The following is a 201,183-nucleotide window of genomic DNA, read 5'->3' as shown; positions in this document are numbered from 1 at the left end:
TGTATTAGCCAAGCAGTAGTGGTTGAAGCAAGAAGCTCCGACTTCTATAAGTCGGAGTAGTTCACATGTTTAATCTTCTTCGATAACATGTATTTCAAGGAACAGAAAATCTGTTTCGTCCATAAAATTATCTCCGTAAAATCTGGTTTTCGAATGAGTTTTGAATTCTCTTATATTGCTGTCAAACCATATGGGCTCAGACAGATCGAATTTGTGACATGCGGCCGTTACGGCTTCGAAAATCTTTGTGGTTCTGCTTTTTTCTCCGCTGTCGGAATTATCTTCTATCACAATGTCATTTACCATGTGATTGTTATCGTCGAATGCTTTAAACCATATTCTCATATTATTCTCCCCAATTTATATCCGTCAGATAAAACAGAAACGGAATAATTACGCGGCTGTATATTGTGTATTATCAAAACATTTAAGGCATATACAATAATACGAATGTGTATATATTTTAATAAATAAATTGTGATAATAAACCTTTTTATTTTTACTGTTATCAAAGTTTAGTCATTTGTGTCCTTTACTTTAATTATAAAATTGTATAAAATAAGAAACATAATTCTAAATTTTATGATTAATTATAGAGAGGTTGGGGTTTTATGGCAAGACAAATGAAAACTATGGATGGTAATACGGCAGCGGCTCACGTATCTTATGCGTTTACCGAAGTTGCCACTATCTATCCTATTACTCCTTCTTCCCCTATGGCTGACCTTACGGATGTTTGGGCAACTCAGGGAAGAAAGAATATTTTCGGCAATCCCGTTAAATTAGTGGAACTTGAGCACGAGGGAGGCGCGGCAGGCGCATTCCACGGCTCACTTCTCGGCGGTGCTCTTACAACAACATATACGGCTTCACAGGGACTTCTCCTTATGATTCCTAATATGTTCAAAGTTGCCGGCGAGCTCCTTCCGGGCGTTATTGACGTTTCGGCAAGAGCGCTTGCTACGCACGCCCTTTCGATTTTCGGAGATCACCAGGATGTTTATGCATGTCGTCAGACAGGTTTCGCAATGCTCTGCAGCAGCAGTGTACAGGAAGCCATGGACTTGGGAGCGGTTGCTCACCTTTCCGCAATTGACGGAAGAGTTCCTTTCCTTCATTTCTTCGACGGTTTCAGAACATCTCACGAACTTCAGAAAATTGAAGTATGGGATTATGACGACCTTAAGGAAATGGTTAACATGGATGCGGTTGAGGCGTTCAGAAAGAGAGCTCTTCTTCCTGAGAGTCCTACTCTTCACGGCTCTGCTCAGAATCCTGACACATACTTCCAGGCAAGAGAGGCATGTAATCCATATTACGATGCTGTTCCGGATGTTGTTGAAAAGTACATGAACAAGGTTAATGCCAAGATTGGTACGGATTATAAGCCTTTCAACTACATCGGTGCCCCTGATGCGGAGAGAATTATCATCGCCATGGGTTCTGTATGTGAAACAATAGATGAGACAGTTGAATATCTTGTTTCAAAGGGCGAGAAGGTCGGAGCCGTTAAGGTTCGTTTATACAGACCTTTCTCAGCAAAGCATTTAATTTCAGTTATACCTAAGACTGTTAAGACAATCAATGTTATTGACAGAACAAAGGAGGCCGGTTCTGTAGGCGAACCTCTTTATCTTGATGTTGTAGCGGCATTAAGCAAGAGCGAATTGGCGGGAGTTAAGATTCTTAACGGAAGATACGGCCTTGCAGGTAAGAACACAACACCTATGGATATCATTGCAATTTTCAATAACGAAGATAAATACGATTATACCGTAGGTATCGTTGATGACCTTACAATGAAGTCTCTTGAAAGAGGCGAGCATGTAGATACCGCTCCCGCAGGAACGACATCATGTAAGTTCTGGGGCCTCGGCGCCGACGGTACCGTAGGTGCCAACAAGAACTCCATAAAGATTATCGGTGATCATACACCTATGTACGCTCAGGCGTATTTTGATTATGATTCCAAGAAGTCCGGCGGTGTTACAATTTCTCACCTTAGATTCGGTAATACTCCGATTAAGTCAACATACCTTGTGGAAAAGGCAGACTTCGTTGCATGTCACTCACCTTCTTATGTAAGAAAGTATGACATGGTTCAGGATCTTAAGGACGGAGGTACATTCCTTCTTAACTCTGAGTGGACACCTGAGAATATCGCCGACCACCTTCCGGGTCAGGTTAAGAGATATATGGCTGAACACAATATCAACTTCTACATGATCGACGGTATCAAAATCGGAAGGGAAATCGGTCTCGGTAAGAGAATCAATACGGTTCTTCAGTCGGCATTCTTCAAACTTGCCAATATTATTCCTAGTGACGAAGCAATTAAGTACATGAAGGAAAAGGCTCTTGCCTCATATGCCAAGAAGGGTGATGACGTAGTTCAGATGAACTATAAGGCTATTGATGCAGGTGCTGAAGCAATCGTTAAGGTTGAGATTCCTGAAGATTGGAAGAACTGTCCTGATGAAGATTTCTCAAAGACCGCAACAGTCGGCGATCAAAAGGTTCTTGATTATGTTAACAACATCCAGAAGAAGGTAAATGCATGTAAGGGAGATACACTTACCGTTTCAGACTTTAAGCAATATGCCGACGGTGAAATGCCACAGGGTACGGCCGCTTATGAGAAGCGTGGTATCGCGGTAGACGTTCCTGTATGGAAGCCTGAGAAATGTATCCAGTGTAACCAGTGTGCATTTGTATGTCCTCATGCCGTTATCCGTCCTGTTGTAATGACAGAGGAAGAAGCTAAGAACGCACCTGAGGGAATGCAGTATTCACCAATGACGGGTATGCCTGGATATTACTACTCAATAGTTGTATCGGTAGACGACTGTACGGGATGTGATTTGTGTTCAACACAGTGTCCGGGAAACAAAAAGTCAGATGTTCTTACAATGAAGTCATACGAGGAGAACCAGGACAAGCAGGCATTCTTCGACTATGCCGTTACTTTACCTGAAAAGGAAGAGGTATACGAGAAGTTTGCCAAGACAACGGTTAAGGGTTCACAGTTTGCACATCCATATCTTGAATTCTCGGGTGCGTGCGCAGGTTGTGGTGAAACACCTTATGCCAAGCTTATCACTCAGCTCTACGGTGATAAGATGATTATCGCAAATGCCACCGGATGTACATCAATCTGGGCAAGTTCAACACCTTCAACGCCTTATAACACAGACGTAAACGGAAGAGGTCCGGCTTGGGCTAACTCTCTGTTTGAGGACAATGCGGAGTTCGGATACGGAATGAAGCTTGCTCAGGATGCTATTAAGAGCGGTATAGTAAGAAAGCTTGAGGAACTCAACGATACAACATCCGATGAAGAGCTTAAGAAAGCAATCACGGAATACCTTGGTACATTAAATGACACTAACTTAAGTGCAAAGGCAACAGAGGAACTTATTCCGCTTCTTGAGAAGTGCGACGATCCTCTCGCTAAGGAAGTTCTCAAGGATAAGAACTTCATGTCCAAGAAGTCACACTGGATCTTCGGTGGTGACGGATGGGCATACGATATCGGATACGGCGGTGTGGATCATGTCCTTGCCGCTAACCAGGATGTAAATATGTTTGTATTTGATACGGAAGTTTATTCAAATACAGGCGGTCAGTCATCAAAGGCTTCTCCTGAAGGTTCTATCGCTCAGTTTACTGCAGCGGGTAAGGATGTTAAGAAGAAAGATCTGGCATCAATCTGTATGTCTTACGGATATATTTATGTAGCTCAGGTTGCCATGGGTGCCGATATGAATCAGTGCTTAAAGGCCATCAGAGAAGCTGAAAGCTACAACGGTCCGTCTATTATAATCGGTTATGCTCCATGTATCGCTCACGGTATCCGTAAGGGTATGGGATGGATCATGGAAGAAGAAAAGGCAGCGGTACAGTCAGGTTACTGGAACCTCTTCAGATACGATCCAAGAAGAGCTAAGAACGGTGAGAATCCGCTTGTTGTTGACAGCAAGGCTCCTAGCAAGGATTACAAGGAATTCCTTATGGGAGAGACAAGATATATCAACCTTGAGAAGAAGGATCCTGAAAGAGCTGCCAAGTTATTTACTAACGCAGCTGAAGATGCTAAAGCCAAGTATGAATACCTTAAGAAATTAAGCGAGCTTTAATTATGGATTGTCTTTGCATTTCAAGGTATTTTGATAACAGATACTTATCTGTACAATAATTATGTTTCAAATTATGATTTATCATAAACCCGAAATGTAACGATAAAAACAGCAGACCTCTGTTCTCCGAATAAAGGAGAGCGGAGGTCTGTTTTATGTTTTCTGCTGCCGTTTAGGTAACGTGTATTAAGAAATTGATAAACAGAACCGGTAAAGTCGCATATAAAAGTTAATTATGATATAATGTGAAAATATGAATTAAGGGATTATGCATATTTATATACAAATAGCATAAATTATGGTATTGGATGTATCGTTGTTCAGACGATATATTCAATCGGAAACTTGGTGTGTATATGGGAAGAGCTATTGGGATTGATTTAGGCACAACAAACAGTTGTGTGGCAATATTGGATGGAGATACGCCTAAAGTTATCGCCAATAAAGAAGGTTACAGAACAACCCCGTCGGTTGTTTCATTTATGCCGGACGGAACATATCAGATAGGTAATCCTGCGAAAAGACAGGCCGCCGTCAATCCGAAAAGAACATGTTTTTCAATAAAAAGGCAGATGGGAAGTAATTTCAGACTGAAAATAGACGGTCATGAATATTCTCCGCAGGAAGTTTCCGCTCTGATTTTAAAAAAACTGAAGGTGGATGCGGAAGAATATCTGGGCGAGGAAGTAACGGACGCCGTTATTACCGTTCCTGCATATTTTGACGACGCTCAGAGACAGGCTACGAAAGATGCGGGAAGAATAGCCGGGCTGAATGTGCTGAGAATAATCAATGAGCCTACGTCGGCGGCCCTTGCATATGGTCTGGATAATGCAAAAGAGCAAAAAATACTTGTTTTCGATCTCGGAGGAGGAACATTTGACATATCTCTAATTGAAATCGCGGACGGTGTAATAGACGTCTTATCCACATCCGGTGACAATTTCCTCGGAGGCGATGATTTTGATGAGAGAATTGTTCAGAGAATCTGCAAAGAGATAAAGAGTTTATACGGTATAAATGTTTCAAAAGATCCTGCGGTAATGTGCAGAATACACGAAGAAGCTGAGCGCGCAAAGAAAGAGCTGTCAAGTTCTCAATGCACAAAAATTACATTGCCCTACCTGGCAAAAGCAAAAGATGAAGTGATTAACTTCGAAATGACTTTGACAAGGGAAGAATTTAACAGAATAATCAGCGACCTGATAGACAGGATAGAGATTCCGGTTAACAATGCATTATCGGATTCGGGCGTTAAAAAAGATGAGATTTCAAAAGTCCTTTTGGTAGGCGGGTCAACACGAATACCGGCTGTACAGGAGAAATTGAGGGATATATTGGGAATAGAGCCTTCAAGGAATGTTAATCCCGATGAATGCGTTGCATACGGAGCTGCCATTCAGGCAAGTAAGCTGACAGGTCAAATTGCAACCGGCTCTAACGCCGACGGACTTGTTCTTATGGATGTCACCCCTTTATCTCTTTCAATAGAAACCGTAGGTAAGATTTCTAATGTACTGATACCGAGAAATACAACCATTCCCATAAGACACTCCCAAATTTTTACAACAGCGTCTAATTTTCAGACTTCAGTTGACATAAAGGTGTTTCAGGGAGAAAGAAGATTTACGAAGGATAACAGACTTTTGGGGAATTTCAGATTATCGGGAATATAAAGCGGGCGCTGGCCGGTGTACCGCAGATAGAGGTTACATTCGATATTGACGTAAACGGAATTGTAAATGTATCGGCAAGAGATCTCGGAACCGGAAAAGAACAGTCCATAACAATTACATCGTCGTCAAATCTTTCGGAAGATGAGATACAGAAGGCGATTTGGAACGCCAAGATGTATGAAAACGGCGATGATGATAAAGTTAATCTGTATAAGGAGAAAAACCGGGCATCTTCACTGATTAATAAAGCAAAGACAATGGTGGCGGAACACAGAAAAGAAATAAGCAAAGACACAAAAAGGCTTATCAAACAGGAAATAAAAGCCGTCAGCTCGTTGAATTCAAAATTTAAATTCGGCAAAAACATGGATTCGGGAAATATATCAGCCGAAACGGAAGAATTGAAGCGTGCAAATGACAGGCTGGAAGCATATATAACAGAATAAAAAGTCATTGTACGGATATGACGACAGTTTCAATGCGTCAATGTCTGAACAATGACTTTTTTTGCGGAATCATATTATATAATTATCGGTATAATAATTATTTTCTTTTTCCAGGACATCCTGAAGCGTAATGGTATTCAGATATTGTCTTATCTTATCGTCCAAACCGTCAAGAATAAACTTAAATGTGGGATTGTCTTCACTTTCGCCGTTTGCGTCTTTGGAAAAGATATTTTCCGTTACGAACCATATATCGGATATGGTAATATCTTTTGGATCCTTTGCCAGTTTATAACCGCCGTGAGCTCCTCTTACGGTGGTTAAGAAGCCGGATTTATTGAGAACTGGAATTATTTGCTCGAGATATTTTTTGGAAATATTCTTTCTCTCCGCAATATCGCTTAATGATATGGGGCCGTTATTGTCGTGTCTTGCCAAATCCAATAAAAATTCAAGAGAATATCGTCCCTTCGTGGATATTTTCATTTAATCCTCCTTATACTTATAAAACAGATGAAGGTAACCTTAATACGATATAAAATCAATTCATACATATACTATATGAATATTATACTATAATTTTATTTTATGCAATAACCGTATAAAACGGATATTGCAATGATTCAATATTATTGATTATATGTTTTTTATAACATCATACAGCTTTTCCGCCGTTATTTTGTGTGATTCTGCCGCCAGGTGTTCGCCGTCTTCGGGAGATACGCTTGCAAATGAACCTATATTTAAATACTTGTAATTGTGTTCTTTTGAGTACTTTTCCAACTTCTTGTGCAGTTTTTTCGATACTTCCAAAGAATGTAAATTGTAGTCGTCGCTTTTTGTCAGTGCATTCGATGATATAGGTGCGGGAGCCATAACAATTATCTCGGTATCCGGCTTAACGGAGAGAACGGTTTTTATTATGCTTTCCACCCCGGAGCAGATGGATGATTCACTGTTATTGAATACTTTTTTTACATCATTTGTCCCGAGGGCAACTACAAATATGTCGGGATTTGCGGCCAGCACGCTTTTCTTTATGTCTTTTATACCGCATTTTCCGGTTCTGAGAGGATCTTCAAACATTGTCGTTCTTCCGACAACTCCGTCTTCAACGACATTGTATTCAGACCCCAACAGAGTTGACAGAATACCGGTATATCTTTCCGACTCGGAAAATCTGCCGAGTCCGCCGGGGATATATCCGAATGTGTTGGAGTCTCCGAAGCAAAGAACTGTTTTCATGTTTTTCCTTTCCGTAATTTATACAAATAAATAATACAGTTTAAGTGTTTATCCGCTGTATTAATTAATATCCAAAAATATATTTGAGTAGATATTTTTATAACATAACTTTATAATCATTTAGTATATTATGTGAGATGATAACACATACTAAACTTATAGTAAATATAGTGATTAAATAAAATCAGTTATAATTATTACCTATATCCAGAGGAATTAAAGGAGATAAAATGTCGGGATCAATATTCGGTAAAAATTTTACGGCTTCAACGTGGGGCGAATCACACGGAAAAGCTGTAGGCGTATGCGTTGACGGGTGTCCAGCAGGGCTGAAATTGGATGAAGACACTATTCAGAAACAGCTTGACAGAAGAAAGCCGGGTACAAGTGAATTTGTAACCAAGCGCAATGAAAATGACAGGGTACAGATTCTTTCGGGAGTGTTCGAGGGCGTTACCACAGGTTCTCCCATACTTATGATGATTAATAACGAGGATCAGCATTCAAAAGATTACAGTAACATAAAAGACGTATACAGACCGGGGCATGCGGATTTTTCGTTTGATTCAAAGTACGGCGTAGGAATCAGGGATTACAGAGGCGGAGGAAGATCTTCGGGAAGAGAAACCATAGGCAGGGTTGCGGCGGGAGCCGTGGCGGGTCTCATACTCGACCGGCTTGGGATAAGCGTAACGGCGTATACAAAGCAAATAGGTAATATAGAAATAGATTATGATAATTTTGATTTGGAATTTGCGGGCAATTCGGCACTCTGTATGCCTGACAGAGCGGCAAGTGAAAAGGCCGGTGAATATATAAGAAAGTTAATGTCCGAAAAAGATTCATCCGGCGGAATAATAGAATGTACCGTGGACGGCATAAAGGCGGGGTTCGGAGAACCCGTATTCGATAAACTGGATGCAAATCTGGCAAAGGCGATATTCTCCATAGGAGCCGTTAAAGGCTTTGAAATCGGTGACGGATTTAAGGTTGCAAAGGCAAGAGGCTCCGAAAATAATGATGAATTTATTTCGGATAACGGCAGAATAACAAAGAGAACCAATCATTCGGGAGGCATACTCGGCGGAATATCAGACGGCAGCCAAATAATATTCAGAGCGGCATTTAAACCTACGCCGTCTGTTGCGAGAGCTCAGCAGACCGTGGACAATTCCGGTAATGAAACGGAAATAGAAATTCACGGAAGACACGATCCGTTGATTGTTCCAAGAGCGGTAGTTGTTGTAGAGTCCATGGCAAAACTTGCAATCGTGGATGAAATTATGGACGGTATGAGAAGCAGAATCAGCTTTATAAAGGAGTTTTATGAAAGATTATAATTATGAAATAATAAATACCGACAATATGGCGAAACATGCGAAATTTACCACTGTTCACGGTGAAGTTCATACACCGCTTTTCATGAATGTGGCTACGGTTGCGGCAATCAAAGGAGCCGTATCCACGGTTGATTTGAAGGAAATAGATACTCAGGTTGCTCTTGCAAATACATATCATTTACATGTTAGGACAGGAGATAAGCTCATAAAAGAGCTCGGAGGACTGCACAGGTTCATGAATTGGGACAGACCCATACTGACTGATTCAGGCGGATTTCAGGTATATTCACTTTCCAAGCTGAGAAACATATCTGAAGAAGGTGTGAAATTTGCTTCTCACATAGACGGAAGAAAAATATTTATAGGACCGGAAGAAAGTATGCAGATTCAGTCAAATCTTGCATCCACGATTGCAATGGCATTTGATGAATGTGCACCGGCAAAAGCTGAAAGGGACTATATGCAGCGTTCGGTTGACAGAACAACAAGATGGCTTGTGCGAAGCAGAGATGAAATAAACAGATTAAATTCACTTGATGATACCATTAATAAGCATCAGCTCTTATTCGGGATTAATCAGGGCGGAATATACACGGATATACGAATAGAACATGCAAAAGTTATATCTGATCTGGATCTTCCCGGATACGCCTTGGGAGGACTTGCCGTCGGGGAAAGCCATGAGGAAATGTACAATGTTTTGGATGAGACCGTTCCGTATCTTCCGAAGAATAAACCCACATATCTTATGGGAGTAGGCACTCCTGAGAATCTGCTTGAGGCGGTAGACAGAGGTGTTGATTTCTTTGACTGCGTATATCCTTCCAGAAACGGGCGACACGGTCATGTATATACAAAGTTCGGTAAAATAAACATGCTCAATAAAAAGCATGAAAAAGATATGTCGCCTATTGAAGAGGGGTGCGGGTGTGAAGCATGCAGAAATTATTCAAAGGCGTATATAAGACATTTGCTGAAGGCCGGAGAAATGCTGGGACTGAGACTGTGCGTAATGCATAATCTGTATTTTTATAATCATCTTATGGAAGATATAAGAGATGCAATAGACGGGCACAGATATTCCGCATTTAAAAAAGAACGAATAGAAATGCTGAAAAGCGGAGAAAACAGGTAATTTACTATTTTATAGACATATATGTGCATTTAGTATATACTTTTATAAATTGTAAATTTGCTCGTTATGGAGGTTAGTTATGGACGGCAACATGATAATTATATTCGTAATATATATCGGCGCATTGGTATTATTCGGATATTTTGCGGCTATCAGACCGGGAAGAAAGCGCAGAAAAGAGAGAGAAGCGCTCATGTCTAATATGAAACCGGGAGACTTTGTGCTTACAAGCAGCGGTTTCTACGGAAAAATTGTTGATATTATCGATGATACTGTAGTTGTTGAATTCGGTAATAACAGAAACTGTCGTATCTCTATGAAAAAGGACGCAATCGATCAGATTGAGCCTGCCGAAACTCAGCAGACAACATTTGTCGGAGATAAGCCTAACAAGGACGACAAATAATTAAATATTCAAACCACTCAGATCATGGCTGTTGGTTAATTGTGTATATTATCGGAAGTCGAAATGACAACCGAAATATTAAGGTCAGCACAGTTTAACCGATTGCCGTGATCTTTTTGTATACTGATTTTTGTATGTTGAAAAGGACAATTAAATATATTATGATTAAAGGTATTATTTTAACATATATAAGTAATTTCCTTATTTTATGTACATAACTTAAGTAAATGTTAAAAAAAGACTTATATATCAAATATAAAATACAGAACAGACTATATTTTTCACCGAAATATACAAAATCGTTCTGAATATTGAAATCGGGAGGCAGAAATGAACGGTAATATAACACTGATAGCAGGAGATGGAATCGGTCCGGAAATAGTTGCGGAGGCTGTTAAAGTACTTAATAAAACGGCTGAAAAGTACGGGCATACATTTTCATATAAGGAGATCCTAATGGGAGGATGTTCCATCGATGTTCACGGAGTGCCTCTTACGGATGAAGCTCTCGAAATTGCCGGAAACTCCGACGCGGTACTTCTCGGTGCCGTAGGCGGAGATGTGGGCAATTCAAGATGGTATGATATTGCTCCTAATTTAAGACCTGAAGCGGCGCTTCTTAAGATAAGAAAAGAACTCGGATTATTTGCAAATGTGCGCCCGGCATATTTATACAGAGAGCTTGCCGGTGCATGTCCTCTTAAGGAATCCATAAGCAGTAAGGGTATTGATATGGTTATTATGAGAGAGTTAACCGGCGGTCTTTACTTCGGAGACAGAAAGACGGAGGTCGTAAACGGTCTCAGAACAGCTACGGATTCTCTTGTATACAATGAGGAAGAAATAAGAAGAATAGCCGTTAAAGCATTTGATATTGCAAGAAAAAGAAGAAATACGGTTACAAGCGTGGATAAAGCCAACGTTCTTGACTCTTCAAGATTATGGAGAGCGGTGGTTGAAGAAGTTGCAAAGGATTATCCGGATGTTGAATTGAAACATATGCTTGTTGATAATGCGGCAATGCAGCTTGTAAGAGATCCGTCTCAATTTGACGTTATGCTTACGGAGAATATGTTCGGAGATATTTTATCGGATGAGGCGAGTATGGTGGCAGGATCCATCGGAATGTTGTCAAGCGCTTCTCTCAGAGCCGATAAATTCGGACTGTATGAACCAAGCCACGGATCCGCTCCGGATATTGCGGGTCTTAATAAAGCCAATCCTCTTGCAACGATTCTTTCGGCGGCTCTTATGCTCAGATATACATTTGACCTTGAGGAAGAAGCAAAGGCCATTGAAGCCGCTGTTGAAAGTGTTTTGAAAGAAGGATTCAGAACAGGAGACATATATAAAGAAGGAATGACACTTTGCTCAACAACGGAAATGGGAGACAGAGTGGCAGAGAGAATTTGACATAAGAAATATTATAAGGGGGTGCGCTATGAAAGATCACAGCAAAAACATAACACAGGGTATAGACAGAGCGCCTCAGCGCTCACTTCTTAACGCATTGGGACTTACGGCTGAGGAAATGAACAGACCTGTTGTCGGTATCGTAAACGGATATAACGAGGTTGTTCCGGGACATACGAATCTTGATAAAATAACTCAAGCCGTTAAGATGGGCGTTGCAATGGCAGGCGGAACACCTCTTGAATTTCCTGCCATAGCCGTATGCGACGGAATTGCCATGGGTCATATCGGAATGAAGTATTCACTTGTAACAAGGGATTTGATTGCGGATTCAATTGAAGCAATGGCAATCGCGCATCAGTTTGATGCTCTTGTAATGATTCCTAACTGTGATAAGACTGTTCCGGGTATGCTTATGGCTGCGGCAAGAGTTAATATACCGACGGTAGTTGTAAGCGGCGGTCCTATGTTAGCCGGAAGAGTAAAGGGAAGAAAGAGAAGTCTTTCATCAATGTTTGAGGCGGTAGGTTCATATGAAGCCGGCAAGATGACAGAAAGCGATGTTAAGGAATATGAGAACAATGCATGTCCTACATGCGGATCATGTTCAGGAATGTATACAGCCAATTCAATGAACTGTCTTACGGAAGTTCTCGGTATGGGTCTTCGCGGAAACGGTACAATTCCGGCTGTTTACTCCGAAAGACTTAAACTTGCGAAGCATGCAGGTATGGCCGTGATGAACTTACTTGAAAAAAACATCAGACCGAGAGACATTATGACAAAGGACGCCATACTCAACGCTCTTGCCATGGACATGGCACTCGGATGTTCAACAAACAGTATGCTTCATATTCCTGCAATCGCTCATGAAATAGGTTTTGATTTTGATATTAAATTTGCCAATGAAATCAGCGATAAAGTTCCTAATCTTTGCCATCTTGCACCTGCGGGACCTACATATATAGAAGATCTCAATGAAGCGGGCGGAATATATGCGGTGATGAAGGAACTTGCGGATCACGGTCTTATTAATACAGAGTGTATGACGGTTACGGGAAAGACTGTGGGAGAGAATATTGCAAATGCCGTTAATTTAGACGAGAGCGTAATCAGACCTTTCTCCAATCCATATTCAGAGACCGGTGGACTTGCGGTTTTAAGCGGCAATCTTGCTCCGGACGGCAGTGTTGTTAAGAAGTCTGCGGTGGTGGATGAAATGCTTGTTCACGAGGGACCCGCAAGAGTATTTGACTGCGAAGAGGATGCGATTGAAGCCATAAGCGGCGGAAAAATTGTTGAGGGAGATGTTGTTGTAATTCGTTATGAAGGTCCTAAGGGAGGTCCCGGCATGAGAGAAATGTTAAGACCTACATCAGCCATAGCGGGTATGGGACTCGGAAGTTCCGTAGCACTTATTACGGACGGAAGATTTTCAGGTGCATCAAGAGGCGCTTCAATCGGACATGTTTCACCGGAAGCGGCCGTGGGAGGACCTATCGCTCTTGTGGAAGAGGGGGATATAATTCAAATCGATATTCCGGGACATTCCATAAAGCTTTGCGTAAGCGATGAAGAGTTGGCGGAAAGAAGAGCAAAGTGGCAGCCTAGAGAACCTAAAGTTACAACGGGATATCTTGCAAGATATGCCGCAATGGTTACATCCGGCAACAGAGGAGCGGTACTTGAAGTTCCTAAAATCACATCATGTTACAACAGTTACAATAAATAATAACAGTACGATACGCGTTACTGATGCATATAAAAGCAGATTATTAACATCTGCATATGAATAAAAGAGGAGGTAAAATTATGCAACTGACTGGTGCGGACATAATTATAGAATGCTTGAAAGAACAGGGCGTGGATACAGTCTTCGGTTATCCCGGCGGAACGGCTCTTAATTTGTATGACGCATTATATAAGCACAGTGATGAGATAACACATTATCTGACATCTCACGAGCAGGGTGCGTCACACGCCGCAGACGGATATGCAAGAGCAACGGGTAAAGTAGGCGTTTGCTTTGCAACATCGGGTCCGGGAGCAACAAATCTTGTTACGGGAATAGCTACCGCATATATGGACTCGGTTCCAATAGTGGCAATTACATGTAATGTTGCCGTTAACGCATTGGGCAAGGACACATTCCAGGAAATAGACATAGCCGGTGTTACAATGCCGATAACAAAGCACAACTTCATCGTAAAGGATATAAAAAATCTTGCGGATACCGTAAGAAGAGCCTTTAATATCGCCGCAAGCGGAAGACCGGGACCTGTATTGGTGGATGTTACAAAGGATGTAACGGCTGCGCTTTATGAGTATGAGAAAAAGGAACCTTTACCTATTGAAAGAGGCGGAGACATTAATGAAGCGGATGTTGTATCAGCCGTAGAACTCATTAAGGAAGCCAAAAAGCCTTTCATCGTTGTGGGCGGCGGAATTACCGTTTCAAATGCATCTGACGAGCTTAAGGAATTTGTTGAAAAGGTGGATTCTCCGATATGTGAAACTCTTATGGGAAAGGGATCGTTTGATTCCAACAATTCACTTTATACGGGAATGATAGGAATGCATGGTTCAAAGGCATCCAATCTCGGAGTTTCAAGATGCGATCTCCTTGTTGTTATAGGAGCGCGATTCTCAGACAGAGTTACGGGCAATGCGGGAACATTTGCCAAAAATGCAAAAATTATTCACATTGACATTGATCCTGCCGAAATTAATAAAAATGTTGATACAGCTGCAAGCATTATCGGAGATGCCAAAGAAGTATTGAAGAAAATCAACAAAATACTCCCTAAACAGGATCACGGAGCATGGATTGAAGAAATAAACGGGATAAAGAACAAATTCCCTCTTCCTCTTATTACCGAAAGATTGAACGGACCGCTTATAATCAGAAAACTCTATGAAATAACAAAGGGAGATGCAATCGTAACAACAGATGTAGGTCAGCATCAGATGTGGGCGGCACAGTACTATAATTTCACAAAACCAAGAAAGTTCCTTACTTCAGGCGGACTCGGAACCATGGGATACGGACTGGGTGCAGCAATAGGAGCAAAGGTGGGAAAACCGGACGACATAGTTGTAAATGTTGCCGGTGACGGATGTTTCCGAATGAACATGAACGAGCTTGCCACGGCATCGAGATATAATATTCCCGTAATAGATATCGTAATTAATAACCATGTTTTGGGAATGGTAAGGCAATGGCAGACTCTTTTCTATGACAAGAGATATTCCAATACAACACTTGAGGATAAGACAGACTTTGTAAAGGTTTCCGAAGGACTCGGAGCGAAAGCATACAGAGTTACAACCATAGAGGAATTTGAAAAGGCGCTTAAAGAAGCAATAGAGCTTAACGAACCGGCAATGATAGAGTGTATAATTCACAACGACGATAAGGTTTATCCTATGGTTTCGCCGGGCGGTAACATTGCGGATGCATTTGACGAAAACGATATTAAAAACAGGAAGTAATTCCATAATTATTAATGCATATAAAACAAAAATGAAGTAATATAAAAGTATAATTATATTAGTATACATTATCACTATATAGGAGGAGAAAATATGTCACGAGTTTTTAATTTCAGTGCCGGACCGGGGATGCTTCCTGTTGAAGTATTGGAAGAAGCCGCAGCGGAAATGCTTGATTACAGGGGTACAGGCGAATCCGTAATGGAGATGAGCCATCGTTCAAAGGAATACGGTGAAATTATTCAGACCGCGGAAGCCGACTTCAGGGAATTATTGGGACTTCCCGACAACTATAAGGTTTTATTCCTTCAGGGCGGAGCATCAACACAGTTTGCAATGATTCCGATGAACTTTATGAAGAATAAAAAAGCGGCTTATATTATCACGGGTCAGTGGGCAAAGAAGGCATATAAAGAAGCACAGATTTACGGTGACGCAATTGCGGTTGCTTCTTCGGAAGATAAGACATTTTCATATATTCCGGATTGCTCTGATCTTGATATACCGGAAGATGCCGATTATGTATATATTTGCGAGAACAATACAATTTACGGTACAAAATTTAAAGAACTTCCAAATACAAAGGGACATAATTTAATTGCCGATGTATCATCATGTTTCTTATCAGAACCTATGGACGTGGAGAAATATGCCATGTTCTACGGCGGAGCTCAGAAAAATGTAGGACCTGCAGGCGTTGTTATTGCCGCAATTCGTGAAGACCTTATTACGGAAGATACACTTCCGGGAACACCTACAATGCTTAAATATAAGACTCATGCGGATAGTAACTCAATGTACAATACTCCGCCATGTTACAATATCTACATTTGCGGAAAGGTATTCCAGTGGATTAAGAGAAACGGCGGTCTTCAGGGAATGAAAGAGAGAAACGAGATTAAGGCTAAGGTTCTCTATGACTTCCTGGATAACAGTAAGTTATTCAAGGGAACTGTAGAAAAGAATTCAAGATCTCTTATGAATGTACCTTTTGTTACCGGCAGTGATGAACTTAATGCAAAGTTTATTGCGGAAAGTAAGGCAGCAGGTCTCATTAACCTTAAGGGACACCGTACCGTAGGAGGAATGAGAGCTTCCATTTATAATGCAATGCCTCTTGAGGGAGTTAAAGCTTTAGTTGAATTCATGGATAAGTTTGAAAAGGAGAATGCATAATGAGCATAAATATTCATTGCCTCAATAATATTTCAAGTGTCGGATTGGACCTGCTTCCTGACAGCTACAATAAAGATGCGGCTTTGGAAGAAGCTAACGCTATTCTTGTAAGAAGCGCAAAGATGCATGATATGGAATTAGGCGAAGGCGTAATTGCGGTTGCAAGAGCCGGCGCGGGCGTAAATAACATCCCGCTTGATAAATATGCGGAAAAGGGCATTGTGGTATTTAACACACCGGGTGCCAACGCCAACGCCGTAAAGGAAGAAGTTATTGCAGCCATGCTTATGGCTTCCAGAGATTACATCGGCGGCAACGAGTGGGTAAAGGCAAATGCGGAAGACCCTGACATTGCAAAGACTGCAGAAAAGGCTAAAAAGCAGTTTGCGGGTACTGAGATTTACGGTAAGAAACTCGGAGTAATCGGACTCGGTGCAATAGGAAGACTTGTTGCCAATGCAGCTGTTGAATTGGGAATGGAAGTTTACGGATACGATCCATACTTATCCGTAAGCGCCGCATGGGCCATTTCAAGAAAGGTAAACCATATTTCCGATGTTAACGACATATTCAGGGAATGTGATTTTATTACCATTCATGTACCTGCTCTTGATTCAACAAAGGGAATGGTAGGAAAGGAAGCTTTTGAGCTTATGAAGAACGGCACGGTTATTATTAACTGTGCAAGAGATATTCTTGTTGATGAAGCTGAGCTTCTTAAGGCAATCGAAGCGGGCAAAGTTAAGAAATATGTTACGGACTTTGCCAATCCTACGGTAGTTAATAATGACAATATCATTGTTCTCCCTCACTTGGGAGCTTCAACCGAAGAAGCTGAAGACAACTGTGCGATTATGGCTGTTAATGAAATTCGTGATTTTGTTGAGAACGGAAATATCGTTAATTCCGTAAATTACCCTGCATGTGACATGGGCGTATGCGCTGCAGAGGGAAGAATCACGATTTGTCATAAAAACATACCTACGGTTCTCAGCAAGATTACATCTGTTATCGGAGAAGCCGGCGTTAACATTTCCGATTTAACAAATAAATCAAGAAATGATTATGCATATACAATTCTTGACCTTGACTCTGCGGGGGATAAAGCTCTTATCGAAAAGCTTGAAGAGGTTGAAGGAGTTATCAGAGCAAGAATTATAAAGTAATTTACGTTTAAGTGCGGAAATACAGCTGAAGAACAAACAGATCCTAAATTAAAAAATCATCTTAATCTCGTATATGAGACTAAGATGATTTTTTTTAGATGACTTATTAAATTATGATTATTTGATACCCTGAACTTCCTTTATTGCGGCAAGGAGATCGGAATATTCTTCATATGCTTTAATATGCGGATGTTCTTTGATTATTGCATCGGTACTTTTAAATAAAAATCCCGCTTTGCTCTGACCGATCATACCGATATCATTATATGAATCTCCTGCGGCAACCGTTTCGTAGCCTAATGACTGAAGAGCCTTAACCGTAGTTAATTTGGCATCTCCCGGAAGTCGCATAACAAATCCCGTAATTGTTCCGTCCTTGTCAACTTCAAGAGAATTGCAGAAAAGCATAGGATAGTCCAATTTTTTCATAAGCGGAGTCGCAAATTCCTGGAATGTATCGGAAATGACAACAACCTGAGAGAAAGAGCGAAGTTCGTCCAAGAACTCTTTTGCTCCTTCTTTTGGGCTCATTTGTGCAATTGTCTCCTGAATATCCTTAAGCTTTAAATTATGTTTTTTAAGAATACCGATTCTGTAATCCATAAGCTTATGGTAGTCCGGTTCATCTCTGGTAGTTACAAGTAATTCATCAATTCCGCGCGCTTTTGCAAATTCGATCCAAATTTCCGGAACGAGAGGACCTTCCATGTCCAAGCATGTAATAAACATAATAAATAATCCTTTCTCTAAAAGTGGGTAAAAGCTATAGTTAATCAAAAATTTAAGTAAAAATATAACATGGAGTATACAGTAAAAATATGCGTTTGTAAAATCGTACGTAAGGTCTGAGTTTTTTCGTATGCTTATTCGGTTAATACATGTTATTCGGCATCGAGAGTGTTGTCACGGCTGTATTTTATTCTTTTCATTAATTATTTATTTGAGTATTGTTAAGCCGTTAAACTATAATATAAGTTATAAATATATATTTAACCGTTAGGAGGATAAAAGTATGGGATTTTTAGAGAATATAGGTAAGAAGATCGGTGACGTAAGCGGCAAGGCGGTTGAAAGAACAAAGCAATACACCGATATCTCATCAACAAATTATAAAATAAAGGAAAGTGAGAAGGAATTAAAGGATCTCTATGCTAAAATCGGCGAGGCATATGTTAACAAATTCGGAGATGAAGCCGATGAAGAATTAAAGGAAAATGTTGACGCCGTTAAGGAACTTAAGCAGAAAATAGATGAATTAAACGATCATTTAAGCGATGTTAAAGCGGCAAAAGACGGCAATAAGAGATGTGAACACTGCGGAGAAATTATTCCGATAGATGCAAAGTTTTGTACGAAATGCGGTAAAGAAACGGGACAGGCAGATGAGGACGGAAACCTTATAGAGGAATCGACGGATGTAAAAGAGTGCCCCGAATGCCATGCGGTTATTAAAGACAATGCAGATGTATGTCCTGCATGCGGTGCAAAAGTAAATGAGTGAAATATATATACATATACCGTTTTGCAACAGTAAATGTATCTATTGCGATTTTCTCTCAGGCAAAGCCGATGAAAGTGTTCATTCAAAGCTGACTGACGCAATGTGCAGAGAGTTATATTATCGTAAAAATATGATTAATGATAATATAACGAGTATATTTATAGGAGGAGGAACACCCTCCTCCGTTTCCTCGGCATTGATAAGCAGGTTACTTGACACTGTTTATCAATATTATTCAGTGGAAAAAGAGGCAGAGATTACATTAGAATCAAATCCCGGAACATTGACTTTAGAAAAGCTGTCAGCATATAAAAATATCGGAATTAACAGATTAAGTATGGGATTACAGTCATCTGACGACGATGAATTAAAGATGCTCGGAAGAATACATACATTCGGAGAATTTCTGAAAAATTATGATTTGGCAAGGGAAACGGGGTTTGACAATATCAACATAGATATTATGCAGTCTCTGCCGTTTCAGACTGCGGATAAATATAAAAAAACATTGGAACGGGTAATAAGCTTAAGACCTGAACATATTTCTTCATACAGCCTTATTGTGGAGGAGGGAACACCTCTTTTTAACAGAACTGATTTATTGAAACACTTGCCTGATGAAGACACGGAAAGAGAGATTTATTATCTTACAAATGAGTTGCTGTCCGAAAACGGTTATATTCACTATGAAATATCAAATTATGCGCTTGAATCAAGAGAGTGTAAGCATAATCTGGGATACTGGAACAGAGACAACTATATCGGAATAGGGGTAGGCGCATCGTCACTTGTTCGTGATTTCAGATTCGCTAATATAAGAGATATAAACAGATATACGGAACTTACGGAATATTATTCGGGGGTTTTCTCGGAACAGTCATGGATAGATAAAGACAGTATTGAAGAATTAAGTGAGAAGGATAAAATGTCTGAATTTATGTATCTCGGTCTGAGGAAAACAGAAGGAATATGTTCGGATACATTTAATAATGAATTTAATATATGCATTGAAGAGATATTCGGAGACGTATTGAATAAATATATAAATCTGGAACTTATGAAAAGAACGGATAAGGGATATGCATTGACTGACAGAGGAGTCGATATAAGTAATTATGTATTAGCGGATTTTATATTGGAATAAAACCCTATTAAATGCTTTAAACATTTTAAAAACATATCCAAAAGGCTGTATTTTGACAAATGTAAAAAGAATTTAGCAGGGTTCATTAAAAAAAGTCAGAAAGCCTGTTTCATTTGTTTTTGTCATTCAAATGCATAAGCTGAATATAATTTTTTGGAGTAGTACCCAGAAATTCTCTGAACTCTCTCAGAAAATGAGCAGGGTCGTTATAGCCATATTTTTTTGATAACTCTATATTGGTTTTGTGAGGAGAGCCGTGCATATCGCTTAAAACAGCTTGTATTCGCAGATATTTCATATAATCTTTAGGTGAGTATCCAAAACTGTCTTTGAATAACCTGCTTATATATCTTGGCGTAAAGTCCAGATCCAAAGCTATTTTAGAAACTGTTTCATCGTAATCAGCTGCTTTAATGGCTTTTTTTATTGCGTTTCCGGATGAGCCGGTCTCAAGCAAACGCTTCGAGTTCTTTAAGTATGACAGAAATATTTTACATTTCCTCGAAAATGATTCGGCTTTCCTGAAGTTGCTGATAAGGTTGTATTCATAGGAATTGCCTGTAGGAAAATAATGGAAAATATTGTCTACAAGTTTTGCGTGGGGTATATTCGGAGCGTCGGTTTCAATAAATACGGAATCGTCATCAAAGCGAATTCCGAATATATGATCATAATGGGGCAAATCCATGGAAAAAAGTTCCGTGGACGGACCTACACCTATGAATTCCGAAGCACCCGTAAAAAATGTGCTGTCATTGTAGCATATAAGCCAGTCTACATACGGAGAAGCTATAAATGTAAGATTAATGGCTTTATTGGTAGTGGCAGACAGCTCATAGCATCTTATATGGTACGGATTTTTAATTTCCTCATTGTTAACCAATATTATATTGTCATGCGTATTGATATATGGCTGTAGAAGTTGCAGATTGTTCATGTTCAATACCTTTAATATGTTATATCAATACCTTTAAATATGTTGCATATTTAAGTGTATTATAGCATAGTATGTTATCTGTTTTACAAAGGTTTTTATATAAAAATATTGACAATAAATGTTTGCGGTTCTATAATACAAACATATTTTCGATTACATTATTCTATTATACGTTTCTGTATATTTTCATTTTTAATTTTTATATTTAACAATTGAATACATAAAAGGAGGTATCAGTTGGCTGAGAAAATCAATATTTTGATAAGCGATACCGATTATCTGATGAATTTTTCCAATGCATTAAGTGCCTGTTTGGGTAATGATTATGAGATTTCATCATTTTCCGATTCGGATATTTATTTATCCGATAACAGTGAACCGTCACTGCTGATTGCGTCGGATGACGAAGCTTTCCGGGAGATAATCAATTCTCATAAGGGACATATACTTTTATTGGGAAAAGACGAACATGAATCACATGTAAACGGTGATGTTTTATCGGTATATAATCCCGTATCAACCATAATCGGAAAAATATATGAAATTTTTGAAGAGGGTACGGAAAATGATGACGGCACTTCTGACGAAAGTGACGACAGTACTCCGGAGATTATTTGCATCATGGGTTTTTGCGGTGTTCATGAGAGAAATGAATATTCAATGAACACTGCGCGGGCAGAAAGTGCAAAGGGACGGGTTCTATATATCAATATGGATGAATTCAGTCCGTTGAGAAATGATCTGTCGGTTCCTCTGGATACAGATATTTCCGATGCGCTGTATATATATCGGGAAAACGGATTTGTATATACGGATAAATTGCAATCGGTTATCAATTCTTACGGAGAATTTGATGTAATAATGCCTACAGCATGTCCCGATGATTTATGTGAAACCGACGCGGAAACTTTAAGCAGGCTGGTTAGAGACATAGGCGGGAACATGGGATATCGCGAAGTGATAATAGATGTCGGATGCACGGTATATAAATATTGGGAAATGATAGGTATATCAGACAGGACATATATAATTTTTGACGAAAAAGAGAGAAACAGGCAGGCACTTTTATTTGAATATTTAGAGAAGACAGACAGATCTTCATATATAAGAAAGACGGTTTGTTTACCGACGGAATGTGAGGATGAGTAAAGAAGAGATAATAAGTTATATAAGAAACAGAATCTACAAATATATAGATGTAGACGACGAATGTACGGATGAGTATATAAGGGAGAGAATAAGCCGTGAAATTCACCTGTTTTCCAAAGATAACATTATTTCGGTTAATGACAGGGAATATATAAGTAAAAGAGTTTTTGATTCTATAAGAGGGTTGGATGTTTTGGAATCTTTTCTTCGTGATGACGATATTACGGAAATAATGGTAAACGGCACCGAAAATATATTTATAGAAAAATCAGGCAGCATATACCAATCCGATGTTCATTTTGAAGACGAAAAGAGATTGAATGACACGGCTCTCAGAATAGCTTCAAAATCAAACAAAATCGTAAATGCCAAAAATCCGATATTGGATACCGTATTGGATGACGGATCCAGAGCATGTGTTGTGCTGTATCCCGTTTCAAAAAACGGAACTTCAATTACGATAAGAAGGTTCTACGATAATCCGCTGACCATGGAGGATTTAATAAAGATCGGGACTATATCCGAAGAAGCGGCAAATTATTTAATAACTGCAGTTAAAAGTAAAAAAAATATTTTCATAAGCGGCGGAACAGGCTCCGGAAAGACAACTCTGTTGGGGATATTGGGGAATTATATAGCGGAGGATGAAAGAGTTGTGACCATAGAGGACTCCGCGGAATTAAATCTCTTCAGAATCAAAAACTGGGTAAGGCTTGAAACAAAGGGAATCAATGCATCCGGAGACGGAGAAATAACCATAAGAAGGCTTATTAAAACAGCTCTCAGAATGAGACCGGACAGGCTGATTGTCGGCGAAGTGAGAGGCGATGAGGCTATAGACATGTTGCAGGCTTTAAATACGGGCCATGCCGGATCTCTGTCAACCGGTCATGCAAACAGTGCGAAAGATATGATATCAAGGCTGGAGACAATGGTTTTATATGGTATGGATATACCTGTTCAGGCTATAAGGGGACAGATTGCTTCCGCTCTGGATATTATTGTTCATCTCAGCCGAATAAAGGATAAAAGCAGGAAGGTTATGGAGATAAGCCGGATATCCGGTATATGCAACGGTCAGATAGTTTTAAGTCCGGTTTATAAATTCGAGGAAATCGAAACGGAAGGAGGGAAGACGTCGGGTGAACTTAAGTATGTTCAGGAATGACATTTTCACAAAAAAATGCATAAAACCGTATGAACATATAATAATCTGTTCTGTCGGATGTATATTGTCGGTTGTGCTGGGTATTACATTTTACGATGTATGGTGGAGCGGTGTTGTATTTATACCGTTTACGGTTTACCTGGTCAATGTATTAAAAAAGGAGATTACCGAAAAAAGAAAACAGAAGGAGAGAAAAATATTTCTGGACGGTTTGGAATTAATGTTATTGTCCCTTGAAACAGGATTATCGGACGAGAATTCATATATAAATGCCGGAGAAAAGCTTATTGAGGTTAATCCGAAATCCGTAACCGCGCAAATATGGTACTCATCCGGGGCAAGATTATTGAGAAATGAAACATTAGATGATATTTTATATGATTTTGCGGACAATACGGGAATGGAAGAAATAAGTGAATTCAGAGATATTTATATGATTGCAAAAGTAAGCGGAGGGAATTTAATTGAAATTATCGAAACAATTATTGACAGATCCAATGACAGATCCGAGGTGGAAAGAGAGATAAGGATAATTATAAGCGGTAAGAGATTTGAAGAGCGAATAATGTGTCTTATGCCGTTTATGATGATTATCTATTTAAGAAGCAGCGGTAATTTTATTAATTCTCTCTACGGCAACATACAGGGTGTGATTATCATGAGTATATGTGCATTTGTGTATGTTATCGCATTTGTGAGGGCAGAGAAAATTGTGGATATACGGTTATAGAAGCTAATGAGCATATCTGGAAAAACAAAGAAGTTATTGTTATTTACAGCCATAATAACGGCATTATTTGTGTTTTTGACTATTTACTCGGGAGGGGGCAAGGAGAAAATAACTTTTTTGCTCAGACCGCAGGATTCTTCCGAAAAATATGAATTGGAAGCATATGTAGGCGGAGAAATCATAGACATTGAAGGAGACATAGGAAAAAGAAAATATACGGGCGAAGAAGCGAAGTCAGAGTTAAAAAAACTGTCTGACAATATGAATGAATTAATACTCGGAAATAATAAAAGTTTAAATGAAGTAAGAGAAAAATTAAATTTAATAACGGAAGATAAAACTACGGGTGCAAGACTGGAATGGTCAACCGATAATTATGATATTTGTACATACGACGGCTATATTAATAATGAAGAATTTGATAACGGTGAAAGCGTAAATGTAACGCTGTATTGTATTATGACTCTCGGAGATGAAGAGCTTGCCGGAACATATAATATAAAGGTTGTTTCCCCTCTTATGAACGAAGAATTAAGCAATAAGAAGAGAATACAGGATGAGATACAAAAAAATGACATGGCTGCGGCAAACGAAGATAAAGTAGATCTTCCGGGTGTCGTAGACGGTAAACATGTTGAGTATATAAATAAACAAAACGGAAAATCCCCTGTTTTAATAGTTATATTGGGGTTTGCCGCATCCGCCTTTCTTATTGCAAAGGAATATCAGGATAAAAGAAATTATGAGAAAAACAGAAAGTATGAACTTACGGCGGATTATCCGAGCATTACAACAAAACTGTATCTGCTTATATACGCCGGAGGGACAATAATATCATCGTTTGAACATATAGTAAGGGAGTATGATAACAACATTAAAAGGGGACATATGAAGCCGAGGGCCGCATATGAACAAATGAAAAAGTGCCTCAATAATATTAATAATGGTATGGGAGAAGCAAAAAGTTATATTAAGTGGGGTAATGATTGCGGGATTAATGAGTATAAAAGATTAGGGTCATATTTGTCCGAATATTTAAAAAAAGGAACGGGAGATCTGAAAAAGAAATTGCGTCAGCTGTCATCTGAGAGTATGGAAACGGCTGCCGCAAATGCAAAAGAAAGGGGTGAAAAGGCAGGATCAAAGCTTGTGGTTCCCATGATTGCCATGCTGTTTACGGTTATGGTAATCGTTATAGTTCCCGCATTTGATTCTTTTTCCGTGTAGCTGATAAACATATTTTATTTAAGGAGGCATTATGATTGGAAAAATAAAAGAAACCTTAACGAATAAAATTTTTTACATAAAAGAGCGAATAAGATCACATTTCATTAATGTTTGGAAAAGAGAAGACGGAATGGGAGTTGTGGAAGTGATTTTGATTACCGTTGTCCTCATTGCTCTTGTAATTATTTTCAAAAAACAAATTTCAAGTGTGGTAAATACAATTTTATCAAAGATGTCAAATCAGGCTAATCAAGTTTAAATATGAAAATTACCGTTATAAAACTAAAAGCACATATTACGATTTTTGCAACTCTTGTTTTTATTGTTGTTTCGGGTTTGCTTTTTAATCTTATCCATTCGGTTATTTATACATCATTACAGTTCTCTTTCAATGCGGCATGCAGAATGGCGTTAGAGGGAACATTTGCGGGATTTAACAATGAAGTATTTGAAAAGTACGGAATATATCTTTTAAAGGATGCAGGAAGCGAAGATATAATAAAAAGGCTTATCAAGGATAACATTTCGGAGAGTTCCCTGGAGTTTACGGAATTGAATACTACAAAGGATGTATACATAACGGATAATAACGGTGAGCATTTCTACAATCAGACTTTGGATTACATGTCGCACGAGGGGATAAGCGAGGAAGCGGCTAAATACGCAAATATGTTTAAAAAGGAAGACTACGGGCAAAAAGCAGATTTTAACGACGATATGGAAAAGCTGAACGACTTAATAGACGCTGATATGTCGGAAAGCGAAATGAGAGACAGGATAAAAGAGATAAAAACCGGAGGAGGCATCAGTTCAGGTGACTTGAGTGCGGATATTGACAGAAAGATTGACGACATTGACGGAAGCAAAGCAAGTGAAAGCAGTGTGGAACTGCCGGACGTACCGGGTGATTTATACGATAAAATGAATTCGCCGGATAATAATTCCGTCGATGAAATTTTAAAAACAGAGCGCATATCGGAAAAAAATATTAATAATATTTCATTTACATCTTATGCATCCGGATCACATGATTTCAAGAAAAGCAATAATGTCGGTAAAACATTTATCAATAATGAGATATTCAGAGAATATCTGACATTAAAATTCGGTTCTTTTACCGGCCGAAAAGAAGAAAGCGAACTGTTGGATTACCAATTGGAATATATCATTATCGGCAAAAAGTCAGATAAAGAAAATATAGAAGGAGTTACCGGTCGGCTTAAGCTTATAAGAGAGGGGATAAATGTCGGATATATTTTTTCGAATTCCAAAATGAGAGCGGAAGCAAAAGCCCTGGCGTCAGAACTTTTCGGATGGACGGGGAATCCGGTTTTGGTACAGATTGCCGAATACGGGATAATCCTGTTGTGGGGCTATGCGGAAAGTGTTGCCGATGTTAAAGCGCTGTTAAACGGAGATAAGGTTCCTCTTGTAAAAAATGAGTCCACATGGCATGTTTCCATAATTGACCTTATTTCGCTTAACTATGAGCCGGATAAGGAAAAAACGAATTCCGGCATTAAGTATAATGAGTATCTCAGGGTGCTGTTGAGTATGGATAATGTGGATACACAGGTATTGCGGGCCATTGACTTGATCGAGTTACACATGATCGGAAAAGGAGACGAAAGTTTTAAAATGAGTGAATATATATTTGAAAAAAACATAACGGCAAAATGCAATCTTCCGTACGGGAGGAAAGAATATATCGTTGATGCGGAATATGCATATTCTAACAGAATGTGAAACAGGGGGAGTGGTTGAATAACATAAAACGGGCAGAGATAAGTTTAGTAAAAGCCAGCGGCGGGGTAACTCTTGAAGCGGCACTCATTATTCCCATATACATATTTGCGGTTTCTGTAATTATTAATATCATGATACTGTTGGGTGTGGAAATACGAGTCAGAGAAGCTGCGTTTGAGAGTATAAGGGAAGCAAGCGGTAAGGTGTATATGTATGTTGATGAAGATAACGGAACCGCGCTCCCTTTGGGAAAGTCAGTATTGTTCAGCATCGACGGAAACATAAAACGGAAGCTCGGTGATTCGCTTACATTGTCAAGGGCCGTAAAGGGAGGGATAAACGGAATAAATGTTACCTCTTCGGAAGTTTTGAACAATAATTCAAAAATAAAATTAAAAATAGAATATTCACTTAATACTCCGTTTCCTTATTTTAGTGCGGGAGATATTAAAGTATCGCAAAATATGGAGACATACGCATGGCTGGGCGAAGATTATATGGGACACAGAGAAAACACAAAATATGTCTATGTAGCAAAACACGGCACGGTTTACCATCTGACTCCTCATTGCTCTTATCTTAATACGGACATATATGTCAGCAATACGGGGGATATCATATACAAAAGAAATGCTTCGGGAGCAAAATATTATGCCTGTAAGAGGTGTTCTGACAGAGGTACGGTTGGAACCGTGTTCTATACACAATACGGTAACAGGTATCATTCGGACAGGGAGTGTACGGAGATACATCATGATTACAAAAAGGTGCCGTTATCAGAGGTTGAAGGAACAATGGGAAAGTGCTCAAAAGAATAAATGCCGTAAGAGCTGATTCATGATATGTTGTATCGTCATTAAGGAAGGTGATTATATACTGTTAAATATTTCAATACTGATTTCTTTTTTAATTCTCAGTTTTTACGACATTTTAATAAAAGAAATTCCGGTTATACCGGTAATTATGCTGGCAGTTTTAGTCTGTTTCGACCGTATTGTATTCGGGGGACTGAGGATAGATTCCATAATTTTAGATACTTTTCCCGTATTTGTCATGCTGATTTTCAGTTTGTTTTTACCGAAGCAGAGCATAGGCGCAGGAGATATTTATCTGTTTGCGGTTATCGGCGTCGCATACGGTTTCTGTGATTTAATAACAGTCATATTTTTTTCATCTGTTATTTTTATTGTTGTAATCTTTTTATTAAAACCTTTTATACCATTTAACAAAAAAACAACAGTCGGATTTGTTCCGTTTATAAGTATAAGCACCGCTTCACTGATTTGCTTTTAAACAAGGGGAGGTGACTGCAGTCATAAGAATAAATAAGTGGTTTAATTGCCGAATTGAAGCCGGTACAACCGTTGAAAATGCAATATTGATACCGCTGTTTACGGTAATCAGCATATCCCTTATTGCACTGAGCTTTTTTATACATGACACAATAATTATAAAAAGTGCAGCGTGGGAAAGTGCGATTGATGTTTCTTCAGTTACAAAAAAGGATATTTCCGGAGATGACATAATATACAGGCAAAATGTTTTGAATGACAAACTGAAGGGAGAAACTCTGTTTATAAGAAATCCGTCGGTAAATATATTTGCCGACGGTGGCAGAGTCGACGTGTCGACAAATTCAATATTTAAGATGAATTTTTCATTTTGGAACGATAAAACAATAAATACCGTAACTTCCGCAAAAAGGGTATTTCCCGCCATGGAGTTGAGAAAAATAAAAGCGATAAAGAATACATTTAAAACAATATTTAATTGAAAGAGACATATATGGATTATAAAAAGACAGTTGAAAACAATTCAAAATATTTAGTTTGTAAATGCGACGATTCTAAAAAATCATATACATATAAAATGCTGCAAAATAACGATATTGAAAGCCTGATTAAGCCTGGGGAAAGGAACATTAACGGTGAATTATATCTATACTATAAAACGGACAGTTACAGAACAATGGAAGAAATGTTTAATGACAGAGAATGTTTTATAAGAGATAAAGACATAAATGAGCTATGTAAATCATTTGTGAGGCTGGAACATGATTTATCGGATTATTTACTCAACATAAATAATGTGGTAATAAAGCCGGACACACTGATGTATGACAGTGAGAAGGGTATGTATATGTTTATTTATATACCGGAGTACTCCGACAATGAAAACGAGTTTCATAATTCGCTGCTTATTTTATGGGAATATATATTGTCGAAATATGACCATGATTCAGATATGAAAAGGACAATGAGAGTATATGAAACATATCAAAAAATAAGATCATGTAATTACACCATAGGAACGCTTTTATATAACATAACGGGTGTTGAAATAATAAATGAAAAAAACGGGGGAAACACAGGTTCACATGCAGACCGTGCAGGAGCGGCGGAGACGGCGGCGAAAAATACCGTTCATGTGAATAAAGGAACGGTTTCGGAAAAACATACAACTCAGGGAGCATCATATTATTCGGACGAAGATGATAAAATCAATATATGGGAGGATTCGGGATGTGCCGATGAATATCGGAGCGTACATCATGATTTTTCGAAAAACAGCACGGACTCTTCCAAAGGGATTCCGGAGTTAAAAGAAAAATCGGGCAGACGGATTGAGTCTTTCGAAAAAACGCCAAAGTACGGAATTACAAATAATTACGGGAGAAAAACGGAAAAGTATTTATTTATAATATTCATGGCAGCTGCCGCAATATGCACCGTTTTGATATTATTGCCGATAAATATGAAGCGTCCGAATACTTTTATTTTGTTTATCATAATTGCAGTCTCTTTATTCATATGTTTTAAATTCAGACATTCCGTAAACAATTCAAAATCTAAAAAAATACAAATCATTTATAACGACAGGGAATATAATCCGGAACAATTTCCGCTGACAGTAGGCAGCAGAGATGAAATGGATATTTCGATTCGGGAAAAGGGTGTCAGCAGACACCATTTAACCATATACGAAAGCGAATCGGAGTACTATATTGAAGATAACGGTTCTACTAACGGCACATTTATAAATAACAAAAAGATAAATCCGTTTCAAAAGAGAATGATTTTAGACGGTGATATTATATCGTTGGCTGATGTCAAATTAATAATTTGCATTAGTTAGTTTATAAAATTAATATATTATAAATTTGCTCACATATTATTTAATATGCTAAAATAGGGTACAAAAATTAGGGAGGTTTATTAATGAAAAAGAATGATTGCATTTTTTGTAAATTAGCCGGTGGGGACATCAAGACCAACGCTCTCTATGAAGACGATACAGTAAAAGTTATTTTTGATTTATCGCCTGCAAGTCGCGGGCATGTGCTTATTATTCCTAAAGAACACTTTTCCGATATTTATGAACTGGATGACGATACGGCCGCGCATATATTCAAAGTAGCCGTTAAAGTCGCCAATGCAATGAAAAAGACACTTGGATTTGACGGCTTAAATGTCGTTCAAAATAACGGAGAGGCTGCCGGTCAGACGGTATTTCATTTTCATATGCACCTTATTCCGAGATATGAAGGAGATAAGGTGAATGTAGGATGGGAACCCGGCAGTATAGATGAAAAGGGAATAGATGAATTAAAGAATCTTATTGAAAAAGAATTATAAATAATCATATGACAGCGTTTGAATCGACAAAATCATATTCATATGATTTTAATTGATTATATTTGTTTAGGAGAAATAAATGGTTGAGTTAAGTAACACAGGGGCATATTTAGTAAACGGCAATGAACTGATATTCGACACACCGGACAATGCTGCTCGCATAGCCGGTGAGTGTGCCGTTGGTAAAGAAGAAGCAAAGAAAAATACTATTGCTTACGGAATATTGGAATCACACAACACATCCGGAAACATGGATGAACTTAAAATCAAGTTTGATAAGCTTACGTCTCACGATATTACATTTGTGGGAATTATTCAGACGGCAAGAGCTTCAGGACTTGAAAAGTTTCCGATTCCTTATGTTCTTACAAATTGCCACAATTCACTTTGTGCAGTCGGCGGAACAATTAACGAAGACGATCATCTTTTCGGACTTTCGGCGGCAAAGAAATACGGCGGAGTTTACGTTCCTCCTCATCAGGCAGTTATACATCAGTATGCCAGAGAAATGCTCGCGGAGTGCGGTAAGATGATACTCGGATCCGATTCACATACAAGATACGGGGCACTCGGAACAATGGCTATGGGCGAGGGCGGCCCTGAACTTGTAAAACAGCTTTTAAGCAGGACATATGACATTAAAATGCCGGGAGTAATCGCGATTTATTTAACCGGAGCTCCTCAGCCGGGGGTTGGACCTCAGGATATTGCCCTTGCCATTATAGGTGAGGTATTTGCCAACGGTTATGTTAAGAATAAGGTAATGGAGTTTGTCGGACCGGGTGTAGAGAATTTATCCATGGATTATCGTATCGGTGTTGATGTAATGACAACCGAAACAGCGTGTCTTTCATCGATTTGGAAAACGGACGAAAAGACTAAGGAATTTCTTGAACTTCACGGAAGATCGGATGCATATAAAGAGCTTAATCCGGGTGCCGTTGCATATTACGACGGAGTTGTATCCGTTGACTTATCAAAGGTTAAGCCAATGATAGCGCTTCCGTTCCATCCAAGTAACACATATACAATAGAAGAGTTGAACGCCAATCTTGAAGATATTCTTCGTGATTGTGAGATTAAGTCGGAAGCTATTCTCGGCGGAAGCAGAATTAATCTCGTTAATAAGATTAAAGACGGCAAACTTTTGGTGGATCAGGGAATCATTGCGGGATGTGCAGGCGGCGGATATGAAAATATTTGCGATGCGGCAGATATCTTAAAAGGAGCGTCAATCGGAGATGATGAGTTTTCATTGAGTGTGTATCCTTCAAGTACGCCTATCTATATGGAATTATTGAGAAACGGAAGAATGGCTGATCTCATGGAGACGGGTGCTGTTGTAAAAACAGCATTCTGCGGCCCTTGTTTCGGTGCGGGAGATACTCCTGCCAATGATACGTTTTCCATCAGACATACCACAAGAAACTTTCCGAGCCGTGAGGGCTCTAAGCCTCAGAACGGTCAAATTGCGTCAGTTGCTCTTATGGATGCAAGATCCATTGCCGCAACGGCTGCAAACAAAGGTATACTTACACCTGCCACAGAGTTGGTTGACGTGCAATATACAAAGCCTGCATATCATTTTGACAGCAAGATTTATGAGAACAGAATATTTGACAGTCACAATGTTGCGGATCCAAGCGTTGAGTTAAGATTCGGACCGAATATAAAGGATTGGCCTGAGATGGTTGAACTTCCTGAGAATTTACTTATCAAGGTGGTTTCAGAGATACACGATCCTGTAACAACAACCGATGAACTTATTCCTTCGGGTGAGACGTCATCATATCGTTCTAATCCTTTAGCTCTTGCGGAATTTGCTCTTTCGAGAAAGGATCCGGAGTATGTCGGAAAGGCTAAGGCCGTGCAGATTGCGGAGAAAGCAAGAGAAAACGGTGAATGTGTAGGTACTGCGTTCCCTGAAATCAAACCTATTATGCACGCATGCAAGGAAAAGTTCGGCAATAATAAGCATAATACGGGTATAGGAAGCACCATATTTGCCGTTAAGCCCGGGGACGGATCGGCCAGAGAACAGGCGGCTTCGTGCCAAAAGGTATTAGGCGGATGGGCCAATATCGCAAATGATTATGCAACCAAGAGATACCGTTCTAATCTTATTAACTGGGGAATGGTTCCTTTCATAATAAAAGAAGGAGATCTTCCGTTTGAAAACGGCGATTATATCTTTATTCCGGGAATAAGAGATATGATTGCAAACGGCGGTGAAAAGATTAAGGCGTATGTTGTAAATAAAGACATGAAAGAATTTGAGCTTGAAACAGGCAGATTAACGGAAGATGAAAGACAGATCATTCTTGACGGATGCCTGATCAACTATTATAAAAATCACTAATTCCCATATTTAAACGGACAAGGGGTTATCGCATAAGCATAACCCCTTATTGTTGCAAATATGAGAAATTAAAAACATATAATGAGGGGAAATAACAAAGGGAGGTTATCATGTCCAATAACATATTAAACGGTGATTTAAACACTTTGGAAAATATTATTGTTGATGTTAATACCTACTCCCTTAGCGCCAGAAGACACGAAGAAATTCTTGATGAAATTGACACCATGGTCAAGAAGAGCGAAGCGCTTAAAAAAGAACTTGCAGATGAAGTGAACAGTAAAGTTCAAAGCGGTGAAAAGGCAATATGCGAAGGCTATGACAGAACCATTAAAGATGAAAGAGCCAAGCTTAAAAGTGTAAAAGCTGAGAGAGAAAAAGCTAAAGAAGCAGGAATGCGAGACAGAATATATGACGAAACAATTGATATAAAAAAATCAAACGACGAACTTATCAGAAAAAGAAAAGAAATGTTTAAAGCTGATAAAGTTCCTCCGTTCTGCTCAAATAAATTGTTTTACGCATTTATTTATCCGCAGAGCTTTACGGATTACATTTTATTTTTTGCAATAATGATCGGAATATTTGCCGTATTGCCTTACATTCTTGTATTGTTTACATCCATACAGACATGGGGAATAGTCACTTACGAAAGCATAACAGCCATATTGGGCGTAACCGTTTTCAGAATTATCAGAAATGCGACATTGCTCAAGCACTATGATGTAATAAAAAAAGGACGTAAAATTACCGACGAGATAAATTATAACAAGGGTATCATTAATAAAATAAAAAAAGGCATTAAGTCAGATACAAGCGAAACCATGTATAATCTCGGAGAATTTGACGATGAGATAGATGCAGTTTCCGCTTCCATAAGAAATACCGAAGCAGAAAGAGCGGCGGCGCTGGAAGACTTTGAAAAGAATGTAAAGCCGGACATTATAAAGAACATAGAAGAAGTCAGAAAACCCGCAATAGAAACTCTTCTTGAAGACATAAAGAAGAAAAGGGCTGAAGCCGATAATATTGCATCAGAACTGAAAACCAGGAGAGCATTCATTTCTTCCAATTACGAGGCATATTTAGGTCAGGACTTTGTTACAATACCGCAATTAAAAAGGTTAGAGCAGATTATGAGAAACGGTGATGCCAAAACCATAGGCGGCGCAATAGATGTATATAACAATATTTAAGGGGACTCTATATGACTACTAAAAATGTGTCTGACGCGGACCGAAATCAGATTGACGATCTTGAGATGGTCAGGAAAAAAAGAAATAAACGCAGGAAAAACAGAAAGCTGAGAATAATTTTTATAATTATTGTTGCGGCAGCCGTAGCGCTTATAACTTTTTTTACAATATTTAACATGACATACGGATCATATAAAACAGAACAATCATGGAGCAGAGAAAGTGATACCAATACTAAGTTTGTCCCATATAACAACGGTTATATAAGATACGGTTCATCAGGCGCTGCGTTTGTAAGCGGTGCCGGAGTTCAGCAATGGAATGTATCTTATTCAATGCAAAATCCGGCAATCAGTCAAAAGGACAACAATCTTGTTATCGGAGATGTCGGTGGCAACACCGTTGTAATGCTGAATGAAAACGGAGAAGTCGGGCGCATAAACACAGAATATAATATTTTAAAAGTTGAAGCCGCAGGCAGCGGTATAGCCGGAGTTGTAATGCAATCCGATGCCGACAACTATATAAATATGTACGGAGGAGATTCTTCGCTCATATATTCCATAAGAACAAATATAACAGGGGACGGATACCCTGTTGATATTGCAATTTCAAACGACTCTGCAAAACTTATTGTTGCATATGCAAAGACCAATGATTCCACGGTTGTTTCAAACCTGGTATTTTATAACTTCAGCGGAGATGCCGGCAATAAGGATACCAGGGTAGTCGGCGGATATAATGACTTTGACGGAAAGCTTGTAGGTCATGTTGCATTTTTGTCAAATGATACGGCCATAGCTGTATCGGAGAATTCGCTCAGATATTATACTGTCGGAACCACGCCTTCGGCAGGAGAGAAAATAGCTTTAGATTCCAAGATAAAAGATGTGTTTTACAGTTCCGGAAATGTAGGTATAGTATCTGAGACCGGAAATGAAGAAAATCCGTATAACATAAAGATATTTAATTCTAACGGCGGAAAATTATCAGATGTAAATTACGAAACCAATTACGACACATATAATTTTGACGGGAATACCGTTCTTATGTACGGAGGTTCGAATTTTGCGATTATGAACCTCAGCGGAAAGTTTATAACAAAACAAACCATTGACGGAACGGTTACAGCCTTTATTTCTACCGGTAGAAGAGGGAAATATTATCTTGTGGATGACAGATTTATTTCTCAAATCAAATTGACTTAAAGTGCATTATCAAACAGACACAGTGCCGGATTATATCATTCCCGTCACTGTGTTTGTTTTATTAATTAACGGTGCATATTTATTCATACTGAATTAAAATGTATTTAATTTTAAATGACATTAAGTCAATTACCGGTTAAGGAGGGATTATGAACCCAATACTCATCGTTGTAATAATTATATTGGGGCTTCTGGGGTTAAAAGGAGCTCTTAAGGGATTGTTTAAAATATTATTTTCGATAATAACACTTATTGCCTGCATTGTTATCGCAGGATTAATAACAGTTCCCGTAGCAAATGCCGTGAAAGATAATACGGGAATGTATAACGGTGTGGACGGACTTGTATATAATGTTGTTAAAGACAATAAAGCAGTTAACAATAAAGCGGACTCATCATTTGCGGCATTGAATATCGATCCCGAAATGACGGTAAGCGAAGAATTCGTCCCCGTATTAAAGTCTGAATCGCCTTTGATTGCAAGCGGATTGAATGCCAATATTGACGGTTACCTGTTGCCTTCACTGGTTAAGAATAATCTGAAGGTTACGTCAAAAGATGTAAGTGACAACATTAAGGCGGGTGAAACCGTTAAAAGCATCGTGTTACATACATTTTCACATAAGATTTCATGGATTGTATTCGTTGTTATTATATTTATTATATTGTTTATAATATTGGAAATAATATTCTGGATTATTTACAGGATATTAAATGTCTTTTCAAGATTACCCGGTATATCACTGCTTAACAGAATAGGCGGATTTGCCATAGGTGTATTTGAAGGATTGATTATAGTATGGCTTGGATTTACGATTTTGACATTATTTGCGGGAACACCTTTCGGAATAAGTTGTTTCGGATATATAAACAGTAATGGATTTTTGACATTTATATACAATAACAACCTCATAATGAAGCTTTTGGGATTCGCATAACAGATGAGTGTATTGAATTCTGTTAATGTTTCGCAACAGATGCGTTGACCCGGAAAGGATATTGCAATGGGAGACAGTGAAGAAAAAAGAATTAAATTGTCGGTTGTAGCTGAAAAAATGAAGCTGACGAATCTGACGCCTGATATAGACTTATCAAAAAAATACCTTACGGTTCCTGAGGTTAACAGACCGGCTCTGCAGCTTACGGGCTTCTTTGACGGTTTCGATAATGAAAGAATGCAGGTAATAGGAAGAGTGGAAAGAGCGTATTACAACTGCCTTTCCAAAGAAGACAGAATAAGCAGATTTGAAAGTATCATAGAACATAAGGTGCCGGGTATAGTATTTTGCAGAAATATACTTCCCGACGAAGAAATAATTGAGTTTGCATCGGAAATGGGAGTTCCGTTAATGCAGTTTGCCGGATCCACATCGGCGTTTATTGCCGAAATCATAAGATGGTTAAAAGTAAGACTGGCGCCTTCAATTACAATTCACGGAGTTTTGGTTGATGTAAACGGAGAAGGCGTTCTTATAACCGGAGAAAGCGGAATAGGAAAAAGTGAAGCTGCTCTGGAACTTATTGTAAGAGGGCACAGACTTGTAACGGACGACGCGGTAATTATAAAAAAAGTGAGCGACGAAACACTTGTCGGTAAATCCCCGGAAATAACCAAACATCTTATTGAGCTCAGAGGAATAGGAATTATAGACGTAAAAGAAATTTTCGGTGTGGAAAGTGTAAAGGATACACAGCAAATAGATATGGAAGTTCATCTTGAAGAGTGGGATGAGAAGAAAACATATGAAAGAATGGGACTCAACAGAGAATATAATGAATATCTCGGGAATAAAGTTGTAACTTACAATCTTCCCGTAAGACCCGGAAGAAATATCGCCGTTATTGTTGAAACTGCCGCGGTGAATCACAGACAGGAACAGATGGGATATAACACAGCTCAGAGATTGTACGAAAAAATTACAAAGCAGCAAATGGAAAAAGATATGGAAGACGACGATGTTGTCGATAATTTTGATAACTGGGAGAAAATGGACTAAGAGGTTAATATGACTGATGAATTAAAACTTATTACGGCGGAAAAGCTCACTGCTATTGTCGGTAAAGACAGAGTTTTGACTGATGAGCCGATGAGTGAACATACAACATTTAAAATAGGCGGCAACGCGAAAATTCTTGTGCAAATATCATCGGAAGACGAGATTGTGGAAATAATCCGACTTTTAAGAGACAACAACGTTGATTATTATATTATAGGCAACGGAAGTAATCTTCTCGTGTCGGATAACGGATATGACGGGGTTATAATCGAACTTCTTGACGGTTACTCCGATATTGAACTTCTTGATGCGGATGAGCTTGAAACGAAGTGTTCGGATAAAGACGAATACGTATACGTAAAGGCTCTTGCAGGTACAAGAATGTTGAAGATTGGTAAATTTATGGCGGAGAAGTCTCTTGAAGGATTTGAATGTCTCGGAGGCATCCCCGGAACCGTAGGCGGCGCAGTGGTAATGAATGCGGGAGCATACGGAGGGAATATATCGGACGTATTATTATATGCAAGGGTAATAACAAAAGAAGGCAATATTTTACGGTTAAATGCTGAAGAACTGGAACTCGGATACAGGACAAGCAATATAGAAAAAAACGGATATATTATCTCAAGCGTTGTATTAAAAATGAAAAAGGGCAACAGTGAAGAGATAAAGGAGCGAATTTCTGATTACACACAGAGAAGAACGGGGAAACAGCCGTTGGAATATCCAAGCGCCGGAAGTACGTTTAAAAGACCGGAGGGGCATTTTGCCGGTCAGTTAATAGACGAAGCGGGACTTAGAGGATATAAGTCCGGAGGAGCGCAAATATCGGTTAAGCATGCCGGCTTTGTCATAAATACGGGAGATGCGACGGCGGAGGATGTTATTAATGTCATTACTCATGCACAGGAAGAAGTATTTAAACGAAATAATATCAGGTTGGAAACAGAAGTGAAAAGGTTGGGATTTTAATGTCGTTTTCCAAAAAAGTAAAAAAAGAATTAGAGGCTGTTACGGATGAAACGTCACAGGATTGCAAACGGGCTCAACTAGCCGCAATGACGGCCTGTACGGGAGAAACGGACGGAGATATTTTAAAAATAAGTTCCGACAATGATATGGTAATTGATATTATGGCTAAACTCATCAGGGAACTGTATAACATTGAAACCGTCAATACATCTCCCATATTAATATCGGGAAATGAACATGCCGTAATCAGGGAGGGACTGAAGACAGATTCGGATATTCGTGATATACCCGTGATGCTGTTTAAATCGACATGCTGCAAGAAAGCTTTTTTGCGCGGAGCATTTTTGTGCAACGGTTCCGTAAATACCCCGGAAGGCGCTTATCACTTTGAAATTTCTTCCCCGTCAAAAAAGTTTGCCGGGATAATAAAAGATATATTATTTTCGTTTGAAATAGACTCAAAGCTTATCGAGAGAAAAAGCCACTATGTGGTATATCTGAAGGACAGCTCCGAAATAGCGGATGTGCTTAATATTCTTGGAGCCCCGTTATCTCAAATGGAATTTTACAATGCAATGATATTGAAAAGCGTAAGAAATGACATAAACAGAAAGGTTAATTGTGAGACGGCAAACCTCAATAAAACCGTTGCCGCGGCGATGAAGCAGATTTCAGATATTGAAATCATAAGAGATACTGCCGGGCTGGATACACTTCCGGCTTCGCTTCTTGAGACGGCTCTGTTAAGACTTGAGAACCCGGATGCAAGCTTAAATGATTTGGGGCTGCTGCATAATCCTCCAATCGGAAGATCCGGAGTTAATCATCGATTAAAATCAATATCAAAACTTGCCGATGAATACAGAAATAACAAGTAGGCATAACTTAATATTATTAGGTGACCGCTTAAGATAATAAATTATATGCTTAATTTTATTAAGCGGAAAACGATATATATGTTTGTGCACGGCATATTATACTTAATAAACTAAAATTCCAGTAGAACAAATGTGATATTTTTGATAAAATAAAATCATATTATTTGAAATAAGCATTTATTTTATTATTCTATAAAATTTGTTCCAAGGAGGTAATTACAATTGAATAACGAAGAGATGATGCAAATTACACCGGATAATAAGGAGTTATTTCAAAAATTGCTTCAGGAATGTCTTGATACAAATAAAATAAATCCTAATCTGTATATTGAGTACGACGTAAAAAGAGGATTGAGAGACAGCAACGGAGAAGGCGTGCTTACCGGTCTCACTGAGATATCGGATGTAAGCGGCACAGAGAATGTTAACGGAAAAAAGATCCCGGTAGACGGACATTTGTATTATCAGGGTTATGAGATAGGGGATATAGTAAAAAAGTTTGAAGGTCACAGATTCAGATTTGAGGAGATAACATATCTTCTTTTGTTCGGAGACCTGCCTACCAAAAATCAGCTTGCAAGTTTTATTAAGGTTCTACACGATTTAAGTGAACTTTCAGGTTCTTTTGTCCGTGACGTTATCATGAAGGCGACAAGCACCAATCTGATGAATTCTCTCATGAAGAGTGTCCTTACTCTTTATTCCTACGATGAAGATCCGGATAATACATCAGCCGAGAACGTCCTCAGACAATCACTTCAGTTAATCGGAAAACTTCCTCTTATTTCATGTTATGCATATCAGTCATATATGCACTTTAAAAAAGACGGAACTCTTATGATAAAAAATCCGAGAAAAGATTATTCTATAGCGGAGAACATTCTTTATATGCTCCGTGAAGACGGTGAATTTTCACCTCTTGAAGCAGAGGTTCTTGATATTTGCCTTGTTACTCATGCGGAGCACGGCGGCGGAAACAACTCAACATTTACAAACCGCGTCGTTACATCTTCGGGAACAGATACATATTCGGCAATAGCGGCCGCAATAGCTTCCTTAAAAGGTTTCAGACACGGAGGTGCCAACCTTCAGGTTCATCACATGTTTGACAACATTAAGAAAAATGTTTCCGATTGGGAAGATACGGAAGAAGTGAAGGCATATTTGGGTAAGATACTTGATAAGCAGGCGTTTGACGGGGCGGGTCTCATTTATGGTATGGGACATGCGGTATATACACTTTCAGATCCGAGAAAGGTTATATTAAAAGAATTTGCCAAGAAACTTTCGGTGGAAAAAGGAAGAGAGAAAGAGTTTGCCTTATATGAACTTATAGAGAATGAGTCTCCCGACCTTATTAAGGCAAGACATCACATGTTTAAGCCTGTATGTGCAAATGTAGACTTTTACAGTGGATTTGTATATTCAATGCTTGGAATTCCGGAAGAGATGTTTACTCCTATATTTGCCATTGCGCGTATATCCGGATGGAGCGCTCATCGTCTCGAACAGATTGTAAACACAGGTAAGATTATCAGACCTGCTTACAAATATGTCGGTGAACACAGGGAATATGTGGATATTGAAAAAAGAGTGTCTATATACGAATAAGGAGGTCTTATGTCAGTTTACAAAGTAGTAAAACTGCATAAGCCGTTTGACAGAGTTATAGAAGTGCCCGGCTCGAAAAGTATTACGAACCGGGCGCTTCTTTTGGCTTGTATGACAGGCGGCAAATGTAAGCTAAAGGGAGCTTTATACAGTGACGATACTATACATTTTATCAGTTCTTTAAGATCCATGGGATTTAATGTTGAAATATCTGATAACGGAGACATTGAAGTTACGGGACAGGGCGGTAATATACCGATAAGTATAGGAAGTATAGATGTCGGAAGTGCAGGGACGGCTGCCAGATTTCTGACTGCATTTTTGGGATTATCGGATTGTATTTATACCGTTAACTGTTCGGAACAAATGGCGAAACGTCCGATGAAGCCGTTATTTGATATTTTGTGCAAATTAAAGGCGAAGATTACATATTTGAGGAGCAGAGAGCATTTGCCGGTTAAAATAATGGGAGCAACTCTGGCCGAATCCGTTTACGGAGACGTAACCGTTGAAAGCGAATATGATAAGGATTTAAGTGAATTGCTGTCCCTGTCTTCGGAAGAAAAGGAAGAAGAGGTTGTTATAGACGTTCCGTCTGATATGAGCACACAGTTTTTAAGTGCATTGCTTATGATAGCTCCCGTATATGCCAATAAAGTGATGAAAAAAGTTGTTTTAAATGTTACGGGTAAAAGAGGGCTTGGTTCATATGTACTTATGACAAGAAGGATGATGGAAGAATTCGGAGTCTCCGTAGAATGTGAGCATGATAATGATACGGGATTTGTAAAATATATCATAGATATCGGAAAGTTCTACAGCAGAGATGAATATGAGATAGAACCGGATATATCATCGGCAAGTTATTTTTACGCCGCTGCGGCAGTAACCGGAAGCAGAGTTAAAGTAAAAGGCGTTCACAAAAATTCACTTCAGGGTGACATAAAATTTATTGAAGTTCTGGAAAATATGGGATGCAAAACAGAAGAACAACATGACGGAATTGTTCTTGAAGGACCGAATCACAAATTGAAGGGGATAAGAGTCAATATGCGGGACTTCTCAGATCAATCAATGACACTTGCGGCGATTGCTCCGTTTGCCGATTCAGACGTGGAAATAACAGGCATAGAACATATAAGAGGTCAGGAATCGGACAGAATAAACGGAATGGTCACCGAATTGAGAAGAATGGGAATCAGTGCCGATGAACTTGATGGAGGAATAACGGTTAAGCCGGGAAATCCTAAAGCTTGTAAAATAGAGACTTATGAAGATCACAGAATGGCAATGGCTTTTTCTTTGCCCGGATTACTTACGGACGGAATTGAAATAGATAATCCGGAATGTACAGGTAAAACATTCGGGAATTATTGGGACAAGTTAAATGAACTTTATTAAGAATCAGGGATGTTGCAGTCCGACATCATTCTTTCTGATTTAAAAATATCAGTCATAAATATAATAAAGAATTTATAATTCCTATATGTACAATTTAGCAAAGACTAACTATAATGAAAAATCAAACATGACTTAATTACTATTAATGCAGCTCTTTGGCTGATATTATTAAGGAGAACAGAGATATGACGAAAATTGATATTATATCGGGATTTTTGGGCGCAGGCAAAACGACGCTCATAAAAAAACTTTTGACGGATAAAGCATTCGGAGACGAGAAAGTGGTTCTTGTCGAAAATGAATTCGGAGAAATAGGAATAGACGGAAAACTTTTTGACGAGGCAGGTATTGAAGTTCATGAAATGAACTCAGGATGTATCTGCTGTTCACTTGTGGGTGATTTTAAGACTGCTCTTAAGCAGGTTGTGGAAGAATATCATCCTGACAGGGTTATTATAGAACCTTCAGGTGTAGGAAAGCTTTCGGATGTTATAAGTGCGGTTAAAGAAGCTGATATTGACGACGTTGTAATTAACAGTACAACAACTATAGTTGATGCGGGCAAAGCTAAGATGTATTCAAAGAATTTCGGTGAATTTTTTGATGATCAGGTAAAAACCGCCGGAACGGTTATTTTGAGCCGTACACAAAATACGGACGAATCAAAGATTATGGATGCTGCGGAAATTGTTACGGGGCTTAACGAAAGATGTAACATTATCACAACGCCATGGGATCAGTTGACGGGAGTTCAAATTCTTAATTCAATAGAAAACAGATCAGACCTTATTGATGTTTTGATTGATGAATTAAAGCATCCGGGTCGTCATTATCACGATCACGGTGACGGACAATACCATTTTCATGCCGAAGATGAGGAACATGAACACGGAGAATCATGCGGATGCGGACACGATCATGAGCATGGACACGATCATGAGCATGGACACGATCATGAGCATGGACACGATCATGAGCATGACCACGATCACAACCATGAACATGACCATGAGCACGACCATGAGCACGGACATGACCACGAGCACGGAGAATCATGCGGATGCGGCCACGATCATGATCATGATCATCACCATCACGCTGACGATGTATTTACAAACTGGGGAATTACAACACCTAAAACATACAGCGTGGAAGAATTAACTTCTATTCTTGAAAACTTTGACGATTCGGGAGTGGGTACCGTGCTCAGAGCAAAGGGAATTCTCTCTGACAGTGAGGGCAATTGGCATAACTTCGACCTTGTACCGGGTGAGTTCGAAATAAATGATACAACACCTGATACAATAGGAAGAATCTGCGTTATAGGAACCGAATTAAACGAAGATAAATTAAAAGAATTATTTAAATTATAATTTTTGAAAATTATTGATACCGATTTATTATGCAAAGGGGTTGTTTATTTTAAGACGGCCCCTTTGTATTAATATAATAAATTATAAAATTATTAATGGATCTATTATATGATATGAGTGTCATAAGTACATTCTGCCGCTCATTTATTTATGGCGGCGGATTTGACACTGTAATCATTATATTGAACAGCATATTATATTGTCAGCAGGTGAAAAAATGAGTAATGAAGAATATTTGATTCCGATATTTTTTATAAACGGGCAGCTTGAAAGCGGAAAAACAACATTTATTCAGGAAATAATTTCCGGAGGGCAGTTTGATGCCGCGAAAAAGAAACTTCTTATAACGTTTGAAGAAGGAGAAGTTGAATACAGTAAAGAATTGCTGGATGAGCATGATATAGATTTTGTAAGTCTGAGCACTTCTGAAATGACATCCGAAAAAATGTCCGAACTGGACAGGCAATACGATCCTTGGCTCGTAATAGTCGAGTTTAACGGAATGGCTGATCCAAAGAAGTTCAGAGACCTTGATATGCCTCACGGTTGGCAGGTTTATCAGTCAATCACAATCATGAATGCCGAAACATTCCAAAATCAGTGGAAGAACATGAAGTCTATTATGGCAGAGTCTGTTAAGAGCGCCGAATCGGTGGTATTTAACAGATGCAATGAAGAAATGGATCTCGGATCCTTCAAAAGAAGCATGAAAGCACTTAATCCGGCCGTTGATATTATTTTTGAGGATAAGTCCGGAAATATTATTTCGGGAACAAATGATACAGTCCCTTACGATATGGAAGCGGATGTTATTGAGATTAATGACAATGATTTCGGAGTATGGTTTATTGATTGCAGGGACAGACCAAGGGCGTATGAGGGTAAAGTTGTACGATTCAAAGCTCAGGCGTTGAGGGATCCGGAGCTGAAGGAAAATGAATTTGTAGCAAGCAGACAGGTAATGACATGCTGTGAGGATGATATTGCCCTGGTCGGATATATCGTTAAAAAGACGGATGTAATTACAGATAAGTCTTATCCCGCAGACAGGGAATGGGTTATTATAACCGCTGAGATTACCTACGAAAACAGAGACGAATACAACGGCATGGGCCCCGTGCTTATAGCAAAAACGATTGAAACATCGGAAAAACCAAAAATAGAAGTTGTGGGAATCTGACGTATGTTTATTAATTACGGTGCAAAATATTAAATTGACAAGATATATTTTTTCTTATATTATATTACGGTATGCCGCATAAGAGCGGACAGAAGCAGTATCATAGGGATACTCTCCGGTCTTAGCGAATAACTCATTGGGAGGTTATATATGTACGCAATTATTGCAACAGGTGGAAAGCAGTACACTGTTAAGGAAGGTGACGAAATCGTTATCGAAAAGCTCGGAGTAGAGGCCGGTCAGGCAGTTACATTTGACGAAGTACTTTTCGTTGGCGGTGAGAATGCCAAGATTGGTAACCCTACTGTAGCCGGAGCATCCGTAAGTGCAACAGTTGTTAAGGAAGGCAGAGGTAAGAAGATTATCGTTTGCAAGTACAAGGCAAAAAAGGGTTATACAAGAAAGAATGGCCACAGACAGCCATTTACAAGAGTTAAGATTGAGAAGATTAACGCATAATCACTCAGAATAGGAGGCATTGATATGTTATTTTTAAACCTTCAATTATTTGCTCATAAAAAGGGTGTTGGTTCTACAAAGAACGGTCGTGATTCAGAATCAAAAAGACTCGGTGCCAAGAGAGCAGACGGACAGTTTGTACTTGCAGGCAACATTCTTTACAAGCAGCGCGGAACAAAGATTTTACCGGGCGTTAACGTAGGCCGCGGTAAGGATGATACACTTTTTGCACTCGTTGACGGAAAGGTTAAGTTCGAGCGTAAGGGCAGAGATAAGAAGCAGGTTTCGGTTTATCCTGTAGCTGAAGCTTAATTATTTTAATATAATTCGTAAAGTGCGGAGAGCTCATGCTCTTCGCACTTTTATTTTTGATAAACATAAAAGTTAAAAAGTATACAAAAAAAGCATTGTAATTCGTTGAGTTACATTATAATATATCATAATAAACAAAAGATTACCGGTATTTTATCCCCGCAAGGGTGTTATACATGATATTGCCGATATGTTATAACGAATTTATCAGGATGATAAGGCGGTGATATATTATGAAAAAAGAAAAATTTGATGTTACGGGGATGACATGTTCAGCCTGTTCGTCAAGAGTTGACAAGGCCGTCCGCAAACTTGAAGGGGTAAGCGAAGTCAGTGTCAATTTACTTACCAACAGCATGGAGGTTTCCTATGATGAAAATGTTACGTCGGCAGAGGATATTGTTAACGGAGTGGTTCGCGAAGGATACGGAGCCGTTCCTCAAAATTCCGGCGTAAAGTCCGCGGATAAAAAGGAATCCCTTAAAGAAAAGAATAAAAAAACAAAAGACAGTATAAAATTAAGACTTATTATATCTGTTATTTTTGCATCTCCTCTTGTTTATATCGCAATGGGAACACATGGTATGTTTCCTATGCCGGGATTTTTGTATGATGTGTTTGTGGATCATAAAATGGCGCTGGTTAATGCATTTACGCAGATGTTATTAACTTTGCCGATAATATACGTAAACAGATCGTTTTTTTCAAAGGGCTTTAAGACATTATTCCACGGCGCACCCAACATGGATACCCTTGTTGCGCTGGGAACCGGAGCGGCATTAGTGTACAGTGTATATACAATATATCGAATGGCCGCGGCGGCTCCGACGGGAGATCATGAAGTACTTCATCATTTGATGATGGGGATAGATTTCGAATCGGCAGCAATGATTCTTACTCTTGTTACTCTCGGTAAATTTTTTGAAGCCGTTTCAAAGGGAAAGACAAGCGAAGCAGTTGAAAAAATGATGGATCTTGCTCCTAAAAAAGCCAATGTTATAAGAAACGGAAAGGAATCTGAAATAGGAGTAGAAGAACTTGCAGTCGGAGACATTGTCATTGTAAGACCGGGAGAAGCCGTTCCGGTTGACGGAGAGATAATTTCCGGAGGTTCATATATAAATGAAGCAAATATAACGGGAGAGAGTATACCTGTTGAAAAGAGTGTGGGAGACAGCGTAGTTTCAGCTACCATAAATATGTCCGGAGTAATTCAGGTAAAGGCTCTAAAGGTAGGTGAAGATTCAACCATTAATCAGATAATTAAGGTTGTGGAGGAAGCGAGCTCATCAAAAGCACCTATTGCAAAACTGGCCGATAAAGTTGCGGGCGTATTTGTTCCGATTGTAATGGCTGTTGCGGCAGGAGTATTTATTACATGGATGATTGCAAGCGGAGACTTCCAAATGGCGCTTTCAACCGCAATTACGGTTCTTGTAATATCATGTCCTTGCGCAATGGGACTTGCAACCCCGGTAGCCATCATGGTAGGTACGGGAAAGGGAGCGGAAAACGGTATACTTATAAAATCCGGAGAAGCATTTGAAGCCGCAAAGGGAATCGATACCATTCTTCTGGATAAGACAGGAACAATAACCGAAGGCGTGCCTAAGGTGACGGATATCTATCCGTTTGGCAACATAACCGGCGGCGATCTGCTTAAGACGGCGGCTACTCTTGAACATTCAAGTGAACACCCTCTTGCAAGGGCTATTGTAAAAAAGGCTGAAGACGAAAAGATCGAACTCGGAATTACCGACGATTTCAACGCAGTATTCGGACAGGGCGTTGAAGGCGTTATAGGCGGTAATAAAGTATATTCCGGCAACATTTCATATATGAAGACACTGGGATTGGTGAATGAAAATGAAGAGGCACATGTAAGATCCAAATTGGATGAGTTTGCAAATGAAGGAAAAACCCCTCTTTTATTTGCCCGCGACGGACGGATTATAGGTATAATAGCTCTCAGAGACGAACCGAGAGCAACAAGTATTGCGGCAATTGCCGAATTCAAAAAATTAGGTGTAAAACCTGTAATGCTTACGGGCGATAATGAAAAAACAGCCAAAGCAATCGCCGAAAGTATAGGGATTGATACGGTAATTGCAGAAGTGCTTCCTCAGGATAAGGAAAGAGAAGTCAGAAAACTTCAGCAATCGGGAAGAAAGGTTGCCATGGTCGGAGACGGAGTAAATGACGCTCCGGCTCTTGTAAGTGCCGATTTAGGTATAGCTATAGGTGCGGGAACCGATATTGCCATTGAAAGCGCCGATGCGGTAATCATACGAAACGATCTTTTGGATGCGGTAACGGCGGTTAAGCTCAGTCGTGCCACCATAAGAAATATCAAAGAGAATCTGTTCTGGGCTTTCTTCTATAATGCGATATGTATTCCTATTGCAGCCGGTGTATTTTATCCTGCATTCGGTATTACACTTCAGCCGATGTACGGTGCTTTGGCAATGGGATTCAGCAGCGTATTTGTAGTTACCAACGCGCTCAGATTAAAGTTGTTTAAACCCGTAAGATTAAATAAAGACACGAATTCGGATATGCCTGACAGTCAAAATTATGAAAACGAATACGACAATCCGAAAAAACGGGAATCGGGTAATGCCGACAAAGCAAATAATGTTGAAAAAATCGAAAAAGACAGCACGGAAAGGGAGAGTGAAATTATGAAAACAGTTGTTATTGAAGGAATGATGTGTGAACATTGCAAGAAAGCCGTTACAAAAGCACTTGAAGGAATTGACGGAGCAACCGGAGCTGAGGTTGACTTAGAAGCAAAGACAGGAGTCGTAACGGGAAACGTAACCGATGAAGCAATAAAAGCCGCAGTTGAGGATGCGGGTTACGAAGTTGTTGAAATCAGATAAAACAACAGTATAATTAACAGATTAAAGTCAGGTTTATATGTGGAAACAGTGTTATGTAAAATCGAATTCACATATAAACCCGACTTTATTTTATATTGCCAACCCTTTGCTAACTATACTATGATAACAGGAATGAAAAAAAACAGTATCATGTAAATAAGAGGCCTGAAGCATGGATAATATAATTATAAAGACATTTGTAAAAAATTATAAAAATGTAAATGATCCTTCGGTTCGTGCATCATACGGAATGGTAGCCGGGATATTCGGAATAATATGTAATATTATTTTGGCGGTTTTTAAGGTTATCGTCGGCATAATCACGGGTTCGTTTTCCATTATTTCAGACGGAGTTAATAACATTTCCGATATATGTTCAAGCCTTGTAACCCTTTTCGGATTCAAATTATCCAAGAAGAGGGCTGATGCGGATCATCCGTTCGGACACGGAAGAATAGAGTATATAGCAGGAATAACCGTTTCCATCGTAATAATAATGGTCGGTGTGGAACTCATAAGAACTTCCGTTGAGAAGATAATTGCGCCTGATGAGCTGGACTTCACTCCGGTTACATTTTTTATTCTGGCAGGTTCCATAGTTCTTAAGCTGATTATGGGGTCTTTTTATTCATCAACGGCGAAGAAAATTAATTCAAGTGCACTGAGAGCTTCCGCCGCAGACAGTTTTTCGGATTGTATAGCTACCGGAGTTGTACTCGGTTCAACGGTTTTATATATGCTGACGGGAATAAACATCGACGGATATGCAAGTGCCGCAGTAGCGGTATTTATTCTAATAACGGGTATCAATGCGGTAAGAGAGACAGTTCATCCTCTTCTCGGGGAAAAGGTGCCTGAAGAATTGTCGTCCATGATAAAGAAAGAAGTATTAAAAGATAAAAGAATATTAAGAGTTCATGACCTTATAATACATAACTACGGAGAGGGAAGAGTTTATGTAACTCTCCATGCTGAGATAAGCTCAGAATATTCACTTATGGAAGCTCATGAAATAATAGACGAGGCTGAACGCAGGGTGCAGGGATGTCTTAAATGCGACATAACTATACATACAGACCCGATAGATATGTCGGATGAAAGATATAAAGAACTGTATAAACTTACGGCTCACATTCTGGGACATATTAATGTTTATAATTTGGCTGATATATCCAATTCAACACATAAGGATAAAGAAAAGCCGATGTACTATTCCATGCATGATTTTCACATTCATCATTTCGGAGATAAAGAAGAAATTTCATTTGACCTGGCGGTTCCGGACAACTTTACGGGTTCTGCCGATAAATTGAGAGATTATATTAAATCGGAAATACACAGAACCGAGCCCGATGTGGGTGTGGACATACATATTGACAGGTTATATGAGCGAATATGAGCTCTTTAAATATACGGGCATGGGAAATACAATTAAATAAAACACGGTATGATTTGAATTCGAATATAAAGAAAAGCTGTCGGATTATATAAAATATAATGACAGACATTTTTATCGGATTTAGATCATACCGTGTTTTTATATTTAAATAACACAAAGGAAGTGACGTGCCGAAAAGTTTCGCATATTATGACCAACCGCCGTCGACGGTGATTATCTGCCCTGTAAGATAAGGAGGAGAATCTATAATATGAAGTACTACTTCGGCAACTTCTTTCGGTGTACACATTCTGCCTGCGGGAATTTCATCGCATATGGCTTCTATATCTTCTTTTGTAAAACATTTATTCATGTCCGTGTCAACTATTCCGCATGCAACGGCATTTACGGAAATATTGCTTGGAGCGAGCTCCTTTGCAAGCGCCTTTGTAAGTGCGTTTACACCGCCTTTTGTGGCGGAGTATGCAACTTCCGTGCTTGCACCGATATTTCCCCATATGGAAGATATGTTTATAATTCGTCCGTTGTGATTATGTAACATTGAGGGAATAACGGAATGTGAACAATTATATACGGAAGTAAGATTTGAAGTAACTATTTCATTCCAATCTTCAGGCGTAGTATCCTGGAGAAGACCTATTTTAGAAATTCCCGCATTATTTACAATCGCAAAGGGAGTACCCAACTCTCTTATTGCCTTGCTGATAAATTCGTGAGCATCCGAAAAATTCCCCATATTTCCCTGATAAATAAAGCATTTAACGCCCTTTTCAGAGGCGTATTCTCTCATTTCTTCTAACAAATGATAATTATGTACGCATGAAACGGCTGTATTTATGTTTCTGTCGATACATTCATATGCTATTGCGGCACCGATTCCGCGTGAAGCTCCGGTTATAATGACAAAATTGTCATTGGGTATATATGTCATATATTTTCTCCTAAAAAAACAATATTCACACTTTTTATACACAATGCCCATATATAGTGTTGTGTAGTGTATATAATACTACATATAACGATTTTGGGCAAAATAAAACGAAAATGAGAAAATTCAACAGTAGACACTGTATAATGTACTAAATTTTATACATAGATATTATTGTGCAGATTGCACAAAACAACTATTCAACTCATATATAATTAATAAAAAATGTGTATATTATGTGGAATTATTCACAATTATTCACATTCAAAATGTGCATAATTTAGGTTATTCACAAAGTTATTCACACTATTCACATTTTTTGTGTGTGAAAAATGTGTGTAATTGATGATTAAAATATATGTAAAAATTTGGAACATAATACAATAAACAAAAATTCATGCTCACATTACATATTGACAAAAATATAATTTATAAATCAGTATATTTGCATTGAGAAAATTACATTGAATTTGGTATAATACCTAATAAGAAAATCGTTGTTATAAGTCATGTATCTTTGTTCAGGATATTTTATGTTTTTGAGCGGACCATACTTATATAAACGAGTATCTGCCACAAATATAAATTAAGGGGATGGTATTATGCGTTTCATCATTACAGGAAGAAATATGGTCGTAACAGACGGGCTTAGGGAAGCTGTTGAGGAGAAGCTCGGAAAGCTTGACAAATTCTTTGCTTCCGAAACAGAGGTTCATGTAACACTCAGTGTTCAGAAAGAACAGCAGAAGATTGAGGTTACAATACCGGTAAAGGGACATATCATAAGAAGCGAGCAGGAAAGTAATGATATGTATGTTTCAATCGATCTTGTTGAGGAAGTTATCGAGCGCCAGTTAAAGAAGTATAAGAACAGACTTATTGACAAAAAACGTAACGCAGCTGATTTTGCGCCTGCATACATCGATCAGGATGCAGAAACATTTGATGATGAAGAAGTAAAGATCATCAGGGCAAAGAAGTTCGGAATCAAGCCTATGGATCCTGAAGAAGCCTGTGTACAGATGGAGCTTCTCGGACACGAATTTTATGTATTCCTTAACTCAGATACTAACGAAGTAAACGTTGTATATAAGAGAAGAGACGGTGCTTACGGACTTATTGAGCCGGAGCTCGACTGATTGCGATATAATATAAATATATTTTAAACGGGGACGACGGGAGAATGTTTTATCACATCTCAGGTTGTCCCTTTCTTGATTTACGATAAATGCAATGTTATAATTTTTATTTATAATAAAATGCAATAAGTGTAACTTATACTAAAAAAGTTATTTTAATTATACGTAATACTCAAGGGAGACTGATTTTAAATGGCAAATATTCGTGAACACGGCGTATCATCATACAGCACAAAAGAATTAAAAAAGATAATGCCGACAGTTAGAAAAATCGAGAGTTACAGAGATGAGTACAGTAAGCTTTCGAATGACGCTTTAAGAGCGAAGACGGATGAATTTAAAAAGAGATTAAAAGAGGGAGAAACATTAGACGATATTCTTCCGGAGGCATATGCGGTTGTAAGAGAAGCATCTAAGCGTGTTCTCGGAATGGAACATTACGAGGTGCAGCTTATCGGAGGAATTGTGCTTCACCAGGGTCGTATTGCCGAAATGAAAACGGGAGAAGGCAAGACATTGGTTGCCACTCTCCCTTCATATCTCAATGCACTTAAAGGGGAAGGAGTTCATATAGTAACGGTTAATGATTACCTTGCCAACAGAGATGCGACGGAAATGGGGCAAATACACAACTTTTTAGGACTGTCCGTAGGTGTTATCCTTCACGATATGAAGGATAAGCAAAGAAGGGATCAGTACAACTGTGATATTACATATGTAACAAACAACGAGTTAGGCTTTGACTACCTCCGTGACAACATGGCCATGTATAAGGAGCAGCAGGTACTCAGAGGCTTAAAGTATGCCATTATTGACGAGGTGGATTCAATTCTCATAGATGAAGCGAGAACACCTCTTATTATTTCGGGACAGAGCGGTAAATCAACAAAGCTGTATGAACTCTGTGATGTTCTTGTCAGAAGACTTGAAAGAGGAGAATTCAAGGGTGAAATGACAAAAATCAAAGCCATAATGCAGGAAGTGGAAGAGGAAGACGGAGATTACGTAGTTGATGAAAAGAATAAAATCGTTAATCTTACAGAAGAAGGTGTCCGCAAGGTGGAACAATTCTTCCATATAGATAATTACGCCGATGTGGAAAATCTCGAACTTCAGCACAATGTAACACTTGCGCTCAGAGCTCACAGTCTTATGACAAGAGATAAGGATTATGTGGTTAAGGACGGAGAAGTTCTTATCGTTGATGAATTTACAGGTCGTATTATGCCGGGAAGACGTTACTCGGACGGACTGCACCAGGCTATAGAAGCGAAGGAACATGTTGAAATCAAAAGAGAGAGCAAGACGCTTGCAACAATAACATTCCAGAACTTCTTTAATAAGTATGACAAGAAATCGGGAATGACCGGTACGGCAATGACTGAGGATAAGGAATTTAAAGAAACGTATCAGATGGACATTGTTGAGATACCTACCAATAAACCTATTCTCAGAGTTGATTTAAATGATGCCGTATACAAAACAAAGAGGGGCAAATTCAACGCAGTGATTAATTCCATTGTTGAATCCCACAGTAAGGGACAGCCGGTACTTGTAGGTACAATTTCCATCGAAACTTCCGAATACCTCCATAAACTTCTGGAAGCGAGAGGTATTAAGCATAATGTCCTCAATGCGAAGTATCACGAATTGGAAGCACAGATAGTGGCCGAAGCGGGTAAGCACGGAGCAGTTACCATCGCTACAAATATGGCGGGACGAGGTACCGATATTAAGCTTGATGATGAAGCCAGAGCTGCGGGAGGCCTTAAAATTATCGGAACCGAGCGTCATGAATCAAGGCGAATAGACAATCAGCTCAGAGGACGTTCCGGCAGACAGGGAGATCCGGGAGAATCAAGATTTTATATTTCTCTTGAGGATGATCTTATGAGACTGTTCGGTCAGGACAGATTAATGAAGATTTTTAATGCATTGGGCGTTGATGAAAATATGGAATTGGATCACAAAATGCTTACCAATGCCATAGAAAGAGCTCAGAAAAAGATTGAGACCAATAACTACGGTATAAGAAGCAACCTCCTTAAGTATGATTCCGTTATGAATGAACAGAGAGAAATCATATATAATGACAGGAACAGAGTATTGGACGGAGAGGATATGCACGATTCTGTTGTTGAAATGTATAAGACAACTATTGATTATTACATCGACAACATCATAAAAGACAAACAGGCAGCGGCTGATTGGGACTATACATTATTAAATGAGCATTTACTTCCTATTATTCCGTTGGATAGAATTGCATATTCAGCAGATATCGATACAAAGGATAAACTTAAAAAGAAATTGTTCGATGAGGCAATTAAGACATATGAGTCCAAGGCTGCGGAATTTGAAAATGAGGAACAGTTTAAGGATATCGAAAGAGTTATTATTCTCAGAGCGATAGATGATAAATGGAATCAGCATATTGATGACATGGATCAGTTAAAGCAGGGAATCGGACTCCAGGCATTTGCACAAAGAGATCCGGTAGTAGAATACAAAAACATAGGCTATGACATATTTGACGATATGCTTAAGGAAATCCAGATTGAAGTAGTCCATATTATTTCTTCAGTGAGACCTAAAAAGGAAGTTGAATTGAACGAAGCAAACAAAATGGCTGCTGCAAGAAAAGAAAACACGGTATCGGGTCATACTCCGGTAAGAGTTAACAAAGAAAAAGAATTGGTATAAGAGAAAAATACACAGAAAGGTAATTAAAGTGGTAGAGTTAGACCGTATAAAGCAGGAGCTTGCGGCAAGCGAAAAGCCCATGGCTCAGATTGAGAAATCTCTTGATTTGGAAAGTATTAAACAGAGAATAGAAGAAACCGAAAAGCTGATGGAAGAACCTTCTTTTTGGGATGATGTTGATAAATCCAAAAAGACAATGTCAAAATTAAAGGCTATGAAGGATGAACTTGAAGGCTTTAAGGCTTTGGAATCCGGAAAAGAGGAAATATCACTTCTTATTGAAATGGCAGAGGATGAAGGAGACACAAGCCTTATTCCGGAGATTGAGTCGGAATTTGAAGCATTTACAGAGAAATTGGAGACATTAAGACTTGCGACACTTCTGTCGGATGAATATGACAGTAATGACGCTATCGTCACTCTTCATGCCGGAGCCGGAGGTACGGAGGCCTGCGACTGGTGTTCCATGTTATACAGAATGTATATGAGATGGGCTGAAAAGAGAGGCTTGGAATTTGAGACAATAGATTACCTTGACGGAGACGAAGCCGGAATTAAGGCCGTTACATTTGAAGTGCACGGAGAAAATGCATACGGATTATTAAAATCGGAACACGGTGTACACAGACTTGTCAGAATTTCCCCTTTCAATGCTGCCGGAAAGAGACAGACGTCTTTTGTTTCCTGTGACGTAATGCCGGACATTGATGAGGATATTGACATAGATATCGACAAGGATGATTTAAGGATAGATTTATACAGAGCATCGGGTGCGGGCGGACAGCACATAAACAAAACATCATCTGCCGTCAGAATAACGCATTTGCCTACGGGAATTGTTGTCCAATGTCAAAATGAGCGTTCTCAGCATCAAAATAAAGATAAGGCAATGGCAATGCTTCGTTCAAAACTTTATCTTATGCAGAAAGAGGAAAATGCCGAGAAAGCAGCGGATATAAAGGGTGATGTTAAGGACATTAATTTCGGAAATCAGATTCGAAGTTATGTTCTTCAGCCGTATACAATGGTTAAAGATCACAGAACCAATAAAGAAATCGGTAACGCCCAAAGCGTTCTTGACGGAAAAATAGATCCTTTTATAAGTTCTTATTTAATTTGGAAAACTACCGGCAAGAAAGCTGATGAAGAATAATTAAAAGTGAGAGAATATGCTTCAACTTAATCACATTTCAGTTAAGGGAATAAACGGATATATATTGAAAGACTGTACATATAGATTCAATGAAGGTGAAATATATGTGCTGTATATGAAGAATAAGAAAGATATTAAAATATTTTTTGATTGCTTAAGTAATTACAGAAAACCCGAGGAGGGTGAAGTTACGACGTGGACAGATGCAACGATTTACAATATCTCGTCCCGTAACGACCTGCCTTCGGACTTTACCGTCGGCGAATTTCTTTATTCCCTTTCAAGGATAAACGGAGCAGAGTATAATCTCGAAGCGGCGTTGGAAAACGTTCCTCATATAAGGGAAAAGTCCGATATTCGCATTAAGGATCTGTCGGAAGAAGAGCTTAAGTTATTGCATACGGTCACATTTATGACCGTCAAATCTTATATAAATTTATGGGGAGTGCCGTTTGCTCCGGACGAATATATGGAGAAGCTCACGGATGTTGTGGGTGAATTTAATGTATATATATTTGCTTCCGACGATATAAATGAATGTAACCGTATTGCGGAATTGTTTTCGGTCGGGTTGATTACATGCGTCGACGGAGGCATTTCGGAATATAAGAAGAATAATAATCAGTGAGGTAGCGAATATGAAAGATCACTTATATGCGAGAGTATTTGCTGCTTTTAAATACAGAGTCATAAAATATAAAAATAAATGGTCATCAGGGGTTAATCCTAAGAAAAACGACGGATTCAGGATGTTTTTGGCAGGACTGTGTAAGATTGCTTTGGATCTTGGGAAAAGATGGCTGTTTATTGTTTCGGCCGTTGTTATTCCCACTCTGCTGTTTGTCGAATTCAGACCGGGATTGGAGGATTATAGGAACACGGTATGTGTTATTACGTGGTTCTTTATGATTACATTGGGCGAAAGCTATGTCTATACAAAAATATACAATATTACGAATAACGATGAGACATTAATAAAAGTTTTTAGAGTTGATTATAAGGATACTTTTCTCGGGAAGTTTTCATATGATGTTATTTCAAAATGTATATTTGATGCATCTGCTTTATTAATATTCAGAATCGGCATATATAATGTCATAGCTTTGCTTGTTTTGACATTATCGTTTAAGGCGATAGGTGAGCACAGAAGAATTAAAAGATTTAATAAGGCCCACAGGACCATTAATAAAAGCAAGTATAACAGAGGAAATGCTTTCTTCACATTTGTAATGATGATTGCGGCATATGTTACACCTCTTATTCTCGGTGAAAACATTCAAAAAATTACGGTAGTCGTACATCCTATTGTAGTTGCGGTCGTAGGAGCGAAGAGTATACTTGATTACAGATTTCTATTCAAATATAAGTACTACGGTAACATAGAGCGGGAATTATTGTACGGGAGTAATTATGGGCGATGAAGAGATTAACGGAAAGGTAATCGGAGATGACATCGTATCTCCGGAGAAAAAAAAGAAAAAAAGGCAGAAAGCAGGTTGGATAATTCTTATTGTCATTGTTGCTTTGGTGGTTTTATTTATTGTATTTACAATATTTTCAAAGCGTTCCCAGGCAGAATATTCCAATTCATCAAGATATAATTATGAAGCAAAATTATATGATGACGGAAGTAATTTGAGCAATGTACAGTTGGCGAATATTTGGATTAACGGATATTTAGGTCAATATAAGGAGATGTTTACACCGCAGAGCGAAAGACTTAAAAATATAAAAGTAGAATCCGTTACCGACGCTGATAACAAAAACGGTGCAGTCAATATGACATTTTCGGCACAGCTTGTAGACAGTTCCACCCAATATTTTAATGATTGGGGAGGCTACATAAGCGGAGGAACCATAAAATGTTCTTGGACCGGATCGTTTGCCGTAAAAGATTCGGGTAAGGGATATGTTGTTTATCCGGTAAATATTGCGGATAATTCGGATAACGGGGCTCAAAATGCATTATTGGACGATAATGACAATGAGCAGTCAATAATAAAATACCAAATAAGCGATAATAATCTTTCTGTATCTTTTGACGGAGGAGAGTCATATTCTCAGGTTCCAATTGATATCAGAAACTTACCGTTAACAGGTGATAATTATGATACTCTTCTAAGGGGAAGTTATGTATTAAATGACAATATAGCGGCTTTCTTGTACGGAGGAGAAACCGTTAACGGAGAGAGAGTGCCTTTTTCGGTTATTTATTCTGCCGATTACGGATCTACATGGGAGACCGGAGAGATAGATTCAATATATGATATAGATTCTTATCATATTGACATGTTCGATGAGAGCGACGGAGTTATTGTTGTAGGATACGGAATCAATAATAATTCGGAATATACAAAAATATATAAAACCACGGACGGCTGCAAAACATGGACAAACGTAGGAAGCGGACCGGGGACCGAAATGCTCGTCGGAGCGAAATTTATTGATGTAAATACGGGTTTTATTGCATATAAAACAGATAACGGAAATAATCTCTATATGACAAGAGACGGCGGAAGGACATTTAATATTGTAACTTTTCCCGCGGGAACACTTGATGAGAGTGCAAACGGTAAAAGCTGGTTTGACATATTTAAAATCGCTTCCGTTCCAAAGGTAGATGAAAACGGAAATATGATTGTATATCTTTCTCAGCCTTCGGGTTCAAATTACCATAATGGCACTTCTGCGGTATATAAATCCAAGGACAACGGACTTACCTGGACATTTGTTGAGGAAATCAAGTTATAACATTTTGATTAAAATAAAAAAGCTTAGGCTGCAATATCCTTTGGATAATTGAAGCCTAAGCTTTTTTTATCTGAATGCCAAACCTATGGAAATATTATTGAATATTCCGAGTGCGGCAACCGCAAGTAATATAATCGTAAGTACGGTTCCGACTGAACGGTTCTTAACGCCTAACGACAGTTTATTAATCGTTATTCCGAATATTATGGTCATAAGAGGTGCATATATTAAACTGAACGGAGCCTTTACCCATGTGGATATAACCACAAGAATAACCGATGTAACGGCAACGGCAACGGAAAAATTATACCTGCCGGTGTCAAAATCATCTACTCTTGTTCTCGGGAATAATATTATAAATACGCCAACAAGAGGAATAACGGTCATAATTGTAAGCTTTGTCAAAAATCCGAAGATTTCCAAGCCGCTTATTCCGAATGCAATCCATGAAAATATACCGAGTAAAGCGGCACAGATCGCAACAGCCGTCAAAAACTTTTTGTAGTATCGGGCTTTATAGGGCATATATGAATATTTCTGTAATACTATAATGTATATAAGATACATTATAAAAACAGGAAAAATCAATCCCAGAAATACGGTAAATCCGCCGTATCCCGCAAACACATCAGGTATAATAAATCTTGCGAACAGATCCAACGGAAGTACTTCGCTTTGTCCGTAAGGCAGAGATGAAATATATGTCTGATATGATAAAAACGCATTTCCGCCGGAGGCGGCAGAAATAATAAGCGCAATGCAAATACCTGTTCCGAGGTTGGATAACAGCTTCAGAATCGCAAATCCGCTGTCTATACAAAGGTATATAAGCATAAATACGGTATAAGCAACAAAATAAATGACGGTAAACGGAGAAGAACAGTTTATTAGAGCTGTTGCTCCGAGTACCAGTCCGGGTACGAAATATGCAATGTACTTTCTTCTATACGTAAGAAGTATTGCCAGCATAAGTCCCGGAACGAGCATTGAACTGTATAATGCATATTCGCTGTGGTAAATATAAAACGGCGAGATACTGAGATATGTGATCAATGCAATGAACAGGGGAATCTGCCGGAAATTATATTTAAAAAATATAATAGACATACATACCAAACCGATTACCGGTATGATTATATTAATTCCGGCATTAGGACCCTGCACAATAAATGAGAACAACAGTGACATTGCTACAGTGACAATTATGTCAATTGCAAATAATCTGTTCTTAGAAGTCATAATGTACCACCTGATTTTTATAATTTATTTTTAACTTTAATACTATACCATAATATAACATTGATTAAAAATACAACTAAAACTTTAATTGCGTCAATTTACTTTTTGACTTTAGTGTGTTAAACTAATGCTGCCACATGACAAAGTATAATTGCTATGGATAGGAGAGAACCATGAATTATAAGGATCTGGACAGTCAAATGGGTTTGATTTGCGATGCAATCATCTCCATTAACGACAAAGAGACATGCGAGGAGTTCCTGAAAGATATATGTACAATTAATGAATTATATTCAATTATTCAAAGGCTGCAGGTTGCACTGATGCTTTATAAAAATAAAACATATCAGGATATTGCAAAAGTAACACATGCTTCCACCGCAACAATAAGCAGGGTCAACAGATGCCTTAATTACGGAGATAACGGTTACAGAAAGGTTCTTGACAATTTGCCGGAGGAAATCAGGGAAAAATATTAATTTCCGGTTAAATAATAAATAAATGAGACGAAGTAATTTCCGTACAGATATTACTTCGTCTTTTTATATGATTTTCACGCCCGGAACATGACTGAAAATATTTACTTATCCTTTTCTTTATTTTTTTTATCTTTATTAAGCTGGGCGTAATTGCCTATTAAATTCTCAATAAGAACCTTCTTGTAATAGATATCGTTTGAAATAACCGTTATAAGTAAAAACAATTCAAGGTAATCTTCGATTTCATCAGAGAAGTCGATTTCTCCTTCCTGTTTTGCATCTTCTATCATTTTTCTGACTGTAGTTAAATCATCTTTAATGTCGGCCATTATGCCTTCCTGTTGATCACTGCACATTTTATGGATTTTGGAGTAGCAGCGATATGTATATTCCATGGCGACGGAATCGTTTTCGGAATATTTTTCGGTAATGGGCTCAAGAAGATCGTGTATCTCGTCTATCGTTAAAAAGTTCTTATAGTAATATATAAGAGTCAGAAAATATAAATGCTGTTTGGAATATTTTTTCTTAACGGGCGGAGGAAGCAGCTTTTTCTTCGTATAGTTGTTAATCATTGTTTTTGTAAGAAGTTTATCGTCGTCATGAACGTTGTTGTTCATAAGATGATCTCGAAGAAATGCCGTTACCTGATCCATATAAAGATAAATGTCCGGAGGATCATCCGGAGCTATGGTTTTTATATTTTTGAGAGCTTCTATCTCGTTAGATATAATATCTTTAATATTATCGTAATGTTTATATTCGGACATAATTCGTCTCCGTACGTAAGTGAATGTTTCTGTTTTGTACATTATATATATCCATAAATCAATTCAAGGTTTCAAATATTATATTATGTAGTTATTAAAAACCACATGTAATTTTCATAATATTACCGGGTGTGTTTATTTTATGTTGATATTAATGTATACTATAATATAGAACAAATGTGTTATACAAATGAATTATTTTAGATATAAATTTTATAATTTCGGAATACGGATAAGGATATATAATGATTAATTTAAATGATCTTAATAATAATCAAAGAGAAGCGGTAATCACCACGGAGGGACCTCTGTTAATTATTGCAGGTGCCGGATCCGGTAAGACAAGGGTTCTGACATACAGAATCGCCTATCTTATTGAACACGGAACAGACCCGTATAACATACTTGCAATAACATTTACGAATAAAGCGGCGAAAGAAATGCGTGACAGAGTAAATGATGTTGTCGACGGGGGCAACAGGGTGTGGGTCAGTACGTTTCATTCAATGTGTGTCAGGATTCTCAGAAGATTTGCGGACAGGATCGGATTTACCGGTGATTTTGCAATATATGATACGGATGACGCGAAAAGTGTTATGCGTGAGGCAATTAAGGCAAGAAATCTTGATACAAAATCATATAAAGAACGGGTGGTATTAAATGTAATATCAGGGGCCAAGGACAGGATGATCGATCCGAGACAGATGTTAACCGGCGCAAGGGGAATGAGAGAAGAAAATTATGCCAATCTCTATGCTGATTATCAGGCTGCGCTTAAGAAAAACAATGCGATGGATTTTGACGATCTGATATTTCATACGGTTAATTTGCTCAAATCCAATCCGGATGTATTGGAAACGTTTGCAAACAGATTTAAATATATGATGGTAGATGAGTACCAGGATACCAATACATCTCAATTTGAGTTGGTAAGTCTGCTTGCGTCAAAATGGAACAATCTCTGTGTTGTAGGTGACGACGACCAGTCAATATATAAGTTCAGAGGAGCAAATATTGAAAATATACTGAGTTTTGAGGATGAATTTAAAAATACAAAGGTTATTAAGCTGGAAGAGAATTACAGATCGACGAAAACAATCCTTGATGCGGCCAATGCCGTAGTGAAGAATAATTGTAACAGAAAGGATAAAACTCTTTATACGGGAAATGAACAGGGTGAAAAAGTTAAATTTCTTATGTATAATTCCGCATATGACGAAGCGCAGGGAATTGCCGGAAAGATAGAATATCTTGTTCACGACGGATGGGAATACAGCGATATTGCAATTCTGTACAGAACGAATGCTCAATCCAGAACAATAGAAGAAAAATTGGTATACAATAACATACCCTACAGAATGTACGGCGGAGTTAACTTCTATGCAAGGCGGGAAATTAAGGATGTGTTGTCATATCTGAAAGCGGTTGCGAATGAATCAGACGCTCAGGCAATCAAAAGAATAATAAATGTACCGAAGCGCGGAATAGGACAGACCACCGTAGAGAGAATTCAAAATTATTCCGATATATACGGCATAACATTTTGGGAAGCATTAACCGACTGTGAAAATAATCACGAGATTACTCCCGCAACCGCTAAAAAAATTCATAAATTTACGGATATGATCGCAGAGTTCAAAGAAACAGCCGGTGACGGTACCATTGAAGAACTTGCCAATGAGATATTGGAAAAAACGGGATATATAGACTACCTGGGAGAAAATGATTCGCCTGAAGAACTGGCGGACCGAAGAGCCAATATTGATGAACTTATAAATAAGATAATCGCATATGAGTCGGATGATAAAGAGGAATCATATGACCCTGCAACGGGAGAGGCATTAAGTGATTTACCGATAAGTCTTGACGGATTTTTGGAAGAAGTTTCTCTGATTGCGGATGTCGGTGAAAATGACACGGATCCGAACAGGGTTGTTATGATGACTTTGCATTCCGCCAAGGGTTTGGAATTTCCGATTGTATTTATGGCGGGAATGGAAGAAGGATTATTCCCAAGTTATATATCCGCGGATGATGATGAAGAATTGGAAGAGGAGCGCCGTCTGTGCTATGTAGGCATGACACGAGCCGAGAAAATGCTCTACCTTACATTTGCGGCTGAAAGAATGGTTCACGGCGAGAGAAGATCTGCCGTACCTTCAAGATTTGTAAGAGAAATACCTCAGCATTTACTTGAGACCGATAATCTATCGGGACTCAATTCAAAAAGGGAAACAGTCTTTACAAAAGAATATGAGCCGAGGGCAACGTCAACTTCTCTTGATAAAAAACCTTTAAGGCTTAAATCGGGAAGTGTTGCTATACCGCAAAATACCGTCGGTAAGTACAGCAGCAGAGTAAATATTCCGAGAAAGACCGAAAGAGACAGACGACCTACATTCGGCAGAGCGTTTCCGGCAGACGGTAACATAAAAAGGAATATTCCCGGCAAGCCTTTGAACGGATCAGATTCTTTAAGCGGGGCGGTGAAAACAGGAAATGTATTAAAAACAAACGACACTGAATCCTCTCAAAGTAATAATAAGGCTGCAACAACGGAAAAATTTTCAGTCGGGGAAGCACCTTATGTTATCGGACAACGAGTGTCAAATGACAGATTCGGTCATGGTGTCGTAACAGATATTAAACCTATGTCTAACGATTGGCTCGTTACCGTGGAATTTGATGAAGGCGGTCAGAAAAAAATGCTTACAAGCTTCATTAAGTTGAATGTTTTGGAATGACTTAACATTATGTCATTAAATGGCAAGAAAATATAGAAAGTAACATGGAGATGTGATATACTTCTAATATATCATAGTTAAGGAGGATAAGGTTGTGAAAAAGGGAAGTAAGTTCGGTAAGTTTTTGGCATTTGTCGGCGCTCTTACAATTATCGGAGGAATCTGCTTCTTAATCTATAAGCTTACAAAGCCGGATTATCTTGATGAGTACGATGACGACGATTACGATGATGACGATTTTGACGAAGAGACAGATTTTGCTGACGAAGAGGAAGCATAAGCCGTTAAAAATTAGATTTACAACTTAATATCGTCTTGAGGAGATGCATCCGGCATCTCCTTTTTGTTTATAAAAATATGAGAATTTATCTTTATATATTATAATGGTATAAACGCCAAAGACGGCTTTTAAATCCCGTTTATGAATACGCGTGTTTTTACTTCGCAGCTTCGACTGTGCTGTTGCATTTGAACTTTTTGTGATGCATATTTTCACAATGCTTATATGAAACATCATACTTTAATACATTTTCAGAGGTGATTCTATTCTAAATTATTTTTTTTACTCTGCAGTTATTTTCATACTTTTTTTGATTTCGATAGAGGATTCACTCAGATATATAATTCAAAATAAAAGGTTATTACATATATTATTTTTATTTATTATTTATCCGATACTATACTCCGCAGAAAATATGATATTCCTAAAAAGTGAATGTATGGGATATTTACATGGCGAGACTGTCGGTATTTTTATTTCTTATATATTTAATTATTTGTATTCTCATACATTTTCGGCAGTATTATCTGTTTTGTTTGTTTTAATATTGTTTTTTACGGCAAGGGTACTAACCGGTAAAACCATAGGTATGGGAGACATAAAGCTATATACGGTTATTGCCGTAAATGCGGAGACAAATATTATTTATGTAATTATGTTATCCATGATTATGTGGCTGCCGGTTCATATTATAAAAAAGAGCGATACAAAGACGGCTCTCGGTCCGTTTATATCGCTCTCATATGCGGTTATACTCAATATAAGTATATTGCCTTAAATTATTATTTTTTTTGATTATTTTTATTAACGGCATTAGGAGAAAGACCGTTTAATATATTTTCTCTGTATTGAGGGAGTCTTTCCTTTGTAATAACAAGATTTTCCGTAAGAGGATTTATTACAAGACCTACTGAGTCATCAAGTGAAAGAGTTTTTTCACCGTCTACTAGAATTACGCCCCATTCATCGACCGGATACATTTTCTGGAATTCATCAAGGTCGGTAAAAATGGCAATCAATGTATCACCGTTACCGTTGTTAACATGAGGTATTGAAATATTTCCGTCCGGAACAGCTCGTATTTTTTCTCCGTTAACTTCTTCAACCACCTGTTTAATAGGTACAAGGAGCTTGGAATTTTTAAATGCGCTCCACATGGCCTTATCCTTGACTTCGCAATTTTCATTTCTGTTAGGATAATCAACGGGCCATCTTAATTCAGATAAGCAGATATTCATGGCATATCTGAACTCAGGATTAAAGAAATCAGGGTGTTCATCTGATTTTTGAAGTATGGATTCGGCCAACTGTTTTTCGCTGATAAAATCATTTACGTCAAGCTGAATATGCTGCTGACCGTTATCTATGGTTACGCTTTTAACGCCGAGCAGAGCAAGATAGACAAACAGAGGAAGTTGATCCGTCTTGTTGTTCATTTGGCGAACCGATAATTTTCTGAATTGCTTGCCATAGTAATCAACGGCATCATCGGCATATGATTTAATAGAATAAACATCAACCGTGCCGTTATTAAGAAACGGAGTATTTGTGTTAAGATCGATGGTAATAAACAACTCATCGGCATTATTGATTTTTGAAATAATGGTTTTCTTTAAAAGATCTTCTTTGTTCTCATCCTTGATTTTTTCATTTCTTATGCATTTGATCAAAAACGATAATTCCTGAATTGACAACGCATCGGCTTTTTCCTGCGTTATATCTGAATCAAGCATTGCTCTGAGTTCACCCAGTCTTGAATCGGATAATTTGTCCTTGTTGATCTTGTTATGTCCGTTGTCCAATGAACAGATAATATTTCCTTTTTTAAACAGTGAAACATTGGGATTATCCACGATAATACCATATGCGTTCTCGTTGCCGCCGTTTTCCGCATATGTAATTTCTTTTAAATCGTCACGACCGATTTTTTCGAGTGAAAGAATGCGGCATGTGAGCTGTAATTGCTCTCCGGAATACATACAGATACCTTCGCCCTGCTTAAATGTTCCTTTTAAAAGGAATCCCGAAACATATGTGACATCTTTACCGTCCCGTTTAAGAGTATATGCGTCATCTATCTGAAATGCAGAGTTATTTTTTGCTATTTGATCCTGAATATTTTGTTCATTAGTACTCATAAAAATCTCCTTAGTCTAATTACAGTTTTTTACCTGCACAACTATAAATAGTTTAACATATTATAGTTTGAAAAAAACATATGAAAGCAGTAAAATTAAAAAAAGATTTAATAAATATATTTTGGGAGGCGGTTTTATGTCAGGACTTAAAGAAAAAGCGGAAATAGGCTTAGGGATAGCAAAAGAGGCTGCAAAGGACGGTTTAGAGGCAGCGGCAGACGCTACGGCAAAGGGATTTGAGGCTGCAAAAGAAGCAACTTCAAGCGGTCTTAAAAAAGCCAAAAACGCAGCCGAGAAGGGAGTAGAAGAGGTAAAGGAGAAGACCGAAAAGATACTTGAAAAGACAAGTGAAAAAATTAAAGAAATGAAAAAATAATATGCCCGGTGTAAAGATTTAATATGAGCTTTGCCGGATAAATGATTTTTTGAAATTAATTTGTCCGGTTTACATATGTATAATAAAACATACAACCGTATTAATGCATATTTAACATAATATAAAAAATAACAACTTTTTAATTTTATAAATTATTTATGAGTATTAACTTATTAAATAAATAGTATTTTTTAAATAAATAATATAAACTTAAAAAGTTGTTTTTAATTGCGTCTTAATAATCTTAAAAAAGAGGTATTTCATGGACATTTTTGGATGGATATCGATGCTGGGAGGGCTTGCCATGTTCCTTTACGGCATGCATCTCATGGGAGAAGGTCTCCAATCGGGCGGAGGTAAGGTTGTCGGTGCTATGGAAAAGATGACGTCAAATCCTTTCATGGCAGTTCTTCTCGGCCTTGGTATTACGGCGGTAATTCAGTCTTCATCCGCTACAACCGTTATGGTAGTAGGTTTTGTTAACTCAGCTACGCTTAATCTCGAGCAGGCGGCAGGCGTTATTATGGGTGCCAACGTAGGTACTACCGTTACGTCATGGATTTTGAGTTTGACGGGCTTAAGCGGGGATAATCCTTTTATTACGGCATTTAAGCCTTCCACCTTCGCCCCTATTATGGCTATGGTGGGAGTAATACTGCTTATATTCTTAAAAAAAGAAAAATTGCATACGGTAGGTAAAGTCCTTTTCGGTTTAGGTTTGCTTCTGATAGGTATGGATTTCATGTCCGCCGCCGTTAAGCCGTTGGCGAATGATCCAAACTTTACAAACCTGTTATTGATGTTCTCCAATCCTATACTCGGAGTTATTGCCGGTACCGTTATTACGGCGGCAATTCAAAGTTCCTCTGCTTCGGTAGGTATTTTGCAGGCATTGATTCTTACGGGTACAATACCGTATTCATCGGTTCTTCCTATTATTATGGGTCAGAACATAGGTACCTGCGTTACGGCTCTTATATCAAGTATAGGAACATCCAAAAATGCCAAGCGAGCCGCATTTATACATCTGTACTTTAATGTTATAGGTACGGTTATATTTATGGCGGGATTCTATACAATTAATGCCTTTCATCCGTTTGCATTCCTCGGAGATGCGGCGACCCCTATGGGTATTGCCATATTCCATACATTCTTTAACTTGCTTACAACGGCTATTCTTCTTCCGAACAGAAAGCTTCTTGTTAAACTTGCATGTAAAACCGTGCGCGGAAAAGCAACCGTTGAAGAAGAGGCGGATGAGGAATTGGCTCACAATCTTTCAAAAATCAACGATATTTTCCTCAATCAGCCTTCGGCGGCTGTAGATCAGGCTTATGAAGTTACCGTAAAAATGAGTGAAACGGCTAAAGAGAGTATGAATATAGCACTTTCTCTTTTGCATGATTATAATGAGGAAAAAGCAAACCGTGTTACGATTATGGAATCACAGGTTGATAAATATGAAGATAAACTCGGAACTTTCTTACTTAAGATAAGTACAAGGGAATTGAGTAATAAGCAGGCAGACAAGGTAGGCGTAATGCTTCGTATGATCGCCGACCTTGAGCGTATTGCCGATCATGCGGAAAACACGATGTTTTCGGCCAAAGAAATTCATGAAAAGAAGGAATTTTTCACTCCTGAGATAACATCTGATATGCATGTCCTTGAAGATGCAATCAAGGATATACTTGAAACAACTCATAACGGGCTTGTTACGGGTGACGTTATGGTTGCCAAGAGGGTTGAACCTCTTGAAGAAGTTATCAAGAGCCTCAGTATTAAGCTTCGTGACAGACGTGTTAAGTACCTTACTACAGGTAAATGCACCATGGTTACAAGTTTTATTCTCTCGGATCTGAGCATTTATCTTGAAAGAGTTGCAGCTCACTGTTCCAATATTGCCATCGCAACCATAGAAGTTGCCAAGGGTGACCTTTCACTCGACATGCATGAATATATAGAGACGGTGAAGAAATCCAATTCGGAAGAGTTCCAAAGAGACGTTGCATTTTATTCCGATAAATACAAGCTTCCGAAATTCGAAAAAGAGCAGGTCGAAAGACGTCCTGCAATAGAAGAAAAGGCATAACGCCTTACATAATGTATATTACACGGATTTAGAAAATCACCCTGTAATTCCATATGATATTTTTTCGGGATAACCGGTAAATGAATGTTATCATTAAGGATTTTACAGGGTGATTTTATTTATAATATGATTTAAATATAATAAGTCGGAGAATAATATATGAAAGATATTTTGGTTATACTTACGGGAGGAACTGTCGGAAGTTGTGTAAAAGACGGCAGTATAGACATCGGCAGCGATTCAAAATATACCGTGATTGAAATGTACCGGGAATTTTATGATAAAGAATTAAAGACCGCAAATAATTCATCACATAAGAACAATAATTCTGAAACGGATATTACGGACAGATTTGACATTAAAGAAAAGTTTTCGATATTAAGTGAAAATTCCACAATATCTTATTTAAATGATTTATTGGATGTGGTTGCGGATATCAACCAATCCGAATATAACGGAATAATACTTACGCACGGTTCTGATACAATGCCTTACACGTCTTCTTTACTCGGCAGTGTATTAAAAGGGCGATTGAATATTCCGCTTGTGATTGTGGGTGCAATGTTACCTCCCGACATGCCGGGATCCGATGCCGTATATAACTTTGCTTCTGCCGTGGGTATTATTGATACTTTTATATGCAATAAAAATTCGGATGACGAATATACGAGGGAATTACTTAAGGATGTATTTGTTGTCGACGGCGGAGATATCTACGGATCGGTTATACACAGAGGAGAGGAGCTGACAGAGGCGGACTCCGCAAACGATGCATACGGGTCTTACGGGGATGAAGAATTCGGATTCTTTTATCTTGATAAATCCAATGTTATGTTTCTCGACGGGGATAATTCCATGCAATGGATGGATAATGCATATTTCGGGTACGAGAATTATTATCTGGAATTGAACAGTGATCATGTCAACACATGCAATCCAAATGTTTCCGATGAAATTCTTGAAAAAGTATTTAAAAGAGAAAGAAAACTCAACGGTAATGTATTATACATTAAACAGGTACCGGGATTTAATTACGACTGTATAAATATATCCGGTATAAGAGCAGTATTGATATACGGTTATCACGCAGGGACATTTTGTTCGGAAGGGAACGGGACAGATATTTCAAAATTTATTAAGAGATGCAATGAGGAAAACGTAACCGTATATCTTGCATCCTCAAAAGCGGAAATAAACGATGAGTACGGAAGTTTCGTTAAATTAAAGAATACTGAATTTGTCCGACTTTTCGATCTTTCTTCCGAGGCTGCATACATAAATGTATTGCTGCGCGAATCAGAATAAACAATGAATTTAAATAATAATTAATAACAAACATGTGAAATGCCTTTGGTATTGTCTGTATCACGAAATGAATCAGATTAAGCCGATATTAGGCGTTGCACATGTTTTTATTTTAGGCAATATTTAATTATATTTTACTTTACTTTAAAGTTGCCGGGTGATAATATAACATAGTTAATTAACAGTGTTAAGTAACTATGTTATATATTTTCGGAAAGGAGGACATTATGAACGATTTTGACAGACACATAGGGCTGTTAAAAGCATTTACGAGACTGCAGCCGAATCATAAAAAAATTTATGCCGTATTCTCTGATATTACATCAACGGATGTATATATTCTCATGACCATATATCACTGTATCAGCGGATGGGAATATCAGCATTTTTCGGATGCCGAACCCGTAAGTGTAAGTGAGCTGAGAAAAAGAGTTCATGGCGGAATACTTCCTACAGCCATTTCCAGATCGCTGAAGAACCTTGAATCCGTGGGATATATTAAAAGAACGGCAGATACAAACGATGCAAGAAAAAAGTATGTTGAGCTTACGGAGCAGGGGTATGAAAGTGTAAAAAAATTTGAATTATTAATGAAGAGTTATTGGAATAGAGTATACAGTGAATACGGAACGGAACGGGCAAAGCATTTAACGGATGAAATAAACGCTTTGGCCGATGTGCTGGAGAAACAGGAGATAGATTCGGTAATAAAAATTACAAATGACGATAAAAAGCAATAATTTAAGAGGTTAAATATGAAAAGATGGATGAATGCCTTAGGAAGGTACAAGGGCTCCGTTATTCTTATTATTATTTTCCTTATTGTTGAAGCACTGTGCGATATTACACTGCCGGGTTATACATCTAAAATGATAGATACGGGTATACAAAACAGCGGAATAGAACATGTCGCTCCGGAAAAAATAACAAAAGAAGAATACGAATATGCTCAGTTGTTTATGGATGATGAAGAAAAGCAACTGTGGGATAATTCATATACGGAAAACGGAGATATTTATGAACTTAAGAGTTTAAGTAAAAAGGAACTTGATAATTTGGACGATAAATTGTCAGGTGCCCTGATTATGAATAATCAGCTTTCAAGTGTAGACGAAAGCACATTTGAGAAAATGATGAATCAGGGTGACAGTCAGACAAAGATAACTCCGGAAATGCTGGGAATAAAAGAATTCCCGGCAGACTTGAGACCGATCATCATTAATATGGTACAAGCGGGAAGAATGAATTCCGACAATCTCATATCCATGAAGAACGAGCTTAATTCCAAATTGGACGAAATCGGAGCTACGATTAAAAATTCAATGGGAATAGCATATGCAAAGAAAATGGATAAAATGGCAGGTGTCGACGTTGACGCCGTTCAGCAGAGATTTTTATGGACCAACGGCGGAATAATGATTGTTATCGCTGCAATAATGGCTGTTGCAATGATTATTAATGCTTTGTTGGCTGCCAAAGTAGGTGCGGCTATCGGAAGAGACTTAAGAGAGCAGACGTATGAAAATGTCATGAAGTTCTCAAATTCTGAGATTGAGAAATTCTCAACGGCATCACTTATAACAAGAACTACCAACGATATTCAGCAGATTCAGCAGTCCACGACACTTGTACTGAGAATTGCCCTCTATTCTCCGATACTTGCGGCGGCCGGCATTGTGCAGGTTATATTGACCGGATCAGGAATGGGATGGATTATCGGCCTTGCCGTAGCTTTGATATTCGGAGTATTGGCAATCCTTATGGGATTGGCGGTACCTAAGTTTAAAAGTGTTCAAAAACTCATTGATAACGTAAACAGGATATCAAGAGAAATCCTTACGGGTATGCCGGTAATAAGAGCGTTTAACAGAGAGAAAAAGGAAGAAGTAAGATTTGAAAAGTCCAATAAAGATCTGTTTAAAACACAGTTATTTATAGGAAAAATAATGTCATTTCTTATGCCTGTTCTCATGTTTATTATGTTTGGAATGTCTGTATTAATAATATGGGTAGGCGGACATAAAATCGACGAGGGAACATTGCAAATAGGTCAAATGACATCGTTTATTACATATTCCATGCTTATAGTAATGTCATTCCTGATGCTGACAATGCTTGCGCTTATAGTTCCCAGAGCAATGGTTGCGGCTGACAGAATAGATGAAGTTATTACTACGGAATCATCGATAAAAAATGCTGACAATGCGGTTGAGCTTAACAATCCAAAGGGTGTTGTCGAATTTAAAAATGTCAATTTCGCATACGACGGAGCAGAAGGGGATATGGTGCTTAAAGATATCAGCTTTAAGGCAGAACCCGGAAAAACAACGGCGATTATAGGAAGTACGGGATGCGGAAAAACAACTCTTATACAATTAATACCGAGATTATATGATGTTACGGACGGAGAGATAACCATAGACGGTATTAATGTAAAGGATATTGACATTAAGTCATTAAGAAAAGCAATCGGATATGTTCCTCAAAAGAGAATTCTTTTCTCAGGAACCATTGCAACTAATATTGCATACGGAAATGACGACGCAACCATGGAAGATATAGAGAAGGCCGCAAAGATTGCACAGGCCGAGGAGTTTATTGAGAGCAAAGAAGATAAATATGATTCGCCTATTTCCCAGGGCGGTACCAATGTATCGGGAGGTCAGAATCAGAGACTTCAAATCGCAAGAGCTCTTGCAAAACATCCTAAAATACTTTTATTTGATGACAGCTTCTCGGCTCTTGATATGAAGACCGACAAGCTGCTCAGAGAAACCCTTTCCAAAGAAGTCAAAGATGCCACACTTATCATTGTTGCACAAAGAGTAGGCACCATTATTAACGCCGATCAGATTATTGTACTTGACGAAGGCAGTATCGTGGGAATGGGAACACATGAAGAATTATTAAAGAACTGCGAAACATACAGAGAAATTGCCGAGTCACAGTTATCTAAAGAGGAACTGTACGGGAAGGAGGTGGCTGAATAATGGCTGAAAACAGACAGAAGAAAAACGGCGGCGGACCATTCGGTCACAACGGACCCGGTGAAAAGGCAGGTAATTTCTGGAAGTCAATAGGTCGCCTGTTTAAGTATATGGGCGTATACCGAATAATGATTATTGTTTCATTTGCATTATCGGCTGCCAGTACGGTGTTTTTCGTTGTAGGTCCAAAGATACTCGGAAATGCAACGTCGGAACTTGCCTCAGGCCTCTCCGGCAAAATATCGGGCAACGGCGGAATGAATTTCGAAGTAATAGGAAGAATACTTATTACCGTATTAATAATATATTCAATAGGTGCATTGTTTTCTTTCTTTGCCAATATTCTTATGGCATATATTGCGCAAAATGTTACATTTAAAATGCGTAAAGACATATCGGTTAAGTTAAATAACCTTCCGATGAGTTATTTTGAGAGTCACAAGCACGGCGACATATTATCTGCCATAACCAATGATGTTGATACTCTCGGACAGGCGTTAAACCAGAGTATATCAAGTGTCATCACATCAATTGCCACAATTATAGGCGTCGTGGTTATGATGCTTACGATTAATCCGCTTCTTACGTTAATCGCAGTTGTCATGATACCTTTATCATTCGGACTGATTGCAGTTACAGTAAAAAAATCTCAGAAGCACTTTATTGCACAGCAACAGCACCTTGCATCTTTAAACGGACAGGTTGAAGAGAATTACGGCGGACATCTTGTAATTACGGCGTTTAATAAAGAAGAGGATGTAATTAATGACTTCAAAGATGAAAACAAGATAATGTATACATCGGCTTGGAAGTCACAGTTTATTTCCGGACTCATGCAGCCGATAGTATTTGGTATAGGTAATATAGCATATGTTGCGGTGGCGATATTCGGAAGTATGCTTGCAATAAACGGAACAATTAAAATCGGTGATATTCAGGCATTTATCCAATATGTAAGAAATCTTGCTCAGCCTATCCAGCAGCTGTCGCAGGTTATGACTCAGGTTCAAACCATGGCGGCGGCTTCGGAAAGAGTATTTAAGTTTATTGACGAACCTTCGGAGAAGCCTGTGGAAAATCCGATTTCACTTCCTGAAAATATTGAAGGCAAGGTTGAGTTCGAACATGTTCATTTCGGATATGTTGAGAATCAGACGATTATTAATGACTTTACGTTTACGGCAGAACCTCACAACAAGGTTGCCATTGTAGGTCCTACGGGTGCCGGTAAGACTACATTGGTAAAGTTACTTATGAGATTTTATGATCTTAACAGCGGCTCAATTAAGATAGACGGAGTGGATATCGGCAAAGTCGACAGATCCGAGGTAAGAAGTGAGTTCGGTATGGTTCTTCAGGACACGTGGCTGTTTGGCGGAACCATAATGGAAAACCTCAGATACGGCAAGGAGAATGCTACGGATGAAGAGGTTATTCAGGCTGCCAAATCAGCCCATGCTGATCACTTTATAAGGAATCTGCCTGACGGATATAATACTGTTTTAAATGAAGACGCAAGTAACCTTTCTCTCGGAGAGAGACAGCTGCTTACAATAGCAAGAGCGTTCCTTGCAGACAGGAAAATGCTTATACTTGACGAAGCAACTTCAAGCGTTGATACAAGAACGGAAGCGATTATACAAAGTGCCATGGACAATCTTATGAAAGGCAGAACCAGCTTTGTAATAGCTCACAGATTATCTACAATTAAAAATGCGGATCAGATATTGGTTCTTAATAAGGGGGATATCGTAGAGCAGGGCAATCATAATGAATTGCTTGCAAAGGGAGGTTTTTATGCCGATCTTTATAATTCGCAATTTTCCGAGGATGAATAAACGGATAATACATGGAAAAGTACAAAAAGAGTGGGGTACATATTATGTACCCCACTCTTTTTATTTTTGCCGAATATATCAGTAAAATATTATCACATTAAATCAGTGTCGTCATATTCGTCGTCATATCTATCAGGACGGGTTTTCTTTCTCGTCTTTAATATGAATATTGTTACACCGCCGGCTATTGCACAGACGCCGATTATAAGAAGCATTAACCCCTTGTCGCCTATTCCGCCCGTAAAAGGAAGCTGTACGGAAGGTAATTTTAACTTATTTTCGATTACAAGATTTTTTACCGGTTCATATGCATTATTTGCCGGGAGAGCTATGTAAGATTCAGGTTTGCCCTCGGGAGTGTTAAATGTAATCATTGTCTCGATTTTATCGGTAAGATTCTGATAATAGTCCGGATAATGAGTATTCAGATTATCTTCTTTGATGTAATATGTGTATTCTTCGCCTGTATCGGAATATACAGGGAGATTATACCATGTTGCGTGCCACGGAGCTGTTTCCGAATATGTAAGAGTGGCCTGAGGTGCATCCGAACCATCTTTCATTTTTGGAGTATATACCTGTGTTTGTGTATTTTCGTCGGTATTTCCGTCCAATGTTATTTTATACGGAAGCGCCGTTGCCATTTTCTCTGAAGCTGTCTTTCTATAGAGAGTAAATGTGGCTGTTGCGAGATTAGGCATCTTCTCCCACTTTTTATCGAAGTCTATATCCACAAGGTGGAATACGGTTCGTTTATTTTCTATAGTCATATTATAGAATCCGGAAGAATATCCGTCCGTGGTTCTCTGCACCGAAATAACACGCTGATTATCGGGAGAATCATAATTTGCTTCCGGTTTTATAATTTTATTTCCGAACTTGTCCGGAGCGGTTCTTTCTATCAGAATATAAGGATATTCCGTCTCGGAAGTTGAAAGAGTAAGATTGTTATACGTCGCTATACCGTCTTTGTCGGAAGTCGATGAGCCGATATAATATCCCGTACGGGACTGACCTGTTTTAGGATCCGTATAAGTAACGGTTTTACCGGAGTCCGTAGCCTCTTCATAACTTCCGTAAATGTCATATACCGCGCCTTTGAGAACAGTTTCCGGATTATCCGTATCGACCGTCTTCGTTCTCAAATTAAATGTGTTGGTATATGTGTTCACTATTGAAATCTTATCGTGATTATCTTCCTTAAGCACGGCATTAAAGGAAACGGTATTGTTGCTCTGATCAAAATTCGAATTTAAGGAATTTCCGTCTTCTTTAACAAGTACAACCGTATTTGAATACTTATCACTTATGTAATTGCTCTGTATTCCCTTCCAATCTTTCAATTTATCTGCTGAATTAAGCCCGATAACCCATGTAAAGGTTCTGCCGTCGGCAGATCTTGTGGCATCGGCAAGATACAGCGTATTCGAATCCTTGTATTGGCTGTCATCCTCGTCTTTTTGCTTTGACTGAAAAGTTATTTTATAACCGCTTTCCCTGTCATTTTTGCTCTTGTTTACCATTTCATCAAGGTCTGATGTTGTTATACCCGAAAATGAGGCTGTCAGGGTCACGGAGTTCTGATCCGGATGATTTAAAATATCATAGACATGGTTTATCTTTTTTGTATTTCCGTTGACTGTTGTATCTTCATATACGATTTTAGAATCTCCCACCGTATTGCCGTATTCGTCATATTGCTGAATTGCAACATTGGCATTTGAATCGACGGTAACTTTCCAATACGAACTGTTATTTTCAAAACCGTTGGGAACGGTACTCTCAACAAGATAATAGTCTTTGTTTTTTTGCAGATTATTAAAAAATACAAATCCGTTATTGTCGGATGAAACCGTTGATACAAGAGTACCGCCTGCCGACGGTAAATTATCACCGTAGAGTTTAAACTCGGCACCTGAAAGTGAGGAAACAGGATTATTATCGCTGTCAGATTCATATTTCTTTATCAGAAGCGAACCTGTGTTAACCGGAGTGTAAAAGTTGTCATAAACCAGGCTGTAAGATTTACCGCCTAACAGGTGCTGTCTCAGGTTGTTGGTAGAGTTAACCGTGGAGTCGACACTTGTGGTTTCATGTCCGAACTTTGACTCCGATAAATTGTTGCCGGTGTCATCCGTATAATAATGAGTTATAAGGGTTGTAACATCATATCCGGAAAGAGCCGTTCCGGATTCTTTCTCTATGAATGTGTATTGCTCATTGTTGATAACGGGAATAACCCATCTGTAACTCAACGAACCGTCTGTTTTTCCGAGATAGTCATAATCCTCGGTGGATGAATTTTTGATTGACAGATAATCAGAAAGATTGCTGTTGATTTTAACATCCGTAGTGAGAGGATTCGTACCCCGCGTCATTATATTATTTACCTGCGACTCGTCTATTCCGAAGAAGTTTTCACTGAGGGATAATTCCTTTGTCTTGGCTACGAGTACGCCGTCAATGTGGTAATCGTCACCTTCGTCCTTTACGATATACCATCTTATTGAAAAGTTATCGGATGTTTTAGGACTGCTGACAGGAGGTCTGTTTGAGGTGGAACCCGGAGCCATATTTATGCTTTCTTCACGGTTGTAAAGATATGTAAGTAAAGAAGTATCAAGCTCCGTGGCGTTGATTCCGTCTGCAGGGGTGTATCGGTTTTCCTGAGCGGTTTTGGAAGCTTGGGAGGTGACATAATCAATAACGATTTGCGTACTCAAATTGTTTGGGTCAAATGAATGTGCAAAAGAACTCCTTATGGCCTCATTTGCCCATGAATACATTATGGTATCGCTGCCTATATAATCGCTTTGGGCATAATAAATATGACCTACTGCAATCTGACCGGTCCACAATGGATTTGCTCTTTTTTGAGTATCGCCCACCGTATCGAGTATGGTTGCGTTACGTCCGATGAAGAACCTGACAACGTCGGAAATCTGAGTCCACTTTCCTTTTAAGATAGTACCTGTGGGAACAGTGACACGATTGCCGTTTACATCTGTTATAACGGCATTAGTGCCGCTTTTTGTTATTTCGGCTCCCTCAGGGAATACATATCTTTTTCCGTTGATTGTGGCTTCCCAGCCGTCAAAGCGAATGTCTTTTCCCGGGGACTTGCCTGCAGAAGCCAAAGTTGCGGTTTGAGCATCTCCGGATCTTCTTACCCATGTATAATATCCGTTGTCGCTTTTTGTTCCGTTTACGGAAGAAAGAGTCTCTCCGTCGGCAATTGAAGTTATGGATGAGCTCAGCGTCGGTTCGGATGATGAATCCTGAATATATGTATTACCGTTTTTTCTGTACCATGAACCGCCGGTAGGGAAGTGATATTGGGTTCTGAAAGCTGAAAGACCGAAATCATATGTAATAAAATTAGCGTCCGCATATTTTGCAAGAGTAAGGTATTCATTGGCGCCGGTGTTGTCATTGTACGAACCGAATATGCCTTGATCGCCTCCTCCGTATAAGTTAATATTATAAGTCTGCCTGTTGTTGTTGGAAGATGTTGACAGCATCACCTGTCCCGGGTATGTTCCGGTGTTGTTATTTCTTACATATATGGTTGTTGAATTGTTAAGAGACGACGATGTTGTAAGTGCTCGGGATGACAGACTCATATATTCGCCGGAATCAATGGCCTTAATATTGTATCCGTTTGTTACTCCGTCTACTTTTGAAAAATACCATAGTGTAATACTTGAAGTGGTATTGACAATTCCGTTACTCATGGACAGATTGGTGGAATAATAAAGTCTGTTGCTTCCGCTTTTGCTTGATGTAAGAGCATAGAGCGTACCGTTATTTCCCTGTCGGTTCGTATTGACGATGACATACGGACCGCTTTCAATGGAGTTATAGTCCGTGACGTTAACCACGGCATACATTGAAAAGCCTTCGGTATTGAAATCAAGAGAAGTAACTTTATCGCCTTTGTCATCGGTTTTGGATATAACATTATTGTTATTATTGTTATTATTGTTTACTTTGTCATTATCCGTTACAAGATTTTTCACATCAACGGCATCGGAAGTTCCGTTGGTGAAATGCAGCACTCCGACTCTGCTTGATGTGTTGTCGGGGGTTACGTTAATCGGAACTTTATCATTGTAATCAAAGGAAACCTTGGCCTTGTCGGATACATCAATGTAACTTCCGTCCGAAGTATAGAAACTTATATCATAATAAGCGGCGCTTTCCAATGTTCCGGATACGGCTTCCTTTGCGCTTTTTTCAAGCTCTGAGTACTGTTCGCCGTTGTTGTCATTTGTAATTCTTTTAACACTGAGAACCGCATCGGAAGGCACGGCTGTTTCTTTCGGAAGAGTTACCGTAACATTTAAGTCTTCATCGGAATATTTGTATTCTTTTCCGCCCGTAAATTCATCATCGGCGGAAGTGTTTACATTCTCTTTTAAGTCGTAATTATCTCCTGATGATGTGTTTTCGCCTTTAACATTTGTGAAGCGAAATGAAATAACGGTCACACATAATATCGCAATACATATTACGGCGACCAGAATCTTCGGAATATGCTTTTTAATATTGTAGCTCATATAATGTCCCCTATATTATGCAGAGCATTTAATTTAACTCTATGTTAAAGCTGTCGTAATTCAAATATATTATATTTAAAGCGTAATAATTACCGATTGTATGTTTGCGGGCACTGATAAAACATCATCACGGGATGACGTGTATGACATCGGAAATAAATATATGCCTTATACAACGGTAATCTACTATGCTTATTTCATGTAAATTCTAAATTAATTCTAAAATTACGCCATTGAAGTGTCAATGAATGAATGTATGAATCCATACATTATATAGAATGTGTAAATAATATTTTATTTATCAGAAAAACAAGTAAAACTAATAATGTAAATAATGGCATATAATATAAGGAAATAATATTTTTAAAAAGTCCTTTGATATCTGATTAGGTCTGCTAAATACAATACTAAACATAATGCATATTGAAGTGACATATGTTTAGACGAATGCATAAAATTAATAATATTAGGATTGAAGGTCGTAATTTACTGAAATTTATATTATATTAATTATTATTCAATATATACTTTAAATAATTAAGTTTGAAAATGTTATGTATTTTTTAAAGAAAATTGTACACAAAATAAACGCATTTTTACGGCTTTTTTTACAGTCTGATTTGGTACTTTAACAATATTTCTTATGTTAGCCGAAACTAACTTTTTTGAACATACTTTTTTTGTATGATAAAATTCAATGAAATATCCAAATTTACTTAAATGTCTACATTATAGTATACATTTAATTGTTGTTGTTATTAAATTTTGTTGTTTCTATTAATATGTCACAAAGAGAGAAAGTATGAGTAGACTAACTTTAACCACGAAAGATCAGGCTCAGGAAACGATAGAGGTTCTCTATAAAGATCTTGAGAGAAGAATTGAAGCAAGTCAGCCGGGATTGTGCCCTGTTGATTTGGCAGAAGCATTTGTTCATATGTGTCATTCACAGTCATGCGGAAAATGTACACCATGCAGAGTCGGACTCGGACAGCTTGAATCATTAATCAACGATGTTCTTGACGGTAAGGCTTCCATGAATACATTAGACACAATAGAGCATACCGCGGAATCTATTTTTTATACGGCAGACTGCGCCATAGGTTCAGAAGCTGCAAGAATGGTTCTTAAAGGCATAAAAGGATTCAGAGATGAGTATGAATCACATGTTAATGAGGGCAGATGCGGCGGTTCTCATCACAGAGCCATACCTTGCATATCAATGTGTCCGGCACATGTTGATGTTCCGGGATATATTTCTCTTATCCATGAGGGAAGATATGAGGATGCGGTAAATCTTATAAGAAAAGACAATCCGTTTCCGGCGGCTTGCGGTCTTATATGCGAACATCCTTGTGAGTCGGACTGCCGTCGTACAATGGTAGACGATCCGATTAATATCAGAGGTCTTAAGAGATATGCCGTTGAACATGAAGGAGACATAAAGACTCCTGCCATCATGGACAGCACAGGCAAAAAAGTGGCCATAGTGGGAGGAGGTCCGGGAGGACTCTCTGCGGCATATTATCTTGCCATCATGGGACATGACGTAACAGTTTATGAGCAGAGAAAACAGCTTGGCGGAATGCTTCGTTACGGAATTCCTACATACAGACTTCCGTCGGAAGTTCTCGATAAGGAAATAAACGGCATACTGTCAACAGGTATAAAGACTAAGATGAATGTAAGTATCGGTAATGATATTTCTCTTGCCAATCTGCTTTCTGAAAATGACGCCGTATTTGTTTCCATCGGTGCGCATACCGATAAAAAAATAGGAATTGACGGCGAAGATGCCGATGGTGTAACAAGTGCGGTTGAGATGCTCAGATCCATAGGCGATAAAGAGCAGGTTGATTATACCGGACAGGATATTGTAGTTGTCGGAGGCGGAAACGTTTCCATGGACGTTGCCCGTTCTGCCGTAAGACTCGGAGCAAAGAGCGTAAAGGTTGTATACAGAAGAAGAATAAGCGATATGACTGCTCTCGAAGAGGAAATATACGGTGCAATAGCGGACGGTTGTGAGATTATAGAACTTAACGCTCCTGTAAGAATAGAAAAGGACGCTGACGGCAAGGTGAGTTCATTGGTTGTACAGCCTCAGATTATAGGTGCCATAAAGAACGGAAGAGCAAGCGTTAAGGCTGCTGACACTCCTGAAGTTGAGATTAAGTGTGATAAGGTAATCGTTGCAATCGGTCAGGGAATCGATTCATCCAAACTTGAAGAGTCGGGCGTACATATTACAAGGGGTCATATCGATGCACTTGATACGTCCGGAGTAGAAGGCGTTGACGGATTATTTGCCGGAGGAGATTGTGTTACCGGTCCTGCCACGGTTATTAAAGCCATTGCCGCAGGAAAGGTTGCCGCAGCAAATATTGATGAATATCTCGGATATAATCATATTATTGATGCGGGAATCGAATTACCTAGAATAAGATTCAGCGATCATGAGCCTTGCGCAAGAGTTAACATGAGAGAGATTTCTCCGTCTGAAAGAGTAAAATCATTCGAACTTATGGAAATCGGCATGACTGACGAAGAGGCTTGTCAGGAATCCGCAAGATGCCTGCATTGTGACCATTTCGGTTACGGAAGCTTTAGGGGAGGTAGAAGAGAAAAATGGTAAATATTACAATTAACGGTAAAGCTGTTCAGGTACCGGAGAAAACAACTATCCTTAAAGCGGCGCAGTCTGCGGGAATAAACCTTCCTACACTTTGCCATTGGGAAGGCATCAATGAAATAGGTGCATGTCGTGTATGTGTTGTTGAAGTTGAGGGTTACGATAAATTGTTTACCGCCTGCAACAACACGGTAGACGAAGGAATGGTCATATATACCAACAGCAAAAAGGCAAGAATTGCCAGAAGAAACAATGTGGAACTTATTCTTTCACAGCATAATACGGATTGCCCTACATGCGTAAGAAGCGGAAACTGTTCATTACAGAAGGTATCAAATGAACTTAACATAAGAGAAATCAGTTTTGAAAAAGATGTTCCTATTGCAAAACTCGATAAGACATTTCCGTTTACAAGAGATGATTCAAAATGTATCAAATGCATGCGTTGTGTACAGGTATGTGACAATATGCAGAATACTCATGTTTGGGACGTTATTAACACGGGATCGAGAACAACGGTTGGATTTTCTTCAGGCGACTGCTTAGACCATACGGATTGCGCAATCTGCGGTCAGTGTGTTAAGCATTGTCCTGTAGGAGCCCTCAGAGAAAGAGATGATACGGACAGATTATTCGAATGTATCGAAGACCCTGAGAAGATTGTTGTAATGCAGATTGCTCCTTCAATAAGAACGGCATGGGGTGAGCCTTTCGGATTAGATGACGAGACGGCGTCAATGAAGAGACTTTGTGCGGCATTTAAAGAGATGGGCGTGGATTATGTATTTGATACGGACTTCGCCGCCGATCTTACTATTATGGAGGAAGCAAATGAATTCGTTCATAAGCTTACACATCCTGAAGAAGCTGCTAAATTTCCTATGTTTACATCATGTTGTCCGGCATGGATCCGCCACTGCAAGGCATTTCATCCTGATTTTGTGGATCAGCTTTCCACATCAAAATCACCGCAGCAGATGTTCGGACCTATTGCAAAGACATATTATGCAAACATTCTCGGAGTTGATCCTAAGAATATAGTGTGCGTTTCGGTAATGCCTTGCATCGCCAAGAAGAAAGAGGCGGAGATTCCTGTTCTTAATGACGCATGCGGAGAGCCTGATGTTGATTTTTCAATTACAACTAGAGAGGTCTCCCGTATGATTAAGGCTGCCAATATCAACCCTGCGGGTCTTGAAGAGATAGAACTTGACATGCCTCTCGGCATTGCGACGGGAGCCGGTCACATATTCGGAGCAACCGGAGGAGTTATGGAAGCGGCTCTCAGAACCGCATACAATGTTGTGACAGGCGAGAATGCGGATCCCGATGCGTTTAAGGAAGTAAGAGGACAGGAAGAGTGGAGAGAACTTTCTCTTGATATTAACGGAACCACATTAAAGATTGCCGTTGCACACACTCTCGGTGCCGCAGACAGACTTCTCGATGCATTGAGAAAGGGTGAGGCTGATTATCATTTTGTAGAGGTCATGGCATGTCCGGGCGGATGTGTTAACGGCGGCGGTCAGCCTATAGTTAACGGATACAGCAAACAAAAGGAAAGAGCCGATATCTTATATAAGATTGACAGAAATGATAAATTGAGATTTTCACATGAAAATCCTTCAATTATAGCCGTATACAGAGACTTTTTGGGAGAACCTCTTTCAGAGCTTGCCGAAAAGCTTCTTCATACCGATCATCATGCATGGAAAATGTATAATGAAAAGTAATACGGTATAAGATATATAATTATTTAACGGAATATTTTGAAATTTTAAAAGACCATGGCATATGCATTTGAGATGTGATGCCATGGTCTTTTTGATTTCTGATACTTAAATATTCCTTATATAACAACTTACCGAAAAGCAATTAATAAATTAGATATAAAACCGTCATATTGTATTAAAATTCGTACAATCGATTTGACTTTAATGTTGCTATGAATTATTATTAAAACATTATAATTTAATATAATTTGTATAAAATTATATTAAATTGCAGCCGGCATAAACAGTCGCTGTCATTTGTCGGATCTATATATTTTGCCGCATCATAAACATAATACCGGTGTTTTGAAACGGATTGATTTAACGGAGGTCATTATGAAAGTACTATCGGTTTTGGCCGCACTTGCGGCAACTGTCGGAATACTGTTTCTCGTATCCGCCCCGACAGGGGTAGAACATCAAAATGAACACCAAGACGAGCAAACGGAACATGTTGAAGATACGACAGAGGGACACCATTCCGGTGATAACGGCTATATTGTTAATGTATTTGAGCCTGATTACAGATACTAATGATTATATGATGAAATAAATTAATCTTAATAAACTGTACAGGCTCTTTTATTATTATTGAAAGGAGATAAATATGTTTTATGCAATTTTCTTCTTTGCTTGGATCGTATTTAACGGAAGATGGACATTGGAAGTTATGCTGTTCGGATTCGGAATAGCGGCCGCAGTTTACATTTTTGCCTGGAAAGCACTCGGATACGGTCCTAAGCAGGAAGCGTTTATATTTAAAAATATCGGACGACTTTTTAAATATGCATTTGTTCTATGGTGGGAAATCGTTAAAGCAACATTCGGAACATTAAAATTTATAATGACTCCGGGAGATACCATTGAACCGCGTCTTGTATATTTTAAAAATCCTGATATCAAATCCGATGTCGGAAAAGCGACTCTTGCCAACTCAATAACCATGACTCCCGGTACGATTACATGTGATATAGACGATGATGTATTTATAGTGCATGCTCTTGACGTAAGTATGTCGGAGGGAATGGATGAGTCGGTATTTGTAGAGCAGATAAAGAAAATGGAGGAGAAATTATAATGATTGAAAAAACGTTATATTCAGACATTTTCCTGCTTATTTGTATGTTTGCGATGGCGGCGATGCTGCTGATGCTGTTAATACGGGCGATAAGAGGCCCCAGATACACGGATCGTATTTTGGCAGGCAATATGATAAGCACCAATACGATGGCATTTATATGCCTTCTTGCCATATTTTTACATGAAGATTTTATATTTGACGTTGCCGTAATATATGCGGTTCTCGGATTTATTGCCGTTGTTGTTCTTTCAAAGATCATAGTTGCGAAAGAAAAAAAGCATAGGCTGCGCGGTGATGAAAAATCAAGGGTAGTAAATGTTAACAGAGAGGAGGACGATGACTGATGCTGATAAGATTTATTATAGCAGCCTGCCTTGTGGGGTTCGGAGTCTTCCTGTTTGCAATGTCCACATTCGGAGTATTCAAGTTTAAATATGTGCTTAACAGAATGCATGCCGCCGCAATAGGAGATTCACTGGCATTATTTTCAGTGCTTGCGGGCGTGGGCGTTATGACAGGACTTACTTATTCAACGCTGAAACTTGTAATTATTTTAGTATTCTTTTGGCTGACTGCTCCTGTTTCATCTCACATGATTGCAAAGATGGAGATAGCTACAATAACCGCAGAAGACTCTGAGGAATTTAAGAAGAGATTTGATGAGGGGGTAGATAAGGATGTTTGATGCAACCACATTACTTGTATGGACCCTGTTAGGTTTTCTTATTCTGTGCGCCGTGGCATCAACCGTGGTTAAGAGTCTTTTGACTACTACTTTGATATTTATGTCGTACAGCCTTGTTATGTCCATTATATGGTTATTTTTGGAATCCCCCGATCTTGCCGGAACCGAGGCAGCGGTTGGTGCGGGAGTAACGACCATACTGTTCTTTGTTACATATAATAAGATTAAGGCTTTGGATAAGAAGAAAAAGGAAGAAGCCGACAAAGAATCCGAGGCGGATAAAAATGAAGATGATAACACTTAAGGAGGAGAACGATGGAAGAAAAAGAAAAAAAACAGCTCTCCTCCGTACCTGAGAAACATAATGCATTTGTTGATTGGGTAAACGGTGAAGAGCGTCCGAAAACAGAAAAAAAGGTTATCAGAGAAAATATCAGAAGACCGAAAAAAGAAAAAAAAGAAGACGAGATAAAAAATTACAGGAAATTTAAAAAAGTCTATATCGGACTTGCAATTGCCATGTGCTGCGCGTTTATAGTTCTTCTTTTAGTTGTTGTCAATTTTGACCCATCCTTCGGAATTATTGATGCGCCTACCAATAACGAGGTTTCAGCAAAATATATAGAAGACGGATTGGCAGATACAGGTGCTACCAATGTTATTGCCAGTATGATTCTTGACTATAGAGCATTTGATACGCTGGGCGAGTCAACGGTTCTTTTCTCTGCCGTGGCCGCAGTAATAATTCTTCTGAGAAGGGATGAAGAAAAAAGAAACGCCAAAGAGCAGGCGGAATTTGACAAAGAAACTGCCGTTATAAAAGAGGAAACTCTTACCGAAGAAAAATATCCTAACATAATTCTTCAGGTTATTTCAAAATTTGTCATTCCGATAATATTTATATTCGGAATATATGTTGTCCTTAACGGACATCTCTCTCCGGGAGGAGGATTCTCCGGAGGCGCAATAATAGGTGCCGGTTTGATACTGTATGCGGTATCATTCGGAGACAGAAAAGCAAAGAAATTTTTTAACTTTAAAATATTTACTGCCATAACAAGCGGTGCGTTGTTAACATATGCGGGACTTAAATGTTATTCATTCTATACGGGTGCCAATCATTTACATTCAATTATTTCTACCGGAACACCGGGTGCGATACTGAGCGGCGGACTTATATTACCGCTTAACATATGTGTAGGATTTATAGTTGCATGTACAATGTTCGGCTTCTACAAATTATTCTCGAAAGGAGAGATTTAAGCTTATGGATTATATCTTGAATCATTATTATGAAATTGCTTCAATGATTCTGTTCGGTATAGGCTTAATGGGACTGTTGCTTCACAACAACCTTGTTAAAAAAGCAATAGGACTGAATATAATGGATACGGCTGTATATCTCTATCTTGCTTCGAGAGGTTTTGTGTTTGGGAGAGTGGCTCCGATTCTCGGGGACAATCTCTCACCGGATGCAGCACAGTATATCAACCCTATACCGGCGGGTCTTGTACTTACCGGAATCGTAGTTTCTGTCAGTACAACAGCATTCTTTCTTGCTCTGATACAGAGACTGTATAAGAAATATCACACTCTTAATCTTGATGAAATCATGATTAAGAGTAAACAGGAAAAGGAGGGTGAATAATGCCGTTTATATATAATGTTCCCTTCATAAGTATCCTGTTGATGCTGATTGTTGCAATGATGACGCCGTTTATCAGAAAATGGGGCAAAGCGGCATGCACGGTCAATTTGGCTTCGGTAATATTTACGGGAGCTTTGAACGCAGCATTGCTTGTTAATCTTGTTCAAAATGATGCAAGTTTCACATACATGATGGGACATTTCCCTGCGCCTTTCGGAAACGAACTGAAGGCAGGTCCGTATGAAGCCCTTATCGCGACTGTATTTTGTTTTGTAATGGCGTTATCAATCATCGGCGGATTAAGAAATGTATTTGAAGACGTCAAATCAAAAAAACAGTATTTGTATTTTATAATGCTTGACCTTCTTCTTTGTTCATTGCTTGCCCTTACGTATACAAATGATATGTTTACCGGATACGTATTTATAGAGATAAATACAATTGCTTCATGTGCGATTGTTATGGCAAAGGATTCGGGAAAGACCATTGTGGCAACAACACGTTACATGATAATGAGTGCCATAGGATCGGGATTATTCCTTCTGGGTATCTCAATGCTTTACGGAATTACCGGTCACCTTCTTATGGAACATTTGGGAGAATCCGTAAGAATGTTGTGGGCAAGCGGACAATATACAATTCCGCTTGTAACAGTTATCGGAATAGTAAGCGTTGCAATAGCAATCAAATCGGCGCTGTACCCATTTCATTCATGGCTTCCGAGCGCACACGCATCGGCAACGTCTACATCAAGTTCCATACTTTCCGGACTTGTACTTAAAGGCTACATAGTACTTTTAATTAAATCCGTATACAGAGTGTTCACTCCCGAGATTATGCAGGAATCACATATAGCGGATGTTCTTCTGGTTCTCGGCGTACTCGGTATGATGATGGGATCCGTAAACGCTTTGAGAGAGAGACATTTAAAGAGGATGGCCGCATACTCTTCTGTTGCTCAAATCGGATATATCTTCATGGGTATCGGAATAAATTCCGAAATCGGAATTATAGCGGCAACTTTGCATATCATATCTCACGCCATAACAAAACCTATGTTGTTCCTTTCGGCAACAGGTCTTGCAAATGTATCGGGGCATTCATATGACTTTAAGAAATTGAGGGGAGCGGCTCATAAAAATAAACTTGCGGGTATTGCGTTTACAATCGGAGGTCTGTCCATGATCGGTATTCCGTTATTTGCAGGTTTTGTTTCTAAGTTGTTCTTCTCGGTGGGAGCCATAGAATCGGATTGGTTCAGATTGCCGATAGTATTGGTTGCGCTTGCTGTATCCACAGCTCTTAACGCAGTATATTATCTCGGGGCAATTATTAATATCTGGAGATTGCCTGAAGAACATCATGAGGGACATCATGCATATTCAGAAGAAGTACCTGTCATCAGTACCCCTGTAAAACATGTTGACTTAACAGGTTATAAGCTCAATGCAACATATGATCACAAAGACGTTGAGAAAGTGCGTGATGAGGCAGAACAGGCGCTTGCGGAAGAGCATGCGCATCATGATGAGAAACATAGGAACTCTGCAGGTTTCGTAATTGCAATGGTATTATTTATTGCGAGCAATTTCGGATTTGGAATATTCTATGAACCGATAGTCAGAATAATTCAGATGGGCATAAAGCTCTTATGATAATGAAAGGATATTTATATGGCAGGAGTAACATTGCTAATACCCATACTACTGCCTGTTATTGCCGGGTTATTTGTCTTTCCCATGAAGGACGCTAAAGCAAGAAAAATTTTAATTTCCGTTATTCTTGTGTTAAATGCGGCCATAGTATGCGGAATGGCCTTTACGGACGGATTGAGACTCAATCTGTGGACCATTGCGGATAATATGGTAGTCGGATTTCAACTTGATTCGGTATCTAAATTCTTTGCTTGTATAATGGCAATAATATGGATGTTAGTAGCATTTTTTGCCTATGAATATATTCAGCACGAAGGTGATGAATCAAGATTTTTAGGCTTTTACACAATGACCGGCGGCATTCTCGTAGGACTGTGCTATTCGGGTAATCTGATTACTCTCTACATGTTCTTTGAGATTATGTCTATAATGACTGTTCCGCTTGTAATTCATTCCAGGACAAAAGAAGCTATTGCTGCCGGAATGAAATATCTTGGATATTCCATTTTCGGAGCGGGCTTCGGTTTATTCGGACTTTTCTTTATTAACAGATTTGCCGGAGGAAATCTCATATTCCGTCCGGGAGGTGTCCTCGATCCTTCATTGGTGGAAGGACATGAGACGTTAGTGCTTGTTGTTACATTAATAATGGTTATCGGATTCGGTGCAAAGGCGGGTATGATACCGCTTCAGGCATGGCTTCCGACCGCCCATCCGGTAGCACCTGCACCGGCTTCGGCAGTGCTTTCGGGTATCATTACAAAGGCGGGAGTGCTGGCGATTATAAGAGTTTTATTTTATCAGGTCGGCCCTGAAATGCTTCGGGGAACCTGGGTGCAGTATATGCTCATAATTCTTGCTTTGACAACGGTATTTGTGGGCTCTATGCTGGCATTTAAGGAGAAACTTCTTAAAAAGAGACTTGCGTATTCTTCGGTCAGTCAGGTTTCATATGTATTGTTCGGATTATTTCTGCTTACACCCGCATCGGTGGAAGGAGCACTTCTTCAGGTGGTATTCCATGCGATTGCCAAGAATATATTATTCTTATGTGCCGGAGCAATTATCTATAAAACACATAAGACATATGTATATGAGCTGCGAGGTATAGGCAAACAAATGCCGATTGTAATGTGGTGTTTTACAATCGCATCGCTTTCGCTTGTCGGTATACCTCCGTTTGCGGGATTCTTCAGCAAATGGTATCTGGCAACGGCATCTCTTGCTCCGGAGTTCGGAGCTTTGGGAATAGTGGGCGCCGCAGTATTATTGCTTTCGGCTCTGCTTACAGCAGGATATCTGTTCCCTATTGTTCAGACGGCATTCTTCCCGGGCAAAGACTATAATTATGAAGGACTCGTTAAGACGGAACCAAACGCTTATATGACGGTACCGCTTATAATATTATCGGTACTTGCGCTGGGGCTCGGAGTTATGCCTGTGGGACTGACCGATGCAATAAGCGGAATTATTTCAGTTATATTACCGGTTTAACCGTAATGATTAATATTTAGAAGGGAGTAAATATGGCGGCATTGCTTTTAATACCGATTATTTTTCCTATTGTTATGGGATTTATACTCATGTGCAACGGGATAAAAGATAATCGAAAAAGACATATATATGTAGCAATGGTTTGCATTGCTAATATGATTCTTGCAATCGTATTTATGTTTACTGTACCTGAACAATCCTTTACGGTGATACGTTTTTCGGAAATCGTTAGTATAACCTTTAGAGTGGATGGTTTATCTACAGTATTCGGAATGATCGTTTCCACACTTTGGGTGGTAACGGCGTTTTATGCATTTGAATATATGTCACATGAACATAATGAAAATAAATTCTTTTCATTTTTCATTATTTCATTCGGTGTGATTATGGGAATTGTATTCTCAGCCAACTTAATCACAATGTATCTGTTTTACGAATTGCTCACGGCCGCAACATTGCCTCTTGTTATGCATGAGATGGACAAAAAGGCGGCGTCTGCCGGCAAAAAATACGTTATTTATTCGATAACGGGAGCGAGTTTCGGTTTTATCGCAATTATGCTTCTGATGAACTTCGGAGTTTCGCTTGATTTTGTATATGGCGGAATTTTGACGGATATTGCTAAGATTGCAGGTCATGAACAGTTATTGCTTGTCGGATTTATATGTGCATTTTTCGGCTTTGGCGTAAAAGCGGCAATTTTTCCGTTTTTCAACTGGTTGCCGAGCGCCGGCGTTGCTCCGACACCGGTTACGGCACTTCTTCATGCCGTAGCGGTTGTTAATGCCGGTGTATTTGCGATTATGAGAGTTACATATTACAGCTTCGGCACGGAGTTGTTATACGGAACATGGGCTCAGTTTGTCTGCATGCTTGCAGCCATAATAACAATAATATTCGGTTCTTCCATGGCTCTAAGGGAAAATCATATTAAGAGGCGACTTGCCTATTCAACGGTAAGTAATCTTTCATATATGTTGTTTTCTCTTATGATTATGACTCCTGAGGGACTGGTAGGCGGTCTGACTCACATGATGTTCCATTCGGTACTTAAGATTACATTGTTCTTTGTTGCGGGTGCAATTATTGTAACAACGGGAAGAGAATATGTAGATCAGTTAGCGGGCTTCGGAAAAACAATGCCTGTAACAATGGCTGCATTTACAATATGTTCTCTCGGGCTTATCGGCGTACCTCCTCTTATGGCTATAACAAGTAAATGGATGATCGGAACGGCAGCTGCGAACACGGATTTGGTTCTTTCTTATGTCGGTATCGGTGCACTTATAATTTCAGCCGTACTTACATCTTTATACCTGTTCCAAATTATTATCAAGGCATATTTCCCTGATAAGGGATTAAACCTTGAGAGAATGAACAGGGGAGTTAAGGATCCGGGAAAATGTATGACAATTCCTATGATGGGACTCAGTGTCGCATCAATCGTAATCGGAGTATATCCGACGCCGTTTATAAATATGTTTCAGCATATAGCAGGTATTTTATAAACAAATACACATAAGGAGGTGAGATAAGCTTGTCAGGTAATTTACTTATATTGTTTTTGGTATTCTTTCCGTTTGCGGCGGGACTTGTTAATTATATACTCGGAAGACACAGCAAGGCCGGCAGAGACAGAGTGGCCGTATTAATTACCGCGATTGAGCTTGCTGCGGCCATAGTCCTCGTGGCTATGTCGTTTGAAACCCCTACTGATTTATATTGGGAAGGATTTGCGGGATTCGGATTGCACTTCAGAGCGGACGGGTTCAGACTGGTAATGATTATGATAGCCGGTATAGCATGGTTCTTTACCACGGTTCAAAGCATTGAATACTTTAACAGATTAAGCAGCCGAAACAGAAACAGATACTATATGTTTATGCTCTGGACTCTCGGAGCGACGATGGGAATATTCCTTTCGGCTGATTTATATACAACATTTATATTCTTCGAGGTTATGACATTTACATCATATGTTCTTGTTATTCACGGAGAATCCGAAAAAGCGATAGATGCGTCAAAGAGCTATTTGGGATTCGGTGTGTTCGGCGGTCTTGTAACACTTATGGGACTGTTTATGCTTAAAGCAAATATCGGCACTTTAGAAATGGATCAAATTCTGGATGCAATAAAAATGTCGGGAGCAAATTACGGAATTATACTTGCATCGGGTTTACTTATATTAGTCGGATTCGGAGTCAAAGCGGGAATGTATCCCCTTCATACATGGCTTCCAAAGGCCTATGTGGCGGCTCCGGAGCCTGCCACGGCGTTGCTTTCCGCAGTGCTTAGTAAAGCCGGTATATTCGGTATATTCGTAGTAACCGGTCAGGTGCTTCTCCATGACTATACATGGGGATTGGTTATTCTTATAGCGGGAACCCTTACCATGCTCACGGGAGCAATGCTTGCGGTATTCTCCGTTAACTTTAAAAGGACGATTGCATGTTCTTCCATGTCCCAGATAGGTTTCATTCTTGTGGGAACAGGAATGCAGGCAATATTGGGAGAACATAATGCCATAGCGGTACAGGGATCTGTATTACATCTTGTTAACCATTCGTTTATTAAGCTTGCGCTGTTTATGGTCGCAGGAGTGATATTTATGAATCTTAAGGATTTCGACCTTAATAAGATACGCGGATGGGGCAGAAATAAGTGGCTTATTAAGTTAGTGAGCGGATCGGCAATTCTGGGCGTAGCAGGTGTACCGTTTTTTAACGGTTATATCAGTAAAACTCTTATACACGAGAGTCTTGTTGAATATATTGCAATGTTTCCGGAAACCACCGGTATGGCGGTAATATTTAAAATAATAGAGGCGTTGTTTATATTTACAGGCGGACTGACATTCTGTTACATGCTTAAAATATTTACGGCAGTATTTATTGAGAAGAATAACGACCCTGAACTTCAGGCCGAATATGACGGGAAATCAAAGTATACGAGTGTTCCCGTAAAGATTCTGCTTGTGATACTCGGAGTATTATTCCCTGTAATCGGAATATTACCGCACTTCACACAGGATGTTATCGGGGAAATGTCACAGCATTTCTTAAACGGTCACGGTTTGGAAAAGGAAGTTGCATATTTTTCATGGACTAACATCAGCGGAGCTCTTGCTTCTCTTGCTATCGGAGCATTGTTCTACTTCCTCATAGTAAGACCTTGTCTGATGAAAAAGAATGCGGACGGTAAAAAGGAATATATCGATGCCTGGAACTATGGATTGGATATGGAAAAATATTTTTATCGCCCTGCTCTTCTCACGGTTTTACCGTTTATCGGTGCATTTGCCGCAAGACTTGTGTTCATAGTCGGAGACGGCATAGCATGGCTTTATAAGTCGCTGTTCTTTATTAACAGACCGGAGAGATTTAATCCTAAGGAAGAAGATGAATTTGCGCTATATGAAAAGCCTCAAAAAGCGGAAAAAGTTCCGAGAGGAATTTCATACAGTTTGTTATTGTTTGTAATAGGTATGGTTGCGGTATTATATTTCATAATCCTTGTAGCTTTCAATTAATAATTTAATGTATTTGCACGACAGTGCTTATGCTTTCGGATAATTAAGCGGATGTTTGCTGTATAACAGTGACATCCGCTTTTTGTTAGAAATGTATATGAGAACATAAGGTTATTTCACTTACCATTACTTACTGATTGATAAGTTGATAAAAGGGAATATTTATAGTATTAATTAAACAGATATGTGATTTAGTATTAAATGTATGCGGTATGGAAACTTGCGCAGGTATTTTATAATCTGACTAATATTCAGGAGAGGATGTATATATCCGGGATATATACACAGGTAAATAATTATGAGTTTAAATGAAACACCGGTTTCCGAACGTGTTCAAATAGGGTTTCTCGGAAATGTAAATGCAGGTAAATCTTCACTCATTAATGCCGTAACGGGACAGGATATTTCAGTGGTATCGGAATTTAAGGGTACAACAACTGATACGGTAAAAAAAACCATGGAATTACACAAGGCGGGGCCGGTGGTTTTAATTGATACTCCCGGCTTTTCGGATGACGGAGAAATCGGTTCTCTCAGAATGAAGGCTGCACGAAAAGCCCTCGATACCGTAAATATAGCGGTAATAGTCACAACGCCTCATGAAACGGAGAGTAACATCGAGCCGCTGTTAAAACTGTGCAATGAGAGGAACATTCCATACATTACCGTGTGTAATAAGATTGATGAAGCAGAGATTGAGACAACCGACATACGTGCCGATATATCGGTTTCTGCCACTGAGAACATACGTATTGAAGAGCTAAAACTGCTTTTGGAAGAAAAAATAATTTTGTTTAACGAGAGAAAAGAAGAGAGATTTATTATTTCGGATAGGCTCAAAAAAAATTCATTGGTAACCCTTGTCATTCCAATTGATGAATCTGCTCCGAAGGGGAGATTAATACTTCCTCAGCAACAGGTTATAAGAGATATACTGGCTGCTGATTCACAGGCCGTCTGTGTAAAGGATACCGAACTGGAAGAATTTATGAAAAACGGAATCGGCAGATATTCGGATTTGGTCATTACCGACAGCCAGGTATTCGGATTTGTGGATAAAATTGTTCCGAAAGACATTCCTCTTACTTCATTTTCCATTCTTATGGCCAGATATAAAGGATTTCTGGAAATGGCATTGGAGGGCGTTTATCACATCGATAACTTAAAGGACGGAGACAGAGTATTGATTTCGGAGGGGTGTTCTCATCACAGACAGTGTGAAGACATAGGATCCGTTAAAATACCGAAATTATTAAAAAAATATACAGAAAAAGAGCTCTCGATCGAGCTGTCGAACGGTACATATTTTCCGGAAGATCTTGCGGGTTTTGACCTGGTTATTCACTGCGGCGGATGTATGTTAAGCGAAAAACAGATTTTGAGCCGCATGAAGCACATACATAACAGCGGAGTAAAAGTAACCAATTACGGAACGGCAATCAGTTACATGAACGGTATACTGGAAAGAGCCGTTAAGATATTGGAGGATTGAGTAACGAAACAACTTAATACGTTGAGAATCGGACAAAGCAGATATTTATTCAACAAATTAGGGACTAAAACATTTTATTGTGATATATTGGTCATAGCATATATTCATATCGGAAGAAGATAGAACCGGACAAATAATGTGCCTGTTTTTTAACTATCTTCACTCTGTCAATGAGGAGGCTTATTATGAAAAAAATATTATTAACAATTGCAGGTGTTGCGGCATCGGGTGTAATTTTTGCGGGATGCGGAAACGGCGGAAGTCAGCCTGAGACAACAGCGGCTTCCACTGAGGCTGTTACAACGCAATCCGTGCCTGAAACAACAACAGCCGTTGAAAGCACGGCAGCTGTTACGGAACCGGCGTCTAAAGAAATTTATACGGATGAAAGTACGGCATATAACATACAGGTTAATAAGTATTATACCGGATATTTAAGACACGGTAATCTGGAGTATAAAAACTCTTCGGGAGAATCATATGAATATGATTTAGAAGATAATGTATCCACCCATACCATAGAGGCAAAGATAGATTCGGAGATGACGGAATTTGATCAGGTGTTGGATCAGGGAAGAACAGAAGATAACGGCAAGACAGTGTATTATGTATACGGAAAAGATGATTCAAAATATGAAATGGTTGCATATAAATATGTCGGTCCGTCCGGAGACACAAGTTCGTATGCAGAACTCAAAGTTGAAAGAAACAGCGAATTCGCTCCTAAAGATGCATTGGCTTTACTTGGTGATGAATACATCACGGTAACGGCTAAATAATTATTTAAATAAAGAAAAGTGCGAAACGGCGGATATGAATACGTATAAATGTTTCATATCGGTTGCTTCGCGCTTTTTGATTTTATAATATTATGATTACGGTGCCGAAAGTCAGACACCGCACACGCCTGCATGCCGGCAGCGGGATGACTTATCAATGTACTTTTGACACTTATATCATATTATTAAAAAACGGTATAAAATAACTGACCGTTATGTCGTTTATTATGCGGTTGAATATGGGAATAATGTTGTATTGAGGTTATTATGAGTACTAATACGGAATTGATTAAAAAACTGAGAAAAGATACTATATTGGGTTACGGTGAGTTAAAACAACTTCTTACAACTCTCACAAAAGAAGACGAGGAGTTCTTATATTCACAGGCAAGAGAGGTAAAAAAAGAAATATACGGCGATGAAGTATATATCCGAGGACTTATAGAATTTACCAATTATTGTAAAAAAGACTGTGTGTATTGCGGAATAAGAGCGAGCAACAGGAACGCCGACAGATACAGACTTTCATTTGATGAGATTCTCGAATGCTCGGATATTGGTTATGGTTTGGGATTCAGGACCTTTGTGCTTCAAGGCGGAGAAGATCCCTTTTTTACCGACGATTATATGTGCGATATTATTCGTTCAATTAAGCAGCTACACCCTGATTGTGCAATTACACTTTCAATAGGTGAAAAGAGTCATGATTCATATGTTAAGTTCTATGAAGCGGGAGCGGACAGGTATTTGCTCAGACATGAAACAATAAACGAAGAACATTACAGTATGATACACAGCCCTTCACAGAGTATTTCCGCAAGAGTGGAGTGTCTTAAGGATTTGAAAGCAATAGGATATCAGGTGGGCTGCGGAATTATGATAGGTTCGCCATATCAGACTGTTGATAACATTATTGAAGATTTGCTTTTTATGAAAGAATTTCAACCTCATATGATAGGCATGGGACCTTTTATCGCCAATCATGACACACCATTTGCGGACATGCCAAACGGAAAGATAGAAGATACGCTGCACGTTCTTGCAATTACAAGGCTTATGCAGCCTAATGTGCTTCTTCCGGCAACAACGGCACTCGGTTCTTTACACCGAACAGGCAGAGAACAGGGTATACTTGCCGGAGGCAATGTAGTAATGCCTAATCTCTCTCCTACAAGCGTAAGAGCGAAATACGCATTATATGACGGTAAAATATGTACCGGTGACGAAGCTGCGGAATGCATTATGTGTCTTACACGACGGGTTGAAACAACGGGAAATCATATTGCAAATGTCAGAGGAGATTCAAAAGTCAAATTCAAAAATAAAACCCCGATTTTTTGATGGAGGTCAGAACGTCATAATTATGAAAAATATAAAGAAAGCATCAATATTTGCGGCTGCAGCGGGTATAAGCGTCATTTTAGCCGGTTGCGGCACTAGCGAAACAAATACTTCCTCCGGGGGAGGAGAAGCCGAAGTCACTTTGGCAACGGATTACGTTTCGGACAGGTATCCGGGAATAACAATAAGTGACGCAAAATATGATGCTGCAAACGGTATAATAATCGCTACGGTCAAAAATGACAGCGATAACAGAATCGATCAGGCGGTAATAGACGGTACGATAGATATTGCAAAGCAGGACAGTGCAGGAAATGAAATAGATGATCCTGTTGATATACGAAGGTATTTTTCCAGTGAAAATATAATATATGCCACAAAAAGACTGGCTGTTGATATTCCGGCTCACGGTTCAAAGGAAGTGAGGCTGCTTGTATTGGATGAAGGCTCACAATACAGAAGAAACATGACATCTCCGAAATTATTTCTGAGTGAATGTGTCATAAGAAATGTCGGGGAAGATGCGGAAGTCGGAAAGGAATACTATGCGGATGCAAGTGAATATTCAATTGACGGCTTTGATTTTAATTTATCGGGAGAAAATGTTCTGGACATAACCGTAACAAATAAATCGGCTTATAAATGGAAAAGCGGAATTATAGCATATTCATATGTAAATGACGCAGGCGTAAAGAAATATTCTTACGCAGATATCACAGAAGTTAATCCGGGAGAAAAGGTAAAATGTGAACATATTTTATCTGAAAACGGTAAAGATTTTGCGGTTGATCATATTAGTTTCGAACCGGAGAATAATTGAGGACAACTCACGTAGAAATTTTAAACAATATAAATATTTAATATAAAACAAAAGCTCGGACTCAGGTTGATATAACCTAACTGTCCGAGCTTCTGTTTATTGTATGTGTATGTAATTTGTGTGTTTAGTATGTGTATGTGATATGTGATTTATATTTAAATTTTTAATTAATCCTTCTTAGGGTAGAATCCGCTTGGAGAACCGCTTAAGTTGATAAGGATGTTTTTCATCTGTGTATAGTGCTCTAAGATAACCTTATGAGTCTCACGTCCGATACCGGATTTCTTGTAACCGCCGAACGGAGCGCCTTCAGGAATTGCATTGTATGTGTTAACCCACATACGACCTGTTTCGATGGCACGTGACACACGGATTGCTCTGTTAAGATCATTTGTAAATACCGCGCCGCCGAGACCGTATTCGCTGTCGTTAGCCATAGCGATTACTTCTTCTTCAGACTTAAACTTAATGATACATGCAACAGGTCCGAAGATTTCCTCTCTTGCGACTCTCATATCATTAGTTACATCTCCGAGAAGTGTAGGACGAATGAAGCATCCGTTCTCAAGTCCGTTTTCAGTAAACTGTTCGCCGCCGCAAAGAACTTTAGCTCCTTCTTCCTTACCGATCTGTACGTAGCTGAGGATTTTGTTCATCTGACGCTTGTCAATCTGTGCACCCATCTGTGTATTAGGATCAAGTGGATTACCTACTGTTATGCTGTTAAATCTCTTAACAAGTTCAGGTACGAACTTATCATAAATATCTTCATGAACAAAGATTCTTGAGCCTGCACAGCAAACCTGGCCCTGGTTGAAGAGGATACCGAGCTGAGCGCCGTCAAGAGCCTGCTCGAAGTCACAGTCAGGGAAAATGATGTTTGCTGACTTACCGCCTAATTCAAGAGTAGCAGGGATAAGCTTTTCGGCAGCTGCCTTGGCAACGTTGTAACCTACCTCTGTTGAACCTGTGAATGCGAGCTTGTCAAATCCTTCATGGTCAAGGATATACTGACCTGACTTAGAACCTGAACCTGTTATTACATTAAATACGCCTGCAGGTAAAACATCCTGAACGAGCTTAGCAAATTCGAGTACGCTGAGAGGTGTTGTGCTTGATGTCTTAAGAACCGTAACGCAACCGCTTGCAAGTACAGGAGCGAGTTTCCATGCACCCATGAGGAATGGGAAGTTCCATGGAACAATCTGTCCTACAACGCCGATAGGCTCACGAAGAATAAGGCTTAATGTATTGTTGTCCAATAACTTGGCACTGTCTTCTTCTGCGATGATAGCTGCCGCAAAATAACGGAAGTGCTCAGCTGCCAAAGGAACATCAACTGCCATTGTTTCTCTGATTGGTTTACCGTTATCCATTGATTCAACTGTTGCGAGGAATTCGGCATTTTCGTCGATGATATCCGCGATTTTATTAAGTATCTTAGCTCTTTCCTTAACTGTTGTGTTCTTCCATGTCTTAAATGCTTCTCTTGCTGCTTTAACAGCTGCATCTACGTCTTCTTTTGTAGCTTCTGCAACTTCAGCGAGAAGAGAACCGTCAACAGGGCTGTATGTCTTTACTGTTGCGCCGTCTGATGCGTCTTTCCATTCGCCGTTAATAAATAACTTGTATTTTTCCTGTAATTTAACTTCCATAAGAGACCTCCTTCATAATCATAACCTACGATTTGGATATGGTTTAGATATTTAATTAAAAAATAATATGGGTTAATTTCCTTAACTCAATTAGCTTACGCTCATAATATACTTTCAACCTGTTGCTTGCAAATACCAAAAAATATATATTTTATAGAACCAGCATATATCATGTGAGTTTATGAGAACAAAAGGGAGGGAAGAAAGGCTGAAAAAAATAAAATATATGCATAAAAGGAGCATTAAAAATATTGACAAAAACAAATTTTCGTTTTATTCTTTGAGCAGGATTTCTGTTATTGAAATCCGATTTGATATCTTTATATTTTTCTTTATTCTATCTTATATTTTCTTATGAACGCTCTGTTCAAACATATTCGAACTTTCATGTAATTCATTCAAACATACCGGAAATTTTCATGTAATTCATTCAAACATACCGGAAATTTTCATGTAATTCAACCGTTCAAACATATCAGAAATTTTCACGCAATTCATTCAAACATACCGGAAATTTTCACGTAATTCATTCGTTCAAACATATCAGAAATTTTCACGTAATTCATTCAAACATTTTCAGAATATTCTTATGAACAAATCGTTCAAACATGTTTAAAACAGGTAATAATATGCACATAGGTGACATAGTAAACAACAGATATAAAATATCGGGAATTATCGGGCATGGAGCATTAAGTACCGTATATAAAGCATTTGACATGAAACTTTGCATAGATGTTGCAATAAAAGAGTCCGACAATGCTTATTCCGCGGAGGTTATGAGGGAAGTAACCGTATTAAATGAATGCAGACATCAACATATTCCGAGAATAACAGACATCTTATATTCCGATACGTCAATCTTAATTATTGAAGACTACATTGAAGGCAAAAATATCGGCGAGATATCGGCAAACGATGCACTGTCTGGTAAACAGATTTTTAAAATAATTATGCAAATTTTGTCGGTATTGGAATATTTGCATAACCATGATCCGCCGATTATTTATGCTGATTTAAAGCCCGGTAATATTATTATTTCAAAAGATTTTAAAGTTTATCTTGTCGATTTCGGAGCGGCGGTTTATCGCGGCAACAAAGAAATTTGGGGAACATACGGATATGCGTCTCCTGAACAGGTTTTGACCTGCTCGGCAGATGTCAGAACGGATATATACTCTTTTGGAAAAACCTGCATTGAACTATACGGTTTATCAAATAAAAAGATAAACAGGAATATTTACAACATTTTGTTAAAATGCATTTCTGCAGACAGGGACAAGAGATATAAAAGTATATCCGACGTAAGACATTCTCTTGAAGAACTGAAAAAAAGAAACAGAAGAAAGCATTATTTTAACATCATTACAATCATATTGAGCTTACTTATTATTGTTTTTCTTCAGCAGCTGATAAGAGAATCATCCCTTGAAAATTATGTTGAGACCGAAAAAATGTATGACATTACGGGCGATAATCCCGGTAAACGAGCCGAAGCATATATTTTATCACTGAAAGACAACCCATCGGATATTCAGAGTTTCAGATCTCTTATTTATGAGTATAAGTCTGATTTTGTTTTTTCCGAAGAAGAGGAACGTGAATTAAAATCCGCTGTATATCCTAATATCGGAAAATTAAAAAAATCAAGTATTTATGGGGAAATTTCATATGAAATCGGTATTTTATATTGGTATTATTACGGCGAAGTATTTGATTTGCACAACATAGATAATATAAGAAAGGCAATGTATTGGATATCGCAGTCTTCCGATGAAAGAGCCGATATATATAAGAAAGTCGGAGGGGTGATACTTAATTCACAGAATATGATAAAAGAAGGAAGTTCGGGGGATATTTTAAAGAATATTGAATATTTTGACAGTTTGTTGGACTTTGGGGAGGAAAACGGCAACCCTGTTATTATTTACAGATGCAGCATATTGATTTTAAGCGCCGTAAGCAGGTTAGGGCCTGAAATCGGAAAATCCGAAGAAACAGTCGGAAAAGTGTCGGATATGATTAAAAGAATAAAGATATTAAATGCACATTCAGAAAATGAACATGTAAACTTAGATAAATTAAATGAGGTGATTAAAACAACTGAAACGGTGGTGAATAAGTATAAAAATATGTAGATATAAAAAAATAATTAAAATTATTTGCGGTATTTTTATATGTATTGTCGTAATAACGGCAGTCTTGGGAATAAGCGCACTGACAGGCATAAGCATTAATGCCGAAAACAATGATTCGGAAGGGAGAGGCAGCGGGGAAATACTAAAAAACGATAATGATGATGAGAATAACAACGGCAGCAGCGGCGACGATATGGAAAGGGGGAATGAAAACGGGGAGAACGGAACAAGTGAAAACTACGAAACAAAGGAAAAAGAAAAACAGAGAGTATTTGAACTGATAAATTGCTCCTCGGGACATGACAATCTGCTTAACAAAGGTGATGAAGAAATAACTATATTCAGGGATAAGGGGATAACCGTAGATATAGAATTCCGTGCCGACAAGTCAACAGATATATTGTATTACAGATTGTATGATGAAATAAGGGGCATATCAACGGAAGAAAGCATACCGGCGGAATTATGGGAGCCTGTACAAAGCGATGAGGACAAGAAAGAGGATGAAAAAGAAAAGGAGATACAAGAAGATAAAGATAATATAAAAGAATTAACAAATGAATATGAAAAAGAAAGATATGCAAAGGAGGCGGGTGAAACAGGGAAGATACCAAATTCAGGGAACGGATCAAGTGATAATTCGGAAGGAGATTTTACGGAAGATTCGAGGGAAATTTACAAATATAAAGCAAGTATCAAGATAAAAGACGGATATTCGGGCAATATCATATTTTTTACCGTTTGGGATGATATTTATAAGTCAAAAGAATTTATAACGGGTAGTTTTATTGTTGAATCTTCCGAAGCGGCGGAAAACAATTATATAGAAATAGATGTCAAAAGCAATAAGCTTTCAAAGAATAATATCCCTTTATTTAACGGTGATATAATTTGCGGAATTACAGCCGGAGCACGGATTTCCGGAATAGAAGAATGCGGAATAACGGTAAGAGACATCTTAACCGGAAAGATTTCGTATGAGGAAAATCTTAAAAGGGAAACGACGGAGTTAAATAATTTTCCGAAAAACTTTGAAGAAGAAGTAAAAGCGGGACTCGGAAGCGGTGACTACCTGGCGGAAGTTTATATCAGAGACAGGGCGGGGTATATAAATCGGGAAAATGTCCTGTTATCCGTAGATCGCGATGAACCTGTTATAGAATATAAGTATTTGGAAAAAGGTATATCAACCAATAAAAATATTTTTCCTCAAATAACCGTACATGACGGGAATATATCGCCTGAGAACATACATATATCATTAAAAGGGGAAAAGCACGGCGATACGGATATTTCGGAAAATATTTCGATTAATGAGAAGCAGGAAGAATACAACATTTTTAAAGTCATGCCGCAGCTTAGCGAAATGATAAGAAAAAGCAGCATAAACTGTATAATTAACATGTCGGAATTACGGGATGATAACTATGTATTGAGTGTGGAAGCCGTTGATAATGCAGGGAACGGACGAAAAATTATTTTACCGTTTACGGTTAATAAGCATGGATCTGTTTTTATTCCGGATGAAAATATTATTAATTTATCGGATACTTTCACCAATAAACCTCCTGATATCAATATAACGGAATTAAACATAGATTCCATGGGAGATGAATACAGGCAGGTTTTATTGTACCATAACGGAATAGTAAAGGAGCTTAAAAGAGGTGTTGAATATAATGTAACGGAAGAATCGCAAAATATTCTGAAGAAATATTCATACAGAATATTCAATAATAATTTTAAAGGTAACGGTACATATTCAATTATGATTAATACGATTGATAAAGCCGGCAACAATAACAGTTCCGATTCAAATGATATTTGTAAAATATTCAGATTTTGCGTTGATAGGAACAAACCTGAAATTACTAAATTGTCGGATAATAAACATGAGAGTAATAATGATGTTGAATATTTATTTGTTATAAATGATAATATTGCGGTTAAAAATTTTGAATACAGAGTTGACGACGGGGAGCCGGTATATGTTAATAATATTTCGGAAATAAAAGACTTTGGAGAAATTACGGGGTCAGGTTCCGGGACGGATGATAATATACTTAATATTGCCTTTAAGCCTGACGGCCGTGAACATTCCGTATATATAAAATCATATGATATGGCCGGAAATATGAAGGATGTTATCTATAGAGGACTGTCAGTGAGAAAACCGACTGTAGGAGAAACCTACAAAAGAGAATATTTGACTCCTGCGTTAGACAACATAAAGGATATAAGTGAAAATAAACGGTTAGTCAACATTACCGTTGTTATATCTATATTAGTTTTGTCATCGCTGTTAACTGTTACAATATGTATTTTAGCGCTTAAAAGGAAGAAGCATGTACGGTTTAAGAATAAGAAATAAAAACGGAATGACATTTATAAGCATAAAAAAAGCATTTTTCAGAAAATTGGATATGAACATAATGAATATATTAAATAAAAGACTTATTTCCAATATATGTCCCGTTGATATGGAAAGACACAGACTTATATATTCTGCTCCGGAGTCGGAAACATTGCATAACTTATTAAAAAAAGATAACGGAGAAATATCGGAGTTGCTGATTTCATCTGTTATTCAGATTACAAGGATGCTTAGAAAATACGAGTTGCCCGTTTGTAACATTGTATTTAATCCGAAAGCCGTTTTTTATTCAGCGGGAGAAAATAAAATTTATTATATTTATCAACCATATGCAAAAAATAAGTTGTTTGATAATTCATCCGGTTTGTCTTCTTTTCTGTTTAATATCATCAACAGATTTTTAGTTAAGAAAAATATCAAATCGTCTGCCGGATTATCTTATAAGTCGATGAATAATAAGCGAAGTGGTTCTCTTGGGAAAAAAGATGCTTTTATGGAGAAAGAACCCGATAAAGATATAAAAAGTAAATATGAAGACAAAACAACATTTTTGGGAAAGAGAGATGATGACCTGACAGTATTCATGAGAAAGAATAAAAAACAGTTTTTTACAAAATAAAATCTAATGTAACGGAATGATATTTACGAATTAAATATTTTAATTTAAATAACATATCTGAATGTTGTTATGAAAAACGGCTGATCAAGTCAAAATCTGAATTTATTAACCGAAATTAAATTAACGGTACTCAAAATCGAATCTAAAATTTTTATTTCAAAATCAAATCTTATTTTTAATCAACAAATTTTTTAATCGACAAAATTTTTATATACATCAAATATTTTTTAATTTTCAAAATTTCCAAAACAATATATTCAAAGTTTTAATAATCTGTTTTAAGAGAGGAGACACATGGTAAGAAAATGCGGACGATTGACTTCTAAAAGTATTGTAATAATATTTTTACTTATATTGTCGCTTATTTGCTGCATGTTCGGGCTTATTTCATCTGCGGTTCAGGTACAGGCTGACGGCTGTTTAAAAGACAGTATAGGGAGAGATGTAAATATTCAAAAGATAAACGGGGAAAACTGGAGCGCTTCAACATGGAGAAGAGATTCCGAGGGGAATTATACCGAATATCTGGGACAGGGTGACGGAAATCACTATTTCAGAGCGGAGAACGGAAGTGAACCGCTGTACTGTATTCAAATGAGGAACCCATTTGTTTCAGGAACCAATACGGTAAAGAACATGTCGGAAATAATGGATAGTAATACCATTAAATCTGTTTCGGCCGGTTTATACTATTTTGAAAAAATTGCGGGAAATCTTACGCCTAAACAGATGGAACAGGGTAAACAGTGCATAATATGGACAATTACGGAATACTTTTTAAAGGGCGGAGAAAAGGCCGTTAAAGTAAGCGAACATGATTCTCAAACAGTAAATGCGGTGCTGGATAAAGTGTACCGTGCATACAACTCGGGGGAACTTAAACCGATAATAAAGGACATAGATGCAAGCGGAGCCGTCGGTATACCGAGATTTTCATCTAACCAATCGGTCGGTGCATTTTACTATAGTTATAATCCTGTCGGGAATATAGAGATTATCAAGTACGATTCGATTCTCGGAAAAACCGGATGGATGAGTCGGGACGGTCTTTGTGCGGAATTCAAAATAATAAACAGAAGCGGGAAAGATGTTTCATACCGGGGTAAAGCAATAAAGAACGGAGAAGTTTTGACCAATGTGAAAACAACATTGAAAAACGATAGATATACAGCCTTAATATCTGACATTCCGTACGGCTCATATGAAATATCGGAAATAAAACCCGGAGTGGGATATGTAAAAAATAATACAGGTATATTTGTAAATATAAAAACAAAGGGAGAAACAGTAACTGCCGAAATCGCAAATAAACCCGTAAGAGGTGATATAAAGTTCCAAAAAACAGGGGATGACGGTCAAAAACTAAATGTTCCGTTTATAATTACAAATAATGAAACCGGTGAATCTCATGTTATAGTAACAGAAAACGGTGTTTTTGACTCAATGAAGAATAAAGGAGAATCTGTTAACGGCAACGATTTTTTATTGAATAAAGACCATATTTCGGAAAATGACTATGATTATAATTATTCAACCTGGTTTTCAGCCGGTGTTAACGGTGAATATGCATATGATTCTTCTGCAGGTTCATTTCCGTACGGAACATATAAATTGGAAGAATTAAGGTGTGAGAACAATGTCGGATATGCTCTTGAGAACACTGAATTTAAAATCAGTGAAGACGGGACTGTTTTGGACCTTGGAACGGTAACGGACAAAAGTATTGATATCAGAACAATTGCATATGATGCAAATACGGGGAATAACACAGGTGTTGTCGGTAAGACTTCACTTATTGATGAAATCTCGTATACAAATCTTACCGTGGGAACGGAATATACTGTTGTTGGAGAAATACTTGATAAGAGCACCGGAGAAAAATTAAAAATTGAGGGGGCATCGGCCGAGAAGACGTTTACGGCAGACAGCGGTGACGGGAGCATAAAAATGTTATATAACATTGATTCAAAAGAGCTTGCGGGTAAAGAAATTGTCATTTTTGAAAATCTGTATTCTAACGGAAAGTTAATTGCCGCCCATAGGGATTTAAACGATGAAAATCAGACCGTATATTTCCCTGATATTTCCACAAAAGCCGGCAGTGAAAACGGTGATAAAACGGTAATACAAAGTGAAAACGTTACAATAGTTGATAAGGTATTTTATTCTAATTTAAAAACGGGAAAGGAATATTCGCTGAGAGGAAGCATAATAAATAAAAATACGGGAGAAATGCTTGACGTTGGGGCAAACGAGAAGTTTATTGCAGATGAAAAAGGAGTGGTTTCCGTTGAATTCAATGCAAATACACAAGGTTTAGCCGACAGCGAAATAGTAATATTCCAGGAACTTTCAGATGAAAAAGGCGTTATATTGGCAGAGCATGTCGATATTAACAATGCAGATCAGACTTTGAGAGTTGTTGATAATAAAAGTGACATAGCTGAAAAAGTCGTAAACACAGGTGAATACTCCGGTTATACACTCAGACTTTGGCATATTACTGCCATAATCGGTATTGCAGGTGTTTCGATAGCCGTTATAATAAAAAAACTGTCGGCACGTTAAACGGCACAAATACAAATGTTAAAATGCACAAAAATTATTAATATTAAGCTGCGTAAATAAAAATCGCACAGACAATAATCGGCGCAAATAAAAAAAGAACCTTCATATTATGAAAGTATTATATAACTGATTGGCAAAGCAAAAATCAATCGAATATAATCTTTCAAATAGTGAAGGTTTTTATTTATTGCCAAACTTACATGAATTCACCGCGACAGCTTGCGCCGCAAGGCAGAAATTGGTTTGTCTTTGTTACGGGCAGACCTATTTCGTCAGCGCTGATTTTCCAATTACCGGTTTCATAAATATACGGATATTCACTGCAGGTCTTTATCGGATTACCTGTTTTATGAGAAAGAGCGGTGCTGAGCATATATGACATTACCGAAGATTGAAGACCGGTTGTATATGAATTAATAAGGAAAAAAAGAGGATTGTCTGATAATACCTTGGAACATAATTCTATAAGTTCAAATATTTTTTCTTCTATTTTCCATATTTCACCTTTTGGACCACGGCCGTATGAAGGGGGATCCATAATAACGGCATCGTAAACATTACCTCTTCTGATTTCACGTTCGACAAATTTTACACAATCGTCAACTATCCAACGTATGGGAGCATCTGCCAGCATACTGGATGCGGCATTTTCCTTCGCCCATGTAACCATTCCCTTTGATGCGTCCACATGAGTTACGGAAGCGCCTGCGGCTGCGCAGCTTATAGTTGCGCCGCCGGTATATGCAAAAAGATTAAGAACTTTTATTTTCCTTCCGGAATTCTTTATAAGGTTTGACATCCAATCCCAGTTAGCAGCCTGCTCCGGGAATACTCCGGTATGTTTAAAACTGAAAGGTTTTAAATTAAAAACAAGAGGATTTGAAATGATCGGCAGGCTGTATTTGATTTGCCATACATCCGGAAGATCAAAGAACTCCCAGTTACCGCCGCCTCTTTCGCTTCTGTGGTAGTGGGCATTTATATTTTTCCATACTTTGTCTCTTTTTGTATTCCATATTACCTGAGGATCCGGACGGACAAGTTTATAACTGCCCCAAAATTCAAGCTTTTCTCCATTTGAAGTATCAATTACTTCATAATCTTTCCAACGATTTGCAATAAACATAACAATCTCCGTAAAATGAATAATAAGTTAACAAACATTTAACTTTGTAAAAAATAATTTCTTCTATAATATAGCGGTTAAATATATAATACGACGATAACCTTGTTATATAAACACCGATCCATATAAACACCTATCTATTTAAATACCGAGTGTAATTATATAATTATAAACATCATTTATACAAGAATAACAGATCGGTAAAAATCTGTGTATGTTAAAAAAAACATTGCAGACTTTTTTTAACTATTGTATACTAAACGAGTTGTGACATTGATAGCGATGAACTACAAGGTTGCCGTCAGTAATGCAGGTACGCATGCTTATCGGGTTTTTGTAGGGAGCGAATGTCGATGAATCTGACGACAAGTCACTGTACCAGGTATCTATCAATTAGGATGAACCCGTGTTTAAGGCTTTTGTTGAAAGTCTACTATGAAACACGTGGCAATGTGTACAGTCACCGCTTGTCGTACTTAGTTTCTAATGTAAAAGTGCGAATAGGAGGCGACTTTTTTTATGGCAAATCAGAAAATCAGAATTATCTTAAAGGCTTATGATCATCAGCTTCTTGATGCAGCGGCTAAGAAGATAGTTGAGACAGCAAAGAAGACAGGAGCAGAGGTAAGCGGACCGGTTCCACTTCCAACTAAGAAGGAAGTTGTAACTATCCTTAGAGCTGTACATAAGTACAAAGACTCTAGAGAGCAGTTCGAGCAGAGAACACACAAGAGACTTATCGATGTTATCAGACCTTCACAGAAGACAATTGATTCTCTTACAAGATTAGAGATGTCAGTTGGTGTTGATATCAACTTAAAGATAATGAATTGATTTGACGGTCAGATACCTGACTGACGTCGGAACATTGTTCCGGCATACGGGAGTTTTCTCTCGGGGCTTATTAAGGTCTAATGAACTCTATTAAGAAAAAAACCAACAGAGTAGTTTGTCTGTGTTTTTTTCCGCTGTTAGAGCTTTAGATATAAAACATTTTTGGAGGAATATCATGAAGAAAGCGATTTTAGCTACTAAAGTCGGAATGACACAGATTTTCGATGCAGATGGCACATTAATCCCGGTAACTGTTCTTCAGGCAGGACCTTGTGTTGTAACACAAGTAAAAACGGTTGAGAACGACGGTTACAGTGCAATCCAGGTTGGTTACGAAGATATCAGAGAGAAACTCGTTACAAAACCTGTAAAGGGACATTTTGACAAAGCAGAGATACCTTATAAGAGATATATTAGAGAGTTCAAGCTTGAGAACGCTGAAGAGTACTCAGTAAGAGATGAAATCACTGTTGAGATCTTCGAGGCTGGTGACAAGATTGACGTAACAGCTACTTCTAAGGGTAAAGGTTACCAGGGCGCTATTAAGAGACATGGTCAGTCAAGAGGACCTATGGGCCACGGTTCTAAGTTCCACAGACATGCCGGTGCTAATGCCATGGCGGCTTATCCGGGCAGAGTTCCAAAGGGAAAGAAGATGCCTGGACATATGGGCGCTGAGAAGAAGACAATCCAGAATCTTGAAATTGTAAGAGTTGATGCTGAAAACGGACTTATCCTTGTAAAGGGTGCTGTTCCGGGACCAAAGAAGGCATTAGTTACAATTAAAGAGTCAGTTAAGGGTTAATTACCAATAGAAAGGAGGCTATTACACGATGGCAAATATATCTGTATTTAATATAGAAGGAAATGAAGTTGGTTCAATCGAACTCAGCGACATCGTTTTCGGTGCTGATATCAAAGAGAACCTTGTACACATGTATGTTGTTAATTACTTAGCAGCGCAGCGTCAGGGTACTCAGAGTGCACTTACTCGTTCAGAAGTTTCCGGCGGCGGTAAAAAGCCATGGAAGCAGAAAGGAACAGGTAATGCTAGACAGGGATCTATCAGAGCACCACAGTGGAAGGGCGGCGGAATCGTATTCGCTCCAAAGCCAAGAGATTATAGCAAGAAGATGAATAAGAAGGAGAAGAGAGCAGCTCTTTTCTCAGTTCTTACAGATAAAGTACAGAACAACAATCTTATCGCTCTTGATTCATTTGAATTACCAGAAATCAAGACAAAGAGCGTTGTTAAGACAATGGCTAACTTAAAGGCTGATTCAGCATTAGTTATCCTTGAGAAGAGCAATGAGAATGTAATTCTTTCAAGTAGAAATCTTAAGAATGTAAAGGTTATCACAACAGATTCTATTAATGCATATGAGGTTCTTAAGTACGATAAGGTTATCGCTACAACAGAAGCTTTAAAGAAGATTCAGGAGGTGTATGCATAATGGCTAATGTTCAGTATTATGATGTAATTATTAAGCCTGTAATCACAGAGCAGTCAATGAATGCAATGGCTCAGAAGACATACACATTCTATGTTCATACAGATGCTAATAAGTCAATGATCAAAGAAGCTGTTGAGAAAATGTTCGACGGCGTTAAGGTTGCAAGCGTAAACACTCTTAACCTTGATGGTAAGAAGAAGAGAAGAGGCTACAAGTTCGGTGTTACACCTAACAGAAAGAAAGCAATCGTTAAGCTTACAGCAGACAGCAAGGATATCGAGTTATTCGAAAACCTTTAATTAAAACCGGTAAATAATAAGATCGTTTGATTATTTACCAAATAAAATACAAGACGCACAGATAACAATATTGTACGTTTAATTTGAAAGGAGTTCCTCATGGGAATTAAGAAGTATACACCATATACACCTTCAAGAAGACACATGACAGGCTCAGATTTCTCAGAAATCACAAAGAAGAAGCCGGAAAAGTCACTTTTAACTTCTCAGAAGAAGCATGCTGGTCGTAACAACCAGGGTAAAATCACTGTTAGACATCGTGGTGGTGGAAACAGACAGAAATACAGACTTATCGATTTCAAGAGAAATAAAGACGGTATGGCTGCAAAGGTTATCGGTATTGAATACGATCCAAACAGAACAGCTAACATCGCTTTAATCTGCTACGAAGACGGTACAAAGTCATACATCATCGCTCCCAAGGGACTTACAGATGGTATGGTAGTTATGAACGGACCTGAAGCTGAAATCAGCGTAGGTAACTGCTTACCACTTGAGAACATTCCGGTAGGTACAGAGATCCACAACATCGAGCTTTACCCGGGTAGAGGTGCTCAGTTAGTTAGATCTGCAGGTCTTAGCGCTCAGCTTATGGCTAAGGAAGGTAAGTATGCAACACTCAGACTTCCTTCAGGCGAAATGAGAATGGTTCTTGCTGTATGTCGCGCAACAATCGGTGAGGTTGGTAACGGAGATCATAGTCTTATCAATATCGGTAAGGCCGGTAGAAAGAGACATATGGGTATCAGACCTACAGTTCGTGGTTCTGTTATGAACCCTAACGACCATCCACATGGTGGTGGTGAAGGTAAGGCACCTATCGGACATGCTGGTCCAATGACTCCATGGGGCAAGCCTGCATTAGGACTTAAGACACGTAAGAAGAATAATAAGTCTAATAAGCTTATTATAAGAAGAAGAGACGGAAAAGCGTTTAAGTAATAAGAAAGGAAGGTAGTTTCATGGCTCGTTCATTAAAAAAAGGACCATTCGCTGACGAAAGCTTATTAAAGAAGGTTGAAGCAATGGAAGCTTCAGGTGATAAGCAGGTAATTAAAACATGGTCACGTCGTTCTACTATTTTCCCTATAATGGTTGGACATACAATTGCTGTATATGACGGAAGAAAGCATGTGCCTGTATATGTTACGGAAGATATGGTTGGACATAAGCTCGGAGAATTTGTAAGCACAAGAACTTACAGAGGACACGGCAAAAACGAAAAGAAATCTAGATAAGCGGAAGGAGGCATTTATCCATTATGGCTAAAGGACATAGATCACAAATCAAAAGAGAAAGAAATGCTGTTATGGATACGAGACCAAGCGCTAAGTTATCTTACGCTAGAGTTTCGGTTCAGAAGGCTTGCTTCGTACTCGATGCAATCAGAGGCAAGGGTGTGGAAGAAGCACTTGCAATCGTTTCATATAACCCAAGATATGCATCATCATTAATAGCAAAGCTTATTCGTTCCGCTATGGCTAATGCAGAGAATAACAACGGAATGGATATTCGTAATCTTTATGTTGAGGAATGTTACGCAAACAAAGGCCCTACAATGAAGAGAATTCAGCCAAGAGCTCAGGGTAGAGCTTACAGAATCGAAAAGCGTACAAGTCACATAACAGTTGTACTCAACGAAAGATAATCGAAAGGAGATATAAATGGGACAGAAAGTTAATCCTCATGGCTTAAGAGTCGGCATTATCAAGGATTGGGATTCAAAGTGGTATGTTGACAACAAGAATTTTGGCGACATTCTCGTTGAAGATTACAATATTAGAAAATTCCTTAAGAAGAAGACTTTTGCTGCAGGAGTATCTAAGATAGAAATAGAAAGAGTTTCAACAAAGCTCAAGATCACAATTCATGCTTCAAAGCCGGGCGTTGTAATCGGAAAGGGCGGAGCTGAAATTGATGCTCTTAAGAAACAGGTTGAAAAACTCTCATCTGCTGAGAAGATTTCCATAGATGTAAAAGAAGTAAAAAAAGCAGAAAAAGATGCACAGTTAGTTGCTGAGAACATTGCAAAACAGCTTGAAGAGCGTGTTTCATTCAGAAGAGCAATGAAATCTTGTATGAACAGAGCAATGAAGAACGGTGCTAAAGGTATCAAGACAAGCTGTTCCGGTCGTCTCGGCGGTGCAGATATGGCTCGTACGGAATTCTACTCAGAAGGTACAATTCCACTTCAGACACTTCGTGCCGATATTGATTACGGTTTTGCTGAAGCAGACACAACTTACGGTAAAGTAGGCGTTAAGGTATGGATCTATAACGGAGAAGTTTTACCGGCAAGAAAGGCTAATACTAAGAAAGAAGGGAGCGAACAATAATGTTATTACCTAAGAGAGTAAAGCATAGAAAGCAGTTCCGCGGCTCTATGGCAGGCAAGGCTTCAAGAGGCAATAAGCTTACACATGGTGATTTCGGTATCGTTGCCATGGAACCATGTTGGATTCGTGCTAATCAGATTGAGGCTGCCCGTGTAGCTATGACTCGTTACACAAAGCGTGGCGGTGAAGTATACATTAAGATTTTCCCTGACAAACCAGTAACAGGTAAGCCTATTGGTGTTCGTATGGGTAAAGGTAAAGGTAATGTTGAATATTGGGTTGCAGTTGTAAAAACTGGTCGCGTTATGTTTGAGATTAAGGGCGTAGATGAGGCCAGAGCCAGAGAAGCTCTTCGTCTTGCTATGCATAAGCTTCCTTGCAAGTGCAAGATAGTATCTCGTGCAGATTTCGAAGGCGGTGATAACAGTGAAAACTAATGAATATTTAGAAGATTTAAGAAAAAAGACAAGCGAAGAATTGTCTGAGGAATTAGTAGCTGCAAAGAAAGAACTTTTCAATCTCAGATTCCAGAATGCAACAAATCAGTTAGAGAACACAGGAAGAATTTCAATAGTAAAGAAGAATATTGCAAGAATTCAGACTGTTATCGTTGAAAAAAAGGCTAACGCATAAGGAGGAGATACATCGTGGAAAGAAATTTAAGAAAAACACGTACCGGAAGAGTTATCAGCGATAAAATGGATAAGACTATCGTTGTAGCAGTTGAAGATAACGTACAGCATCCTCTTTACAAGAAAACAGTTAAGAGAACATACAAGCTTAAGGCTCATGATGAGGAAAATGTATGCTCAATAGGCGATGTTGTTAAAGTAATGGAAACAAGACCTCTTTCAAAAGATAAGAGATGGCGTTTGGTTAGCATTATCAAAAAGGCGCAGTAATTATATTTATATACTGAAAGGAGTATTATAATGGTACAACAGGAAACCAGACTTAAGGTTGCCGACAATACAGGTGCCAAGGAAATCCTTTGCATTCGCGTTATGGGCGGACCAAGCAAGAGATATGCAAGAATTGGTGATGTTATTATTGCTACAGTTAAAGAAGCAACACCAGGCGGCGTTGTAAGCAAGGGTGACGTAGTTAAGGCTGTAGTTGTTCGTACAGTTAAAGAAACTCGTCGTAAGGACGGTTCTTATATCAGATTTGATGAGAACGCTGCAGTGCTTATTCAGGATGACAAGACTCCGGTAGGAACACGTATTTTTGGACCGGTTGCTAGAGAATTAAGAAATCGTCAGTTTATGAAGATCGTTTCTTTAGCACCTGAAGTTTTATAAAGGAGGCACTTTATACATGTCAGCGTTAAAGATAAAGAAAGGTGATACCGTTAAGGTAATCGCCGGTAAAGATAAAGGTAAGCAGGGTAAAGTTCTCGAAGTTAAGGCTAAGACAAGTTCTGTAGTAGTTGAAGGCATTAATCTTATTAAAAAGCATGCAAAGCCAAGCTCAGCTAATACAACAGGCGGAATCATAACTGTCGAAGCTCCTCTTAACATCTCTAATGTAGTACTTGTAGTTGATGGAGAACCTACTAAGGTTGGATTCAGAATTGAAGATGGTAAAAAAGTACGTTTTTCAAAGAAGACCGGTAATACAATAGACTAATTTAAGAAAGGAGAGTTTCTCGTGAGCAGATTAAGAGAATTATATGACAACGAAATTTCAAAGCAGATGACTGAGAAATTCGGATATGCCAATCCAATGATGGTTCCAAAGCTTGATAAAATCGTTATTAACATTGGTGTTGGTGAAGCAAGAGAGAATGCTAAGGTTCTTGATAAAGTAACAGAAGAGCTTGCAGTTATTGCAGGACAGAAACCTGTTCTTACAAGAGCTAAGAAATCAATTGCTAACTTCAAATTAAGAGAAGGAATGCCTATCGGATGTAAGGTTACACTCCGCGGCGAGAGAATGTATGAATTCCTCGACAGATTAGTTAACCTTGCGTTACCACGAGTTCGTGACTTCAGAGGTGTAAGTCCTGATTCATTTGACGGAAGAGGAAACTATGCCCTTGGTATTAAAGAGCAGCTCATTTTCCCTGAAATTGAATTTGATAAAGTAGATAAAGTCAGAGGTATGGACATTATCTTTACTACAACAGCTAAGACAGATGAAGAGGCACGTGAATTATTGAGATTATTCAATATGCCATTTAAGAAGTAATTCGGGAGGGTGATATGGCTAGAACTTCTATGAAAGTTAAGCAGTCTAGAAAGCAGAAGTTTTCTACAAGAGAATATACTCGCTGCAAGATTTGTGGTAGACCACATGGTTACTTAAGAAAATATGGAATCTGTAGAATTTGCTTCCGTGAGTTAGCATACAAAGGCCAGATTCCTGGTGTTAAAAAAGCGTCATGGTAATTCAGGAATAAGGAGGGTGAAATATAATGACAGATTCAATTGCAGATATGCTTACAAGAATCCGCAATGCTAATATAGCAAAGCATGACACCGTTGATATTCCTGCTTCAAGAATGAAGAATTCTATTGCGCAGATTCTTTTAGATGAAGGTTTTATCCGTTCATTTGAAATCGTTGAAAACGGTGAGTTTAAAGATATTCGTATAACATTAAAATATAACAAGAACAAGAGCGAGAGAGTTATCTCAGGTCTCAAGAGAGTGTCTAAGCCTGGTCTTCGCGTATATGCAGGTAAAGATAATCTTCCTAAGGTATTAGGTGGTCTTGGTGTTGCAATAATCTCTACTAATCAGGGTGTAATCACTGACAAGGAAGCACGTAAGCTTAACGTAGGTGGAGAAGTAATTGCGTTCGTATGGTAATTAAATCGATTAGGAGGTTAAGGCATGTCGCGTATAGGAATAAAGCCTGTTATTGTACCTGCAGGAGTTGAAGCTTCTGTAGATGCTAATAATGTAGTGACTGTAAAAGGTCCAAAAGGTACGATAGTAAAACAGATGCCGGAAGGCATGGAAATTAAAGTTGAGTCAGGTGTTATTACCGTTTCTAGACCTAACGATTTAAAGAAAATGAAATCGTTCCACGGACTTACTAGAACACTTATCAACAACATGGTTATCGGCGTTTCCGAGGGTTATCAGAAGAAACTTGAAATCAACGGTGTTGGTTACCGTGCACAGAAAAAAGGTTCTACACTTGTTCTTTCACTCGGTTATTCAAACCCGGTTGAGATGGAAGATCCTGAAGGCATCGAAGTAGAGGTTGAGGGTCAGAACATCCTTATCGTTAAGGGTATTGATAAGCAGAAAGTCGGCCAGTATGCAGCTGAGATTCGTTCTAAGAGAGCTCCTGAACCATATAAGGGCAAGGGTATCAAGTATGATGACGAAGTAATCAGACGCAAGGTCGGTAAGACAGGTAAGAAATAAGAAAGGAGTGGACGGTAATGGTTAGTAAGAAATCAAAAAGCGAAATTCGTAAGAAAAAACATTTAAGACAACGTAATCGTTATTCCGGTACAGCTGAGAGACCTCGTCTTGCTGTATTCAGAAGTAACAACCATATGTACGCTCAGATTATCGATGACACAGTCGGTAAGACACTTGTATCTGCAAGTACAATGGACAAGGAAGTTAAGGCTGCCATTTCAAAAACAAACGATATAGAGGCTGCTAAGACAGTAGGTACATTTATTGGACAAAGAGCTCTTGCAAACGGAATCGACACAGTTGTATTCGACAGAGGTGGTTTCCTTTACACAGGTAAGGTTGCAGCTCTCGCAGACGCAGCTCGTGAAGCTGGACTAAAATTCTAAGTGGAAGGAGAATACAATGAAAGAAAAATTTGATGCAAGTCAAGTAGAATTTAATGATCGTGTTGTTGCTATTAAGAGAGTAACAAAGGTTGTTAAGGGTGGACGTAATATGCGTTTCTCTGCTCTTGTTGTTGTTGGTGACGGAAACGGCCACGTAGGCGCAGGTGTAGGCAAGTCAGCTGAAATCCCTGAAGCAATCCGTAAAGGTAAGGAAGCTGCAATTAAGAATTTAGTTACTGTTCCTTTAGATGAAAATGGTTCAATTCCACATGATTTTATCGGTAAATTCTGTGGCGCCAACGTTCTTCTTAAGAGAGCACCTGAAGGTACCGGTATCATCGCCGGAGGTCCTGCTCGTGCTACTCTTGAGCTTGCCGGCATTAGAAATATTCGTACCAAGTCTCTCGGTTCAAACAACAAGCAGAATGTTGTATTAGCTGTTCTTGAAGGTTTGGCTGCTCTTAAGACACCTGAAGAAATTGCAAAGAATCGTGATAAGTCGGTAGAAGATATTTTAAGATAATTGGAGGCAGGACAGATGGCAGATAAGAAATTAAAGATTACTTTAGTAAAATCTCCAATAGGTGCGGTTCCTAAGCACAGAAAAACTGTAGAAGCTATGGGACTTAATAAAGTAAATAAGACTGTTGAGCTTCCGGATAATGCATCCACAAGAGGTCAGATCCAGCAGATCGGCTACATGCTCAAAGTTGAAGAAATCTAATATTAGAAGAAGGAGGTTAGTCATGGATTTATCAAACCTTAAGCCAAATGACGGTGCCGTATCCAATGGTTCAAGAGTAGGTCGCGGACATTCATCAGGTAACGGCAAGACAGCCGGCAGAGGACATAAAGGTCAGAAGGCTCGTTCAGGCGGTTCTACAAGACTTGGATTCGAAGGCGGACAGATGCCTTTATACAGAAGAATCCCAAAGAGAGGTTTCAAGAACTACAACCATAAGGAAATTATCGGAATCAATGTATCTAAGTTAGATGTATTTGAGAACGGTACAGAAGTTACGGTTGAAACACTTATTGAAGCCGGAATCGTTAAGAACCCTCGTGACGGTGTTAAGATTCTCGGTGACGGTGAGCTCACAAAGAAGCTTACGGTAAAGGTTAATGCATTCAGCAAATCTGCAGAAGAAAAGATTACTGCAGCAGGTGGTACTTGCGAGGTGATTTAATGTTACGTACACTAGGCAGAGCTTTTTTAAATGCTGAAGTGAGAAAACGTATCTTTTATACATTAGGCATCCTAGTAATCGTTAGATTAGGGTGCCTAATACCCATACCAGGAGTAGACACTTCATATTTTGGAAATATGCTGGATTCTCTTGGCGGCGGAAGTCTAAATTACCTTAACATGTTTACGGGTGGATCGTTTTCACAGTTATCACTTTTTGCATTAGGAATAACTCCGTACATTACATCCTCCATTATTATTCAACTTCTTACCATTGCATTTCCGAGACTGGAAGAAATGCAGCGTGAGGGTGAGGATGGACGAAAAAGAATACAAAAGATAACTAAGGTGCTTTCATTAATACTTGCCATAGTTGAGGCGGTTGCGATGGGAATAGGATTTGGCAGAAGAGGTCTTATACTTAACTCGGATACAATGTCATATCCGACTTACTTCCTTTCGATTTTACTTGTTATTTTTGCAATGATAGCAGGTGCGACAGCTCTCATGTGGCTTGGTGACAGAATTGCAGAACACGGTATCGGCAACGGTATTTCAATGATCCTTTTGTTTAATATTATTGCCGGTTTACCAACGGACTTTATTGGTTTACATTCTCAGTTTATAGCCGGTAAACAGATGCCGCAAAATATCATTAATACGGCAATCATAGCAGCTGTGGTTGTTTTATTGATTCTTCTTGTGTGTGTTATTCAGGATACGGAAAGAAGGATACCTGTTTCATACTCTCAGAAAATGGTGGGTAGAAGGACATTCGGTAACAGAACCACTCATATACCTTTGAAGGTAAATACAGCAGGCGTTATGCCGGTAATATTTGCTTCGTCAATAATGCAGTTTCCGGTGATTATAGTCAGGATATTTGTAAGTGACACTCCTGAATGGATGAATTACCTTATAATGACTAATTGGCTTAATCCGTCAGATTGGAAGTATACAATCGGACTTGCCGGATATATTGCGTTAATATTTGCTTTTGCTTATTTCTACACTAATATTACATTTAATCCGCTGGAGATATCCGACAATCTCAGAAGATCAAGCGGTGTTATACCGGGAGTTCTTCCGGGAACACCTACAAGCGATTTCCTTGCTAATGTAGTGAAATCAACTGTATTTATCGGTGCGATAGGACTGAGCATTATTTCCGTAATACCTATTGTGTTTTCGGGTATATTCGGTGCCTCCGTTTCTTTCGGCGGAACATCAATGATTATTATTGTCAGTGTAACGCTTGAAACGTTGAATCAGATTGAAGCTATGATGAGAAAGAAACACTACAAAGGTTTCTTAAAGGAGGAATCATAAATGAAGATTGTAATGTTGGGAGCTCCCGGCGCCGGAAAGGGAACGCAGGCAAAGAGGATTGCCGCTAAGTTCTCCGTTCCGCATATTTCGACAGGAGATATTTTCAGAGCAAATATTAAAAATAATACTCCGCTCGGTGAGAAGGCTAAGTCCTACATGGACAAAGGTGAACTTGTTCCGGATGAACTTGTTATTGAGTTGATTATGGACAGATTTGCTCAGGACGACTGTGTTAACGGATATGTACTTGACGGTTTTCCAAGAACAATCCCTCAGGCTGAGGAACTTGATAAAGCATTGAACGGTGTTAACGACAAACTCGACTACGCAATAGATGTTGAAGTTCCGGATGATAACATAATCAGCAGAATGTCAGGCAGAAGAGCATGTTTGAACTGCGGAGCAACATATCATATAGTACATAATCCTCCTAAGGTGGAAAATGTATGTGATACATGTAACGGTGAATTAATTTTGAGAGATGATGACAAAGAAGAAACGGTAAAAAACAGACTTGACGTATATCATACTCAAACAGAGCCTTTACTTAAGTATTACACGGAAAAAGGAATCTTATATACGGTGGACGGAACTCAGGATATGGATACCGTATTTGATTCAATCTGTAAAATTGTCGGAAATGAATAATGAATAAAGATTTCAACGAATTATCCGGTTGTTTTGCTTATTCACTTGCAGGACATGATAAAGGTGAAACTTACATTATTATAGAATGTAACGGTGAATATGCTTTTCTTGCAAATGGTAAAAACAGAACAATTAACAATCCTAAGAAAAAGAAATTAAAACATTTGCAAATTAATAAACATAAGAATGAACTTATACTTGAGCAAATGTATGGTCTTGAAGGAGGAGATGCAAAGGGTCGTCTGAGTGACGAGGTCATAAGGAAGACCCTTTGTAAATACTCCGAAGATAAGGAGGACGCCTAATGGCAAAATCAGATTCAATTGAATTAGAGGGGACGGTACTTGAAAAGCTCCCTAACGCAATGTTTCGGGTTGAACTGGAAAACGGTCACGAAATACTTGCTCACATAAGCGGAAAACTCAGAATGAATTACATTCGTATTCTTCCTGGTGACAAGGTGACATTGGAAATGTCCCCGTATGATTTGACCAAGGGAAGAATAATTTGGCGAGACAAATAAGTACTTGTCAATGGAAGTTCATTTATGATACACTACTAAACGGACTTGTCTGAAAGGAGGATTTTGCAGTGAAGGTAAGATCATCAGTTAAACCTATTTGTGAAAAATGCAAAGTCATTAAAAGAAAGGGCGTTATCAGAGTAATCTGTGAAAACCCAAAACACAAACAGAGACAGGGATAATTCTCACTATATTTTAAGAATTATTTCATGTTCGTTTTGGCGGACAAACCGTCATTATTATTGTCTGTCAAACATATCAATTAATTAGCGGCTGAGCGAAACTCGTATGAGGAATAGCTATCTTATAAATTTTTTTAGTTATAGAGGATATATACACATTTCAGGCGTCGAAAGACGAGCTATATATTTTCGTAACTATTGTTTTTATGTTATTAAATTTTAAATGGAGGAAATAAATACATGGCTCGTATTTCAGGTGTAGATTTACCTAGAGAAAAACGTATTGAAATCGGTCTTACATATATTTATGGTATCGGTAGAGCAAGAGCAACTAAGATCTTAGCGGAAACAGGTGTTGACCCAAGCACTCGTGTTAAAGATCTCACAGATGAAGAGGTAAACCGCATCCGTGATTACGTTGAATCTGACTCAGAGAATTTAATTGAAGGTGATCTTAGAAGAGAGATCGCCATGAATATCAAGAGATTAAGAGAAATCGGCTGCTACAGAGGAATTCGTCACAGAAAAGGACTTCCTGTCAGAGGACAGAAAACCAAGACTAACGCAAGAACTTGTAAGGGTCCTAAGAAGACAGTAGCGAACAAGAAGAAATAATTAAATATAGGAGATGTAATAATGGCACCAAGAAATACAAAAAAAGTGACCAAAAAGCATGTTAAGAAAAATATAGAAAGAGGACAGGCACATATTCAGTCTTCTTTCAATAATACAATTGTAACAATTACAGATACACAGGGTAATGCTCTTTCATGGGCAAGTGCCGGCGGCTTAGGATTCAGAGGTTCCAAGAAGTCAACACCTTATGCTGCTCAGACAGCTGCAGAGACAGCAACAAAGGCTGCACTCATTCATGGTTTAAAGTACGTAGATGTTATGGTTAAAGGTCCGGGTTCAGGAAGAGAAGCAGCTATTCGTGCGCTTCAGACAGCAGGTCTTACCGTAACAAGCATTAAGGATGTTACACCTGTTCCACATAACGGATGTCGTCCACCAAAGCGTAGAAGAGTTTAATGAAGGGAGAAGTGTAGTACAATGGCAGTTAATAGAGTTCCGGTTATAAAAAGATGTAGATCTCTTGACATGGATCCTTCATATTTAGGTCTTGACAAGAAATCTAAAAGAAAAGCTCTTAATGCAGGCAGAAAGTTAAGCGATTACGGCTTACAGTTAAGAGAAAAGCAGAAAGCAAAGTTCATTTACGGTGTTCTTGAGAAACCTTTCCGTAATTACTATAAGAAAGCTGAAAGAATGAAGGGTATGACAGGTGAAAACCTTATGACTATCCTTGAAAGCAGACTTGATAACGTAATATTCAGATTGGGATTTGCAAGAACAAGAAGAGAAGCAAGACAGATTGTAGATCATAAGCATGTTCTTGTTAACGGTAAGTGCATTAATATTCCTTCATATTTAATTGAAGCCGGTGATACAATTTCAATCAAAGAGGATAAGAGAACTTCAGCACAGTATAAGGCAATTTCTGAAATTGCAGGCGGAAGATTAGTTCCTGAATGGCTTGAATCAAACAAAGAAACATTTACAGGTAAGGTTCTTTCATTACCTACAAGAGAAGCAATTGATGTTCCTGTAGATGAGATGCTTATTGTCGAGTTATATTCTAAGTAATTGGTTGTTAATTGATTTTCATAAGGAGGAACAAATCAGATGGTGAACACAGACTTCAGTTTTAAGGTTCCAAAGATCGAGAAAGTTAGTGAGTCTACGGATGAAAAAACAGCAACGTTTGTTGTTGAGCCGCTTGAACGTGGTTACGGACTTACACTAGGAAGTTCACTTAGAAGAATAATGCTTTCTTCTTTGTCTGGTACATCAGTTACCGGTATTAAAATTGAAGGGGTTCTTCACGAATTCAGTTCAATCCCCGGGGTACATGAAGATGTATCAGAGATAATCATGAATATTAAACAACTTGTTATAAAGAATGTAGCTCAGATTAATGAGCCTACAACTGCGCGTATTGAGTTTGAAGGAGAAGGAATTGTTCATGCTTCGGACATTCAAATAGGACCGGATTATGAGATTATTAATCCAGACCTTGTTATAGCTCATCTCAATACTCCGGACAGTAAGTTATATATGGATCTTTCTGTCAGCAACGGACGTGGATATATAAGTGCTGAAAAGAATAAGTCAGATGATCTGCCGGTTGGAGTTATTTCGATAGATTCTATTTATACTCCGATTGAAAGGGTTAATATGTCTGTAACAAATACACGTGTGGGTCATGATATAGACCTTGACAAATTAACTCTGGATATAACTACTAACGGATCAATCACACCTGAAGATGCTCTCAGCCTTTCCGCTAAGACATTAAGAGATCAATTAAGTGTATTCATTGATCTTTCGGATGCGGTTGAGATTATTGAAGATGTGGTTGTCGAAGAAACACCTGATACATCAGAGATTCTTTCAATGAAAATTGAAGATATGGAGCTCAGTGTTCGTTCGTTCAATTGCTTAAAACGTGCAGGTATCAATACTGTTGAAGATTTATGTAATAAGACTGAATCAGAAATGATGAAAATAAGAAATCTCGGTAACAAGTCTCTCGTTGAAGTACATGAAAGACTTGAAGCCATGGGACTCAGTCTGAGAAAAGATAGTGAATAAAGTTAATAACGGCGTACAATAAGACCATATGTGCATGTACGCACCCGTTATGATTGGAGGAATAATGGCTAAATATAGAAAGCTTGGCAAGGATTCTGCAGCTCGTAAGGCTCTTATAAGAAATCAGGTTACAGCTTTAATCCAAAACGACAAGATTGTAACTACTCTTGCAAGAGCTAAGGAAGTTCAGAAGCAGGTTGAGAAACTCATTGCACTTGCAGTTCGTGAAGCTGACAACTTTGAAACAGTTACTGTTGCCGCTAAGGTTGCAAAGAAAGATGCAAACGGCAAGAGACTTAAGGAAGTTGTTGACGGTAAGACAGTATATCTGTACGATACCGTGGAAAAGGAAGTTAAGAGAGACTCAGCTACAAAGCTTGCTGCAAGAAAGCAGATGAACAAGGTACTTTATGTTGTTACCGAAGTTCCTAAGGAAGCAGCAGGTAAGAAGCGTAATACAAAGCGTGTTGACTTAACAAACAAGCTCTTCGATGATATCGCACCAAGATACAAAGAGAGAAAAGGTGGTTACACACGTATAATCAAGGTTGGTCCTCGTCGCGGTGACGGCGCTATGGAAGTTATCCTTGAATTAGTATAATTTTCGTATTTGAGAGGGAATGTGATCATATTTCGGTCACATTCCTTTTTTATTTACTGCTTTGTATTAAAACAAATATTATATGTTTTTTATAATAAGAGGTTATTAAAATAAACATTATCCTCATATATTTTACAATTCAGATTGATTAATTTTATGCTATACTACCATAAGTATAAAAAAAGGATTATTGTTATGGAAAATATCGTAAATACGGAAAATATAAAATATCAATATACAAAGCACGACAGCGAAGGCAATGTAATTGATACGGTAAATGCGCTTGACGGAGTTTCTGTAAATGTGGAAGCGGGTTCGTTTATTGCGGTTTTGGGAGGCAATGGTTCCGGAAAGTCCACATTTGCCAAGCATCTTAACGCACTGCTTGTTCCCAAAGAAGGAACGGTATATATTGACAAAATGAATACTACGGACGATTCGCTTAAGTTTGACATCAGAAAAACAGCCGGAATGGTATTTCAAAATCCGGATAACCAAATCGTTGCATCCGTTGTGGATGAGGAAGTCGGTTTCGGACCGGAGAATATAGGTGTACCCACGGAAGAAATATGGGTCAGAGTCGAGAAGGCGTTAAAAGACGTCGGAATGTACGCATATAAGGATAGTTCTCCCAACAGGCTCTCAGGCGGACAGAAACAAAGAGTGGCCATTGCGGGTATTCTTGCAATGGAGCCGAAATGCATTATATTGGATGAACCGACGGCGATGTTAGATCCTAAGGGAAGGAAAGACGTTTTAAAAATATTACACGAACTAAACAGAGAAAAGGGCGTTACCATTATTTTGATTACACATTATATGGAAGAAGTAACTGATGTTGACCATGTCTTTGTAATGGAAAAGGGAAGAGTGGTTTTGGACGGATCGCCGAGATTTATTTTTTCAAATATTGATACAATAAAACAGTTGCGACTGGATGTGCCGGTAGCCGCAAGCCTTGCGCACAAACTTAAAAGTGAAGGCATAGATTTAAAAGACGGTATAATAACCGAGGGTGAACTGATTGATGCAATAGAAAACATTATTCGATGAGAAGACAAATCGGAAGTTAATGATATATAAATTGCGATACGGCAATATGGATGTGATTGTAGGTATGTTATGGAATTAAAAGTTGAAGATTTATGTTATGACTATAACAAAGGTACAAATTTTGAAAAAAGAGCGCTTGATAATATAAATCTGAGTATAAAAGAGAATGAGTTTATTGGGCTGATAGGACATACCGGTTCCGGAAAGTCCACACTTATACAGACATTTAACGGCTTGCTTACTCCGACGTCGGGCAGGGTGACCTGGAACGGAAATAATATACATGAAAAGGGGTTTTCAAGAATAGAATTTCGTTCTCATATAGGTATTGTATTTCAATATCCGGAGTATCAATTATTTGAAACAACCGTATTAAAGGATGTTTGTTTCGGACCCAAAAATCTTGGATTATCGGAGGAAGAGTCAAAGCTCAGAGCGGAAAATGCACTTAATATTGTGGGACTTGAAGAAAAGTATTGGCAGCATTCCCCTTTTGAGCTTTCGGGAGGTCAAAAAAGAAGGGCGGCCATTGCCGGAGTATTGGCAATGGAACCCGAAATATTGATTCTTGATGAGCCTACGGCCGGTTTGGATCCTAAAGGCAGAGATGAAATTTTAAGTGTTGTAAGGAGGCTTAACCGGGAGCGTGAGACAAGTATAATACTCGTTTCACACAGCATGGATGATGTGGCTGAATATGTTAACAGAATAATAGTTATAAATGACGGTAGGATTATGTACGACGATACACCGGTAAATATATTCAGGATGACAGAGGAACTTGAAGCCATACACCTGTCCGCGCCGCAAATCACCTATATCCTGCGTGACCTTGAAAAGATTGGCTTAAATGTCGATACAAGTGTTATAAGAATAGATGATGCGGTGGAGACAATAAAAAGGGCATTGTCGGAATATAAAAATAAAGTGAAAGGATTAACGTAAATTATTTTACCGAATAGATAAACATGATATTAAGAGAGGATTTTTTACCTTCATTCAGAGATTCCGACCGCAACGGTTTAATCAGCTTAAAAGGTTACCTGAGCTGTTTCCTTGATGCTTGTACGGTTTTGATGAACGGAATTAACAGAAGCAACGACGAGCTGTTTGAAAAATACGGAGTTAATTGTATTTATACAAAATATGTGGTTCATGTATACAGAGATATTGATATCAGGAGCAATATCGTGTCGGAAACATGGCTTGAAAAGCCAAAATCACAAATTATTACATACTTTTCAACAGATTTTTTAAGAGACGGTGAAGTTGTGGCTTCCGCAAGAGCCGAAGCGTGTGCATTTGACAGAAAAAAACTTAAAATAGATAAATTGGAGAGAATAGACCTACCGGACGGATTTATGGAACCAAGAAAAGCCATGTCCGGACCTGTAAGTAAATTTAAAGCCTTAGCACAAGATGATGAAATGTATGTTTATTCTCACAAAGTAAGGTATACGGATTTAGACAGCAACGAGCACATGACGAATTTAAAGTATGTTGATTTAGTTATTGATGTATTTGACGGTTCATTCTATAAAGAAAATATGATATCGGATTTTGAAATTCATTTTATGAATCAATGTTTTGAGGGTGAAGAGGTCAGGATATATAAAGGAAAATCATCCGAAGATAAAAATATATATTTTGTAACGGTATACAAGGAAAACGGTGATGTTGCCGTTAAAACAAAAATAAGAGTTAGCAATAGGTAATTTTTTAAAAAAGGGGTTTACAAAATATTGCCGACATGTTAAAGTAAACCATGTAGTTAGCACCCCCTAACTACATGTGCTCTTACTAAGTTTATTTCTTAATAACTGTATAACAAAACAAACATTTTATAAAAACACAAAAGCCTACTTAATTAAGGGGGCGGCATACTTAAGCCGCTCCTTTTTCTCAGAAACATTAGTTAGCTATTGCTAACATATCGGTACAGCCGATATACAACCCGATAATTAATTATAACAATAAGAATTTAGAAATTAAAAGCAAAATGATTTTACGGCTTATTGCAAGGCGGAACAGTCAGTCCGTAACGCATAAGTATTTAACGGTATAAAATCATAATTAACGGAAACAACACAAAATTAATATTTACGGTTAATGTAAAGTAAAAATTGACACGGGAAAGAGCCATACGGTAAAAGATTGATTTTTAAATAATGATGATAACACACGGTATTAATAATATTGAAGGAAGGACATATAAATGGTATATGAAAATGCGAAACATGTATCCCCGATTAAATACTCTCAATGTCTTGACAGATATATTATTGAATACTGCGCGCCAACCCTTGCGGGAATGAAAACAGGAGGGATGTTCAGAATAAAATTTTCGTCTGAATCGAAAATGAATGCGGAAATTCAAAATATGAAAAATATTTTAAAACCGAAGAAGGTATCCTTAACGGTTCTTAAAAGTACCGGTACCAACGCTCTTATTTATGTATTCAGGGAAGATAAATTAAAAAATGATTTAAAAAATCCCGACTTAGACAATTTGCTCGATGAATTAGGCTATTCTAAGGGCGGTATAAATACGGTTTTAAGGCAACTGAAAGAGAGAATGACTGAAAACGGAGATTTCCCACATGAAATAGGTGCCTTTTTAGGGTATCCTCCCAAAGATGTGATAGGATTTGTTAAAAACAAAGGAAGCAATTGCTTATGTTCCGGATGGTGGAAGGTATACCATGATGCGGAAAATGCAAAGAAGATGTTTTTAAAATTTGATAAATGCAGAGAATTATATAAAAAACTGTACATGTCGGGAAAAACCGCTTTGCAGTTAGCGGTTGCCGCATAAATCCGGATTAAGCGTAAATCGGGAATCATATAATATTAAGATTTTGATATATGGAGGTTTATATGGGTAAAGTTGCCGTAGTATATTGGAGCGGTACGGGCAATACCGAAAAAATGGCCGCTCAGATTGCTGAGAGTGCAAGAAAGTCGGGAAAAGAGGCTGATGTATATACATCGGCAGATTTTAAAGCCGATATGGCGGATGAATATGACGCCATTGCATTCGGATGCCCTTCAATGGGAGACGAAGTGCTTGAAGAAACGGAATTTGAGCCGATGTTCAATGAGTGCAAGAATAAACTTTCGGGAAAAAAGATAGCTTTATTCGGATCATACGGATGGGGCAGCGGAGAATGGATGGACGCATGGACAGAGGAATGTAAAGCATTGGGAGCCATACTTGTTCATGACAGCGTTATCGTTAATTATGAACCTGCAGACTCTGAGGAAGACTGCGTCTCTCTCGGAGCTGCTTTGGCAGGCTGAGGAATGTAATATGATAAAGACTGTTTTAAAAATCGACGGAATGTCCTGCGGAATGTGTGAATCACATATTAATGATGTAATCAGAAGAGAATTTAAGGTAAAAAAGGTAAGCTCATCTCATAAAAAAGGAGAAACAGTAATAATATCTGATGACAGCATGGATTATTCAAAGCTGAAAAATGAAATTAATAAAACAGGATACGATATTTTAGAGATAACCGAAGAACCGTATGAGAAAAAGAGACTGTTCGGTAAATAATATTTTCGACTGTTTTTAAACATTTAAAAAATAATTGTCATACAATAAGCCCGCCTTTCGGCGGGCTTATATTTTTATAAAACCGGTCTTTTGTATTTACAAAAGTTTCTTTTTTTTGAAAAGTATTATCATGAATACAACGACTGCAACGCAAAGACCGATAATAAACGGATATCCGTTTTCCAATCCCGGCATATTTACAAAATTCATTCCGAACCATCCGGTAATAAGGTTAAGAGGCATGAAAATGGCGGAAACAACAGTAAGTACACCCATACTTGAGTTTTGCTTTTTATCCATTTCGGATTGATATGCGTCCCGTACAAGCTGTGCGTAGTTAATAATATGAGAGGTTTTACTCATAAGTCTGTCTGCCCTGTCAGGAATGGTACCAAGGTATTTAACCTGATCGTGAGGGAAAAAATAGTTTTCGTTTTCTTCAAGCTCTTTACCCATATCCATTACTTCATCGTAATACGTGCGCAGAGTTAAAAGTTCTCTTCGGATAGGCATAAGCTGTTCCTGGAAATCTTCGATATTGCCTTCGGCAAGATCTTCCTCCATTTGCATAAGCTTACGTTCATATCTTGTAAGGACCTGTTGATCTCTTCTCATAAATTGAGTGAGAAAAAAGCATAAAAAACGTTCCTTAGTCATATCCGAAAGATTTTTTCTTTTTTTTATTCTTTGAATAAGGCGATATGAAAAGTTGGTATCGTCTATCAAAACGACATTTTCACCGTTTACAAAGAATATTATTTTATAACGGGGGCCGAGTATGTCAGAGAGTTTAGGTATAAATAAGGATCCGTACAAACATTCCTGTTGTGACTCAATCCTTGTAAAACCCACTTCTGAGAGTCTTATCTCACCTTCATATTCCATTTCGGCGAGATGCATATATTCTTCGCAGTGTTCCGTGTCTGTCAAAAACACATTTCCGTTTGTGTATTGATTAAGCTCGAATTCTTCTATTTCCTTGAGGTTTTCACTTAATGTAAATATCATTCGAATACCCTGGTATATAAAATATAGAACAATACATTTGCCGTATTATTCTGATGCGGCACACGTATTGTAGAAAGTTATATACATTACCTTTCCTTATTTTATTTATTATACGCATGCCGATGCGATGTTTTACTATACATCAAAGAGGCAGGTATAATCTAAGGTTGTACCCCAACCCGTTTTTATATCAATTATTAAATATACTATGCAACCGATAATGGTTCAAGTTTTATAATCGGTTTTTTAATTATTTTACATAGGATTGACACTGAGGTGCATTATTCGGAATAAATATACCTAATATGCATTTTGACCGTAGTATTATATTATTATATAATAAAAAACGTTGTTTTTAATAAGATCGAATTATAAACCATAACGTAATTTTTTTAAGTGAAAAACTTAAATACGGAGAACGATAAATGTTTAAAGATGTAACCCTGGGACAATACTATCCCGTTGATTCACCTGTACACAGGCTCGATCCGAGAGTAAAGCTGCTTGCGTTGGTAATATACATAGCATCGCTTTTCATCGGAGACACATTCGTCATGTTCATACCGGCGACCGCTTTTTTGGTGATGGTCGGAGTTTTGTCAAAGGTTCCGTTCGGGATTATTTTAAAAAGCATAAAGCCTATTTTGCCTTTAATCATAATAAGTGCCGCTTTTAATATATTTATGACTCCCGGAAACATTCTTTGCGGATGGTGGATATTTAATATTACTGACAAAGGTATATATGTAGCGGTTTTTATGGCTTGCAGATTGGCATATCTGATTGCGGGGTCGGCTTACCTTACTCTCACGACATCACCGAATTCCATAACGGACGGTCTGGAAAGCGGTCTTGGTTTTTTGAAAGTCATTAAGATGCCTGTGCATGAAATTGCCATGATGATGTCAATTGCTTTGAGATTTATACCGATTTTATCGGATGAAATGCAAAAAATAAGAAAAGCTCAAATGGCGAGAGGCGCGGACTTTGAATCAGGAAATCTGATTAAAAGGGCAAAAGCTCTTATTCCTCTCCTTGTACCCTTGTTTGTTTCTGCATTTATGAGGGCAAATGAGCTTTCACTTGCAATGGATGCAAGATGTTACAGGGGGTCTGAGGGAAGGACGAAAATGAAACCGCTAAAGCACAAGCCGTCAGATTATGCGGGATATATTATACTATTTATATATTTGGCGGTTGTTATTTTATTGAGAATATTTTTACCTGTCTGGTAATGCTGTTTTTAATATGGCATTAGGGTATTTAAGATAAAATATTATATACGGCTTAAATAATAAATATACGGAGAGGATGTTTATTCTCTCCGTTTTGTATAAATATGGTAAAATGTGTTGCATGCTTCATATAAAAAGACAATTAACAAAGGATATGGAAATGGCCGGAAAAAAAGAAAAAGCAAATAAAAAATTAAAACGTGTAATGTTAATAGTTTCATATAACGGAAAAAATTATTGCGGTTGGCAGAGACAGCCGGGGAAAGCAACCATAGAAGGAGAGCTTGAGAAAGCCATAAGTCAGATTGCCGGCAAGGAAATTGAAGTAACGGGTGCCAGCAGAACAGATGCGGGAGTTCATGCGTTGGGAAATGTTGCGGTATTTGATACGGATATGAATATTCCGGGGGAGAAGTGGGCGTATGCCGTTAATACGGTATTGCCGAGCGATATAAGCGTAGTGGGATCAAGCATTATACCATTAGATTTTCATCCAAGACGTTGCGATACTGAAAAAACATATGAATATACTCTTATTAACAGCAGATTTCCCGTTCCTTTATACAGTGATTATGCATGGCATATTCCGTACAGACTGGATATAGAAAAAATGAGAAAGGCAGCTTCATACCTGATAGGTCCACATGATTTTAAAAGTTTTTGCTCCGTAAATACACAGGCAAAGAGTACCGTTAGGACCGTTTTTTCCATAGATATAGTTGAAGAACATTTAAGAGATGATTTTTATCCTTATGATGAATTTGACGAATACGGCTGTGAAACAGATTTTTCGTGCAGGGATGATCAGGTTTATGCCGATGAAGGTGACGGTAACAGCCCTATGCTCGGTGACGGCGGAAAAATTTGCGAACCGGATGAGGATATATTTGCAAACGAAGAATATGATGTTTATGAACTTGCATACAATCATACATTTGAAGGGAAGAAGATAACAATACGAATAAAAGGTGACGGATTTCTCTATAACATGGTAAGAATAATTACCGGAACACTTGTAGATGTGGGGAAGGGACGGTTTAAACCCGAAACCGTTTCAAAGATGCTTCAAAAAACAGACAGGACATACAGCGGCCAGACAGCTCCTCCTCAGGGATTGTCTCTTATTAATATAGATTTTATGATTTAACAAGAGTATAATACCAACAGTTATTTTAAAAAATGTTTTGTCAGGTAGGAAAAATGTCTTTAAAAAAATTGAAAAGTAACTATGGTGAGATTATCAGTTATCTCATCGTAGGCGTACTCACAACAGTTGTGAGTATGGGGGTTTATTACGGCCTTGTGCTTACGGTATTGGATCCAAATGATGCAATATTGCTGCAGGCAGCAAATGTAATATCATGGGTAGCGGCCGTTACGTTTGCATATTTTACAAACAGAAAGTTTGTGTTTAAGAGCAAAGAGAAAAATATGTTAAAAGAAGCCGCCAAGTTTTACGGCTCAAGAGTTGTAACCTTGCTCATGGATATGGCTTTGATGTTTATTCTTGTTACACTTATCGGCATGAATGATAAGTGGGCGAAGATTATTGTGCAAATAGTGGTTATGGCCGCAAATTATTTTTTAAGTAAATTATTTGTTTTCAACGCAAGAAAAAAGAGAAGGAATGCAAAAAATACAGAGGGTAATGTTCTTAATGATTCAGAATAATCCGAAATTTTTAACCTGAAGCCGGGGAGGCTGATTTTTATATACATATCCTCTGAGGTGGGTTATACTGGATTCGGTATTTGTGTGACAATACATTGTATAAAAACGACGAAGGAGTAATGTAATGGCTAAAATTAAAGATACTACGGATAAGTTGGTTTACGGACATGAGGGATGGCTTGAAGATTATTTATTTCATTATCATGCGGGAGATACCATTCTTACAAAGTTCAACTGGGGACATGACATGAAAAGGGACGGACTTCCAAGACTTTTTGAATTGGATATTAAGGCCTTCGGTCCAAAGGGTGATGTATATCCCGTAGAAACAGAAGAAACGGGTGAAGAATATGTTCAGCTTTCCACGGATACCGACAGGGAAGGAATGTATATTTTTTCAGGAGTATATGATAACTGCTATGCCGAATATCCGGACAATGTATGGAAGAAGGGTACAAGAGAAGCTCATCCTGATGCAATAAGCGTGGGAAGATATGTACAGAGTTACAGCAACTGCATTTCCGTGGGACACAGCGGCGACACAAATGTCTTTGATGCACCTCTTCCTACTTCGCTTCTTCCGGTTAACCCTAAATATGTGGTAGGCAATGAACTTACATTTGTTCTTAAAACCGAAGGAAAGCCACAGAGTACGGATGACGTAATTATTATTTATGACGGAAAAGAAGGTCAGGAGATTAAAAAAGCCGTTATAGGAGAAGACGGAATTTTGAAATTTACACCTGAAAAAGCAGGAGTTTATGATATTATCGCCAGATATACCGTTCCGGCAAATGAATCAGATCCGTATGATGATACAAGATATACGGCCACTCACTGTTTCAGAGTAAAAGAACATGATGCGGAGCATTGATAAGCATCCGGGGATCGATAAATTAACATACAACCGATGAAAGTTCGATATGCATCTATATGCGAGGTATCGGCAGCGGTTCAAACTTATTATAAAATTAATATTCAAAACGCTAACAGAGCCACCGGTATATGCCGGTGGCTCTGTTAACACATTTACACTTTTTATTAATTTGCTAAATCATAATTAAACTTGGTTACATGCGAAACATATTAATATAGACAAGACAAGGTTTGTTTGCATTTATTCAGACATTAATTAATTGAGACTGTTACTAAATGTCGTTTCAAGTTATTTATAATTTATGTTTGTATTATATGTTTCTTATATGGTATTAAAAAGTGCCAAAAGAAAATTTTTTATTAGAACCAGCATATATTTTTGCCGAACAGCGGCTTTAAAACATTATTTGTAATTAACAAATATTAGATATATAATGTATAATTTAGATATTAGAATTTAATATTCAATTATTACGGATGATTAATGAGGATTTATATATGAAGATTGCCATAGATGCCAGAACGCTCGGTTCAAAACCAAGCGGTATAGGAATGTATCTTTTCGATTTTCTGAAAGAACTTGTAAAATATAAAGAATTTGATATCTGTCTTATAACCGATGTCACAAAAAGTGAATACATAAAGAGCTGTTCCAAGATGGGGATGAAAATAATTGCCTACGGCAAGCCTGTAAAAACATACGAAGTATTTTCATACTTCGGATTTATTCAAAAACAGCTGAATATAATCAAGCCGGACGTATTTTGGGAAGTTAACAATCTGATTCCGAGAAAGTTAAAGGGTAAATTCAAGACCGTTGTTACCATACATGATATGTTTCCGATTACACATGCAGGTGATGTGGGAAGAGTATACGGCATGTACTTTAAACATTTTATGAAAAGCACCGTTTCTCACGCCGACTGCATCCTTTATAATTCAACGGAAACAAAAAAGCAGACCGTGAGATTCTATCCTGAAGCAAAAACAAAAAAGAGCATGGTAACACATATAATCGTCGACCGAATAAAGAATGTTCCTGAGATTAGGGATGACGGATATTTTCTGTATGTGGGGAATATGGAAAAGAGAAAGGGTGTAGATATACTTCTTGCAGCATATGCCCTCTATAAAAAGCGCGGGGGAGAAAAAAATCTTCTTCTTGCGGGAAAGCTGAACGATAAATATATCAGAAATCAGGTATACAGGGCAATGCAGCTCAGCAGAGATATTGAATACATGAACTATGTATCACAAAAGAAGAAGAATGAACTCTATGCCCATTGTTCTTGTTTTATATTTCCGTCAAAAGCCGAAGGTTTCGGAATGCCCGTAGTTGAGGTTATGCAGTTTAATAAACCGGTGATAGTGGGAGATTTATCCATATATGACGAAATAGTCGGAGATTGTGTCAACAGATTTAATATTTCCGGCGAATATACGGTAGAGGCGCTGTCGGACGCCATGGAAAATTATAATGCAAATGTGGATGTCGCATCATACAACAGAGTGCTGGACAGTTATGCGCCGGAAGTTTTGGGGGAGAAACTCAAAAAATTCTTTTTGAGTATACGATAAATTTAAGGCTATGTGATTAGATTAGGAGAGCGGAATGGATTTAGGCAATACTATTCTTGATATAGGACATAAAGTAAGACCGGTAGCAGGCAAATTTGTGCCGCAATTTATAATAGATAAAATATATGAGATATTGACTAACAATACCGGTAAAATGGCCGTGCATAAGTTTAAGACCGAGCCGAAGAAAAAGTTTAATCCGGTCAGATTCAAAAAAGGTATCAATCTGGTCGGAGACATTGAGTCTGCCACGGGGATAGGTCAGAGCATGAGACTTTTGGGCGGAGTTATGGAAGATCAAAACATTCCCTTTGCAACACATCAATTCTCTTTGTGCGAAGACGGATTTTCTCAGGAGAATCCGTTTAAAGATAAAAATACAGACGGATACCCTTACGGAATTAATTTATTTCACATTAACACCGCCGATTTTCCGAACGCGTATTTAAAGCTCGGTCCCAAGCCGTGGAGCGGGCATTATAACATTGCTCATTGGGTGTGGGAATTAGAGGAGCTGCCTGAAAAGTGGATACCTTATATGTGTATGGCGGATGAGTTTTGGACTCCTTCCGAATTTGCTTCAAGTGTATTCAGAAAGTATACCAATAAAAAAGTAGTTACCGTACCTCACAGCGTAACTGCTCCGTATGATGAGAAGTATGACAGGAAATATTTCGGCCTGCCGGAGGACAGATTTCTGTTCCTTACAATGTATGCCTCCGATTCTCTTGTTGAAAGAAAAAATCCACAGGCGGTTGTCAGAGCATTCAAAAAGGCGTTTAAGAAAAATGATCCTTCGGTCGGACTTGTAATTAAAGTTGTTCCTTCAAAGCACAGAACGGGAGACATAGACGAACTGAAAAGAATGACCGCAGGTTATGATAATGTTTATTTCTTAACCGGTGAATACGAAAAAATTGAAGTTAACAGCATGATAAGAGATGTTGACGTATATGTTTCCCTGCATCGTTCCGAGGGATTCGGACTTACGCTTGCGGAAAGCATGATGCTCGGAACACCTACGATTGCCACCGACTGGTCCGGCAACGTGGAATTTCAGAACAGAGAAACGGCATGTATGGTTAATTATAAACTTGTAAATGTCGGAAAGAACATACCTCTTTTCCCGGAGGGATCAAAATGGGCGGAAGCAAGTTTTGAACATGCAGCGGGTTACATGAGAAAGCTTTATACGGACAGGGAGTTCTATAACAAAATCAGAGATAATGCGCTTAAAAGTATCAACAATCAACTTTCAAAGGAAAGCGTCGGAAAAATAATAAAAAAGAGAATCAATGCCATATATAATAAAGCATTGAAAAACAGTAAATAAACTACAATACAATCGGAGAAATTAAAGTGAATCCTATCAGAGAAGTTTATAATTACAGAGAAATGATAAAAAGCCTGGTGAGAAAAAACTTAAGGGGCAGATACAAAGGTTCTGTTCTCGGCTTTTTATGGACATTTATCAACCCGCTTCTTCAGCTCGTTGTATATACACTGGTATTCTCTGTAATTATGAGAAGTGAACATGAGCAATATTACCTTTTTCTCTTTGTTGCTCTCATACCGTGGATATTCTTTTCCACCAGCCTGACGGACGGCTCAAGATGTGTTTTGGATGAGAAGGACATGATAAAGAAAATTTATTTTCCGAGGGCTGTCCTGCCTATATCCACCGTTACAAGCGCATTTATCAATATGTTGCTGTCGTTTATAGTTGTAATTGCAGTTACGTTATTTTCGGGGCGCGGAATCGACCCGGTTGCACTGCTGGGACTGCCGATCGTAATGGCGGTGCAATATATTCTTTGTCTCGGATTCGCAATGATAGTGTCGGGAATAACCGTATATTTAAGGGATATGCAGTACATTCTCGGAATAATTACAATGGCATGGCAGTATGTTACTCCAGTAATGTATGACGTCAGCCTTGTACCTGACAGACTCAGGTTTATATTCTACGCTAATCCGATGACACCTATAATAGAAATATACAGAGACATACTTTATTATAAGCAATTTCCGGACATGACTAACCTGATATATGCTTTAATCGTCGGAATTGCCAGTCTGATAATAGGCTGGGCTGTATTTAATAAATTACAAAAAGGCTTTGCGGAAACGTTCTAAAGCGTACCGGATTGTTGGGAGAATATTATGGAATCAAGTGAAAATGCTATCGAAGTTAGAAATGTGTCGAAGCATTTTAAAGTTTATTTCGATAAAGGAAATGAATTAAAAGAGCGAATGCTCTTTTGGAAACGTAATAAGTTTGAATTAAGAAAAGTTTTGGATAATATTTCGTTTTCAATAAAAAAAGGTGAAGCGGTAGGGCTTGTAGGCAAGAACGGGTGCGGAAAATCAACAACTCTTAAGTTGCTGACAAAAATAATATATCCGTCTTCGGGAAGCATAGAACTAAAAGGAAGAGTATCAAGCCTTATAGAGCTCGGAGCGGGCTTCCATCCGGATATGAGCGGAAGAGAGAATATATACATCAATGCGTCTATTTTCGGTCTCACCAAAAAAGAGATAGATGAAAGAATTGAAGATATCATAGATTTCTCGGAGCTTAGAGAATATATAGATAATCCGGTCAGAACATATTCATCGGGTATGTATATGCGACTTGCATTTTCGGTTGCCATTAACGTAAATGCAGATGTGCTCCTTATTGATGAGATTCTCGCTGTAGGAGATGCCAACTTCCAGGCAAAGTGCTTTAATAAATTAAGAGAAATAAAAAAAAGCGGAGTGACAATAGTTATAGTATCTCATTCGCTTGGACAGATAGAGCTGTTTTGTGACAAGTCTATTTGGATAAAAGAAGGTCATGTTGAAATGATCGGGGAACCCAAGGATGTACATCTTAAATATCTTGATTATATGAATGAATTACAGCAGGCCAAATTAGACGAAGAAAATGTCAACTGGATTATCGAGCAAAATAAGACCGGAGATGATGAATTTGACAAATATAAATTTCCTCCGAGCATGAAAGGCGAGCACAGCGGAGATGCAAGAGCGGTATTTGTGCAAAAAGCTCTTTTGGATTCCGACGGTAACGAAAAATATACTTTTGAAACCGGCGAAAGCTTTAAAATGGAGCTCAGCTATAAATTAAGACAAAAGATAGAGGATGCGGTATTCGGTTTCGGAATATTCAGAGGAGACGGATTATGGGTTCACGGAACCAATACCAGAATAGACAGATTTTCTAACTTTGATATCGATAAAGACGGCGGATATAATGTTACATTTAATAATGTCAATTTAATACCGGGTAAATATTGGATAGACATTACCATTGAATACGGGGACGGAATACCTGTTGATTATTACAGGCATGCAATAGAATTTAATGTGGTTTCCCACCTTACGGATGTCGGTGTTGTCAGATTCGATCATGAGTGGGAATTGGATATATAATTTTTGCTGTATGGCATTTTTATTAATACGTACTATAATTTATTGACTTATGGAGAAAAGGGTATGTCAGATGAAGTTAAAATTGCCGTTGCCGGAACAGGATATGTCGGTATGAGCCTGGCTGTTCTTTTGGCACAGCATAATAAAGTTATTGCGGTAGATGTTGTTGAAGAAAAAGTCAATATGATCAACAAAAAGCTCTCACCTATTGCAGACAGAGAAATTGAAGAATATCTTAAAACGAAAGAGTTAAATTTAACTGCTTCAACGGATGCGGAATATGCATACAGCAACGCCGACTATGTTATAGTAGCTGTTCCTACAAATTATGATACGGATAAGAATTTCTTTGATACTTCCGCAGTGGAAAGTGTTATTGAATCAGTGCTTTCATACAATAAGGACGCGGTAATAGTAATCAAATCAACAATTCCGGTGGGGTATACGGAGAGAGTAAGAGAAAAATACAAAGCCGACATTATATTCAGTCCGGAATTTTTAAGAGAAAGCAAAGCTCTGTATGATAATTTATATCCAAGCCGAATAATAGTCGGGGTAGATCTCGGAGACGACAGCCTGAAGCGGCGTGCCGAAAAATTTGTTGAATTGCTTACGGAAAGCGCAATAAAAGAGAATATTGATACCTTAATCATGGGGAGCACCGAGGCGGAGGCCGTTAAATTATTTGCCAATACGTATCTTGCCCTGAGAGTATCGTTTTTCAATGAGCTGGACACATATGCGGAAATGAAGGGGATTAACACGGAAAACATAATAAACGGTGTCTGCCTTGATCCGAGAATAGGAACGGGATACAATAATCCGTCTTTCGGATACGGGGGATATTGCCTTCCGAAGGACACTAAGCAGCTTCTTGCCAACTATCAGGATGTTCCGGAAAATCTGATGGAAGCTATCGTATTGAGCAACAGAACGCGAAAGGATTATATTTCCGACGTGGTTCAAAAAAAATTAGAGCATAACAAGGATAAAACAATAGGCATATACAGACTTGTTATGAAAACCAATTCGGATAATTTCAGAAACTCATCCATTCTTGGAGTAATAAAAAGACTTCACGGCGAAGGCTATAATTTAACAATTTATGAACCTACATTACACTCGGGAGATAAAATTCTGGGATGCGAGGTTGACAATGATATTGAAAAATTTAAGCGTTCGTCAGATATAATTTTAACTAACAGATATGACAGTTTCTTAGATGACGTATGTGAAAAAGTTTATACACGGGATATATTTCACAACGAATAAATCAATATTTGAGATAAATGCAGAAACAGGGGTTATTCCCCTGTTTTTTTATATTAACAGCAAAATATAAAAAAACCGTAAATTATTTTACATTCATTTTACATGTATATGCATGCGGATTTTACCGCCGTGAAATAAACTAATGACATCAGTTAAGATAAATTCAGGATATCTCAAAGGAGTCACAAAATGAAAAAGATTATCGGTACAATCGTATTAGCAACATCCGTAGGAGCGATATTTGCAGGCTGCGGCGCCGGAGCAGGATCATCTGACACAACAAAGCAGGCAGAGGGAGGCACCGTAACAACAGACGGTTCTACTTCCATGAGTAAAGTAATCGGAGCTTTAAGCGAAGCATATGAATCAAACACAGGCGTTACGGTAACATATAACGCAACCGGTTCAGGATCCGGTATTCAGGCAGTGCAGGAAGGAAGATGCGATATCGGACTTTCAAGCCGTTCATTAAAGGATGAGGAGAAGGCGAAAGGTCTTCAGGAAACAACTCTTGCACTTGACGGTATTGCAATAATCGTTAACCCTGAAAATCCGGTATCGGATATGAGTTTGGATACTATTACAAAAATTTACACAGGTGAAATCAGTAACTGGAAAGATGCCGGCGGAAATGACTCGGAAATAGTACTCATCGGTCGTGAAGCGGGAAGCGGTACAAGAGACGGATTTGAATCTATCACATATACAAAAGATAAGTGTAAATATCGTCAGGAATTAACTTCAACGGGTGATGTTATTGCCACGGTGGCAAGCAATCCTTCCGCAATAGGATATGCATCATTATCTGCGGTTAAAGATAACGTAAAGGCACTTAAAGTTAACGGAGTTGCTCCTTCGGAAGAAACGGTTAAGGACGGAAGCTACGTTGTACAACGTCCGTTTGTACTTGTAACGATGAAGGATAAAGAATTATCCGAAAATGCTAAGAACTTTATGGAGTACATTACTTCAAAATCCGCAAATGAAATTATAAGCGGCGCAGGTGTGGTTCCTGCAAATTAACAGCTGTAAGCGGCGGAAATAAAATTCCGTCGCTTATTAAAATTGAGGTCATATTATGAAAAAAAAGAAATTATTTGAAAATATCATACACGGTATTTTTCTTATACTCGGAACAATAACGGTGGGATTTGTTCTTGTAATCACAATATATCTCATCGTTTCGGGAATTCCGGCAATTGCGCAAATCGGACTCTTTAATTTCCTGTTCGGTCAGGAATGGGCATCCACGGCCGCAGAACCGAAATTCGGAATTTTACCTTTTATTTTATCAAGTGTATATGGTATGGCGGGAGCCATTGTTATAGGTGTTCCCATCGGATTTTTCACTGCGGTATTTTTATCAAAAGTTGCAAATAAAAAGGTAAGAGCAGCGGTTGGAGTTGCCGTTGATCTTCTTGCGGGGATTCCGTCGGTTGTATATGGCCTTGTGGGTATGCTTGTTCTCGTACCCGGAATCAGAATATTGTTTAAATTGTCTGACGGAGCAAGTCTTCTTGCGGCTGTTATAGTACTGGCGGTAATGATACTTCCAAACATTATTAAAATGTCGATGACGGCGCTTGATGCTGTTCCTAAGGAATATGAAGACGGTTCGCTGGCCCTCGGAGCAACAGCAACGGAGACATATTTCAGAGTTTCGGTTCCTGCCGCAAAAAGCGGAATTGCCGCAGCGGTGGTGCTTGGCGTGGGAAGAGCTATCGGCGAGACAATGGCGGTTATTATGGTTGCGGGAAATGTTGCCAATATGCCTACATTATTCGGAAGCGTGCGTTTTCTTACGACGGCCGTTGCAAGTGAGATGTCTTATTCAAGCCCCGGAAGTTTACAGAGAAATGCATTGTTTTCAATAGCCCTTGTGCTTTTCTTATTTATTATGCTTATTAATGCCACTCTTAATTTTCTTCTGAAAAGAGATAAGGAGAAATGATATGAACAGAAAAAGAAAATCATATATTGCATCGATGCGTGGATTGATGATCGTATCAACAGTAATTACCGTGGCATTGGTACTTTTCATACTTATATATGTATTTGTGAAGGGAGTTCCCAACATAACATGGGAATTACTTTCCACAAAACCGAGCTATTCGGCGGAGAGAATAGGTATTTTGCCTGATATTCTTAATACATTATATATTTTGCTTGCAACCCTTATCATAGTACTTCCGCTTGGCGTGGGAGCGGCTATTTATCTTACGGAATATGCCAAAAATAAAAAAATAGTTTCCATAATTGAATATGCCGCGGAGACATTATCCGGTATTCCTTCAATAATATACGGTCTTGTGGGAATGCTGCTGTTTTCAAACAATTTCGGTACAAGCCTTCTTGCCGGCTCATTAACTCTTGTTATTATGAATCTGCCTACGGTAATGAGAACCACACAGGAAAGTCTTAAGACCGTACCTCAGAGTTACAGGGAAGGAGCATTCGGCCTCGGTGCCGGAAAATGGAGAGTTATCCGTACCGTTGTACTTCCGGGATGCGTTGACGGAGTTATAACCGGATGTATATTGTCTGCAGGTCGAATTATAGGTGAATCCGCAGCATTACTGTTTACTGCAGGTTTTGCTCATGCCATACACGGTATATTGACGGGACTTTCTTCACCGGGAGCAACATTAACGGTTGCCCTCTATGTTTACGCAAAAGAGGAAGGTGAATTCGGCGTTGCATTTGCCATTGCGGCCATACTCATGATCTTAATGCTATTGATAAACTTATCGGCAACTTTAGTAGGAAAATATTTTGCCAAAAGGAGAAAAGTATGAGTGACATAATAACGGTTAAAGACCTGTGCCTTTGGTACGGTGAAAACGAGGCTTTAAAAAATATAAACATAAATATACCGGAAAAGAGTATCACGGCGTTAATAGGACCTTCGGGATGCGGTAAGTCCACATTTCTTAAAACTCTTAACAGAATGAACGACCTTGTGGGGAATGTTAAAATTACGGGCGAGGTATGCTACGAAGGTAAGAATATATTCGATAAAGATGTGGATGTAAATGAATTAAGACGTGATGTGGGTATGGTTTTTCAAAGACCGAACCCGTTTCCGATGAGTATATACGACAATATAGCATACGGTCCGAGAACCCATGGAATAACTAATAAGATAAAGTTAAATGAAATCGTGGAAAAGGCATTGAGAGATGCGGCAATTTGGGATGAGGTAAAGGACAGGCTTAAGAAAAGCGCACTCGGTCTTTCGGGCGGCCAGCAGCAGCGTCTTTGTATTGCCAGGGCTCTTGCCGTAAGTCCGAGAGTACTTCTTATGGATGAACCTACTTCGGCGCTTGATCCCATTTCAACTTCCAGAATAGAAGAGCTTACATTGCAGCTGAAGAAGGAATACACTATAATCATAGTAACTCATAATATGCAACAGGCTGTTCGTATTTCAGATAATACGGCATTCTTCCTTCTCGGCGAGTTGATAGAATTTGATGATACCGAAAAATTATTCTCACAGCCAAGTGAAAAGAGAACGGAAGATTATATAACGGGAAGGTTTGGTTAATTATGAGGAGCAGATTTGATGAACAGCTTAGTCTGTTGAATAAAAAAATGATTGAAATGGGCACGGAATGCGAGAGTATTATTTATCTGTCGGTAAAAGCTCTCCTTGAAGGCGACACGGGGTGTGCCGATAAAGCAAAGAATCTGAGAGAAAACATTGATCATATGGAAAGGAATATCGAATCCATCTGTATAAAGCTTCTTCTCCAGCAGCAACCCGTGGCAAGAGATCTTCGTGTTATATCCGCGGCGCTTAAGATGATTACGGATATGGAAAGGATAGGAGATCAGGCTGAAAATATTACGGATATAATCTCATACTTAAACGGAAGAACAGATGTTGAGTGCACCGACATACGCATTATGGCGGAAGCCGCCATGAAAATGGTGACCGAAAGCGTGGATGCATATGTAAGACAGGATATAGATCTTGCCAACGCCGTTATAGAGTATGATGATGTTATAGATGATGCGTTCGACCGCGTTAAACAGACTCTTATCAATATGATATCTGAAAATGCTTCGGACGGAGAATACGCTTTGGATCTTCTGATGATTGCCAAATACTTTGAAAAAATAGGAGATCATGCCGTAAATATTGCCGAATGGGTTGAGTTTTCCGTTACGGGTGTCCACAAAGGATAAGTATTATGATTTGGTGTGTTGATGACGATGATACAATAAGAGAAATAGAAGTTTATACATTAACACAAACGGGCTTTGAAGCAAGGGGATTTTCCGACGGAATCTCAATGCTTGAGGCGCTGAGAACGGAAAAACCCGAACTTATAGTGCTTGATATTATGCTTCCGGGCAAAGACGGCGTTGAAGTACTCAGGGAAATACGGAATAATCCTCTGACTAAGGGGATACCTGTTATTATGGCAACCGCAAAGGGTACGGAAATGGATAAAATATACGGACTTGATACGGGAGCAGATGATTATCTTGTAAAACCGTTCGGAGTTATGGAAATGGTTTCCCGAATAAAAGCTGTTCTTAGACGATGTGAGTCGGCAGAGAAAAATGATGACACGGTTTCGGTGGGAGATATCGTACTGATTGACAAGGAACACCTTGTTACCGTTAAGGGAGAGAAGATAACCCTTACGTTTAAGGAATACAAGCTGTTGAAACTTTTTATGAACAGCCCCGGGATCGTATTTTCGAGAGATAAGCTTCTTTCTGAAGTTTGGGGCGTGGATTACCTCGGAGAATCAAGAACGGTAGACATGCATATTAAGACTCTCCGCCAGAAGTTGGGAGAAGCCGGTTCGCAGATAAAAACGGTTATCGGTGTCGGTTATAAAATGGGGAGTTCCAAATGAGCAAAAAGATTTTTCGTTCCGTTATGGCTGTTACGATGATCGTTTTTTTGGCTGTTTTTTTCACGGCAAGCGGCTTTTTATATAACTATTTTGTGAAGCTTCAGGTTTCAAGGCTCAAAGATGAGCTTTCCATCGTCACCGCAAGCGTAAACGACGAAGGTGTTAAATACTTTGAAAAGTTTAATTCTTCGGTTTTTCGTTTAACAATGATATCGCCTGACGGAGAAGTGCTCTACGATACACAGGCTGATGCTAAAAATATGGAAAACCATCTAAATCGTGATGAAGTATCGGAAGCATTGAAATACGGCAGAGGCAGCAGTGACAGATATTCATCAACATTGACTGAACGTACGTTTTATGAAGCGGTAAAGTTAGATAACGGAGACATTCTTCGTATTTCCGTCAGCCAGGCCTCCGTCGGCGGATTGCTTTTGGGCATGCTTCCGGCTATAATTGCAATATTTATCATTGCGGTTATTATTGCTCTCATATTGTCTCACAGAATGGCAAAGAATATTGTAAAACCGCTGAATTCCATAAATCTTGATAATCCCGAGGAGAACGATACATACGAAGAACTGACGCCGATTCTGGAAAAGCTGAGCAAACAGCATAAGCAGATTACGTGGCAGGTACATGAGCTGAAACGAAGATCCGATGAATTTAAACAGATTACGGATTCAATGAACGAAGGTCTTGTTATACTCGATAAAAACGGAATTGTGTTAAGTATCAACGGTGCCGCAAAAAATCTGTTTGAGACAGATGATTCCGTAATTGGGCGTGATTTTCTCGTGGTAAACAGAAGTCCGGAGATGAACGAAGCCGTAAAAAAGGCACTAAACGGCGGAAAGCACAGTGAATTTCGCAAGGAAGCAGGCGGAAAAGAATATCAGTTTATGGTAAATCGCACGGAATCGGAAGGAGAAACAATAGGTGTTGTAATCTTATGTTTCGACATCACTGAAATGGTATTTGCCGAGCGAAATCGTAAGGAATTTACCGCCAATGTTTCCCATGAATTGAAAACACCGCTGCAATCCATAATCGGAAGCGCCGAACTGCTGGAAAATGATCTTGTAAAACCGGAAGATACGAAAAAATTTATCGGAAATATAAAGAAAGAAGCCTCGAGGCTGGTTTCCCTTATTAATGACATAATCAGGCTGTCGCAGCTGGATGAGAATAATGAGGTTCCGAAGGAGCCGGTTGATGTTTACGGAGTTGCAAATGAAGTTGTTGAGATCCTGTCTCAGGCGGCGGAGAAAAAGAATGTAGATATAAGTCTGAGAGGAGAACATTGCATTATAAACGGTGTCAGAAGATACATATATGAAATAATATACAACCTTTGCGATAATGCAATTCGTTACAATAAGGAGGGTGGAAGCGTTATTATAGATGTTAAGAGTGATAACGCTGACGCAATTCTTTCCGTCAGCGATACGGGAATCGGCATTCCGATTGAACATCAGGGCAGAATATTTGAACGTTTTTACCGTGCCGATAAAAGTCATTCAAAAGAAACCGGCGGTACAGGTTTAGGCCTTTCCATAGTAAAGCATGCAACCGCTTATCATGATGGCTCGATAAAGCTTGAAAGTAAGTCGGGAGAAGGAACGACCGTTACAATTAAACTTCAAAAAGATTAATTGTGCAAACCGGCATGTCGGGGCGAATGTAATTTTAACAGTTTTTTACATTTTATGAATTAAATATTATGTTATATAATTATTAAAAGGGACACGACCGACGGGAGATTGAGGGATTACCTCATATTTCCCGCGGATCGTGTCCCTTTTAAGTACGGATAACCCGCTGTCCGGCTTTTATGATTCAGACAGCAAATAGGTTAATATCATATATCTGTTTGTACGACATATTAAATCGAAACATTTATAAATATTTTTCTAAATTATTATTGCGTATTTTTGCAATAAGTTCTTTAATATCACAGGCTTTTTCCTTAGGTATTATCAGCATGGCGTCACCGGAATCGACTACGATTAAATCTTCTATACCCGCAGCGGCGATAAGCTTATCAGAACCTTCGATTATGCAATTTTTTACACCAAGAGAAACTACATTGCCTCTTATTATATTATTATCGGAGTCCGTTTTATTTATACGGCTTACGGCAAGCCAAGAACCCACGTCATCCCAACCGAAGTTGCCCGGTATAATATAGATGCTGTCGGATTTTTCCATAACTCCGTAATCAATTGAAATACTTTCCATGTTAGGGAATATATTGTTAACACATTCCTTTTCGGAAGCGGTACCGATTGACTTTTCAATTTCCGATAATGAAGAATACATATCAGGAAGGAATTTCCTGTAACATTCGGTTATGGTTGACAGCTTCCATATGAACATACCGCTGTTCCAAAGGTAATTGCCGTCCTTGAGATATTTTTTTGCCGTTTCAAGATCCGGTTTTTCAACAAATGAATCAACGGCAAATGAATTGCCCTCGGGTTTTTGTTCATTATATTTAATATATCCGTATCCTGTTTCGGGATAATTGGGAGTTATTCCGATAGTTACAAGATTGGGACCGCTTTCCGCAATTTCACAGGCGTGATTCAACGTATCCGTAAAGATATCGTTGTTTTTAACTAAATGATCTGACGGAAGAACAATCATCGTAACGTCTTCATCGGGATATTTATGCTTTATATGCGCAGCCCCGAGCCCTATACACGGAGAAGTGTTTCGTCCGACAGGCTCGCATATTATGTTTTCCGACGGAATGCCGGGAATTTGTTCTTTTACAAGGCCTTTATAATCCCTGTTGGTTACAACATAAACATTTTCTATATCAACGATTGAACCGATTCTCTCTATTGTAAGCTGAATCATTGTTTTGTCATCGTCTGTCAATGATAAAAATTGTTTGGGTAAAGACTGTCTGCTTCTCGGCCAAAATCTTTCACCTTTACCTCCGGCCATAATAAGAGCAGTTTTGATCATAATATCCTCCATTAACTCCAAAACACCTGATATATGCAACGGAAAATCCGCAAATATACTCTGTGAAAACTAATAAAACTAATAAGACATTATATATGATTGCATATATAAAAGTCAAAACCAAAACTGCATGCCGAATCATATTGAAACGTAAGTATTTATTGCCTTAAATCATATGTATACGTGTTCTTAAGAAACATTATAATCCTTGCATAACAGCCGTGTTTTTCTTATAATTAGAAGATAATATTCGGAGGTGTTAATGGTTTTAATTATTGTATACATATCAGTATTTGCCGCAATTTTTATCGGGCTGTTAGTGATTATGTTAAGAATTAAACCCGCAAAAAAGGTTAAGAAAAACGAAAAGCACACGAAATCGGGCACATTTGTATCGAAGGATGCAAATGAAGACGGAGAGAATAATAAAACAGGTTGATTGTTGGAAGAAAGTGGTTAATATGCAATACATTGTATTTGACTTAGAATGGAATCAGTCTCCTACAGGCAGAGTTATTGCAAATAAAAGCGGCAGTAAGATACCCTTTGAAATTATTGAGATAGGCGCTGTTAAGCTTGATGAAAATAAAAACTTTATCAGTTCCTTTGACAGACTGATACGACCTCAGGTTTATTTCAAGCTGCATAAAGCTGTTGAAAATATGTTGCCTATCACAATGAAAGACTTACAAAAGGGTAAAGATTTTAAGACCGTATACGAAGAGTTTATTAATTGGTGCGGCACTGATTTTTATTTCTGTACATGGGGTGAAGCTGACCTTATACAGTTTCAAAGGAATATGAGTTACTACGGCATAGAGAATCATTTTCCTATGCCTTTTCTTTATTTTGACCTTCAAAAGGTATACAGCAAACAATATCTTGACGGCAATATGAGCCCGAGTCTCGAATCCGCCGTTAAAGCCCTCGGCATTACACAATCCATGCAATATCACAGAGCCATTCACGATGCTCAATACACCGCGCAGGTAATGCAGAAGTTAAAAGATGAGGAATTGGTGGAAAACGTAAGCGTGGATACTTACAGAATACCCAAAAAGCCGTCGGAGGAAATTCGCAAAAGATCGGGATTTTCCGAAGAATATATTACGAGAGGGTTTGACTGTAAAGAAAAGGCCACAAAGTACAGGGAATTAAGAAAGGGCAGCTGCTTTATATGCAGTGAAACCATGGAAAGAGTTGTTCGTTGGTTTTCGGATAATAAAAATTATTATGCCGTATTTAAATGCAAAAAACACGGTCTTATAAGCGCAAAGTTCAAAGTGAAAAAAAGCGATTTGGGATATTTTTACGGAGTACGCAATATGAACAGAATAGATGAATCAGCTGCGGAATTCATAAGAGAGAAAAGAGACCACGAAAGAGAAAAACAGAAAGAATATGAAAAAAATGAATAATATATTGCTTGTAAGCACTAACGGCAAATTGACTAACGGAGCGAGCCAATGCGTACTTATGATTGCTCAGAATCTTAAGCGTCGGGGAGTAAATGCAGTGGTGGCGGCACCTCCGGGCGAACTCGGAAGAGAATTAAGAAAATGCGGAATTACGGTTGAACCTCTGTATCAATATGTAACCATGTGGTTCAGACATACCAACATTAATTTTGATAAACAATGGAAAAATATTGCCGCAAAAATTTATTATTCCGGTATATATAAACAGCCGATACATAAGATTGTACAAAGTATATCCGTTAAGGACGTAAGCAGCAGAATGGAATCAATAATTAAGAAGCATGATATCGACTTGGTTCACATCAATGCGGTAACAAGCGGTCTTCCGGCATTAATGCCGTTTAAAATGGGGATACCGGTTGTTTGGCATATCAGAGAGCTGCTTTCATCGGGTTTAAATCACAAATTCGTAAACGAAAAAAGATCCTACAACATGCTTAACAGGGCTGATGCCGTAATAGCCGTATCGGATATGATAAAAAATCACTTTCAGCCTCATATTAAAAAAGAAATAATCAGAATATATGACGGTGTGGATGTCGAAAAGTTTTATTCGTCAAGGGATATTTTAAAAAATGACGTTATCAGAATAGTAATGACCGGAAGAATACATGCCAACAAGGGACAGGATATTTTAATTAAAGCCGTAAATATGCTTGTAAAATCGGGAATTAAAGTTACGGCCGATATATACGGCAATACTAATAACGTTAATTATGAAAATAGTTTAAAAGCATATATAGCAAGAAACGGATTATCCGACACGGTTCATCTTAAGGGATATGTTGACAACGTAAACAAAGTTCTCACCGATTACGATGTATTATGTATGTGCTCAAAGAGTGAAGCATTTGGACTCACAACCGTGGAAGGAATGCTCAGCGGCGCACTGGTTGTGGGTTCCGACTCGGAAACCGCCGCAACATCGGAATTGATAAAAGACGGTGTTACGGGACTTCTCTATGATTCCGAAGAAGGGGCAAAGGGGTTGTTTAAGGCGTTAAAAAGAGTTGCCGATAACAGGGAAAGCATGAAAAAGATTGCCCTGGAAGGGCAGAAATATGCTTATAATACATTTAGTATAGATAATAATATCAATAATATTTTAGAGGTGTATGATGAAGTACTACATAGAAGAAATCGATCCTGAAAAGTGGAGCAATATAGCGACATCCAAGGCGAGAGTAGATATATTTAACATTTTGGACTCTGTCGGATATAAGAGGATAACCGTTAACTGTAAAGAAATAGACAATGTTACGGGTTTTAAAAAGAAAATTAATGAGGCGGCATATATCTTAAAGAACACAAGAATGTGGAGACAGGCGACGGCACACCTTAAGGCAGGTGACGTATTATTGGTTCAGTATCCGCCTCATTTTTGGGTAAGACTCAGAAGTCTTGTGGTTGATTTGAGAAGAAGAGGCGTCCGTCTTATTGCCATAGTTCATGATATGGACACATTAAGATGGGATAGACGCAACAAATTTTTCAAAAATTATTATTATTTTGAAGATAAATTCGCATTACCGTTATTTAATAAAATAATAGTTCACAACACATGCATGAAAGACATAATGAAGGCGACGGGATATAAACCGTCAAAACTCATAACCCTGGGAGTATTTGATTATATGTGGGAAAAGAGCGAAAATGAAGTCCCTGCGTCGGATAGAATACGCATAGATGCACCCGTGGTTATTGCGGGAAATCTTTTTCCCGAAAAGGCAACATATCTTTACAATTTTGATCATAATGTGGGAACTAGCTTTAACCTTTACGGAATTAATCTTGACGAGGGCGGATTGAAAAATATCGACTATACATATAAAGGTGTGGGAGATGCGGATAAACTTCCGGGAATTCTGGAAGGCAGCTACGGTCTTGTATGGGACGGAACCGACATTGACATGTGCAGGGGTCAGTACGGAGAGTACTTAAGAATAAATAACCCTCATAAGTTCTCTTTATATCTGGCGGCAGGACTTCCTATCATTATATGGAAGCAGGCGGCGCTTGCGGAATTGGTTGAAAAATATAATCTCGGATTTACGATAGACTCATTAGATGATATTGCCGTTAAAAGAAAGAATATTACCGAAGAGCAATACGGTGAAATGCTTAACAACATAAAAAGATTTTCCGACAGGGTGTCGTCGGGATATTTTACAAAGAGAGCTTTAGGTATTGCTGAAGGGAAGAGAAGGGTTCGTTGATATGACAGATGATAATTTAGTTGATATCAGATCTAAAAAAAGCGCAATTCTTGTATATGTGGCTCTCGGAATTTATATCATATTTAAAATATGGATAAGAAGCAAAATTGCATACCATCCCGGAAGATATGCAACAGGCGGTGTTACGGTTCTTGTCATCACACTGCTTATACTGAGGCTTATTATCAGAGACCACAAGTCCGTTAAATGGATAACGGCCGATGTACTGGTCGTCGCCGGGGCGTTTTCGCTGACCGGAATGTGGCAATATAATAAAGAAGTCGTTTTTTTGGCATTATTTATTATGGGGTCGTTCGGAACAAGATTCTATGATCTCGTAAAAACGTCTTTTATTGCCGTAGCGGGAATGTTGGCGTTTGTTCCGATATGTTGCGCATTGGGCTTTGCCGAAAATCTTAAATTTATAAGAATACACGGAGATGACGTGTTCTACGTCGATTCGTTCGGATTTGACGCTTACGCAACTGTTTCATATTGTGCGTTTATTTTGACAATGGGATACCTGTACCTGAGAAAAAACAGTTTTAAATATTGGGAAATTCCGATTATATTGGCTTTGGATTATCTTGTTTTCAAAATCACCGATAACAGACTTATGTTTTTAAGTGAGGTAATATTATTTGCGGTATACGTAGCAGTCAGATTGGGAAGAAACGTATTTGTTAAAAATAAAATATTTGCCTGCTTCTGCGCGGCAATACCCGGAGTTGTAACTGTTATTTCATTTATAACTTCATATTTCTTTAATCCGAATGCCCATAATTTCCTTAATTGGCTTGACGGAAAATTAGTGGGAAGACTCACATTTACGAGACAGGCATTTGATAAATATTCTCTTACATTCACAGGTCAGAAAGTGAAAATGGTGGGGAATCTTCCGGAAGGAATGGAATACAGCGCAAATAATCCTAAATTTTTCATAGATAACGGTTATTTATACTATTATTTCGCATACGGTGTTATTGCGCTTTCGGTAATTCTGTTCATTTATACAGTGTTTATCTACAGAGCCGCAAGAGAAGGACATTATACTCTCCTTGCCGTGCTTATTACCATTTCACTGTCCAACTTTGTTAATGCGACCATGCTGTTTGTGGATTTGTTTATTCCTCAGGTGTTCATACTCGGATTTTTAAACTATTTCATAAGCGGATTCACAAAAAACAAAGATATATTTTATACACGGGAATTTAAAAATATAAGAGAACAGTCAAATGTATAAGGATCTCTGTAAACAGAGTCGCATAAACAGTACACATTTTGACCGCTATTTTATTTTGTGTTAGAATTTTTCACAAAAATATACAGAGAAAAGGACTTAAAAAATGGCAAAAATAATTCTTACGGGCGACAGACCCACAGGTAAGTTACATTTAGGGCATTATGTAGGTTCGTTGAGAAAAAGGGTTGAACTTCAAAACTCAGGGGAATATGACAAAATATTTATTTTGGTTGCGGATACACAGGCGTTGACGGATAACGCCGACAATCCGGAAAAAATAAGACAGAATATTCTGGAGGTAACTCTGGATTATTTATCAGCCGGTATAGATCCGGAAAAATCCAATATATTCATACAGTCAATGTTGCCTGCTCTCCCGGAACTTACAATGTATTACAGTAATCTTGTTACGGTATCAAGACTGCAGAGAAATCCTACAGTGAAGTCGGAAATTACAATGAGAGGTTTTGATACGAATATTCCGGTAGGATTTTTTACATATCCGATAAGTCAGGCTGCAGATATTACAGCGTTCGGTGCAAATGTTGTTCCGGCGGGAGAAGATCAGGAGCCGATGCTTGAACAGGCAAGAGAGATTGTGAGAAAGTTTAATTCCACATACGGAGAGGTTCTTGTTGAACCTGAGAGTATGCTTTCTTCAAACGATGCATGCAGAAGATTACCGGGAACGGACGGAAAAGCAAAAATGAGCAAGTCCCTCGGAAACTGCATTTACCTTTCGGATACTCCGGAGGAAGTAAAAAAGAAAGTAATGGGAATGTATACGGATCCTAACCATATAAGGATAGAAGATCCCGGTAAAGTAGAGGGAAATACCGTATTTACATATCTTGACGCCTTTTCGGAAGAGGCGGATTTTGAAAAATTCTTGCCTGAATACAGTTCCATGGATGAGCTGAAAGCTCATTATATGAGAGGCGGATTGGGCGATGTGAAAATAAAGAAGTTTCTCAATAAAGTTCTTGACAGAATGCTTTCGCCTATAAGGGCAAGAAGAGCGGAGTATGAGAAAGACATCCCTAAGGTATATGATATATTAAGACAGGGAACGGAAAGAGCAATAGAAGCTTCCAACGAGACTCTCAGAAAGGTTAAGGAAGCCATGCGTATCAATTACTTTGAAGACGAGGAGCTTATCAAAAGTCAGTCCGAAAAGTATGCCGATTGACAACTATAGGAGTTAATATATGAAATGTCCATTTTGTGGGGAACTCAACAGCAGGGTAATAGATTCAAGACCTACCGACAACGGTGAAATTCGCAGACGAAGAGAATGTGAAAGTTGTCATAAGCGTTTTACTACATATGAAAGAATAGAAAGTATTCCCCTTATGGTTATAAAAAAGGACAATACAAGAGAACCGTATGACAGAGATAAAATAAAGTCCGGCATCAGCCGTTCATGTCACAAGAGACCGGTTTCAACGGAATTAATAGATAAAATGACGGATGCGGTTGAGACGGAGATATTTAATTACGGAAGCAGAGAAATTTCAACAAACGTAATCGGAGAGTATGTAATGCAGCAGTTAAAAGATGTTGATGAGGTTGCATATGTAAGATTCGCATCTGTATACAGAGAATTTAAAGATGTTAATACATTTTTAGAGGAGATTCAGCAGTTTTTAAATAAGTAAGGAGATTATATGGGGCTTCATTTAATTCCGAGTGCATACATTAATTCAACATATGATATTGATTTTCAACTCCTGTTTGATAACGGGTTCAGAGGATTAATATTTGATATAGACAATACGCTGACACAGCACGGGGCGCCGGCAAAAAATAATGCTGTAAAATTATTTCGGGAATTGGACGAGATAGGGTTTAAATACATTCTTATTTCGAATAACCATGAAGAAAGAGTTGCTCCGTTTGCGGAACAGGTTGGTGCCGAATATGTTGCCGATGCGGGCAAGCCGCTTGCTAAGGGATATAATGCGGCAATAGAACGAATGGGAATTGAGAGAGAAAAAGCTGTTTTTATAGGAGATCAGATGTTTACGGATATTGCAGGTGCAAATGCCGCCTCAATAAAGTCAATATTGGTAAGACCTCTTTCAAAGAAAGAACCATTTCATATAAAGTTAAAAAGAATGTTGGAAGCTCCGGTTAAGAGGGTGTATCTTAAAAAACACAATATAGGGGACTATAACGGTTTATTTAAGTGATTTTATTTGATTTTAATCTGCCGAATACTACAGAAAGGTACTAAAATACATGAAGGATATAACAGGCACAACTAAAATGTGTGCTCTTATAGGTAATCCTACCGAACACTCCTTATCTCCGATGATTCATAACAGTATATCCTTTATGACGCGAAATGATATGGCATATACCACATTTTGTGTGGAGAAGGATAAACTCGGCGATGCAATAAACGGAGCCTATGCCCTCGGTATACAGGGAATGAATGTAACCGTTCCTTATAAGGAAAGTGTTATGGAGCATTTGGTTGAAACAGATCCTCTTGCCGAAGCGGTTGGTGCCGTTAACACTCTGATAAGAACCGAAGGCGGATTTAAAGGTGCCAATACCGACATATTGGGCTTTGCCCGCTCGATAAAAGAAGCGGGATTTGACATCAGGGGTAAAAAGGCCTGCGTGCTCGGTGCGGGAGGTGTTGCAAGAGCCATATGTTTTGCTCTCGCCGAGGCCGGAATACAAAGTATATATATACTAAACAGAACAAAAGAGAAAAGTATAAGTATACGAAACGCATTAAATAAATATTACGGATACAAGGCAATCGACATTCATATACATGACTATGAATCAGCCGATAAATTAAATATTAATGATTTTCTGCTTATACAGACTACCAATGTAGGTATGTATCCTAATAATGATGATTGTATTCTGGAATCTTCATCATTATACGAAAAAGCAGCTTTCGGATTTGATGTAATATACAATCCGTATGAAACATCATTTATGAAAAAATTGACCGAACACGGTAAAAAATCGATTAACGGTCTTGATATGCTTTTATATCAGGCTGTCGAATCATATAAAATGTGGTTTCCGGACTTGGAAATTACATCTCACATGGTAAGCTGTACGAAGAGAAAACTGACGGATTCATTCGGAATCAGCAAAGAACCGACGGACGATTTATTTGCCGTATGTGCGGGGACACCGAAACCTAAAGATAATATTATACTTACGGGATATATGGGAAGCGGCAAAACAACTTTAGGTCACTGGATTTCAAAAAGAACGGGCAAAATATTTATAGACACGGATAAAGAAATCGAGAAAGAGTGCGGCAGAACCATAAGTGAAATATTTGAGTCTGAGGGAGAAGAGGGCTTTAGGAATATCGAGACCGATTTCTTAAAGAAAATGCTTTCAGCCGGTATAAGTAATTGTGTTATTTCAGTCGGAGGAGGAACGCCGCTTCGAAAGGAAAACAGAAGTATACTTAAAAAAATAGGTACGGTCGTATATCTCAGGGCCGGATCCGATGAATTATACGGTCGACTTCGTTATGATGCAAGGCGTCCGCTTCTGTTCGGTAAAGAAGGCGAGGAGAGAAGAGAGTTTATAAGAAAAACTCTTTCAGACAGAGAGCCGTCTTATCTCGACGGCGCGCATATAGTAATCAGAACCGACGGGGTATATTTTCCTAAGATATATCAGGTAATTCACAGAAAAATAAAAAATTATAACAGCAAAGGTTATAAGCGAAAAAACAGACGTGTACCATTTCACAAAAAGCAGGGTAAAGAAACATGAAAATTTTGGTGATTAACGGACCTAACATTAATTTTTTAGGTATCAGGGAGAAGCATATTTACGGTTCCGACAATTACGACACATTGCTGAATACAATATACGATTATGCAAAGTATCGAAACGTATCGGTTGAATGTTATCAAAGCAATTGCGAGGGAGAAATAATCGACAAAATCCAAGACGCATATATTAAAGGGGTTAACGGTATCATTATTAACCCGGGAGCTTATACTCATTACAGTATCGCGATAAGAGATGCACTGGCCTCAGTGGATGTACCTAAGATTGAGGTGCATATATCAAACGTACATGCCAGGGAAGAGTTCAGACATGTTTCGCTTACTGCTCCGGTTTGTACCGCCCAAATTTCGGGATTGGGTATTTACGGTTATAAATGTGCCCTTGACGCATTGATTAATATTTTAAGATCGAAACTTTGACAATTTAATATTACAAATGTAATCGGAGATGTTATTTATTATTGCTCTGAGAATGGTTTTGTTATATGATTATTAGATGTTAAGCCAATAATCATAGTTTGTAATTGATATGGTTATATGTATATGTTTGGAGGAATAAAAAATGGTTAGTGCAGGCGATTTTAAGAACGGTCTTACAATTCAGATGGATGGCGGTATTTGGCAGATTATCGAATTTCAGCATGTTAAACCCGGAAAAGGCGCGGCTTTCGTAAGAACAAAATTAAAAAACATTGTGAGCGGCGGCGTTGTTGAAAAGTCATTCAGACCTACCGAGAAGTTTGAGACGGCTCATATTGATAAAAGAGATTACCAGTATCTCTATAAAGACGGTGATCTTTACAACTTTATGGATACGGAGTCATATGAGCAGATCGCTCTTAATGCCGATACCGTAGGAGATGCATTAAAGTTTGTTAAGGAAAATGAAGTAGTTAAGCTCCTTTCACACCAGGGAAATGTATTTTCAATCGATCCGCCTTTATTTGTGGAACTTGAGATTACCGAATCAGAGCCGGGCGTTAAGGGTGATACGGCAACAGGCGCAACTAAGCCTGCCATCGTTGAAACAGGCGCTCAGGTTATGGTTCCTTTATTTGTAAATCAGGGTGATACTATTAAGATTGATACAAGAACCGGAGAATACTTATCAAGAGTATAATGTTCAATGTTGACCGTATATTAAGCAGCGGGACTTATATAAAAACACTTGATTTTTGATTTTGTTTATTGCATAATAAACTGTATTGTGTTAATCCATAGAGATTAGTTCGAGATAATATTTTTAAAGAGGTGACAATAATGAGACAGGATATTCATCCAGAATATTATCAGGCAAAAGTTGTATGTAACTGCGGTAACGAATTTGTTACAGGTTCAACAAAGCCGGAGATTCACGTAGAAGTTTGCTCAAAGTGCCATCCATTCTACACAGGACAGCAGAAGGCAACGGCAGCTCGTGGTCGTATTGATAAGTTCAACAAGAAGTACGGTGTTTCAAACTAATTGTAAACATCAAAAGGACTCGGATTTTATCCGAGTCTTTTTATTTGTCTTATTAATATCCGAATTACCGGGAGTAAGGCTTTGTTAATATGGTTTTATTTAAAAACAGGGCACAAATATAATTGACTAAAGCATATTCCAATGATATATTTTTAAGAATATACAAACAGAATTTATCGAAACTATAATTTTTTTAGAAAGGGAAGGGGTAGTAATGAGCGAGATTATTGGAGAAGGAATTACATTTGATGATGTGCTTCTTGTACCGCAATATTCAGAGGTTACACCTAATTTAGTTGATTTAAAGACAAAACTTACAAATAAGATTGAACTTAAAATTCCTCTTATGAGTGCGGGTATGGATACGGTTACCGAACACAGAATGGCCATTGCCATGGCAAGACAGGGCGGTATCGGTATTATTCATAAGAACATGAGCATTGAAGAGCAGGCAGAGGAAGTAGACAAGGTTAAGCGTTCGGAGAACGGCGTAATCACCGATCCGTTTTCATTACATGCGGACGATACTCTTGCGGATGCAAATAATCTTATGGGAAAGTTCAGAATCTCAGGTGTTCCGATTGTTGATGATTCAGGCAAACTTGTGGGTATCATCACTAACCGTGACCTTAAATTCGAAAAGGATTTCTCAAAGAAGATCAGCGAGAGAATGACAAGCGAGAACCTCATTACGGCACCGGTGGGCATTACTCTCGATGAAGCAAAGGCCATTCTCAGAGATGCAAGAAAAGAGAAACTCCCTATTGTTGATAAGGACTTTAAGTTAAAGGGTCTTATTACGATTAAAGATATTGAGAAGCAGATTCAGTATCCTAATTCCGCGCATGATGAGCAGGGAAGACTTCTCGTCGGAGCGGCTGTCGGTATCACAACCAATATTATGGACAGAGTGGAAGCTCTCGTTAACGCAAAGGTAGACTGTATTGTTCTTGATTCGGCTCACGGTCATTCAAAGAATATCATTAAGGCCGTTAAAGACATTAAAGCCGCATTTCCGGATCTTCAGGTTATTGCCGGTAATATTGCTACGGCGGAAGCTGCCAAGGCACTTTGCGAAGCAGGCGTTGACGCCATTAAGGTAGGTATCGGACCGGGTTCCATATGTACAACAAGAGTTGTGGCAGGTATCGGCGTACCACAGATTACGGCTGTTATGGATGCATATTCGGAAGCTAAAAAACACGGTATTCCTGTAATTGCCGACGGCGGCATCAAATATTCCGGAGATATTGTTAAAGCTCTTGCCGCAGGCGGAAATGTATGTATGCTCGGAAGTCTTCTTGCAGGATGTGACGAATCACCGGGAGAGTTTGAATTATTCCAGGGCAGAAAGTTTAAAGTATACCGCGGTATGGGTTCCATAGCGGCTATGGAAAACGGAAGCAAGGACAGATATTTCCAGACAGACGCAAAGAAGCTCGTTCCTGAAGGCGTTGAAGGTCGAGTAGCATACAAGGGTCAGCTGGAAGATACTATATTCCAGCTTGTCGGAGGTATTCGTTCAGGTATGGGATATTGCGGAGCAAAAGACATTCCTACATTACAGGATACAGCCAAGTTCATTAAGATGAGTTCTGCGGCTCTTCGTGAAAGTCATCCTCATGACATTCATATTACCAAGGAAGCTCCTAACTACAGTGTAGACGAATAATTTACATACGGCTATTTCATTTAAATATATAATCAAATTTAAAAAGCGCAGCGGTTTTAAGCCGTTGCGCTTTTTAATGTGTAAAATACATACCAATAATCAATGTCCGAAAACTATTCCATAACAGGCATTTGTATATTGAATTCGCGGTTTAATCATTATGTATATTTTGATATAATATATCATTGGACTATAATAATCATATTTGAAATATATTTTTAGAAGGACATTATATAATTATGAAATTATTTACGGAGCTTGTAAGTGATAAGGTATCTGATGCATTTGAAAAGGCGGGGTTTGACCGTGAATACGGTACGGTTTCTTCGTCTAAGAGACCTGATTTATGCGAGTTTCAATGTAACGGATGTATGGCGCTTGCCAAAAAGGAAAAGAAGAATCCGATGGAGATTGCTGAAGCAGTGGTTTCCTTTTTATCGGAAGAAACCGAAGTTTTCTCCAAAGTTGAGGCTGCAAAGCCCGGCTTTATTAATATTTCGGTAACGGAAAAATTTATTTCTGAATATATTAACAATATGTGGAATGCCGATAAGTTCGGATATGAATCAGATTCAGAGGGCAGAAAAACAATAATAGATTACGGCGGCGCAAATGTTGCAAAACCGCTCCATGTAGGTCATTTAAGAAGTGCCGTAATAGGTGAAAGCATTAAGAGAATGTATAAATTCGCCGGAGCCGATATTGTAGCGGATGTACATCTCGGTGATTGGGGACTCCAAATGGGACTTATCATAGAGCAGCTGAGGACCGATAAACCGGACCTTGTTTATTTTGACAGTGAATATAAAGGAGAATATCCAAAGGAGCCTCCTTTTACTCTCGATGAACTGGAACAGATATATCCAAAAGCAAGCGCAAGATCGAAGGAAGATAAAGAATTTCTTGCCAAAGCACAGGATACCACGCTCAGACTTCAAAACGGAGACAGAGCATATACCGCAATTTGGAATCATATAATGGCATTGTCCAAAGCCGATTTGAAGAAAAATTACGATAACCTGGATGTATCATTCGATGTATGGAAGGGCGAATCGGATGCTCAACCTTTTATTAACGCAATGTTAAAGGATTTTGAAGACAGAGGAATCGCTTATGAAAGTGAGGGAGCTTTAGTTGTTGACATATCGGAAGATACCGACAGGAAAGAGCTGCCACCGTGTATTGTAAGAAAATCAGACGGTGCGGCATTATATGCCACATCGGATCTTGCCACTATTATTGACAGAGAACAGACCTATAATCCGAAAGAATATATTTATGTAGCGGATAAGAGACAGGAATTACATTTTACACAGGTGTTCAGAACCGCTAAAAAAGCGGGACTTGTTTCGGAAGATACAAGCCTTCGTTTCTTAGGTTTCGGAACCATGAACGGTAAAGACGGAAAGCCGTTTAAGACAAGGGCCGGCGGCGTTATGAGACTGGAATATCTGATTGAAGACATAAAGACGGCGGTTGCCGATAAGATGAGGGAAAATAACCGTTTGTCTGAAGATGAGATAAATGAAACAGCGGGGATCGTCGGACTTGCCGCATTAAAATACGGAGATTTATCAAATCAGGCTACAAGAGATTATATTTTTGATATTGACAGATTTACTTCGTTTGAAGGCAATACGGGTCCGTATATCCTCTATACGGTAGTAAGAATAAAGTCAATTTTGGAAAAAGCCGGATATAACAGGGGAAGCGACAGCGTGATCGGCTCTGCTCTCACTGATAAAGAGAAGGAATTGGAACTTAAATTATCGGGATTTTCCGGAGTGTTTGCCGAAAGCTTCAAAGAACTTGCTCCTCATAAGATATGCCAGTTTATGTATGAAGCAGCCGATATTTTCAATGGTTTTTATCATGATACCAATATTCTTAATGAAAGCGATGAGTATATTAAAAATTCAAGACTTGCCCTTTTGGCATTTACAAAAGACGTATTAACGGCATGTTTAGATATGCTTGCGATAAAATGTCCGGATAAAATGTAACATGGAGGATTACAATGAGTGAAAACAAAAAATATCTGTCTGTAATCATTCCCTGCTACAACAGTTCAGAATATATGCATGTAAGCATAGAATCAGCTCTTGTCGGCGGCGAAGATGTAGAGATTCTTATAGTGGATGACGGCTCGACAAAAGATAATACATATGAAATTGCAAAACAATATGAGGAAAAATATCCGACAATAATCAGAGCCATAACACAGGAAAACAAAGGCCACGGCGGTGCGGTCAATACAGGTATCGCAAACGCAACAGGCGAATACATCAAGGTGTTGGACAGTGATGATTGGCTGGATAAATACAGCCTCTTGTATATACTTGATAAGTTAAAGGGCTTTTCCGAGGATGAAAAACCGGATATGTATCTTGCTAATTATGTATATGAGAAAGAGGGTAAAACCCATAAAAAAAGAATGCATTATGAAAATGTATTCCCTACGGATAAGCTTTTTACATGGAATGACGTAGGTTCGTTTTTGCTGGATCAATACATTCTTATGCACAGTGTTATGTATAGAAGACAGATGCTTTTGGACTGCGGATTGAAACTTCCGGAGCATATGTTTTATGTGGACAACATATTTGTATTTGAACCTTTAATGAGTGCAGAAAAGCTGTATTTTTCGGATGTTAACTTATACAGATACTTTATCGGAAGAGAGGATCAGTCTGTTAACGAAAGCGTAATGATATCCCGCATAGATCAGCAGCTTCACATCAACAAGAGAATGATTAAATTTTATTCCGATGTAAAAGATTTCAAATACAAAAAAAGAAAAAAATATATGGAGAAATACCTTTTGGACATTCTCATGGTTTCATCGATACTTTTACTGGTTTCAGGCACCGACGAGGCCCTCAGGAAAAAAGATGAATTGTGGGAGTATTTAAAAGAATGCGATCCTAAACTGTATGTTCATATCAGGAATGGTATTCTCGGAAAATTATTTAATTCCAAGAAGACTGTTGTTAAAAAATTCCTTGTATTCGGTTACAGATCATTAAACAAATACATGGGATTTAATTAAACCAAACGGTTTATCCGTTAAATTTGATTTATCATTAAAACATAAGAAAGGAGCAATTATGGTTACTCTTATAAAAAAAGGTCGGGTTCTTGATCCGGAAACAAAACTTGATGCCGTAAGAGATGTATTGGTTGTTGACAAGTACATCGTTAAAATAGAAGAAAACATAACTGATGAAGAGGTAAAAAAGGTTTTAAAGGAAAATGACTGCACGGAAGAGTGTCTTTCGGTAATAGATGCCGAGGGATGTTTTGTTATGCCGGGTCTTATAGATCTGCATGTGCATTTGAGAGAGCCGGGGTATGAGCATAAAGAAACCATAAGAACAGGTGCCAGGGCGGCTGCAAGGGGCGGATTTACAACCATATGTGCAATGCCTAATACCAATCCGGTAGTGGATTCCGTAGACGTATTAGATGAAATTACGGATAAAATCAAGTCCGAAACCTATGTAAATGTGTTACAGCTTGCTGCGATGACAGCAGGAGAAGACGGAGAGTTTATAACAGACTTTGAGGCTCTTAAGAAACACGGAGCCCCTGCCGTAAGTGAAGACGGTAAATCCGTTATGAACGGAAGAGTGGCAAGACAGGCATTCAGACTTGCCGCACTCAATAATTTACCTGTATTTGATCATTGCGAAGACATAGACCTCAGAGCAAGGGGAGTTATGAACGCCGGAAACAAGGCAAAGGAATACGGTCTTTACGGAATACTTAACGCAGTGGAAGATACCATTACGGCAAGAGATATGATACTTGCCAAGGATACGGGAGCCCATATTCATCTGTGCCATATTTCCACGGAAGGCGTTGTTCAACTGATTCGTTTCGGCAAATCTGCCGGCGTAAGAGTAACGGCTGAGGTTACGCCGCACCATTTCACTCTTACGGAAGACGACTTGGATCCAAATAATGCAAACTACAAAATGAACCCTCCTTTAAGAAGCAAAAAGGATGTGGAGGCCATATTGGAAGGTTTGGCAGACGGAACGATTGATGCAATCGCAACAGACCATGCACCTCATTCAAGAGCCGAGAAAAAGATGGACTTTTCAAGCGCACCTTTCGGAATTACGGGACTTGAAACGGCTGTATCGCTTACTATCAGCGAATTGGTAAATAAGAACATACTTACACCTCTTCAAATGGCCGAAAAAATGAGTTACAATCCGGCAAAAATACTCGGTATCAATAAGGGAAGATTGCAGCAGGCGTCACCTGCAGATATAGTTGTAATAGACCCTGATGCGGAATATGTAATAGACAGCTCAAAGTTTTTATCAAAAGGCAAGAACACTCCGTTTGAAGGCAGAAAAGTTAAGGGTGTTGTAAGAGCAACCATTGCCGGCGGAAAGGTTATTTACAGAAATATAGACGGCAACGAGTCCGTAATCGATAAAGAAGTAAGAGACTTTTAACCGTAACTTTGAAAATGTTTTTTACTGTATTCAAAGTGCCGAACAATCTTATTTTTGTGGGGAATTTTTATGATAGATAATTTGATTGAGCAAATTAAAAACAAAAACAGTCACGTCTGTATAGGTCTTGATCCTCAGCTTAAGTTCATACCTGATGAAATTAAAAACGAAGTTTTTTCGGAATACGGTCCTACTTTGGAAGCCGTTGCAGAGTGCTTTTACAGATTTAATAAGGGTATAATAGATGCAACATACGACATTGTGCCCGCAATTAAGCCTCAGATCGCCATGTACGAAGAATACGGCATTCCGGGAATGACGGCTTATAAAAAGACAATTGATTACGCAAAAAGCAAGGGGCTTATCATAATCGGAGATATTAAAAGAGGAGACATCGGATCCACGTCAACTTCATATGCAAAAGGACACATAGGCAGCGTGGAAATTGAATATAACGGAGAAAAAAGGGTGTTTAATCCGTTTGACGAAGATTTCGCAACGGTTAATCCTTATTTAGGCTCTGACGGTATAAAGCCTTTTACGGATGTATGCAGAGAAAATGACAAAGGTATATTCATTCTTGTTAAAACATCCAATCCGTCAAGCGGAGATTTTCAGGACAGACTTATAGGCGAACATACTCTTTATGAAGAAGTTGCAAATAAGGTATCCGAATGGGGTGAAGATTCTGTCGGAAAGTACGGTTACTCGGACGTAGGCGCAGTAGTAGGTGCAACATATCCCGAAATCGGAAAGCAGCTCAGATCGATTATGCCGCATACATATTTTCTTGTACCGGGATACGGAGCTCAGGGAGGTAAGGGAAGCGATCTGAAACCTTACTTTAAAGACGGACTCGGTGCCGTTGTCAACAGCTCAAGGGGAATTATTGCTGCGCATACAAAGGACATGTATTCCGATTGCGGTAATTATGCGGAAGCAGCAAGGCGCGCTGCCGAGGATATGAATAAAGATATCAACGAAAACGCATTGAATTGATTTTTCCGATTGTAAATACTGTTATTAAATTATTCAAGGAGCATAATATGTTATTTCATGAAAATGTGGAAATTACAAAAAAGAGCAGGCTGTCATCTGACATATATGAAATTTATTTCAAATCGGAATCCATTGCAAAAGCGGCAAAGCCGGGACAATTTATAAACGTATATATTAATGACGACTCGAAGCTTCTTCCCAGACCGATAAGTATATGTGAAGTTAAGAATGATGAAATTCGCCTTGATTTCAGAGTTGTAGGGGCGGGAACAAGTGAAATGGCATCGTATGAAGTCGGTGATAAAATAACCGTTACGGGACCTATCGGCAACGGATATGATGTGGATTATATAAATAATAATTTTAAACATATTGTGTTATTCGGCGGCGGAATAGGAATTCCTCCCATGCTTGAACTTTCCAAGAGAATCAATATTGAGAAAACCGTTATTTTAGGATACAGGGATGAGTTGTTTCTCAATGAAGACTTTGCAGATTACGGTAATGTAATAATAGCTTCCGAAAGCGGTGAATGGGGAACGAAAGGAAATGTTCTCAATGCATTTGACGAGCATGAAATTGACGCCGATGTATTTGCCGGCTGCGGACCTAAAGTAATGTTAAACGCAATAAAAAACGTTGCCGTTCAAAAAAACATTCCGTTTTTCATGTCTCTTGAAGAGCGTATGGCGTGCGGCGTCGGTGCGTGTCTTGCGTGTGTGTGCAAAACAACGTCTAAAGACGCTCACTCAAATGTTAATAACGCAAGAGTATGCGTGGACGGTCCCGTATTTGAAGCTAAGGAGGTAGAGTTATGACACCTGACATGGAAGTTGAGATAGCGGGAGTTAAGTGGAAAAACCCTGTTACCGTGGCATCCGGTACATTCGGATCCGGTATGGAGTACGGAGAATTTATTGATCTGAACAGACTCGGCGCAATAACATCAAAAGGCGTAGCCATAGAACCATGGGAAGGAAACGGTACGCCGAGAGTGGCAGAAACTCCAAGCGGTATGCTTAATGCCATAGGTTTGCAGAATCCGGGAATGGAAGTATTCAGGAACAGAGACATTCCTTTTATGAAGAAATATGACACGGTTGCGGTCGTTAATGTAGTAGGAAAGTCGACGGAAGAGTATATTCAGGCCGTGGAAGCTCTTGGCGATACAGATGTGGATATGTTGGAAATTAACATTTCATGTCCTAATGTAAAAGAGGGAGGCATTGCTTTCGGAACAGATAAAAATGTTGCGGCAGCACTTACAAAAGAAATAAAAGCACATGCCAAACAACCTGTTATAATGAAACTTTCTCCGAATGTAACAAGTATTACGGAAATGGCTAAGGCAGTAGAGGATGCGGGAGCGGACGCAATTTCTCTTATTAATACCGTTACGGGAATGAAGATAGATGTTGAAAGACAGAGTATATTTCTTGCAAATAAAACGGGCGGACTTTCGGGTCCGGCCATAAGACCGATAGCGGTAAGAATGGTTTATGAGGCTTCGCACAGTGTTAAAATACCTGTTATAGGAATGGGAGGAATAACATGCGCGGAAGATGCGCTTGAGTTTATTTTGGCCGGTGCAACAGCGGTATCCGTCGGTACCGCAAGCTTTAATAATCCATATACGGCAATAGAAGTAATTGACGGTATAAGAGATTATATGGTCAGAAAAAACATTAACAGTATTAAAGATATTATAGGAATAGTATGATAAATATGCATATAATTCGTACTTAACAACATATGCGTTAATGTTAGAAAATATTATTAAAATAAGCGGGCGTACGGAAATTAAGACTCCGTACGCCCGCTTATTTATTGTGCGCCCCGCTTGTGAATTACGGAACTGAATGTATGCATTAAAATTTGAAAATCGAACAGAGTGCTGTGGTGATCGACATAATACATTTCCATATGCTGTCTGCGCCCTGTTTCATAAGTAGCTTTATTACGGGCATATGCCTGCCAATATCCGGTAAGTCCCGGCTTAACGGAAAGAAGCTTTGCAATTTTGTCTCCGTATATTTGAACTTCCTCGTCAACAATCGGTCTCGGTCCTACTAATGATAAGTCTCCGATAAGGATGTTAAAGAGCTGAGGAAGTTCATCCAGGCTGCTTTTTCTTAAGAAATCACCCAATTCGGTAATTCGGGGATCGTTATCAATTTTAAATTCTGTTTTTAATTGTCTTTTTTGTTCTTTTGTTAAATGAACATTTTCACACTTCATTGTACGAAACTTAAGAACCTGTATTCTTTTTCCGTATTGACCTATTCGTTCATGGGCAAAAAACGGATTACCGCCGTCTTCGTGATGAATAAGAAGAGCAATGGTAGCCATTACCGGAGCGGTAAGTATAATGCCTACGGAAGCTCCGGCAAAATCAAAAATTCTTTTGTTGACTGAATAAGCAATATCCTTAGCAGTTTTTTTCTTATGATAGTTATGCTTATATTGTAAAATATTGTTTCTTCTTTTTTTAGATTTACGAATAAAATCAAAGAAGTTCATTTCTCAAAATACCTCTTATAATATTGTAATTGCTTATAAATAAGCATAAAAACTAATTATAAATTATATATGTTAAAGATTAATATCTCAACAGTGATTTTATAAAAAAATAACATTTTTGAAACATTTATGTAAATAATGAAACCGACGCGGAATTGCGTCGGTTTCATTTCGGACTGTATTATAATTTTTTCTTATTACCGTTTGGATTATTATCGGATTTATCGCCGGGTTTATTATCTGAGTTGTTATCAGAACTTTTATGGGAGCTGTTTTTGTCTCCGAACAAATCATCATCGAAAATGTCCGTTCTTTTCCTTGCATTTTCAAAGGATTTTACATCATCTCCGTCAACATCCGAATCGAAAAAGCTGTCCAGGACAATGTCGTCGGCTGTTTTATCATTCGCGTCGGACCGAACGGAAACTTCGTCAGAAATACTGCCTTCCGATGAAGCCGCGGGCAATGCTTCGGATATATTATTTTCATCGGTTTCGTTACCGACTTCGTCTGCTTTCTTCTTTTTCAGCTTTCCTTTTACAAATAGGAATACTTCATTTACAAGAGGATCTTTGATGACAGCCAAACCTCCCAGGTAAAGAGCCGCGTATATTACGCCTCCGATAATTAACCTTACAATTGAAAAAGGTATGCCCCAATATTGTATAAAATATACGGGAACGGCAGCCGCAATTCCTAAAATAATGTACTTATACAGATAAATGGTTTTCTTAACATGTGCAAGAAGTTTTCTTGCAAAAAATATCTGAACAGCCAATACGGCAAATTCACATATAAGAGTTGAAAGTGCGGCTCCGGTTGCTCCGTATATCGGAATCCAGAAGAAGTTAAGTACAAAATCGACAACCGCACCGATTATTACGGAGATCAGTACGTATTTATCCTTGTTCAAAGGAGTAAGAACCTGAAGTCCTATAATATTGGTAAGTCCCAAAGCAACAACCGAGAGAGAAAGAAAGATTATACTTCCCACGGCTCCGTAATATCCCTGACCGGCAATGAATGTAATTATATCACCGGCCATTACCGATACAAAAACGGCAAGGGGCATGGATATGAAAGTTGCATAATTAAGTGCCTTTCCCATAAGCGAAAGGAATTTATCGGACTCTTTGTTCTTTACGTAATAAGACATTCTCGGGAGGAGTACCGTACCGAGTGATGCAACAAAACTTGCGATTATGCTTTGTAATCGAATTGATGCATTATAAAAACCAACCTGTTCATATGTGCTCATGAAGCCCAGCATGATGGTATCCAAATTAGTATATATGGATATGGCAATGCTCTGTGAAAACAGAAGCAATAAGGGCTTAATGTGTCGCCTCAGGTTATAATGTTTAAACGGCTTTAACGTAATAAATTTACGAATTCTTATGAAGTTAAGAACATAGGAGCCGACCTGTGATAATACCAAAGTGAGTGCATATATAATGTAATCTGAAGATTGATGGACAAAGGCAAACATGAGACCGATGCTTATTAATTTAAAAATAAGAGATCGCACCGTAATATAGTCGTATTGTTCGACAGCTTTGTACAGCCACTCCATACCGAAAGCATTCATTACTATGGTCACGGAATAAATAAGCAAAAGTATTCTGTTTTCCGCAAGTGACGGTATCAAAAAGATTGACAGAATATATGCTCCGAGAACCAGCACAGACATTATAATATTAATAATAAAGATTTCATGCGCGGTTTTTGAGAGTTTTTCTTTATCATCTCTTACTCTTGCACATGCACGAATGCCGTATGTAGGGACTCCTAATTGTGCAACCATTAAAAAGTATGCAGAATAGGATGCTACAAACGAAACTATACCGTTGGATGTAGCTCCGAGAACTACAGATACATACGGAAATGTAATAAGAGGGAATATAAATCCGGACGCCGTAAGTATGAAGTTCATTAAAAAGTTATATTTAACCGAATGTACTTTTAATTTAGCCAATTTAAGTCTCCGAGATCAAGTAATTTCTATTGAACGACAGTGAATATAAGACACATCGCGATAACAGCCTGAATTATGGCAAATCTGTTAACCACATGGGTATCGGACCAGCCCAGGTTTTTTCTGAAGTGGTCGTGAATAGGAGTTCTTATGCCGGTCATTACAGGTCGTTTTAATATTCTTGTAAAAGTCAGTTTCGCAAGTCCGAGACCGCCGTCTACAATAAGAATAAAGGCAATCAGTAAAAACAGCACCGGATGTCCGAGCTTAATACAGGAAACGGCGAGTAAAAATCCCAAGGCTCTCGACCCTGCATCACCCATAAGAATGGAGCTTGGACTTGAATTAAACCACATATATGCTCCCAATACGGCCAAAAGCATTACGAGCATATGAGAGAAGTTGGCTGCAATGCCGTATTTGTGCATAATTGCAATAACGGTTCCGAATGCGATAATACATTGAGATCCGCACAGTCCATCCACTCCGTCCGCACAATTTGTTACATTTATACTTACAAAAACCAATATTACAATAAGGATAGCATATAAAACCGGATGAATATGCACCGTAACATTTATAAATGAAAGATTAAATGTGGATGGATTATATACCAGGTATGTTATGGCAAATATAACGGATATTCCAAGGTCAAGCATTGCCTTTTTTCTCTCACCCCATGAAACGGATGATGAATCGTCAAGGAATCCCGCAACCATTTCCGCGGTTAAAAGCAGCAGATATATTAATATTTCGGGGGTGAAGTCCACAAATAAAATAACGGCGCTGATAAACGTAAGTATGAGTATTAACCCTGCGCCTCTTGCTTTGCCTTTTGATTTGGCGCCGTTAACGGCATATTCTCTTCCGGCATCTCTCGGAAGAAAACGCTTTGCGTTTCCGAATAAAAAAAATGCCGCAACAAATGACACGACAATACCCACAAAAATAACTATGCTTTGGTATTGTTCCGAAACGAGAAAAGCAAACATGTTTTATTCCCTTCTTTATAATATTTTAGTTTAAAATTATAACACAATTAAAATATATATTAAAGTTATGAAAGCACAATGAAATTCTTGAATATAAACATAAAAAGAGTTATATTTATTAAACATATTAATGGATAAATGTAATTATATTCATTATATATTGTGTTCATAAAATTTATTTGCGGGAGAAAATGGATGGATTATTCAATGGATAAAATTGTATCCCTGGCAAAGGCGAGAGGATTTGTATATCCGGGTTCGGAAATTTACGGCGGACTTGCCAATGCATGGGATTACGGCAATCTTGGCGTTGAGCTTAAAAATAACATTAAGAGAGCTTGGTGGGATAAGTTCATCAGGCAATCAAGATATAATGTTGGTATTGACGCAGCTATTCTCATGAACCCAAGAACATGGGAAGCTTCCGGTCATATCGGCGGATTCTCCGATCCGCTTATGGACTGCAAAGAGTGTCATGAGCGTTTCAGAGCCGATAAGTTGATTGAAGAGTGGGCTGAGGACAACAACTATGAGCTTACATCTTCGGTTGACGGATGGACAAAGGAAGCAATGAAAGAGTTTGTCGATGAACACGGGATAAACTGTCCTTCATGCGGAGCGCACAATTTTACGGATATCAGACAGTTTAATCTTATGTTTAAAACATTCCAGGGCGTAACCGAAGATGCCAAAAATACGGTATATCTCAGACCTGAGACTGCACAGGGAATCTTTGTTAACTTTAAGAATGTTGCAAGAACATCAAGAAAAAAACTTCCGTTCGGTATCGGTCAGATAGGTAAGTCGTTCAGAAATGAAATCACGCCGGGCAACTTTATTTTCAGAATAAGAGAATTTGAGCAAATGGAGCTTGAATTTTTCTGTAAGCCGGGAACAGACCTTGAGTGGTTTGAATACTGGAGAACATTCTGCTATAACTGGCTGGTTACTCTCGGTATCAAAGAAGAAGACATCAGAGCAAGAGATCACGATAAAGAAGAATTATCATTCTATTCCAAAGCAACAACGGATCTTGAATTTAAATTCCCATTCGGATGGGGTGAGCTTTGGGGTATTGCGGACAGAACAGATTATGATTTAAAACAGCATCAGGAATTCAGCGGTCAGGATATGACATACTTTGACGATGAAACCGGCGAAAAGTACATCCCTTATGTCATTGAACCTTCACTTGGCGCAGACAGAGTTACTCTTGCTTTTCTTTGTGCGGCATATGACGAAGAAGAGCTTGGAGAAGGCGATGTAAGGACGGTAATGCATTTCCATCCTGCAATTGCGCCGGTTAAAATCGGAATACTTCCATTGTCCAAAAAACTTAATGACAAAGCACTTGAGATTTACGATGAATTGTCTAAAAAATATAACTGTGAATTTGATGACAGAGGCAACATCGGAAAGAGATACAGAAGACAGGATGAGATCGGAACACCATTCTGTATCACCGTGGACTTCGAGACCGAAGAAGACGGAAAAGTCACTGTCAGAGACAGAGATACAATGGAACAGGTAAGAATAAATATTAGCGAGCTTAATAATTACTTCGACGGTAAATTTGAATTCTGATTACTAAAAATACATAGATCAAGTAAGATTAAGAGCCAATATTGGCTCTTAATCTCATCTATAGGGAGATTTTATGATTTGTCCTAATTGCGGCTGGGAGCATATGGGTAAAAAATGTCCGTATTGCGACGGATACTATATGCGTATTGATACAAAAAAAGAAAGAGAACACAAAGATCACTATGAACTGTGCTTTACGGAACATTCAGACAGAAAAAGACATGAAGAAGACGAAGACGAAATAAAAAGAGAAAAGTACGGAAAAGGCATGTCGTACGGAAAAAGCGTATCGACTAAATTTCATAAGGTAAAAAAAGATTTTCTGAAAAAAGCCGTACTTTGTTTTGATATTTCCGCAGCGGCTGTTATTTCCGTTGTGATAATCGTGGACAGGGTTCACGAAATGAATGACCATGATTTATATATTTACAGAGACGCAGGAATATATAAATATGACAAAGGTGATTTTAAAGAAGAACAAAGTACCGGTGATACTGTATTTAACATAAATAAAAACTTATTTACGGAAACAGACGGCACATATGTATCGGATGGGGAAGTAATGCAGAAAGTGTCATCTGATAACGGCAATTATATAGCCGTTGTAAGTTCAACGGGCGATGAAATAAACGGCAGTGTATATAAAGTAACCGCACTGTACGGAGAAAATAAAACGGAATCGAAAACCCTGACCGAATCAGATAAAATGATTGAGATAAGAGATGTCACGGACAGCGGAGACGTTATTTTTACGGAAACGGACGTTCAGGATGAAGGTTTAAAAACAGGCGATACATCTTTGTATTTATATGATAAATATGAGGATGATTCAGACGGAAATGTATCCATGATAGAACCTTCCGTAAGCAAGACTTATGTATACGGAGAACAGAATAAAATAATAGTATTGAACAATTCAAAGGAACTTTATACATATGATTATTCTTCTTCCGATAAAACATTGATAGCAAAAGACGTAGCTTCGGTTAACGTAGAGTCAAATGAAGAGGACGGTGAACTGATATACAGTCAATATCTGGTTAATAACAATAAATATGCAGATAAGTTTATCTACAAGGACGGCAGCGGAGTTCATTTATATGACACATCGTCAAATACCGATACATTTGTTGCACAGTTAGAGGACAGTGTTAAGTCTTACATATATGACTCTAAAAATCATGCAATATATGCCGTTGCCAATTCAGGTTTAAAAAGAGCATATTACGATGCGGCGTTAAAAAGTTTTGAAGATATAGACAGTCTTGACAGCTCCGGTGATTATTTATGGGACGATAAGAAAGATACTCTTATTTATGTCAATGACAACAACGAACTCAAGGCAATTAAAGGATCGGAAACAAAGATTCTCGCTTCGGGAGTGGATAACGGAACTCTTCTTAATGTGCAAAATGACAGCGGATTCGTATATAAAATAGGCAGCGGTCTGTATTATTCCGGTAATTCGAATAAGTCGGGAGAAAAGGTTGCCGATGTTTCCGAATATCTGACCAAAATTTGCAAAAAGGACGGCAATTTAATATACATAGACAAGAAAAAAATATATAGTATAGATGTCATGGATAAAACTTCTGAAACGAAAGGAACAGCGGACGATTTTTGGATCGCAGGGTAATATCGGTGTACCGCAAGTGATCAATCGGTAAGAATATGGATATATACGACCTACTAAGAGAAAAAAATAAAAATGAAATGTCGCCTCTTGCAGACAGAATGAGACCGGAGTCCATAGATGAGATTATCGGACAAAAGGATATATTATCTCCCGGGAAGCTCCTTTACAGAGCCATAAAAGCCGATAAGCTGAGCTCGCTTATATTCTGGGGGCCTCCGGGTACAGGCAAGACATCAATAGCTCATGTGATAGCAATGACCAGCAAATCGGAATTTAAAAAGTTAAACGCGGTTTCTTCCGGGAAAAAGGACATGGAAGATATTGTTTCCGATGCGGAAAAGACATTTGCCATGTACGGACGAAAGACAATTTTATTTGTGGATGAGATACACAGATTCAACAAGGGACAGCAGGATTTTTTACTTCCGTATGTGGAAAACGGAACGATTATTTTAATAGGTGCAACAACGGAAAATCCGTATTTTGAAGTTAACGGCGCGCTTATTTCGAGATCGCTTTTGTTTGAACTGAAACCGTTGGATTCAAATGATATAAAAGAGCTGCTGTTGCGGGCAATATCCGATTCAAAAAAGGGATTGGGCGATTTCAATGTTCATATTGAAGACAATGCGTTGGAATTTTTATCCGAATACTCAAACGGAGACGCCAGAACGGCTTTAAATGCCATAGAGTTAGCGGTTCTTACCACAAAGCCGGACAGGGACGGAAATGTTAATATTGATTTAAGCACGGCGGAAGAATGTATACAAAAAAGATCTCTCAGTTATGATAAGGACGGAGATAACCATTATGACACCGTATCCGCATTTATAAAAAGCATGAGAGGCTCCGATCCGGACGCAGCCGTATTTTATTTGGCTAAAATGCTTGAATCGGGTGAGGATATAAAGTTTATCGCAAGAAGAATAATCATATGTGCTTCCGAGGATGTGGGAAATGCGGACCCGCAGGCTCTTATTCTTGCCGTTAACGCATCGCTTGCCGTTGAAAGGGTAGGAATGCCGGAAGCAAGAATAATATTGTCACAGGCAGCGATTTATGTGGCTTGTGCACCTAAAAGCAATGCTTCATATATGGCAATCGAAAAGGCACTTAAACTTGTAAAAACAAAGGGTACGGCTGATGTTCCGCCGCATCTTAAGGATTCCCATTACGGCGGAGCGAAAGAACTCGGTCACGGAGTCGGATATAAATATTCTCATTCATATCCGAATCACTATGTTAAACAACAATACTTGCCGGACGAATTTAAAAACGAAAAATTCTATATACCTGACGGTCAGGGATATGAGAAAAATATAGGCGAATATCTGAGATCTTTGGAGGGCAATAATGAATAAGTATTTAAACAGGCTTAGTAAAGGCGAATTTGATCTGGATATTCCTAAGATTGTATCCTGCGACGGCGAGATCGACAGATCTGTGGTTGCGGGAGATACAATAAGAGACAGCATAACAATTTCCGCGGACGGAGATATAAACGGTCTGATTGAGAGCACCAACAAAGCGGTAATACCCAAAGAAGACTCTTTTGCGGGTAAAGACTGTATCATAGAATTTCGTGTCGATGCTTCTCATTCAAAACCGGGAGAAACCATAGAAGGAAAATTCATTGCATATACAAATGCAGGTAAGGCTGAAATAAAATATAATTTTAATGTAATAAGAAAAACCGTTGAGACACCGGCCGGTATCATCGAAGACATCAATACATTTGCGGATGTTTACGATAAAGACCGGGACGCAGCGGTTCATCTTTTCATGTCCGATGACTTTGAAAATGTCGTATTACATTCTGATTCAGAGGATACGGCTCTGTACAGAGCGTTCAGAAAGCAGAGCAACGTTAATACGGCCATAAGAAGCCTGCTCTCCGCAAAGGGTATAAGATATAATGTTAACGAGAAGGACAGCGAACCGAAAATCGCCTATCGAAAAAAAGAGGAAGTTATAAAAACATTTTCATCCGCATGGAGAAAAAAAGAGCAGGAAGTAGAACGGTTATATCTTGATTTCAGGACAAAAATAAAGGATTTCAACGGGTTTATTTCAGAGTCCAAAGCCGTACTTGAAGACGGCGAATTGGAAAAGCTGTATAACAATTCGGAGGAGCAGGACAGACTGTATATAGAATACCAAATGACAAAAGCAATGCTTTACGCCCTTAACGGAGAGGGCGGAGCGGCTCAGAATATTATTACTTCCAATGAAGAACTTTTGAAAATCGAAAAGGAAAAGAAATCACCTGCATATTTTACGGCTATTTTTATTTATTCATTGATAAATGATTCAAAGGAAGTAAGGGATACGGTATTTAACGAATTCAATTATGTTTTAAACGGCATCGACCGAACTCCGTGGCAGGTATTGTATTACGAATACCAATTAGATGAAAAAAGAAACGATAACGGAAGTATGTGGCTTGCAAGATTTAAGGATGCATATTCCGATGGATGTACATCACCGATTATTTACATCGAAGCCATCCAAATTCTGAACAGACAGCCGGTTCTTCTCAGAATGCTTAACAGCTTTGAAATTCAGGTGCTTAATTATGCATTCAGGTATGACCTTTTGGAATCGAAACTTGTTGAAAGGTTTATGAGTGTTATTCACGAAGACGGCAGGGCAAGTGATGAGGTAATTAATTTTCTGATAAGAGAATATGACCGAATTGAAAAAGAGATATCGGCGGAAAACGGTAAAGAAAATACCGAAAAAGAAGCAGATTTGTCAAAATCGGAAAGACTTTCGAAATTGAAAGATTCGGTAATCACCGCTCTGGCTACCAAGCTGATAAGAGCCGGAAAAGTAGGTGAAAAATATGTCCCTTACTATGCAAAGGCCATAGAAAGCGGGCACAACATAACGTTGCTGTATGAATATTATCTTATGAGTCATGATTTCAACAAGGAAGTTGTATTTCCTGAAGTTGTGCTCAGATATTTTGTATTTGAAAGCAGAATAGATTACCATACGAAAGCGTTTTTGTATGCAAATGTATTAAGAGACCGGGAAAATATAGCCGATATATTCCATGATTATGAAGTGCAGATAAAGATATTTGCAAAAACACAATTAAAAGAGATGCATATTGATAAGAATCTCAAATATATATACGAATGGATATGGAACGACACCCTTACAACAGATGAATCCACGGCGCTTTCGGCGTTTAAGCTGCAAAACATGTGGGAGATTACCGTGGACAGTGACGATATTGCATATTTGTACATTAAAAACAAAGAATTCACGGAGTGGAAGAAAGTTCCTTTCAGAGACAAAAGTGCTTTTGTATGTGTCATAACGGAAGGATCCTCTTTCGATGATGAAGCAATGTGCTTTATTGAAGATATGCATGGAAACCGTCTTGCCATAAATGAAGTTAAGTATGAGGTTCACAGGGGACTGAATATAAAAATGTTACGGCATACGGCGGCCTCATGTGCCTCGGAACCGATGTATCTTTTATACAGATATATGCAGGATAAAGTATCCGAAGACGGAGACGGAGGGGTTGCATTTGCCAAGACCCTTCTCTTGAGAGGAGGACTCACCGATGAATTTGAATCTGAATTGAATTCTCTTATACGAAAAAACGGGGTAGGAATTCCTGAGCATTACAATGAAGCGGCTGAAGAATTAAATGCGGAACTTGAGCTTAAGAAAAAGGAAGAACTGCTTTCAAAACTGTTATATGCAAAGTGTCCATACAGGGAAACAGAAAAGCTGTTTAAGGAATTAACCGATGCAGGCATAAGAGGCCTGGTAATAGATGCATATATTTCATATCAGTCATTTGTATATTTTGTGAAAAACGAGTTGTGTGACACATATGTATTTAATTTTATAGGAAATGCTCTGAAACAGAATAAAAATCTTCTTATGATTGAGAAACTGGCATTCCTTAAATATGCGGGAACCAAAGACGCGGCTCCGCTGGATAAGGAATTGGTGCCGGTTTGCAATAATATTACGGATGAGTGCGTAATGAAGAGATATTACTTTAATTTCCTGAAAAATCTTCAGGATTGTCTGAACACGCCTCAGGTGTTGTTTGATAAAATAATTATTGAATATCACGGAAGTATTGCAAGCAATGTCTTGATAAACGGTGAGATTAATATGCAGGAAACCGTTTACGGAATATTTATTTATCCTTTGGTTATTTTCGCGGAAGAGAGTTTTGAATACAGAATAGTCGAGCATACCGTTAACGGTAACAGAAGGAAGTATACTTCTTCGATTGAAATGCACAGAGACGATTATACGGAAGATTCATCATCTGAAAATGCATATGATATGCTTAACGATATCAGCGAATTATATATTTTGGAAGAAAATGATAAATTAGAGGAAAAGTTGTCCGAATACAATAAGAGACTGATGATAAACAATAAATTTTTCACATTATAAAGAAAGGAGGTAAATATGGATAAGCATGGTCTCATATTGGGATTGGACATGGAGGACAAAAGAACGCAAATTGCCTTTTTCCATGAACAATCGGGGAAAGTATCTCCTATAAACGATGACGACGGTAAGGCTGTATTTGACAACCGGGTATCACTGAATGAAATTCTGTCGGATAAATCTTCCGATGCACTGGCTGAATTAGTGGATAAAATGTTAAATGAAGCCATGATAAGAACCGAATCGGAAAATATTGAGAAAGTATGTATTGTTATTCACAGATATACGGAAGAAAACAGGAGAATCTTCAAAGAAGCCTTAAAAATATTGGGCCTTAACAGGGAACAGTATATATTAGCCGGTGAAGAGGAGGCATTTGCGTATTATACATACGATATTCCGGAAGCCGTTTTATATGGCACAAGATTGCTGAATTATACCGAATACGGAATCGAATCCACGACATTAAGAACTATATTTTACAAGGGCTATAATGTAATAGGGAATGAAATCCGTGTTCTTAATGACAAAGATATTTGTGCCGTGGCATCAGGTGAATTGGATATCTCGGTTGTTGAAGATAAGATTGCGGACTTTTTCAAATCATTTGAAAAAGAGCAAAGAGTTTCAAGCGTATACCTTACGGGACCGGGATTTGACAGAGATAATATATCCGAAAACATCGTTAAATCATTAAACGGAAGAGGAGTCAGGATATTTGCGGGACAGAATCTGTTTGTTAAAGGCGCATGCATTATGGCAACTTCATGTATATTGCCGGCATATAATCCGTTCAGCAAGTCCGGATCAATAAAAAACATGAATACCCCGATAGGGAGAAATTCCGTTTACGGAACTGTTCTTGCATGTAAAAACAGGACGACGGTTTCGATTGCGCTAAGTGTTTTGAGAGAAAATGAAAAAGAGAACATAGAGATAGTTTCTCTGGGCAAAAATACGGATTCACAGGAAACTTCATTTGAATGTATTCTTACGGACAGAAATGCAATGCAGATATACATTACGCCCATAGGCAAAACGCCGAGAAGAGTAGTTATAGATCTGAGTGAATTTCCGGTAAGAGAAAATAAGACAACAAGAGTCAGAGTGTCATTATCATTTAAAAATGAGGATATGTGTACATTTTCAATAAGTGACCTGGGCTTCGGAGACATATTTAAATCGTCGGGTAAAACGGTTACACGCACATTTGATTTTAATATTGAAGAGAATGCGGAAACGAGTATGCCCTGCAGTGTGCTGTTAACGAACGGAATAAGGAGCGAAACGGGATTTTCTCTCGCCGAAACCGGAGTAAGGATACATTCCGCAGAGGAACTCTGTTATTATATTTATTGCAATATTTTTCTTATGCAAAGGACATTCTTTAATTCGGAATTGCTGGAATTTATTGCGAATGATTTGAAGTTAAAAGATTTGGCTGATAAATTATACAGGCAGATTAAAAACGGAGCGTCCCTAAACTTTATATTATTATCGCTTTTTAAGCTGGTTGATTATTATTCCGAAGAAGATATAAAAAAGATAGAACCCGTTTTAGACTCAATGGAGACGGCAGATCCGAGGCTGAGATTATATTCAATAGCCAAGGCCTTTATATCCAATAATATGTTCGGAAGAGCTGTTCCGATATTAAATAATCTTACAAAGGAACAAAATGATCCGACTCTTCCGATAAGTTTTATACCGGATGTGTATAATGCACTGGGTATTGCATATGCCAATTTGTTTATGTACAGGCAGGCAGCGGAATGTTTTGAGGAATCATATAAAAACAGCCGGGACGATACGCTGATACATAAGATAATCATATCAAGGCTGTTGTCGGATACAAAAAGCGACCAGGATATTTCTCCGGTCGAATATGAGCAGATTAAAAATATGCTTGCTGACTTTGATAATTTGAGCAGAATAAATATCAACAATTTAAGTGATAAGGGAAACACGCTTATATCTGAATTAAAGCGGGAATACAAGAAAAAGACTACAATCTAACCTGTTATGGAGAAGAGTATGAGTACAATAGAAAACAAAATAAAAGAAATTCGAGACAGAGTTACGGACGCAATAAAAAATGCCGCAACGTTGGAATTTCTCAATGATTTAAGAGTAAAGACAATCGGAAAAAAGGGTGAACTGACGGAAATAATGAAGTCCATGAAGGATATTCCGAAGGAAGAGAAACCTAAATTCGGTCAGTTGGTTAATGAACTCCGAAATGAAGTGGAAGAGCTTATTTCTTCAACAACCACACGAATAAAAAGAGAGATAAGACAGAGACAGCTTGAGGAGGAGACCATTGACGTTACTCTTCCGGCAAAGAAGTCCGAAAGGGGACATAAGCATCCGAATCAGGTTGCATTGGAAGAAATAGAGAGAATATTTACCGGTTTGGGATATAAGGTTGTATTCGGACCTGAGGTGGAATATGACTATTACAACTTTGAAGCTCTCAACATACCTGCCGATCATCCCGCAAAGGACGAGCAGGACACATTTTACATTAATGAAGATATCGTTTTGAGAACTCAAACTTCTCCTGTTCAGGTTCGCGAGATGGAAAAAGGGAAAATTCCTATCAGAATGATTGCTCCCGGACGCGTATTCAGATCCGATGAAGTAGATGCGACACATTCCCCTTGTTTCCATCAGGTTGAAGGAATGGTAATCGATGAGGGAATTACATTCGCTGATCTTAAAGGTACTCTTGAAGCGTTTGCAAAGAAAATGTTCGGAGAAAATACAAAAGTTAAGTTCAGACCTCATCATTTCCCGTTTACGGAACCGAGCGCCGAAATGGACGTTACATGCTTTAAATGCGGCGGCAAAGGATGCAGAATGTGTAAGGGCGAAGGTTGGATAGAAATTCTCGGCTGCGGAATGATTCATCCGAATGTGCTTGACAGATGTAATGTGGACAGAAAAAAATATTCGGGTTTTGCATTTGGTATCGGTCTTGAGAGAATTGCGCTTTTAAAATATGAAATAGACGATATGAGGCTGCTTTACGAAAATGATGTGAGATTTTTAAAGCAATTTTAATACGGACTGTAATATTATATTAGGAAATCACAGGTACAGTACCGAATGCGGAATTAAGAGGAATATATATGGATACTTCAAAGAGATGGTTAAATGCTTTGGTTCCGGGATTAGAGAATATATCGGATAAGGATTATGCCGATGCAATGACTCTTTCGGGAACCAAGGTCGAGAATTACAAAAGATTAGACAAAAACCTTGAAAAAATAACGGTCGGTGAGATTGTAAGCATTGAAAAACATCCCGATGCAGATAAACTTAAGGTTTGCAAAGTAAATATCGGAAACGAAATAATACAAATCGTAACGGGGGCAGGGAATGTTGAAACAGGACAGCTTGTGCCTGTAGTATTAAGCGGCGGAAAGGTTGCGGCTGCACACGGAGATCCTAAAACATATGAAGACGGGATTAAAATAAAAAAAGGTAAACTTCGCGGAATAGAATCTGACGGTATGATGTGCGGAATTGAAGAACTCGGCGCAAGCAGAGATCAGTATCCGGAAGCTCCGGAAGACGGAATATATGTATTTAATTGTGAAGGATCTGTAAGAGACGTAAAGCCGGGTGACGACGCAATAGAGAAGCTCGGACTAAGAGATACGATCACAGAATACGAGATTACCAACAACAGAGTGGACTGTTACAGCGTTATCGGAATTGCGAGGGAGGCAGCTGCCACATTTAATCTTAAGTTTGTTCCTCCGGTTGTTCCTGAAACCGGAAACGGAGAAAACATAAACGATTACATTAAGGTAACCGTAAAGGATACGGACCTTTGTTCAAGATATGTATCAAGAGCAGTAAAAAACATTAAAATCGCTCCTTCTCCTTTATGGATACAGGACAGACTTATTGCAAGCGGTATCAGACCGATAAATAACATAGTGGATATTACAAATTATGTAATGGTTGAAACCGGTCAGCCTATGCATGCATTTGATTACAACACGATTCGCGGTAAAGAGATTATTGTTGCAAGGGCAAATGACGGAGAGATATTTAAGACTCTTGACGAAGCGGAGAGAAAGCTTGACAAAGATATACTTATGATAAATGACGGCGAAGGAGCCATAGGTATTGCAGGCATTATGGGCGGCGAGAATTCAAAAATAACGGAAGATGCGGAAACAGTTATTTTTGAGGCTGCCACTTTTAACGGTACAAACATCAGAAAGTCAGCTAAGAGACTTTCCATGAGAACGGATGCATCGGGCAAATTTGAAAAGGGACTTGATCCGGAACTTGCTCTCTATGCCATGAACAGGGCATGTGCGCTTATTGAAGAATTAGGAGCGGGTGAAGTTGTCGGAGGATGTATTGATATATATCCTAATCCGGCGGTTAAGAAGATAATCGAATTTGAACCGGAAAGTTACAACAGACTTCTCGGAACTGATATATCAAAAGAAGATATGCTCGGTTACCTTAACAATATTGAAATCGAATATGATGAGAAGAATAACAGTCTTATTATTCCTACGTTCAGACAGGATTTGAACAACGATGCCGATATTGCTGAGGAAGTTGCCAGATTTTTCGGATATAAGAATATTCCGACAACTATTCCGAAGGGAAGCAATGCAGGTCTTGAAATAGGTGGGATTTCGGTTGAAGAGAGAATTAAAAATACTGCCATGGACAGTCTTCTTGCAAGCGGATATTCACAGATAATGACATATTCCTTCGAAAGTCCGAAAGTATTTGATAAATTAAAGCTTTTAAAGGTTGCCGCCGCAAGAAAAACCGTTGAAATCTTTAATCCTCTGGGAGAAGATTATTCCATTATGCGTACACTGCCTGTTAACGGTATGCTTACAAGTATTTCCACAAATTATAACAGGAACAATTCAAATGTGAAATTATTTGAATATGCGAAAGTATATATTCCTACGGAAGATAAAAATGCTCTTCCGACGGAGCTTGAAAAACTTACCATGGCATTTTACGGTAACGGAGATTTCTACACATTAAAGGGTGATGTTGAAAATGTATTCGAATCTCTTAGGATGAATAAGAGAGTCACATATAAAGCAACATCGAGAAGACCGTTTATTCATCCGGGACGTCAGGCGGACATTTATTACGGCGATAAATACATTGGATATCTCGGACAGATTCATCCGGATGTGGCGGACAATTACAATATTGATACAGAGGTATATATGGCTGTTATCGATACCGAAACACTGTATGATTACGCTTCATTCGATATAAAGTACGCAGGTATCGCCAACTTCCCGGCTGTAAAAAGAGATCTCAGTTTAACGGTTGAGAGAACCGTTCCCGTCGGAGGAATTGAATCAGTGATTATTGAAGGCGGCGGAGATTTGCTTGAAGATGTTAAGCTGTTTGATGTATACGAGGGAGACAGAATCGATACGGGACTTAAGTCCGTTGCCTTCTCAATAACTCTGAGAGCTAAGGACAGAACCCTTTCCGATGAAGAAATAAACAATACAATGAACAATATAATCGGTAAACTTGAAGCGTTTGGCGCGGAACTCAGAAAGTAACGGCAGTTTTGATAATTAATATTGTCGGTTTACTTTTGACGTACAATTAAAGGATACCGGTCTGTAGAATCAGGCTTAATCCGTTGTTCATAATGATATGACAAAAATATGCTCAGCCCGTATATGTTATATAAGAGTAACATATACGGGCTGAGCGTTTTATTATTAAGTATTATATTCGGAAAATGCTGTAATTCGATCCGACACGGGGATTCATGTCATTTCCGCAGGACTGTTATTCGTCACATTTCTCTGTTGTGCTTTCGCTTTTATATCTGTTATTGACTTCGGTTTTAGATGAAATTATATATCGGGGTCTTCCTTTTACTTCTTCATATATTTTTGCAATATAATATCCTATCACACCTATGCTGAGCATTATTACACTGCTTGTAAAACAGAGGAGAATAATTACGGTTGTAAATCCTCCTATTGAATTGCCGGTAAATTTCTGTACAAGTGCAATTATGCTCAGGACAATACCCATAATAAGCACGGCAATGCCGCAGTACAATATTATGTACATGGGTCTTGTTGTAAATGACGTAATATTGGAAAGAGCATATTTTATAAGAGACATTCTGCTCCACTTCGACTCACCGCCTTCACGTTTTGCGACTTTATATCGTACGGATGTTTTTTTAAAACCCACCCAAGAGGACAGAGCTCTGAAGAAAGTATTTTTTTCAGGCATATTCAGCAATGTATTAATAACTTTTCTGTCTAATAGCTTATAGTCCGAGGAGTCGGACATATCAGTTCCCGTTTCCTTGCTCATTATTTTATAAAAGCGGTTGGCGGCAAGGCTGTGAGTTATTTTTTCTTCACCCCTGTATGATTTAACGCCTTCGACTATTTCGTAACCGTCCTTCCACAATTTATACATTTCGGGAATCTTTTCGGGAGGATGCTGCAGGTCGCAGTCGATAACGACACAAGCGTCTCCGATGCATTCGGCGAGCCCTGCGAATATGGCGGATTCTTTTCCGAAATTTCTTGAGAAACAGACACCTTTAATATCGGGATTGTCATAAGAAAGTTGTTCTATTACAGTCCATGTACCGTCTGACGATCCGTCATTAACAAATATTATTTCATATTCGATATTATTATCGCGAAGTATGGATGTAATGGTTTCCGCTGTTTTTTTAATTATTTTTTCTTCATTATATGATGGAATAATGACAGATAACATTGCAATATCCTTTCCAAACAGATGTAAGTGAATTATATTTTACACTATCGGAAATAAAAATGCTGATTATATTGTTAAATAAAACGCAAAAAAAGTAACGATAACGTTTTTTTATAATGCGCGGATAATAAGAAGTATTAAGTACTGTAAAAAAACAGTATTATGAATTATACTGATAGAATTGAATTAATGAAGAGAGGCTGCTATGGATAAGTTAAATGTAAGTGATTATGATTATTTTCTTCCCGAAGAGCAGATTGCACAGGATCCGCTTGCGGACAGATCGTCATCAAAGCTTTTGGTATTGGATAAAAATACGGGTAAAACAAGTCATCATGTATTTAAAGAAGTAATTGATTTTCTAAATCCCGGAGACTGTCTTTGCATAAATAATACGAAGGTAATACCCGCGAGATTAATAGGCAGGAAAAAAACGGGAGGAGTAGTAGAAGTATTACTTCTTAAAAGGCTTGAAGATGAAAAGTCAAAATGGGAAGTTCTTACACGACCGGGCAAAAAGGCAAGAGTGGGTGACGAAATCATCTTCGGAGGAGAAGGCGAATATGATTTTGAGCTTTTATGCAGGGTTACGGAGGTAAAAGACGACGGCAATCGAATCGTTGAATTTGAGTATGACGGTATATTTGAAGAAATACTGGATAAGCTGGGTCAGATGCCGCTGCCGCCGTATATTACTCACAGACTTGAAGATAAGAACAGATATCAGACAGTTTACGCTAAAATAGAAGGCTCAGCGGCGGCGCCTACGGCAGGTCTTCATTTTACAAAGGACCTTTTGGAAAAGATAAAGGAAAAGGGAGTAAAGATAGTATCGGTTACGCTTCATGTGGGACTGGGAACATTCAGACCGGTGCAGGTGGAGAATATATTGGATCACAAAATGCATTCAGAGTATTACGAAGTGAGCGAAGAAACCGCAAAGATACTTAATGATACGAAGGCTGCCGGAGGAAGAATAATATCCGTCGGAACAACTTCCACAAGAACATTGGAATCCGTTACGGATGAAAACGGTGTAATACATGCAGGAAGCGGAGAAACGGAAATATTTATATATCCCGGTTATAAGTTCAAGGCGGTAGATGCTCTTATTACAAACTTTCATCTTCCTAAATCAACCCTTATCATGCTTGTTTCGGCTCTTGCAGGCAGGGAAAATGTATTAAACGCATATAGGGAAGCCGTAAATAATAAATACAGATTTTTTAGTTTCGGTGATGCAATGCTTATAAAATAACGGGAATTTTGTTATAGGATAAACATTTTGATATAGTTTAAAACTATATATAGTGATTAGTTTAAGATATTATTTATTAATAAATAAAAGTGATACCATATACATAGAAAAAAGATAGGTATTAAATTTACTGTTACAGGTTGGAGGATATTTTTATGAGAGATGAAACTAAATGTTTGCATGCAGGATATACGCCGAAAAACGGTGAGCCGAGAGTGGTTCCAATTGTACAGAGTACCACATATGTCTATGATTCTACGGAAGAAGTGGCATCGGTTTTCGACGAACCGACAAAATCACTTATTTATTCAAGATTTGCCAATCCTACGGTAATGGCAGTGGAAGAAAAAATAGCTGAACTTGAAGGGGGAATAGGCGCCATGTGTACCACTTCGGGACAGGCTGCATCTCTCCTTTCGATTCTCAATATATGCAAGGCCGGAGACAGTATATTGGCAGCGGCCGAAATATACGGAGGAACGATTAATTTATTCTCGCATACAATAAAGAAGCTGGGAATAGAGTGTATTTATATCGAAAAAGGCATGAGCGATGAGGAGATTGACGCATTATTCAAACCGAATACAAAGGCGGTATTCGGTGAAACCATTGCAAATCCGGCTCTTACGGTTCTTGACATAGAGAGATTTGCAAATATTGCTCATAAACACGGAGTGCCTCTTATTGTAGATAATACATTTGCCACTCCTATACTTTGCAAGCCGTTTGATTACGGTGCCGACATAGTCATTCATTCAACAACAAAGTATATGGACGGTCATGCGGTTCAGGTCGGAGGCGTCATTGTAGACAGCGGTAAGTTCGATTGGACTAACGGCAATTTCCCGGATCTTACGGAGCCTGATATTACATATCACGGAATATCATATACGGAAACATACGGAAAGGCCGCATACATTATCAAAGCAAGAATGCAGCTTATGCGAGATTTCGGCGTTTATCCTGCCGCACATTCCGCATTTCTCCTTAACCTCGGTCTGGAAACACTTGCGGTACGTATGGAAAGATATTGTGAAAACGCATTAAAGGTGGCTGAATATCTGGAAAAATCAGATAAAATAGAATCGGTTAGATACCCTGGATTGGAATCCGATGAAAACCATGAACTCGCACGTAAATATCTTAAAGGATCAAGCGGAGTTATTTCTTTTGTAATTAAGGGCGGAAGGGATAATGCCATAAAATTCATGGATTCTTTAAAACTTGCGTCAAATGAAGTTCATGTTGCGGACATTCGTACATGTGTGCTTCATCCGGCAAGCGAAACTCACAGACAGCTCTCTGATGAACAGCTTGTACTTGCGGGAATAGAACCGGGAATGGTGAGATTATCTGTGGGGCTTGAAAATGTTGACGATATAATTGAGGATATTGAACAGGCTCTTGCAAAAATATGATATTAAAGCTCAATCAGTTTAATACCGATATTTTGCGTATTAGGGCGGTAAAAGTCCGCTGTCACGCATAATCCGTAAATCGGCAAAAAAATGACTTATGAGGCTCGAATAATTTTAAATAAAAAAGGATTGCATATCGGCTTGCTGTAACTACAGTAAACTGATATACAATCCTTTTATTACGTAATATTAAAAAATGCTGTGTACTGTATGTAAAATAACGGCAAATTTAGCTGCGGTAAATATAAGGTATAAGTTAGCGACAAATGTAGCAAGACCCATACAGAATGAAATAATTACCGAAGGTGTCCATCTGCCCTTACTTCCTATTGCTCCGGCATATGATAAACCGATCAGGCTGAATATCATACCTACAAGCATAACAGGTAAAGGTATAACTGTAACGGTGCCTACGTAAGAGGCGATTGAAACAGTTCCGGCAAAGCCTACTATACAGAATATTAATCCTACTGCAGACATTACCATTGCAAAGATTTTTTCGCATTTCATGTTTGTGTTTAAAACCATATCGTATTCCTCCTTATATATTATTTATTATGGGGATCAGATCTGAAGTGAAGCAGGTGAGTATACACGACCTTTTAATTCACTGTTGAGCATGTAAAGTGCTCTTGAATCATCACCGAATAATTCCATTTTTGTAACGAGATCGGAAGCATTTTTCTCTTCTTCACCCTGCTCTTTAACAAACCAGTCAAGAAGCTGCATTGTTCTGTAATCGTTGTCGCTGTTGGCAGCAGCATAAATATTATTGATGCTTGCCGTAATAAACTTTTCATGACGAAGAGCTTCCTTAATAGGAGCCATATTGTCGTCAAACTTACAGTCAGGCTTCTTAATTGCTTCAAATGTTACCTTCTCACCGTTGTTTTGGAGATATTTGTATAAAATAAGCGCATGGTCAAGTTCTTCCTTTGCCTGGATTTCGAACCAGTTGGCAAATCCGTCAAGACCCTTTGCTTCATAATAGTTGGCAATATCAAGATAAACATAAGATGAAAAAAGTTCATTGTTAATCTGATCGTTAATTAAAGATGATACTTTTGAATGCATAGTAATAATCCTCTCCTAAAATAAAATTTATATGCTAATTATAAAATATTATTAAGTGATGGTCAAAAGTAATTTACATTAATTTAAAGATTATTTTAGAAAATCAAATAAGACATTGAATTGCAAAAAATCCCGTAAGACTTTAAGAAAGGGATTTCAAATATACGGTTACCGTACAACATTAAAAAACTGCCGATAACGAGGCTTGAACCGACATCCGATTGTCAGACCGAAAATCCGATAATCGGGATACACCTCGTTTCGACAGGTTTTATATAATATAAGATTATTATTTTACAAATTCAGCTTTTTCGTTGTTGAAATCCGACGCGGTTTTACTGACCGTATGTTTAATAGGTTTCCATGTAACTTTGGTAAATAACGCAAAGAATGCCATAGGAACATATGTAAACATAAATAAGGGATATGTGAACAGGTACAGTATTTTTTTGCCGTTCGGTGCAACTATCTTGTCCCATTCGGTTATTATGGTGAATAATCCCCATACAAATGTAATAAGATAAAATTGTATTACGCCCGTGCCCATTGCCATGAAGGTCTCAGGCGCCATGGACATGGCCATTTCCACGTCTTTAATATTAAGAGCTACGGATATAATCGTAAGGGCAGCACTTATCAGCGTAAAAATAGTGGACGGAGCAAGGGTCATAAAGGCATCGTACTTGGAAAGCATCATGGACGGTTTTGTGAAAAAACGCTTAAATAATTTATATCCGTAATGCCATTGAACCTGGTAGAAGCCCTTTGTCCAACGCAGACGCTGGTGCCATGACTGCATAAATGAAGAAGGCTGTTCGTCATAGAACATTGCATCTTTTGCATATCCTATTTTCTCATCATTTGATATGAGATGTGCCGATAATTGGATATCTTCCGTCATAAGATTGAAATGCCAGCCGTTGTTTTCTTCGATGATTTCACTGCTTACCATGTATCCGGTACCTGATACCATTGCACTGGATTTAAGGAGCTTGCGGGAATTGTTAAGGTACTTTGCTTCACGCATAAAGGCAATTGAATATCCGGCTGTTATCCAGTTTGTATCGAAATTTTTTGAATTTCTGTATCCCGTTACAACTCTGTAGCCTTTGCAGAACTCATTGTTCATGGCACGTGTAAAGTTTTTCCCTACAATATTGTCCGCATCAAAAATAAAATAGCCGTCATATGCTCTGTATGAACCGTAATCATCCTTTATTTTGTTGAAGACAAAGTCAAGAGCATATGATTTGCCGACCTGCTTGTCATTAAATCTTTCGTATACCACGGCTCCGGCATCTTTGGCAACGGAAGCGGTATTGTCGGTACAGTTATCCGCAACCACAAAAATGTCTATAAGTTCGCCGGGATAATTTTGTTCTTTGATACTTTCTATCAAATTGGCAATAACATTTTCCTCATTACGGGCAGCAATTATAAAACCGAACTTATGTGGTTCTCCGTCCTTTTCAATAAAATCTTCGGCTTTTGCCGTGCCGTTAAGTATGGCCTTGTATCTGTTATTCTTCTGTATTCTTGTCTTTATCTCATCGACAAGCGCAACGAGAATATAGAACATCTGGTAACCGAACATGGCAATCACCATTATGGTGAGTATGATACTGATTACGCCTACTAATTCTGTTTGCATATACTAAACCTCTGTTGTACATAATTTATTCACATTTAATTATCAATTTCGTTACAAGTATAACATTATATGCCATAGTGTCAATTCAAATTCAAATTTTGTACATAATTTGTTCATAATTATACCTTTTTTGACTGCGCAATAACGCATATATAAACATTTATTCGAAATTGTGCTATAATATCGGGACATCAATAAATATGTTATTTGCATGCAGCTGTAAATAATAAGGAGAATTATGTCATATGTACAATTTAACATCACAATTTATTATGTATAATCATGTAGCGGCGAAGGGCACCGTTTTAGACAGATTATCATGTATATACAATAAATATGAAAAATATAAACATTCTAAAAAGGTAAATAAGAAATCAGGAAAACCGACTCTGATAAAAGAAGTTTACGATGTGATTAATAATATTTTGAAAATATCCACAACAAACGGATTTGACGGCAATTTGTGGCAAAATTATTTAACGTATCTCATTATTACCGACGAGAATTCATTCAGTATCGTAACCGAAAAACAGGGAGCAAAAGACGGAACCGTCAATGATTTTGCCGTGAATGATTTCGGTATATTCAGAAAATTGTTTTCGTTTGATTTTTCCGGTTTGGAAGAATACCTGGATATAAATTGTTTTTCCAAGATTTGCAATTACAAATCAATAAAAAAACATGAGCTGATGTATAACAGAGACATAAGTGAATGTGTAAGGAAATTAAGCAATACACTTGCTGGCGCTCTGTCGGATGAAGAATTTTTTAACATTGTTACCGAATTCTACAAAAACGTGGGAGTAGGTCTTTTCGGACTTAACAAGGCATTCAGAATCAGAGAAAAGGGAGATAATGATTTCGATTTTATTTCCGTAAGCAACATGGAAAGAGTAATGTTAAACGATCTTGTCGGATATCACAGACAAAAGCAGATGCTTACCGAAAATACGGAGAATTTCCTAAACGGGAAAAAAGCAAACAATGTTCTTTTGTACGGAGACAGCGGAACGGGAAAGTCTACTTCCGTTAAAGCCATAGTAAATGAATATTATAACAGAGGCTTAAGAATGATTGAGATATATAAGCATCAATTTAAATATATATCCGGAATAATAAGCAGAATAAAAAACAGAGGATATAAGTTCATTATATATATGGATGATCTTTCTTTTGAAGACAATGAAACAGAATATAAGTTTTTAAAGGCCGTAATGGAAGGCGGAGTTGAAACAAAGCCGGAAAACATACTGATTTATGCTACATCGAACAGGAGACATTTAATAAAAGAAACATGGAAAGATAAGAATGACATGGAACATACGGATGACATCCACCGCTCTGATACGGTAGAGGAAAAAATGTCATTGGTTAACAGGTTCGGAATAAAGATTAATTACGGCAAGCCTACACCCCTTGAATATCTTGAGATAGTAGATCATCTTGCCGCATTAAACGGTATACACGAGGATCCTTCGGAATTGCACAGAAAGGCGAATGCATGGGGAATCAGAAACGGAGGCATTTCCGGAAGAACAGCCGAACAGTTTATTAATCATATTTCGGGAAGTTCGAATTAAAGTGTATATTAAAGTATCTCATTAAAGAAAGGTTTAGGTTTTGATAGCATATGTAAAGGGAGTGCTTGCAGATATCGGGCAGGACTCAATCATTATAGATAAAAGCGGAATCGGAGTAAACATTAATGTTCCGGGAAGTATAATTACTTCGCTTCCGGACATAGGAAGCGAAGTTAAGGTATATACATATACATATGTAAGAGAAGATGCAATTGCGCTTTACGGCTTCATGACAAGGGATGATTTGGATGTTTTTAAGCTTTTGATAAATGTTAACGGCATAGGAACAAAAAGTGCCCTGGGGATCCTCTCCGCAATAACTCCTAACGAATTACGTCTTGCGGTTGCTTCGGAGGATTATAAAACCATATCAAAAGCTCCCGGTATCGGAAAAAAATCTGCGGAGAGGATAGTTCTGGAGCTCAGAGACAAGGTTAATGCGGTAATTGAAGAAGAACATTTCACGGATTGCTCCGATACGGATACGGGCAGGACTGACAGCGTAAATTCAGTCATTTCGGCGTTGGTGTCTCTCGGATTCAGCTGCAGTGAAGCTGCGAAGGCTGTTAAGCAGGTAGACAATTACGAAGAACTGAATGATGAATCGCTTATAAAAGAGGCATTAAAGCATTTATCATAATATGAACAGTATCATATTATTAAGGAGAAAAAATGGATAATAGGATAATTTCAACAGAGATTATTCCGGAAGATGAAGGCAATGAAACTCTTCTCAGGCCTAAAACTTTAAAAGAATATATAGGACAAAAGAAGGTCAGAGATAATCTCAGTGTATATATGGAGGCCGCAAAACTTCGTAACGAGGCATTGGATCATGTATTGTTATACGGTCCGCCGGGATTGGGCAAAACCACACTGTCCGGAATAATAGCGTCGGAAATGGGGACAAATATGAAAATAACCAGCGGTCCCGCAATAGAGAGACCGGGAGAGCTGGCGGCGATACTTAACGGACTGTCTGAAGGAGATGTTCTTTTTATTGATGAAATACACAGATTGAACCGACAGGTGGAAGAGGTTTTGTATCCCGCCATGGAAGATTTTTGTATTGATATTATTATCGGCAAGGGCGGAGCTGCCCGTTCAATAAGAATAGATTTACCCAAATTTACCCTTGTGGGAGCAACAACAAGAGCAGGACTTCTTTCGGCTCCTCTCAGAGACAGGTTCGGAATAATTGACAGGCTTGAATATTATTCGGTCGATGAGCTGAAGGACATTATAATTCGTTCGGCATATGTATTGGGAATAGATATAGATGACGACGGCGCATTTGAACTTGCAAGGAGATCAAGAGGGACGCCGAGACTTGCCAACAGACTTTTAAAAAGAATAAGAGATTACGCACAGGTCAGATTTGACGGAAGAATCACAAAAGAAGCCGCTGATTACGGATTAAATCTTCTTGAGGTGGATTCAAACGGACTTGATAAGAGCGACAGAAAGATATTGGAAAAAATTATTTCCCAGTTCTCAGGAGGTCCCGTCGGGATAGAGGCATTGGCCGCCGCATTGGGGGAGGATGCCGGAACTCTTGAGGATGTATATGAACCGTATCTTGTTCAAAATGAATATATAAGCAGAACAAGAACCGGAAGAATTGCCACCGATAAAGCATACAGGGCGGTGGGAATACAAAAACAGGATAATCAGGAATTTAAATAACATATAAAAGACGGTCGTTAATGTGAAACGGCTGTCTTTTTTTTGCCTGTAAAATGATGCAAGGGAAAGATGAAATTGTATATAAAAATTTAATAATTTAACGAAAAAGAAGCGTTATGCACATGTTGACACAATATATGGTGATATTTGCCATGCTTATTACGATATATAGGCAAAAACAAAGGTTTTCTCATACAAATGTACAGTATACGGTCAAATTAAAACTTGTAATTTTAGCCATATGTTATAGAATATATAGAAAAGTGGTAAAAAGTAGCAGATGGTGGAGGACTGTGGTGATACATGGTCCTGAATGACTTAAGGGGGCATGCTTTATATGTTTATGGGTGAATATATACATTCCATAGATGCAAAAGGGCGTATTATAATGCCTTCTAAGTTTCGTGATGAAGTATCTGGGGGGAGCTTTGTCATCACCAGAGGGCTGGATGGGTGCCTGTTTGTGTATACAGAAGAAGAATGGGCCGCATTTGACAGCAAATTGCAAAGTTTGCCGCTTATTAACAAAGGAACAAGACAGCTCAACAGATTCTTTCATGCAGGCGTTACCGTGGTTGAACCTGATAAACAGGGGAGAGTTTTGATACCTGCAACTCTTAGAGAATATGCCGCGCTGGACAAAGACGTATGTCTGGTGGGTATGGGAAATAAGATTGAAGTATGGAGTAAGGAGCGTTGGGAAACCAATGTAAACTCCATAGGAGATGATATTGATGCGGTTCTCAGTGATATGGAAGAACTGGGCTTCTCAATTTAACAGGGCCCGGTAATGTTTTGGAGGTTGTAATGGAGTTTTCTCATATTCCCGTGATGAGAGATGAAACAATTAACAGTTTGAATATTAAACCTGACGGGACATATGTTGACGGAACATTAGGCGGTGCGGGTCATTCAATGGAAATTCTCAAGCGGCTGGGTCCGTCGGGAAGGCTTATTTGTTTTGATCAGGATGCGGAAGCCATAGAGAGTTCATCAAAAAAGCTTGATGAATACAGACCGGGAACAATTTTCATTCACAGTAATTTTGAATATATGCCGGAGAAACTGAGGGAACACGGAATTACCGGTGTTGACGGCATAATGTTGGACTTAGGTGTTTCGTCACACCAGTTGGATGTACCGGAGAGAGGTTTTTCGTACAGATTCGATGCTCCTCTCGACATGAGAATGGACAATAGGGTTCAAAGAACAGCCGCAGATATTGTCAATGAAGAATCTGTAGAATCATTGACAAAAATCATTAAAGAATACGGCGAAGAAAAATATGCGCGAAAAATTGCGCATAACATTGATTTAGCAAGAAAAAATAAAAGAATAGAAACAACATTTGAATTAAATGATATTATAAGAAAATCCATGCCGGCAAAAAGTCTGGCGACGGGCGGACATCCGTCAAAAAGAACATTTCAGGCGCTCAGAATTGCCTTAAATGATGAGTTGAACAGACTTGAAGGCGTTATACCGAAGATGATAGATTTGCTTAACGATAAGGGGAGACTCAGCATAATCACATTTCATTCACTTGAAGACAGGATAGTAAAAAACGCATTTAGAAATGCGCAAAATCCGTGTACATGTCCGAGTGATTTTCCGGTATGCGTATGCGGGAAAAAATCAAAAGGGACGGTTATTACAAAGAAAGCGATTGTTCCGAGCGAGGAAGAATTAGAACATAACAGCAGGGCAAAAAGTGCCAAGCTCAGGGTGTTTGAAAGAGTTATGTATCAAGGAGAAGAAAGATGACAGACGGAACTAATATCGGCGGAGGATATAATACATATTTAAGCGGTTCTGAAGCTCCGTCAATCAATGTGGGGACGCAGACTAAAAGAAGAAGTCGAATTCCCATATCACCGAGAAAGAGAGCTGCGAGAGCCAATCGACGCAGTTTGGTTTTATTTGGCATAGTAACGGTAATAACCGCAATTGCCATTGTGTTGGGTGTAAACTATCTCAATCTTCGTTCAGATCTCATAACAAGCACATCGGAAATTAATTCTCTTCAGGAAGAGCTTAATACAATAACCACCAATAACAATGAAAAACAGGTTGATTTAGAATCTGATATTAATTATCAGGAAATATACGACAAAGCCGTTAATGAATACGGCATGAAATATCCTGATTCTGACAGTATTGTAGAATATGACGGCGGCACATTGGGATATATAAGGCAATATCAAAATATTCCGGGTAATTGATTCAGATATGATAGGTATAAAATGAAAAAGCGTGACGATTATTCACAATATAGCAAGGCGATGCTTGGAAGGATAAAAACCAAATCAGGCATTGCCTTTTTAATTGCAATGGTACTTGTTTTGGTACTTATTATCAGAGTTATTTTTATTAACATTGCGGACGGAGAAGAATATTCAAGGATAGTACTTAACCATCAGGCTTATTCATCCCGTACGATAGCAAGTAAGAGAGGTTCCATACTGGACAGAAACGGGACTGTTCTTGCGTACAGTAAAAAAGTATACAATCTTATAATAGATCCGTATGTTATTAATTCCGACGACAAAAAGAAAGAAGCTACCGTTAATGCGGTAAATGAATATTTCGGCGTTGACAAAAAGGAAATAGAGGATGTGCTGTCCAATCAAAAGGACAGCAGATACAGAAAAATAAAGACAGACCTTGAAGAAAGTGTCGTAAACGGATTCAAAGATAAGACGAAGGACAATAAAGATATAGATGGCGTGTGGTTTGAGGACGATTACAAAAGGGTATATCCTTTCGGTACTCTTGCGGCGGATGTTATAGGTTTCTATAATAAAAATAACGGCGGAGAACTCGGATTGGAGAAGAAGTATGATTCATATCTGACGGGAACCGACGGACTTGCATATACATATGTGGACGATTCCATGGAACGTACCGAAAATCTTAAAGCTGCAGTGGACGGAAACAATATCGTAACCACCTTGGATTACGGTGCTCAAAATATTATTGATAAGTATATTGCAAAATATAATGAGGCAAAGCCTTCTCCGAACACGGGTGCAATTCTCATGAACCCAAATACGGGGGAAGTGCTTGCCATGAGCAGTTATCCGTTTTTTGATTTGAATAATCCGAGAGATCTGAAAGCCGTATATACGGATGAACAGATTGCGGCCATGAGTGAAGAAGAGAAAGCCCAAAATCTGGCAAAATTATGGAGAAACTATTGCGTTTCAGATGTATACGAACCGGGATCCACTTTTAAATCAATTACGGTTGCGGGCGGACTGGAAGAGGGAGTCGTACATGACGGAGATCAGTTCTTCTGCGGCGGCTCACTTTCAATAGGCGGTTATACCATTAACTGTTGGAGGCATATTTACGGCGGACATGGTCAGATATTCCTTGACGAAGCTCTCGGGGACTCATGTAACGTGGCCATGATGGAAATTGCGGCTAACCTTGGAACCGATAACATGATTAAATATCAATCTCTGTTCGGATTCGGTTCAAAGACCGGAATAGACCTTCCGAGCGAGGAGAGAGGTATTCTTCAGAATCCCAAATCGATGTCGGAAACAGATTTGGCAACCAACTCATTCGGACAAAACTTTGACGTTACAATGATTCAGATGGCTGCCGCATATTGTTCTCTTGTAAACGGAGGAACATATTATCAGCCTCATATAGTAAAATCGGTTGAAAATGAAAAGGGTGAAAAGATAAAAAGTATTGCACCTGTTTCCGTAAGAAAAACAGTTACCGAATCAACATCGGTAATTATAAGAAGAATTCTTAAGGAAGCCGTGGAACAGTACGGTGTTAAATATGTAAAAGTCGACGGATATTCCGTGGGAGGTAAAACAGGTACAGCACAGAAATTGCCTCGTTCCGACAAGAAGTGGCTTATTTCGGTTGCGGCATTTGCTCCGGCGGAGAATCCTCAATACGTATTATATGTGGTAATCGATGAACCAGCCGGAACGACCGGAACCAGCGGATCCGGTATGGATGTTCAGGAACTTACACACGACATGCTTTCGGAACTGCTTCCGTATCTGGGAGTACCTAAAGATAACACCGCAACGAATACGGAGAAAGAAAATACAAATTCAAACACTGAGGGCGGAATTGATGTACCGGAAGGAACTCATTTGGAAACCGAAGCATCAACAGAAGAATAAAATCGGGTAATTAATTATGAATAACAGAGTATTAGTAATAGGTGCAGGTAAAAGCGGTATAAATGCCGCTAAACTTCTTATGTCAAAGGGATATGCGGTTACGCTTTTTGACGGCAATCCGCAAACAGACAAGTCGGCAATAAGAAAAGTTCTCGGAGATGCGGAAATATTGCTCGGGGATATCGGAGAAGACGACATTAAGACATTTGATATGGCAGTAATCAGCCCCGGCGTACCTTTGGATAATCCGTTGGTTGTAAAAATAAACAATTTAAACGTAAAGATTATCGGAGAGATAGAACTGGGATATATGTACGAAAAGGGCACTGTTGTCGCAATAACGGGAACTAACGGCAAAACGACAACGACAACCCTTGTGGGTGACATACTGAAAAAATGGAAAAGTAATACCATAGTTGCGGGTAATATAGGCCTTCCGTATACCGATGAAGTAGTAAAGTCGGAAAATGATTCGATATCGGTCATAGAAGTAAGCAGTTTTCAGCTTGAAACAATAGATACATTCCATGCGCATGTGGCTGCAATATTGAACATAACGCCGGATCATTTGGACAGACATAAAACAATGGAGGCGTATGCCGAAGCCAAATTTAATGTCACAAAAAATCAAACTGAGGACGATTTTGTTGTCATGAATTATGATGATGACAGATTAAGAGAATTCTCGAAAAAATGCAAAGCTCATGTTATATGGTTTGGAAGGCTTAATAAACCGAAAACAGGATATTATTACAGGGACAGAGTAATATCAAGAATATATGAGGACAGAGAAGAAAAACTGTTAAATGTTGATGACATAAATCTTATCGGTGATCACAACTATGAAAATGTAATGGCCGCTCTTGCTATAGCCGAAGCGGCGGGGGTTCCTTCCGGGACGGCAATCGAAGTTACGAAAGCTTTTAAGGCCGTTGAGCACAGAATTGAGAAAGTAGATACAATAAACGGAGTTGTATATTATAACGATTCCAAGGGTACCAATACGGACGCTTCAGTTAAGGCGATAAAGGCAATGTCACGTCCGACTTTGCTGATAGCCGGAGGTTATGATAAAAACTCAACGTATGATGACTTTATTGACAGCTTTGACGGAAAAATAAAGGAACTCGTACTTATCGGAGCGACTGCGGAAAAAATAAAGGCATGTGCTTTGAAACACGGATTTACAAATATAAAGACGGCGGATTCTCTGGAAGAGGCCGTATCAATATGTAAATCGGATTCAGAGGAAGGGGATGCGGTACTGCTGTCTCCGGCATGTGCAAGCTGGGATATGTTTAAATCCTATGAAGAAAGAGGCAGATTATTTAAAAAAGCAGTCAGAGGGTAATATCTGCGTTTTTAACATAGTCGGTTAGAAATTAGATTTAGAGGCAATTATGCAAAAAAGAACTGTTAAAGATAGTAAAATTGTTAAAAGAAAGAAACTTAAAAGGATATTTCATTTTGACTATACATTAGTATTTTGTCTCTTTCTTATTATTGGATTCGGACTGATTATGATATACAGTTCAAGTTCATATACTGCCAACGTGGAATACGGAGATCCGAGTTATTTTTTTAACAGACAATTAATATTCGTTGCAATCGGGCTGGTGTTAATGGCGGCGGGCTTTATGATTAATTATAATGCTCTGATGCGAAAACATTGGTATTTATTGCTTGTGTCAATACTTTTGTTGTTTATGCTTATTCCTTTCGGAAGGACCGTTAACGGCGCAACCCGTTGGATAAGACTCGGATTCTTTAATTTCCAACCGGCAGAACTTGTTAAGCTTGCGGTTATTATTTCGGTTGTTGCGATGATAATTACCGCGGGACGGGATATTAAAAATTTTAAAACCAGAATTACAATCATATTGATTATCGGAGTTGTACCTGCCGCGTTGGTATTTGTGATAAGTTCAAACTTAAGCAGCGCCTTAATTATTTTCTTAATAGTATTTATGATGATGTTCATAGTGTCTCCGAACCATAAAAACTATCTGATAGCCATAGGAGTCGCAGCGGCAATAGGAATTGTAGCGGTTATTGTAATTTCAAATATGCCGGCAGATTCCGCAAGCTTCAGATTTAACAGAATAGCGGTTTGGCTTCATCCTGAAGAGTATGAACTTACGACGGGTTATCAGACGGTTCAATCGCTGTATGCAATAGGCTCCGGCGGATTTTTAGGCAAGGGACTCGGAAAAGGTCTGCAAAAATTGGGATATATACCGGAATCACAGAACGATATGATATTTGCCGTAATTTGTGAAGAAGTAGGTATATTCGGAGCAATTATCCTGCTGTCCATATTTGCATTGTTGTTATGGAGAATATATGTTATAGCCATGAGAGCTCCTACAAAGACGGATATGTTATTATGCATGGCAATTTTTTTCCATATTTCGATTCAGCTGCTTCTCAACGTGGCTGTTGTTACTAATCTTCTGCCGAATACGGGGGTAACACTTCCGTTTATAAGCTACGGCGGATCTTCAATGTTCTTCTTACTATTTGAAATGGGATTAGTGTTAAATGTCTCAAAGAAAATAGATATTGAGGAAAAGGTATAAGCGTATGAGTTCAGTAAAGATTGATATAGGTCGAAAACGAAAAAAAAGGAATAAAAAACTTTTTAAATTTACACTTATAACTTCCATAATTGCCGTAGCTTTTTTATTTGTTTTTTTCTTCTTTAAAACATCGGAGATTACATATGAAGGAAATAACAAGTCAAATGAAGAGGAGTTAAACGAATATATATTCGACGGCAGGAAGCCAAATACGC

Annotated in this window: 186 protein-coding genes and 1 pseudogene (1 of these 187 cut by a window edge); 166 read left to right on the top strand and 21 right to left on the bottom strand. The window is 38.6% G+C overall.

Going from position 1 to position 201,183, the window contains the following annotated elements; translation table 11 throughout:
- Nucleotides 1-69: 69 nt before the first annotated feature.
- The gene (locus ACYQ1N_RS01210; protein ID WP_459831746.1) at nt 70-345 is read right to left on the bottom strand and encodes a hypothetical protein; all 276 of its coding nucleotides are present in this window, start codon (nt 343-345) and stop codon (nt 70-72) included.
- Nucleotides 346-611: 266 nt separating this feature from the next.
- On the opposite strand from ACYQ1N_RS01210, the gene nifJ reads away from it, so the two are divergent.
- Nucleotides 612-4,136 carry a pyruvate:ferredoxin (flavodoxin) oxidoreductase gene (nifJ, locus tag ACYQ1N_RS01205; protein WP_459831744.1) on the top strand — a complete coding sequence of 1,175 codons (3,525 nt, stop codon included), beginning with the start codon at nt 612-614 and terminating at the stop codon, nt 4,134-4,136.
- Between the two features lie 356 nt (nt 4,137-4,492).
- Nucleotides 4,493-6,258 (top strand): annotated as a pseudogene (gene dnaK / locus ACYQ1N_RS01200) (molecular chaperone DnaK).
- Between the two features lie 69 nt (nt 6,259-6,327).
- On the opposite strand, the gene ACYQ1N_RS01195 reads toward dnaK, so the two are convergent.
- Nucleotides 6,328-6,744: an RrF2 family transcriptional regulator gene (locus ACYQ1N_RS01195; RefSeq protein WP_459831741.1), complete on the bottom strand. Its 417-nt coding sequence runs from the start codon at nt 6,742-6,744 to the stop codon at nt 6,328-6,330.
- Between the two features lie 150 nt (nt 6,745-6,894).
- The gene (locus tag ACYQ1N_RS01190) at nt 6,895-7,503 is read right to left on the bottom strand and encodes a GDSL-type esterase/lipase family protein (protein WP_459831739.1); all 609 of its coding nucleotides are present in this window, start codon (nt 7,501-7,503) and stop codon (nt 6,895-6,897) included.
- 230 nt (nt 7,504-7,733) lie between these two features.
- On the opposite strand from ACYQ1N_RS01190, the gene aroC reads away from it, so the two are divergent.
- The 8 genes from aroC (at nt 7,734) to ACYQ1N_RS01150 (ending at nt 17,631) form a co-directional block, all read left to right on the top strand.
- The gene (gene aroC / locus ACYQ1N_RS01185) at nt 7,734-8,843 is read left to right on the top strand and encodes a chorismate synthase (RefSeq protein ID WP_459831737.1); all 1,110 of its coding nucleotides are present in this window, start codon (nt 7,734-7,736) and stop codon (nt 8,841-8,843) included.
- Nucleotides 8,830-9,978 carry a tRNA guanosine(34) transglycosylase Tgt gene (gene tgt, locus ACYQ1N_RS01180; RefSeq protein ID WP_459831734.1) on the top strand — a complete coding sequence of 383 codons (1,149 nt, stop codon included), beginning with the start codon at nt 8,830-8,832 and terminating at the stop codon, nt 9,976-9,978. Before aroC ends, tgt begins: the two co-directional genes overlap by 14 nt.
- A gap of 79 nt (nt 9,979-10,057) precedes the next feature.
- Nucleotides 10,058-10,384, top strand: coding sequence for a preprotein translocase subunit YajC (gene yajC / locus ACYQ1N_RS01175; RefSeq protein WP_459831731.1), 327 nt, complete (start codon nt 10,058-10,060; stop codon nt 10,382-10,384).
- A 330-nt stretch (nt 10,385-10,714) separates the two neighbouring features.
- Nucleotides 10,715-11,797, top strand: coding sequence for a 3-isopropylmalate dehydrogenase (gene leuB / locus ACYQ1N_RS01170; RefSeq protein ID WP_459831728.1), 1,083 nt, complete (start codon nt 10,715-10,717; stop codon nt 11,795-11,797).
- A 28-nt stretch (nt 11,798-11,825) separates the two neighbouring features.
- Complete coding sequence (gene ilvD / locus ACYQ1N_RS01165) at nt 11,826-13,529, top strand: dihydroxy-acid dehydratase (RefSeq protein ID WP_459831726.1); 1,704 nt, start codon at nt 11,826-11,828, stop codon at nt 13,527-13,529.
- Between the two features lie 77 nt (nt 13,530-13,606).
- Nucleotides 13,607-15,289: a biosynthetic-type acetolactate synthase large subunit gene (gene ilvB, locus ACYQ1N_RS01160; RefSeq protein WP_459831759.1), complete on the top strand. Its 1,683-nt coding sequence runs from the start codon at nt 13,607-13,609 to the stop codon at nt 15,287-15,289.
- A gap of 93 nt (nt 15,290-15,382) precedes the next feature.
- Nucleotides 15,383-16,465, top strand: coding sequence for a 3-phosphoserine/phosphohydroxythreonine transaminase (serC, locus tag ACYQ1N_RS01155; protein WP_459831724.1), 1,083 nt, complete (start codon nt 15,383-15,385; stop codon nt 16,463-16,465).
- Nucleotides 16,465-17,631: a phosphoglycerate dehydrogenase gene (locus ACYQ1N_RS01150; RefSeq protein WP_459831722.1), complete on the top strand. Its 1,167-nt coding sequence runs from the start codon at nt 16,465-16,467 to the stop codon at nt 17,629-17,631. Before serC ends, ACYQ1N_RS01150 begins: the two co-directional genes overlap by 1 nt.
- Nucleotides 17,632-17,748: 117 nt before the next feature.
- Here the strand turns inward: ACYQ1N_RS01150 and thrH are convergent, their stop codons facing one another.
- Nucleotides 17,749-18,360 (bottom strand): bifunctional phosphoserine phosphatase/homoserine phosphotransferase ThrH, encoded by a 612-nt coding sequence (gene thrH, locus ACYQ1N_RS01145; protein WP_459831719.1) that lies wholly within the window; start codon nt 18,358-18,360, stop codon nt 17,749-17,751.
- A gap of 283 nt (nt 18,361-18,643) precedes the next feature.
- Here thrH and ACYQ1N_RS01140 point away from each other — a divergent pair, with 283 nt between their 5' ends.
- Together ACYQ1N_RS01140 and hemW are read left to right on the top strand one after the other, a co-directional pair.
- A complete protein-coding gene (locus tag ACYQ1N_RS01140) occupies nt 18,644-19,132 on the top strand; it encodes a zinc ribbon domain-containing protein (RefSeq protein ID WP_459831717.1) in 489 nt (162 codons plus the stop codon).
- Nucleotides 19,125-20,276 (top strand): radical SAM family heme chaperone HemW, encoded by a 1,152-nt coding sequence (gene hemW / locus ACYQ1N_RS01135; protein ID WP_459831715.1) that lies wholly within the window; start codon nt 19,125-19,127, stop codon nt 20,274-20,276. Before ACYQ1N_RS01140 ends, hemW begins: the two co-directional genes overlap by 8 nt.
- A gap of 109 nt (nt 20,277-20,385) precedes the next feature.
- Here hemW and ACYQ1N_RS01130 read toward each other — a convergent pair whose 3' ends face one another.
- The gene (locus ACYQ1N_RS01130; RefSeq protein WP_459831712.1) at nt 20,386-21,213 is read right to left on the bottom strand and encodes a helix-turn-helix domain-containing protein; all 828 of its coding nucleotides are present in this window, start codon (nt 21,211-21,213) and stop codon (nt 20,386-20,388) included.
- Nucleotides 21,214-21,450: 237 nt separating this feature from the next.
- Between ACYQ1N_RS01130 and ACYQ1N_RS01125 the strand changes: the two genes are divergently transcribed.
- The 26 genes from ACYQ1N_RS01125 to ACYQ1N_RS01000 all read left to right on the top strand — a co-directional run bounded on the left by ACYQ1N_RS01125 (nt 21,451) and on the right by ACYQ1N_RS01000 (nt 50,095).
- Nucleotides 21,451-22,362, top strand: a complete 912-nt coding sequence (locus ACYQ1N_RS01125; protein WP_459831710.1) for a hypothetical protein — start codon at nt 21,451-21,453, stop codon at nt 22,360-22,362.
- Complete coding sequence (locus ACYQ1N_RS01120; protein WP_459831707.1) at nt 22,355-23,530, top strand: TadA family conjugal transfer-associated ATPase; 1,176 nt, start codon at nt 22,355-22,357, stop codon at nt 23,528-23,530. Before ACYQ1N_RS01125 ends, ACYQ1N_RS01120 begins: the two co-directional genes overlap by 8 nt.
- Nucleotides 23,505-24,260 (top strand): type II secretion system F family protein, encoded by a 756-nt coding sequence (locus tag ACYQ1N_RS01115; protein WP_459831704.1) that lies wholly within the window; start codon nt 23,505-23,507, stop codon nt 24,258-24,260. The genes ACYQ1N_RS01120 and ACYQ1N_RS01115 overlap by 26 nt, the downstream gene beginning before the upstream one ends.
- A 6-nt stretch (nt 24,261-24,266) precedes the next feature.
- The gene (locus ACYQ1N_RS01110) at nt 24,267-25,487 is read left to right on the top strand and encodes a hypothetical protein (protein WP_459831702.1); all 1,221 of its coding nucleotides are present in this window, start codon (nt 24,267-24,269) and stop codon (nt 25,485-25,487) included.
- Between the two features lie 31 nt (nt 25,488-25,518).
- Nucleotides 25,519-25,746, top strand: coding sequence for a Flp1 family type IVb pilin (locus ACYQ1N_RS01105; protein WP_459831700.1), 228 nt, complete (start codon nt 25,519-25,521; stop codon nt 25,744-25,746).
- A 2-nt stretch (nt 25,747-25,748) separates the two neighbouring features.
- A complete protein-coding gene (locus tag ACYQ1N_RS01100) occupies nt 25,749-27,233 on the top strand; it encodes a DUF5702 domain-containing protein (protein WP_459831697.1) in 1,485 nt (494 codons plus the stop codon).
- Nucleotides 27,234-27,247: 14 nt separating this feature from the next.
- On the top strand, nt 27,248-28,051 hold the full coding sequence (locus ACYQ1N_RS01095; protein ID WP_459831694.1) for a TadE/TadG family type IV pilus assembly protein: 804 nt from the start codon (nt 27,248-27,250) through the stop codon (nt 28,049-28,051).
- 19 nt (nt 28,052-28,070) lie between these two features.
- Nucleotides 28,071-28,526, top strand: a complete 456-nt coding sequence (locus ACYQ1N_RS01090; protein ID WP_459831691.1) for a prepilin peptidase — start codon at nt 28,071-28,073, stop codon at nt 28,524-28,526.
- 10 nt (nt 28,527-28,536) lie between these two features.
- On the top strand, nt 28,537-29,007 hold the full coding sequence (locus ACYQ1N_RS01085; protein WP_459831688.1) for a hypothetical protein: 471 nt from the start codon (nt 28,537-28,539) through the stop codon (nt 29,005-29,007).
- A gap of 11 nt (nt 29,008-29,018) precedes the next feature.
- The gene (locus ACYQ1N_RS01080) at nt 29,019-30,368 is read left to right on the top strand and encodes a DUF6382 domain-containing protein (RefSeq protein ID WP_459831686.1); all 1,350 of its coding nucleotides are present in this window, start codon (nt 29,019-29,021) and stop codon (nt 30,366-30,368) included.
- Between the two features lie 83 nt (nt 30,369-30,451).
- Nucleotides 30,452-30,868 carry an HIT family protein gene (locus ACYQ1N_RS01075; protein ID WP_459831683.1) on the top strand — a complete coding sequence of 139 codons (417 nt, stop codon included), beginning with the start codon at nt 30,452-30,454 and terminating at the stop codon, nt 30,866-30,868.
- Nucleotides 30,869-30,947: 79 nt separating this feature from the next.
- Nucleotides 30,948-33,227: a hydratase gene (locus tag ACYQ1N_RS01070; RefSeq protein ID WP_459831681.1), complete on the top strand. Its 2,280-nt coding sequence runs from the start codon at nt 30,948-30,950 to the stop codon at nt 33,225-33,227.
- Between the two features lie 110 nt (nt 33,228-33,337).
- Nucleotides 33,338-34,423, top strand: coding sequence for a hypothetical protein (locus tag ACYQ1N_RS01065; protein WP_459831678.1), 1,086 nt, complete (start codon nt 33,338-33,340; stop codon nt 34,421-34,423).
- A gap of 11 nt (nt 34,424-34,434) precedes the next feature.
- Nucleotides 34,435-35,631 (top strand): DUF5711 family protein, encoded by a 1,197-nt coding sequence (locus ACYQ1N_RS01060; RefSeq protein WP_459831676.1) that lies wholly within the window; start codon nt 34,435-34,437, stop codon nt 35,629-35,631.
- A gap of 149 nt (nt 35,632-35,780) precedes the next feature.
- Complete coding sequence (locus ACYQ1N_RS01055) at nt 35,781-36,569, top strand: CvpA family protein (RefSeq protein ID WP_459831673.1); 789 nt, start codon at nt 35,781-35,783, stop codon at nt 36,567-36,569.
- Nucleotides 36,570-36,635: 66 nt separating this feature from the next.
- A complete protein-coding gene (hprK, locus tag ACYQ1N_RS01050; protein WP_459831670.1) occupies nt 36,636-37,628 on the top strand; it encodes an HPr(Ser) kinase/phosphatase in 993 nt (330 codons plus the stop codon).
- 9 nt (nt 37,629-37,637) lie between these two features.
- Nucleotides 37,638-38,600: a UDP-N-acetylmuramate dehydrogenase gene (gene murB, locus ACYQ1N_RS01045; protein WP_459831668.1), complete on the top strand. Its 963-nt coding sequence runs from the start codon at nt 37,638-37,640 to the stop codon at nt 38,598-38,600.
- Nucleotides 38,600-39,478, top strand: coding sequence for a DNA-binding protein WhiA (gene whiA / locus ACYQ1N_RS01040; protein WP_459831666.1), 879 nt, complete (start codon nt 38,600-38,602; stop codon nt 39,476-39,478). The genes murB and whiA overlap by 1 nt, the downstream gene beginning before the upstream one ends.
- A gap of 237 nt (nt 39,479-39,715) precedes the next feature.
- On the top strand, nt 39,716-41,089 hold the full coding sequence (locus ACYQ1N_RS01035; protein WP_459831757.1) for a citrate/2-methylcitrate synthase: 1,374 nt from the start codon (nt 39,716-39,718) through the stop codon (nt 41,087-41,089).
- Nucleotides 41,090-41,098: 9 nt separating this feature from the next.
- Complete coding sequence (locus ACYQ1N_RS01030) at nt 41,099-42,490, top strand: 3-phosphoshikimate 1-carboxyvinyltransferase (protein ID WP_459831664.1); 1,392 nt, start codon at nt 41,099-41,101, stop codon at nt 42,488-42,490.
- A gap of 185 nt (nt 42,491-42,675) precedes the next feature.
- Nucleotides 42,676-43,863 (top strand): CobW family GTP-binding protein, encoded by a 1,188-nt coding sequence (locus tag ACYQ1N_RS01025; protein ID WP_459831662.1) that lies wholly within the window; start codon nt 42,676-42,678, stop codon nt 43,861-43,863.
- Nucleotides 43,864-44,080: 217 nt separating this feature from the next.
- On the top strand, nt 44,081-45,043 hold the full coding sequence (locus ACYQ1N_RS01020) for a TIGR03943 family putative permease subunit (RefSeq protein WP_459831659.1): 963 nt from the start codon (nt 44,081-44,083) through the stop codon (nt 45,041-45,043).
- Nucleotides 45,044-45,193: 150 nt separating this feature from the next.
- Nucleotides 45,194-45,502, top strand: a complete 309-nt coding sequence (gene rplU / locus ACYQ1N_RS01015; protein WP_459831657.1) for a 50S ribosomal protein L21 — start codon at nt 45,194-45,196, stop codon at nt 45,500-45,502.
- 24 nt (nt 45,503-45,526) lie between these two features.
- Nucleotides 45,527-45,814: a 50S ribosomal protein L27 gene (gene rpmA / locus ACYQ1N_RS01010; protein ID WP_177955768.1), complete on the top strand. Its 288-nt coding sequence runs from the start codon at nt 45,527-45,529 to the stop codon at nt 45,812-45,814.
- 233 nt (nt 45,815-46,047) lie between these two features.
- Nucleotides 46,048-48,696, top strand: a complete 2,649-nt coding sequence (locus ACYQ1N_RS01005) for a heavy metal translocating P-type ATPase (protein WP_459831654.1) — start codon at nt 46,048-46,050, stop codon at nt 48,694-48,696.
- 172 nt (nt 48,697-48,868) lie between these two features.
- The gene (locus ACYQ1N_RS01000) at nt 48,869-50,095 is read left to right on the top strand and encodes a cation diffusion facilitator family transporter (protein WP_459831652.1); all 1,227 of its coding nucleotides are present in this window, start codon (nt 48,869-48,871) and stop codon (nt 50,093-50,095) included.
- A 187-nt stretch (nt 50,096-50,282) separates the two neighbouring features.
- On the opposite strand, the gene ymfI is transcribed toward ACYQ1N_RS01000, so the two are convergent.
- Nucleotides 50,283-51,026, bottom strand: coding sequence for an elongation factor P 5-aminopentanone reductase (gene ymfI, locus ACYQ1N_RS00995; protein WP_459831650.1), 744 nt, complete (start codon nt 51,024-51,026; stop codon nt 50,283-50,285).
- Between the two features lie 599 nt (nt 51,027-51,625).
- On the opposite strand from ymfI, the gene hpf reads away from it, so the two are divergent.
- The 6 genes from hpf (at nt 51,626) to ACYQ1N_RS00965 (ending at nt 58,769) form a co-directional block, all read left to right on the top strand.
- The gene (gene hpf / locus ACYQ1N_RS00990; RefSeq protein WP_459831648.1) at nt 51,626-52,162 is read left to right on the top strand and encodes a ribosome hibernation-promoting factor, HPF/YfiA family; all 537 of its coding nucleotides are present in this window, start codon (nt 51,626-51,628) and stop codon (nt 52,160-52,162) included.
- A gap of 192 nt (nt 52,163-52,354) precedes the next feature.
- Complete coding sequence (secA, locus tag ACYQ1N_RS00985) at nt 52,355-54,865, top strand: preprotein translocase subunit SecA (RefSeq protein WP_459831646.1); 2,511 nt, start codon at nt 52,355-52,357, stop codon at nt 54,863-54,865.
- Nucleotides 54,866-54,893: 28 nt separating this feature from the next.
- The gene (gene prfB, locus ACYQ1N_RS00980; RefSeq protein ID WP_459831644.1) at nt 54,894-56,018 is read left to right on the top strand and encodes a peptide chain release factor 2; all 1,125 of its coding nucleotides are present in this window, start codon (nt 54,894-54,896) and stop codon (nt 56,016-56,018) included.
- A 16-nt stretch (nt 56,019-56,034) separates the two neighbouring features.
- The gene (locus ACYQ1N_RS00975; protein ID WP_459831641.1) at nt 56,035-56,646 is read left to right on the top strand and encodes a hypothetical protein; all 612 of its coding nucleotides are present in this window, start codon (nt 56,035-56,037) and stop codon (nt 56,644-56,646) included.
- 10 nt (nt 56,647-56,656) lie between these two features.
- Entirely contained in the window at nt 56,657-57,439 is a 783-nt protein-coding gene (locus tag ACYQ1N_RS00970) for a hypothetical protein (RefSeq protein ID WP_459831639.1), read from the top strand.
- Nucleotides 57,429-58,769, top strand: coding sequence for a WD40/YVTN/BNR-like repeat-containing protein (locus ACYQ1N_RS00965; protein ID WP_459831637.1), 1,341 nt, complete (start codon nt 57,429-57,431; stop codon nt 58,767-58,769). Before ACYQ1N_RS00970 ends, ACYQ1N_RS00965 begins: the two co-directional genes overlap by 11 nt.
- Nucleotides 58,770-58,835: 66 nt before the next feature.
- On the opposite strand, the gene ACYQ1N_RS00960 is transcribed toward ACYQ1N_RS00965, so the two are convergent.
- On the bottom strand, nt 58,836-60,008 hold the full coding sequence (locus ACYQ1N_RS00960; RefSeq protein ID WP_459831635.1) for a hypothetical protein: 1,173 nt from the start codon (nt 60,006-60,008) through the stop codon (nt 58,836-58,838).
- Nucleotides 60,009-60,181: 173 nt separating this feature from the next.
- Here ACYQ1N_RS00960 and ACYQ1N_RS00955 point away from each other — a divergent pair, with 173 nt between their 5' ends.
- The gene (locus ACYQ1N_RS00955) at nt 60,182-60,487 is read left to right on the top strand and encodes a YerC/YecD family TrpR-related protein (RefSeq protein WP_459831632.1); all 306 of its coding nucleotides are present in this window, start codon (nt 60,182-60,184) and stop codon (nt 60,485-60,487) included.
- Nucleotides 60,488-60,588: 101 nt separating this feature from the next.
- Here ACYQ1N_RS00955 and ACYQ1N_RS00950 read toward each other — a convergent pair whose 3' ends face one another.
- Nucleotides 60,589-61,257, bottom strand: a complete 669-nt coding sequence (locus ACYQ1N_RS00950; protein WP_459831630.1) for a DUF1836 domain-containing protein — start codon at nt 61,255-61,257, stop codon at nt 60,589-60,591.
- A gap of 245 nt (nt 61,258-61,502) precedes the next feature.
- On the opposite strand from ACYQ1N_RS00950, the gene ACYQ1N_RS00945 reads away from it, so the two are divergent.
- From ACYQ1N_RS00945 to ACYQ1N_RS00935, 3 genes are all read left to right on the top strand, one after another.
- The gene (locus ACYQ1N_RS00945) at nt 61,503-64,001 is read left to right on the top strand and encodes an ATP-dependent helicase (protein ID WP_459831627.1); all 2,499 of its coding nucleotides are present in this window, start codon (nt 61,503-61,505) and stop codon (nt 63,999-64,001) included.
- 94 nt (nt 64,002-64,095) lie between these two features.
- Nucleotides 64,096-64,281 (top strand): hypothetical protein, encoded by a 186-nt coding sequence (locus ACYQ1N_RS00940; RefSeq protein WP_177956178.1) that lies wholly within the window; start codon nt 64,096-64,098, stop codon nt 64,279-64,281.
- 439 nt (nt 64,282-64,720) lie between these two features.
- Complete coding sequence (locus ACYQ1N_RS00935; RefSeq protein WP_459831624.1) at nt 64,721-65,059, top strand: A24 family peptidase; 339 nt, start codon at nt 64,721-64,723, stop codon at nt 65,057-65,059.
- 4 nt (nt 65,060-65,063) lie between these two features.
- Here ACYQ1N_RS00935 and ACYQ1N_RS00930 read toward each other — a convergent pair whose 3' ends face one another.
- The gene (locus ACYQ1N_RS00930) at nt 65,064-66,419 is read right to left on the bottom strand and encodes an SseB family protein (RefSeq protein WP_459831622.1); all 1,356 of its coding nucleotides are present in this window, start codon (nt 66,417-66,419) and stop codon (nt 65,064-65,066) included.
- 136 nt (nt 66,420-66,555) lie between these two features.
- Between ACYQ1N_RS00930 and ACYQ1N_RS00925 the strand changes: the two genes are divergently transcribed.
- The 6 genes from ACYQ1N_RS00925 to ACYQ1N_RS00900 all read left to right on the top strand — a co-directional run bounded on the left by ACYQ1N_RS00925 (nt 66,556) and on the right by ACYQ1N_RS00900 (nt 75,017).
- Complete coding sequence (locus tag ACYQ1N_RS00925; protein WP_459831620.1) at nt 66,556-66,795, top strand: hypothetical protein; 240 nt, start codon at nt 66,556-66,558, stop codon at nt 66,793-66,795.
- 262 nt (nt 66,796-67,057) lie between these two features.
- Entirely contained in the window at nt 67,058-68,887 is a 1,830-nt protein-coding gene (locus ACYQ1N_RS00920; protein ID WP_459831617.1) for a Na/Pi cotransporter family protein, read from the top strand.
- Between the two features lie 159 nt (nt 68,888-69,046).
- Nucleotides 69,047-70,192 carry an asparaginase domain-containing protein gene (locus tag ACYQ1N_RS00915; protein WP_459831615.1) on the top strand — a complete coding sequence of 382 codons (1,146 nt, stop codon included), beginning with the start codon at nt 69,047-69,049 and terminating at the stop codon, nt 70,190-70,192.
- 227 nt (nt 70,193-70,419) lie between these two features.
- Nucleotides 70,420-70,932 carry a MarR family winged helix-turn-helix transcriptional regulator gene (locus ACYQ1N_RS00910; RefSeq protein WP_459831612.1) on the top strand — a complete coding sequence of 171 codons (513 nt, stop codon included), beginning with the start codon at nt 70,420-70,422 and terminating at the stop codon, nt 70,930-70,932.
- 15 nt (nt 70,933-70,947) lie between these two features.
- A complete protein-coding gene (locus ACYQ1N_RS00905) occupies nt 70,948-73,182 on the top strand; it encodes an ABC transporter ATP-binding protein (RefSeq protein ID WP_459831610.1) in 2,235 nt (744 codons plus the stop codon).
- Nucleotides 73,182-75,017, top strand: coding sequence for an ABC transporter ATP-binding protein (locus ACYQ1N_RS00900; RefSeq protein ID WP_459831608.1), 1,836 nt, complete (start codon nt 73,182-73,184; stop codon nt 75,015-75,017). The genes ACYQ1N_RS00905 and ACYQ1N_RS00900 overlap by 1 nt, the downstream gene beginning before the upstream one ends.
- A 92-nt stretch (nt 75,018-75,109) precedes the next feature.
- Here ACYQ1N_RS00900 and ACYQ1N_RS00895 read toward each other — a convergent pair whose 3' ends face one another.
- Nucleotides 75,110-79,576 (bottom strand): SpaA isopeptide-forming pilin-related protein, encoded by a 4,467-nt coding sequence (locus tag ACYQ1N_RS00895; RefSeq protein WP_459831605.1) that lies wholly within the window; start codon nt 79,574-79,576, stop codon nt 75,110-75,112.
- Nucleotides 79,577-80,378: 802 nt separating this feature from the next.
- Here ACYQ1N_RS00895 and ACYQ1N_RS00890 point away from each other — a divergent pair.
- From ACYQ1N_RS00890 to ACYQ1N_RS00810, 17 genes are all read left to right on the top strand, one after another.
- Complete coding sequence (locus ACYQ1N_RS00890; RefSeq protein ID WP_459831602.1) at nt 80,379-82,211, top strand: NAD(P)-binding protein; 1,833 nt, start codon at nt 80,379-80,381, stop codon at nt 82,209-82,211.
- Nucleotides 82,205-83,941, top strand: a complete 1,737-nt coding sequence (locus ACYQ1N_RS00885) for a [FeFe] hydrogenase, group A (RefSeq protein ID WP_459831600.1) — start codon at nt 82,205-82,207, stop codon at nt 83,939-83,941. Before ACYQ1N_RS00890 ends, ACYQ1N_RS00885 begins: the two co-directional genes overlap by 7 nt.
- A 375-nt stretch (nt 83,942-84,316) precedes the next feature.
- The gene (locus ACYQ1N_RS00880; protein ID WP_459831598.1) at nt 84,317-84,514 is read left to right on the top strand and encodes a hypothetical protein; all 198 of its coding nucleotides are present in this window, start codon (nt 84,317-84,319) and stop codon (nt 84,512-84,514) included.
- Between the two features lie 73 nt (nt 84,515-84,587).
- Nucleotides 84,588-85,058 carry a Na+/H+ antiporter subunit E gene (locus tag ACYQ1N_RS00875; protein WP_459831595.1) on the top strand — a complete coding sequence of 157 codons (471 nt, stop codon included), beginning with the start codon at nt 84,588-84,590 and terminating at the stop codon, nt 85,056-85,058.
- Nucleotides 85,058-85,405: an MrpF/PhaF family protein gene (locus ACYQ1N_RS00870; RefSeq protein WP_459831592.1), complete on the top strand. Its 348-nt coding sequence runs from the start codon at nt 85,058-85,060 to the stop codon at nt 85,403-85,405. Before ACYQ1N_RS00875 ends, ACYQ1N_RS00870 begins: the two co-directional genes overlap by 1 nt.
- Nucleotides 85,405-85,746, top strand: a complete 342-nt coding sequence (locus ACYQ1N_RS00865; protein WP_459831590.1) for a cation:proton antiporter — start codon at nt 85,405-85,407, stop codon at nt 85,744-85,746. Before ACYQ1N_RS00870 ends, ACYQ1N_RS00865 begins: the two co-directional genes overlap by 1 nt.
- Nucleotides 85,739-86,050 carry a hydrogenase subunit MbhD domain-containing protein gene (locus ACYQ1N_RS00860; RefSeq protein ID WP_459831588.1) on the top strand — a complete coding sequence of 104 codons (312 nt, stop codon included), beginning with the start codon at nt 85,739-85,741 and terminating at the stop codon, nt 86,048-86,050. Before ACYQ1N_RS00865 ends, ACYQ1N_RS00860 begins: the two co-directional genes overlap by 8 nt.
- 11 nt (nt 86,051-86,061) lie before the next feature.
- A complete protein-coding gene (gene mbhE / locus ACYQ1N_RS00855) occupies nt 86,062-87,009 on the top strand; it encodes a hydrogen gas-evolving membrane-bound hydrogenase subunit E (protein ID WP_459831586.1) in 948 nt (315 codons plus the stop codon).
- 4 nt (nt 87,010-87,013) lie between these two features.
- The gene (locus ACYQ1N_RS00850; RefSeq protein ID WP_177956162.1) at nt 87,014-87,394 is read left to right on the top strand and encodes a sodium:proton antiporter; all 381 of its coding nucleotides are present in this window, start codon (nt 87,014-87,016) and stop codon (nt 87,392-87,394) included.
- Nucleotides 87,394-89,049, top strand: a complete 1,656-nt coding sequence (locus ACYQ1N_RS00845) for a complex I subunit 5 family protein (protein WP_459831583.1) — start codon at nt 87,394-87,396, stop codon at nt 89,047-89,049. The genes ACYQ1N_RS00850 and ACYQ1N_RS00845 overlap by 1 nt, the downstream gene beginning before the upstream one ends.
- A gap of 18 nt (nt 89,050-89,067) precedes the next feature.
- Nucleotides 89,068-90,543, top strand: coding sequence for a complex I subunit 5 family protein (locus ACYQ1N_RS00840; RefSeq protein ID WP_459831580.1), 1,476 nt, complete (start codon nt 89,068-89,070; stop codon nt 90,541-90,543).
- 32 nt (nt 90,544-90,575) lie between these two features.
- The gene (locus ACYQ1N_RS00835; protein ID WP_459831577.1) at nt 90,576-92,051 is read left to right on the top strand and encodes a complex I subunit 5 family protein; all 1,476 of its coding nucleotides are present in this window, start codon (nt 90,576-90,578) and stop codon (nt 92,049-92,051) included.
- 29 nt (nt 92,052-92,080) lie between these two features.
- A complete protein-coding gene (locus ACYQ1N_RS00830) occupies nt 92,081-94,072 on the top strand; it encodes a complex I subunit 5 family protein (protein WP_459831574.1) in 1,992 nt (663 codons plus the stop codon).
- Nucleotides 94,073-94,370: 298 nt separating this feature from the next.
- On the top strand, nt 94,371-95,564 hold the full coding sequence (gene hydF, locus ACYQ1N_RS00825; RefSeq protein ID WP_459831572.1) for a [FeFe] hydrogenase H-cluster maturation GTPase HydF: 1,194 nt from the start codon (nt 94,371-94,373) through the stop codon (nt 95,562-95,564).
- Between the two features lie 185 nt (nt 95,565-95,749).
- The gene (locus ACYQ1N_RS00820) at nt 95,750-96,343 is read left to right on the top strand and encodes a hypothetical protein (protein WP_459831569.1); all 594 of its coding nucleotides are present in this window, start codon (nt 95,750-95,752) and stop codon (nt 96,341-96,343) included.
- A gap of 267 nt (nt 96,344-96,610) precedes the next feature.
- Nucleotides 96,611-97,684: a [FeFe] hydrogenase H-cluster radical SAM maturase HydE gene (gene hydE / locus ACYQ1N_RS00815; protein WP_459831566.1), complete on the top strand. Its 1,074-nt coding sequence runs from the start codon at nt 96,611-96,613 to the stop codon at nt 97,682-97,684.
- A gap of 22 nt (nt 97,685-97,706) precedes the next feature.
- On the top strand, nt 97,707-98,504 hold the full coding sequence (locus ACYQ1N_RS00810; protein ID WP_459831563.1) for a hypothetical protein: 798 nt from the start codon (nt 97,707-97,709) through the stop codon (nt 98,502-98,504).
- A 167-nt stretch (nt 98,505-98,671) separates the two neighbouring features.
- Here the strand turns inward: ACYQ1N_RS00810 and ACYQ1N_RS00805 are convergent, their stop codons facing one another.
- Complete coding sequence (locus ACYQ1N_RS00805) at nt 98,672-100,159, bottom strand: aldehyde dehydrogenase family protein (RefSeq protein WP_459831560.1); 1,488 nt, start codon at nt 100,157-100,159, stop codon at nt 98,672-98,674.
- A gap of 629 nt (nt 100,160-100,788) precedes the next feature.
- Between ACYQ1N_RS00805 and ACYQ1N_RS00800 the strand changes: the two genes are divergently transcribed.
- The 4 genes from ACYQ1N_RS00800 (at nt 100,789) to ACYQ1N_RS00785 (ending at nt 107,858) form a co-directional block, all read left to right on the top strand.
- A complete protein-coding gene (locus ACYQ1N_RS00800; RefSeq protein WP_459831558.1) occupies nt 100,789-102,297 on the top strand; it encodes a serine/threonine-protein kinase in 1,509 nt (502 codons plus the stop codon).
- Nucleotides 102,298-102,361: 64 nt separating this feature from the next.
- Nucleotides 102,362-104,668, top strand: a complete 2,307-nt coding sequence (locus ACYQ1N_RS00795; protein ID WP_459831556.1) for a hypothetical protein — start codon at nt 102,362-102,364, stop codon at nt 104,666-104,668.
- The gene (locus tag ACYQ1N_RS00790) at nt 104,643-105,290 is read left to right on the top strand and encodes a DUF6382 domain-containing protein (RefSeq protein ID WP_459831553.1); all 648 of its coding nucleotides are present in this window, start codon (nt 104,643-104,645) and stop codon (nt 105,288-105,290) included. The genes ACYQ1N_RS00795 and ACYQ1N_RS00790 overlap by 26 nt, the downstream gene beginning before the upstream one ends.
- A 294-nt stretch (nt 105,291-105,584) precedes the next feature.
- Entirely contained in the window at nt 105,585-107,858 is a 2,274-nt protein-coding gene (locus tag ACYQ1N_RS00785) for a VaFE repeat-containing surface-anchored protein (protein WP_459831550.1), read from the top strand.
- 196 nt (nt 107,859-108,054) lie between these two features.
- Here ACYQ1N_RS00785 and ACYQ1N_RS00780 read toward each other — a convergent pair whose 3' ends face one another.
- The gene (locus ACYQ1N_RS00780; protein WP_459831548.1) at nt 108,055-108,984 is read right to left on the bottom strand and encodes a class I SAM-dependent methyltransferase; all 930 of its coding nucleotides are present in this window, start codon (nt 108,982-108,984) and stop codon (nt 108,055-108,057) included.
- 519 nt (nt 108,985-109,503) lie between these two features.
- On the opposite strand from ACYQ1N_RS00780, the gene rpsJ reads away from it, so the two are divergent.
- The 37 genes from rpsJ (at nt 109,504) to ACYQ1N_RS00595 (ending at nt 129,408) form a co-directional block, all read left to right on the top strand.
- Nucleotides 109,504-109,818, top strand: coding sequence for a 30S ribosomal protein S10 (gene rpsJ, locus ACYQ1N_RS00775; RefSeq protein ID WP_177956148.1), 315 nt, complete (start codon nt 109,504-109,506; stop codon nt 109,816-109,818).
- 175 nt (nt 109,819-109,993) lie between these two features.
- Nucleotides 109,994-110,623 (top strand): 50S ribosomal protein L3, encoded by a 630-nt coding sequence (rplC, locus tag ACYQ1N_RS00770; protein WP_177956147.1) that lies wholly within the window; start codon nt 109,994-109,996, stop codon nt 110,621-110,623.
- Nucleotides 110,624-110,651: 28 nt separating this feature from the next.
- Complete coding sequence (rplD, locus tag ACYQ1N_RS00765; protein ID WP_177956146.1) at nt 110,652-111,272, top strand: 50S ribosomal protein L4; 621 nt, start codon at nt 110,652-110,654, stop codon at nt 111,270-111,272.
- Nucleotides 111,272-111,571: a 50S ribosomal protein L23 gene (gene rplW, locus ACYQ1N_RS00760; protein WP_459831545.1), complete on the top strand. Its 300-nt coding sequence runs from the start codon at nt 111,272-111,274 to the stop codon at nt 111,569-111,571. Before rplD ends, rplW begins: the two co-directional genes overlap by 1 nt.
- A 99-nt stretch (nt 111,572-111,670) precedes the next feature.
- Nucleotides 111,671-112,513 (top strand): 50S ribosomal protein L2, encoded by an 843-nt coding sequence (gene rplB, locus ACYQ1N_RS00755; protein WP_177956144.1) that lies wholly within the window; start codon nt 111,671-111,673, stop codon nt 112,511-112,513.
- Nucleotides 112,514-112,533: 20 nt separating this feature from the next.
- A complete protein-coding gene (gene rpsS / locus ACYQ1N_RS00750) occupies nt 112,534-112,809 on the top strand; it encodes a 30S ribosomal protein S19 (RefSeq protein WP_177956143.1) in 276 nt (91 codons plus the stop codon).
- 23 nt (nt 112,810-112,832) lie between these two features.
- Nucleotides 112,833-113,219, top strand: coding sequence for a 50S ribosomal protein L22 (gene rplV, locus ACYQ1N_RS00745; protein WP_177956142.1), 387 nt, complete (start codon nt 112,833-112,835; stop codon nt 113,217-113,219).
- Nucleotides 113,220-113,235: 16 nt separating this feature from the next.
- The gene (gene rpsC / locus ACYQ1N_RS00740; RefSeq protein WP_459831541.1) at nt 113,236-113,907 is read left to right on the top strand and encodes a 30S ribosomal protein S3; all 672 of its coding nucleotides are present in this window, start codon (nt 113,236-113,238) and stop codon (nt 113,905-113,907) included.
- Nucleotides 113,907-114,344, top strand: a complete 438-nt coding sequence (rplP, locus tag ACYQ1N_RS00735) for a 50S ribosomal protein L16 (RefSeq protein WP_459831539.1) — start codon at nt 113,907-113,909, stop codon at nt 114,342-114,344. Before rpsC ends, rplP begins: the two co-directional genes overlap by 1 nt.
- Nucleotides 114,334-114,540 (top strand): 50S ribosomal protein L29, encoded by a 207-nt coding sequence (gene rpmC, locus ACYQ1N_RS00730; RefSeq protein ID WP_459831536.1) that lies wholly within the window; start codon nt 114,334-114,336, stop codon nt 114,538-114,540. Before rplP ends, rpmC begins: the two co-directional genes overlap by 11 nt.
- Before the next feature lie 11 nt (nt 114,541-114,551).
- Nucleotides 114,552-114,809, top strand: a complete 258-nt coding sequence (gene rpsQ / locus ACYQ1N_RS00725) for a 30S ribosomal protein S17 (RefSeq protein WP_459831754.1) — start codon at nt 114,552-114,554, stop codon at nt 114,807-114,809.
- Nucleotides 114,810-114,839: 30 nt separating this feature from the next.
- Nucleotides 114,840-115,208, top strand: coding sequence for a 50S ribosomal protein L14 (rplN, locus tag ACYQ1N_RS00720; RefSeq protein WP_459831533.1), 369 nt, complete (start codon nt 114,840-114,842; stop codon nt 115,206-115,208).
- Nucleotides 115,209-115,224: 16 nt separating this feature from the next.
- Nucleotides 115,225-115,536 (top strand): 50S ribosomal protein L24, encoded by a 312-nt coding sequence (gene rplX, locus ACYQ1N_RS00715; protein ID WP_459831531.1) that lies wholly within the window; start codon nt 115,225-115,227, stop codon nt 115,534-115,536.
- 21 nt (nt 115,537-115,557) lie between these two features.
- On the top strand, nt 115,558-116,097 hold the full coding sequence (gene rplE / locus ACYQ1N_RS00710) for a 50S ribosomal protein L5 (RefSeq protein ID WP_459831528.1): 540 nt from the start codon (nt 115,558-115,560) through the stop codon (nt 116,095-116,097).
- A 14-nt stretch (nt 116,098-116,111) separates the two neighbouring features.
- A complete protein-coding gene (locus ACYQ1N_RS00705) occupies nt 116,112-116,297 on the top strand; it encodes a type Z 30S ribosomal protein S14 (protein ID WP_459831525.1) in 186 nt (61 codons plus the stop codon).
- Between the two features lie 26 nt (nt 116,298-116,323).
- Complete coding sequence (rpsH, locus tag ACYQ1N_RS00700; RefSeq protein WP_459831522.1) at nt 116,324-116,719, top strand: 30S ribosomal protein S8; 396 nt, start codon at nt 116,324-116,326, stop codon at nt 116,717-116,719.
- Between the two features lie 24 nt (nt 116,720-116,743).
- Nucleotides 116,744-117,286, top strand: coding sequence for a 50S ribosomal protein L6 (gene rplF / locus ACYQ1N_RS00695; RefSeq protein ID WP_459831520.1), 543 nt, complete (start codon nt 116,744-116,746; stop codon nt 117,284-117,286).
- 17 nt (nt 117,287-117,303) lie between these two features.
- On the top strand, nt 117,304-117,672 hold the full coding sequence (gene rplR / locus ACYQ1N_RS00690) for a 50S ribosomal protein L18 (protein WP_177956132.1): 369 nt from the start codon (nt 117,304-117,306) through the stop codon (nt 117,670-117,672).
- Between the two features lie 16 nt (nt 117,673-117,688).
- Entirely contained in the window at nt 117,689-118,195 is a 507-nt protein-coding gene (gene rpsE, locus ACYQ1N_RS00685) for a 30S ribosomal protein S5 (protein ID WP_459831517.1), read from the top strand.
- Nucleotides 118,196-118,210: 15 nt separating this feature from the next.
- Entirely contained in the window at nt 118,211-118,396 is a 186-nt protein-coding gene (rpmD, locus tag ACYQ1N_RS00680) for a 50S ribosomal protein L30 (RefSeq protein WP_459831514.1), read from the top strand.
- A 22-nt stretch (nt 118,397-118,418) separates the two neighbouring features.
- Nucleotides 118,419-118,859, top strand: a complete 441-nt coding sequence (gene rplO / locus ACYQ1N_RS00675) for a 50S ribosomal protein L15 (protein WP_459831511.1) — start codon at nt 118,419-118,421, stop codon at nt 118,857-118,859.
- Nucleotides 118,859-120,187, top strand: a complete 1,329-nt coding sequence (secY, locus tag ACYQ1N_RS00670) for a preprotein translocase subunit SecY (RefSeq protein ID WP_459831509.1) — start codon at nt 118,859-118,861, stop codon at nt 120,185-120,187. The genes rplO and secY overlap by 1 nt, the downstream gene beginning before the upstream one ends.
- On the top strand, nt 120,188-120,835 hold the full coding sequence (locus tag ACYQ1N_RS00665) for an adenylate kinase (RefSeq protein ID WP_459831507.1): 648 nt from the start codon (nt 120,188-120,190) through the stop codon (nt 120,833-120,835). It begins immediately after the preceding gene.
- Complete coding sequence (locus tag ACYQ1N_RS00660) at nt 120,835-121,140, top strand: KOW domain-containing RNA-binding protein (protein WP_459831505.1); 306 nt, start codon at nt 120,835-120,837, stop codon at nt 121,138-121,140. Before ACYQ1N_RS00665 ends, ACYQ1N_RS00660 begins: the two co-directional genes overlap by 1 nt.
- Nucleotides 121,140-121,358: a translation initiation factor IF-1 gene (infA, locus tag ACYQ1N_RS00655; protein WP_459831502.1), complete on the top strand. Its 219-nt coding sequence runs from the start codon at nt 121,140-121,142 to the stop codon at nt 121,356-121,358. The genes ACYQ1N_RS00660 and infA overlap by 1 nt, the downstream gene beginning before the upstream one ends.
- Before the next feature lie 68 nt (nt 121,359-121,426).
- On the top strand, nt 121,427-121,540 hold the full coding sequence (gene rpmJ / locus ACYQ1N_RS00650; protein ID WP_177956124.1) for a 50S ribosomal protein L36: 114 nt from the start codon (nt 121,427-121,429) through the stop codon (nt 121,538-121,540).
- Between the two features lie 240 nt (nt 121,541-121,780).
- On the top strand, nt 121,781-122,155 hold the full coding sequence (rpsM, locus tag ACYQ1N_RS00645) for a 30S ribosomal protein S13 (protein WP_177956123.1): 375 nt from the start codon (nt 121,781-121,783) through the stop codon (nt 122,153-122,155).
- Nucleotides 122,156-122,176: 21 nt separating this feature from the next.
- Complete coding sequence (gene rpsK, locus ACYQ1N_RS00640) at nt 122,177-122,572, top strand: 30S ribosomal protein S11 (RefSeq protein ID WP_177956122.1); 396 nt, start codon at nt 122,177-122,179, stop codon at nt 122,570-122,572.
- Between the two features lie 21 nt (nt 122,573-122,593).
- A complete protein-coding gene (rpsD, locus tag ACYQ1N_RS00635; protein ID WP_459831497.1) occupies nt 122,594-123,187 on the top strand; it encodes a 30S ribosomal protein S4 in 594 nt (197 codons plus the stop codon).
- Nucleotides 123,188-123,226: 39 nt separating this feature from the next.
- Complete coding sequence (locus ACYQ1N_RS00630) at nt 123,227-124,195, top strand: DNA-directed RNA polymerase subunit alpha (protein WP_459831494.1); 969 nt, start codon at nt 123,227-123,229, stop codon at nt 124,193-124,195.
- Nucleotides 124,196-124,259: 64 nt separating this feature from the next.
- On the top strand, nt 124,260-124,796 hold the full coding sequence (rplQ, locus tag ACYQ1N_RS00625) for a 50S ribosomal protein L17 (protein WP_459831492.1): 537 nt from the start codon (nt 124,260-124,262) through the stop codon (nt 124,794-124,796).
- Between the two features lie 195 nt (nt 124,797-124,991).
- Entirely contained in the window at nt 124,992-125,849 is an 858-nt protein-coding gene (locus ACYQ1N_RS00620) for an energy-coupling factor transporter ATPase (protein WP_459831490.1), read from the top strand.
- Between the two features lie 69 nt (nt 125,850-125,918).
- Nucleotides 125,919-126,794: an energy-coupling factor transporter ATPase gene (locus ACYQ1N_RS00615; RefSeq protein WP_459831487.1), complete on the top strand. Its 876-nt coding sequence runs from the start codon at nt 125,919-125,921 to the stop codon at nt 126,792-126,794.
- Nucleotides 126,795-126,817: 23 nt separating this feature from the next.
- On the top strand, nt 126,818-127,564 hold the full coding sequence (locus tag ACYQ1N_RS00610; RefSeq protein WP_459831484.1) for a hypothetical protein: 747 nt from the start codon (nt 126,818-126,820) through the stop codon (nt 127,562-127,564).
- A gap of 500 nt (nt 127,565-128,064) precedes the next feature.
- Nucleotides 128,065-128,664 carry a DUF3793 family protein gene (locus ACYQ1N_RS00605; RefSeq protein ID WP_459831482.1) on the top strand — a complete coding sequence of 200 codons (600 nt, stop codon included), beginning with the start codon at nt 128,065-128,067 and terminating at the stop codon, nt 128,662-128,664.
- Between the two features lie 62 nt (nt 128,665-128,726).
- The gene (locus ACYQ1N_RS00600) at nt 128,727-129,149 is read left to right on the top strand and encodes a flavodoxin (protein WP_459831481.1); all 423 of its coding nucleotides are present in this window, start codon (nt 128,727-128,729) and stop codon (nt 129,147-129,149) included.
- Between the two features lie 10 nt (nt 129,150-129,159).
- Nucleotides 129,160-129,408, top strand: a complete 249-nt coding sequence (locus ACYQ1N_RS00595) for a heavy-metal-associated domain-containing protein (RefSeq protein ID WP_459831479.1) — start codon at nt 129,160-129,162, stop codon at nt 129,406-129,408.
- Nucleotides 129,409-129,504: 96 nt separating this feature from the next.
- On the opposite strand, the gene ACYQ1N_RS00590 is transcribed toward ACYQ1N_RS00595, so the two are convergent.
- Nucleotides 129,505-130,416, bottom strand: coding sequence for a magnesium transporter CorA family protein (locus ACYQ1N_RS00590; RefSeq protein ID WP_459831478.1), 912 nt, complete (start codon nt 130,414-130,416; stop codon nt 129,505-129,507).
- Between the two features lie 425 nt (nt 130,417-130,841).
- Between ACYQ1N_RS00590 and ACYQ1N_RS00585 the strand changes: the two genes are divergently transcribed.
- From ACYQ1N_RS00585 to ACYQ1N_RS00510, 16 genes are all read left to right on the top strand, one after another.
- Complete coding sequence (locus ACYQ1N_RS00585; protein ID WP_459831475.1) at nt 130,842-131,651, top strand: energy-coupling factor transporter transmembrane component T family protein; 810 nt, start codon at nt 130,842-130,844, stop codon at nt 131,649-131,651.
- Nucleotides 131,652-131,811: 160 nt separating this feature from the next.
- Nucleotides 131,812-132,798: a tRNA pseudouridine(38-40) synthase TruA gene (gene truA, locus ACYQ1N_RS00580; RefSeq protein ID WP_459831472.1), complete on the top strand. Its 987-nt coding sequence runs from the start codon at nt 131,812-131,814 to the stop codon at nt 132,796-132,798.
- Nucleotides 132,799-132,851: 53 nt separating this feature from the next.
- On the top strand, nt 132,852-133,322 hold the full coding sequence (locus tag ACYQ1N_RS00575; protein WP_459831469.1) for a GtrA family protein: 471 nt from the start codon (nt 132,852-132,854) through the stop codon (nt 133,320-133,322).
- A gap of 124 nt (nt 133,323-133,446) precedes the next feature.
- The gene (locus ACYQ1N_RS00570; protein ID WP_459831466.1) at nt 133,447-134,196 is read left to right on the top strand and encodes a DUF4198 domain-containing protein; all 750 of its coding nucleotides are present in this window, start codon (nt 133,447-133,449) and stop codon (nt 134,194-134,196) included.
- Between the two features lie 500 nt (nt 134,197-134,696).
- A complete protein-coding gene (locus ACYQ1N_RS00565) occupies nt 134,697-135,776 on the top strand; it encodes a glycosyltransferase family 4 protein (protein ID WP_459831464.1) in 1,080 nt (359 codons plus the stop codon).
- 34 nt (nt 135,777-135,810) lie between these two features.
- Complete coding sequence (locus ACYQ1N_RS00560; protein ID WP_459831461.1) at nt 135,811-137,109, top strand: glycosyltransferase family 4 protein; 1,299 nt, start codon at nt 135,811-135,813, stop codon at nt 137,107-137,109.
- A 26-nt stretch (nt 137,110-137,135) separates the two neighbouring features.
- Complete coding sequence (locus tag ACYQ1N_RS00555; RefSeq protein WP_459831459.1) at nt 137,136-137,912, top strand: ABC transporter permease; 777 nt, start codon at nt 137,136-137,138, stop codon at nt 137,910-137,912.
- A gap of 27 nt (nt 137,913-137,939) precedes the next feature.
- Entirely contained in the window at nt 137,940-139,211 is a 1,272-nt protein-coding gene (locus ACYQ1N_RS00550; protein ID WP_459831456.1) for an ABC transporter ATP-binding protein, read from the top strand.
- Between the two features lie 63 nt (nt 139,212-139,274).
- A complete protein-coding gene (locus ACYQ1N_RS00545) occupies nt 139,275-140,483 on the top strand; it encodes a nucleotide sugar dehydrogenase (protein WP_459831453.1) in 1,209 nt (402 codons plus the stop codon).
- Between the two features lie 189 nt (nt 140,484-140,672).
- Nucleotides 140,673-141,506, top strand: a complete 834-nt coding sequence (locus ACYQ1N_RS00540; protein WP_459831450.1) for a phosphate ABC transporter substrate-binding protein — start codon at nt 140,673-140,675, stop codon at nt 141,504-141,506.
- Nucleotides 141,507-141,561: 55 nt separating this feature from the next.
- Nucleotides 141,562-142,434, top strand: coding sequence for a phosphate ABC transporter permease subunit PstC (pstC, locus tag ACYQ1N_RS00535; RefSeq protein WP_459831447.1), 873 nt, complete (start codon nt 141,562-141,564; stop codon nt 142,432-142,434).
- Nucleotide 142,435: 1 nt separating this feature from the next.
- Nucleotides 142,436-143,278, top strand: coding sequence for a phosphate ABC transporter permease PstA (gene pstA, locus ACYQ1N_RS00530; protein ID WP_459831445.1), 843 nt, complete (start codon nt 142,436-142,438; stop codon nt 143,276-143,278).
- A complete protein-coding gene (pstB, locus tag ACYQ1N_RS00525) occupies nt 143,275-144,030 on the top strand; it encodes a phosphate ABC transporter ATP-binding protein PstB (RefSeq protein ID WP_459831442.1) in 756 nt (251 codons plus the stop codon). Before pstA ends, pstB begins: the two co-directional genes overlap by 4 nt.
- Before the next feature lie 2 nt (nt 144,031-144,032).
- Nucleotides 144,033-144,674 (top strand): phosphate signaling complex protein PhoU, encoded by a 642-nt coding sequence (gene phoU / locus ACYQ1N_RS00520; protein WP_459831440.1) that lies wholly within the window; start codon nt 144,033-144,035, stop codon nt 144,672-144,674.
- Between the two features lie 5 nt (nt 144,675-144,679).
- Entirely contained in the window at nt 144,680-145,357 is a 678-nt protein-coding gene (locus tag ACYQ1N_RS00515) for a response regulator transcription factor (RefSeq protein WP_459831438.1), read from the top strand.
- Nucleotides 145,354-147,012, top strand: coding sequence for a sensor histidine kinase (locus ACYQ1N_RS00510; protein WP_459831435.1), 1,659 nt, complete (start codon nt 145,354-145,356; stop codon nt 147,010-147,012). The genes ACYQ1N_RS00515 and ACYQ1N_RS00510 overlap by 4 nt, the downstream gene beginning before the upstream one ends.
- A 244-nt stretch (nt 147,013-147,256) precedes the next feature.
- Here the strand turns inward: ACYQ1N_RS00510 and ACYQ1N_RS00505 are convergent, their stop codons facing one another.
- Nucleotides 147,257-148,333: a mannose-1-phosphate guanylyltransferase gene (locus tag ACYQ1N_RS00505; protein ID WP_459831432.1), complete on the bottom strand. Its 1,077-nt coding sequence runs from the start codon at nt 148,331-148,333 to the stop codon at nt 147,257-147,259.
- Nucleotides 148,334-148,595: 262 nt separating this feature from the next.
- Between ACYQ1N_RS00505 and ACYQ1N_RS00500 the strand changes: the two genes are divergently transcribed.
- From ACYQ1N_RS00500 to ACYQ1N_RS00410, 19 genes are all read left to right on the top strand, one after another.
- Nucleotides 148,596-148,772: a hypothetical protein gene (locus ACYQ1N_RS00500; protein WP_459831430.1), complete on the top strand. Its 177-nt coding sequence runs from the start codon at nt 148,596-148,598 to the stop codon at nt 148,770-148,772.
- Nucleotides 148,741-149,751, top strand: a complete 1,011-nt coding sequence (locus ACYQ1N_RS00495) for a 3'-5' exonuclease (RefSeq protein ID WP_459831427.1) — start codon at nt 148,741-148,743, stop codon at nt 149,749-149,751. The genes ACYQ1N_RS00500 and ACYQ1N_RS00495 overlap by 32 nt, the downstream gene beginning before the upstream one ends.
- Nucleotides 149,735-150,961 carry a glycosyltransferase family 4 protein gene (locus ACYQ1N_RS00490; RefSeq protein ID WP_459831424.1) on the top strand — a complete coding sequence of 409 codons (1,227 nt, stop codon included), beginning with the start codon at nt 149,735-149,737 and terminating at the stop codon, nt 150,959-150,961. The genes ACYQ1N_RS00495 and ACYQ1N_RS00490 overlap by 17 nt, the downstream gene beginning before the upstream one ends.
- The gene (locus ACYQ1N_RS00485) at nt 150,930-152,027 is read left to right on the top strand and encodes a glycosyltransferase (protein WP_459831421.1); all 1,098 of its coding nucleotides are present in this window, start codon (nt 150,930-150,932) and stop codon (nt 152,025-152,027) included. The genes ACYQ1N_RS00490 and ACYQ1N_RS00485 overlap by 32 nt, the downstream gene beginning before the upstream one ends.
- Entirely contained in the window at nt 151,999-153,270 is a 1,272-nt protein-coding gene (locus ACYQ1N_RS00480; RefSeq protein ID WP_459831419.1) for a hypothetical protein, read from the top strand. Before ACYQ1N_RS00485 ends, ACYQ1N_RS00480 begins: the two co-directional genes overlap by 29 nt.
- A 103-nt stretch (nt 153,271-153,373) precedes the next feature.
- Nucleotides 153,374-154,459: a tryptophan--tRNA ligase gene (trpS, locus tag ACYQ1N_RS00475; RefSeq protein ID WP_459831416.1), complete on the top strand. Its 1,086-nt coding sequence runs from the start codon at nt 153,374-153,376 to the stop codon at nt 154,457-154,459.
- Between the two features lie 19 nt (nt 154,460-154,478).
- A complete protein-coding gene (gene nrdR / locus ACYQ1N_RS00470; protein WP_459831414.1) occupies nt 154,479-154,928 on the top strand; it encodes a transcriptional regulator NrdR in 450 nt (149 codons plus the stop codon).
- Nucleotides 154,929-154,937: 9 nt separating this feature from the next.
- Nucleotides 154,938-155,462, top strand: a complete 525-nt coding sequence (locus ACYQ1N_RS00465; RefSeq protein ID WP_459831412.1) for a YqeG family HAD IIIA-type phosphatase — start codon at nt 154,938-154,940, stop codon at nt 155,460-155,462.
- 49 nt (nt 155,463-155,511) lie between these two features.
- Nucleotides 155,512-157,032, top strand: coding sequence for a shikimate dehydrogenase (gene aroE / locus ACYQ1N_RS00460; protein ID WP_459831409.1), 1,521 nt, complete (start codon nt 155,512-155,514; stop codon nt 157,030-157,032).
- On the top strand, nt 157,029-157,472 hold the full coding sequence (gene aroQ, locus ACYQ1N_RS00455; RefSeq protein WP_459831406.1) for a type II 3-dehydroquinate dehydratase: 444 nt from the start codon (nt 157,029-157,031) through the stop codon (nt 157,470-157,472). The genes aroE and aroQ overlap by 4 nt, the downstream gene beginning before the upstream one ends.
- Before the next feature lie 142 nt (nt 157,473-157,614).
- Nucleotides 157,615-158,172, top strand: a complete 558-nt coding sequence (gene efp, locus ACYQ1N_RS00450; protein WP_459831403.1) for an elongation factor P — start codon at nt 157,615-157,617, stop codon at nt 158,170-158,172.
- Nucleotides 158,173-158,312: 140 nt separating this feature from the next.
- On the top strand, nt 158,313-158,516 hold the full coding sequence (gene rpmE / locus ACYQ1N_RS00445; RefSeq protein ID WP_459831400.1) for a 50S ribosomal protein L31: 204 nt from the start codon (nt 158,313-158,315) through the stop codon (nt 158,514-158,516).
- A 214-nt stretch (nt 158,517-158,730) separates the two neighbouring features.
- Nucleotides 158,731-160,188 carry an IMP dehydrogenase gene (gene guaB, locus ACYQ1N_RS00440; RefSeq protein WP_459831398.1) on the top strand — a complete coding sequence of 486 codons (1,458 nt, stop codon included), beginning with the start codon at nt 158,731-158,733 and terminating at the stop codon, nt 160,186-160,188.
- Nucleotides 160,189-160,427: 239 nt separating this feature from the next.
- A complete protein-coding gene (argS, locus tag ACYQ1N_RS00435) occupies nt 160,428-162,191 on the top strand; it encodes an arginine--tRNA ligase (protein ID WP_459831396.1) in 1,764 nt (587 codons plus the stop codon).
- Nucleotides 162,192-162,205: 14 nt separating this feature from the next.
- On the top strand, nt 162,206-163,237 hold the full coding sequence (locus tag ACYQ1N_RS00430; RefSeq protein WP_459831393.1) for a glycosyltransferase family 2 protein: 1,032 nt from the start codon (nt 162,206-162,208) through the stop codon (nt 163,235-163,237).
- A 58-nt stretch (nt 163,238-163,295) separates the two neighbouring features.
- Complete coding sequence (locus tag ACYQ1N_RS00425) at nt 163,296-164,657, top strand: dihydroorotase (RefSeq protein WP_459831391.1); 1,362 nt, start codon at nt 163,296-163,298, stop codon at nt 164,655-164,657.
- Between the two features lie 69 nt (nt 164,658-164,726).
- Nucleotides 164,727-165,656: an orotidine-5'-phosphate decarboxylase gene (pyrF, locus tag ACYQ1N_RS00420; RefSeq protein WP_459831388.1), complete on the top strand. Its 930-nt coding sequence runs from the start codon at nt 164,727-164,729 to the stop codon at nt 165,654-165,656.
- A gap of 47 nt (nt 165,657-165,703) precedes the next feature.
- Nucleotides 165,704-166,474, top strand: coding sequence for a dihydroorotate dehydrogenase electron transfer subunit (locus ACYQ1N_RS00415; protein WP_459831386.1), 771 nt, complete (start codon nt 165,704-165,706; stop codon nt 166,472-166,474).
- Nucleotides 166,471-167,376: a dihydroorotate dehydrogenase gene (locus ACYQ1N_RS00410; protein ID WP_459831383.1), complete on the top strand. Its 906-nt coding sequence runs from the start codon at nt 166,471-166,473 to the stop codon at nt 167,374-167,376. Before ACYQ1N_RS00415 ends, ACYQ1N_RS00410 begins: the two co-directional genes overlap by 4 nt.
- A 104-nt stretch (nt 167,377-167,480) precedes the next feature.
- Here the strand turns inward: ACYQ1N_RS00410 and ACYQ1N_RS00405 are convergent, their stop codons facing one another.
- From ACYQ1N_RS00405 to ACYQ1N_RS00395, 3 genes are all read right to left on the bottom strand, one after another.
- Nucleotides 167,481-168,176: a sugar transferase gene (locus tag ACYQ1N_RS00405; protein WP_459831381.1), complete on the bottom strand. Its 696-nt coding sequence runs from the start codon at nt 168,174-168,176 to the stop codon at nt 167,481-167,483.
- Between the two features lie 181 nt (nt 168,177-168,357).
- A complete protein-coding gene (locus tag ACYQ1N_RS00400; RefSeq protein ID WP_459831378.1) occupies nt 168,358-170,151 on the bottom strand; it encodes a flippase in 1,794 nt (597 codons plus the stop codon).
- A gap of 26 nt (nt 170,152-170,177) precedes the next feature.
- Nucleotides 170,178-171,143, bottom strand: a complete 966-nt coding sequence (locus ACYQ1N_RS00395; RefSeq protein WP_459831374.1) for an MraY family glycosyltransferase — start codon at nt 171,141-171,143, stop codon at nt 170,178-170,180.
- A gap of 195 nt (nt 171,144-171,338) precedes the next feature.
- Between ACYQ1N_RS00395 and ACYQ1N_RS00390 the strand changes: the two genes are divergently transcribed.
- From ACYQ1N_RS00390 to pheT, 7 genes are all read left to right on the top strand, one after another.
- Nucleotides 171,339-172,727: a glycine--tRNA ligase gene (locus tag ACYQ1N_RS00390; RefSeq protein ID WP_459831371.1), complete on the top strand. Its 1,389-nt coding sequence runs from the start codon at nt 171,339-171,341 to the stop codon at nt 172,725-172,727.
- Nucleotides 172,728-172,800: 73 nt separating this feature from the next.
- Nucleotides 172,801-174,363 (top strand): hypothetical protein, encoded by a 1,563-nt coding sequence (locus ACYQ1N_RS00385; RefSeq protein WP_459831369.1) that lies wholly within the window; start codon nt 172,801-172,803, stop codon nt 174,361-174,363.
- Nucleotides 174,364-174,398: 35 nt separating this feature from the next.
- Nucleotides 174,399-175,724, top strand: coding sequence for a replication-associated recombination protein A (locus ACYQ1N_RS00380; RefSeq protein WP_459831366.1), 1,326 nt, complete (start codon nt 174,399-174,401; stop codon nt 175,722-175,724).
- Complete coding sequence (locus tag ACYQ1N_RS00375; RefSeq protein WP_459831364.1) at nt 175,717-178,800, top strand: DUF5717 family protein; 3,084 nt, start codon at nt 175,717-175,719, stop codon at nt 178,798-178,800. Before ACYQ1N_RS00380 ends, ACYQ1N_RS00375 begins: the two co-directional genes overlap by 8 nt.
- A gap of 15 nt (nt 178,801-178,815) precedes the next feature.
- Nucleotides 178,816-180,813, top strand: a complete 1,998-nt coding sequence (locus tag ACYQ1N_RS00370; protein WP_459831362.1) for a DUF5716 family protein — start codon at nt 178,816-178,818, stop codon at nt 180,811-180,813.
- A gap of 27 nt (nt 180,814-180,840) precedes the next feature.
- On the top strand, nt 180,841-181,860 hold the full coding sequence (gene pheS / locus ACYQ1N_RS00365) for a phenylalanine--tRNA ligase subunit alpha (protein ID WP_459831751.1): 1,020 nt from the start codon (nt 180,841-180,843) through the stop codon (nt 181,858-181,860).
- 68 nt (nt 181,861-181,928) lie between these two features.
- A complete protein-coding gene (gene pheT, locus ACYQ1N_RS00360; protein ID WP_459831360.1) occupies nt 181,929-184,373 on the top strand; it encodes a phenylalanine--tRNA ligase subunit beta in 2,445 nt (814 codons plus the stop codon).
- 235 nt (nt 184,374-184,608) lie between these two features.
- Here the strand turns inward: pheT and ACYQ1N_RS00355 are convergent, their stop codons facing one another.
- Nucleotides 184,609-185,568, bottom strand: a complete 960-nt coding sequence (locus ACYQ1N_RS00355) for a glycosyltransferase family 2 protein (RefSeq protein WP_459831358.1) — start codon at nt 185,566-185,568, stop codon at nt 184,609-184,611.
- A gap of 205 nt (nt 185,569-185,773) precedes the next feature.
- On the opposite strand from ACYQ1N_RS00355, the gene queA reads away from it, so the two are divergent.
- Both queA and ACYQ1N_RS00345 read left to right on the top strand, forming a co-directional pair.
- On the top strand, nt 185,774-186,826 hold the full coding sequence (gene queA / locus ACYQ1N_RS00350; RefSeq protein ID WP_459831356.1) for a tRNA preQ1(34) S-adenosylmethionine ribosyltransferase-isomerase QueA: 1,053 nt from the start codon (nt 185,774-185,776) through the stop codon (nt 186,824-186,826).
- Between the two features lie 155 nt (nt 186,827-186,981).
- Entirely contained in the window at nt 186,982-188,244 is a 1,263-nt protein-coding gene (locus ACYQ1N_RS00345; RefSeq protein WP_459831354.1) for an O-acetylhomoserine aminocarboxypropyltransferase/cysteine synthase family protein, read from the top strand.
- 189 nt (nt 188,245-188,433) lie between these two features.
- Here the strand turns inward: ACYQ1N_RS00345 and ACYQ1N_RS00340 are convergent, their stop codons facing one another.
- The 3 genes from ACYQ1N_RS00340 to ACYQ1N_RS00330 all read right to left on the bottom strand — a co-directional run bounded on the left by ACYQ1N_RS00340 (nt 188,434) and on the right by ACYQ1N_RS00330 (nt 190,969).
- Nucleotides 188,434-188,772, bottom strand: coding sequence for a hypothetical protein (locus tag ACYQ1N_RS00340; RefSeq protein ID WP_459831353.1), 339 nt, complete (start codon nt 188,770-188,772; stop codon nt 188,434-188,436).
- A gap of 36 nt (nt 188,773-188,808) precedes the next feature.
- Entirely contained in the window at nt 188,809-189,318 is a 510-nt protein-coding gene (locus ACYQ1N_RS00335; RefSeq protein WP_459831350.1) for a ferritin, read from the bottom strand.
- Nucleotides 189,319-189,607: 289 nt separating this feature from the next.
- Nucleotides 189,608-190,969, bottom strand: a complete 1,362-nt coding sequence (locus tag ACYQ1N_RS00330; protein WP_459831348.1) for a glycosyltransferase family 2 protein — start codon at nt 190,967-190,969, stop codon at nt 189,608-189,610.
- A 245-nt stretch (nt 190,970-191,214) separates the two neighbouring features.
- Between ACYQ1N_RS00330 and ACYQ1N_RS00325 the strand changes: the two genes are divergently transcribed.
- The 10 genes from ACYQ1N_RS00325 to ACYQ1N_RS00280 all read left to right on the top strand — a co-directional run.
- Complete coding sequence (locus tag ACYQ1N_RS00325) at nt 191,215-192,549, top strand: ATP-binding protein (RefSeq protein ID WP_459831346.1); 1,335 nt, start codon at nt 191,215-191,217, stop codon at nt 192,547-192,549.
- A gap of 40 nt (nt 192,550-192,589) precedes the next feature.
- Nucleotides 192,590-193,189, top strand: a complete 600-nt coding sequence (ruvA, locus tag ACYQ1N_RS00320; RefSeq protein WP_459831342.1) for a Holliday junction branch migration protein RuvA — start codon at nt 192,590-192,592, stop codon at nt 193,187-193,189.
- Between the two features lie 32 nt (nt 193,190-193,221).
- On the top strand, nt 193,222-194,235 hold the full coding sequence (ruvB, locus tag ACYQ1N_RS00315; RefSeq protein ID WP_459831339.1) for a Holliday junction branch migration DNA helicase RuvB: 1,014 nt from the start codon (nt 193,222-193,224) through the stop codon (nt 194,233-194,235).
- Between the two features lie 337 nt (nt 194,236-194,572).
- Entirely contained in the window at nt 194,573-195,013 is a 441-nt protein-coding gene (gene mraZ, locus ACYQ1N_RS00310) for a division/cell wall cluster transcriptional repressor MraZ (RefSeq protein ID WP_459831336.1), read from the top strand.
- Between the two features lie 29 nt (nt 195,014-195,042).
- Complete coding sequence (gene rsmH, locus ACYQ1N_RS00305) at nt 195,043-195,999, top strand: 16S rRNA (cytosine(1402)-N(4))-methyltransferase RsmH (RefSeq protein ID WP_459831334.1); 957 nt, start codon at nt 195,043-195,045, stop codon at nt 195,997-195,999.
- Complete coding sequence (locus ACYQ1N_RS00300) at nt 195,996-196,457, top strand: hypothetical protein (protein ID WP_459831331.1); 462 nt, start codon at nt 195,996-195,998, stop codon at nt 196,455-196,457. The genes rsmH and ACYQ1N_RS00300 overlap by 4 nt, the downstream gene beginning before the upstream one ends.
- 21 nt (nt 196,458-196,478) lie before the next feature.
- Nucleotides 196,479-198,389, top strand: a complete 1,911-nt coding sequence (locus ACYQ1N_RS00295) for a peptidoglycan D,D-transpeptidase FtsI family protein (protein ID WP_459831329.1) — start codon at nt 196,479-196,481, stop codon at nt 198,387-198,389.
- A 16-nt stretch (nt 198,390-198,405) separates the two neighbouring features.
- Nucleotides 198,406-199,740, top strand: a complete 1,335-nt coding sequence (gene murD / locus ACYQ1N_RS00290; RefSeq protein WP_459831327.1) for a UDP-N-acetylmuramoyl-L-alanine--D-glutamate ligase — start codon at nt 198,406-198,408, stop codon at nt 199,738-199,740.
- 49 nt (nt 199,741-199,789) lie between these two features.
- Complete coding sequence (locus ACYQ1N_RS00285; protein ID WP_459831325.1) at nt 199,790-200,968, top strand: FtsW/RodA/SpoVE family cell cycle protein; 1,179 nt, start codon at nt 199,790-199,792, stop codon at nt 200,966-200,968.
- 4 nt (nt 200,969-200,972) lie between these two features.
- Nucleotides 200,973-201,183 carry the beginning of a cell division protein FtsQ/DivIB gene (locus ACYQ1N_RS00280; RefSeq protein WP_459831322.1) on the top strand. 692 nt of this gene lie beyond the right edge of the window, so the window shows 211 of its 903 coding nt (coding positions 1-211); the start codon lies at nt 200,973-200,975; its stop codon lies off the right edge, out of view.

It is taken from the genome of Howardella ureilytica (genome assembly GCF_054657495.1).
The sequence above is the reverse complement of the archived record's forward strand: the minus strand, read 5'-3'. Positions and strand labels throughout refer to the sequence as shown.

Bases quoted from the DNA above. Each gene is read 5' to 3' on its own strand.
- ACYQ1N_RS01210 (WP_459831746.1), bottom strand. From the start codon at position 345: ATGAGAATATGGTTTAAAGCATTCGACGATAACAATCACATGGTAAAT.
- nifJ (WP_459831744.1), top strand. From the start codon at position 612: ATGGCAAGACAAATGAAAACTATGGATGGTAATACGGCAGCGGCTCAC.
- ACYQ1N_RS01195 (WP_459831741.1), bottom strand. From the start codon at position 6,744: ATGAAAATATCCACGAAGGGACGATATTCTCTTGAATTTTTATTGGAT.
- ACYQ1N_RS01190 (WP_459831739.1), bottom strand. From the start codon at position 7,503: ATGAAAACAGTTCTTTGCTTCGGAGACTCCAACACATTCGGATATATC.
- aroC (WP_459831737.1), top strand. From the start codon at position 7,734: ATGTCGGGATCAATATTCGGTAAAAATTTTACGGCTTCAACGTGGGGC.
- tgt (WP_459831734.1), top strand. From the start codon at position 8,830: ATGAAAGATTATAATTATGAAATAATAAATACCGACAATATGGCGAAA.
- yajC (WP_459831731.1), top strand. From the start codon at position 10,058: ATGGACGGCAACATGATAATTATATTCGTAATATATATCGGCGCATTG.
- leuB (WP_459831728.1), top strand. From the start codon at position 10,715: ATGAACGGTAATATAACACTGATAGCAGGAGATGGAATCGGTCCGGAA.
- ilvD (WP_459831726.1), top strand. From the start codon at position 11,826: ATGAAAGATCACAGCAAAAACATAACACAGGGTATAGACAGAGCGCCT.
- serC (WP_459831724.1), top strand. From the start codon at position 15,383: ATGTCACGAGTTTTTAATTTCAGTGCCGGACCGGGGATGCTTCCTGTT.
- ACYQ1N_RS01150 (WP_459831722.1), top strand. From the start codon at position 16,465: ATGAGCATAAATATTCATTGCCTCAATAATATTTCAAGTGTCGGATTG.
- thrH (WP_459831719.1), bottom strand. From the start codon at position 18,360: ATGTTTATTACATGCTTGGACATGGAAGGTCCTCTCGTTCCGGAAATT.
- ACYQ1N_RS01140 (WP_459831717.1), top strand. From the start codon at position 18,644: ATGGGATTTTTAGAGAATATAGGTAAGAAGATCGGTGACGTAAGCGGC.
- hemW (WP_459831715.1), top strand. From the start codon at position 19,125: ATGAGTGAAATATATATACATATACCGTTTTGCAACAGTAAATGTATC.
- ACYQ1N_RS01130 (WP_459831712.1), bottom strand. From the start codon at position 21,213: ATGAACAATCTGCAACTTCTACAGCCATATATCAATACGCATGACAAT.
- ACYQ1N_RS01120 (WP_459831707.1), top strand. From the start codon at position 22,355: ATGAGTAAAGAAGAGATAATAAGTTATATAAGAAACAGAATCTACAAA.
- ACYQ1N_RS01110 (WP_459831702.1), top strand. From the start codon at position 24,267: ATGAGCATATCTGGAAAAACAAAGAAGTTATTGTTATTTACAGCCATA.
- ACYQ1N_RS01105 (WP_459831700.1), top strand. From the start codon at position 25,519: ATGATTGGAAAAATAAAAGAAACCTTAACGAATAAAATTTTTTACATA.
- ACYQ1N_RS01100 (WP_459831697.1), top strand. From the start codon at position 25,749: ATGAAAATTACCGTTATAAAACTAAAAGCACATATTACGATTTTTGCA.
- ACYQ1N_RS01090 (WP_459831691.1), top strand. From the start codon at position 28,071: ATGATATGTTGTATCGTCATTAAGGAAGGTGATTATATACTGTTAAAT.
- ACYQ1N_RS01080 (WP_459831686.1), top strand. From the start codon at position 29,019: ATGGATTATAAAAAGACAGTTGAAAACAATTCAAAATATTTAGTTTGT.
- ACYQ1N_RS01075 (WP_459831683.1), top strand. From the start codon at position 30,452: ATGAAAAAGAATGATTGCATTTTTTGTAAATTAGCCGGTGGGGACATC.
- ACYQ1N_RS01070 (WP_459831681.1), top strand. From the start codon at position 30,948: ATGGTTGAGTTAAGTAACACAGGGGCATATTTAGTAAACGGCAATGAA.
- ACYQ1N_RS01065 (WP_459831678.1), top strand. From the start codon at position 33,338: ATGTCCAATAACATATTAAACGGTGATTTAAACACTTTGGAAAATATT.
- ACYQ1N_RS01060 (WP_459831676.1), top strand. From the start codon at position 34,435: ATGACTACTAAAAATGTGTCTGACGCGGACCGAAATCAGATTGACGAT.
- ACYQ1N_RS01055 (WP_459831673.1), top strand. From the start codon at position 35,781: ATGAACCCAATACTCATCGTTGTAATAATTATATTGGGGCTTCTGGGG.
- hprK (WP_459831670.1), top strand. From the start codon at position 36,636: ATGGGAGACAGTGAAGAAAAAAGAATTAAATTGTCGGTTGTAGCTGAA.
- murB (WP_459831668.1), top strand. From the start codon at position 37,638: ATGACTGATGAATTAAAACTTATTACGGCGGAAAAGCTCACTGCTATT.
- whiA (WP_459831666.1), top strand. From the start codon at position 38,600: ATGTCGTTTTCCAAAAAAGTAAAAAAAGAATTAGAGGCTGTTACGGAT.
- ACYQ1N_RS01035 (WP_459831757.1), top strand. From the start codon at position 39,716: ATGATGCAAATTACACCGGATAATAAGGAGTTATTTCAAAAATTGCTT.
- ACYQ1N_RS01030 (WP_459831664.1), top strand. From the start codon at position 41,099: ATGTCAGTTTACAAAGTAGTAAAACTGCATAAGCCGTTTGACAGAGTT.
- ACYQ1N_RS01025 (WP_459831662.1), top strand. From the start codon at position 42,676: ATGACGAAAATTGATATTATATCGGGATTTTTGGGCGCAGGCAAAACG.
- ACYQ1N_RS01020 (WP_459831659.1), top strand. From the start codon at position 44,081: ATGAGTAATGAAGAATATTTGATTCCGATATTTTTTATAAACGGGCAG.
- rplU (WP_459831657.1), top strand. From the start codon at position 45,194: ATGTACGCAATTATTGCAACAGGTGGAAAGCAGTACACTGTTAAGGAA.
- rpmA (WP_177955768.1), top strand. From the start codon at position 45,527: ATGTTATTTTTAAACCTTCAATTATTTGCTCATAAAAAGGGTGTTGGT.
- ACYQ1N_RS01005 (WP_459831654.1), top strand. From the start codon at position 46,048: ATGAAAAAAGAAAAATTTGATGTTACGGGGATGACATGTTCAGCCTGT.
- ACYQ1N_RS01000 (WP_459831652.1), top strand. From the start codon at position 48,869: ATGGATAATATAATTATAAAGACATTTGTAAAAAATTATAAAAATGTA.
- ymfI (WP_459831650.1), bottom strand. From the start codon at position 51,026: ATGACATATATACCCAATGACAATTTTGTCATTATAACCGGAGCTTCA.
- hpf (WP_459831648.1), top strand. From the start codon at position 51,626: ATGCGTTTCATCATTACAGGAAGAAATATGGTCGTAACAGACGGGCTT.
- secA (WP_459831646.1), top strand. From the start codon at position 52,355: ATGGCAAATATTCGTGAACACGGCGTATCATCATACAGCACAAAAGAA.
- ACYQ1N_RS00975 (WP_459831641.1), top strand. From the start codon at position 56,035: ATGCTTCAACTTAATCACATTTCAGTTAAGGGAATAAACGGATATATA.
- ACYQ1N_RS00970 (WP_459831639.1), top strand. From the start codon at position 56,657: ATGAAAGATCACTTATATGCGAGAGTATTTGCTGCTTTTAAATACAGA.
- ACYQ1N_RS00965 (WP_459831637.1), top strand. From the start codon at position 57,429: ATGGGCGATGAAGAGATTAACGGAAAGGTAATCGGAGATGACATCGTA.
- ACYQ1N_RS00960 (WP_459831635.1), bottom strand. From the start codon at position 60,008: ATGACTTCTAAGAACAGATTATTTGCAATTGACATAATTGTCACTGTA.
- ACYQ1N_RS00955 (WP_459831632.1), top strand. From the start codon at position 60,182: ATGAATTATAAGGATCTGGACAGTCAAATGGGTTTGATTTGCGATGCA.
- ACYQ1N_RS00950 (WP_459831630.1), bottom strand. From the start codon at position 61,257: ATGTCCGAATATAAACATTACGATAATATTAAAGATATTATATCTAAC.
- ACYQ1N_RS00945 (WP_459831627.1), top strand. From the start codon at position 61,503: ATGATTAATTTAAATGATCTTAATAATAATCAAAGAGAAGCGGTAATC.
- ACYQ1N_RS00935 (WP_459831624.1), top strand. From the start codon at position 64,721: ATGGGATATTTACATGGCGAGACTGTCGGTATTTTTATTTCTTATATA.
- ACYQ1N_RS00930 (WP_459831622.1), bottom strand. From the start codon at position 66,419: ATGAGTACTAATGAACAAAATATTCAGGATCAAATAGCAAAAAATAAC.
- ACYQ1N_RS00925 (WP_459831620.1), top strand. From the start codon at position 66,556: ATGTCAGGACTTAAAGAAAAAGCGGAAATAGGCTTAGGGATAGCAAAA.
- ACYQ1N_RS00920 (WP_459831617.1), top strand. From the start codon at position 67,058: ATGGACATTTTTGGATGGATATCGATGCTGGGAGGGCTTGCCATGTTC.
- ACYQ1N_RS00915 (WP_459831615.1), top strand. From the start codon at position 69,047: ATGAAAGATATTTTGGTTATACTTACGGGAGGAACTGTCGGAAGTTGT.
- ACYQ1N_RS00910 (WP_459831612.1), top strand. From the start codon at position 70,420: ATGAACGATTTTGACAGACACATAGGGCTGTTAAAAGCATTTACGAGA.
- ACYQ1N_RS00905 (WP_459831610.1), top strand. From the start codon at position 70,948: ATGAAAAGATGGATGAATGCCTTAGGAAGGTACAAGGGCTCCGTTATT.
- ACYQ1N_RS00900 (WP_459831608.1), top strand. From the start codon at position 73,182: ATGGCTGAAAACAGACAGAAGAAAAACGGCGGCGGACCATTCGGTCAC.
- ACYQ1N_RS00895 (WP_459831605.1), bottom strand. From the start codon at position 79,576: ATGAGCTACAATATTAAAAAGCATATTCCGAAGATTCTGGTCGCCGTA.
- ACYQ1N_RS00890 (WP_459831602.1), top strand. From the start codon at position 80,379: ATGAGTAGACTAACTTTAACCACGAAAGATCAGGCTCAGGAAACGATA.
- ACYQ1N_RS00885 (WP_459831600.1), top strand. From the start codon at position 82,205: ATGGTAAATATTACAATTAACGGTAAAGCTGTTCAGGTACCGGAGAAA.
- ACYQ1N_RS00880 (WP_459831598.1), top strand. From the start codon at position 84,317: ATGAAAGTACTATCGGTTTTGGCCGCACTTGCGGCAACTGTCGGAATA.
- ACYQ1N_RS00875 (WP_459831595.1), top strand. From the start codon at position 84,588: ATGTTTTATGCAATTTTCTTCTTTGCTTGGATCGTATTTAACGGAAGA.
- ACYQ1N_RS00870 (WP_459831592.1), top strand. From the start codon at position 85,058: ATGATTGAAAAAACGTTATATTCAGACATTTTCCTGCTTATTTGTATG.
- ACYQ1N_RS00865 (WP_459831590.1), top strand. From the start codon at position 85,405: ATGCTGATAAGATTTATTATAGCAGCCTGCCTTGTGGGGTTCGGAGTC.
- ACYQ1N_RS00860 (WP_459831588.1), top strand. From the start codon at position 85,739: ATGTTTGATGCAACCACATTACTTGTATGGACCCTGTTAGGTTTTCTT.
- mbhE (WP_459831586.1), top strand. From the start codon at position 86,062: ATGGAAGAAAAAGAAAAAAAACAGCTCTCCTCCGTACCTGAGAAACAT.
- ACYQ1N_RS00850 (WP_177956162.1), top strand. From the start codon at position 87,014: ATGGATTATATCTTGAATCATTATTATGAAATTGCTTCAATGATTCTG.
- ACYQ1N_RS00845 (WP_459831583.1), top strand. From the start codon at position 87,394: ATGCCGTTTATATATAATGTTCCCTTCATAAGTATCCTGTTGATGCTG.
- ACYQ1N_RS00840 (WP_459831580.1), top strand. From the start codon at position 89,068: ATGGCAGGAGTAACATTGCTAATACCCATACTACTGCCTGTTATTGCC.
- ACYQ1N_RS00835 (WP_459831577.1), top strand. From the start codon at position 90,576: ATGGCGGCATTGCTTTTAATACCGATTATTTTTCCTATTGTTATGGGA.
- hydF (WP_459831572.1), top strand. From the start codon at position 94,371: ATGAGTTTAAATGAAACACCGGTTTCCGAACGTGTTCAAATAGGGTTT.
- ACYQ1N_RS00820 (WP_459831569.1), top strand. From the start codon at position 95,750: ATGAAAAAAATATTATTAACAATTGCAGGTGTTGCGGCATCGGGTGTA.
- hydE (WP_459831566.1), top strand. From the start codon at position 96,611: ATGAGTACTAATACGGAATTGATTAAAAAACTGAGAAAAGATACTATA.
- ACYQ1N_RS00810 (WP_459831563.1), top strand. From the start codon at position 97,707: ATGAAAAATATAAAGAAAGCATCAATATTTGCGGCTGCAGCGGGTATA.
- ACYQ1N_RS00805 (WP_459831560.1), bottom strand. From the start codon at position 100,159: ATGGAAGTTAAATTACAGGAAAAATACAAGTTATTTATTAACGGCGAA.
- ACYQ1N_RS00800 (WP_459831558.1), top strand. From the start codon at position 100,789: ATGCACATAGGTGACATAGTAAACAACAGATATAAAATATCGGGAATT.
- ACYQ1N_RS00790 (WP_459831553.1), top strand. From the start codon at position 104,643: ATGTACGGTTTAAGAATAAGAAATAAAAACGGAATGACATTTATAAGC.
- ACYQ1N_RS00785 (WP_459831550.1), top strand. From the start codon at position 105,585: ATGGTAAGAAAATGCGGACGATTGACTTCTAAAAGTATTGTAATAATA.
- ACYQ1N_RS00780 (WP_459831548.1), bottom strand. From the start codon at position 108,984: ATGTTTATTGCAAATCGTTGGAAAGATTATGAAGTAATTGATACTTCA.
- rpsJ (WP_177956148.1), top strand. From the start codon at position 109,504: ATGGCAAATCAGAAAATCAGAATTATCTTAAAGGCTTATGATCATCAG.
- rplC (WP_177956147.1), top strand. From the start codon at position 109,994: ATGAAGAAAGCGATTTTAGCTACTAAAGTCGGAATGACACAGATTTTC.
- rplD (WP_177956146.1), top strand. From the start codon at position 110,652: ATGGCAAATATATCTGTATTTAATATAGAAGGAAATGAAGTTGGTTCA.
- rplW (WP_459831545.1), top strand. From the start codon at position 111,272: ATGGCTAATGTTCAGTATTATGATGTAATTATTAAGCCTGTAATCACA.
- rplB (WP_177956144.1), top strand. From the start codon at position 111,671: ATGGGAATTAAGAAGTATACACCATATACACCTTCAAGAAGACACATG.
- rpsS (WP_177956143.1), top strand. From the start codon at position 112,534: ATGGCTCGTTCATTAAAAAAAGGACCATTCGCTGACGAAAGCTTATTA.
- rplV (WP_177956142.1), top strand. From the start codon at position 112,833: ATGGCTAAAGGACATAGATCACAAATCAAAAGAGAAAGAAATGCTGTT.
- rpsC (WP_459831541.1), top strand. From the start codon at position 113,236: ATGGGACAGAAAGTTAATCCTCATGGCTTAAGAGTCGGCATTATCAAG.
- rplP (WP_459831539.1), top strand. From the start codon at position 113,907: ATGTTATTACCTAAGAGAGTAAAGCATAGAAAGCAGTTCCGCGGCTCT.
- rplN (WP_459831533.1), top strand. From the start codon at position 114,840: ATGGTACAACAGGAAACCAGACTTAAGGTTGCCGACAATACAGGTGCC.
- rplX (WP_459831531.1), top strand. From the start codon at position 115,225: ATGTCAGCGTTAAAGATAAAGAAAGGTGATACCGTTAAGGTAATCGCC.
- ACYQ1N_RS00705 (WP_459831525.1), top strand. From the start codon at position 116,112: ATGGCTAGAACTTCTATGAAAGTTAAGCAGTCTAGAAAGCAGAAGTTT.
- rpsH (WP_459831522.1), top strand. From the start codon at position 116,324: ATGACAGATTCAATTGCAGATATGCTTACAAGAATCCGCAATGCTAAT.
- rplF (WP_459831520.1), top strand. From the start codon at position 116,744: ATGTCGCGTATAGGAATAAAGCCTGTTATTGTACCTGCAGGAGTTGAA.
- rplR (WP_177956132.1), top strand. From the start codon at position 117,304: ATGGTTAGTAAGAAATCAAAAAGCGAAATTCGTAAGAAAAAACATTTA.
- rpsE (WP_459831517.1), top strand. From the start codon at position 117,689: ATGAAAGAAAAATTTGATGCAAGTCAAGTAGAATTTAATGATCGTGTT.
- rpmD (WP_459831514.1), top strand. From the start codon at position 118,211: ATGGCAGATAAGAAATTAAAGATTACTTTAGTAAAATCTCCAATAGGT.
- rplO (WP_459831511.1), top strand. From the start codon at position 118,419: ATGGATTTATCAAACCTTAAGCCAAATGACGGTGCCGTATCCAATGGT.
- secY (WP_459831509.1), top strand. From the start codon at position 118,859: ATGTTACGTACACTAGGCAGAGCTTTTTTAAATGCTGAAGTGAGAAAA.
- ACYQ1N_RS00665 (WP_459831507.1), top strand. From the start codon at position 120,188: ATGAAGATTGTAATGTTGGGAGCTCCCGGCGCCGGAAAGGGAACGCAG.
- ACYQ1N_RS00660 (WP_459831505.1), top strand. From the start codon at position 120,835: ATGAATAAAGATTTCAACGAATTATCCGGTTGTTTTGCTTATTCACTT.
- infA (WP_459831502.1), top strand. From the start codon at position 121,140: ATGGCAAAATCAGATTCAATTGAATTAGAGGGGACGGTACTTGAAAAG.
- rpsM (WP_177956123.1), top strand. From the start codon at position 121,781: ATGGCTCGTATTTCAGGTGTAGATTTACCTAGAGAAAAACGTATTGAA.
- rpsK (WP_177956122.1), top strand. From the start codon at position 122,177: ATGGCACCAAGAAATACAAAAAAAGTGACCAAAAAGCATGTTAAGAAA.
- rpsD (WP_459831497.1), top strand. From the start codon at position 122,594: ATGGCAGTTAATAGAGTTCCGGTTATAAAAAGATGTAGATCTCTTGAC.
- ACYQ1N_RS00630 (WP_459831494.1), top strand. From the start codon at position 123,227: ATGGTGAACACAGACTTCAGTTTTAAGGTTCCAAAGATCGAGAAAGTT.
- rplQ (WP_459831492.1), top strand. From the start codon at position 124,260: ATGGCTAAATATAGAAAGCTTGGCAAGGATTCTGCAGCTCGTAAGGCT.
- ACYQ1N_RS00620 (WP_459831490.1), top strand. From the start codon at position 124,992: ATGGAAAATATCGTAAATACGGAAAATATAAAATATCAATATACAAAG.
- ACYQ1N_RS00615 (WP_459831487.1), top strand. From the start codon at position 125,919: ATGGAATTAAAAGTTGAAGATTTATGTTATGACTATAACAAAGGTACA.
- ACYQ1N_RS00610 (WP_459831484.1), top strand. From the start codon at position 126,818: ATGATATTAAGAGAGGATTTTTTACCTTCATTCAGAGATTCCGACCGC.
- ACYQ1N_RS00605 (WP_459831482.1), top strand. From the start codon at position 128,065: ATGGTATATGAAAATGCGAAACATGTATCCCCGATTAAATACTCTCAA.
- ACYQ1N_RS00600 (WP_459831481.1), top strand. From the start codon at position 128,727: ATGGGTAAAGTTGCCGTAGTATATTGGAGCGGTACGGGCAATACCGAA.
- ACYQ1N_RS00595 (WP_459831479.1), top strand. From the start codon at position 129,160: ATGATAAAGACTGTTTTAAAAATCGACGGAATGTCCTGCGGAATGTGT.
- ACYQ1N_RS00590 (WP_459831478.1), bottom strand. From the start codon at position 130,416: ATGATATTTACATTAAGTGAAAACCTCAAGGAAATAGAAGAATTCGAG.
- ACYQ1N_RS00585 (WP_459831475.1), top strand. From the start codon at position 130,842: ATGTTTAAAGATGTAACCCTGGGACAATACTATCCCGTTGATTCACCT.
- truA (WP_459831472.1), top strand. From the start codon at position 131,812: ATGGCCGGAAAAAAAGAAAAAGCAAATAAAAAATTAAAACGTGTAATG.
- ACYQ1N_RS00575 (WP_459831469.1), top strand. From the start codon at position 132,852: ATGTCTTTAAAAAAATTGAAAAGTAACTATGGTGAGATTATCAGTTAT.
- ACYQ1N_RS00570 (WP_459831466.1), top strand. From the start codon at position 133,447: ATGGCTAAAATTAAAGATACTACGGATAAGTTGGTTTACGGACATGAG.
- ACYQ1N_RS00565 (WP_459831464.1), top strand. From the start codon at position 134,697: ATGAAGATTGCCATAGATGCCAGAACGCTCGGTTCAAAACCAAGCGGT.
- ACYQ1N_RS00560 (WP_459831461.1), top strand. From the start codon at position 135,811: ATGGATTTAGGCAATACTATTCTTGATATAGGACATAAAGTAAGACCG.
- ACYQ1N_RS00550 (WP_459831456.1), top strand. From the start codon at position 137,940: ATGGAATCAAGTGAAAATGCTATCGAAGTTAGAAATGTGTCGAAGCAT.
- ACYQ1N_RS00545 (WP_459831453.1), top strand. From the start codon at position 139,275: ATGTCAGATGAAGTTAAAATTGCCGTTGCCGGAACAGGATATGTCGGT.
- ACYQ1N_RS00540 (WP_459831450.1), top strand. From the start codon at position 140,673: ATGAAAAAGATTATCGGTACAATCGTATTAGCAACATCCGTAGGAGCG.
- pstC (WP_459831447.1), top strand. From the start codon at position 141,562: ATGAAAAAAAAGAAATTATTTGAAAATATCATACACGGTATTTTTCTT.
- pstA (WP_459831445.1), top strand. From the start codon at position 142,436: ATGAACAGAAAAAGAAAATCATATATTGCATCGATGCGTGGATTGATG.
- pstB (WP_459831442.1), top strand. From the start codon at position 143,275: ATGAGTGACATAATAACGGTTAAAGACCTGTGCCTTTGGTACGGTGAA.
- phoU (WP_459831440.1), top strand. From the start codon at position 144,033: ATGAGGAGCAGATTTGATGAACAGCTTAGTCTGTTGAATAAAAAAATG.
- ACYQ1N_RS00515 (WP_459831438.1), top strand. From the start codon at position 144,680: ATGATTTGGTGTGTTGATGACGATGATACAATAAGAGAAATAGAAGTT.
- ACYQ1N_RS00510 (WP_459831435.1), top strand. From the start codon at position 145,354: ATGAGCAAAAAGATTTTTCGTTCCGTTATGGCTGTTACGATGATCGTT.
- ACYQ1N_RS00505 (WP_459831432.1), bottom strand. From the start codon at position 148,333: ATGATCAAAACTGCTCTTATTATGGCCGGAGGTAAAGGTGAAAGATTT.
- ACYQ1N_RS00500 (WP_459831430.1), top strand. From the start codon at position 148,596: ATGGTTTTAATTATTGTATACATATCAGTATTTGCCGCAATTTTTATC.
- ACYQ1N_RS00495 (WP_459831427.1), top strand. From the start codon at position 148,741: ATGAAGACGGAGAGAATAATAAAACAGGTTGATTGTTGGAAGAAAGTG.
- ACYQ1N_RS00490 (WP_459831424.1), top strand. From the start codon at position 149,735: ATGAAAAAAATGAATAATATATTGCTTGTAAGCACTAACGGCAAATTG.
- ACYQ1N_RS00485 (WP_459831421.1), top strand. From the start codon at position 150,930: ATGAAGTACTACATAGAAGAAATCGATCCTGAAAAGTGGAGCAATATA.
- trpS (WP_459831416.1), top strand. From the start codon at position 153,374: ATGGCAAAAATAATTCTTACGGGCGACAGACCCACAGGTAAGTTACAT.
- nrdR (WP_459831414.1), top strand. From the start codon at position 154,479: ATGAAATGTCCATTTTGTGGGGAACTCAACAGCAGGGTAATAGATTCA.
- ACYQ1N_RS00465 (WP_459831412.1), top strand. From the start codon at position 154,938: ATGGGGCTTCATTTAATTCCGAGTGCATACATTAATTCAACATATGAT.
- aroE (WP_459831409.1), top strand. From the start codon at position 155,512: ATGAAGGATATAACAGGCACAACTAAAATGTGTGCTCTTATAGGTAAT.
- aroQ (WP_459831406.1), top strand. From the start codon at position 157,029: ATGAAAATTTTGGTGATTAACGGACCTAACATTAATTTTTTAGGTATC.
- efp (WP_459831403.1), top strand. From the start codon at position 157,615: ATGGTTAGTGCAGGCGATTTTAAGAACGGTCTTACAATTCAGATGGAT.
- rpmE (WP_459831400.1), top strand. From the start codon at position 158,313: ATGAGACAGGATATTCATCCAGAATATTATCAGGCAAAAGTTGTATGT.
- guaB (WP_459831398.1), top strand. From the start codon at position 158,731: ATGAGCGAGATTATTGGAGAAGGAATTACATTTGATGATGTGCTTCTT.
- argS (WP_459831396.1), top strand. From the start codon at position 160,428: ATGAAATTATTTACGGAGCTTGTAAGTGATAAGGTATCTGATGCATTT.
- ACYQ1N_RS00430 (WP_459831393.1), top strand. From the start codon at position 162,206: ATGAGTGAAAACAAAAAATATCTGTCTGTAATCATTCCCTGCTACAAC.
- ACYQ1N_RS00425 (WP_459831391.1), top strand. From the start codon at position 163,296: ATGGTTACTCTTATAAAAAAAGGTCGGGTTCTTGATCCGGAAACAAAA.
- pyrF (WP_459831388.1), top strand. From the start codon at position 164,727: ATGATAGATAATTTGATTGAGCAAATTAAAAACAAAAACAGTCACGTC.
- ACYQ1N_RS00415 (WP_459831386.1), top strand. From the start codon at position 165,704: ATGTTATTTCATGAAAATGTGGAAATTACAAAAAAGAGCAGGCTGTCA.
- ACYQ1N_RS00410 (WP_459831383.1), top strand. From the start codon at position 166,471: ATGACACCTGACATGGAAGTTGAGATAGCGGGAGTTAAGTGGAAAAAC.
- ACYQ1N_RS00405 (WP_459831381.1), bottom strand. From the start codon at position 168,176: ATGAACTTCTTTGATTTTATTCGTAAATCTAAAAAAAGAAGAAACAAT.
- ACYQ1N_RS00395 (WP_459831374.1), bottom strand. From the start codon at position 171,143: ATGTTTGCTTTTCTCGTTTCGGAACAATACCAAAGCATAGTTATTTTT.
- ACYQ1N_RS00390 (WP_459831371.1), top strand. From the start codon at position 171,339: ATGGATTATTCAATGGATAAAATTGTATCCCTGGCAAAGGCGAGAGGA.
- ACYQ1N_RS00385 (WP_459831369.1), top strand. From the start codon at position 172,801: ATGATTTGTCCTAATTGCGGCTGGGAGCATATGGGTAAAAAATGTCCG.
- ACYQ1N_RS00380 (WP_459831366.1), top strand. From the start codon at position 174,399: ATGGATATATACGACCTACTAAGAGAAAAAAATAAAAATGAAATGTCG.
- ACYQ1N_RS00375 (WP_459831364.1), top strand. From the start codon at position 175,717: ATGAATAAGTATTTAAACAGGCTTAGTAAAGGCGAATTTGATCTGGAT.
- ACYQ1N_RS00370 (WP_459831362.1), top strand. From the start codon at position 178,816: ATGGATAAGCATGGTCTCATATTGGGATTGGACATGGAGGACAAAAGA.
- pheT (WP_459831360.1), top strand. From the start codon at position 181,929: ATGGATACTTCAAAGAGATGGTTAAATGCTTTGGTTCCGGGATTAGAG.
- ACYQ1N_RS00355 (WP_459831358.1), bottom strand. From the start codon at position 185,568: ATGTTATCTGTCATTATTCCATCATATAATGAAGAAAAAATAATTAAA.
- queA (WP_459831356.1), top strand. From the start codon at position 185,774: ATGGATAAGTTAAATGTAAGTGATTATGATTATTTTCTTCCCGAAGAG.
- ACYQ1N_RS00345 (WP_459831354.1), top strand. From the start codon at position 186,982: ATGAGAGATGAAACTAAATGTTTGCATGCAGGATATACGCCGAAAAAC.
- ACYQ1N_RS00340 (WP_459831353.1), bottom strand. From the start codon at position 188,772: ATGGTTTTAAACACAAACATGAAATGCGAAAAAATCTTTGCAATGGTA.
- ACYQ1N_RS00335 (WP_459831350.1), bottom strand. From the start codon at position 189,318: ATGCATTCAAAAGTATCATCTTTAATTAACGATCAGATTAACAATGAA.
- ACYQ1N_RS00330 (WP_459831348.1), bottom strand. From the start codon at position 190,969: ATGCAAACAGAATTAGTAGGCGTAATCAGTATCATACTCACCATAATG.
- ACYQ1N_RS00325 (WP_459831346.1), top strand. From the start codon at position 191,215: ATGTACAATTTAACATCACAATTTATTATGTATAATCATGTAGCGGCG.
- ruvB (WP_459831339.1), top strand. From the start codon at position 193,222: ATGGATAATAGGATAATTTCAACAGAGATTATTCCGGAAGATGAAGGC.
- mraZ (WP_459831336.1), top strand. From the start codon at position 194,573: ATGTTTATGGGTGAATATATACATTCCATAGATGCAAAAGGGCGTATT.
- rsmH (WP_459831334.1), top strand. From the start codon at position 195,043: ATGGAGTTTTCTCATATTCCCGTGATGAGAGATGAAACAATTAACAGT.
- ACYQ1N_RS00300 (WP_459831331.1), top strand. From the start codon at position 195,996: ATGACAGACGGAACTAATATCGGCGGAGGATATAATACATATTTAAGC.
- ACYQ1N_RS00295 (WP_459831329.1), top strand. From the start codon at position 196,479: ATGAAAAAGCGTGACGATTATTCACAATATAGCAAGGCGATGCTTGGA.
- murD (WP_459831327.1), top strand. From the start codon at position 198,406: ATGAATAACAGAGTATTAGTAATAGGTGCAGGTAAAAGCGGTATAAAT.
- ACYQ1N_RS00285 (WP_459831325.1), top strand. From the start codon at position 199,790: ATGCAAAAAAGAACTGTTAAAGATAGTAAAATTGTTAAAAGAAAGAAA.